This is a genomic window from Streptomyces sp. LE64, from assembly GCF_052606915.1.
Map to the genome: position 1 here is coordinate 230,686 of NZ_CP199708.1, position 225,085 is coordinate 455,770.

Consider the following 225,085-nt stretch of genomic DNA (forward strand, 5'->3'; position numbering starts at 1 on the left):
CCACGCCGGGTTCGATGCCGAGCGGCAGCCCGCCCTCGTCCTCGACCACCCGGGAGCGACCGCCGGCGGTGGCCCGGACCATCGGCACGTGGCCGGCCCGGGCACTGTCGAGTTCCCAGGTCACCGGGTCGAAGCGCACCATGGTGCAGGTGGCGAAGAGCGAGCCGCCCAGCGACAGCAGCAGGTCGTTGGTGCGCGCGAGCAGTTCACCGGGGTCGCTGGTCACCGAGCCGAGGGCGCGCAGCCCGACCCGGACCTGCCCCATGAAGGCCGCGGCCTCGATGGTGTGCCCCTGGACGTCACCGATCGAGTAGCCGATGCTGCCGTCGGGCAGGACGAAGCCGTCGTACCAGTCCCCGCCGACGTTGAGCCCGGCGAACGCCGGTGCGTAGCGGGCGGCCACGGTCACCCCCGCGACCTCGGGCAGTCCGCCGGGGAGCATGCCGCGCTGGAGGGCGAGGGCGAGTTCGACCTGGGTCCGGTGGGCGTCGGCCCGCACCCTGGCCTCCGCGGTCAGGGAACCGAGCCGGGCCAGCAGGTCGTCCGGGGTGTCCGCGGGGCGGTTCGAGGCCATGATGCAACTCCGCCGCACGTCCGTCCGGGCTATGACCCCGCCATTATATGTGAATTGTCCGCATTTCCCCATTCCGTCGAGGGAGCTGGCCGCCCGGGGCGCGGCAACCGTCGCGGATTCGGTTCGCACTCGTGATCGCCGCGGGCCGCCCGGGCGACGGGCACCCCCACTAGGGTCATGATCATGAGAAACGACGACGATCCACGGGTCGCGCTCGCCCGTGCGACCGCCGCCGGCAGGGCCGGCGCGATCTGGGACTTCATCCGGAGCTTCGCCGAGGACTGGGCCCGCCCGCTGGCCCCCGAAGACGGCTGCCCCGAGGGAGAGCTCCGCGAGCGGGCGGACCGGTTGGGCCTCGCACTGCCGGCCGCGGTGCACGAGGCGTACGCGCTCTTCGGCCGGCGGGACGACCTGGTGCGCGTCCAGGACCGGCTCTTGCGTCCGGCGCAGTGGGAGTACGACCCGGAGACCGAGGTGCTCATCGTCCGGGTGGAGAACCAGTACGCCGTGGAGTGGGGCGTGTCCCTGGCCGGACACGGCGATCCGTCCGATCCTCCGGTGTTCTTCCGGGCGACGGACGAGGAGACCTGGCTCCCCTTCCTCGACCGCTTCTCGCTGGCGTGCGCCGAAATGGTGCTCTCCGAGAGCCTGTTCGCACCCGGCGCAGCCCTGGACAACCGTCCGCTGGACCCCGTGACCACGGCCCGGGTGGCGGAACTCTGCACTCCGCTGCCCCTGCCCGGCTACCCGGTGTGGGCGGTGCCCGAGGGGGAACCGGTGCGCTGGTTCCACCGGGGCGGGGTCCTGTTGCGCGCGGACGGGTCCGACTGGCTGTGGGCCCGGGGGAGGGACGCGGCGGCCCTGGCGGCGGCCCGCGCCGATCTGCCGGGCGAGTGGCTGCTGGAAGGCGTGCACTGAGGCCGTCCGAACCGGTCACACCCGCGCCGCCCGCAGTGCGGCGGTGTGCGCCCGCACCTGCTCCGGGGTCAGGTAGGCGTCGGTGTGTTCGAAGTCCCGCAGGGTGGCCGGGTTCCGGGCGAGGAAGCCCATCCGGACGAAGTCGTCGCCCGCCACCGCGTTGAGCACCCAGTTGGTCAGCACTCGGGCCTTGGACACCTGGGTGCGCAGGGCCGACCAGTGGTAGCCGCGGGCCACCGCCTGGGCGGGCAGCCCGTGCAGTTCGACCCCGAGCGGCTTGGACACGGCGTCCTTGCCGCCGAGGTCGACCACCAGACCGAGGTCCTGGTGGGTGTAGGGCCGCAGCGGCTGACCGCGCAGGGCGGCGAGCACGTTCTCCGCGACCTTGGCGCCCTGGCGCGTGGCGTGTTGCGCGGTGGGCGGGCACACCGCGTCACCGCCCTTGGTGAGGTCGGGTACCGCCGCCGCGTCGCCCAGCGCGAAGACCCGGTCGGCACCGGGGAGGCACATGTCGGCGCCGACCGCGAGCCGTCCCCGGACCGTCTCGGCGTCCAGGGTGCCGATCAGCGGGCTGGCCGCGACCCCGGCGGTCCAGATCAGGGTGCGACACGGCAGGACGCGCCCGTCCGTGAGGGTGACCGTGTCCTCACCGGCCTGTGCGACCGACACCCCGAGGGAGACCTCGATCCCCCGGCGCCGGAGGATCTCCAGTGCGGCGAGGCCCAGTCGGTCGCCGAGTTCGGGCATCAGCTTGGGCGCGATGTCGATCAGGTGCCACTTGATCTGCCGGGCGTTCAACCGGGGGTAGCGCCGGACCGCGCTGGTGGTGATGCGCTGGAGGCAGGCCGCGGTCTCGGTGCCGGCGTAACCGCCGCCGACCACGACGAACTGGAGCCGTGAGGTCCGCTCCGCCTCGTCCCGGCTGGCGTCGGCGAGGTCGAGCTGGGCGATGACGTGGTCCCGGATGTAGGCCGCCTCGGCGAGGGTCTTCATCCCCCGGGCGTGTTCGACCAGCCCTGGGATGTCGAAGGTGCGGGTCACGCTGCCCGGGGCGAGGACCAGGATGTCGTACGGCTCGTCCACCACCTCGTCGGTGATCTTCCGGATCACGCAGACCTTGGCCGCCAGGTCCACCCCGATGGCTCCGCCGGGGATGATCCGGGTGCGGTGCTTGCGACTGCGCCGCAAGGACACGGCGATGGACTGCGGAGTCAGGACGCCCGAGGCGACCTGCGGCAGCAGGGGGAGGTAGAGCTGGTACGAGAAGGGGGTGACGAGGGTGACGACCGCCTCGCCGGGCGTCAACCGCCGCTCCAGTCTGCGGACGCACCCCACCCCCGCGAAACCGGCGCCCACCACGAGAATCCTGGGTCGTGCCACGGTGACCGTCCTTCCTGACCGCTCGTCCCCGCTCGCCCCGGGTTCCCGGGCGGGCGGCTCCCACCCCCATCCTTGGGCGCGGGGAGCGAACCCGCCTGTTGAGCCGTCCCCGGGGATGACGGTCAGCGCAGGGTGTCCGCCCAGTTCGGCGGGACGCGTCCGGCCGGGCCCGGGGACGGCTGGCCCTCCGGGTGGGCCGAGGGCGGCGCCAGAGCCGGCCCGGTCTCGTACAGCCGCTCGGTCCGGTAGTTCCAGAACCACGCCTCACCGGGCTCGAAGCTGCGCACCAGCGGGTGCCCGGTGGCCCGGGCGTGGGCGGTGGCGTGCCGCCCCGGCGAACTGTCGCAACAGCCGACGTGCCCGCAGCGGGCGCAGCGGCGCAGGTGGAACCACCAGCCGTCGGACTCCTCGCACTCGACGCAGCCCGTGCTCGACGGCAGGGCGTCCGGGTCGATCCCTTCCGAGCCTTCGGTCAGGTGCACGGTGTCCCTCCTCGGGTCGGGCCGTCGGGTCCGGTGCCAGGTCCATGGTAGGAGGAATCGGCAGGAACCGCCCCGCAAGGACGGCCGGGGCCCATCGGAGCGACCGACGGCACCGTGAGGACGGCCGCCCTCCGCGGCCCTCCGGTTCGTCGATCTGACGTTCCCTCACCTCCGCTGAAGGGAAGAAAAGTTGGACCGGGGGTCCGCGACCGGGTGACGGAACGACCGGTGCGCGCGGTTCGGTTGTTCGACCTCTTGACCGGCTTAGTCCAGACCAATAGCTTCCCGGCATGCGTCGAAGAATCCTCGCCAGGCTGGCGATCGCCGCCTGCGCCGCGTCCCTTCTGGTCTCCCTGTCGGTGACGGCACCCGCCTCCGCCGACTCCAGCAGTCCGCAGCAGGACAAGAAGGACCACCGGTCCGAACCCCGGCGGATCGGCTACTTCACCCAGTGGGGCGTCTACGGGCGGGACTTCCAGGTCCAGGACCTGGACCGGAGCGGTGCGGCGGCGCGGCTCACCCACATCAACTACGCGTTCGGCAACGTCTCGCCCCAGGGCACGTGCTTCCTCGAAAGCGTCCCGGGCGAAGGGGACCCGTGGGCCGACTACGTCCGTCCGGTCGACGCCGCGAACTCCGTCGACGGCGTCGCCGACACCGACACCCAGCGCCTGGCCGGGAACTTCAACCAGCTCGTCGAGTTGAAGAAGAAGCATCCCGGCCTCAAGGTCCTCATCTCCCTGGGCGGTTGGAGCTGGTCCACGCACTTCTCCCACGCGGTGAGCACGCCGGCCAAGCGCACGGCGTTCGTCAAGTCCTGCATCGACCTCTACATCAAGGGCAACCTGCCCCGGGACGGGGCCCGCGGCGGTGAAGGGGCCGCCGCCGGAGTCTTCGACGGCATCGACGTCGACTGGGAGTGGCCCGGCTCCTCGGGCGAGGACGACACGCCCTACACCCCCGCGGACAAGAAGAACTTCACGGCGCTCATCCGCGAGTTCCGCACCGAGCTGGACGCCTACGCGAAGTCCCAGCAGCGCAAGGGCGAACCGCGCAAGCGCTACGAACTCTCCGCCTTCGTGCCCACCGCTCCCGCGAAGATCGACGCGGGCTTCGAGGTCAAGAAGCTCATGCGGGACTTCGACTTCGTGAACCTCCAGGGCTACGACTTCCACGTGTCCGGCGAGAAGACCACGAACCAGCAGTCCGCGCTGTACGCACCGAACGACTTCAGCGTCCACCAGACGGTCAACGACTGGCTGCGACGCGGCGCCCCCGCCCACAAGCTGGTGGTCGGCATGCCGTTCTACGGGCAGGGCTGGACCGGCGTGTCCGGGGGCGGCAACGGCATGCGGCAGCCGAACACCGGGCCGGCGCCGGCGACCCACCAGGCCGGCTACGAGGACTACAAGGTCCTCAAGAAGCTCGCCGACTCAGGCGCGTACACGGTCCACCGGGACCGGAAGAACGGCCATGCCTGGCTCTTCGACGGCACCTCCCTGTGGACCTACGACGACCCGAAGGTGCTGCGCGCCAAGGCCGGGTACGTCGTGGACCGGGGGCTGGGCGGCGCCATGGTCTGGTCGCTGGACGGCGACACCGCCGACGGCGAACTGATCCGCGCCATCGACCGGGGCCTGGACGACGACTGATCCGGCCCGCCACGGCCGGTGTCCGGTGGGGCGGAGGGTGGCCCACCCCACCGGACACCTCTCCCCGGGGGTCTCGGGGAGGACCGGCCCGGTCAGTCCTCTCCCGGCTCCTCTCCGCCCTCCTGCGGCGGAGAGGTCGGCGTCATGGGCCCGGACGACGGCTGGCCGGCGCCGCCGATGCGGGCGCCGAAGGCCTCCAGGGCCCGGGGCACCGGCTGGAAGAACGTCACTCCCCCGCGGGTGCAGTCACCGCTGCCACCGGAGGTCAGTCCGACGGCGGCGCCGTCCGCGGTGAACAACGGACCTCCGCTGTCGCCGGGTTCGGCGCAGACGTCGGTCTGGACGAGGCCGGAGACACTGCCCTCGGCGTAGTTGACGGTGGCGTTCAGACCGGTGACGCGCCCCCCGTGCAGGCCCGTGGTGCTGCCCATCCGCCGGACCTGCTGGCCCACGGTCGCCTCGACGGCCCGGTCGATGGCGACCCGGCCGCCGGCGCCGGTGTTGACGCTGCTCGGCGCAGACCGCCCCGGGTCGTCGTAGGCCACCAGGGCGAGGTCCCCGGCGCCGGGGAAGGTGGCCTGCCGCACGCTGCCGAGCGGGGCACCGGCGCGATCGGTCCACCGCGTGCCCACGCCCCCGCAGTGACCGGCGGTCAGGAAGCCCGCACCGCCTTCCCTGGTGGTGACGTTGAAGCCGAGGGTGCACCGCGAGCCCCCGCCGAGGATCGCGTCCCCGCCCTCGACGAACGGAGTGAACTCGCCGGCGGACCGCTCGATGCGGGCGACCCCGCTGCCGAGGCCGTCGACCACGCGCCGCAGGCGGTCCCAGCGGTCGCCGGTGACGCTGCGGTCGGCGGTGACCCGGATCTGGTTGGTGACCGGATCGACCGCCCAGGAGGTGCCGGGGATGGTGGCCCGGTCCTCCAACGTGCTCGTTGCCGCGTGGAGTTCGTCGGCGCTGTGGTCGACCGTGCGGACCGCGGCGCCCGCCTCGCGCGCCCGGTCCGCGGTGGCGCCGTCCGCCTCGACGACGTTGACGACCAGCTGCCGCTTGTCCACGTCGTAGTACGAACCGCCGAAGTCCGGCCCCGGCGTCCCGGTCAGCCGGGCGTCGAGGTCCGCCGCGGCGAGCGGGGTGAGGGTTCTGGGTGTCGGCACCTCGTCCTGGGAGGCGTTGGCGTTCGGCAGGACGACGGCGGCGGTGCCCAGGGCGATGACGACGGCCGCAGCCCCGAGGGACTTGCGGTGACGGATGCGACGGTGACTCAACGGGGACCTCCTGGGGAACGCGGTCACCGAAGCCTCCAGGGCGACGGTGACCGCGGAGCGTCTGAACGCCAGGAGGTACGCCCGGGGCGCACGGGACGTTCAGAGCGGAGCCCGTGAGCCATCTCACCCCCCATTCGGTGGAGTTGGAGACGGTGAAGGCGTCACACTCGGGTGCCCACGGCGATCCGGCTGTTCCCCGAGAGCTGGATCAGCGCGCGTAGAACCACCATCAGACGGTCCTCGTCGAGTTCGTGGACCCGGGAGAGGGACATCTGGTGGGCGCCCACCATGGACAGGAGTAAGGCGAGGAACACCCGCTCCGACGAGGAGAGTTCGAGGGTGTACAGCTGGCGGGCCAGCCCCTCCCAGTCGCACCGCGGCCCGTCCGGCCCGTCTTCGACGACCAGGGCCCGGCGCACATCGGCCCGGCCGAGCAGCACCTCCTCCTCGACCAGCGCCGTGACGACCGCTCTGTCCCGGACGGTGACCGCGCCCCGCCTGAGCGCCGTGGACAGCGCGGGCGGCCCGTCGCCCGGTGGGGGCACGGTGGTGTCGGGGTCTCGGCTGATGGGCATGGGGGGCCTCCGCAGGGACGCGTCCACCCGGCAGGACCGCACCGGCGGTTCCGGTTCGGGGCCGGGCCCCGGGAGGGAACCGGCGATGCGGTCCGGTCCGGTCTCATCTGCTCATACGTGCAGGGGAACCGGTTGGTTCATTCGACGAGGAGTCGGCTACCTCACATCCGCGCGGTCGGGCTCCCCGCCTCGTGCGGCGGGGAGTTCACCCGTCCCCGGGAGGCGAGATCTGCCGCATCAGGGTGACCAGGTCGGGTGCCACCCATTCCTCGGCGACCCGGCCGTCCGCCACCCGGTACAGCTCGACGCTGGAGAAGTGCACGGGACGCCCGGTCGCCGCCACCCCCTGGAACGTGCCCAGGTGGGTGGCGCGGAAGCGGACCCGCACCGCGACCCTCCCCTCGACCCCGAACATGTCGTCCACGGTGATCCTCAGGTCGGGGAAGCCGCCCAGCATGGCCCGGGCACCGGCCTTCCACGCCTCCCGACCGTACCGGGGCCCCGGGGCTCCGGGCAGGTGGGCGACGAAGTCCTCGGTCAACAGGTGCGCGCAAGCGTCCAGGTCGCCGCGTTCCAGGGCCCGGTAGGCCGTGTGCAACAGGTTCAGGTTCCGTTCGGTCGTGGTGTCCATGACGCGGTCCTCCCGGGAGTCGACGGCCCCGCCCGTGCCGGGCGGCGTGCTTCCAGGAGAGCGTCCGACGTCGCGACAAGGTCAAGGCACCCCGGCCCCGGCCGCAGTCCGGAGGGTCAGCGACCGCCCTCGGGCGCGGGCACCCGACCGGGTTCCTGCGGTTTCTCGTCGGCCTGGGGGAGGAACCGTCCGACGAGGACCTTGTACAGCCAGGCTCCCAGCACCCCGCCGATCAACGGCCCCACGATCGGCACCCAGAAGTAGAGGTTGCCGTACTGGTCCCGCCAGGCTTCGCCGTATCCGGTGAGGTAGCTGGCCAGGCGGGGGCCGAGGTCACGGGCCGGGTTGATGGCGTATCCGGCGTCGACCCCCCAGGCCATGCCGATGGCGACCACCACCAGTCCGATGATCAGGGCGGCCAGGTTGGCGCCCGGCGGGGTGTTGAGGAGGTCGGTCACCGCGAAGATGAGGAACAGGAGGATCGCGGTCCCGATGATCTGGTCCCGCAGGGCACCGAACTCGCTGATGGGATAGGTGCCGTTGCCGGGGAGCGTCGAGAAGACGATCTGCGTCTTGAAGGTGTGCTCCGGGTCGGCCTGGGCCAGCACCTCGCTGTAGTTCCACCGCACGAGCAGGGCCGCGACGAACGCACCCGCCGTCTGGGCCGCCGCGTAGGGCAGGACCTTGCGCCACTCGAAGCCCTTGAAGACGGCGAGCGCCAGGGTGACGGCGGGGTTCAGGTGCGCACCGCTGAGTCTGCCCGCGACGTAGATGCCGAGGGTGACGCCGAGTCCCCAGGCCCACGCGATGCTGTCGTGGTCGCCGAGCTCCGCGGCGACCACCTGGGCGACGACTCCGCAGCCGAAGAGGATGAGGATGAGGGTTCCGGCGAACTCGGCCGACAACTCTCCGAGCATGCTGTTGCGCCATCTGCTCCGCACCATGAGGAGTTCCCTCCTGACCTGGGGTTCACGAGCCTGCGGGGGCGTACCGACGATAGGCACGGAACGGGCGCGGCGACCCGGTGAACGGGGGGAAGTGCAGCCGTTCGGGCGTCTTCCGACGTCCGTTCGGGACGTCGGTCGTCAGGAGCCCGATGCCCGGCGCTTCCCGGTGCCCCGGGAGCCGCGGCCGGAGCGACGGGGCAGTTCGTGCACGGTGGCGCCGCCTTCGGACCCGCCGGTGCCCGCCCCGGTCCGCTCCAGCGACTGCTCCAGCGCGGACATCAGGTCCAGGACCTCGCCGCCGGTCTCCGGCTCCCGTTCGGGGGGCGCCACGGTCTCCGCACCGTCGGCCTTGGCCGCGATGACCCGCTCCAGCGCTTCCCGGTACGCGTCGGTGAACGAGGACGGATCGGTGGCGGGCATGGCCTCGACCAGGCTCACGGCGGCCGCCACCTCCCGCTCGTCGAGCGGGACCTCGTCCGGGACCAGCTCCTTCGGGGAACGGATCTCGTCGGGCCACTTCATGGCGTGCAGCACCAGGACGTCGTCCTTCACCCTCAACAGTCCGAGGCGCTCCCTGCCGTGCCAGGCGAACCGGGCGACGGCGACCTTCGCCGTGCGTTCCAGTGCCCGGCGCAGCAGCACGTAGGGCTTCGCCGCCGTCTCGGCGCCGCTCTCCAGGTAGTAGCCCTCGCCGATGCGCAGGGGGTCGACGCTCGCGGCGGGCACGAAGCCGGCGATCTCGATGGCCTTGGCGGCGGGCAGCGGCAGGGCGTCGAGTTCGTCGTCGGTGATCTCGACGGTGTCTCCGTCCGGGGTCTCGAAGCCGCGCCCGATCTGGTCGGCGGACAGGGTCTCGCCGTCGATCGAGCAGACCTTCTTGACCCGGACGCGCGCCATGTCGGTGCGGTGGTACTGGTGGAAGGCGATGCCGTGGCCCTCCGTCGCGGGCACGACCTTGACGGCGATGGTGACCAGGCCGAAGGTGATCGCTCCGGACCACACGGGGCGCGGCATGGTGGACCTCCCTGTCCCCCCGTCGTGTCCGGCGCCACCAGCCTAGGGCGGTGCGCCGGGCCCGGCACCCGGAGGCGGCGGGCCCGGCGGAGGCGGGCTACCGTCCCGCTCGGTGCTGGAGCAGGTGGCGGGCCATGTGCAGCGGGACGGTCGCCTTGCGGTCCATGTCGCGGGTCAGGTTCGCGGTCTCCTTCCGCAGGTCGACGGAGCGCCCCGTGTCGTTGTCCGAGGTCGTGAGGCGCGGCGCGCCTTCGGCCGCGGCGGTGGCGACGCCGCAGAGCATCAGGGCTCCGGTCGCGGCGGCCAGGGTGACGTGGCGGAACTTCACTGGGTGCTCTCCCTGATCGGTCGGGTGGGTCTCCGGTCAAACGACCGACGCGACGGTTGGTGGCGGTCCCCCGGGACCGCTCAGGGAACCACGACGGTGAGCGCGGTGAGGGTGTGGACGAAGCCGAGGCGCTCGTATCCGCGGCGGGCCGGGTTGCCGTCCGTGACGACCAGTTCGACGCTGGTCAGCCCGCGCCCGGCGGCGTCGGCCAGGGCACGGCGCAGCAGGGCGTCGCCGAGCCCACGGTGGTGCTCCCCGGGGGCGCGGAAGACCTCCGCGATCCAGGGCTGTCCGTCCCGGTCGGTGAGGATGACGCCCCCCAGCACCCGTCCCCCGCCGTCCACCGCGAGGACGCTGCTGGGCAGGACGGGGCCCAGCACCTCGCCCTCCAGCAGCGGGACGAGCCGTTGGTGGAACGCCTCCTCGTCGGTGCCCGGGTGGTGGTCCGGGTGGCCGGGCCCGAAGGCGGCGCGCCAGGCGGGCAGGAGGGCGCGGGGGTCATGGTCGTAGGCGACGGCGCGCACCCCCGGCGGCAGGGGCGCGGGCTCGGGCGGGGCGGGGCGCAGCTCGCGGCGCATGCCGTGGGCGTGGCGCAGGACGCGGGCGCCGTGCGCCACCAGTTCCTCGCCCAGACCCACGCTGCCGGACACCACCCAGCCGGACATCCGGGAGAGCACGGTCGGCACGGGATCCGCGGTGCCGACGACCTCCACCAGGTCGGCCCAGGGCCGTCCGGCCCGTTCGCCCCGTACGTAGGTCAGCACCGGCCCGCCGTCCGTGCCGGTGAGCACCTGGCGTTCCACGTCGTCGTTGCGCGTCACTCGTTCGATTCCGTCCCTCGGGTTCGCTGGTTCCTCGTGTCCGTCCGCGCAGCATGCTCCGTCGTCCCCGGGGCTCGCGCAACGTGCTTTTCGGGTGCGGGTGCGCACGGAGGGTGCCGCGGTGCCCCGCGGCCGGCTGGCCACGGGGCACGGCGAAGGTCAGTCGCGGGTGGTCCGGCGCTTGCGGACGGCGAACATGATGCCGCCGCCGGCCAGCAGCACGAGCGCGGCGGCGCCGGCGATCACCGGGGTGGCGCTGGAGCCGCCCGTGGCGGCGAGGTCCTGGTCGGGGGGCGTGCTCCGTTCCTGCCCCGCCGGCTCCGGGGAGGTGGCGCTCGGGGAACGGGTCGGCTCGGGCTCCGCCGGCGGTGCACTCGTCGGTGCCGCGGCGGAGTTCGAGGGCGAGGGCCCGGGGGTGGGCGTGCGAGTGGGGGTGGGGGACGGGCACACGGGTGCGGTCTTCGTCTGGTCCACGTCGAACTCTTCGCCGTCACCGGCCTTGACGACGAGACGGACCTCGACGTCCCGATCGTGTGCGGGGAGGGCCAGGCGGTCCGAGAAGGACGTGCCGAACTCCTTCGTCGGCAACAGCTCCTCACCGTCGACGGTGAGGGTCACCGTGTTGGTGACCTCCGCGGAGTCGGCGTAGTCGGACAGGTCGACGCTCACCTCCGAACAGGTCACGGACCAGACGGGGTTGTGGGCGACCACCGGGGCCGCACCGAGTGCGAGCCCGACGACCGCGCCCGCCACCAGGACGCCCGAGCGCTGCCACGCACGGGTTTTCTGCCTCATGAAACCTCCAGGGACGACGGGTGGCCCCCTGAACAGGGGGTCACGACCAGCGCACCCTACAGCCGGGCCCACCGTGCTCCTGAGCCGCATCCGCTCGCCCGACGCCCAGTTGTTACAAGCGAGTTGGGATCCGGCCGACCGTCGTCGACATCCCGCCGACCGACGGGCCGGAGCAGGGGCGAGTCTCAGCCGTCGCGCCGCTCCAGAACCCCCTGGACGAAGGCCGCCTGGCCCACGTGCTGGAGTCCCTCGGCGACCACGCTGACCAACCGGACGCCGAGAGTCACCGGAGGGGACCAGCGCTCGTCCACGACGCGTTCCATCGCCGGACCGTCCAGAGCGCGCACGAAGTCGGCCGTCCGCTCCTGCACCGCGTCGTGGTAGTCGACGAGGAGCGCACCCGAGGTGACGTGCATCCGTCCCACTTGACGGGACGAGTGCCCGTATCCGGTCGCGAGGCGGGCGTACGGGAGGTCGAAACGGGTGACCCAGTCCCCCCTTGTCCACTCCTGTTCCGTCCCCGCCGCCGCGCAGACGTGGTCGTCCTGGACCCGGGTGAGGTGCCACACCAGCCAGGCGATCGAGTTGGCCTCCGGGTCGATCCTGGCCGTCAGCGTGTCCGGGGCGAGCCCCTCGACGACCTCGTGCACCTGCTCCCGGACCCGTCCGAAGGCGTCCGCGAGCAGATCGGCTCCCGTCACTCCCGTGGTGCTCGACACATCCGCTCCCGTTCCCGCGCGGGGCCGCGCGCGTCCTGGTCCGGACCGTCCGACCGGGGTGTGCTCGGACGGTGCGTTCTTGGCCATGTTCGCCGAGCGGCCTCCGGTCTGTCCTTCTGACGGCTTGCGTTCGGCTCCTCGACCACGGATCGACACGGTTCGGGTCCACCGGAGGCAACGGACGGTTATCGTGCGGGCATGATCTTCCGCAGAGCACGCTTGGCCGGTGCCGTGGGCCGGTTCGAAGCCGCCGTGCGGACCCAGGACCCCCAGGCGACAGAGGACGCACTCGGCAGGCTCCACCAACGGGCCGCGTGCGCCTCGCGCACCGAGCTCACCGCCGCCGCGGTGCGGCTCGCCGGGCTGCTGCCCGAGGTGCCGACCGCGCCGCGGGCCCGGGTGGCGCTGTTGATCGGCGCGTGCGTGGAACTGGGGGCGGACCCGGTGGCGTGCGCCCCGGGGCTGCTGGCCGGGGTGCGCCAGACGCTCGGCGTCGCGGTGCACTTCCCCGAGCGCTGGCGGGCCGCGGGCGGCGGGGAGCTGCCGCTGCCGGACGAGGGCACCCCCCACGGCGGTGTGGCCGCGCGGGTGGGCGAGGAGGTGGCGGACGCCTGGTGGGCGCTGCTGCGGTGGGAGACGGCCGCGGTGGCGGTGCTCAACCACCGGGCGGTGCGCGAGGCAGTCGGGGACCGTCGGGAACTGCTGGCGACCACCGCGCGGATCGCAGCCACCGTCGAGGGCCTGCTCACCTGCCTGAACTACGCTCTGTTGGTGCTCGACGACGAACCCCTGGTGGTGCTGCACCGGGCCACTCGAACGGGCTACCGGTTGCGGATGACGGGGGTGGCGGACAACTTCCAACTGCACACCCTGCTGGCGGCCGAACTCTCCGGTGCCGGCCATGTTCCGGGCGAGGTGCCCAGCGCGGAGGCGGTCGCGGTGTGCCGCAACGTGCCCGGGCAGGCACCGACGGCGGGCACCTTCCGGCTGTCGGCGCCGGACGGCGGGGAGATATGGAACGAGGGCACCCCGGCCGAGATCCCGGAGGTCGACGGGGTGCGGCTGCTGGTGCTGGATCCGTTGCCGTACGCGCGGAGTTGGCCGGCCGGACGGTTCTTCGCGAACATGCCGGGCGATCTGGTGCTGGAGCGGGTGCTGAGCGCCGAGGAGACCGCCCGGTGGTTCGACCGGGTGGTCGCGCTCGACGGCGCCGGACCGGGCCGTCCGCCCCCGGGGAACGGGTGGGCCGGGGAGACGGTCGTCTGAATCCTTCCCGAACGCCTTCCCGTCAGGAAGGGGAAGGGAGCGGACCGTCGTAGCGCAGGAGCAACAGGGCCACGTCGTCGCCCCGGTTGGCGTCGTCCAGGAGGGTGTCCGCGACCAGCCCGAGGTGCGCGGGGTCGGACGTGGTGAGCGCGTCCCGCAGTCGGGCCACACCGACGTCCATCTCGCAGGTGGCCGATTCGACCAGGCCGTCGGTGGTCAGGGCGAGGAGCGTTCCGGGCCTCAGGTGCAGCGGGCTCGTGGGGTAGACGGCTTGGGGCACCACCCCGAGCGGCGGGCCCACGTCCGCGGTGATCGCCTCGGTGGCGCCGTCCGGATGTCTCAGCACGGGCGGCAGATGGCCGGCGCTGACCCATCGGGCAGCACCCGAGTCCATGGCCACGTCGACGTAGCAGCAGGTCACGAAGAGGTCCGTGTCCATGCCGAGGAGCAGGCGGTTGGCGTGCGCGACGACCACCTCGGGGGGATGCCCTTCGATCGCGTAGGCGCGCAGCGCGGTGCGCATCTGGCCCATCAGCGTGGCGGCCGTGGCGTTGTGCCCCTGCACGTCACCGATGACGAGGGCGACGTGGCGGTCGGGCAACGGGATCACGTCGTACCAGTCGCCGCCCACCTCCAGCCCGGCCACGGTCGGCAGGTAGCGGGCGACCGCCCGACCGCCCGGGATGTCGGGCAGCCTGCGCGGGAGCAGGGAACGCTGGAGGGTGCCCACCAGTTCGTGTTCGGCGTCGGCGGCCCGGACCCGGGCCAGGGCCTGGCCGGCGAGTCCGGACGCGGCGGTCAGGAAGGCCCGTTCGTCGGCGCCGAACCGGTGGGCCGTGTCCCAGCCGACCAGGCACAGTCCGGTGGTGCGGCCCTGGGAGGGCAGCGGCAGCACGGCGAGGGCCCCGGGCCCGACCTCGGTGAGCTGCGGTTCGAGCGAGGCGGTGGGCTCCAGGAGGGCGGGGCGGCCCTCGCGGATGGCGGCGGCCAGGGTCGGCAGGGCGCGCACCGGGGCGTCCGGCCACTCGGAGCACCAGGCGGTGCGCCAGTTCTCGGGCCAGGACCGGGGGTCAGGGGGGTCGAGGGCGGTGATGACGAGCCGTTCGCCGTCGAGTGCGGCCAGCGCGACGCGGTCGGCGTGCAGCGGACCGCGCAGCCCGCCGACCACGGCCTGACTCGTCTCGTGCACGGTGGCCGTGTTGGCGAGGACCGCTGCGAGGCGCTGGACCCGGGCGGCGTCGGTGCTGCCGGAGCACGGCGCCTCGGCGTCGGCCACCGTGCCGATCAGACGGCTCCGACCGCCGAGGCCGTCGGTGACGACCTGTCCGCGCAGCCGCAACCAGCGCGGCTCCCCGGCGGAACGCCGGACCCGGAAATCGAGTTCGCGGTCGCCGATGGTCAGGTGGTCGGCCTCCACCACGGACATCAGGGTCGGCAGGTCCTCGGGGAGGGTCAGCGCGAGCAGGGTCTCCACCCGACCGTCGAAATCGCTCGCGCTCATTCCGAACAGGGCGAGCAGTCGCTCGTCGGCGTCCAGGTGTCCGCTGTCCATGGCGAGCCCGAAGGTCCCGGTGCGCCCGTCGCCGCCGGGCGCGTCGTCGGGGCGGGCGGGCGCCGGGACCGTGCGGCCCACGGCGGCGGCGAGCAGGGCGAGGACCTCCCGGTCCACCGGGCCGAAGCCCTCGGGGCGTTCGGTGAGGGCGAACAGGCAGCCGGTGCCGCGGAGGCCGCCGTCGAGCGGCAGCGCGGCCACCGCGGTGCCCCGCTCGGCGGCCGGGCCGCCGGGGTGGCCGAGGGCGGTGCGCCACTGTGCGGTACCGAGCCGGTGGGCGGCGGCCATCGGCGAGTCGCCCGCGGTCGGATAGTGGTCGTGCAGTCCGTACAGGCTGCGGGGGACGCCCGCGCTCTCGACGAGGGTGAGGGTGGCGCCCATGGGGTCGGGCACGTAGACCGCGGTGAGCGTGGCCCGCGCGAAGACGAGCACCTGTTCGACGACGGACCGCAGCCGGCCGAGGGGGTCCTGACGGCTCGGCAGCGCGCGCAGGGCGCGCTCGACGCAACGGGTGGCCGCCACGCCCACGGGGCCCGGCGCACCCGGAACCACGGCGGTGCGGGCCGCCCGTGGTGTCGTCGCGGTCCCCGAAGCCGTCATGCCCTGTTGCGACACGCCTTCGCTCACCACAACCGTCATTAGAGCGCGTCCGGGGGCGGCGCGCAGCCCATGTCGCGGTTCTCGGTCACCCGATGACCCGTGCGCGCCGCACGACCAACACGAACGGGGGATGGGGCGTACGCCTGCACGATCGGCGCACGCGGGGGCGTGACCGGCGGTCAGGAGAGTCCCTGTTCGGTCCAGATGACCTTTCCGCCGGCGGTGTACCGGGTGCCCCAGCGGTCGGCGACCTGGGAGACCAGGAAGAGTCCGCGCCCGCCCTCGTCGGTGGTGGCGGCCCGCCGCAGGTGGGGCGAGGTGCTGCTGCGGTCGGACACCTCGCAGATGAGGGACCGGTCGCGGATGACCCGCACGTGGACGGGGCCGGTGGCGTAGCGGATGGAGTTGGTGACGAGTTCGCTGAGGATGAGCTCGGTGGTGAACGCCTCCTCGACCAGGCCCCAGTCGGCGAGGGTGCGCTCGACGAAGGCCCGCACCTCGGCCACCGCCGCGGGGTCGGAGGGCACCTCGCACTCGGCCACCCGGTCGGCGCCGAAGATGCGGGTGCGGCCGATCAGCAGGGCGATGTCGTCGGAGGGGGTGTCGGGCACCAGGGCGTCGAGGGTGGCCTCGCACAGTCCGTCGACGGTGCGGTGGGTGTGGGCCTCCAGGGTGGTGCGCAGCCTTTCGAGGCCCTCGTCGATGTCCCGGCTCCGGTCCTCCACCAGGCCGTCGGTGAACAGGACGAGGCGGGTCCCCTCGGGGAGTTGCAGCTCCAGCGTTTCGAAGGGGAGGCCGCCGAGTCCCAGCGGGGGGCCTCCGGGCACGTCGGCGAAGCTGGCCGTGCCGTCGGGGAGCAACAGCGCGGGCTGGAGGTGGCCGGCGCGGGCCATGGAGCAGTGTCCGGTGACCGGGTCGTAGATGACGTACACGCAGGTGGCGCCGGTGACCCGGGGGCCCTGGTCGTCGGCGCCGGGGGCGTCGGCCGCGTCGTGGTCGAGTCTGGTCACGAGCTCGTCGAGGTGCCACAGGAGTTCGTCGGGCGGTAGGTCCAGGGTGGAGAAGTTGTGGACGGCCGTGCGCAGCCGCCCCATGGTGGCGGCGGCGTGCAGGCCGTGGCCGACGACGTCGCCGACGACGAGGGCGACCCGCCCGCCGGGCAGCGGGATGATGTCGAACCAGTCGCCGCCGACACCGCCGAGGCCGGCCTGGGCGGGCAGGTAGCGCATGGCGGCCACCAGGGCGTTCTGTTCCGGGAGCCCGTGCGGGAGCAGGCTGCGCTGGAGGGTGACGGCCATGGTGTGCTCGCGGGAGTAGCGACGGGCGTTGTCCACGCTGACCGCGGCCCGGGCGACGAGTTCCTCGGCGAGGGAACGATCCTCCTCGTCGAAGGCGTCCCGCCGGTCGGTGCGCCAGAAGATGGCGACGCCCAGCACGACTCCGCGGGCGCGCAGGGGTACGGCGATCATGGAGCTGAGGCCCGCGGCGACCACGGCACGGGCCCGCTCGGGGTCCTGCTTGTGCCAACCCGTGTAGGCGCCGAGGTCGCGGTCGAGGACGGCGGTGCCGTTGGCGAGTAGGGCGCCCAGGGGGGTGGAGCCGACCGATCGGATGCGGTGGCCCACCGGGAAGAGGGCGGTGTCGACGTCCTCGGGGCCGGCGAACGCGACCCGACGCATCTCCCGCCCCTGAGCGCTGACCGGGGGCTCCTCGCCCCGGAGCACCGCGGTCACCAGGTCGACGGAGACGAAGTCCGCGAAGTCGGTGGCGGTGAATTCGGCGAGCTCCTCGCAGGTGTGGACCATGTCCAGGGTGGTGCCGATCCGGCTGCCGGCGTCGTAGAGCAGTCGGAGCCGGCCGCGGGCGAGGTCGGCCCGGCCGGTGAGCGCGCTCAACTCGGTGGTGTCACGGAGGGTGGCGACGGTGCCGGGCGGACCGCCGTGCAGGTCGGTGGGGCGCTGGTTGACGGCCAACAGCCGGTCACCGACCGCGTGCACCTCGTCACTGGCGGGGCGACCGGACTCCAGGAGCTGGGTGGTGGGCGCGTCGAGGCCCAGCTCGGTGACGGGCCGGCCCTCCACGTCGGGTGCCAGGTCGAGCAGGCGTCGGGCCTCGTCGTTGGCGAGCAGCAGCCGTCTGTCCGCGGAGACGATGAGAACGCCCTCGCGCACGGCGTGCAACACCGCGTCGTGGTGTTCGTACATCCGGGTGATCTCGGCCGGGCCGAGGCCGCGGGTCTGGCGGCGCAGCCGCCGGTTGACCAGGGCGGTGGCGCCCGCGGCGAGCAGCAGCACCCCGCCGGCGACCCCGAACAGCAGCGGGAACTGCGCCTCGATCTGGTTCTGCACCTGGGAGACGGCCATCCCGGCGGAGACCGCGCCGATGACGTCGCCGGACATGCCGTAGACGGGCACGACGACCTGGACGATCCGCCCGACCTCGCTGTCGGCCGTTTCGACGACGACCTCGCCCGCGAGCGCGGTGTCGAGGTCGCCGACGAACCGTCCGCCGATGTAGGTGGGGTCGGGGTGGGTGTAGCGGATCCCCTGCGGGTTGACCACCACGATGAAGCCGATGTCCGCGCGCCGGGTCGCCTCCTGCGCCCGCGGTTGGAGGATCGCGGTGGGGTCGGGGCTCTTCAGGGCCGCTTCGATCCCGGGCGAACTGGCGAAGGTCTCGGCCACCGACAGGGAGCGCTTCTCCGCCTCCTGGCGTGCGTCGCGGTGGGTCTGCACCACCAACACGACCAGGGCGGTCGCGACGAGCAGCACCACGATCGCCAACTGCACGAGGAAGACCTGACCGGCGACAGTTCGCATGCGGGGAACCAGGCGCGGGCGGCCGGAGCGGGCGGCCATGAACCATTCCTACACCCGCCCACCCCGGCGCGCACGGCGCGTTCCCGTCCGTGGGGCGCCCCCGGCGGGGCGGGGGCGCCCGTGCGCCCCCCACCGGCCGTGCCAAGGCCCTCGGGCGCGGATCACGGGCAGGGGCGGTGGAGGGGGCGTCGAGCGGGCCGTTCACTCCTTCGGGTGCGGGCCTATCGTGGGGCGATGATCGAGATCCAGTTGCTCCGTGCCGACCACGCGGACGCCGTGCACGCCTTCGAGCGGGACAACCGCGCCTACTTCGCCGCCTGGGTCGGCGACCGTGGTGACGACTACTTCGCCGAGTTCGCCGTGCGGCACCGGGAGTTGCTCGCCGAGCAGGCCACGGGACGGCACCTCTTCCACGTCGTGGTGGACGGGGCGGGCGAGGTGCTGGGCCGGGTGAACCTGGTCGACATCGAGGACGGCGAGGCGGAACTGGGGTACCGGATCGCCCGGCGGGCCACCGGAGCGGGGGTGGCGACGGCGGCGGTGCGCCGGGTGTGCGAGACGGCGCACCGGTACGGACTGCGCTCCCTGCGGGCCCGGGCCACGGCGGCGAACACGGGGTCGCGGACCGTGCTGGCCCGCACCGGATTCACCCGGGTCGACGACGTGGCGATGGCCGGGGGTCCGGGGGTGCTGTTCCGGCGGTCCCTCGGGCCGTCCGCGGACTGACGCGGGTCACCCTGCGGGCGCGCCGGCGGTGGTGACCGGTGCCGACGGGTCGACGGTCACCTGCTCGCTGATCAGTCCGGCGCGGGCGGCGCGGGCGAGGCCGGCCCGGAACGCGTGCGCCATCTTCCGGTAGCCGCTGTCGTTCGGGTGCAGTCCGTCGACCAGGTCGGTGGCGCCGATGGCACCGAAGTCGACCAGTCTGATCTTGGCTCCCCGTTGGCGTCGCTCGGCCACCAGGGCGGGCAGGGCCCGGTTGAAGGCGTCGACCCGGGGCTGCACCCCCGGCTTGCTGTTGGGCACGAGCGGGGCGAGGAGCACCGTGGTGTCGGGGGTCGCCGCGGTGATCCGGTCGAGCAGTGCGGCCAGGCGCGCGGGCGCCCCGTCGACCTGGTGGTCGCGGTTGATGTCGTTGGACCCGAGGTGCAGGGTGATGACGTTGGGTCGGGACGCCGCCAGCCAGGGCCCGATGCCCGCCGCGACCTGGTCGATCCGGTAGCCGGAGTGGCCCTCGTGGTCGGCATCGGCGTGGGTGCCGTGCCGGAGGGAGCCGACGAAGTCGACGTCGGTGGCGTGGTCGTCGAGGGCGTCCCGCAGGGCGGCCCGGTAGCCGTCGCCCGTGGTGCTGCCGACCCCTTGGGTGATGGAGTCGCCCAGCGGCATCACGGTGAGCCGGGGCACCCGCCACGGCGTGGCGGCGGAGGGGGCGCCCGCAGCGGCCGCACCGCCGGTGAGGGCCCCCGTGGTGAGCAGTCCGGTCACGAGGGCCAGGACCAGCAGGCGCCCGCCCCGTCGGCGCGGTGCGCCCCGGGACGGGACGGAGCGCCCGGACTCGGGGGAGCACGGGGCGGCAGGGCCGTGGGCCGGGGGGTTCGTTCGCAAGGGGTCACCTCTCGTCAGGACGCCGTGACGGCGCCCGGGGCGGGCCCCGGTCCGGTCACCGTCCGGCGGCCGGTCAAACGCGGCCCGTCCTCCCGGGGTAACGCACGGTTCCGGAATCCGCCACCCGAGCGGGTGCGCCCGCGAGGGGCGCACTCCCCCGGCAGGGACGCGCTCCGTTTCCCGCTGAATTCCCGTTGCACGCCCCCTGACGATTTCCTCGCGGCGTGCTAACGTCAACGTGGCACGTGTGTACACCGAATCCGGTGCCGGTGCCTCTCCTCTCCCCCTCCTCGGGGTTTCTCCTCCGTTCGTCGCGCACCACCTTTCTCTCCCGTCGATCGACGTCACGCCGTGCCCCGCCGGGCGGCCGTGCGTGCGGTCGTGGTCACCGGGCCCCGATGGACCGCTGGCGTTCCCGCCGCGTCCCCCGCCGGGCCCCCTCCCCCCGTTCCTCCCTCGCGCCCGTCCGCTCGGGCGCAGCCCTCCGCGAAAGGACCCCCTCGCATGACCCTCACGCTCGAACACCCCGTCACCGTCCCCGAGGGACGGACGGAATCGACGGTGACCGGCGTCCTCCAGCTCTCGCCCCAGGGGCACGGGTTCCTGCGCGGCCCCGGTCTCCTGCCCGCGTCCGAAGACCCGCAGGTCCCCGCCGTGCAGGTGCGGCGGCACGGACTCCGCACCGGGGACACCGTGGCGGCAGTGCTCACCGCCGACCCGCAACGCGGTCGACGGCGGACGGTGACCCGGGTGGAGCTGGTGAACGGACAGCCCGTCAGCACCCTGCTGGAACGACCGCACTTCGCCGACCTGACCCCCCTGCACCCCCACGAACGGCTGCGGATGGAGCACCCGGGCGGGCCGCTGACCCTGCGGGTCACCGATCTGGTCGCCCCGATCGGCAAGGGCCAACGAGGGCTGTTGGTCGCCCCGCCGAAGTGCGGGAAGACCGTGCTGCTCCAGCAGTTCGCCGCCGCCGTGACCCGCAACCACCCGGACAGCGTCCTCATGGTGGTGCTCGTCGACGAACGACCGGAGGAGGTCACCGACCTCCGCCGCAGCGTACGGGGCGAGGTGTACGCGTCCACCTTCGACCGCCCCGCGGCTGACCACATCGCGCTGGCCGAACTCGCCGTGGAACGGGCCAAGCGGCTGGTCGAACAGGGGCGGGACGTCGTCCTCCTCCTCGACTCGCTGACCCGGCTGTGCCGGGCGCACAACAACGCCGCGGCGGCCGGCGGCCGCACCCTGAGCGGCGGAGTCGACGCGTCCGCCCTGATCGGGCCCAAGCGCCTCTTCGGGGCGGCGCGTTGCGCGGAGGAGGGCGGCTCCCTCACGCTCCTCGCCACCGTGCTCGTCGGCACCGGGTCCCGAGCGGACGAGTACTACTTCGAGGAGTTGAAGAGCACCGGGAACATGGAGCTGCGGCTCAGTCGCGAGCTCGCCGACAAGCGGCTCTTCCCCGCCGTGGACATCACCACCTCGGGCACCCGTCGCGAGGAACTCCTCGTTCCCGCAACAGAACTGACGGTCCTTCACCAACTGCGTCGCGCCTTCGCCGGGCGGGACGGGCGCAGTGCGCTCGGCACCCTGCTGGACCGGATGCGGGGAACGGCCTCCAACACGGCGTTCCTGCGTCAGGCCCGGCCCACCCTGCGGGGCACCTGAACGAGCCCCCGCGGGCGGGCTCCCGGGGCTGGCACGGCACCGCCGGATCGGCCATGATCACCCGGAACCGCGAACGGGACCCTCCGTCGCGGTCGCGCCGTCGGGGCCACCCGCCCGAGGCGGTGCACCCTCCTCAGATCCCCGGAGCGCACGTGACCACCATCCCGTCCCCGTCCGGCACCCCCGTCGACCGACTGATCCAGGAGTCCTGGGGGTTCGTCACGGACCGGGCGTTGCAGACCGCGGCCGAACTCGGCATACCGGACCTCGTCGCCGCGGGACCCGTGGGCCTCGACGAACTCGCCCGGGCCACCGACACCCTGCCGCAGCCCCTGCTGCGGGTGCTGCGTCCCCTGGTGGCGGTGGGCGCCCTCGGCCTCGACGGCCGGGGCCGCTACCTGCCCACCGCCACCAGCGCCCTGCTGGAGTCCGACCACCCGGACACCCTGCGCCCCTGGTTCCGGTTGATGTACCGGGTGACGTTCCGGATGTTCGACGACCCGATGGTGAGCCTGAGGACCGGGCGTCCCGCCTTCGAGGAACGGTTCCAGAACACCTACTTCGGGCACATGGCAGCGCATCCGGAGGACAACGAGGTCTTCCACACCGCCATGGCCTCCTTCACCCGCCGCACCGCCCGCGCGGTGGCCACCGCCCACGACTTCGGTGACGCGGGGCACCTCGTGGACGTCGGCGGCGGGCTCGGCACCCTGGTCACCGAGATCCTCACCCGTACGCCCGGGGCGAGCGCCACCGTCTTCGACCTGCCGCACATGGCGGACCCGGCCCGTGAAGCCCTCGCGGCGGCCGGGCTCGCGGACCGCACGGAGGTGGTCCCGGGGGACTTCTTCACCGCCGTGCCCGCGGCGGACACGCTGCTGCTCTCCTGGATCCTGCACGACTGGGACGACGAGCGTTCACTGGCGATCCTGCGCAACTGCCGTGCGGCGCAGAAGGAGGGGAAGGGGCGTCTGCTGATCGTGGAAGCCGTGCTGCCCGAACGCCCCACCACCGACCTCGCCACCGCGCTGGACCTGGTGATGCTGTTCGGCCTCGGGGGCCGTGAACGCAGCGGGGCCGAGTACGCCGCGCTGTTGGACGAGGCCGGATACCGCCATCTGCGGACCGTGCCCTTGGCCGCCGCGCCGGGCATGCACCTCGTGGAGGCCCGCACCCGCTGAGTCCGTGCGCCGTGCGGAAGCCCGGGCCGCGCGTGATGCTGGAGACGGAACGGTCCGCGCGGGCCGCGGCCCCGGGTGCCGGGTCCGCGGCCCGGGGCCGCCACCGCCCCGGAACCCCGTGGGAGTCGCCGCATGGCCGATGGAAGCGAACTGCTCGCCGCGCTGCCGCCCGCACAGGTCCGGTTGTTGGCCGTGGCCCCTCCGGGTCGGGAACTGGCCGCGCGGCCGATGCTGGCCACCCTGAGCGAGCGCCGCGAGTTCTCCCCCCGCTGGCTCTTCGAACGCAAGTTGGACGGCGTCCGCGCGCTGGCCGTCAGGGAGGCGGACGGGGTCGCGCTGTGGTCCCGCAGCGGACGCCGGATCGACGCCACCTATCCGGAGGTGGCGGCGGCCCTCACCGCGCAGGACCGTCCCGACTTCACGCTCGACGGGGAGATCGTGGCGTTCCGGGACGGCCGCACCGACTTCGCGCTGCTCCAGCAGCGGATGGGCCTCACCCGGAGCGCGGAGGTCGCGGCGAGCGGCGTCACGGTCGCCTACTGCGTCTTCGACCTGTTGCGGCTCGCCGGTGCGGACACCCGCCGGCTGCCGCTGCGCACCCGCAAGTCCCTGCTGCGCCGGGCGCTCGCCTACCGGGCCCCGTTGCGCTTCACCCCGCACCGCAACGAGGGCGGCGCCGAGCTGCTGGCAGCCGCGTGCGCACGCGGCTGGGAGGGGCTGATCGCCAAGCGGGCCGACAGCCGCTACCAGCCGCGCAGGTCCACGGACTGGCTGAAGCTCACCTGCTCGCAGGGGCAGGAGTTCGTGATCGGCGGGTTCACCGAACCCGAGGGCGGCCGGTCCGGGTTCGGCGCACTGCTGCTGGGCACCTACACCGGGCCCGAGCTGCGGTACGCGGGGAAGGTGGGCACCGGCTTCCCCGCCCACCTGCTGGTCACGCTGCGCGCCCGGCTGGACGCGTTGCGCAGGACGCGCTCGCCGTTCACCGGAGCGGTCGCCGAACCACGGGCCCGGTGGGTGGAGCCGACCCTGGTGGCACGGGTGGAGTTCGCCCAGTGGACCCGGGCCGGCCGGCTGCGCCACCCCCGGTTCACCGCACTGCGCGAGGACAAGGACCCGCGGGACGTGGTCCGGGAGCGGGCGGACTAGTGGACCGGTGCCCGGCGGCGCTGTCCTCCCGCCGCACGATGACGGACGATGGAGGTAGCCCGGCCGACGGTCGGGCGAAACCCGGAGGATACGGGGAGGTGGCCCATGCGGAGCCGCTTCGCACCTGATCGGCAGCTGACCGCGCGCATGGCGTTGACGCTGTTCCTGCTCGGTCTGTTGTACGTGGTCTTCGTGGGCGTGCTGATCGCCCTGCTGAAGTCGTGGGTCCTGGTCGTGGTGATCGCTGCGGCAGCGCTCGGCGCCCAGTACTGGTTCTCGGACCGGATCGCCCTGTACGCGCTGCGCGGTCGGATCGTGACGCCCGAGGAGGAGCCGCGGTTGCACGGGGTGGTGGACCGGCTGTGTGCCGTGGCCGACATGCCGAAGCCGCAGGTCGCGGTCTCCGACCTGGACCTGCCGAACGCGTTCGCGACCGGACGCAACGCCGATCACGCGGTGGTCTGCGTGACGCGCGGGCTGGTACGGCGCTTGGAGCCGGACGAGTTGGAGGGCGTGCTGGCGCACGAGCTGTCGCACGTCGCGCACCGGGACGTCGCGGTCATCACGGTCGCCTCGTTCCTCGGGGTGCTCGCCGGACTCGCCGTGCGCTTCGCCTTCTACTCGGGGGTGCTGGGCGGCCGGCGCGACCAGAACACCTTCGTGGTGGTGCTCGCCGTGGTGGGGGTGTCGGCCGCCGTCTACACCCTCAGCTTCCTGTTGATCAGGGCCCTGTCCCGGTACCGGGAGCTGGCCGCCGACCGGGCCGCCGCGCTGCTCACCGGGCGGCCCTCGGCCCTGGCCTCCGCCCTCACCAAGCTCAGCGGCGACATCGCCCGCATCCCCACCTCCGACCTGCGCACCGCCCAGGCGTTCAACGCGTTCTACTTCACCCCGGCGATCAGCGGCAAGGACGGCGGGGCGCTGGCGGTGCTGTTGTCCACGCACCCGCCGCTGGAGCGCCGGCTCGACCAGTTGGCGGACATCGCCGCACGGCTCGGGCCGACGCCGGACCAGGGGGGTTGACGGCCGTGGGCTTCCTCGACGTGCTGTTCGGACGGACCCGGCCGGTGCCGCCCGACCTGGACAACCTGTTCGCGGTGCCCGCCGCGGCGCTCACCCTGACCGCCGCCGTCGGGTTCTCGCCCACCGGAGTGGGGTCGGTCTGCTTCTCCAGCGTCGAGGGCGCGGAGTTCGCCCGGATCACGGACGAGGTGCGGCAGGTGCTGGGGGCCGACGCCGGGCGCACCGGGCCGCCGGTGGAGTCCGAGCGGGACTCCTTCGGCTACTCGTGGCTGGTCTCCCGCCGGTCGCCCGAGGAACTGCCGGACCTGGTGGGCGATCTGCACGCGGTGAACTCGACCCTCCAGGACGGCGGCTTCGGCCCCCAGCTGCTGTGCTCGCTCGTCGGCTTCCGGGAGCCCGGCGGGCGGTCCCTGGCACTGGTGTACCTCTTCAAACGGGGCACCTTCTACCCGTTCGCGCCGCTGTCCGGCGAGCGGCGGGACAACGCCATGGAGCTCCAGGTCAGGGCGGCGCTGGCGGACGACCTGCGCATCGAGACCGACCTTTCCCGGTGGTTCGCGCTGTGGGGAGCCCCGGGGCTGTGAGGGTCGGGCGCCGCCGTGCGTCCCGGCCGCGGGTGGGTGAAGCTGGAGTGCGGACGGGCGGGGGGACGGACCCGGGCCCGGCGCGAGGCGAGGTGGTGACCGTGGAGTCGGACGAGCCGCCGGCGGGTCCGTTGTCCCCGGTGGCGGCGCTGGAGCGCATCGCCTTCCTGCTGGAGCGCTCGCTCGCGCCGACCTACCGGGCCAAGGCGTTCCGCACCGCCGCCTCGGTGGTGGCGGGGCTCCCGGCGGACGAGGTGGCCCGGAGGGTGTCCGCCGGCTCCCTGGCCAAGGTGAAGGGCATCGGGCCGAAGACCGCGCAGGTGGTGGAGGAGGCGTACCGGGGGCGGGTGCCCGCCTACCTGGCGCGGGTGACGGAGGAGTCCGGCGGGCCGCTCGTCGAGGGGGGCACCGCGTTGCGCCGGCGGTTGCGCGGCGACTGCCATCTGCACTCCGACTGGTCGGACGGCGGGAGCCCGATCCGGGAGATGGCCGCGACCGCGGCTGCGCTCGGCCACGACTGGGCGGTGCTCACCGATCACTCGCCGCGGTTGACCGTGGCCCGGGGCCTGTCGGCCGAACGGCTGCGGGACCAGCGTGCCGAACTGGCCGCGCTCGCCACCTCCTGGTCCCCGTTCCGACTGCTCAGCGGCATCGAGTGCGACATCCTGGACGACGGCTCCCTCGACCAGGAGTCCGAACTGCTGGACGAACTGGACCTGGTGGTGGTGTCGGTGCACTCCAAACTGCGGATGGACGCCGGGGCGATGACCCGGCGGATGGTGACAGCGGTGCGCGATCCGCGGTCGGACGTGCTCGGCCACTGCACGGGCCGGCTGCTGGGCGATCCCGGTCGGCCGGAGTCCGCGTTCGACGCGGACGAGGTGTTCGCCGCGTGTGCGGAGACCGGCACCGCCGTCGAGATCAACTGCCGGCCCGAGCGCCTCGACCCGCCGCGGCGGCTGCTGCGCCGGGCGGTGGCTGCGGGCACGCTCTTCTCGATCGACACCGACGCGCACGCCCCGGGGCAACTCGACTGGCAGCCCTACGGCTGTGCCCGTGCCGAGGAGTGCGGGGTGCCGGCGGAGCGCATCATCAACACATGGACCGCGGACGAGTTGACGGCTTGGGCCGGCACCCGGCGCACCCCGTCCCGGACGGACGCACGCACCTGACCGGCGCGACCGGGCCGTACGGCACCGGATCGTCGGCGACGCACCGAGAACAGAAGGGGAACCAGGCGATGAGCCGGACCAACGGCAACGGCGACGCCACCGGGAACGCCTCGTACGGCAAGAAGCCGTTCAAGCGTTCGCGCAGTCACTTCACGGACCGCATCACCGCGGACGGCCGGGACGGCTGGCCGGTGGAGGCGGGACGCTACCGACTGGTGGTGAGCAGGGCCTGTCCGTGGGCGAACCGCACGATGATCTCCCGCCGGCTGCTGGGGCTGGAGGCGGCGCTCTCCCTGGCGATCACGGACCCGATCCAGGACGACCGGAGCTGGCGGTTCACCCTGGACCCCGAGGGCCGGGACCCGGTGCTCGGCATCCGGTACCTCAGCGAGGCGTACGACGCCCGGGAGAAGGAGTATCCGGGCGGGGTGAGCGTGCCCGCCGTCGTGGACGTGCCCAGCGGGCAGCTCGTCACCAACGACTTCCAGCAGATCACCCTCGACTTCGCCACCGAGTGGACGGAGTTGCACCGCGAGGGCGCGCCGGACCTGTACCCCGAGGCCCTGCGCGGCGAGATCGACGCGGTGATGGAGGACGTCTACCGGGACGTCAACAACGGGGTGTACCGATCCGGGTTCGCCAGCGACCAGGCGACCTACGAGACCGCCTGCCGGGCGCTGTTCCAACGCTTGGACGCGCTGACCGAGCGCCTGTCCGACCAGCGGTACCTGGTCGGGGACACCCTCACCGAAGCGGACGTCCGGCTGTTCACCACCCTGGTCCGCTTCGATCCCGTGTACCACGGGCACTTCAAGTGCAACCTGTGGAAGATCGCCGAGAACCCGGTGTTGTGGGCGTACGCCCGGGACCTGTACCAGACCCCCGGGTTCGGGGACACCGTGGACTTCGACCACGTCAAGCGGCACTACTACCAGGTGCACACCGGGGTGAACCCGACCGGGATCGTCCCGATCGGCCCCGAGCTGTCCGGCTGGCTCGCCCCGCACGGGCGGGAGCGGCTGGGCGGCCGGCCGTTCGGGGACGGGACCCCGCCCGGGCCGGTGCCGCCGGGCGAGGAGGTGCCGGTGGCGGGCCGTCCGGTGCCGGGCGCGGCAGGTCAGGGCGGAGGCGGGGGGACGGAAGTCGGTCGGCCGCCGATGGCGTAGGTGACCCTGCGCCGCAGCCCGCTCCAGCGGCGGTCGTGGCGGTAGGCCCTGGTCCGGGCGCGGGCCCGGGCCCGGGGCCGACGGCGGTAGAGGCGCCGGGCCCACCAGGAGTCGGGACGGGCCAACCGGACGGCGCCGACCAGGGCGAGGAAGGGCACCAGGACGCCGATCACCGCGATCCTCCCCTTGCCCTTCACCAGGGCGAGGAGCGACAGCAGCAGGTTCCCGAGGACGCTGAGGACCGCCGTCGCCCGGTTCTGGACCTCCTCGCCGCTGAGGCCGTCGACGCCGAACGGGGAGAAGCCGAGCAGCAGCAGCGAGGCCAGCGCCACGGTGACCACGACGACCTCGACGCTCTTGGTCCCCTCCGTGGTCCAGTACACGTCGCTCAGGTAGAGCACCAGCGCGAACTCGTCCAGGACCAGGCCGGTGCCCGCGCCGAACAGGACGGCGGCGATGCCGGTGCCGACGCCGCGACCGCTCCCGGCGAGCAGGGCGAAGCCGCCCACCACCATCAGGATGATCCCGGGCACCACGTGGTGCACGTGGAGTCCGCCGGGCGTGACGTTGCGGAACGGTCCCTTCCCGGCGCGGATCATGCGGGTCACCAGACGGGTGAGGGCGAAGGTGACCACGAACGACACCAGGGCGAGCAGCAGCGGGAGCTTGCCCGGCTCGACGATGTCCCGGTACCACCAGCCGCCGTCCACCCGGTCACCGCCCTTGGCCGACGCGGCGCCGGTTCATCTGCGGGGGACGTCGCTGGTGAGGGTGAACAGCCCTCCGTCGGGGTCGCGGACGGTCACCTCGGGGCCGTACGGGGTGTCCTGGCGGGCGGTCTCCTGCCCCCCGTGGTCGAGGGCGGCACGGACCCGGGCCTCCACGTCGGGCACCGGGAAGTAGACCTGCCAGCGGGGTCGGACGCCGACGCCGCCCGAGCTGAGTCGGGCCACGACGTGCCCCCCGCTGCGGAGGACCACCTCGTCCTCCTCGTACCCGACGTCGCAGCAGCCCGGCCGGTCACAGGCCCATTCGAGGACCTCGCCGTAGAAGATGGCGGCGTCGAAGGCGTTGCGGGTGCGCAGCCTGACCCAGGCGGGGGCGTCCTTGTGCCAGACGTCCCACCCCGCGAAGAGGCGGCCCGCCCAGATCCCGAACACGGCCCCGTCCCGGTCCGCGGCGAGGGCGCCCCGCCCGCCGGCCAGCGAGAGCGGGCCCACCGCGACCGTGCCGCTGCGCTCCCGGATGCGGGCGGCGGTGACGTCGGCGTCGCCCACCGCGAAGTAGGGCGTCCAGGTGACGGCCATCCGGGCCGTCGAGGCGTGCGCCCCGATGCCCGCCACCGGCATGCCGTCGCTGAGGGCGACGCTGAACCCCTCCCCCAGCCGCCCCTTGCGGAACGTCCAGCCGAGGACGCGGCCGTAGAAGCCCTGGGCCGCGTCCAGGTCGTGGGCGAGCAGGCTGACCCAGCAGGGAGCGCCGAAGACGGTGTCCGTGGTCAGGGGCTGTACGGCGTCGTCCGCCGGGGTTTCCTCGTCCATCGCGGGTCCGTCACCGTCCCTCGGGCTCGTCGGTGCTCTCCAGCCTGCCAGCATTCGGCGGGTCGTGCAGGGCGGCGCCCGGCGACGCTCCGGATGGTGCCCTTCGGCCGGGGGCGTCCGGTCGGCCGTCCGATCGGGTGAGGGGAGAATGAGCGGCGTACTGGAGGGGTGCGCCCGGGTCCGGGCGGCGGTCCGCCCCCTCGGACGGCCCCCTGAGCCGTCAGGAGAAGCGCGTGGCGTCGTTGGAGCAGAGTCAGGTCACGGGTCCCGAGGTGCGGGCGGACTGCTCGCGGTGCTTCGGACTGTGTTGTGTGGCGCTGCCCTTCGCCAGGTCCGCGGACTTCGCGGTCGACAAGCCGGCCGGGAAGCCGTGCGGGAACCTGGACGCCGGGTTCCGCTGCGGCATCCACGGCTCGTTGCGGCAGCGCGGTTTCACCGGCTGCACGGTCTTCGACTGCTTCGGCGCCGGACAACAGGTGTCGCAGGTGACCTTCGGCGGTCGTGACTGGCGTCGCGAGCCGGCCCTGGCCGGGCCGATGTTCGCGGTCTTCCCCGTGTTGCGCCAGGTCCACGAGTTGCTGCGGCACGTGCGGGACGCACTGGCCCTGGAGGGTGCGCACCCGGTGCACGGGGAACTGCGTGCCGTCGAGGAGCGGGTCGTGGCGCTCACCGCGGCCGGGGCGGACGTCCTCCTCGGCTTCGACGTGTCGCCGCTGCGCGCGGAGGTGGGCGTGCTGCTGTCGCGGGCCAGTGACGCCGTGCGCGCCGGGCGGCGGGGGCGCGATCTGCGCGGGGCGGATCTGCTGGGGGCCCGGTTGCGGGGCGCGGACCTACGGGGGGCGAGCCTGCGCGGGGCGCTGCTGGTCGCGGCGGACCTCTCCGGGGCGGATCTGCGCGGGGCGGACGTGCTCGGTGCGGACTTCCGGGATGCGGACCTCGGCGGGGCCGATCTGACCGGGTGCCTGTTCCTGACCCAGCCCCAGTTGGACGCGGCGCGGGGGGACACGGCGACCGTGGTGCCCGAGGGCTTCGGGGCGCCCGCGCACTGGCGTGCCGAGGCCCCGGCCACGGGGCCGGGGCGCGGCACCGGCGGCCAGAGCCGACGGCGCAGGGCACGGGGACGCTGATCGCCCCGGCCCGGGGTCAGTGGGCTCCGCCGCCGCCTCCGCCGAAGGAGCCACTGTGGCCCGGGGTCCAGCGCCTGCGGCGCTGGTCCTCGCTGCGTTTGTTGGGGAGGTGGCCGTGGAGCTGGTAGGGGTTGAGGCCGCCGTGCTTGTCGTACGGCAGCGCGTCCGGTTCGCGGCGCTCGCTGACCTCGTGCACGGCGCCGCCCTCGGGCAGGTGCGGTTGCTGGTCCCGGGTCGGGGGGTCCGGTTCTCTGCTGCGGACGCCGATGCCTATCCAGACGATCCAGATCAGGGCACCGACGATGACCGCCCCGACCAGGAGCGGAATGGCCACCAGAGCCCCGTCGGGCGCCGCAAGAAACACCATGTTTGCTGTCATATCACCCAAATACCCTCTACGGGGTGGGCCCAGTCCTCTTCCCCGCCTCCCGTTGCCGGCCCCTCCCCCGACGGTGCGCAGGGTGACCCCCCGGGCACCCTGCGCTCCCCGGATGGCCCCCGCCGGGCGGCGCCCGGCGGGGGCGGCTCCTAGCGTCCGAGGTGGAGCGGGGTCGCCCGGCACCGGGCGACCCGCAGGACGGGAGTGGTGAGATGCGGGCGATCGTACGGGGACCCGGAACCCTGGCCGTGGCACTGGCCTTCGCCCTGGGCGCGGCGCCCCCGGCCGGGGCGGAGGACGAGGTGCCGCCCCTGGACGAGGCGCTGGTCGACGACGTGGCCCCCGCGGCGGAACAGCCCCCCGCCGCCTGGGAGGTCGGGGTCACCCCGACCCACGTCCCGCCGGGCGGCACGCTGACCCTCAGCTCCCGCGGCTGCCGGGTGCCCACGGTCACCGTGGACTCGGGGGTCTTCGACCCGACGGAACTCCCCGAGGGGCGCTCCGCACCGGTCCAGGTCTCCGCGGAGGCCGAGCCGCGGGCCGAGCACGAAGTCACCTTCACCTGCGACGGCCGCGCGAAGGTCGTCCGGGTCACCATCGGCGAGCGGGACGGCTCCGCACCGCGGGAGCCGGAACACCCCCGGCCTCCGGTGGGTGATCCCGGGGACGCGCCCCCGCCGGAGCACCGGGGCGAGGGGCTCCAGGGCGTCAGGGCGGGGGCGGGCGGCGGGCCCGGGCCGCTCGAACCGGTGCAGTGGGCGCTCGGCGCCGCCCTCGTCGCGGGCTCGGTGCTCGCCGCGGGGTACTGCGCGGTGCGACGCCGGGGCAGCCGCTGAGCGTCCCGGCACTCAGTGCCGCCGGCCGCCGGCCCGGGCGCGCCGGGCCAGCGCCACTCCGGCGCCCAGCGCCCCCACCGCGAGCAGGCCCGCGCCGAGGACCGCCTCGGTACGCGTCGGCCGGCCGTCGAGGGCGCCCCCGAGCCCGCCGCGGACCCCGCCGGCGGAGGGGGCGGCGCCGGTCGGTGGGCTCGTCGTGGCGCCGGGGGTCCGGTCCGGCGGCGCCGGGACCGAGGTCGCCGGGAGGGGGGTCCGGACCGGCGGAGGGGTGGTGGGGCCCGCCACCAGGACACTGCCGATCCACCGACTGGCCGGGCTCCCGCAGTCGCCCTCGACCACGACGGCCACCGCCCCGGTCAGCCCGCTCGCCAACCGCCCGGTGGCCTGGTAGCGCCCGGCCCCCGCCGGAGCGAGCACCAGGGGCGCGGCCAGCCCCTGCCCGTCCGTCACCCGGGGTGCGGGCGCCGCCACCGCCGAACAGTCCACGATCAGGGTGAAGGACCCGCCGGGCGCCACCACGGACGGGGTCATCGCGGCGCTCGCCCCGCCCCCCTCGACGGCCGAGGCCACCAGGGCGCCCGGGGCCGCCACGGACAGCAGGGCGGTGGTCGTCACGACCGCGGTGCGGGTACGGAACACGGCCGTCCACTCCTTCGACTCCGTCGACGGTCCTTCGGTGGACGCGGGGTCCGGGACCACGTCAGCCCCTATCTCCCGCCGGGCCGGGGGCTAAGCGCGATCACCCCGCCACCCCCCGGTTCGGCCCAGCGATCGCCCCCGGGAGCACGCACCGCGGCGGCCGTTCGCGTCCCCTCCCGTGGCCGGGCGGGACCGGACGCGGTTCCCTGCTGGAGAAGGCCCCGTTCGACGAGGAGACCCATGGCCGACTACCGCATCGAGACCGTCCGCAACGACCACCGGGACTGGACCGCCCGCAACGACCGCGGTGCCGAAGTCCGGATCGGCGCCGCCGACGACCCGTCCGTGCAGCCCTCGTTCACCCCGGTGGAACTGCTGCTGGCCGCGCTCGGCGGCTGCGGCGGCCTCGTCGTCGACCGCACCGCACGGGCCGTGCCGCACCCGGACCTACGCATCACGGTGGAGTCGAGGTCCCTCCCTGAGGATGACGGCCGGGTGGGGGCCGTGCGCGTAACGTACGAGATGGCCCTGCCCGAGGGGGACGACCGGGCCTTCGACGTCTTCGCGCGCGGCGTCCGCCTGACCCACGAGAAGTACTGCACCGTGAGCCGCACGGTGGAGCACGGTGCCCGGGTGGAGGCCGTGCTGCCGGACGGCACGGTCGGCTTCGCGGCGGGCTGACGTCCGTTCCGCCGAGTGACCGGGACGGCGGAACGACGAACCAGCGACCCGACACCGGGGGGACCCGACCCGTGGACACCCAGCACGACGCACAGCGACCGGAGAAGCCGGACCCCGCCCCCTGGCGGACCCTGCTGGACCACGCCCGGCCGCACCGCCGGGCGCTGCTCCTCGGCGCCCTGTTGGGCCTGGTCACCGGAGCGACCGGGCTGGCGCTGCCGCTGGCGGCGAAGGCCCTCATCGAGAACCTGGGCCGGGACGAGTCCATCGCCGGTCCGCTCGTCGTGATGACGGCGCTGGTCGTGGCGAACGCGGTGATCGGCGCGCTCGGCGGGTACCTGCTGCGCCGGACCGCGGAATCGGTGGTCCTGGGCGCCCGCCGCGCCCTCACCTCCTACCTGTTGCGGCTGCGGATCTCGGCGATGGACCGCAGCGAACCGGGCGATCTGATGGCCCGGGTCACCTCCGACACGACGCTGCTGCGCGAGGTCACCACCGAGGCCCTGGTCGGGTTCTGCACCGGCGGGCTCACCCTGGTGGCGACGCTGGCCATGATGGGCTGGACGGACCCGGTCCTGTTGGCGGTCACCCTCGGGGTGATCGTGCTCGCCGGCACGGTGCTCGGGGTGATCGTGCCGCGGATCAACAAGGCGACCAAGCGCGCCCAGGAGTCGGTGGGGGCGATGGGGGCGGCGCTGGAGCGCGTCCTCGGGTCGCTGCGCACCGTCAAGGCGTCCGGCGCCGAGGCCCGCGAGGAGGCCGCGGTGCACCGTGCCGCCGAGGACTCCTGGCGGCAGAGCGTGCGCGCGGCCAAGTGGGAAGCCGTCGCCGGCAACACCGCCGGGCTCGCCATCCAGGTGGCCTTCCTGACCGTCCTCGCGGTGGGCGGCGCCCGGGTGGCCACCGGGGCGATCGGGGTGGGCACCCTGGTGGCGTTCCTGCTGTTCGTGTTCTACCTGATGAGCCCGATCCAACAGGTGGTGGGCGCGGTGATGCAGTACCAGACCGGCTCGGCGGCCGTGCTGCGCATCCAGGAGGCGCAGCGGCTGCCGGCCGAGCCGGTCGCCGCGCCGGCGGAGCTGCCCGGACCCGACGAGGCCCCGTTGTCCCTCGCCTTCGACCAGGTCCGCTTCCGGTACGCGGACGACGCGCCGCCCGTCCACCACGGGGTGACGTTCCGGGTGCCGGCGCGGGGGATGACCGCGTTCGTCGGACCGTCCGGAGCGGGCAAGACGACGGTGTTCTCCCTCATCGAGCGGTTCTACGACCCCACGGACGGCCGGATCGAGGTGGACGGCCGCCCCATCGGCGACTGGGAGCTGCCTCGGCTGCGCGCCGCCATCGGATACGTCGAGCAGGACGCCCCGGTGCTCTCCGGGTCGCTGCGCGACAACCTCCTGCTGGGCAATCCGGCGGCCGACGAGGACGAACTCCAGCGGGTGGTGCGGACCACCCGGCTGGCCCCCCTGGTCGAGCGGTTGCCCGAGGGGCTGGACACCCTGGTCGGGCACCGGGGCACCAAGCTGTCCGGCGGCGAGCGCCAACGGGTGGCGATCGCCCGGGCCCTGCTGCGCCGCCCCCGGCTGCTGCTGTTGGACGAGGCCACCAGTCAGCTCGACGCGGTCAACGAGGCCGCGTTGCGGGACACCGTGGCGGAGGTGGCCCGGACGACCACGGTCCTGGTGGTGGCGCACCGGCTGTCCACGGTCACCCTGGCCGACCGGATCGTCGTCATGGACGCCGGACGGGTCAGTGCGGTGGGCACCCACCAGGAGCTGGTGGGCCGGGACCCGCTCTACACCGAGCTGGCCACCACTCAGTTCCTCACCGCCGAACATCCCGAACATCCCGAAGAGGCCGGGGGGCCCGGGGGTCGCGGGGAGCAGCCCGAACCCGCCGTGCCGGCCCCGGTCACCGTCCGGCCTTGAGGACCGGCCCAGCACCGGCGTGCGGGGCGCCCCGTCCCGCACGCCCCGCCGGTCATCCGCTCCAGGTCCACTCGGCGACCTCGGGCAGGTCGGTGCCGTGGACCCGGATCCACGCGTGGTGCCGGGTCCGGACGTCGGCCATGGCCTGCCGCAGCGCCACCGCCCGCACGCCCAGCCCCGGTACCCGGTCCACCACGTCCATCACCAACCGGTACCGGTCCAGGTCGTTGCGGACCACCATGTCGAAGGGCGTGGTGGTGGTCCCCTCCTCCTTGTAGCCGCGCACGTGCAGGTGGGGGTGGCCGGTGCGGCGGTAGGCAAGCCGGTGGATCAGCCAGGGATAGCCGTGGTAGGCGAAGATCACCGGCTTGTCCGGGGTGAACACGGCGTCGTACTCGAAGTCCGTCATCCCGTGCGGGTGTTCGCCGTGCGGCAGCAGCCGCGCCATGTCCACCACGTTGACCACCCGGACGGAGAGCTCGGGCAGGTGGCGGCGGAGCAGGTCGGCGGCGGCCAGCACCTCCAGGGTGGGCACGTCCCCGGCACAGGCCAGCACCACGTCCGGCCCCCCGCTCCGGTCGGGGGCCTCGGTCCCGGCCCATTCCCACACCCCGACGCCGCGGGCGCAGTGCGCACGGGCCTCATCGAGGGTGAGCCAGTCGAAGGAGGGCTGTTTGCCCGCCACGACCACGTTGACCAGGTCACGGCTGCGCAGCACGTGGTCGGCGGTGACCAGCAGGGTGTTGGTGTCCGGCGGCAGGTAGACCCGGACGACCTCGGGGCTCTTGTTGAGCACGTGGTCCACGAACCCGGGGTCCTGGTGGGAGAAGCCGTTGTGGTCCTGGCGCCACACGTGGGAGGTCAGGAGGTAGTTCAGGGAGGCGACGGGTCGCCGCCACGGCAGCCGGCGGGCGGCCCGCAGCCACTTGATGTGCTGGTTGACCATCGAGTCCACGATGTGCGCGAACGCCTCGTAGCTGGAGAACACCCCGTGCCGTCCGGTCAGCAGGTACCCCTCCAACCAGCCCTGGCACAGGTGCTCGGAGAGCACCTCCATCACCCGGCCGTCCCGGGCGAGGTCCCGGTCGGTGTCGAGGAACTCGCCCTGCCACGCCTTGGCGGTGACCTCGTAGAGGGCGTCGAGCCGGTTGGAGGCGGTCTCGTCGGGGCCGACGACCCGGAAGTCCCGGCGGCGGGCGGTGTCCCGCATCACCGCCGCGAGCAGGGAGCCGAGCACCCGGGTCGGTTCGCGCAGGGCGGTGCCGCGCTTGTCGACGGGTACCGCGTGGTCCTCCAGCGGGGGGATCGGCAGGTCACGCAGGAGCAGCCCCCCGTTGGCGTGCGGGTTGGACCCCAGCCGCAGGGCGCCCTCGGGCAGGCAGGACAGCACCTGTTCGGTGGGGCGGCCGGTCGGGTCGAAGAGCTCCTCCGGCCGGTAGGACCTCAGCCACGCTTCGAGTTGTCGCAGGTGCGCCGGATCGTCGCGGACCTGGGCGAGCGGGACCTGGTGGGAGCGCCAGGTGTTCTCGACCGGCACCCCGTCCACCTCGGCCGGGCCGGTCCAGCCCTTCGGGGTGCGCAGCACGATCACCGGCCAGCGGGGGCGCTCGGGGCTGCGGCCCTCCCGGGCCTGCCGCTGGAAGGTGTCGATCCGGTCCAGGGCGGTGTCGAGGACGGCCGCCATCTCGTGGTGGACGGTCAGCGGGTCGTCGCCGCTGACGTGCAGCGGCTCGTGCCCGTAGCCGCGCAGCAGGTCGTCCAACTCGTCCTGGGGGAGCCGGGCGAGGACCGTAGGGTTGCTGATCTTGTAGCCGTTGAGGTGGAGGATGGGCAGGACCGCCCCGTCGCGCACCGGGTCGAGGAACTTGTTCGCGTGCCAGGAGGTGGCGAGCGGACCGGTCTCGGCCTCGCCGTCCCCGATGACGCAGGCGACCAGCAGCCGCGGGTTGTCGAGGGCGGCGCCGTAGGCGTGGGCCAGGGAGTAGCCGAGTTCCCCGCCCTCGTGGATCGAGCCGGGGACGTCGGGGGCGACGTGGCTCGGCACCCCGCCGGGGAAGGAGAACTGGCGGAACAGCCGCTCCATCCCGTCCGCGTCCCGGGTGACGTCGGGGTACGTGTCCGAATAGCTGCCCTCCAACCAGGAGTTGGCGAGGACCGCCGGACCGCCGTGCCCCGGCCCCCAGACGCACAGGGCGTCGAGGCTCCGGGCGCGGATCGCCCGGTTGAGGTGGGTGTGCACGAGGTTGAGCCCGGGCGAGGTGCCCCAGTGGCCCAACAGCCGGGGCTTGATGTGCTCGGGGCGGAGCGGTTCGGTGAGGAGGGGGTTGGCGATCAGGTAGATCTGTCCGACGGCCAGGTAGTTCGCGGCCCGCCAGTGGGCGTCCAGTGCGGCTGCTTCGGTGTCGGTGAGTACGGGGGAAGCCGGGGTGCGGACGTCCGGCATGAGCCTCATCTCCAGGGTGCATCGGCGGTGCGTCGGGGATCTCGCGGCGCCGTTCGGCGCTCGGCGGTGTTCTCTGGTGTTCGTCGGTGTGGTTGCTCGTCGGCGCTCGTTGGTTCCTGTGCTCTTTCGACCCTGGCTCCCCCGGGCCGGGCCCGCAACGCAGAGGACACGCCGTACGTGCGGGTGCACGTCTTCGCACGTGCCCCGCCGACCCCGGAAGGATTCCTCGCCGTAGGGATCGCTCAGCGCGACGCAGTAGACGCTCCTGGACACCGCTCCTCAGGGCTGCCGCCCCGGGGCCGGCTCGGTCTCGGCTCGCCGAGGCGGGCGGCGGGGGTCAGCCTGGTAGGGGCGGCCGCTCCGGCGGCCGGTCCGGCACGTGCCCCGGACACTCGGAGCACACGGGAGAGGGGATGACCCATCGTGAACAGCACGGCACACCCCGCGGCCGAGGTCGTGGTGGAGTTGAGTGACTGCTCGAAGGACGACGCGGGCACGGTCTTCGGCGTCCTGCGGTCCGTCTTCGACTGCGACCGGGGACCGAGCGACCTCCCGCAGGACGCCGCCGGCGGCCGTCCGTCCGTCTGGTCGGCGACCTTCGACACCACCCGCATCCGCACCGCGCCCCCGGCGACCGCCCTCCGGGACGCGGTGACCGCCGAGGCCCAGGGCGGCTACCTGGCCGTGGACCGGCTGCGGGCGGCGTTGGCGGCGGCGTTCACGGTGGAGCAGGAGGGCACGGTCTCCGGCGACCAGGAGAAGGAAGTGGAGTTGCTGTTGCGCAGCGGCTGACCCGGCTCCACCCCCTCCCCGCACCCGGACGGCCGGACGGGCACCCACCGGTGCCGTACGTCGCGCGGGAGCCCCACCCGCGCGAGACCTGCGTGCGCTGTCCGCCGAAAGTGCGCTCCACGGCATGCCGAACGCGCCGGCGCGCACCGCTGCGCCTCGCGCGCGGACGGGTTTTGCCGCTTGGCCGGGAGCACTCCGCGGAAGGGCGCTACGCCCCGTGACACCGGAGCGACATATGTGCTCCCCGTGTGCGCTCCCCGTGCTCCGACACCCCGACGGTCGACGGTCCTGCGGCGAAAGCCTGCGGAGGAATCGGGGAGGAAGAGTGCCCTTCCCGCGGGGATACCGTGAACGGTTGCCCGTGGAACCAGTTCGGGCGGCGGTGGCACCCCGGGCCGATTGGCCCGTTCCCTACGGTTTTGCCGCCTCGGCCGCCATGCCTCCAGACGCTCCCAACACCCGACAAGGACGACATACCACGGCCCCCAACTCGGCCGTACGCCAACCCCCTTGACGCCTCCGCCGCCGTGGGTATGGTCTGGTCCAAGAACAGCACCAGAACGAATCCTTCCGGATGCATGCGGCCCTCACTCCGTGCGCGCCCCGCACGGACCGCCGCCGCTCTTGGCCCCACCCACGAGTGGTCGTCCTCCACCCCGCCCGGGTTCCCCACTTCCCGGACCGGACGGAGGAACGGCCTGAAGTGAAGGAGAGAACGTGAACGTCAAGAAGAAGACCGCCGCGATCGTCGGCGCCGCGCTCGCCCCCGCCATCGCCCTCAGCCTGCCCGCCCCCACGGCCGGCGCCCACGGGTACGTCTCGTCCCCGCCGAGCCGCCAGGCGCAGTGCGCCGCCGGATCGGTCAGCTGCGGGAACATCAAGTACGAGCCGCAGAGCGTCGAGGGCCCCAAGGGGCTGCGGAGCTGTAGCGGCGGCAACGGCCAGTTCTCCGAGCTGGACAACGACGGCAAGAACTGGACGGTGACGCCGGTCAACCGCACCACCCAGTTCCAGTGGAAGCTGACAGCCCGTCACGCCACCAGCACCTGGGAGTACTACGTCGGCGGGCGCAAGGTCGCCGAGTTCAACGACGGCGGGGCGCGCCCCGGTGCCACCGTGAGCCACTCCGTCAACCTCGGTGCCACCGGCAAGCAGAAGGTGCTCGCGGTGTGGAACATCGCCGACACCCCCAACGCCTTCTACGCCTGCATCGACGTCAACGTCCGCTGACCCGGTCGCCCGCTCCGCCCGGCGCCGTGCCCTTCGGGGCGCGGCGCCGCGGCGCGTGCCGCCCCCCTCCCCCACGCCCGAACCCGTAGCCTGCCCGCGGGCGTTCCCGGTCGGACCCGGCCGCGGAACGGACCCGGAGCGGAAGGGGCGGCATGCGCGCGGGCACGATCGTTCGGGCGGCACCGGGGGTGCACCTGGTGCACGGCAGCGACACCAACTGGGTGGTCGTCACCGAAGGGGACGCGGTCACCCTGGTGGACACCGGATACCCCGGCGACCGGGACCGACTGCTGTGGTCGCTGGCCGAGTTGGGGCGTTCTCCGCACGAGGTGGCGGCCGTGCTCCTCACCCATGCGCACAACGACCACCTCGGCAACGCCGAGTACCTGAGCCGGACCTTCGGCACCCCGGTCCTGCTGCACCCCCGGGAGGCCCCGCACGCCCGGCGCGAGTTCCTGCACCAGATCGGGGTGGGTACGGTGCTCGCCAACGCCTGGCGCCCCGGCGTCCTGCCCTGGGCGGTGCGGGCGCTGCGGTCCGGTGGGACACGGCGGGTGCCGGTGGCCGCCCCGTGCCCGTTCCCGACCGAGGGCGCACTGGACCTGCCGGGTCGACCGGTCCCCGTGCACACCCCCGGCCACACGGACGGGCACTGCGTCTACCACCTCCCCGCCGCGGGTGTGGTGATCTCCGGCGACGCCCTGGTCACCGGCCATCCCACGAGCCGGCACCGGGGCCCCGGGCTGCTCCCCCCGATGTTCGACCACGAACGGGCCGCCGCCCTCGCCTCGCTCCACTCCGTCGCCGGGCTGGCCGCAGACGTCCTGCTGCCCGGGCACGGCCCGGTGCACCGGGGGTCGGTAGCCGCGGCTGCCCGGGCTGCCGCCGCGACCGCGGGTTGAGCCCTCAGGCCAGGAAGGGGAGCCGGGCGCGCAGGACGGGATGGGCGAAGCCCTTCCCCGCGGCCCAACGGGTCACTTCCGCGACGGCCAGTTCGGTCAGCCGCCGCCACTCGTTGCCCTGGGAGCCCGCCAGGTGCGGGGTGAGGAGGACGTTGTCGCACTCCCACAGCGGATGGTCGGCGGGCAGGACCTCGGGGTTCGTGACGTCGAGGACCGCACGGATCCGGTCGGTGAGGAGCAGTTCGGTCAGGGCTCCCTGGTCGACCACCCCGCCACGGGCGGTGTTCACCAGGACCGCGTCCTGCCGCATGGAAGTGAGCAGCGCCCGGTTGACGAGCCCCTCCGTCGCGGGCAGGAGCGGGGTGTGGACGCTCACCACGTCGCTGTCGGCGAAGAGTTCGCGGATGCCGACCGGCCGGGCGCCGAGCGCACGGGCCTCCGCATCCGTGACGTACGGATCGTGCAGCAGCAGTTCGAGGTCGTGGGGGCGCAGCAGTTCGAGGACCCGCCGCCCGACCGCGGAGGCGGACAGGACGCCCGCGGTGCGCCGGTAGTTGCCGTCGGTGCGCGCGGTCCCGAACCCCTCGTCGCGGGCCCGGCGACCCCGGTAGGCACGGGCCCGTTCCAGGACCCGCTTGCCGGACAGCAGGACCATCGCGACGGTGTACTCGGCGACGGGCAGCGCATGGGCGGCGGCGGCCGAGGAGACCTCGATGCCGCGCTCCCAGCAGGCGTCGGTGATGTGGTGGCGCACGGAGCCGGCGGTGTGCACCACCGCCCGCAGTGCGGGCGCCGCGTCGAGGGCAGCCCGGTCGAGGGGCGGGCAGCCCCGGCCGGTCACCAGGAGGTCGACGTCGGCGAGGGCGGCCAGCGCGTGACCGGTGGCGAAGTCGTCCAGGACCGGCAGGGCCTGGAGGTCGCAGACGGCGGCGAGGGCGGTCAGGGCCTCCGGTTCGAGGAGGGCGTTCGCGGCCTGCCGGGACATGGCGAGGGCGGCGCGGGGACGGGTCGGGGTCACGGTCTCTTCGCCTCTCGTGGGGACCGGAGTGCGCTCTGTCCGGCGAACGGCCGGCCCGTACCCACCGATCCGGGCACGGGTAGGGGCATCCTGGACGTCCCTGCGGAGAGCGGTCAAGCGGTTCCCCCTCCGAACTCACGGACACCACAAGCCCGTTCGCGACACTCCGCGCGTCCGGCTGCGTCGTGCCCCTGTCGCCACGGCGGGGCGGGTGCGGTTCCATGGGGGGATGACCGACGACGCGATCGAGAAGAACGGCGGACCGGAGCGGGAACCGGGCGACGGGGTGGCGGACGGACTCGGCGAGGAAGCGCGGCGCATGATGAGCGCCAACCGGGCGAACTGGGACGCGCGCACCCCCGTCCACCTGGCCAGCCGGTTCTACGGGCTGGACGAGGAACTCGACCCGGCCCGGTGGTTCGCCCCCTTCGAGTGGGGGGACCTCGGACCGGTCCGGGACCGGGACCTGGTCCACCTCCAGTGCCACCTCGGCTCCGAGACCCTCGCGTTCGCCCAACGCGGGGCCCGGGCGGTCGGCCTCGACCTCTCGGGGGCCTCGGTGGCCGCCGCACGGGACATCGCCGCGCGGGCCGGCGCCGACGTCCGCTACGTGCAGGCGAACGTGTACGACGCCGTGCGGGCCCTCGACGGCCGGCGGTTCGACATCGTGTACACGGGCAAGGGCTCGCTGTGCTACCTGCCGGACCTGGACCGGTGGGCGCGCACGGTGGCCGACCTCCTCCGGCCGGGCGGGGCGTTCTACCTGGTGGAGTTCCATCCCCTGCTCAACGCCCTCGGCCCCGTCCCGGGCCAGGACGAGGGCTCCGACCTGCTGCTGAGGCACGACTACCTGGCGGGGCGGGGGGCGATCCACCGGGACGCCCGGTACACGTACACGGACGGGCCCGCGGTGGCGGGCGCCACGGACAGCTTCGAGTGGCGGCACGGAGTGGGCGAGGTGGTGACGGCGGTGCTCGACGCCGGGCTGCGGGTCGAGGTGCTGCGCGAACACGACGAGTTGCCCTGGCCGCGCTGGCCCGGCATGGTCCGCACCCCGTCCGGCTGGTGGCGCCTGCCGGAGGGGGCGCCGCGCGTTCCGCACCTGTTCGCGCTGCGGGCCTCCGCGCCCGTCTGACCGGCGCACGCCTGGTGGGGGGTCGGTACGGGGTCGTCGGAAGATGACCCCGCGACGCCCTACACATAAAGAAAAAATGAGAGCACTATGGACATATCGACATGAGCGGCACGCGCGGTCGCGACGGCGTGGTCGGGCGTGTGGCAGCGAAGGAGTCGAGTCTCATGGCCGACGTCTCACATCACAGGGCGGACATCACCTCCCACCCTGACGCTTCCGAAATGCGGGCACGGTACGAGCGCGTGCTGGGCGACCGCGACGTGGCGTTCGTGGACGGACCGGTGTTCCTGCTCGGTCTGTACTGCGCCATCTCCCCGTGGACCGTCCACTTCGCGAGCGGCCAGCCCACCCTGGCCACCCACAACCTGATCGTGGGCATCGCGATCGCGGCCCTGGCCCTCGGGTTCACCGCGATGCCGACCAGGATGTACGGCCTGAGCTGGGCCATGTGCGCCATGGGCGCCTGGCTGGTCATCGCCCCCTGGGTGGTGGGCAGCAGCCCCGACACCGGCGTCATCCTCAACAACGTCATCGTCGGCGCCCTGACCTTCCTGCTGGGCTTGGCCTGCGTGGGCACGGCCATGCGCAGCGGACGCCAAGGGTGACCGACGAGACCCGCGGCAGGAGGTGACCACCGGTCGCCGCGGGTGACCCGAACGCCCACCCACCGGCCCGGCCACCGCGCCGACCGGTCGGTGGCGCACCCACGCGCACGAGGCTCCGAGCCGGCCCCGGGAACGCCCGGGGCCGGCTCAGGGGTCGATGAGGCCGGCCCTGATGGCGTACCGGGTGAGTTCCAAGCGGTCCTTGAGGCCCAGCTTCTGGAGCAGGTTGGCCCGGTGGCGTTCCACCGTCTTCACGCTGATGACGAGCAGGTCGGCGATCTCCTTGGAGGTGTGGCCCTCCGCGACCAGCTTGAGGATCTCCTCCTCGCGCTCGGTGATGGTGCGGGCGGGCAGGCGCTCCCCCCGCTCGACCCTCTCCAGGTAGCCGCGCACCAGCGCGGGCACCGCTCCCGGATGCACGAAGGGCTCGTCCCGCATGGCGGCGCGACAGGCTTCCACCAGGTCCCGGTCTGCGACCGACTTGAGGACGTACCCGCTGGCCCCGACCTTCAGCGCCTCGAAGAAGTACTGCTCGTTGTCGTACATCGTCAGGAAGAGGATGCGCAGGTGCGGTAGGCGCCGGGTGAGTTCGCGGGCCGCCTGCAGTCCGGTCATCCGGGGCATGCCGATGTCGAGGATGGCCAGGTCCACCGGGGTGGAGCGGGCCGCGGCGACCGCCTCGGCCCCGTCCCCCGCCTCGGCGACCACCAGGAGGTCGGGTTCGCCGTCGAGGATGAGCCGCACCCCCCGGCGGACCAGGGCGTGGTCGTCGGCCAGCAGGATGCGGACCGGTCCGGCCCGCCCGGCGGCCGGGCGCCCGGGGCGCGGCGGCTGGACGGGGCCCCGGCCCGGACTCCGTGGAGCGCGCCCCGGGGGCTTGCCCGCACCGGACGGCGGTTCGGATGGGGTCATGGGTCGGTTTCCTCCGCCGGTTCGTGGACGTGCAGCCGTACTTCCGTGCCCGGCGCCCCCGTGCGGGGACCCACGGTCAGCTCCGCCCCGATCAACAGGGCGCGTTCCCGCATGCCGCGGATGCCCGCCCCCTCGGCGGCGTCGCCGATGCCGCGGCCGTCGTCGGTGACCACCAGTTCGGTGCGGCCCCCGGCGCGGCGCAGTTCCAGGGTGACCTCGCGGGCCCGGGCGTGGCGGGCGGCGTTGGTGAGCGCCTCCTGCGCGACCCGGTAGACCACGAGTTCGGTGTCGTGGTCGAGGGCGGGTGCGGTGCGGGGGGCGCCCGCGACCCGGGTGCGCACGGCCACTCCGTGGTCGGGGAACTCGGCGCCGAGGGCGCGCAGGGCACTGGCGAGGCCGAGTTCGTCCAGCACTCCGGGGCGCAGCCGTCGGGCGATCCGACGGATCTCGTCCAGGGTGCCGCGGGTGGCCTCCTGGGCGAGGGCGACCTCCTCGCGCAGGTCCGCGGGGGCCCGGTCGGCGACGCGCTTGAGTTGCAGGAGCACGACGGTGAGGGTCTGGCCGACCTCGTCGTGGAGTTCCTGCGCGATGCGGTGCCGCTCGTCCTCCTGGGCGGAGAGCACCCGGGCGGTGCTGCTGGCCCGGTCGTGTTCGAGTCGGTCCAGCATGGTGTGGTAGGTGCCGATCAGGTCGGCCATCTCGGCGGGGCCGGTCACCGGGAGCCTGTTCCCGGGGCGCAGCAGGTCGGCGGTGGCCATCGCCCGGCTGAGCCGGCCCAACGGGGCGAGGCCGATCCTCAGGACCACCGCACTGACGACGAGCATCACCACGAGGCCGATCACCACGGCGAGCGCCTCCCCCGGGCGGACCGGGGTGGAGACCGTCACGGGGCCCAGCAGCAGCACGGCGGCCACCATCAGCACGGCGGCGTTGAGCAGGAAGATCCGCCAGAACAGCGACACGCTCCCCCTATCCTTCCTCGTGCGTGCGCGTGACGATCCACCCGCCACGGCCCCGGACCCGCGGCGCGGACCTCTCCCCGACCAGTGTCACCCGCTGATCGGGGGGCCGTCCATCCGTGGTGACACCCATGTCGGTGGTGAGGCGCTGATGGCAGCATGAGGCGGCTTCGCCGGGGCCGGTGGACGGGGGACGGCCGGGTGCGTGATCGACTGTCCCCCGCCGATCAGCGATCGGCGGCACCCACGCGGTACACGAGAACAGAGCGACACGACAAGAGGGGGGACCAGGCTGTGCCTGCTCCACGGATGCGGACGACGCCCTTGCCGGGGATCGGCGTCCAGTACGACCTGACCACACGGGAACATCAACACCTGTCGGTGGTGGCCCATCGGGACGGCACCCGCACGGTGAACATGTACCGGTCGGACGACCCGGACGCCTGCGCACACTCCATGCACCTCACCACCGGTGAGACGGCGTCCCTGATCGACGCGCTCACCCCCGAGCACCACAGCTCCAGCCTGCTGCACACCACCGACCTGGGTCTGGTGGCCGAGCGGATCGAGGTCACCAGCATCTCCCTGTGGAACGGCAAGGTGCTGGGCGACACCCGGATCAGGACCGAGACCGGGGCGTCGGTCGTCGCGGTGCTCCGGCGGTCGGGGGCGATCCCGTCCCCCGGCCCGGACTTCCGTTTGGCGGGCGGCGACACCCTCATCGTCATCGGCACCCGCGAGGGCGTCGAGGCGGCGGCCACGATCATCGGGCAGGAGTGAGCGCGTGCATTCTGCGGTCCTGTTGATCGAATTCGGTGCGATCATCCTCGCTCTGGGGCTGCTCGGACGCATCGCGGGCAGACTCCGGTTCTCGCCGATCCCCCTGTACCTCCTGGCCGGCCTGGCCTTCGGGGAAGGCGGACTGCTACCGCTCGGAGCGAGCGAGGAGTTCGTGGCGATCGGGGCCGAGATCGGTGTGATTCTGCTCCTCCTGATGCTCGGCCTGGAGTACACGGCGAGCGATCTGGTCTCCAACCTCAAGACGCAGTACCCGGCGGGCGCCGTGGACTTCGCGCTCAACGCGTTGCCCGGCGCCGCCGCCGCACTGCTGATGGGCTGGGGCCCGGTGGCGGCCGTGGTGCTCGGCGGCGTGACCTGGATCTCCTCGTCCGGGGTGATCGCCAAGGTCCTCGGCGACCTGGGCCGGGTCGGCAACCGCGAGACGCCGGTGGTCCTCAGCGTGCTGGTCCTGGAGGACCTGGCGATGGCGGTCTACCTGCCGATCATCACCGCGCTGCTGGCCGGGGTCTCGCTCGCGGCGGGCAGCGCCACGCTGGCGATCGCGCTGGGCGTCGCCGGCCTGGTGCTGTTCGTGGCGGTGCGCTACGGCCGGGTGATCTCCCGGTTCGTCTCCAGCGACGACCCGGAGAAGCTGCTGCTGGTGGTGCTGGGCCTGACGATCCTGGTCGCCGGCATCGCGCAGGAACTCCAGGTGTCGGCCGCGGTCGGCGCGTTCCTGGTGGGCATCGCGCTCTCCGGTGAGGTGGCCGAGGGCGCCCACACGCTGCTGAGCCCGCTGCGGGACCTGTTCGCAGCCGTGTTCTTCGTGTTCTTCGGGCTGCACACGGACCCGGCCAGCATCGTGCCGGTCCTGGTGCCCGCACTCGCGCTCGCCGTGGTCACGGCCGGCACGAAGATCGCCACCGGCTACTGGGCGGCGAAACGCGCCGGGGTCGGCGTCAAGGGCCGCTGGCGGGCCGGCGGCACGCTGGTGGCGCGTGGCGAGTTCTCCATCGTCATCGCCGGTCTGGCGGTGACCGCCGGGGTGGAACCCTCGCTCGGCCCGCTGGCCACCGCCTACGTGCTGATCCTCGTGGTGATCGGGCCGCTGACCGCCCGTTTCACCGAACCGATCGCGGCACGTGTCACCGCCCACCTGCGGGAACGACGCGGCCAGCCTCCCCTCGTCGAGAGCGGGATCGTGCTGCCCGAGCAGTCGACGTCCTCGCCCGGAGCGGCGGAGTCCGCGGAGGCGAAGCACTCCTCGACCCGCGAGTGACCGGGTGCCCCGCCCGGGTGTCCGACCCGGGCGGGGCCGACGCCGTCACGGCGCGGGCGGCGGTATCCGCCGGTAGGCGGTCCGCGCACTGGCCACCCGGGCCACCAGGGTGCCGGTGAGCGCCGCGCCCAGCAGCAGGGACATGCGCTGGAGGTCCACCGGGGCGCTCCAGGTCAGCACCCCGGCGGGCGGGATGCCGAAGGCGTTGAAGAACAGCCAGCACAGACAGGCGATGCCGGGGACGGCGCCCAGCCGGGCGCGGGCGCCGAGCGCCGCGGCCAGGACGGACAGCACGGCCAGGTGCACCAGGGGCTCGCCGGGGCCCAGCGCCTGGTTCACCCCGCCGACCAGCAGCCCCGAGCCGAGGACGGCGCCCGCCCACACCCGCGGGGTGGCCACGGGTTCGGGCACCGCTCTCGCTCCGGTACTCAGCAAACGCCACTGCACGTGTCCGCCCTCCTCGCCGTTCCCGTGGTCCGGTGCGCCGGTCGCACCCACCGGGTGGGGAGCCGCCGCTCCGGCCGGCCGTCGCCGGGCCCGTGACGGCGCGACCGGCCCGCCGTGGTGGGACCCCGGCCGGGTAGCTTACGGTCCATGGTTCTCCAGATCAGCGCCACCAACCCCGAGCACCCGGCCCTCCTGCTCGACCTGCCCTGGGACACTCCCCTGGAACACTGGCCCGAACACCATCTGGTGGCCCTCCCGCGCGGCATCTCCCGCCATGTGGTGCGCTACGCGCGCGCCGGTGACGAGGTGGTCGCCGTCAAGGAGTTGGCCGCCCGGCCGGCGCTGCGCGAGTACGAGCTGCTGCGCGTCCTGGACCGGATGGGGATACCGGGCGTCGACCCGCTCGCCGTGGTCACCGGGCGCACCGACACCGGGGGCGAGCCCCTGGAGCCGGTGTTGATCACCCGCCACCTGAAGGGCTCGCTCCCCTACCGGTCGATGTTCGAGACCACGATGCGGCCCTCCACCATGGGCCGGTTGATGGACGCCCTGGCCGTCCTGCTGGTGCGGCTGCACCTGGCCGGTTTCGCCTGGGGCGACTGCTCCCTGTCGAACACGCTGTTCCGGCGGGACGCGGGGGCCTTCGCCGCCTACCTGGTGGACGCGGAGACCGGGGAACTGCACGAGCGGCTGAGTAACGGGCAGCGCGACTACGACGTGGACCTGGCGCGGGTCAACATCGCCGGTGAGCTGATGGACCTGGAGGCGGCGGGGGCGCTGCACCCCTCGGTGGACCCGGTGGAGTTCGGCACCACGATCTGCGGGCGCTACCGGGAGCTGTGGACGGAGCTGACCCGGGAGTCGGTGTACCCGGTGGGCAAGCGCCACTACATCGACCGACGGATACGACGGCTCAACGACCTCGGGTTCGACGTGGCGGAGATGCAGATCAGCCAGGGGGACGAGGGGGACCGGGGGGACACGGTGACCTTCGTGCCGAAGGTGGTGGACGCCGGCCACCACCAGCGCCAACTGCTGCGACTGACCGGGATGGACACCGAGGAGAACCAGGCCCGCCGGCTGCTCAACGACCTGGAGGGCTGGATGGCGACCCAGGACGACTACGCGCCGGGCGACCCGCTCGGGGCCCGCCCCGAGGTGTTGGCCCACCGCTGGGTGCGCGAGGTGTTCCGTCCCACGGTGCGCTTGGTTCCGCTGGAGATCCGCAAGCAGGTGGACCCGGCGCAGATCTTCCACGAACTCCTGGAACGGCGACTGGATCTGTCGGAACGGGCGGAGCACGACGTGACGCTGGAGGCGGCGGCCGAGGAGTACGCGGCCGGGTGGCGCCCCCCGCTGTTGGTCCAGGGGGACGCCGTGGAGTGAGCCGGGCGGCGCGGGCCGCTCAGGCGGCCGCGCGGACCAACCGGGCCCGACCGATCTCGGCGACGTTCTTCATCAGCTCGGCGTTCGCCCAGGCCAGCAACTGGGCCCGGGGGCACGGGGGGCTTCCGGGGCCCAGGCCCGGTACCTCGGCGTCCAGGTCGGCGTCGGTGAGCGCGTCCAGTGCGGCGTTCCACTCGGTGTGCAGCCCGCGCAGCCACGCCACCGTCGAAGCGCCGTCGCCGGGCCAGGTGACCTCGGTCCGCTCGCGCGGAACCCGGCCCCGGACCTGGTCGAGGGCGGTCGACCACCACCAGCCGAGGTGCCAGCTGAGCCAGCCGATGGTGGGCACCGGCACCGGGTCCGGTTCGACGTCGGCCCAGTCCGGCACCCAGGTGCCGTCCGGGGCGGGGCGCACCGTCCAGACGTGGGAGGCGGCCGGCTCGGCGAGGAAGTCGGCTTCCTCCAGCCGGTCGAGGTGGTACTCGAAGAGCGACCAGGTGAGGTCGGACTGCCAGCGCAGCAAGGCGATTCGGGTCGAGGTCACCGCCCGACCCAAGCACGGGACGATCGGGGACGCCAATCGTTTTCCGGGCGCCCCCGGGCCGTCACCAGACGTCGCGCGCGGTGCGCTCGTCCTCCGGGTCGACCAGGTGGACGGCCGCCTCCTCCGCGGAGGCCGCCGCACCGTCGATGCCGACGTCGGAGGCGATCAGGTCGCCGACCGGGTTCTCGTGGGCGCCCTCGTCGGGGGCCACCAACCGGCCCGCCCGGACCCGGCCCACCTCCGCGTCCCGCGGTTCCCCGTCCGTGTCGGTCGTGTCGCCGACCCCGTCGCCCTCGGGCACCCGGACGTCCGGCAGTTCCTCGGCCAACCGCTGCTCCAGCGTCTCGCCGCGCAGCTGGTCGGTGAAGGTCAGGTCGTCCCGGTCCACCGCGTGCGGACGGTCCGGCGGCGAGTACCCGCGGTCGAGCGGATCGTCGACCCCGTCCCTGACGAGGGTGTCGGCCGCGTCGAGCAGCCCCTCGTCGTCCTGCACCTCGGAGCCGTCGGGCTGATAGACGTCGTCGCCCCGGCCGGTGTCGTGCTGGCGCTCCATGCATTCCATCGTCCACCCGCGTCACCGTTCCGCAAACCCGCGGCGATCGGGGGCGGGCATACCCTGGTACGAGGGGACGACGCGGACTCCTTGGGGGTCGTGATGGTCCAGGAACTGGTGGGAGCGGCCGTGGGGCTCGTCGGGGTCGCCGGGGTCTACGCGGCGACCGCGGCCAGGGTCGTCAAGCAGTACGAGCGGGGCGTGGTCCTGCGGCTGGGGCGGCTGTCCGGCGGGGTGCGCGGCCCCGGCTTCACCATGGTCGTCCCGGTGGTGGACCGGCTGCACAAGGTGAACATGCAGATCGTGACCATGCCGGTGCCCGCCCAGGAGGGCATCACCCGGGACAACGTCACCGTGCGGGTGGACGCGGTGGTGTACTTCCGCGTCGTGGACGCCGCCAACGCGATCATCCGGGTGGAGGACTACCGCTTCGCGGTCTCGCAGATGGCGCAGACCTCGCTGCGCTCGATCATCGGCAAGAGCGACCTCGACGACCTGCTGTCGAACCGGGAGAAGCTCAACCAGGGCCTGGAACTGATGATCGACAGCCCGGCCGTCGGCTGGGGCGTGCAGATCGACCGCGTCGAGATCAAGGACGTGTCCCTGCCCGAGACCATGAAGCGTTCCATGGCGCGCCAGGCGGAGGCCGACCGGGAACGGCGGGCCCGGGTGATCAACGCGGATGCGGAACTCCAGGCGTCCCGCAAGCTCGCCGAGGCGGCGGGGGTGATGTCGCAGCAGCCCGCGGCCTTGCAGTTGCGGCTGTTGCAGACGGTGGTCGCGGTCGCCGCCGAGAAGAACTCGACCCTGGTCCTGCCCTTCCCGGTGGAGTTGCTCCGCTTCCTGGAACGGGCCCAGCGCCCCGCCGACCCGCCGCCCTCGGGTGACGGCGGGACGGACGGGGAGGCTCCCGCTACCAGCTGACGGTCAGGGTGCGCGGCCCCCGGAGGAAGCCCTTGCTCTGGAACGGGACGTCCTCGGGGGCCACCGCCAGCCGCAGGTCCGGATAGCGGGTCAGCAGGGTGGAGAGCATCACCTCGGACTCCATCCTGGCCAGCATCGCGCCCATGCAGTGGTGCGGGCCGTGCCCGAAGGAGAGGTGCGCGGTGCCCAGGCGGTCGAAGTCGATCTCGTCGGGGGCGTCGAAGACCTCGGGGTCGCGGTTGGCGGCGAGGTAGGAGGCGTAGACGGCTTCGCCGGCCCGGATCTGGGCCCCGCCGACCCGGACGTCCTCGGTGGCGATCCGGGGCAGGCCCACTCCGTTGCGGTGCGGGATGTGCCGGATCAACTCGTCGACGGCCTGCGGCAGGAGCTCCGGACGGGCGCGCAGTCGGGCGGCGAGCGCGGGCTGGGTCAGCAGGACGTAGACCATGTTGGAGGTGTTGTAGCGGACCGCGTGGGCGCCGCTGACCAGGATGGCGGTGGCCATGGAGACCGCTTCGGCCTCGGTGATGTCCCCGGCTTCCATGCCTTCGGCGAGCGCTCCGGCGAGGTCCTCCGCCGGCTGTTCCAGGCGGGAGTGCAGCAGGTCCACGATGAAGGCCGTGACCTGTGCCTTGGCCTCGTTGCCGGCCTTCGGGGAGGTCATCGAGAGGATGACGTCCCCCCAGCCGATCAGCCCCTCGCGACCGTCGCGCTCGACGCCCAGCAGGTCGCAGACGACGGTGAGGGGCATCGGCGCGTGCAGATGGGCCACCAGGTCGGCCGGGGAGCCGCCGTCCTCCATCCGGTCGAGCAGGGTGTCGCAGGTCTGCTGGGCGAGGGGGCGCAAGCGTTTGACGGCCCGCCCGGTGAACGCCTTCTGCACGCTCTTGCGCAGCCGGCTGTGGTACGGCGGGTCCGCGTAGTTGAGGCCGGCGGTGGAGGCCACCCGGTGGCCCGACATGCCGGTGACGGTGGTCTCGGCGAGGGCGGCCCGGCTGAACCGAGGGTCGGAGGTGACGAACTTGACGTCCTCGTAGCGGGTGACGAGCCACGCCTCGTGGCGGTCGCCAGCGAAGGGCAGGGTGATCCGGGCGACCCGTTCCCCGTGCAGCACCTCGGTGAGCAGCGGGTCGAAGGTGAGCGCGGGCAGGTCGTCGACGGCCCAGTCGTGCACCGGGTGGTCCGCCGTGTCGATCGGAGGGGCCGGAGGGGCGGCGCTCGCCGACCCGGCGGAGGAGGCGGTCCCTGCGGTGCTGGGCCGGTAGGTCATCGTGCTCGTCTCCCGGTGGGTGGGGGCATCGGACGGGTGCCGGGCGGCCGGTGCGGCCCGGTCGTGTCGATGCCTTCCCGCACGGGAAGGGGGCCGACAACACCGGGGCGGATGCGACGCCTGAACGGAGGACGGCGGGCATTCACACCCGCACATTCCGTGAATGTGATCCTCGCCACACAAGAGGGGAGGATTCGTCGCACCCCGCCCAGCCGGGGACAAGGGCCGCGTTCCCGTCGACAGTAGGCGCTCACACGTTCGAACACCGCCTGTCACCAGGGGCGTACGGGGAGTGGGAGGCGGGGGCGACCCCGCGTCCGTCGCGGGAGCGGAGCCCTCCGGATCGCCATAGGCATATGCCAAACGCACCCCCCGCCCGGGTGTCGCCAAAGTCCTTACGGCGCCTGCCGCGCTGTGCGACAGTCGTACCCGGTCTTCCGCCCCGCCCCGGCCGTCCCGTTCCCTCACGGAGTACGTCATGCCCCACGTCTTCGCGGATCGCCCCGGTCACGCAACGGACCCGGCGCCGCGTGACCCGGTCGCCTCGCTGATCACCCAGGCCCGCCGACTGCGGGGGGAGGTGGACGCGGTGCGCCGCGGAACCCCCCGCACGGACGGCGACGCACGGGGCCGGTGGCAGCACGCCCTGTACGACCTGGCCCTGCACCACCTCAGCGACCTCGACGAACACCTCGCCCAACTCAACGAGGAGCCGCCGGACCCCGCTGACCTCCCCGAAGCCGCCCCCTTCGCCCCGCCCCTTGCACCGGGCCCGCGGCACGGCGGGGTCGGCAGCGCCGAATGGAACCTGCTCACCGACGAGGCGCACTGGTCCGCCGCCTGGTACGAGATCGTGGGGCTCGACCCCTCGACCCCTCCGCTGACCCTGGACGAGCTCCCCTCCCTGGTCCGCCCCGAGGACCATCCGCTGCTCACCACCATGGTCACCGGCTGTCTGATCGACGGCCGCCCCCTCGACGGCGAGTTCCGGATCCGTCGCCCGGACGGAACCGAGCGCACCGTCCACATGACCGGCGAGCCCGTCCTCGACGCCGACGGCAGCACCGCCGCCATGTGGGCGGTGCTGCACGACGTGACCGAACGCCGGCACAGCGAACGGGCGCTCCACGAGAGCCACGCGTCCTTCCGGCACGCCCACCACGTCGAGCGGGCCGCCCACCAGGTGGCCGTCGACCTCCAGGAGGCCGTGCTCCCCCCCTGGGGCGGGCCCCTGCGCCTGCCGCACCGGGGCCCGGGCGCCCTCGACCTCGCCGCGCACTACCTCCCCTCCGCCACCGGCACCCTGGTCGGCGGCGACTGGTACGACGCCCTGGAACTGCCGGACTCCGACGTCCTCCTGAGCATCGGCGACCTCACCGGTCACGGAGTCCCCGTCACCTCGGGCATGGCGCTGCTGCTCGGCGCGCTGCGGGCCACGGCCGTCTCCGGCACCGCGCCCGGACCCCTGCTGGGCGTGCTCAACCACCTCCTCGACGCCTCGGTCCAACCCGCGCTGGGCAGCACCGCGGTCTGTCGCTACCGTCCCGCGTCCCGGACCCTGACCTGGGCCCAGGCCGGGCATCCCGCGCCCCTGCTGTTCCGGGACGGAACGGGGCGCGTGCTGCCCCCGCCGGGCGGCGTGCTCCTCGGGGCCAGCAGCGGAGCCCGCTACGGCCAGAGCGAGGTGCCCCTGCACGCAGGTGACCTGCTGCTGCTGCACACCGACGGGCTGGTGCCCCGGCGCACCGGCCCCGCCGCCCATCGACGCCTGCTCGCCCTCGCCCCGCGGTTCGCGGCGGCCCGCAGCGCCCAGGAGTGCGTCCGCGCGGTGATCGAGGAGTTCGGGGACTGGGAACGCGAGGACGACGCCTGCGTACTGGTCGCACGGGTCGTCGACTGAGCACACCCACCGAACGGACGGGCGGATCCGGGGCCTCAGCGCGCGGCGGACCCGGTCCGCTTCTCCTTCGGGAGCGCCTGCTCGATGTCCTCGCGCAGTTCCCCGATCTGCGTGGAGCCCGCGTACCGGCTGGTCAGTCGGTACATCTCGCGGAGCCGGTCCCAGGTCCGGTGGGAGGAGTTGTCCCCCATGGAGGACAGCGCCAGCCGGGCGTACACGTCGGCCTGCTCCGGGTCCTCCGCGATGAAGCACGCCGAGGCCAGGGAGATGTGGTCGAAGATCTTCGACCGGTCGTGACCCTCCTTGCGCAGGTGGAGCGCCCGCTGGGCGTGCCGCCGGGCGGTGTGCGCGGCGGCCGGCTCGTGCTCGGCCAGGGTGCGGTAGGCGAGGGCCTGCATCCCGTGCAGGTCCGCCTCGTCGAACATCTGCATCCAGTTCGGCGGGGGGACGTCGCCCCGGTCGGAGACGAACAGGTCCTCCGCGTGCCCCAGGGTGCGGCGCATCGCCTGCCCGCGCCCCATCGACGCCTCCGCCCACGCCTCGATGGTGTAGAGCATCGCCCGGGTGCGGGGCAGGGTCTCGTCGCCGCAGCCCGACTGGGCGAGCTTCATCAGGTCCAGGGCGTCGTCGGGACGGCCCAGGTGGACCATCTGCCGCGCGGCCCGGGACAGGGCCTCGCTCGCCCGGGGGCGGTCGCCGCCCTCGCGGGCCGCGTGCGCGGCGATGACGAAGTACTTCTGGGCCGTGGGTTCCAGGCCCACGTCGTGGGACATCCACCCCGCGAGGACCGCGAGGTTGGCCGCCACGCCCCACAACCGGCTCTGGATGGGCTCGGGGTGACGGTACGACAGCATGCCGCCCACCTCGTTGAGTTGGCCCACCACGGCCTTGCGCTGGAGTCCGCCGCCCCGGGCGGCGTCCCACTTGCGGAACACGTCGACCGAGGTCTCCAGCCCCTCGACCTCCTGGATCCCGATGGGGGTGGCCTCGTAGCGGTCGGCCGCCACCGGGTCGGCGTGCAGCGGATCGAGCAGAACGGGGGCGTCGGCCGCGAGGGCCGTATCGGCGTGCAGCCAGTCGTGCAGGGCACTGCTGAGTGCGGAGCCGGCGGCGAGCGCAGCGCTCGCACCCATCAAGCCGCGTCGGTTGAGCATGAGGTCCATTCCCGTGAATTCGGTGAGGACCGCGGCCGTTCGACCGGGCGCCCACGTCACGCCGTGGAGGTGCGGGGCACCTCCGGAGGCGCGGCGTTTGCCGGAACGCCCGTGCCGCACCAGTCCGAGGTCCTCGATGGTCACGACACGACCGAGTCGCTCGGTGAACAGCGCCGCCAGCACCCTGGGCACCGGATCGCGCGGAATCTCCCCCGTGTCGATCCAACGCCGCACCCGCGAGGTGTCGGTGGCCAGCTGGGGATGCCCCATGGCTGCCGCCTGCCGGTTCACCGACCTCGCGAGCTCCCCCTTGGACCAGCCGGCCAGGCCGAACAGGTCCGCAAGGCGGGTGTTGGGTTGTCCGCTCACGTCAAGCCCCCAGGTTCTCGGCTGGGTTGACAGTATCGTCGGCAATCCGCGCGGCAGTTGCTGAGCGACTATTCGCCAGGGTTCGCCAGGGTCCGCCACATGGTGTGCCACCACGCCCGGGGTGTCAGGTAGGAAAGCGCCACTTCGGCCCGGCGACCGACGAGCACTCCCCAGGGTGCCCGTCCGTCCGTCGCCGGGTCGAGGGCGCAGGCCAACCGTCGGCACACGAAGGGATCTGTTTCGCCCATGTACGCAGCGTCGTCCTCCGTGTCCGCCCTGCCCCGGGTACAGCACACCCCCGTTCCCCGCGCCGTACCCGCCGCGGGCCGGACGAGCGAGGCACCCCCGCAGCCGGGCGGCGGACCCTATCTGGACCCCTCGCGCTCCGCGCTGGGGGGCCGGACACGGCGCGTACCGGGACTCGCGGGGCCGCTGGGCGGGCGGCTCGACCTGTCCGGCCCCCAGGGCACCCAGTTGCGCGCGGCCATCGCGTCGGTGCGCCGGGTCTGCCCCGAGTTCAGCCCGGTGCAGGTGTTGCGCCGCAGTGCGCGCTCCGTCCTCCTCATCGGTACGACCGGCCGGAGCACCGCGGTCGCCAAGTGCCGCCTCGACCGGACGATGGGCGGTGCGGAGCGGAGCAGGCACGAAATAGCTGCGTACCGCTCGTTCGTCCGGCACCGGCCGCCCGTGCGGGTGCCCAGGCTGATCGCAGCGGACCCGGACAACTGCACCCTGGTCATCGAGCGCCTGCCGGGACGGGCCGCCGCCCTGCAACGGCACCCGGTGGAATCACCACCCCGCCCCGACCTCCAGGCGGCCCTGGCGGCCGTGGGCCGACTGAACCGCTGGCAGCCCCCGGAGGGGGTCTTCGGTCGCCCCCTCGACTACGTCCAGCGCATCAACCGGTACCACGAGCTCGGCCTGCTGACGGACCGTGACCTGGGCGACCTCCAGAAGCTGTTGCACGGCATCGCCCAGGCAGCCCCCTCGACGCCGTCGGGCGGGCGGTCCGGGATGCTCCAGTTCTGCCACGGGGACGCCCTGCTGTCGAACATGCTGCTCTCGCCGGTCGGCCCGGTCCTGGTGGACTGGGAGCACGCGGGGTGGTACCTGCCCGGCTACGACCTGGCGACCTTGTGGGCGGTGCTCGGTGACGCGCAGGCGGCCCGCCGGCAGATCATCACCCTGGCCCACGCCGAGGGCACTGCGGCCAGGGACGCGTTCCTGGTGAACCTGATGCTCGTGCTGACGCGCGAGATCCGCCGGTACGAGACGGCGGTGCAGCGATCGATGCAGGACGGCCCCCCGCAAGCCCCGGTGCACCAGGGCGCGTTGGCGCCGGGCGAGGAGCAACGGCTCCTGCTGCGGCGGCTGCACGACGACTGCCAGTCGGCCCGTCGTGCGGTGCGGGCGGCCGTGGGCACCCGCTGAATCCACGGCCCCGACCACCGGACCGGCCCGAGGTCCGTGGAGCCACCCCGTTCACCGGGGGTGGCTCCACGGACCTCGGGTCCTCGTGCGGGCGGGCCCCTGCCCCTCGGGGCACGGAGAACCCCGCGGGGCACTCGGCCGCGCGGGGTCGGGGACGGTCGTTCAGCCCTGCTGGAAGAGTTCGGCGGGCAAGGGCTTGAGCAGGGCGTAGAGATCGTCGGTGATGGGGCGGTCCCAGGCCGCGATGGTGACCAGCACGCCGTCGTTGCGGTCGAACTGGACGCAGGAGATGCGGCTCTCGGAGAGCTTGAGACGACGCACGATCAGGAGGTTGTCACCCTGCATCACGGGGACGTCCTCGGTGCCCGTGACGGTGACCTCCTCCTCGTTCTCCAGCGCGATCAGCAGCTGCGCGACCTCGAAGGGCACCTGTCCCGGCGGCACCTCCCGGGCGGCGGAGCCTTCGGGAAGGTTGCCGATGATCATCGCGGGTCCGCGTCCGCCGAACAGGTCGTACCGCAGGAACACGCCCTGACAGCTGCCGTCGGGGGCCGGGAGCAGTCCGGCACCGAGGTTCCCGGGCCAGTCGCCCGGTTCCATGGCCAGAACGTCGAAGTCGGGGCCCGCAGGGGTCGCGGCGCTGCGGCGGCGGAGGAAGGACATGAGGACATGGTACGTGTCGCGGGCCGGATTCCGCCGTGGGGTTGGAGAGGCCCACGGACCCGTTCTCACGGCGTCGCGCGCCGCCGTTCGTGGTGTCGGGCGACCCTGGCGCGATTGCCGCAGGAGGGCGTGCACCAGCCCTGACGGGGATGCTCCTTGAGGAAGTAGCGCACGCACCGGGGGCCGGGGCAGACGCGCAGGCGCTCCGCGTCCGGGCCCGTCAGGAAGGCGCCGGCGGCACCGGCGAGGGAAGTCATCAGCAGGTCACCCGCGACGGCCCGGGCGGCGGGGGCGGCGTCCAGCGCGGGCGCGGCCCCTTCGGGCCAGGCCAGCACGGGCACCACGGGCACCCGGCGGGCCGCGGCGTTCAGCACCGCGAGGGCCTGGGGAACGGTCGGGAGGCGGTGGGCGTCGGCGCGGCTCGGCGGGGCCGGACGCACCGCCCGGGCGAACAGCGCGCGAACGGCGGACCGCAGCGACCGGACCTCCTGGAGATTGGCTGGATCTGCTGTGTAGCGGACGGCGTCGAGACCGTTGGCGAAGACGGTGGAGCGCTGCCGGACCCATGCGGTGAGGTCCGCGGGAACGGTCAGGTCGTCGGCGACCCCGCCGCGCCCGTCGTGACGCAGGGTGAGCGCCAGGTCGAGGGTGAGCACGGCGTGGCCGCGGGACGGGGCGGATGCTGCGGCGACCATGGCCCCAGCGTAGCTGCCTAATGGTAGATTCAGCGTCAACCATTAGCAACGGTGAGTGACCGATCAGGGGGCCTGCGGTGGACCGACCGGCACCGGGAACGACCGACCTCCCACCCGTCGGAGGCGGGGCGGAGGGAATGCGCCCGTTCCTGCGGGGACTGGAGGTGTTCGCCGGCGAACTGCCCGACTTCGATCCTTCGACGGCACCGGACACGCCCGCCGAACTGTTCGTGCGGTGGCTGCGGCACGCCGTGCGAGCGGGGGTTCGCGAACCCCACGCCATGACCGTGTCGACGGTGGACGCCCAGGGCGATCCGGCGGCCCGGGTGCTGATCCTCAAGGACGTGGACCAGGACGGGTGGCGGTTCGCCTCGGACGCGCACGGCGAGAAGGGCCGTCACCTCGCGGAGCACCCCTACGCCGCCCTGACCTTCTACTGGTCGGCCCTCGCCCGGCAGGTGCGGGTACGCGGCCCGGTGGTCCGGGAGGACCCGGAACGGGCCGCCGCCGACTTCCTGGCCCGCAGCCCCGGAGCACGGGCCGAGACGCTCCTGGGCAAACAGTCCCGGCCCCTGGCCGACCTCGCCGAACGGGACCGCGCCGTGGCGCGGGCCCTGGCCCTGCTCGAACGGGACCCGGAGCGCGTCGCGCCCGGCTGGACCCTGCACGCCGTGCGGCCCGAGGCCGTGGAGTTCTGGCAGGGCGATGCGACCCGACGGCACACCCGGCTGCGGTACGTGCGCACCCCCGAGGGCTGGCGCACGGAGTTGCTGTGGCCGTGACCGTCGGCGACGGGCCGCGTGAGGACCCCGAGGCCCTCGACTACTGGCGGCAGCAGCGCGGCGGGGTGCCCGACGAGGTCTGGGCGCACCCGCGGCTGCGGATGCTGGTCCTCGCCGAGAACGCCCTGACCTCCGTGCCCGACCGGATCGGCACCCTGCGCCACCTCCACACCCTGGACCTGGGGCACAACCGGCTCACCGCGCTCCCCGCCGCCCTGGGCGCGTTGACGGGCCTGGACCGGTGCCTCTACCTGCACGACAACCGGTTGGCCTCGCTCCCCGACGCGCTGGGCCGGCTCCACCGGCTCCGCTACCTGAACGTGGGCGAGAACCGGCTGACCGCGCTGCCCGCCGCCCTCGGGGGCTTGGCCGCGCTGACGGAGTTGCGGGCCCAGTACAACGGGCTCACCGCGCTCCCCGACGCCTTGGGCGCGCTGCGTTCCCTGCGGGAACTGTGGCTCCGGGGGAACCGGCTGGGGCGACTGCCGTCCTCGTTCACCGGTCTGACCCGACTGCGGGAGGTGGAGCTCCGGGAGAACGCCCTGGACTCCGTGCCGACGGCCCTGCGGGGGCTGCCCGCGCTGCGCCGCCTGGACCTGCGCGGGAACGCGCTGCGGTCGCTGCCCGACTGGTTGGCCGAACTCCCGGCGCTGGAGAAGCTGGACCTGCGGTGGAACCCGGTCGAGGTGCCGGCAGCCCTGCTGCGCGCCCTGACCGAGCGGGGCTGCGTGGTGCTGCACTGACGGGAGGCGGCCGGTCGGTCCGGGCACTCGGACCGACCGGCCGCCCCGGGCTCGGGGGGGGTCAGCCCTCGGTGCCCTCCTCCGGCGGGACGACCGCGACCGGGCTCGCCGCGTGGAGCAGCACCGCCTGGGTGACCGAGCCGAGCAGCCGGGCCGGCTTCAGCAGCCGGCGCCGGTGGCGGCCCACCACGATCAGCTCCGCGTCCTTGGAGGCACCGACGATGTGGCCGGCCGCGTCACCCGGCGCGGCGATCACGGCCACCCGCACGTCCGGGAACTCCTCCCGGTGGGGGGCGACGATGTCGCGGACCAGGGCGACGGTCTCGTCCTGCGCGGCCTGCTGGTCGGACTGCGAGGGGACGAAGCCGCCGGCCGCCGTCCACACGTACTCGGGCCAGGGGAAGGCGGACACCACGTCCAGCCGGGCGCCCATCCGGTCGGCGGCGGCGAAGGCGAAGGCGAGGGTGTGCGCGTCGGGCACCTCGGCGGACGCACCCACGACCACCCGCGGGCCGGGCTCGACCTCGGTGGCGTTCTGCACCTCGCGGCCCTCCACCGGGACGATCACCACCGGGCAGGAGGCGTCACGGGCCGCGGCCATGCCGTTGGAACCCAGCAGCAGACTGGCGAAGCCGCCCCGGCCCCGCGAACCGAGCACGATCAGCTGGGCGGAGTCACCGAGCCCGGGGATGACGGAGGCCGGGGCGCCCTCGTAGTCCACGTACTCGACGGTCGGCGTCCCCGACCGGTCGGCCAGCCGGTTGCGGACCTGGGTGAGCACGGGGTCGACCGCGGGCTCGGGCTCCCCGGAGAGCAGGACCTCGGGCTGGTTGGTGGGTGCGTACTGGCGGACGTGGACGACGCGCAGACTGGTGTCGCGCCGCTCGGCCTCCGCCAACGCCCAGTCAAGGGCGCGCAGGCTGCTGTCCGATCCGTCCACCGCGGCGATGACGGGCAGGGTGCTCATGTGTTCCTCGTCTCCGGCGTCTGCGTCGACACGTGGTCACGGGCCGGGGCCGCGTCACCGTCGTGATCGACTGTTCTGCTGCCACCCTGTCGCACCGGGCGGGTGCAGGACAGGGCCGAAGGTCACGTGTCATGAAGAATCACCGGAACCCCCCGGGGCCGTCGGGCCCGGTGCGAGGACGACCCGTCAGGTCCCCTCGGATCGACGCGGCAGGCGGTCAGCCCGGTGCCGCTCCCCGGGTGACGGATCCGGTCGCCGCACCGCGGGCGGTGTTGACACCGCACGGGGCCCGACCACACCCTCGGGCTCGTCCGCCGACGTCCGGACGCACCCCGCCCCGCCCTGGAGGTCCGCCCATGCCCCCCACCGCCCCGGCCGACCCGCCCGAGCCGGTGGCCGCACCCGTCGCGGCCCCCGGGGTGACCCGACGTGCCCTCGGCGCGCGCACCCTGGCCCTGGGCGGGGCCCTGGCGCTGGTGCCCCTGGCGGCGGGCGTCTCCGGGGCGGCGCCGGGGCGCGGCAGCCGCGACGGCGCCCCGAGGCTGCGCCGGGGCAGCGCCCGGCGGGCCGGACTGCTCGCCCCGCACCTGGAACGTCTGGTCACCGACGCGGAGCGGTTCCTGCACCCCTCCCCCACCCGTCCCTGGTACGCGGGCGCCGTCCTCCTGGCCGGGCGCGGCGACACCGTGGCGCTGCACCGGCCGATCGGGACGGCGGTGCGCTACGCGGGGTACGACGAGCGCACCGACCGCGGGGTGGAGTTCCCGCCGGCGCAGCAGATCCCGATGGCCGAGGACACCGTCTTCGACCTCGCGTCGGTGTCCAAGCTGTTCACCTCGCTGCTGGCGGTGCAGCAGTGCGAGCGCGGGGCGTTGGCGTTGGAGGAGACGGTCGCCACCCGGCTGCCGGAGTTCGCGGCGGCCGGGAAGCAGGACATCACGGTGCGCCAGTTGCTCACCCACACCTCCGGGCTGCGGTCCTGGCTGCCGCTGTACGCCGAGCCCACCCGGCAGGCGCGGCTCGACCGACTGTGGCAGGAGGCGCCGCAGCACCCGCCGGGCACCGGGTACCTCTACTCGGACCTCAATCTGATCGCCCTCCAACTCCTGTTGGAACGGCTCACCGGACGGTCCCTGGACGCACTGCTGCACGAGGAGGTCACCGGACCGCTGGGGATGCGGGGGACCCGCTTCAACCCGCCCGCCTCGTGGCGGCCCCGGATCGCCGCCACCGAGGACGCCCGTCCCCCCTGGTCCGGGCTGGAGCGAGGGCTGGTGTGGGGGGAGGTCCACGACGAGAACGCCCACGCCTTCGGCGGGGTCGCCGGCCACGCGGGGGTGTTCTCGTGCGCCTGGGACCTCGCGGTGCTGGCGCGGACGCTGCTGAACGGCGGCGCCTACGGGCGGACCCGCATCCTGCGGCCGGAGTCCGTGGACCTGATGTTCACCGACGCCAACTCCGCCTTCCCGGGGGACGAGCACGGCCTCGGGTTCGAGCTGTACCAGCACTGGTACATGGGGGCGATGGCCACTCCGCGCACCGCGGGCCACACCGGGTTCACCGGTACCTCCCTGGTCCTCGACCCGAGCACCGACACCTTCCTGGTGCTCCTCGCCAACTCCGTGCATCCGGTGCGCAGCTGGCGATCCGGTTCGGCGCCGCGGGTGGCGGCCGCCGACCACCTGGCCCGGGCCGTCCCGGTGCGCCCGCCGCGGGGACGGCGCACCGCGTGGTTCGGCGGGACGGCGCACGCGACGACGGCGACCTTGGCGCTGCCCGTGCTGGCCCTCACCGGCGAGCGCCCGAGGCTGCGGTGCGCCCTGTGGTGGGACACCGAGCCCGGCGCCGACGGCCTGTGCCTGGAGGCGTCCACCGAGGGGGACGGCGCGTGGCGGCCGGTGCCGCTGCGCACCGCGCGGCCGGGCGCGCCCCCCGTGGAGCACCCGGACGGGACGGTGAGCGGCTGGTCCGGTCGGGTCTGGCACCGGGCGGAGGCCGACCTCTCCCCGTGGCGGGGCGAGGCGGTGCGGCTGCGCTGGCGCTACGGCACGGACCGGAGGTACCTGGGGCGGGGGGTGTACGTGGCGGGGCTGCGGGTGGACGACGGGCGGCGGGTCTTCGACGACCGCCGTCCGGCCGACGGGGCGGCCCTCGTCGCGGTGGGGTGGGTCCGTTCGGCCGACTGAGGCCGCCGGTCAGCGGCCGGGAGCCGACTCCAGCACGGCCATGGCCGCGTTGTGGCCCGGGACCCCGCTGACCCCGCCGCCGCGCACCGCTCCGGCCCCGCACAGCAGGACGTTCGGGTGGGCGGTGGCCACGCCCCACCGGGCGGCGGCGCTCCCCGGGGCCGTTCCGTCGTCGAGGTGGGGGAAGGCGAGGTCCCCGTGGAAGATGTGGCCGCCGGGCAGGCGCAGTTCACGGTCCAGGTCGAGGGGGGTGCGGACCTCGATGCAGGGCCGTCCCTCGGCGTCCTCGGCCAGGCAGTCGGCGAGCGGTTCGGCGAGGTGCTCGTCCACGGCGGCCAGGGTGGCGGCGAGGAGCCGCTCGCGGACCGCGGTCGTGCCGTCGAAGAGCCGGGCGGGCGCGTGCAGGCCGAACAGGGTCAGCGTCTGGTAGCCGCGGCGCACCAGTTCGGGCGCGAGGACGGTGGGATCGGTGAGGGAGTGGCAGTACATCTCGGACGGCGGCGTCGTGGGCGGGGTGCCGGCCGCCGCCTCGGTGTACGCGGTGGCCAGCGCGCGGTAGCCCTCGGCGACGTGGAAGGTGCCGGCGAACGCCTCGCGCGGGTCGACCGACCGGTCGCGCAGTGCCGGCAGCCGCCGCAGCAGCATGTTGACCTTGAGCTGGGAGCCCTCGGCGGCGGGCGGGGCGCCCTCGTCGAGGAGGGCGGCCAGTTCCCGGGGGGCGGCGTTGACCAGGACGTGCCGGGCGTCCACCCGGCCCTCGGCCGCGTCGGTGCGGAACGCGACCTCGGCGGTGCGTCCGTCCGTCGCGATCCGGGTGACCTCGTGACCGGTGGCGATCTCGGCGCCGGCCGCGCGGGCGGTGTGCGCCAGCGCGTCGGTGACGGTGCCCATGCCGCCCACGGGCACGTTCCAGTCGCCGGTGCCGCCACCGATGACGTGGTAGAGGAAGCAGCGGTTCTGGCGCAGCGAGGGGTCGTGGGCGTCGGTGAAGGTGCCGATCAAGGCGTCCGTGAGCAGCACTCCGCGCACCAGGTCGTCCCGGAACCGTTCTTCGAGGGCGATCCCGAGGGGTTCCTCGAACAGCGAACGCCAGGCGGTGTCGTCGGCGATCCGTGCCCGCAGCACGTCCCGGGTGGGCAGGGGCTCGGTGAGGGTGGGGAAGACCCTCCGGGCGACGCGCCCGGTCAGGGCGGCGAACTCCTGCCAGGCGGTGTGCTCGCGGTCGTCGTCGGTCAGCCGGGCGAAGGAGGCCCGGGTGCGGGCCGGGTCCCCGCCGACGAGGAGGCCGGTGGGCCGGCCGCCGCGCACGGTCGGGGTGTACGAGGACACCGACCTCTTCCGCACCGCGAACCGCAGGCCGAGGTCGGCGGCGATCCGCGGCGGAAACAGGCTCACCAGGTAGGCGTAGCGGGACAGCCGCGCGTCCACGCCGGGGAAGGGACGGGTCGACACGGCCGCTCCCCCGGTGCGGGCCAGCCGTTCCAGCACCAGGACGCGCCGGCCCGCCCGGGCCAGGTAGGCGGCGGCGGTGAGGCCGTTGTGCCCACCGCCGACGATCACGACGTCGTAGTCGGGTTCCGCGGGCATGGGCCCTTGGTAGCACGGCCGCACCGGCGGGGCCAGTGCGCACCGGGTGGGGCCGCGCGTCGCCGTCAGGGCCCGGCGGCGCCCTGGCGCAGGGCGGCGACCTGCCGGTACAGCTCCACCGCCTCGGTGCCCCGCCCCAGTTGCTCCAGGCAGTGCGCCTCGTCGTTGCGGCTGGCGAGGGTGTCGGGATGGTCGGCGCCCAGCACCCGGGCCCGGGCTTCGGCCACCGTGTGGTACTCGGCCATGGCCTCCTCCCAGTGCCCCAACCAGCCCAGTCCCACGGCCACCTCCCGGCGGCTGGCCAGGGTGTCGGGGTGGTCGCCGCCGAGGGCGTGCTCCCGGATGGTGCACACCTCGCGGGCCTCGCCGAGGGCCTCCTCCCAACGGCCGAGCCGGCCCAGGTTGACTCCGAGCCCGTGCCGGGCCCGCAGGGTCTCCGGGTGGGTGGCGCCCTGCACCCGGGTCCGGTCGGCGATCAGTTCCTTGTACAGCTCCAGGGCCTCGGTGCTGTGGCCGAGGCGGCCCAGGCTGATGCCGACCTCGTAGCGGGCGGCGAGGGTGTCGGGGTGGTCGGCGCCCAGGGAACGGGCCCGGGCCCGGGCCACCTCCCGGTAGGTGTCGAGGGCCTCCGTCCACCGACCCAACTGGCCCAGCGCGTAGGCGACTTCGTAGCGGGTCACCAGGGTGTCCGGGTGGTCGGCCCCCAGCACCCGGGTGCGGGCCTCGGCCACCTGGCCGGCCATCGTGTGGGAGTCCTCCAGGCGTCCGAGTCGGCTGAGGTTGAAGGCGAGGTTGTGTCGGCAGCGCAGGGTGTCGGGATGGTCGGCGCCCATGGTGCGCTCGCGCGCGTCGAGGACGGCCGTGTACACCTGGTGGGCGTCGAAGTGTCGGCCGAGTTGCCCGAGGACGTAGGCCGTCTCCTGGCGGGCGGCGAGGGTGTCGGGGTGGTCGGCGCCCAGGACCCGTTCCCGTCCCCGGGTGACCCGCTCGTACTCGCGCAGGGCGTCCGGGGCGCGGCCGGTGCGGCTGAGGGTGAACGCGACCTCGTACCGGCTGGCCAGGGTGTCCGGGTGGTCGGGGCCCAGGGCGTGTTCCCGTTCGGCGGCCACCGAGCGGTGTACCTCCCCCGCCTCGGCCCAGCGGCCGAGCCTGCCGAGGCTCAGCCCCGCGTTGTGCCGGGACACCAGGACTGCCACGGTCTCCGGGGCGGGCGCGGGACGTTCCGGAACGGGGACGGCCCGGGTGCGGCCGGTCGGCGGGCGGGCGATCCACTCGGCGGTCAGTCCGGCGGGCGGGGTCGGGGGCGCTGGGCGGGGAACGCCGGCGGCGGCCATCCGACCGAAGGTCATGCCGCTGGTCCACGAGGGCAGCGGGCCGGAGCGGTCGGGCTGCGGACGGTGCCCCTCGGAAGCCGGGGCGGGGCACGAGGTCACCGGGTGGCGGACGGGGCCGCGGCCGTCGAGGAGCCGGTGCGCGAGTTCCCGGGCGTCGCGGGGGCGGGCACCGGGCTCCTTGGCCAGCAGGTCGAGGACGATCGACTCGAAGTGGGCGGGCAGTTCGGCGCGGTGTCTGCGGGGCGGTTCGGGCTGGGTGTCGCGGTGCCCGATGAGCACCGCCCAGGCGTCGTCGTGGTCGAACGGCGGGGCGCCGGTGGCGATCTCGTAGAGCACGCAGCCGAGGGAGTACAGGTCGCTGCGCCGGTCGACCTCGGAGCCGACGATCTGCTCCGGCGACATGTAGTGGGGCGTGCCCATGGCGATGCCGGTGTGGGTCAGGCGCGAGGTGCGTCCGGTCCCGTGGCCCTGGCCGAACCGGGCGATGCCGAAGTCGCAGATCTTCACCGTGCCGTCGGCCGTGCGCATGATGTTCGCGGGCTTCAGGTCCCGGTGCACGATGCCCTGTTCGTGGGTGTAGGCGAGGGCCGAGGCCACCTGTTCGGCGATGTCGAGGACCTCGTCGACGGGCAGCGGGTGCGGTCCGTGGTCCGCCAGGAGCTGACTGAGGTTGCGGCCTTCCAGGAGTTCCATCACCAGGAACAGCGAACCGTCCCACTCGCCGAAGTCGTGGACGACGGTCACGCCCCGGTGCTGGAGTCCCGCCGCCACCCGGGCCTCGCGCCGGAACCTCTCCCTGAGCACCCGCGCGTGGGCCGGGTCGTGGTGCGGGCCGAGCGTCTTGAGGCACTTCACGGCCACGGCCCGGCCCAGGGACTCGTCCCTGGCCCGCCACACCTCGCCCATGCCGCCCCGTCCGATCACGTCGACCAGTCGGTAGCGGCCCTGGATCACCCTGGTGTCGGTCATCTCCCGTCGTCGCCCCCGTCGTCTCACCGTCAGCGCCTGCTGGCCCGTCCAGTATGGCGACCCCGACTGGTGCCTGGGTACGGGGCGGGCCGTCGGGCGGCGACGGAACGGGAGGTGAGGAGCGGTCGCGGGGTCAGAGCGCGGCGGGGACGGCGGCCACCAGACCGCCGTCGACGAGCAGGTCCTGACCGTTGACGTAGGCGGCGCGGTCGGAGGCGAGGAAGGCGACGACCTCGGCCACGTCCTCGGCGGTGCCGATGCGGCGGGCGGCGATCTGCGCGGTCACGGCGGCCTCCGTGGCGGGGTCGACCTCCTGACGGTACATCGGCGTGTCGATGTAGCCGGGGCTCACCGTGTTCACCCGGATGCCGCGCGGGCCCAGTTCGGCGGCGAGGGTGCGGGCCAGGCTCTGCACCGCGGCCTTGGTCGCCGAGTACAGCGAGCCGTTGGGCAGCCCGCGGTGGGCGGTCCAGGAGGCGTTGATCACCACCGAGGATCCCGCGCCGAGCAGGGGGAGGGCCCGCTGGACGGTGAAGAAGACGCCCTTCAGGTTGGTTCCGACGACCCGGTCGAACTCGTCCTCGGTGACCTCGGCGGCGGGCTGGAAGGAGGCGACCCCGGCATTGGCGAACAGGACGTCGAGGCTGCCGTGGTGGTCGCGTATCCGGTCGGCGAGGGTCTGGGTGCCGGGGATGTCGGAGGCGTCCTGGCGAACGGTCAGGACCCGGTCGCCGGCGGCCAACCGGTCTGCGGCGGCGTCCAGTCGGGCCTGGTCGCGTCCGGTCAGGACGACCCGGGCCCCCTCGTCCAGCAGACGGCGGGCGACGGCGAAGCCCATGCCGCTGGCGCCTCCGGTGATGAGTGCGGTCTTGTTCTCGAAACGGGCGGTGTCGGTGGTCATGCGCCCAGCTTCGGGCCGGCCGGGCGGGGCCGGCAGTGCGGGACGAACCTGGTACCGGCACCACCACCTTGGGGCGGAGTTCGTCAGTGCGCCCGCGCGGACCGGGCGGCGGCCAGGGCGTCGAGCTTGGCGGCGGTGCCGCTGCCGGGCTGCGGGTTCTGCAGTTCCAGGCGGTGGCCGGGCCACTCGGCGAGGGCGAGGACGGTGGTGTCGAAGACCATGCGGCCCAGTTCCGGGTGGTGTATCGCCTTGACCGCCTGGGTCACCTCGGCCACGTCGTGCCGCGCCCACAGGGCGGCGAACTCGGCGCTCGACGCGTTGAGTTCGTCGACGATCCGACCGAACTCCGGGTCGCCGGGGTGGCGTGCGCAGTCGGCGCGGAAGGCCGCGACGACCTCGGGGGCGATCCGTTCCCAGTCGGTGTGCGCGGACCGGTAGCGGCGGTTGGTGAAGAAGGTGAACAGACAGTTGTGGTCGGTCGTGTCGTACCCGAAGACCTCCCGGGCCGAGTCGTTGACCACCACCAGGTTCCAGTGCCGGTCCCGCAGGATCGCCGGGCGGGGTGCCCAGGCGTCGATCAGCCCCTGCAACTGGGGGGTGACCTCGGTGCGCACCGGCCCGGCGGCCGGCGGGTTCAGCCCGGCCAGCAGGTACAGGTGGACGCGTTCCGGTCCGCTGAGCCGCAGGGTGCGGGCGACGGCGTCCAGCACCTCGGCGGAGGCGTTGATGTCGCGGCCCTGTTCCAACCAGGTGTACCAGGACACCCCGACGCCGGCCAGGATCGCCACCTCCTCCCGGCGCAGGCCCGGAGTGCGCCGGCGCTCCCCGGGCGGCAGGCCCACGTCCTCGGGGGTCAGCCGCGCCCGACGGGTGCGGAGGAAGTCCCGGAGTTGGGCCCGGCGACCGTGGGGGGATCGCGTCTCGCTCACCATGCGCCCACGGTAGCAACGCCGGGCGGCCGTCCCCGCTGGTCGGAGGGGGTGCGCCGACACGGTCGGCGGGGCCGGCAGCTCAGGCGCGCCCCTGGGCCGCCGGGCGCACGGTGAGGGTGTCCGCTCCCCAGCGCACCTGGCGGTGGCACACCAGTCCGTGGCGGGCCAGGTGGGGGGCGAGGCGTGCCACCCGGGCGCGCAGGGCGCGCAGGCTCATCGGGCGGGCGGCGTCCCCGAGCAGCCAGCGCATGTCGTGACAGCAGAGCGGGGAGCGCACGGCCAGCAGGATGCCCAGCAACAGGGACTGGCTGCGGTAGGGCCGGAGGGGTTCGCGTCGCCCGGGGCCGGGGGCGGGCCCCCTCCGCAGCCAGCGCAGATCGGCTTCGATCCGGGCGGCGAGCGCGCTCTCGGCGCTGTTGCGCCGAAGGACGTTCACGGCGCCGGCCGAGAGCAGTGCGGCGTGGTCGACCCGGTGTGCGGTGGCCACGGCGACCGGGGCGAGCAGCCGCAAGGACCTGATCCGTTGGACGAGTTCGGCGCCGGACTCGGGGTGCGGCACGTCCAGCAGGGCGAGCACCCCGGGGGCGCGTCGCAGGTGCTCGTAGCCGCGGTGGTCGCCCCAGCGGCGGACGAGGTACCGGGGCGGGCCCGCACGGTGCAGCCGGCCGGCCCAGGCGAGGCTGGCGTCGACGTCCGGGGAGACGATGACCACGCCGGGGCCGGCGGTGGGGCGGTAGGGCCGGGGCGGCGGACCGGGCCGGGGCGGCGGGGTGGCGGGGCGACGGGGCGGGTCGATGGTCAGCAAGGCGTCCTCCGTGGGGCTCCGCGCGGGACCGGGTGCCCGGGCCGCCGGGGACGCCCGCCGCCCGGGAGCGCCTACCCCGTGTCAGCTACCCACCCCAGGGCCCGTCATGCCCGGCGGGCACCGGTCGACGCGCGTCCGGGAGGGCGAACGCACCGGGGCCGGGGACCGCGGGGCGCCACCGCGCCCCAGGGCCGGCGCCGGGAATCCGGCGGGCCCGGGGGCGCGGTGGCGGGCCGCTACTCGACCGGCGCGCCGGGGGCGCGCAGTGCGTCGCGGGCGGTGTTCAGGTCGCAGGCGCGGGCGCGGTTGTGCGGCAGTCGGGACAGCACCTGCGCCATTCCGCAGGTGTTGGTGACCGCCGAGAACACCAGTCCGCCGGCTATGCCCGCGGAGACCCAGCGGGCGCCGCCCCAGCGGCGGCCGGCGAGCAGCCCGGCGAGGACCATCGAGCCCGCGGCGAGGCGGACCTGGCGCTCCATCGCCCAGACCGCCCGGCCGCCCTCGGGGCGGTCGAGCGCGTATCCGAGGCGCGCCCACTCGGTGGTGCCCCCGGTGAGGGTCGCGGCGCCGAGGCCCTCGGCGGCCAGGGTGGCGCACGCCTGCGCGGAGCGGTTGCCGGAGGCGCACACGATCAGCAGGTCGCCGCGGTCGGCGGCGGCCTTGAGGTCCGGCAGCGCGGCGCGGAGGTCGTCCAGCGGGATGTTCAGGGCCTGCGGGAGGTGGCCGGAGGCGTACTCCCCCGGGGTCCGGACGTCGATCACGGTGAGCGTGTCGATCCGTCGGGCGACCTGGTCGGGGGTGAGTGCGGAGGTGATGGGGGTTGCCGTCACGGTGTCGTGCCTTCTTCCTGTGCTGGGTGGTGCGGTGAACGGGTGTTTCCGGTGCGCCGCGCCCCTCCGATAGAATACCCGTAGGGGTATAGAGAACGGAGAGTGTCGTGGAGCTGGCTTTGGCGGCCGAGGAACTGAAGACCGTGGTCAACCGACTGCGCCGGGCGCAGGGTCAGATCACGGGAGTGATCAAGATGATCGAGGAGGGCCGGGACTGCGCCGATGTGGTCACCCAGCTCGCCGCGGCCTCCCGGGCCCTGGACCGGGCCGGTTTCGCGATCATCGCGACGGGCCTGGAGCGCTGTCTGACCGACGAGGACATGTCCGAGCCGGAGGACCGGGACCGGATGCGGGCCCGCCTGGAGAAGCTCTTCCTCTCCCTGGCCTGACCGCCGGACCGCCCGGCCCCGCCGCGGGCCGGGCGCGGTGCTCCGACCGCGCCCTCATCGGAGCGCGTCCACAAGCATCACCAGGGCCACCGTCAGCAGGACGCCGGCGAACACCCGGCGGACCACCGCGTCCGGGAGCTTCGCCCCCAGGCGCTTGCCGTCCCAGGCGCCCAGGATCGCCGCGGCGGCGAAGGGCCCGACGACCGCCCAGTCGACCGCGCCCGCGGCGCCCCCGCGGGCGGCCAGGGCGACCAGCGAGTTCGTCGAGACGACCAACAGGCTGGTGGCCACCGCCGCCCGGAGCTCGAAGGCCAGCACTCCCACCAGCGCCGGTACGGCGAGGAACCCGCCGCCCACACCGAGCAGCCCGGTCAGCGCCCCCAGTCCGGCGCCCGCCGCCGCGGCCCGGCCCGGCCGCACGGCGTCCGTCCCGGTCGGGGTGGCGGGGCGCAGCATCCGTACCGCGGCCACGGCCGCGACCAGCGCGAAGGCGGCGGTCAGCAGGGCCGCGGGCAGCCGGGTCGCCAGGATGCCGGCGACCGCTGCGGGGAGCAGTCCGGCCGCGGCGAAGAGGAGTCCCGCGCGCCAGCGGACGGCGCCGGTCCGGGCGTGGGCGTACAGGGCCGTCAGCGAGGTGAGGGAGACCACCAGCAGGCTCGCGGTGGTCGCCTCGGCGGGGGTGAACCCGAGGAGGTAGATCAGTGCGGGGACGGCGATGATCGCGCCCCCGGCGCCCAGGGCGCCGAGCGTGAGCCCCACGGCGCCGCCGGCGGCCAGGGCGAGGAGCAGTTCGTTCATGACGGCCCGCCCCCGTGGACGGCGGCGGCCGCCGCGGCGCGGGGCCCTTGGGGTCGACAGGGGGGACACATGGTGCGCTCCGGATGGTGCTGGTGGTACGGGCAGTGCGGTGGTGCCGGGTCCGTCAGGTGAGTCCGGCCCGGACCGCGGCGTCGAAGCCGTCGTCGACGGCCACCACGGTGCGGCCGGCCGCGTCCAGCAGCGAGGCCGCGATGGCGGCGCGCATGCCGCCCGCGCAGTGCACCCACACCACGCCCGGAGGTATCTCGGCCAGTCGGCCCCGCAACTGGTGCAGGGGGACGTGGACCGCTCCGGTGACGGCGCCCGCGGCGTGCTCGGAGTCCCGGCGGACGTCCAGGACGACCACCGGTTCCGCCGGCGCCGCGGGGTCGGTGGCGGCGCGCAACGCGGCCAGCTCGGCGAAGGTGGCGCGGGGGAAGGTCGCGAGGTCCTCCCCCTGGCGCACCCAGCTGAGGGGGTCGCCGCTGGCCGCGGCGGCGGGCCGGTCGATGCCCACCCGGGCGAGCTCGCGCTGGGCGGCACCGATCTGTTCGGGCGTCTCGGCGAGCAGGGTGACCGGCTTGCCCCAGGGGATCAGCCAGGCGAGGTAGGTGGCGAGCTTGCCGTCGCCCTCGAAGTTCAGCGCCCCGGTGACGTGCCCGCGGGCGAAGGCGACCCGGCTGCGCAGGTCGACCACCCATTCCCCGGCGGCGAGCCGGGCGGCGATCTCGTCCGCGTCGGCGGTGCGCGGCGGGGTGAGGTCGATCGGTGCGGGCCCCGCGGCGTTGGCGGGTCCCATGTGGGCGTAGTACGCGGGGACGTCCTCCAGGTCGGCCAGCAGGGCGGCGACGAAGGTGGCGGCGTCCTGGGTCAGGGCGGCGTTGCCCCGGCGTTCGGCGCCGATGGTGGAGGCGTTGCCGCCGCCCGCGCCCGAGGAGCAGAAGCTGCCGAACCCGTGGGTGGGCAGGACCGGGACGTCGTCGGCGAGGGCGTCGGCCAGTCGGTGCGCGGAGGCGTGCTGGGCACGGGCCAGTTCCTCGGTGAGCCGGGGCTCGACCAGGTCGGGGCGGCCGACTCCGCCGATGAGCAGGGAGCCGCCGGTGAAGGCGGCGACGTCACGGCCGTCCTCGGTCAGCACGTACGAGGTGTGGTGCGGGGTGTGTCCCGGGGTGGCCAGCGCCCGCAGGGTCAGCCCGGTGTCGATCTGCACCGTGTCGCCGTCGTGGACGGGGGTGCGGGCGAAGGAGACCGAGGCGGCGGCGGGCACCAGGTAGCGGGCGCCGCTGACCCGGGCCAGTTCCAGGCCGCCGGTCACGTAGTCGTTGTGCAGGTGGGTCTCCACGACGTGGGTGATCCGCACGTTGCGGCGGGCCGCCACGGCGAGGACCCGGTCGATGTCGCGCGGCGGGTCGACGGCCACCGCGGCGCGCGGGCCGCCGGCCAGGTAGCTGCGGTTGCCCAGGCCCTCGAAGTCCAGGGTGTCGACGAAGAACACGGCTGCACACTCCTCTGCTGTACCCCCCGGGGTATCCATCCCCCTCACCATAACAAATACCCAGGGGGGTATTGAGAGGGGTGAGCGGGCCCGGCCCCGCACCGCTCGGGAACCTGCCGAACGACTCCCTCCGGACATGCGAAAACCGCTGGTGAGCGCGGTGCAGGAGAGATCCGCGGCCTCGGCGGGGCCGGGCCCGACCGAAGGGGATCACCCTCCGTCGTCCGCGTTCACCAGCGGTCGGTCGACCGTCGTGAGGACGATTCAGTCGTGGTCGGTGTGGCTGGAGGTGGTGTCGGCGGGCGGCCGGACGCGTCCCCCGTCCCGCCCGGTGGCCAGCACGGCCACCAGGGCGACGAGCACCGCGACGACGGTCAGCCGTCCGGTGAACCGCGCCGCCCAGGCCAGTCGCGTCGGCGCCCCCGCACCGGGCCGGCCGAGCCGCTGGGAGCGACGCGCGGGACGCAGCAGTCGCGCCAGGAACAGTGCGGCGACGGGGAGTTGGAGCAGCCAGACGGCGGTGCGGAACCAGCCGTCGTACCAGACGTTCGTTCCGTAGAGCAGGGTGTGCCAGACGCTGAGGACGTAGACCACGAGGACGAAGCGGTGCAGGACCCGCCAGGTCTTGGGTCCGATGCGGTGGCGGACGTAGAAGAGCAGGCCGAGCGGGACGGCGAGGTAGAGGGCCGCCTGCCCGATGGGGATGGCGATCCTGCCGGTGCCCGAGTCGTAGCCGCCGGGGACGAAGGTCTCGACGAAGGCGGTGGCGGTGGCGGCGTACCAGGCGTCGGAGTCGTACCGGATCAGCTCCGCGGCGAACAGCAGGGCGTGCGCCGCGATCAGGGCGATGGTGTTGAGGCTGGTGGTGCGGTGGAGGCGCTCCAGCCGGGCGACGGACCACGGCAGCCGTGCGGGGCGGGGCCCGGACAGCAGCAGCCCGAGGATCACCGTGCCCCAGGCCCAGAGCAGCGCGGACCAGCCGAACGCCTGGCTGAGGAAGTAGAGCCAGAAGGCTCCGGCGTCGGCCATGAACGGCATCACGGTGAGGGTGGAGGAGGTCCCGGCCTTGATGCGGACGTAGATCAGGACGAACACGGCGGCGGTGACCAGCAGGGCCACCGATCCGTCGAGGAAACCGGCCCGCAGGTCGGAACGGAGCGTGACGCGGGGGGCCGATCGGGGCGATCGGGGCGGGACGACTCCGGGAGGGGGGCCGGGCACGTCGGTCGCGGGCGTGGACTCGACGCCGGGGGCGGCGCGGTCGTGGGGGAGGTTCACGGCAGGAGCTCCGCATCTGTCACGTGCGAGGGGGGAACGTGCGGGCGAGCGCACGGCGGTCGCCCAGTGGTCGGACGCGCGGTACGGAAAGTTCCCCACCCGCTCCGGTGACATGGGTCACAGCGCCCGGGTGTCCGGAAACGGACCCGATCGCGCCAACTGTTCCGTCAACTCCCTTGCCCCGGCAGGGCATCCCACTGGCACCATGACCACCATGGGAGCCGGAACCCCACTCCGCTTCGTCCACACGGCGATCCTCGTCGCCGTGTGCGTCACGGTGTCCGGATTCGGTCACGACCTCGCGTCGGGGGTCTCGCCCGCCCCGGGCGGGTACCTGCTCGCCGTGCCCCCCGTGGCCCTGGTCGGCTGGTGGTTGAGCCGCCGGCCGCGCTCCGCGGGCACGGTGATCGTGGTGAGCTCGGCCGTCCAGCTCGCCCTGCACGCCCTGTTCGGACTGGCCCACGACCCCCCGGACCCGACGCCCGGGCACGGGCCGCACGCGGGACACGTCATGCCGCCGGGCACCAACCGGATGCCGGCCGAGGAGGGCACCGCTGCCCTGCAGGCACTGGGGGGCCTGCTCGACGCCCTCGCACCGACCTCCGCCATGACCGGCGCCCACGCACTGGCGGGCGCGGTGTGCGGCTGGTGGCTGTGGCGCGGCGAGCGCTCCCTCGCCCAACTGGGGCAGGCCCTGGACCTGTTCCTCAGCGGGCTGCTGCGGTTCGCGGTGGCGGTCCTGGGCGGCGCCCGCCCGCTCCCGGCACCTCCGTCGGGCACCACGGAGCGCGCCACCCGCGACCGGCTCCCGTCCCCGCTGGACCTGCTGCGCGCGGTGCCGCGCCGCGGCCCGCCGCCCTTCGCGCGCTGACGCTTCCGTCAGCTTTCGTCTTTCCGACTTTTCGCTTTTCTCACCTTTGCCGGAAATATTCCGGATGCGAAGGATGATTTGTCATGCCCTATTCACAGGAGAACGGCTCGGGGCGCACCGCGCGCCGCGGCACCGCGGCCGACCGCTACGCCCACCGGGACGCGGAGATCACCACCTGGGCCCTGGCCGCCGGGCTCGGCGACCAACGCGCCGCCGAACTCTTCGTGCACGCCACCTACGACGACGTGCGGCGGTTCGTCGCCCACCTCACCACGGACGTGCCCGGGGCCGAGGACCTGGCACAGGAGACCTTCCTGCGCGCGCTCACCAGCCTCGGCGGGTTCGCCGGCCGGTCCTGCGCCCGCACCTGGCTGCTCTCGATCGCCCGCCGGGTCGTGGTGGACCGGCTGCGCCGGGCCTCCGCCCGACCCCGGATCGCCGACACCGCCGACTGGCTGGCCGCGGCGGAGCGCGCCCAACCCCGTCAACTGCCCGGTTTCGAGGAGTCGGTGGCCTTCATGGACGCCCTCGAAGCGCTGGAGCCCGGACGGCGGCAGGCGTTCGTCCTGACCCGGCTGCTGGGCTGGTCGTACGCGGACGCCGCCGAGGCCCTCGGCTGCCCGATCGGAACCATCCGTTCCAGGGTGGCCCGGGCCCGCCGGGACCTGGCCGACAGTTGGTCGGAGCGGCCCGCCGCAGAGGCGGCGCTCGTCGCGGCCTGACCCCGCTCGTCGGTGCGGACGGTGGCCCCGTCCGCACCGACGGAACCGACTCCCCGTCGGACGCCCGTGTGACCTGCACGGCAACCGCGCCCTGGGCATACGCACCACGGCCCGGGTCTGTCATGATGGCGCGGAAAGGCGACGGCGGAACGAGGAAACCGGTGCGAATCCGGTGCGGTCCCGCCACTGTGATCGGCGAGCGGACCCCGAACGGCCCACTGCCCCTGTGCGGGTGGGAAGGGCGGGGCGAGCGGTGACCCGAGAGCCAGGAGACTCACGCGGTCGCCTCCTCGACAGAACTGGGGCGGATCTCCCCAGAGGGGAGGATGAGTCGGGATGCCCGAAGGGCAACGGGCCGACGATCCGGTGCCGTGCCGGGTCGTGGTGTGCCGGGACTGCTGCTGCGGCAGCGCCAAGGTGCCCGCGGACCACGCCGCGCAACTCGCGCGGTTCCAGGCGCGGACACCGGTGACGGTCTCCGCCTGTCTGGACGTGTGCGACCAGGCCAACGTGGTCGTGGTCCGCCCGTCCGCCGCCGGCCGCGCGGCCGGCGGACGTCCCGTCTGGCTGGGTCTGGTCAACGACCCCGCGGCCACCGAGGACGTCATCGCCTGGGTGCTGGCCGGCGGGCCCGGGATCGTTCCGCTGCCGGAGATCCTCGACCTGTACGTCTTCGCTCCGCCGCGTCGGGTGAACACCACGCCGTCCGTCGACGTGCGCTGAACCAACGAACCGACCGCGGGCACGGCGCACCCTGCCGTGGCGCGGTGAGAGGACCGACTCCACCATGGCCAAACGCTCCCTGTCCCTGCTGGCCGCCGCCGTCTTCCTGATATCCGGCTGCGCCAGCGGCGGCGGTGACGACGGGAAGGACCGCGCGGCGGGCGACGCCCCCGAGGGCTTCCCCGTCACCCTCACCAACTGCGGGGTGAAGACGACCTACGAGCGTCCGCCGGAGCGCGCGGTCACCCTGAACCAGCACGTCACCGAGATCCTGCTGGCGCTCGGGCTGGAGAAGTCCATGGTCGGCACCGCCTACCTGGACGACGAGATCCTGCCCGAGTACGCCGAGGCGTACCGCGGCATCGAGGTCATCTCGGACGAGTACCCCTCCTTCGAGAACATCCTCGCCGCCGAACCCGACTTCGCCTACGCCGGCTTCTCCAGCGCCTTCGACGAGAAGGAGGGGCGCGGGCGCGAGGCGCTGGCCAAGGCCGGCGTCAACTCCTACGTGAACGTGGAGGAGTGTCCGCCCGGGCCGATGAGCATGGAACTGATCGAGACCGAACTGCGCACCCTCGGCAAGGTGTTCGGGGTACCGGACCGTGCCGACCGGGAGATCGAGAAGGTCCGCACGGCCCTCAAGGACGTCGAGGAGAAGCTGGGCGACACCGAACCGGTCGAGGTCTTCGTCTACGACAGCGGCGACAAGACCGCCTTCACCGCCGGCGGCGCGGGCATCGGCAACGAGATGATCGAACAGGCCGGCGGGCAGAACGTCTTCGCCGACCTGGACAAGCAGTTCGGTGACGTCTCGTTCGAGCAGGTAGCCGAGCGGGCCCCGGAAGCGATCGTCATCTACGACTACGGGGACACGAGCGTCGCCCAGAAGAAGAAGTTCCTGCTGGCCAACCCCGCACTGAAGGACGTCCCGGCCATCAGGAACGAGCGGTTCGCGGTCCTGCCGCTCTCCTCCACGGTCCTCGGCGTCCGGGTGCCGGCGGGCGTGGACGGACTCGCCCGGCAGCTGCACCCGGCCCGCTTCCGGTGACGGGCGCCCCCCGCGCGGACGCCGACCCGGTGAACCGGGGGGCCGGGCGCGCCCCGGCCCCCGCCCGGGCGCGCCGCGCCCGACCGCCCTTTCCGGTGGTGCTCCTGCTGTTGGCCGGCGCGGTGGTGGTGACCGCCACCGCGGGCATCGCCATCGGCTCGGTGTCGGTGCCCGCGGGCCAGGTCTGGGGCATCCTGGCGCACCAGGTGCACCCGGGCCTCGCCGAGGCCACCTGGTCCCCGGTGCGGGAGACCATCGTCATGGACGTGCGGTTGCCGCGGGTGCTGCTCTGCGCGGTGGTCGGCGCCGGCCTCGCGGTGGCCGGCATGGCCCTCCAGGCCCTGGTCCGCAATCCGCTCGCCGACCCGATGCTGTTGGGCGTCTCCTCGGGCGCCTCGGTCGGCGCGGTGCTGGTGCTGGTGCTGAACATCACCGTGTTCGGGCTGGTGACCTTGCCCGTGGCGGCCTTCGTCGGGGCGCTCGCCGCGCTGGTCGCGGTGTACTTCCTGGCCCGCTCCGGCGGGCGGATGACCACCCTGCGCCTGGTCCTGGCCGGGGTCGCCATGGCGGAGGTGCTGTCGGCGCTGGCCAGCTTCCTGATCGTCACCTCGAACGACCCGCACAAGACCCAGTCCGCCCTGCGCTGGATGCTCGGCGGACTCGCCGGCACCACCTGGTCGATGCTGTGGATACCCGCCGCGGTGGTGCTCGCCGGCACGGCGGTGCTGCTCGGGGTGAGTCGTCCGCTGAACCTGTTGCTCAGCGGGGAGGAGGCGGCGACGGCACTGGGGCTGGACGTGCACCGCTTCCGGGCGGCGATGTTCACCGTGGTGGCGCTGATGATCGGCACCATGGTGGCGGTGAGCGGTCAGATCGGCTTCGTCGGCCTGATCATGCCGCACGTGGTGCGGCTGCTGGTGGGCGCCGACCACCGCCGGGCGCTGCCGGCCGCCGCGCTGTTGGGCGCCGCGTTCCTGATCGCCGCGGACCTCGCGGCGCGGACCCTGATGAGTCCCGAGGAGGTCCCGGTGGGGATCCTCACCGCCCTGGTGGGCGGGCCGTTCTTCCTGTGGCTGATGAGACGGAGGACAACGTGACGCGGACGCCCGAGGGCACGACGGCGCCGGGAGCCCTGGACATCGAGGACGTGACGGTCACCGTGGGCGGCCGGGACCTGGTCCACGGAGTGTCCCTCCGGGTGGCTCCGGGCGAGGTGCTCGGGCTCGCCGGCCCCAACGGCGCCGGGAAGTCGACGCTGCTGCGCACCGTCTACCGGACCCAGCGCCCCACCACCGGACGGGTGTTGCTGGACGGCGAGGACGTCTGGCGGCTGCCCGGCAAGCAGGTGGCGCGGCGGCTGGCCGCGGTGCTCCAGGAGAGCGCCGGTGACTTCGACCTGACCGTGTACGACGTGGTGGCGATGGGCCGCACCCCCCACAAGCGGGCGTTCGCGGGCGACGACGCCCACGACCGGGCCGTGATCACCGACGCCCTGACCCGGCTCGACGTGGTCGAACTCGCCGACGCCCCGTTCCAGCGCCTGTCCGGCGGCGAGAAGCAACGCGTGCTGATCGCCCGGGCGTTGGCCCAGCAGTGCGGGACCATGGTGTGGGACGAGCCGACCAACCACCTCGATCTGCGCCACCAGTTGGACGTGCTGACCCTGGTCCGGCGGTTCGGCGCCACCGCGGTCGTCGCCCTGCACGACCTCAACCTGGCCGCCGCCTTCTGCGACCGGCTGTGCGTCCTGGCCGCGGGGCGGGTGGTCGCGCTCGGCCCCCCGGCCGAGGTCCTCACCCCCGAGTTGCTCTCCTCGGTGTACCGGGTGGACGCCGAGGTGGGCGCCCATCCGCGTACCGGCACGCCCTACGTCACCCTGCTCACCGGGGACGACGTGTCGGCGAAGCTCCCCCGTCGATGACCGGGGGGCGACCGGGTGCCCCCGCCCCCGAGGCGGAGGTGGCCGCCGCGCTGCACGACGTGGCGGGGATCAACGGGTTCTTCGCGGTCCGGGTCGGTGGGCCCGACACGGGCTGGCAGCCGATCGACCGGGCGTACGCCGGGGGCCTGTCCCACTTGGTGGCGGCGGTGGCGGCCCGACACCGCAGCGAGGAGCTGCGGGTCGCCGTGTCGATCGCCCACCTCGGGCACGCCGCCCGGCTGTGGTCGCCGGTCCTGGCCTGCGCGGTGCTGCACGGCATCGTGCCCGAACTGTCCGCCCTCCAGCACTCCGACCGCGATGCGACGCTCCGGCTCCCCCGGGCCGCGGGACGGTACGCGGCCCCGCTCCCCCGGCTCGCCGACCAGCTCCACGACGCGGTGGTGACGGGGCGGTTGGAGGTGCTGCGGGCCGGGCTCCCGGCGAAGGTGGCCCCCCGGCTGCTGGACGGCAACTCCGCCTCGGCGCTGGTCGAGGCGGGCCGGGCGGTCCTGGTGGCCCGCCCGGAGGCGCGCGGGCGGCTGGTGCCGTTGGTGGAGCGGTTGCTGAGCACCGGGCGGCTGGCCGGAACGGGCACGATCACCGGGGACGACCTCTCCTTCCGGCGCCGCAGTTGCTGTCTGTACTACCGGGCGCCGGCCGGCGCCATGTGCGGGGACTGCGGGCTGGCCGACCGTCCCTGACCCCGTCAGCGCACCGCCTCGGGCGGGGCGCCCGGGGCGTTCATGTGCAGGGCCTCGACCAGGTCGCGGTAGAGCCGGTCGGTGCGCAGGAGTTCCCGGTGGGTGCCGGCGGCCCGGACCGCGCCGTCCTCCATGACGACGATCCGGTCGGCGCCCACCACCGTGGAGAGGCGGTGGGCGATGGAGACGACGGCCGCCCGGTCGGCCTGGGCCCGGACCCGCTCGGTGACGGCGGCCTCCGTGAGGGCGTCGATCTGGGCGGTGGCCTCGTCCAGCAGCAGGACGTCCGGCGCGCCCAGCAGGGCCCGGGCGAGGGCGATGCGCTGGCGCTGACCGCCGGAGAGGGTGCCGGGCATCAGCACCGTGTCCAGCCCCTCGGGCAGGGCGCGGACGTGCTCGCCGAGCCGGACGTCGTCCAGCGCCCGGTACAGCTCCGCCTCGGTCGCCTCGGGGTGGGCGAGCAGCATGTTGTCGCGGACCGAGCCGGGGACGAGCGGGGTGTCCTGCTCGACGTAGGCGAAGTGCCGACGGACGCGGTCCGGCGGGAGGTCGGCATAGTCGGTGCCGAGCAGGTGCAGGGTGCCCGTCTCGGGGTGGACGAACCGCAGCAGCAGGGAGAAGAGGGTGGTCTTGCCCGCCCCGGACGGGCCGACGATCGCCGTGTGGCCCCGGGCCGGGAGGTCCAGGTCCAGTGCGCGTATCGCCGGCTCGGCGCCGGGGACGTAGCGGACGAAGACGTTCCGCACCTCGATCAGGGGGGCGGTGTCCGGGCGGGCGCGGGGCGCGGGCACGACGGTGGCGACGGCGCGCGCGGCGGCTTCGAGGGGGAGGTCCTCCACCTCGCGGATGCGGGCCGCGGCGGCGATGCCCGACTGCACCGCGGTGACGTGGGTGGAGAGTTCGGTGACCGGGCCCATCAGACCGAAGGTGTAGAGGAGGAAGGCGATCAGGCTGGAGACCTCCAGGGCTCCGGTGGAGACCCGCCAGGCGCCGAGGCCGAGGATGCCGATGACGGCGAGTTGGATGCCTCCGTAGGCGACGGACCAGGCCACCGCCTCGCGCCGGACGGCGTTGACCCCGTGGTCGGCGGCGGTCCGGGCGTCTCCGAGGATGTGCTCGGCGATGCGCTCCTCGGCACGGGCCGCCTTGACGGTCCGCAGGGCGCGCAGGGCGCCTTCGAGGGCGCCGCCCATGCGACCGAGGGCGGCCTGGGCCTTCTCCTGCTCGGTGGCGATGCGCGGCATCAGCAGCAGGAAGACCACGGCGATCGCGAGGACGGAGGCCACGGTGACGCCGAGCAGCACCAGGTCGAGGACGCCCATCAGCACCAGGGTGCCGACCAGGAGCACCGCGCCGTTGATCAGGCCGACGACGCTGGAGGAGGCGGCCTCGCGGAGCAGGACGGTGTCGGAGGTGACCCGGGTGGCGAGTTCTCCGGTGGGCCGGGCGGCGAGCGGGAGCAGGGCGGCCCGGAAGTAGCGGCGGACGACGGTCTCGCGCGCGTCCAGCACGATCCGTTCGGCGACGGTGCCCAGCAGGACGCCCTGCCACAGGCCGACGGCCGCGCCCACCACGAGCAGGACGAGCAGGGCGGTGATCGGCCAGACGAGCCGGACGTCCCCGGTGAGCGAGTCCAGCACCAGCTTGGTGGTCAGGGGGGTGGCCAGTTCCATCGCGGAGCCGAGCAGGGCGAGCGCCAGCCCGACGCCGAGCCGGCCGCGGTGCGGGCGGGCGAAGCCCCACAGGACGCGCAGCCGGGCGAACCGGGAGCCCGGCGGACCGGGTGGGGGGCCTTCGGACACCGTGGTGGCACCCTCTCCAGAAAATCGGTCATTCATGACCCGAATAAGAGCATGCATCAATCAGAAAGAGCAATCGAATACCCGCACCACTACACTGACGAGGTGCTGAAGCAGATGCCGCCGGAGGAGTCCCGCACCCGGTCACGGACCCGCCGGGCGATCCTCGACGCCGCCGTTCGGGTCCTCAGCGAGGACCGTTCCGCACCGATGGGCCGGGTGGCCGACGCCGCCGGGGTGGCACGGAGCACCCTCCAGCGCTACTTCGCCGACCGCACCGCCCTGCTGGAGGCGCTGTCCGCGTACGCGTCCGACCGGATCGACGAGGCCACCCACCGGGCCCGGACCGAAGAAGGACCGCCGCTGGAGGCCCTGGGGCGCCTGGTCCAGGAGTTGTTCGACCTCGGGGACGTCGTGATGCTGGTCAGCGCCGACTGGGAGGACGAGCAGGGGGAGCCGGATTCGGCGACCGACCGCGCCCTGCACGACCTACTGGGCCGTGCACGGGCCGCCGGGGACCTGGACTCCCGCCTCACCGACGCCTGGATCGAACAGCTCCTGTGGGCCACCCTCTACACCGCGTGGACGCACGTCCGCGACCACGACGCCCCCAAGCACGACTCGTTGGCCGCCTGCCTCCTCTCGCTGACCAAGATGGTCCGCGCGGCGTAGCCCCCGGCACCGCTCCCCCGCGCGACCGACGGGGCGAGCCCCTTCCCCATTTTGCCAAAAAAATTCTGCAAAAATAATTTGGCAAAGGCCCGAGAGCGCCCTACGCTCGCCGCATGACCCCCGACGAGCACCGCCGCGTCCTCGACCCCGCCACCGATGCCGCCGCGCTCAAGGCCCTCACCCACCCGCTGCGCGTCCGGCTGCTCGGCCTGCTACGGCAACACGGGCCGGCCACCGCCAGCGAACTCGCCGCCCGCACCGGGGAAACCTCCGCCTCCACCAGCTACCACCTGCGGGTCCTCGCCCGGTACGCCTTCGTCACCGAGGCCGAACACCGGGACGGGCGGGAGCGCCGCTGGCGCTCGGTGCACGCCCTCACCAGTTGGAACAACGCCGCGATGTCCGCCTCCCCGGCCGGACGGGCAGCGGTCGGCGCCCTGCGCCGCCGACAGGTGGAACACCTGGGCACCGCACTGGCGCAGCACGAGGAGGACGTGGGCGCCGGACGCCTGGGCGAGGAGTGGTACGAGCCCTCCGGCATCAGCGACCTCCTGCACCGGCTCACCCCGGAGTCGGTGACCGAACTCCAACAGGTCTACGAGCAGCGGCTCGCGGAGCTCGCTGCGCGGGACGCCACAGACCCCCGCGCCCGACAGGTCGTCCTGGTCACCGCGGCACTCCCGCTCGCCCCGGAACCCGTGAGCGGTGACGGGGCGTGAGCACCCCACCGGACGCCGGCGCACCGGGGGTCGACCCCCGTACCGCCCGCCGCCGATACGCCACGGCCTGTGCGCTCTTCTGGCTGCCGGTCGGCCTGACCATCGCCCCGCTCCTGCTGCTGTTCACCGAACGCGGTGCGACGCTGCCGACCGTCGCCGCCCTGTTCGCCGTGCACTCCCTCACCACCGTGGCGCTCGAACTGCCCACCGGAGGGCTGTCCGACGTCATCGGGCGCCGCGGGGTGCTCACCGCGGCGGGCGTCCTCAACGCCGCCGCCTTCACCCTCCTGGCCCTGGGCACCCGCACCTGGTTGCTCGCCGCCGGCATGGCGCTGATGGGGGCCGGGCGGGCGCTCTCCAGCGGCCCCGCCGAAGCCTGGTACGTGGACGCGGTGCAGGCACGGCAGGGGCCGGGCGCCGAACTGCGCACCGGACTGGCCCGCGGCAGTGCCGCCGGCTCCGCGGCACTCGCCGTGGGGACCCTGCTCGGCGGATTGCTGCCCTGGCTGCTGGCCGGCCCCGCCGCGGCCTTCTCCCCGGTGCTCCCGCTGTCCGCGCCGCCGCTGCTGGGAGCCCTCGCCGCCCTGCTGTACGCGGGGTACGCGCTGCTGGCGCTCCGCGAGGCGCCACGGGCGGCGGTGTCGCCTTCCGCGGTGCTGCGGGGCGTGCCCGCGACCGTGGTCGACGGCCTGCGGCTGGGGGTCTCCAGCAGCCTCGTCCGACGGGTGCTGCTGACCTCGGCGGCCATCGGGGGCGCCCTGGCGGCGGTGGAGTTGCTCACCCCGGGCCGGGTGGCGGTGCTGACCGGAACCGTCGAATCGGGCGCGGCGCTGTTCGCCGGACTCGCCTGTGCGGGATACGCGTGTTCCGCCCTGGGCAACCGGCTCGCACCGCGCGTCGCCCGACTGGCCGGGGGGAGCGCCCGGGCGGTGCGCGCCGCCCTGGCGCTCGGCGGCGGCGGGCTGTTCCTGCTGGGGGCGACCGCCGGGGCCTCGGGTCCGCCGGGGTGGGCGCTGGGCGCCGTGGGCTACGGACTGCTGTACCTGGGGCTGGGGGCGGCCGGCCCCAACCAGAACGACCTGCTGCACCGGGTGGTGCCCTCCTCGCGGCGGGCGACGGCCCTCTCCGTGCAGTCGTTGGCCCTGCAACTGGCGGGCGCGCTCGTCGGACTCGTGGTGGCTCCGCTGGCCTGGGCGCCGTTGCCCTGGTGGGTCGCCGCGGCACCCCTGCTGGTGGTCGCCCTGCTGTGGCGGGCCGGTGCAGCCACCCGAACGGGTTACGACATTCGGCCGCGGGTACGTACCCCTTCCCCCTGACGCCTTCGATACTGGAACCGACCCGCACGATCGGGGCAGCCGCTCGCACGGCCGCCGGAGCACCCCCGGGAGGAACCTTGCGCATGCTCATCAACGTCGCCGAGACCGTGGTGGCCGATGCCCTCCGCGGGCTGGCCGCCGCCCATCCGGACCTCGCCGTCGACGTGCAGAACCGGGTCATCGTCCGCCGGGACGCCCCGGTCGCGGGGAAGGTCGGCCTGGTGTCGGGCGGGGGCTCGGGGCACGAGCCGCTGCACGGCGGCTTCGTCGGGCCGGGCATGCTGTCGGCGGCCTGCCCCGGCGAAGTATTCACCTCCCCGGTGCCGGACCAGATGCTGCGGGCCGCCGCCGCGGTGGACAGCGGTGCGGGGGTGCTGTTCGTCGTCAAGAACTACACCGGCGACGTGCTCAACTTCGACATGGCGGCCGAACTCGCCGAGGACGAGGGCATCCGGGTGGCGAAGGTGCTGGTGAACGATGACGTGGCGGTAACCGACAGCCTCTACACCGCGGGCCGGCGCGGAACCGGCGCCACCCTGTTCGTGGAGAAGATCGCCGGTGCGGCGGCGGACGAGGGCCGGTCCCTGGAGCAGGTCCAGGCGGTGGCCCGGCAGGTGAACGAGAACTCCCGCAGCTTCGGGGTGGCGCTCGGTTCCGTCACCACCCCGGCCAAGGGCAGCCCGACCTTCGACCTGCCCTCCGGCGAACTGGAGTTGGGCATCGGCATCCACGGGGAGCCGGGACGGGAACGTCGACCGATGATGACCTCGCGGGAGATCGCGGACTTCTCCGTGCACACCGTCCTGGACGACCTGGAGCCGCGCGACCCCGTCCTGGTCCTGGTCAACGGCATGGGTGCCACTCCCCTGTTGGAGCTGTACGGGTTCAACGCCGAGGTGCAGCGGGTGCTCGGGGAACGGGGGGTGCCCGTCGCCCGCACCCTGGTGGGCAACTACGTCACCTCCCTGGACATGGCGGGCGCCTCGGTGACGATCTGCCAGGTGGACGGGGAGCTGTTGCGTCTGTGGGACGCACCGGTCAGCACCCCCGCCCTGCGGTGGGGACGCTGACCCTTCCGCCCGTACCGTCCCGTCTTGGAGGAGTGACCTTGCTCGACACCGAGTTCTTCCGCCGCTGGCTCCGGGCGGCCGACGCCGCCGTGACCCGCGAGGCGGACCGGCTGACCGCGCTCGACTCCCCGATCGGGGACGCCGACCACGGCAGCAACCTGCGCCGGGGCTTCCACGCCGTGCTGGAGGCCCTGGACTCCCCGGAGGGGGCGGCCGCCACCACTCCCGGCGCGGTCCTGGTGCTCGCGGGCCGCCGGCTGATCTCCTCCGTCGGCGGCGCCTCGGGGCCCCTGTACGGCACGCTGCTGCGTCGTACCGGCAAGGCGCTGGGGGACGCGCCGGAGGTCTCCCGGGACGCGTTCGCGAGCGCGCTGCACACCGGCGTGGAGGCGGTGGCGGCCCTGGGCGGCGCCGCCCGGGGCGACAAGACGATGCTGGACGCCCTGGTACCGGCCGTCGAGGCGCTCACCGGCGGCGGGACGTTCGCGGCGGCCCGGGCCGCCGCCGACACGGGGGCCGAGGCCACCATCCCGTTGCTGGCCCGCAAGGGCCGGGCGAGTTACCTCGGTGAGCGCAGCATCGGCCACCAGGACCCGGGCGCGACCTCGTCCGCCCTGCTCGTCGCGGCGCTCGGCACGGCCCAGGGAGGCGGTCCGGGTGAGTGACGGAGGGCGGGAGGCGGGCCTGGCGGACGCGCGGCCCGGCGAACGGGTCGTGGGCATCGTGCTGGTCTCGCACAGCGCGGCGGTCGCCGCGTCGGTGGCCGCCCTCGCGGTGGCGCTCGCGGGCGGCGGTGCGCCCGCGCCGGTGGCGGCGGCCGGCGGCACCGAGGGCGGCGGGTTCGGCACCAGTGCGGAGTTGATCGCGGCAGCGGCGGCCCGGGTGGACCGGGGCGCCGGGGTGGCCGTGCTCGCCGACCTCGGCAGTGCGGTCCTCACGGTGAAGGCGCTGGTGGCGGAGGGCGACGAACTCCCGGACGGCACCCGACTGGTGGACGCGCCGTTCGTGGAGGGCGCGGTGGCGGCGGTGGTGACCGCGGCCACCGGTGCGGACCTCGCCTCGGTGGCCGCGGCGGCCACCGAGGCGTACGCCTACCGCAAGGAGTGAGGGCGGCGCGGACCGCTCAGCGGGGTGCGGCCGCTGCGGCCCGCCGGGCGACCAGGGCCCCGGCCCGCTGCTCGCCCTCGACGACGGCGGCCCGGTGGCTCTCGATCGGCTGCACCCGGGTGCCGGTGAAGACGATGTAGGTGACCCGGGACGGGGCCCCTCCGGTGCGGGGGTCGGAGGGGATGCCGAGGGCCTCGGCCGCCGCGTAGGACGCCTCGCCGATCACCTCGGCGGGTCCGACGTCCCCGACCACCCCGTACAGCACCCGGTCCCGGTAGACCACGGCTGCCGCACTGCCGCCCCGGACCCCGTGGTCGGCGTACCGCCACCGGGGGCCGGGGGCGGGCACCACGACGAACGGCAGCTCCTCGGCGCTGAGGTACCGGCCGTCCGACTGGGAGAAGGCCGTCTGGGCCAGGAAGTGGGGGTCGGTGCGCCGGTTGCAGTGCGGGCCGGGACGCCCGTCGCAGTCGATGTCCATGTCGGCCTCCCAGTGCACCTCCCCGGGCCCGGCGCACACCGGCACGGTGGCCCGGGGCGCGGAGGCGTCCGTGCGGTACCGGCCGCGCGAGACCTGGGTGGTGCAACCCCGGACGGCTGCGAGGAGTTGGGCGGCGGTCACCGCCCCGTCCGGGGCGTTCCCGGGGGCGCTGCGGGCCTTCGCGTCCCCGTGCCGGCCGGGCGCGGTGGCGGCCTCGGGCGACAGGGCGCCGGGAACCAGCAGGACGGTGCCGAGCGCGGTGGCCAGGGCCACCGTTCGGGTGCGCACGATGAACAGACCCTCCGTAGACGAACCATGACGAACTGCCACACCACGGTTCCCGTTCGTCGCCCGCGCGCCACCGGGAGGGGGCCGTACGGGCGGACGGGCGGCCGATCACGCGGCGTGTCGTGACCCGTACGGCCCCGCCCTGCCCATCGAGGAACGTGCGTCAACCCCTTGATGTGCGGTCACCTTCCATGCCATATAGGTCTGTACCATTGCGTCGACCGGAAGGCACCACCGTGCGCTCCATCCCCCCACGCCGCACGTCCCCCACCCGCCTGCCCCTGGCCCTGACCGCCACCGCCGTCCTCCTCACCTCCTGCGGTCTGACCGACGAGGGCCCCTCGGTGGCCCCGCCCGCCGCGCCGATCGGGGTGACCGTCCAGGCCGGCAGTTCCAGCAGCGTCCACCTCATGTGGAACCGGCCGGGGCCGGGCGCCAAGGTAGAGGGCTACGTGGTCTACCAGGGCGACAAGAAGGTGAAGGACCTGCCCGGCGAGCGGTACATGGTCGACATCGAGGGCCTGAAGCCGTCGGTCGCCTACTCCTTCACCGTCCGCGCCCGGGACGACCGCGGGACCCTCAGCCCGAAGAGCCGGCCCGTCAGCGTGACCACCCCCAAGGCCACCGTCGCCGACAAGAAGCCCCCGACCGTGCCCGGCGGGCTCACCGGCCGCGCACAGGGCGGCCGGAGCGCACTGCTGACCTGGCAGGGGTCCACCGACGACCAAGGCGTGGTCTCCTACGACGTCTACCAGTCGGGCACCAAGATCCACAGCGCCGGCCCGAAGGACACCCGCACCGTGGTGACCGGGCTGCGCCCCGGCACCGCCTACGTGTTCACCGTCAAGGCCCGGGACGCGGCGGACAACTCGTCCGCGGCGGGCCGCGAGGTGCGCCTGACCACCGCCGAGGGCCCGGACGACATGCGCGGCACCGCCCCGACCGACTTCCGGGCGACCTCCCGGGACGAGTCCGGGGCGTACTACCTCGACCTGTCCTGGGACCCGCCGAAGACGGACGCGGTCGTCATGCAGTACCGCATCCAACTCAACCGCAAGCAGACCACCTCCCTGGTCTGGGGCGGGGAGCCGCCGAAGGGACGCGCCGAGCACCGGTTCTACCTGGACCGGAAGAAGGGCGTCAGCTACCGGGTGCGCATCCAGGCGATGCTGCCGGACGGCACCTACGGCGAGTACTCCGAGGAGCGGACCGTGGTGACCGGGGAGACCGCCCCCGGCCGCTGACCCGCCCGATCCGCGTCCGGGGGAACCCGCCGTTCCCCCGGACGCAGGAGCGCGTCACCTGCCCGGGCCGTGCCCGCATGCGGGCCGCCCCGGGTGGCCGTTGGCTCGGTTCAGGGCAGCACGGGCGATTCCCCACCCTCGGCGGCGCACGGGACGTTCCGCCGACCGTGCCGTCCGGAGGGCAGACACATGCGCACCACCCAGATATCCGTCCGCGCCGCACTGGTCGTGGCCGTCGCGGCGCTCCCCCTGGCACCCGCCGCCCCGGCGGTCGCCGGGGGCACCGGCGTCTCGGGCATCAGCGCCACGGTCAACGGGTCGACGGTGCAGGTCAGCACCGCGGCCTGCCCGCAGGGCGGCACCGCCTCGCTGCTGACCGGCACCCAGGCGACCTTCGCCCAGGGGCGTCAGATCGACCTCGGTGCGGGTGCCACCCAGTCCGGGAGTTGGACCGACGTCGGCTCCGGCACGTACACCGTGGCGGTGGTGTGCGGCAACGGCACCACGGCGGGGACCCAGTCGGTCACCGTCAACGCGGTTCCCGCCCTCTCCTCGACGGCCGCCCCGGCCGCCGCGGTGCGGGGCGGACTCGGCGGCGGTTCCACCGACCACCGGAGCCTCACCCTGGTGGGCGGCGGGGCGCTGGTCGCCGCCTCCGTCGCCGGCACCGTGCTGTACCTGCGGCGCCGGGCACGCCCCGGACGGCGCTGAACCGTCCGCCCGCCCGCGGCCGTCGCCCCGCCCTCCGGGACCGGGCGGCGGCTTGCGGTGCGCGCCGCGGGGCCGGGGCGGGCCGGACGGGGAACAGCAGAAGCGCCCGGGGGACGGTTCACCCCGGGCGCCCGCTGGTCAGTGGCCGCCGAACGATCGCGTTCAGCAGGACAGGTTGCCCCCGGTGCCCACACCGAGGATCGCGGCGAAGCGCTGGTAGTTGGAGATCCGGCTCTGCACCTGGGCCGGGTTGCCGCCGTTGCACTCCAGGGCGCCGTTGATGCTGCGGATGGTCTGGCCGAAGCCGGCTCCGGTGACCATGGCCTGGTGACCGGTCATGGTGCCCGGGCCCTTCTGGGTGTTCCAGTACCACAGGGCGGTCTTCCAGGCGACCGCCGGGTCGTTCTGCACCAGCCAGGGGTTGCGCAGCAGGTCGATGCCGAGCGCGTCGCCGGCCGCCTTGTAGTTGAAGTTCCAGCTGAGCTGGATGGGACCGCGACCGTAGTAGGCGGCCTGGCCCGCGGGGCAGCCGTAGGGCTGGGTCGAGTCGCAGTAGTGCGGGTAGTTGGCGGTGTTCTGCTCGACCACGTGCACCAGGCCGCCGGTCTCGTGGCCGATGTTGGCGAGGAAGGCCGCCGCCTCCTGCTTCTTGACGGTGTCACCGCCGGTCATCGCGAACTCCGGGTAGGCGCTGAGCGCTTCCTTCAACCCGGCGTAGGTGTAGAAGGAGTTGCGTCCCGGGAACATCCGCTGGAACTGCGACTCGGTCACCACGAAGTCCCCGGCGGGGGTCTCGGGACCGCCGGGACCACTCTCGCAGGGGTGCGGGTTCCAGAACCAGGTCGAGACGGTGGGGTCGTAGCCCGGGTTGGCGTGCTCCGCGACGTACGCGTTGCCGTCGCGGTAGCGGACGATGTCGCCGGCCGCGTAGGAGGCGCCCTGGGTCCAGGACGGGTAGCTCGAACAGAGGGCCGCCGGAGCCGCCGCGGCCTGGGTCGCCGGGAGCCCGACGGTGAGGCCGGTGGCGACGGCCAGGGAGGCGAGCGCGGCGCTGAGACGTCGCTGGGGCATGCGGTTCTCCTCGTGCGGTGCGGCCTGGCCCGGAGCCGTGACGGCTCTGCTGCGCATCGACCGGTGGGGCGGCTGGTGCACGACGGGCGGACCGCGGTGGGGGGCGGGCTGCCACTCCATCGCATCTGGTCTGTACCAGTCAAGGGTTCAGACCATTCTGCCCGCCGGATTCTCCCGCGGGACGGGGACGAACCGACCTCCTTCGCGACAACCACCCCCGCGCTAGCGCCGGGCGCGTCACCCTCATTGAGGTTTTCCTTCAACTCTCTTATGCCTCATTTAATCTGATGAGCCGTCATGTCTCACAGAACGCTCACCCGAGCCCCTCTGCCACCGGCCCCAGGGAGAGCGCCGGCAGGTAGTTCAACAGCGCCAGCGACAGGGCCACCGCCGTGGTCAGGGAGACGAAGACGGCTCCGCTCGTCCGGAGCGTCCCGGCCGACGGGGCGACCGTCCTCCCCCGCGCCAACCGGCCCGCGGGGAAGAGCACGAACACCATCGGCAGGTAGCGCCCGACGAGCATCGCCCCGCTCATCAGCACCTGGTGGAAGTCGGTGGTCCCGTCGAAGCCCGCCATCGCGCTCCCGTTGCCGGCCGCCGACGAGGCGTACGCGTAGATGAGTTCGGTCAACCCGTGCGGTCCCGCGTTCCCCATCGAGGACGCACCGTGGCCCAACACCAGGGACAGTGCGCAGCACAGCAGGACCGTGCCGGGCGCGACCAGCAGGTACAGGGCGACGGAGCGGATCTCGTGATGACCCAGCCGCTTGCCCAGGTACTCGGGGGTGCGGCCGACCCTGAGCCCGCCGATGAACACGGCACGGCGACCAGCACGGCCATCAGCAGCCCGTACAACCCGCTGCCGGTGCCCCCGGGCGCGATCTCCCCCAGCAGCATCGCGCTGAGCAGGGTGCCGCCCCCGAACGCCGTGAAGCTGTCGGTTCCCAGGAGCCCACAGGCCCGCCGGGCAGGACCTGTCGGCCCCCCGCGACGGTGGTCACCGACTCCGGCGCGCCCAGGTGCTGGGGGGCGCCCAGCGCGACGAACGCCAACCCGGCGAGGACGGAGAGCGGCAGCAGCACCCGCAGCAGGGTCCGGGTGAGGTCGACCCAGAAGCCGCCGAGCGCATCGGTGTCCCGCCGCACCAGCCCCCGGACCAGGGCGAGCGCCACGCAGTTCCCGACTGCGGAGGAGGCGAACGCCTGGGTGCCGAGGCCCGCCATCACCGCGAGGTGACCGGTGGCGGACTCGGCGGCGTAGTTCTGCCAACTGGTGTTGGTGGTGAAGCTGACGGCGGTGTGCAGCGCCGTCCGCCACGGCATCCCCGCGTGCCCCGTGGACCAGGGCAGCGGCCCCTGGAGCGTCAGCAGGGCGAACAGGGCGGCGATGCCGACCGCCGAGAAGGCCGCCACCGCGGTCAGGTAGTGCCGTGCGTCCTGCTCGCGGTCGGGGTCGACGCCGAAGAGCCGGTACAGGGCCCGCTCGACGCCCAGGTGCCGGTCCCCGTCGAGGGCGCGGGCCAGGTAGTCGCCGAGGGGGACGTGCAGGGCGACGACCACGGCGAGCACGAGGCCGCTCTGGAGCCAGCCGTGCACCTCACGCCCCCCGGACGGGGGCGAGGCCGTCGAGGGTCGCGTTCAACGAGACGACGTTCACCACCGGTTCGCCCAGCACCCCGAGGGCCCGCCCCGTGGTGTGCTCGGCGACGAGCTCCCGCACGGTGGCCCCGTCGAGCCCCCGCCGAGCGGCCACCCTGGCCGTCTGGAGCCGGGCGTAGGCGGGGCTGATGTGCGGGTCCAGCCCGCTTCCGCCCGCGGTGACGGCGTCCCCGGGGACCGCGCGGGACGGGCCGGGGCGCCACCGCGCACGGCGGTGACCGCCGCCCGCGGATGGGCCTCGCCGGGACGGGCGCACTCGACGGGCGCACCGGCGTGCCGGAGGCGGAACGGTCGCACCGGGCAGGGCTCGTTGAGGCTCACGACCCGGGTGGTCCGGCCGGTGGCGCCGTGCTCGCGGTACACGCCGAGGACGGCGCCGACGCCGCCCTCGGTGCAGTACGGCCGACCCCCGTCGACGCCCTCCCGTTCGCCGATGATGGCCCTGCTGCGGGAACAGACCTGGGTCAACAGGCGCGGCGCACCGGGTCCCCGGTCGGTGGCGGGGCGGAATCGTGCGGGCCCGACGCTAGGCGCGCCCCGCCCGGTGCCCCACCGCCCATGACGCGACGCATACGGCGAACCGACGGGTCCTGACGGGACGCTGACGTGATGGCCGGAATCCCGTTGCGGGGGCCGGGCGGACGCGGTCCGCCCGGCAAGGGGACGGGCACCGCAGGACCGCGGCCGTCCGCAGGAACGCGTGCGTGCGCTGCCCGTCGGTTCACGGACCGGGCTCGAACCAGGTGGGGGCGTCGGCCAGGGCGTGCTTGATCCGGGACAGGCTGAACTCGTCGAGGTCCGGCAGGGCGTCGAGGGAGAACCAGCCGACCTCCAAGGACTCGTCGTCGTTCACCCGGGCCCGTCCTCCCACCGCCCGGCAGCGGAAGGTGATGTCCATGTACTGGCAGACGTCGCCGTTGGGATAGGCCACCGGCTCCAGCGCCTCGACGAGCACCACGCGCTCCGCGACGCAGCGCACCGCCGTCTCCTCGTACACCTCGCGCACCGCGCAGGCCGCGGGCTGCTCGCCCGGGTCCGGGATGCCGCCCACCAGCGACCACCGGAGGTTGTCGCTGCGGCGACCGACGAGCACCCGGTCCGCGTCGTCGAAGACGACGGCCGTCACGCCCGGGAGCCAGAGGAGTTGCTGTCCCGCGGTGGCACGGAGGGTGGAGATGAATTCAGGAGTAGCCATGGAGCCGACGATAGGGCCTGCCGCGGTGCCCGGACGCCCGCCGGTCGGGTTCACCCGGCGGCGGTCCCCCGCGCACGCACCCGGGCGAGGAGCGCCAGGCCGAGCCCTCCGGCGGCGACCACCACCAGGAGCAGTTCGGGCAGGGCCCCCAGCCGGGTGGCGGGGGTGGTGTCGGAGCGCAGGGGCACCTCGGCCACGAGCGAGTCGGCGGTGAACAGCTCGGTGCGGTCGACCACCCGCCCGTCCGGCATGATCACGGCGCTCACGCCGCTGGTCACCGGCACCACCACGGTGCGACTGTGCTCGACGGCCCGGACCCGGGACATCGCCAGCTGCTGGTGGGTCATCTCGCTGCGCCCGAAGGTGGCGTTGTTGCTCGGCACCGACAGCAGTTGGGCACCCTCGTTCACGGTGTCCCGCACCGCCCAGTCGAACGCGGCCTCGTAACACGTGGCGAGGCCCACCCGGGCGCCGGCCATGGTGAAGACGCCCGGCTCGGAGCCCCGGCTGAAGTCCTGTCGGACCATGCTCGCGTCGCTGCTCACCGCGGTCACGATCGAGCGCAGCGGAAGGTACTCGCCGAACGGCTGGATCTGCCGTTTGTCGTAGGTGTCGACCGGGCCCTTCTCGGGATCCCAGAGGACCTGCTGGTTCCAGAGCCTGCCGTCGTCGGAGGTGACCACCGCGCCGACCGAGATCGGTGCGCCGATCGCGGCGACGGCCCGCTCCACGGCCCGGCGCGCGTCGGCGTTGCGGAACGGGTCGATGTCGGAGGAGTTCTCCGGCCACAGCACCAGGTCCGGCTGGGGGACCCGGCCACGCGCCACCTCCGAGGCCAGCCGCTCGGTCTCCTTCACGTGGTTGTCCAGGACGGCCCGGCGCTGGTCGTTGAAGCCGAGTCCCAACCGGGGCACGTTGCCCTGGACCGCGGCGACGGTCACGCTGCCGTCCTCGGCCGCGTCGCTGACCAGGGGCCGGGCGGCGAGGGCGGCACCGACGGGCAGCGCCACCGCGGCCGCGGCGACCGCGGCGGTCCCCCGCCGTACGGCGGTGCCGCTCCGGGCGACGGCACCCAGCCGCAGTGCCTCGTGCAGTCCGAAGCCGCACAGCACGACGGCGAAGCCGAGCACGGGGGTCCCGCCCAGCGCGGCCAGCGGCAGGAAGACCCCGTCCGCCTGGCCGAAGGCGACCTTGCCCCAGGGGAAGCCGTCGAAGGGGACGCGCGCCCGGGCCGCCTCGCCGGCGATCCACAGCGTCGCGGCCCACAGCGGCCAGCCGGGCAGCCGGGAGACCGCCGCCGCTCCCGCGCCCACCAGCGCCGTGAAGACCGCTTCGATGGCCACCAGCGCGAGCCAGGGCCCCGGGCCCACCTCGACGCCCGTCCACACGAGCAGCGGCAGCAGGAAGCCCAGCCCGAAGACGTAGCCGAGGCCGAGCCCGGCCTTCCAGGACCGTCCGCGCACCGCCCAGGCGAAGCCGGCGAACGCGGGCGGCGCCAGCCACCACAGGGTGCGCGGGGGGAAGCTGGTGTAGAGGAGCAGTCCGGAGAGCGCGGCGACGACGACGGGCGCCAGTCGCCGTGCCCAACGGCGTTCCCGGGCGGCGGTGGCGGGCGGCCCGGGCTCTTCGGTCACGGTGGCGGTGGCGGTCACGTCAGGAGTCTACGACCAGGCACGACCGGGCCGAGGGGGCGTCCGGCGGGGCCGTCGTGGGCGGAGGGCTCAGACCGCGGCGGGGGCGGTGGGCGGGCGCAGCCGGTCGCGGATGACCCGCACGGCCGCTTCGGCGTCGTCGACGGTGACGGTGAACTTGCGGCCGTCCCCGAGGCTGAGCACCACGCCCTCGCCCCGGCGGACGATCACGGCGGTGCCGATCTCGGGTCGCCAGCGGTAGCCCCAGCCGCCCCACTGGCGGGGGGTGACCGCGGGGGCGAAGTCGGCGCCGACGACGTGGGCGAGCGGGATGCGGCGGCGCGGCAGACCCATGTGGCCGCAGCGGACCTCCAGGGCCTCCTGGTCGACCCGGACCGCCACGTGGACGAAGGCGAGCGTGCCGAAGAGCACGAGCAGGCCGGCCGCGATGCAGCCGACGACCGACATCACCAGGGCGAGGACGCCGTTGTTCCACTCGGACACCACGGCCAGTTCGATGCCGAGGGCGAGACAGGCGGCGCCTGCGAGGGCGAGCAGCCACTGCATGCGGTTGCTCGCGCGTCCGGTCCAGATTTCGACGGGGGCTCCGGTGGGGCCGCCGTCTCCGTGCGGGTGGTCCCTCATGGTGTCGAGGGTACCGACGAACGTGGCGCCCGGCCCGGGCTCACGGAGGGTGACCCCCGGGGTGCGGAACCGGCTATCGCGCCTGGTAGGCGGCGGCCAGCAGCCGCCCTTCGGGGTAGCTGAGGGCGCGTTCGGTGAGCCGGCCCGGGCGTCCGCCGTGCAGCACTGTGACCGATCCGACAGGGGCGGCGGTCGGGTCGGGGGCCGCGCCGATGCGACGCAGTGCCTGGGCCGCGACGGCGCCCGCCGAGCCGTGCAGGAGCAGGGCCGGGCGGCCCGGGGAGGCAGGGGCGGTGACGGGGCCCGCGGCCACCTCGGCGCGGCGCGCGAGGGCGGTGCGGACCTGTTCGGCGACCAGTTCGTAGTGGGTGCAACCGAGGACGACGGCGCCTACGCCGTCCGGGGTACGGTCCGCCGCGGCGGCGACCGCCCGGGCGACGGCGTCCGCGTCGGCCGATTCGATGGCGTCGGCGAGACCGGGACAGGGCACCGCGGTGACCTCGGCGCCCGCGGCGAACTCGGTGATCAGCGCCCGCTGGTAGGCGCTGCCGGTGGTGGCGGGGGTCGCCCAGATGGCGAAGGGGGCGCCGGCCGCCGCGGCCGGCTTGATCGCGGGCACCGTGCCGATGACGGGGAGCGAGGGTTCGAGGCGGGCCCGCAGCGCGGGCAGGGCGTGCACGGAGGCGGTGTTGCAGGCGACGACCAGGGCGTCGGCATCGTGCGCGGCGGCGGCTTCGGCGACGGCCAGGGCGCGCCGGGTGAGGTCCTCGGGGGTACGGGGTCCCCAGGGCATTCCGTCGGGATCCGAGGAGAGGACGAGATCGGCGTCGGGGCGCAGTCTGCGTACCGCCGCGGCGGCGGCGAGCAGTCCGATGCCGGAGTCCATGAGCGCGATCTTCACCCGGTCACCATAGACGATGGGCACCGCGCGGCCCGGGGCCTGGGGCAGACTGCGCGGGGTGAGCGCGATGGTGTGGTGTGCCGCGGTGTCCGCCGCCGCCTGGGCCTGGCTGCTGCTCGGGCGGAGCTTCTTCTGGCGCACCGACGTGCGGCTGCCGCCGGGGCGGGAACCGCGGGCGTGGCCCGCGGTCACCGTGGTGGTGCCGGCCCGGGACGAGGCGGCCGTCCTGCCGTCGAGCCTGCCCACGCTGCTGGCGCAGGACTATCCGGGGCCGCTGCGGGTCGTCCTGGTCGACGACGGCAGCACGGACGGCACGGGGGCGCTGGCCCGGGGGCTGGGCGCGCGCCGCGGGGGTCCCCCGCTGACCGTGTCCTCGCCGGGCGATCCGCCGCCGGGGTGGACCGGCAAGCTGTGGGCGGTGCGCCACGGCATGGCGCTGGCCCGGGCGGACGGACCGCGCTACCTGTTGCTCACCGACGCCGACATCGCCCACGACCCGGGCAGCCTGCGGGACCTGGTGGCGGCGGCCGAGCGGGGCGGCTACGACCTGGTGTCGCTGATGGCGCGGTTGCGGGTGACGAGCCGCTGGGAGCGGCTGGTGGTGCCGGCGTTCGTGTACTTCTTCGCCCAGCTGTACCCGTTCCGCCGGGTGCCCCGCCGGGGTGTTCGTACGGCCGCGGCGGCCGGCGGGTGCGTCCTGCTCCGGACCGCGGCGGCGGAGCGGGCGGGCGTGCCGGAGGCGATCCGGCACGCGGTGATCGACGACGTGTCCCTGGCGCGGGCGGTGAAGTCCTCGGGCGGCCGGATCTGGCTCGGGCTGGCCGACCGGGTGCACAGCGTGCGGCCCTACCCGCGGCTGGCGGACCTGTGGTCGATGGTGGCGCGCAGCGCGTACTGCCAGCTCCGCTACCACCCCCTGCTCCTCGCGGGGGCGGTGGTCGGACTGGTGTGGGCGTACCTGGTGCCGCCGGTGGCCCTGGTCGTCGGGTGGGCGGCGGGGGGTGCGTCGGGGGTGGTCTCGGCCGTGCTCGGGGGGTGCGGGTGGCTCGTGATGACGGTGACGTACGTGCCCGTGCTGCGGTACTACCGCCAACCGTTGCTGCTGGCTCCGACCCTCCCCTTCACCGCATTGCTCTACACGGCGATGACGGTGGACTCGGCGGTGCGGCACCACCGGGGGCGGGGGGCGGCGTGGAAGGGGCGCACCTACCCGCGCCCCGGGCGGTTGTCGGGTCCGCGTCCCGAGGAGGGGTGAGGCGGCCCGTCGTGTTCGGCGCGCCGCGATTGCGGGTAGGGAGAGGAGCGCCGCGGAGTCGGGCGGGGGATTTCCGCGGAGCGTCGTCGAGGGGGCCGCGGCGGGGCGGAGGAACTCCCGGATAAACCGGAGGCGCACTCCGACGCCGGTGGGTGATGGCCTGGTCAACCGCGGGTAACCCTTTTTGCGCCGCTTTCTTTACGTGATCCCTACGTCACCGGACGAGCGATTTTCCCGGGTTTTAACGATTTCGCGGGAATTGAGGGATGATCAGGCACCTCCGGCGCGGAAAACAACCCTCTTATCGGTCTCCCCAACCAGCACATCGTGGGCTTAACTTAGGTGGCATGACCTCCCCCCGCTCCACCTATGGCGGCGGTTACTACTCCGCGCCGTCCTTCCAGGACACTCCGATCTACGACTCCCTGGTCGCAGAGCGGGGCACGCCCCAGATCGCCCCGATCCGGGTGCCCGCCGCGTACGACACCGGCAGCAGTCATCTGCCCGCGCTCCCGTCCGCGCTCCCCGCGCTGCCCGCGGCCCCCTCGCCCCAGCAGTACCCCCCGCAGTACGGGTACGCGCCGGCCGGCCAGCCCGCACCGCTCCAGCAGGCCGCCCCGTACCTTCCGCAGCAGGCGGTCGGGGGCCCGCGCGGCTACCCGGGCGCCCAGCCCCAGCCGCCGCGGCCGGCCCCGCCCACCGGCTACGAGGCGATGCGCCCGGCGGCCGCCCCGCGCCCCTACGACGATCCGCAGGCACGCCCCTACCGCGGCTACTGACCGGCGAGCGCGGGCCGTCCCCGCCACGACCCGGTCCTGCCCTCGGTCCGCGCCGAACGCCCTGGCAGGATGGGTGCATGGCGAATCCGGTGCTCTCCTCCCTCCACGTCTACCCGGTGAAGGCCGTCCAGGGCCACGCCCCCGACGAGGCGTCCGTGGAGCCGTGGGGACTCGCGGGCGACCGACGTTGGATGCTCGTCGACCACACGGCCAAGATGATCACCCAACGGCAGCAGGCACGGTTGGCTCTGGTCCACGCCGCGCTGCTGCCGGACGGCGCGGTCCGGCTGTCCGCCCCCGGGCAACACCCGCTGACCGTCCCCGTCCCCGCCGCTTCCGCGCGGACGCCGGTGCAGGTCTGGCGCGACGAGGTGAAGGCGGTCGCCGCCGACGAGGGGGCCGCCGCGTGGCTCGGGGCCTTCCTCGGCATCGACGTCCGGTTGGTGCACATGCCGGACCCCGAGGTCAGCCGTCCCGTCGACGCCCGGTACGCCCGGGAGGGGGAGACGGTCTCGTTCGCCGACGGGTACCCCCTGCTGCTCACCAGCCTCAGCTCGCTGGACGCCCTCAACGCCCTGATCTCCCGGGGCGACCACCCCGAGGAGGGCCCGCTGCCGATGAACCGCTTCCGCCCCAACCTGGTCGTGACCGACACCCCCGCGTGGGCCGAGGACGGCTGGACCCGCATAGCGATCGGCGAGGTCGCCTTCCGGGTCGCCAAGCCCTGCGGACGCTGCGCGGTGACCACCACCGACCAGTCAACCGCCGTCCGCGGCAAGGAACCCCTACGCACCCTGGCCCGGCACCGCCGGATCGACGGGCGACTCGTCTTCGGGCAGAACCTCGTCCCCGAAGCCACCGGCACGCTCCGGATCGGCGACCCGCTGACCGTCCTGGACTGACCCGCCGAACGGATCGCCCGAGGAGCCCCGTCGGGCCGTGCCACGACACCGCGCCACGGGTGGCCGGCGGGCTCCCGCTCCGGTCAACTCGCCTGCTCCGCACACGCTACGGTGGACCGGTCGAGGTCTTCGGCACTCGCGACACCCGCGCATTCGACGAGGTGGGGACAGAACAACACCATGGCACAGGGCACGGTCCAGGTGACGCACACGGGCACATCGCGGTGGCGGCGCCGCACGGGCGAGTACGGCTCCTTGGCCGCCGCCCTGGAAGCCGCGGGGGACGGCGACGTGCTCACCGTCGCCCCCGGAACCTACCGGGAGAACCTGGTGATCCAGCGGGCGGTGACGCTCCGCGGGCCCGAGGGGGCACCGGGCTCGGTGCGCATCGCCCCCGTCGACGGGGTCCCGTTGACGCTGCGGGCACCCGCGGCCGTGCACGGACTGGTGCTGGAGGGCCAGGACTCCGCGGCCCCCGCGCTGCTGGTGGAGGAGTCGGTGCCGGAGGTCACCGACGTGCGGATCGTGACCCGTTCGGCGGTCGGCATCGAGGTGCGCGGCAACGCCCGCCCCACCGTGCGCCGTTGCTCCGTCGACAACCCCGCGGGCATCGGGATCACCGTCCTGGACGGCGGCGGCGGGGTCTTCGAGGACTGCGAGGTCGTCGCCGCCGGCCAGTCCGGCGTGGCCGTCCGCAGCGGCGGGCACCCCCGGTTGGAGCGGTGCCGGGTGCACCACTCCTCCGGTGCCGGACTGTCGGTGACCGGCGAGGGCTCGGCGCTGGAGGCCGTCGGCTGCGAGGTGTACGAGGTCAAGGGCTCCGGGGTACAGGTGACCGGCCGGGCCACGGCCCACCTCACCGACTGCGATGTGCACCGCACCACCGCGGACGGCGTCACCCTGGATACCGACGCGGTGCTCACCCTCGCCGACTGCCGCATCCACGACGTGCCCGAGAACGCGGTGGACCTCCGCTCCCGGTCCGTCCTCACCCTGACCCGCTCCACCGTGAGCCGTTTCGGCCGCAACGGACTGTCCATATGGGACCCGGGCACCCGGGTGGACGCCAACCAGTGCGAGATCCACGACAGCACCGGCGACTACCCGGCGGTGTGGGTCAGCGACGGCGCCGCCGTCGTCCTCGACTCCTGCCGGGTGCGCGAGGTGCCCGACGCCCTGTTCGTGCTTGACCGCGGTTCCCGCGCGGACGTCGTCGACAGCGACCTCAGCCAGGTCCGCAACACCGCCGTCTCGGTGAGCGACGGCGCCACCGCCCAACTCGACGACTGCCGCATCCGGGAGGCCGCGACGGGCGCCTGGTTCCGCGACCACGGCAGCGGCGGCACGCTCTCCAACTGCACCATCGACGCCGTGCAGACCGGAGTGATCATCACCAAGGGCGCCGATCCCGCGCTGGAGCGCTGCACCGTCACCGCACCCGCCGAGGCCGGCTTCTACGTCTCGGCCGGCGGCCGGGGCACCCTCAGCGGCTGCCGGGTCAGCGACAGCGGCGGCTACGGCTTCCACGTGATAGACGGCTGCCGCACCACCCTGCGCAGATGCCGCACCGAGCGCTGCGCCCGCGGCGGTTTCGAGTTCGCGGAGGACGGCCCGGTCGTGGAGGAGTGCGCCAGCGACGAGAGCGCGGGCCTGCGCGCCGTCGCCCCCTCGTCCGCCCCGTCGACGACGGTGCCCGCCGTCCGGGCGGTCGCTTCGCCGGCACCCCCGGTGCACCAACCGGTCGGTCTGCTCACCGGGGTGCCCGCCCCGCGGGCCGGCGCCCCGACCGGCGATCCCGCCCCGGCCGCGACACCGGTCCGGCCCGCGGAGGCCGTCCTCGGCGAACTCGACGCCCTCGTCGGCCTGGACGGGGTCAAGCGCGAGGTACGGGCCCTCACCGACATGATCGAGGTCGGCCGACGCCGCCAACGGGCCGGTCTGAAGGCCGCCTCCGCCCGACGGCACCTGGTCTTCACCGGCTCCCCCGGCACCGGCAAGACCACGGTGGCCCGGCTGTACGGCGAGATCCTGGCCGCCCTCGGGGTGCTCGACCAGGGGCACCTGGTGGAGGTGTCCCGGGTCGACCTCGTCGGCGAGCACATCGGCTCGACGGCGATCCGCACCCAGGAGGCGTTCGAACGGGCCCGCGGCGGAGTGCTGTTCATCGACGAGGCGTACGCCCTGTCCCCGGAGGACTCGGGACGGGACTTCGGCCGGGAGGCCATCGACACCCTGGTCAAGCTGATGGAGGACCACCGGGAGGCGGTGGTGGTCATCGTCGCGGGCTACACCGTCGAGATGGAGCGGTTCCTGACCGTCAACCCGGGCGTCGCCTCCCGCTTCTCGCGGACCATCCCGTTCGGCGACTACGTGCCCGAGGAACTGCTGCGGATCGTGGAGCAACAGGCCGAGGAGCACGAGTACCGGCTCGCCGAGGGCACCGGGCACGCCCTCCTCGACTACTTCACCGCCCTGCCGAAGGGCCCGGCCTTCGGCAACGGGCGGACCGCCCGGCAGACCTTCGAGGCCATGGTCGAACGGCACGCGGGGCGGGTGGCGCAGATCGTCGAGCCGTCCACCGACGACCTCACCCTGCTCTACCCGGACGACCTGCCCGCCCTGCCCTGAGCACCCGGGCGGGCCGGCAGCCGGATCAGTCCCCCCGCGCCCCTGGCACCGGCCGGTGGTGACCCCGGTCCGTGCGGTGCCGGGGAGCGGGCACGACCGGCGCCTGCAAGCGTTCCAGCAACCGGGCGCGCGCCTCGGCGAACGCCGGATCGGCCTGGTACTGGAAGTGTCCGAGGATCGGCGCGGGCAGCGGGTGGCCGGGGGTGCGGCCGTAGGCGAGGGGGTCCTGCAACGGGGTGCCGTCCACCGCGCGGCCGTGTTCGCCGCCCAGCAGGACGGGACCCCCGATCGGGTCGGTCCGCCGGTGGAGGTTGCGCCAGCAGTGCACGTCGCGGTGGAGTTCGGCGAGGGACTCGGGGCCGAAACAGGAGGGGAACCAGCGTCCGTACAGGCGTTCCAACGGCGAGCCGTAGGTGAGCAGGGCCACCCGCCCCCGGATGTCGGGGGCGAGTTGCCAGGCCGCCGCCGCGGCCAGCACACTGCCCTGGGAGTGACCGGAGAGGACGAGCCGACCCCGGGTCCGGCGGGTCCAGGTCTGCACCCGCCAGACGAGGTCCGGCACGGCGCGCTCCGCGTAGCAGGGCGGCGCGAACGGGTGGGCGGCGCGCGGCCAGAAGGTCCCCACGTCCCACAGGATGCCGATGGTGCGCCGGGCCTTCGGGTCCCGGTACGCGCGCCGGGCGCTCAACGCGAGCAGCAGGAACCCCGCGCCCGCCAACCACGAACCCGCCTCCTGGGCCAACTCCACGGCACGGGCGAGCGGTTCGGGCGCCGCTGACAGGGCGCGCCCCGGCGGCTCCCGGGTGACCCAGGCCCCGAGGAGGGCGCCCGCCCCGCACACCAGGGTTCCCGCCGCGAGCGTCCCGATGACGGCCGGTGCCCGGTCGGTGAGTTCCGCCCAGGACCGGGCGCGGGCGATGGCGCGGGCCCGGTCGGTGTCCTCCGGCCCGGCCTGCGACGGATCGGCGGACGGCCGGTGTTCCTGTTCGTCCGGGTAGTCGGTGCGCACCCCGTCGGCCTCCGTCCCGGTCCGGCGCACCGCCCCGACAACGAATCCCAACAGGACCGCCAGCACCACCAGCAACAACGGCACCAGCAGCGCGGCGTGCCAACCCAGCAGGACCGGCGGACCGCCGGCGGCGGGGCCGGTGCCGACGTCCAGCCAGCTCGCGGCGCGCTGTGCGCCGCCACCGGCCAACACTCCGGCCAGGGCGCAGGCCACCACGGTCACCGCCGGGCCGGCGAGACCGCCCAGGACGGTGCGCGGTGCCGGCGCCGTGCGGTACAGGATGCGGGCGATGACCGCGAGCGCCAGGACCAGGGCCCACTGGACCACCATCAGCGCGCCGAACGCCTGGTCTCCCAGGAGGCGGCCCTCGGAGCTCCACCCCGGACGGGACCAGCTCGCGTATCCGGCCGACAGGACGAGCGCCCCGGCCGCCGCCACCGGCAGGAACCGCACCCGCGGCCCGTCGAGTTCACGGTCCAGCCGCCGTTCGCTGCGACCGCGGCGGCAGACCACGGCGCAGGTCAGCAGCGCCACGACCACGATGATCGCGCCGACCGCGGCGCCGAGGAGGTCCAGCGCTGCGGGCCCGTCGTGGCGGCGGTCGAAGCGGAGCGCCGGCGCGGTGATCGTGGCGGCCACCGTGAGCAGGGCGGCCGCGGTGTGCGCGGCCCTCAACCGGGCCACCAGCCGGCGCCCGTACCAGAATCCGGGTCGGGTCAGCGGACCCCGCTCGGCACCGGGGTCGGAACGCGGCTCCGGCTCCCGGGCGTCGTGCGGCCCGGCAGCGGGGTCGTCGTCCGGCTCCGGCGGTTCCTGGGATTCGTACGCCCGCCAGGTACGGCGGGAGAGGTACCAGAGCAGGACGGTGAGGGCGGTCGGGAGGAGCGCGCCGACCACCAGGCGCCGGCCCGGCGGGGTCCACCAACCGCCGGGCGCGAGCTCGGGCGAGAAGAACGCCAGCCAGGCCCGCTCCGCCGCGCAGTCGCGGACGCCCGCGCACTGCCAGGCCGCCAGGTCGAGGGCGACCTCGCAGACGGCGGCCACCAACAGCACGGTGAGGGTCAGTGCGGCCAGCCGGACGCACAGTGCGTAGGCGCGCACGGCCCGGGGGCGTCCCACGGCGGCGGGACGCATCCAGTGCGCCAGGTTCACGACCATGAACGGCAGCAGGAGCAACCAGAGCGCTCGGGCACCGCTGCCGGAGGTGAGGTTCGACCAGACGTACGCCTCCGGCACCGGGCCCTCGCCCCGGTCACGGCGGATCTCGGCGTCCAGGTCGTCCGCCCGGCGGTGGACGGCGGCGGTGTCGTCGCCGGTGACCCGGACGGTCCGGGGATCGTTGAGGAGCTCCGGGGCGCTGGCGCCCCCCACTCCGTGCACCAGGAGTTCCAGTGCGGTACCGGCCGCACGGGATGACGGGTCCGACGGTTCTCTGCGAGCACGCTTCATACGCTTCCCCCGAGGCGTGTGTGTCCGTGTGTCGTCCTGTCAAGGATCGCGCGCGCCGGGGCTCCGTACACCTCTCCTCACGGAATCTCCCTCGTTGGTGGCGACGAACGGGCCGGAGGCGGCGGAAGGGCGGCACCGGGTGCACCCGCGCCACGGCACCCGGTGCCCCGTGGGAGTATGGACTCCGGGGCGCTCCGCGCTTCCCGGGAAGACGTCATGGCGTGAGCACCGAGCGGAGCCACATCGTCCGCTCCCGCCCCGCGCCCCAGCCGCACCACCACCGGCCGGTCGGCACATCCGCGTTCCGCACCTGTCGATGACCGGCCCCCGGCCGCCCGCACGGTACGGTGCTCGCCACTCGTGGTGCACCGGGGCGGCCCGGTGCACGGGCGTGGTGCGGCGCGACGACGAGTCAGGCGAGCAGAGCGAACCGGCACACAGTGAGGACGGACGAATGCCGAATGGGGCGGAGCGAGCGTGAGTGAGAACCAGAACCTCCTCGCGGAGCAGCGTCGGGCCCTGATCGTGGACGAGGTGCGACGCCGGGGCGGGGTCCGCGTCAACGAGCTCACGCGCAAGCTCGGCGTCTCGGACATGACGGTCCGCCGGGACCTGGACGCACTGGCCCGGCAGGGGGTGTTGGAGAAGGTGCACGGTGGGGCCGTGCCGGTGGTGGAGGCGAGCACCCACGAGCCGGGCTTCGAGGCGAAGTCGGCGTTGGAGCTCTCCGCCAAGGAGGACATCGCCCGCACCGCCGCCGAGCTGGTGGCCCCGGGCACCGCCATCGCCCTCTCCGGCGGCACCACCACCTTCGCCCTGGCCCACCACCTCCTGGACGTACCGGAGTTGACGGTCGTCACCAACTCGGTGCGGGTCGCCGACGTCTTCCACGCGGCGCACCGCAACTCGGGCCAGCGGCAGGGGTTGGCGACGGTGGTCCTCACCGGCGGGGTGCGCACTCCGTCGGACTCGCTGGTGGGCCCGGTCGCCGACCAGGCCATCGCCGCGCTCCACTTCGACGTCCTGTTCCTCGGGGTGCACGGCATATCGGTGGGGGCGGGTCTGTCGACGCCGAACCTCGCCGAGGCCGAGACGAACCGGCGGCTGGTGCGCTCCGCCCGTCGCGTGGTCGTGGTGGCGGACCACACCAAGTGGGGCACCGTGGGGCTGAGTTCGTTCGCGTCACTCGACCAGGTCGACACCCTGGTGACGGACGCCGGGCTGTCCGCCGACGCCCGGTCGGAAATCGCCGAGGTGCTCCCGGAGTTGATCGTCGCCGGCGGCTCGGACGATCCGGTGGACGAGACGGACGGACCGGGGAACGAGGGCTAGCACCGCAGGCGGCCCCCCGCGGGCGGGACGTTCCGCAGGGAAAGCTGCCGGGGCCCCGGGCCGGCTAGGTCCACCGTCCGGTGGTGAGCAGGGCGTCGATCGCCTTCCGGTACGGGGCCACGTCCAGGCCCTGCTCGGCCAGCCAGTCGTCGGAGTAGTACTTGTCGAGGTAGCGGTCGCCGGGGTCGCACAGCATGGTCACGACACTGCCGGTACGGCCCTCGGCGACCAGTTCGGAGACGATCTTCAGGGCGCTCCACAGGCCGGTGCCGGTGGAGCCGCCCGCCTTGCGGCCGAGGGCGTCCTCCAGGGCCCGGACCGCAGCGACGGAGGCCGCGTCGGGGACCTTCATCATCCGGTCGACGGCCCCCGGGACGAAGCTGGGTTCCATCCGGGGGCGGCCGATCCCCTCGATCCGCGAACTCCGGTCGGTGGTGAGGTCCGGGTCGTCCGTCCGCCAGCCGTCGTAGAAGCAGGAGTTCTCCGGGTCGGCGACGCAGATCCGGGTGTCGTACTGCATGTAGTGGACGTAGCGGGCGATCGTCGCGGAGGTGCCGCCGGTGCCCGCCGTGGCCACGATCCAGGCGGGTTCCGGGTAGCGTTCCCGTTCCAGCTGACGGTAGATCGACTCGGCTATGTTGTTGTTGCCGCGCCAGTCGGTGGCCCGTTCGGCGTAGGTGAACTGGTCCATGTAGTGGCCGCCGGTCTTCCGGGCGAGGGCGGCGGACTCCTCGTACATGGTGCGGGGGTCGTCGACGAAGTGGCAACGGCCGCCGTGGAACTCGATCAGGCGGCACTTCTCGGCGCTGGTGGTCCGGGGCATCACGGCGATGAAGGGGACGCCGATCAGCTTGGCGAAGTACGCCTCGGAGACGGCCGTCGAGCCGCTCGACGCCTCGATGACCGGGGCCCCGGGCCTGATCCAACCGTTGCAGAGCCCGTACAGGAACAGCGAACGGGCCAGCCGGTGCTTGAGGCTTCCGGTGGGGTGGGTCGACTCGTCCTTCAGGTACAGGTCGATGCCCCACGCCTCGGGGAGCGGGAAGCGCAGCAGATGCGTGTCGGCGGACCGGTTGGCGTCCGCCTGCACCCGGCGCACGGCTTCTTTCAGCCAGTCCCGGTACCCCGGATCGGAGCGGTCCGTGTCGAGCGTGGGGAGGGGGCCGACGACGAGTTCGGCAGCCGTCGGGGCATCGGGCGGGGACGACGGATGGTGACGGTCTGTTGCTCGGGGGGTGCTCATCGTGTCTCGCGTCTCCTCCGTGTCCCCTCGCCCGGGGCACCGGTCCGACCGGCCCGTCCGGCAGGCTCTATGCCTCGATCATATGCGCCGTTTCATCCCGTCTCACCTGCATAAACACTGCTTGGGGCGACTCAAGGCCAAGCTTGGACGCGCTCTGGCGCAAGTCGGTCGAAGGGGAGCACACTGCTGGTGCGGGGTGTTGTCCGTACGGCGCGGAACGAGGGGCGGGATCATGGCGGCGGAGGCGGAGTTCACGGCACGGGGCGTGCGCATCGACAAGCGACGGCGCTCCCTCACCCGTGCCGGCCAGGTCCGGATCACGGACGGCCGGCTGGAGTTGCTCACCAGCTACGGCAGCGAGATCGACAGCGCGCCGGTGGCCACGGTGCGCGCGGGCACCTCCTGGTTCGCCTCCGGGGAGCGTGCCCACGCCGAGGTCAACGGCACCCGGTACGTGCTCACCATGGAGGGCGGGGAGCCGTCCCCGCACCCGGCGGAATCGGCCGCGCCGGCGGCCGGGTCCACCGCCCGCCGGTTCGTGGAGGCGGTGCGTCGCGCGGGCAGCCGGCACGAGGGCTCCGCGAAGGGCCACGACCTCCCCCCGTCGCAGTGAGGGCGGTCGGCGCCCCGGGACGGTCTGCGGATGCGCGGGCGTGCGCCCGTGCCGACCCGATGCCGTCACGCTCCCGGTGGTCGAGGCCACGGTGAGTTGCGCCGCCTGGCCTCATGCGTCACGCTGGTTTCACCTCAGGTAAGTCACTCAGGGTTTACCGGCGATGACGCTGCGAACCAGCCCGCCGGGTACGCAGCAGGCGGTGGTGGGTGAACCGCCCTGCTGGCATCGGTACTCCGTCCTCTTCCGGACCTCAATTCGGGGAGTCGTTGCCGTGATCAGCGAGCCAAGCAGGCACTGCACGGTGGAGCTACAGGCCCTGCCGTCCCGGATCGGCCAGATCCGTAGAATCGTCTCCGCCCAGCTGCGCTACTGGCATCTGGACGGACTGATCGACCACGCGTCGCTCGGCGTCACCGAGCTGCTGACGAACGTTCACCGCCACGCCCGCCCGGACAAGACCTGCACCGTCGAGGTGGCATGGCTCCTCGACCGGCTGAAGGTGTCGGTGCGGGACCGGGATCCGCGGCTGCCGGAAGTCCGTCCGGCGGACCCCCTCGACACCTGCGGACGGGGGCTGGCGCTGATCGCCGCGATGAGCACCGACTGGGGCGCCCGGCCGCTGGGCACCACCGGCAAGGTCGTGTGGTTCACCCTCCCGGCCACCGCACCCTCCCCGGCCGCGGCATGGGAGCGGGCCGGCTGCGAAGCAGTGCCGCCCGGGGTGCCCGACGACTGGGCGGACCTCACCGTGGTGTCCGACCGCCCCGGGTGGGCGCGGGTCGGCGAGGTGCCCCGCGACCGGCCCGCGCCCGTCCACCCCGTACCGGGCTGACGGGCCGACAGCTCACCCGCGGACCACGCCCGGTGGACGTGGCCTGGTGAGGGTGGCGCTGCCGGTCGCCCCGGTGCGCGGACACATGCTGTGCACCGGCCCGCTGCGCCGGCTGGGGGAGCTGCCGCGACCGGTGCCGTTCACCGTGGACCGCAGCACCTCGCTCTCCTTCCACCAGGAGGGGCGGGGCCTGCTCCTCGGCATGTCCGAACCGGCCCGGGAGACGGGTTTCGACACCCGCTACTCCCCCGCCTGGCTGCCCGCGCTGGCCACGGCGCTGGCCCGCCGCGCGCCCACGCTCCGCGGGCTGGGACTCGGCGGCGGATGGGCCGGGCCTTACGACATGAGCCCCGACGGCCGTGCGCTGGTGGGTCGGGCGACCGCGCCCGTCAACTTCCTGTACGCGACCGGGTTCTCCGGGCACGGAGTGCTCCAGGCGCCGGCCGTGGGGGAGGTCGTCCGGGACCTGTTCCTGGGGCGTGCGCCCGCCGTCGACGTGGGCCCGCTGCACGCCGACCGCTTCGCGTGTGGTGCGGCGGTGCGGTCGGCGTCCCGGGTCTGACCGGCGGGGTCAGGCGAGGGCGGCCAGCGGGTCGTCCAGGACGGGCTGCCAGGCCAGTTCGGCGGCGCCGACCAGGCTGTTGTGGTCCAGGACGCACGGCAGGATGGGGACTCCTCCGCTGCGTCCCCACAGGCTGCGGTCGGCGACGACCGCCCGCAGTCGTTCGGGATCCGCCGCAAGCAGCGACCTGTGCAGTCCGCCGAGGATGATCCGGTCCGGGTTGAGGATGTTCACCAGTCCGGCGAGACCGAGGCCGAGACGGTCGATCAACCGCTCGGCTGCGGTGCGGACCGCGACGTCGGCGTACGCGTCGCGGAGGAGTTCCTCCGCCTGCCGCAGGAGGGAGACCTCCGGCCCCGGGGTGCGGCCCGCCGCGGCAAGGAAGGCCAGCGGATTGGTCTCCACGTCCAGACAGCCGCGCCCCCCGCAGTGGCAGGGCCGTCCGTCCGGGTCCACCCTCAGGTGGCCGACCTCCAGGGCGAGGCCGGCGGAGCCGGTGTGCAGCTTGCCGTCGAGGACCAGGGCGCCGCCGACCCCGGTGTGTCCGGTGGCCACGCAGAGCAGGTCCCGGGCGCCCCGCCCGGCGCCGTGCCGGTGTTCGGCGAGCGCGGCGAGGTTGACGTCGTTGCCCGCGAGCGCGGGCCCGGTGATGCCCGCCGCGCGCACCCGCTCGGCGAACGCCTCCCGGACCGGGGACCCCGGGGGCCAGGGCAGGTGCAGCGGGTTGAGGGCGGTGCCCTCGGGTTCGGCGACCGCGGACGGCACGGAGAGGCCGGCGCCGACGCAGCGCCGCCCGGCGGCGGCGAGCAGTTCCGCCCCGGCCGTGACGACCTGGTCGAGGACCTCGACGAAGCCCGCACCGACCGTTCCGCAGCCGGGCGCGGTGGCCACGAGGTGACCGCCGAGCCCGACGAGCGCGGCCCGGAAGCCGTCGGAGTGGACCTGCGCGGCGAGCACCACGGGCCCGTCGTCCGCGAGGTGGAGGCGGTGCGAGGGGCGGCCCTGGGAACCGCTGGCCGCACTGGGGTGGGAGTCCACCCTGATCAGTCCGAGGGATTCGAGTTCCGCGGCGACCGCGCCGGCGGTGGCCCGGGTGACGCCCAGTTCCGCGGTGAGGACGGCCCGGGTGGGTGCCCGGCCGGTGTGGACGAGTTCCAGCGCGGGGCCGAGTGCACCCCGTCCCCGTTCGAGCCGGGTGCGTGCGACCGCGTCCCCCGCTGACCTCGGTGCCGTCTTGCCGCTCATGGGGGCGAGTCTGTCATGATCGGCGCACCTCGGGCCTCCGGCCCTGGGTGACCGGCTCCTGGTGCACGGGTGTCCGTGCCGGCGCGCTCCGTGGTCCGGGTCCCGGGTCGCGGGCCCGGACCGCGGAGGCGGGTTCAGCCGCTCTGCGGGGCCGAGTCCGGTCGGAGCGGTAACTCCCGCGGGGCCGGCAGGATCGGGTCGGCGAGGTGCGGTCCGCGGGTCCGGGGCGACACGGACACGGTCCGCGCCGCGGCCCGTGAGCGCAGGTCGCGCAGTTCGCCCTCCAGGGTGCGCAGTCGTTGGTGGGTACGGAAGAGGAAGCTCACCTTGGTGCGCAGGGCCCAAGGATCGACGGGTTTGGGGACGAGGTCCGCCACGCCGAGCCGGAACGCGGCGGAGGACAGGACCGCGTCGGGTCCGAACCCGGTGACCAACACGATGGGTATGTACTGGGTCTGTTCGACCCGCCGCATGTAGCGGACGACCTCCAGGCCGCTGACGTCGGGGACCCGGAGGTCGAGCAGCAGCAGGCCGGTGTTTCCTCTCAGGACTTCCTTCAGTGCCGCGTCACCGCTCATGGCGCAGACGACGTCGTGAGTGAGCGGGGACAGCGCGCTCTCCAGCGCGTAGAGCGTGTCCTCATGGTCGGCGACGATGAGGATCTTGGCGTCTGACGGCATGCCGCATTCCCCTCGCTAGGGCCATTCAGCATATGCCCACCGCGACTGCGGGGATACTGAGCGTGCGACATCGGTCACGATCCCGTCCGGAACCCGGTCGCACCCCTGCCCGGACTCAGACGGCGGCGGGCGCGGGCGCCGAACGCAGTACGGTGATCAGTTCCCGTACGGTGGCCGCCATCGCCTCCCGGCCCACGCTCAGGTAGGTGCGGGTGTCGACGGCCTCGGGGTGCGCGGCGAGGAAGTCCCGGACGGCCAGGGTCATCGCCGCGTTCAGCGCGGTGCCCACGTTGACCTTGGCGATCCCCCCGGCGACGGCCCGGCGCAGTTCCTCGTCGGGCACTCCGGACGAGCCGTGCAGGACGAGCGGGACCGTCAAGGCGCCGGCCAGGTCGGCCAGCAGGGCGTGGTCGAGGACGGCGGTGCGGCTGGTCATCGCGTGCGAGCTGCCGACGGCGACGGCGAGCCCGTCGACGCCGGATTCGGCGACGAACCGCACGGCCTCGGCGGGGTCGGTGCGGGCACCGGGGGCGTGGGCGTCCAGCGGGGGTTCGCCGCCCTTCCCGCCGACCTGCCCGAGTTCGGCTTCGACCCACAGCCCGCGCCGGTGGCCCCACTCCGCCGCGGCCCGGGTCGCGGCGAGGTTCTCGGCGTAGGGCAGGCGCGCCGCGTCGTACATGACGGAACTGAAACCGGCGTCATGGGCCTGGCGCAGCAGTTCGTCGCTCTGGACGTGGTCCAGGTGGAGTGCGACGGGGACGGCCGCGGCCTCGGCGGCGGCGACGGCGGCACGGGCCAGCGGGAGCAGCCGTCCGTAGCGGAACTTGACGGCGTTCTCGCTGATCTGGAGCACGACGGGGGCGCTTGCCGCCTCCGCTCCGGTGATGACCGCCTCCACGTGTTCCAAGGTGATGACGTTGAACGCGGCGACTGCGGAGCGGGCGGCGGCGGCCTGGGCGACGAGGTGGCCGGTTGCTGCGAGGGGCACGGGCCCCTCCTTTCCTGTTCGTTCGCTTGCTTCGGTCCGGCGGCGCCGGAGGACGCGCCGCCCCCGGGCGCGGATTCACGGGGGCGGCGCGCCCGGTCAGGGGGTGGTGGCGAGGATCACCGAGCGGGTGAGGTGACGGGGGCTGTCGGGGTCGAGTCCGCGGACCCCGGCGAGGGCGACCGCCAGGCGCTGTGCCCGCACGAGTTCGGCCAGCGGGTCGAGCGTGCCGGCCACCCACTGGCCGCCGGTGGCCCGGACCTGCTCGGCCAGGCCGTCCGGCGCCTCGCCGATCATCCAGGTGGCGGTGGACGCGGTGGTGATGCTGATCGGGCCGTGCCGGTACTCCATCGCCGGGTAGGCCTCGGTCCAGGCCAGGGCCGCCTCGCGCATCTTCAGTCCGGCCTCGTTGGCGAGGCCGACGGTCCAGTCGCGCCCCAGGAAGGTGAACTGGGTGCGGTCGACGAGCCCTTCGGGCAGCGGTTCGGCCAGGGCGGTGCGGGCGTCGGCGACCACGGCGTCCGTGTGCCGTCCGACGTGGGCGCGCAGCAGCGTCAGCGCGGTGGTGGCGAAGCGGGTCTGCACGACGGACTTCTCGTCCGCGAAGTCGAGGACCACGACCTCGTCGGCGGCGGCCATCACCGGGGTCTCGGGGTCGGCGGTGATCGCCGTGGTGCGGGGGCCGCCGCGCAGTGCCGCGAGCAGTTCCAGGACCTCGCTGGTGGTGCCGGAGCGGGTGAGCGCCACGACGCGGTCGTAGCTGCGGTGGCGGGGGAACTCGGAGGCGGCGAAGGCGTCGGTCTCGCCCTGGCCTGCACCCTCGCGCAGCGCGGCGGCGGCCTGGGCCATGAACAGCGAGGTGCCGCAGCCGACGAGGGCGACGCGCTCGCCGGGTGCCGGCAGGGCGGAGCCGTGCTCGGGGGCCAGTGCCGCGGCACGGGTCCAGCACTCGGGCTGGCTGTTCAGTTCGTTCTCGACATGGCTCATGCCGGCTATCCCTCTCCCTGGATGCTTGTTTTTGCAAGATACAGCCGAGTTTCAAGCATCTTCAAGCAATCCGAAGGGGTGAATCTGCGCTAGGGTCACCCCGACGAGTACGTCCGGCGTACCGGGCCGCACCGGGCGCCCCGGGGGAGACCGAACGGAGCATGCCGATGTCCCGCGACGCCCGCTGGAAGGCCCTGCTGGATCTCCTGGTGGAGCACGGGCGCCTCGACGTGGAAGAGGCCGCCGCCGCGCTGTCGGTTTCGGCCGCGACGATCCGACGTGACTTCGACCAGCTGGCCGAGCAGCAGATGCTGGTGCGCACCCGGGGCGGAGCCGTGCTGCACGGCGTCTCGTACGAACTCCCCCTGCGCTACAAGTCGGCGCGCCGGGCGCCGGAGAAGCAGCGGATCGCGGAGGCCGCGGCGGGGCTGATCGCCCCCGGGGAGGCGGTCGGCCTCACCGGCGGCACCACCACCACCGAGGTGGCCCGGGCCCTCGCGGTCCGCCCCGACCTCGCCAGCGGCTCCCCCGCCCTGACGATCGTCACCAATGCGCTGAACATCGCCAACGAGTTGGCGGTCCGACCGCAGTTCAAGATCGTGCTGACCGGGGGTGTGGCCCGCCCCCAGTCCTACGAGTTGACCGGCCCGCTGGCCGACACGGTGTTGCGGCAACTCAGCGTCGACGTGGCCGTGCTGGGGGTCGTCGCCTTCGACGCGCTGCACGGTGCGGCGGCGCACCACGAGGGCGAGGCCGCCACCAACCGGCTGCTGTGCGAGCGGGCCGAGCGGGTGGTCGTGGTCGCCGACTCCAGCAAGCTCGGCACCCGGGCGTTCGCCCACATCCGGCCCGCACGCGGGGTGGACGCACTGATCACCGACCGGGCCGCCGACCCGGAGCAGGTGGCCCGTTTCGAGGAGGCGGGCATCACGGTCCTGACGGTCTGACCTGCGGCCCCGCCCCGGTCGCCCCCCTCAGGCTCCGCTCCGGGGCCCTCCGTCGCCCTGCCGGGGCCACGCCTCGCCGCCCGGGCTGCACGCACCGGGGGAGAAGCGGCGGACACGAGGGGACGGGCTCGCGCTCACGCCCCCCGCAGCGTCCGCCCGAGCACCGCGCGCTGCACCGGCAGTGCCCCCGCGTGCGTCTCCCGCCCCTTGGCCGTCAACCGCACCTGGACGCCACGGCGGTCCCGCGCGCACATGCCGCGCTCCACCAGACCGTCTCTTTCCAGTCTGACGATCAGTCGGGACAGCGCGCTCTGACTCAGGTGGACGCGCACCGCGATCTCCTGGATGCGGTGCGCGCCGACTCTGCCCGCTTCCTCGTACTCCGCGAGGACGTCGAGCACTTCGAAGTCGCTGACGCCCAGGCCATGTCGGTGGAGCTCCCGGTCCAACTCGCACATGGTGCGGGCGTGCAGCGTCAGGATCTCCCGCCAGCGGTCCACGAGGGGGTGTTCGGAGGACTTCACGGTCATGGCGGGCAACCGTAGCAGGGGGTGGGTGAGGGAGGAGCCCGCTTGCGAGGTCGGTTCGAGAGCTGGCCGATTCATGACCGCAGGGGCGCTTCTCCTGCACGAGGCCACCGACCGACATCGTCCCCGTTGGGACGGGGGGAGCCCCCGGTGACCGGCACCTGAGGGGCCCGATTGCGGATGAGAACTTCCTCATGCCGGAAACCGTCCCCGAAGCGGTTCCCCCCGCCGCGCCGGCCCGGCAGCCGCTACCCCGGCCAGCCGGGCCCCACGAGCCCCGACTCGTAGGCGAGGAGGACGAGTTGGGCACGTTCCCGGACCCCCAGCTTCACCATCGTCCGACTGACATGGGTCCGGACCGTGAGCGGACTGACGACCAGTCGACGGGCGATGTCCTCGTTCGACAGCCCCCTGCCCACCAAGGCCATCACCTCGCGTTCCCGATCGGTGAGCGAGGCCGACGAGACGGCCGCGGCCGATTCCCGGGAACGCGCGGCGAACTCCGCGATCAGCCGTCGGGTCACCGCGGGCGACAGCAGGGCGTTGCCCGCGGCCACCGTCCGCACCGAGCACACCAGTTCCTCCGCCCCGGCGTCCTTCACCAGGAAGCCGGAGGCCCCCGCACGAATCGCCTCGAAGACGTACTCGTCCAGCGCGAAGGTGGTCAGCATGACGACCCGGGCGGCCCGTGCACGCGGGTCCCGCACCAGGCTCCGGGTGGCCGCGAGGCCGTCGAGCCGGGGCATCCGGACGTCCATGAGCACCACGTCGGGCCTCAGTTCCCGCACCCCGCGCACCGCCGCCTCTCCGTCGACGGCCTCGCCCACCACGGCGATGTCCGACGGTGCGTCCAACACCGCCCGGAGCCCCGCCCGCACCCGGGCCTGGTCATCGGCGAGCAGTACGCGGATCACGGGCCCTCCCGGGGCGGCTCGACGGGCGGGGATCTGGCAGCACCAGCGGCAGGCTCGCACCCGCCCGGGACCCGTCGTCCGGCCGGGGTCCCGCTCCGATGGTCCCACCCCGTGCGGTCGCCCGCTCCCGCATTCCGGCCACTGGGCCACCGGCCCCGCACCCCGTCCGCGACCTCGCCGAACGCCGCCCCGCACCACCGGGACCGGGGCGCCCCGACGTCCGCCGGCCGCGGGGGCGCCCCACCGTGCGCGGCCGGCTCGGACGCTGAGCGCCCCGGCCCGTCCGCTCAGCGGTCCAGCGAGGACAGCACCCGACCCGCCGCCGGATGGGTCCGGACGATCTCGCCGAGGGTGGTGGTGCCCCGGGTGATCCGGGTGAACGCCTTCCAGGCGGGGCGGAAGCCGGTCAGCGCGGCGTGCAGCATCCCCGGGCGACGTTCGAACAGCCCCATCATCCGTTTGCCCACGCTCATCTCGACGCCGAGGCCCGCCTTCACGGCGAACGCGTAGTTGAGGGCCTGTCGCCGGGCGTCGACCGCGTCGTGCGCCTCGGCGATGCGCACCGCCCACTCCCCCGCGAGCCGTCCCGACCGCAGGGCGAACGAGATGCCCTCCCGGGTCCACGGCTCCAGCAGCCCGGCCGCGTCGCCGCAGACCAGCACCCGTCCCCGGGACAGCGGCGAGTCATCGCTGCGGCACCGGGTGAGGTGCCCCGAGGAGACGCTGGGCTCGAACCCGGCGAGTCCCAGTCGGGCGACGAAGTCCTCCAGGTAGCGCTTGGTCGCGGCGCCCTCGCCGCGGGCGGAGATGACCCCCACGGTCAGGGTGTCCCCCTTGGGGAACACCCAGCCGTAACTCCCGGGCAGGGGGCCCCAGTCGATCAGGACCCGACCCTTCCAGTCCTCGGCGACGGTCGGAGGGACCGGGATCTCGGCCTCCAGGCCCAAGTCGACCTGGTCGAGCTTCACCCCGACGTGCGCACCTATGCGGCTGGCACTGCCGTCCGCGCCGACGACCGCGCGGGCCAGGAGCGTCTCACCGCCCTGGAGGACGACCGCGACCGTCCGCCGGTCGGGCACCGCCGTGCCGTGCTGCTCGACCCGGGTGACCGTGGCCCCGGTGCGCAGCTCCGCGCCCGCCTTCTGCGCGTGCTCCACCAGTTGCTGGTCGAACTCGGGGCGGTTGATCAGACCGAACAGGGTGTGCCGGGACTTCCTGGTCCGGGCGAACCGCCCGTCGAGGGTGAAGGTGACCGCGTTCACCCGGTCCTGGAGGGGCAGGTCGAAGCCGGGGGGCAGCGCGTCGCGCGAGGGGCCGATGATGCCGCCGCCGCACGTCTTGTAGCGGGGCAGTTCGGCCTTCTCCAGCACCAGGACGCTGCGTCCCGCCACGGCCGCCGCATAGGCGGCGGAGGCCCCCGCGGGTCCCGCCCCGACCACGACCACGTCCCAGACGTGACGGGTCTCGTCCGAAGTGTTCTCGCTGCTCACGTTGGTCTACCGCTCCGATCCCACAGCTTGCCGCGCTTCCACCAGGCATCCTACGGCGGTCGTGGGCACTCGCTCCTGTGGGAGGATCGTCGGCGCCCGATACGTGCACACGATCGACACGGCACGGGCCGTCCCCGCAGCACCGCGGCACCCGCCCGTACCCCAGGCACCCGTACTCGCACCCACCAGGAGCGCGCCCATGTCCACAGATCCGCTCGCCGCCACCGTCGCCTCGCTCATGCCGGGGGCCCGTGCGGACCTCGCCGAGTTGGTGGCCTTCCGCTCGGTCGCGGACTTCGCCCACTTCCCGAGGGAGGAGAGCGAGGCCGCCGCCCGCTGGATCACCGAGGCGCTGCGCGCCGAGGGCTTCCAGGACGTGGCCGTCCTCGACACGCCGGACGGCACCCAGTCGGTGTACGGCCATCTGCCCGGACCCGAGGGCGCGCCCACGGTCCTGCTGTACGCCCACTACGACGTGCAGCCGCCGCTCGACGCATCGGCCTGGCTGACCCCGCCCTTCGAACTGACCGAGCGGGACGGCCGCTGGTACGGGCGGGGCGCCGCGGACTGCAAGGGCGGCCTGGTCATGCACCTGGTGGCGCTCCGGGCGCTGAGGGCGAACGGGGGCGTCCCGGTGGGGGTGAAGATCATCGTCGAGGGCTCGGAGGAGCAGGGCACCGGCGGCCTCGAACGGTACGCCGAGCAGCACCCCGAACTGCTGCGCGCCGACAGCATCGTCATCGGTGACGCCGGCAACTTCCGGACGGGCCTGCCGACCGCGACGACCATCCTGCGCGGGATGACGCTGGTCCGGGTCGACATGGAGACGCTGGAGGGCAACCTGCACTCGGGCCAGTTCGGCGGTGCGGCCCCGGACGCCCTGGCCGCGTTGATCCGCGTGCTGGACTCGCTGCGCGCACCGGACGGGTCGACCACCGTGGACGGGCTCCCGGGCACCGGCGGTTGGGAGGGCATCGACTACCCCGAGGAGTCCTTCCGTGCGGACGCCCACGTCCTGGACGGGGTGGAGCTGATCGGCTCGGGCACGGTCGCCGACCGCCTCTGGGCCCGGCCCGCGGTGACGGTGCTGGGCATCGACTGCCCCTCGGTGGCGGAGGCGACGCCGTCGGTGCAGGCCCGGGCCCGGGCCCTGGTGAGCCTGCGGGTGCCGCCGGGCACCGACGCCGCCGAGGCGACCCGACTGCTGGCCGCCCACATCGAGGCCCGCACCCCGTGGGGTGCGCGGGTGCGGGTGGAGCAGGCCGGCGAGGGCCAGCCGTTCCGCGCGGACACGTCCAGCCCGGCGTACGGGGCCATGGCCACGGCGATGGCCACGGCCTATCCGGGCCAGCAGATGCAGTTCGCCGGGCAGGGGGGCTCGATCCCGCTGTGCAACACCCTCGCCGCCCTCTACCCGCAGGCGGAGATCCTGCTGATCGGGCTGAGCGAGCCGGAGGCCCGCATCCACGCGGCCAACGAGAGCGTCGCTCCACAGGAGTTGGAGCGACTGGCCCTGGCAGAGGCGCTGTTCCTGACGGAGTACGCGCAGCACGGCTGACCGCGGGCGCGGCGGGTGCGGTGTTCCCCTCCCGCACCGCCGCGCACCGCCTGCCGCCCGCTACACGGGGACGCCCGCCTCCAGGTACACGGCCGCCCCGCGCTCACGGGCGCGCAGCGCCCACAGGAGACGGGCGTACCGTTCGGGGGGCAACAGACCTTCCGCCTCCGCCTCGGTGACGAAGCGACAGTCCCGCAGTTCGGTGTCGGGCAGCACGAGGCGCTCCGTTCTCCCCCGGTCCAGGCGGCCTCCGTCGAACAGCAGGCGCAGCCCGCCGTAGCGGGGCGGGGCGGGGGGTTCCCAGTCGACGAGGAGGAGCCGGGGCACGGCGTCGAGCCGGAGGCCGGTCTCCTCCTCCACCTCGCGCAGCCCGGCCCGGGCCGGGGCTTCGCCCGGCTCCACCACGCCGCCGGGGAACTCCCAGCCCGCCTTGTACGTCGGATCGACCAGGAGGACCCGGTCCCGGTCGTCGAAGAGGAGCACCCCGGCGGCCACGGTCTCGGCGGTGGGTTGCGGGGTCTGGACGATGTCGACGACGGGTGCGGCGTCCGTGCGGACCGCTTCCGCGATCCGCACGGCGGTCTCGTGCGGGCTCAGCCGGCCGTTGTCGACGAGGTGGGCGTCGGTGGCGAGCCAGTCGCCGAGGGCGGTCAGATAGGGCTCGACGTGGTCCCGGCTCCACTGACGGACGCGGGTCTCCCCGTCCTCCTCACCGGGCGGAACCTCCCGCTGCTCGATCCGTGACCGCAGGATCGTTTCGGCCGGGGCGAGCACCACATGGCGCACCGGGATCCGCCGGGAGGCGAGCCCCCCGAAGACCTCGTCCCGGTAGTCCTGCCGGAGCAGGGTCATCGGCACCACCAGCACACCCCCGACCTCCGCGAGCAGGGCCGCAGCGGTGTCCACCACCAACCGGCGCCAGATCGCCAGGTCCTGGTAGTCGGTGACCTCGGCGAGGTGCTTGGGCGGCAGCAGCCGGGGCAGTGCACCGCCGATCAACTCGGGGTCGAAGAGCATGCTGTTGGGGATCAGCTCGATCAGTTCCCGTGCAGTGGTCGTCTTCCCCGCGCCGAATGCACCGTTGATCCAAACGATCACGGTTCCCCCTCTGATGTGTGGCCCCTGTGGCGTGCCCGCAACACCCTGCCACGGAAACCAGGATGCGCCGAGGGGGACCTACCCGCAGTTCAGACACCTATGACTGGCTCGGGGCGGAAGGCCACGCTCCGCGCACCCCGGGTGCCCGCGGTGCCGATGCGGCCCGCAACAGGGCGGTCAGGGGGAGCCCGGACGGGGCCCGCCCCGGGGTGCCGGACCGAACTCCGCCGCCCCACCGGCGGCCAGGGCCGCTGCCGCGGCCCCGACCAGGCCGGCGTCCGTACCGAGCCGGGCCGGCACCACCGCGAGCCGCCGGACGAACGACAGCGCGGCGTACTCCGGCAGTGCACGACGCAGCGGTGCGAACAGCACCTCCCCCGCCCGGGCCACCCCGCCGCCGATGACGGCGACCTCGATCTCCACCAGCGTCGCGGTCGCCGCGATCGCGGCCGCCAACGCCCTGGCGGCCTGCCCGAACGCCGCGCGGGCCACCGGATCGCCGGCGCGGGCGGCGGCGGCGACCGCGGCGGCGGTCGCCCCGGTGCCCGGTGCCGGCCGCCAACCATCGGTCAGAGCACGGTGGACGATGCCCGGTCCGCTCGCGAACCGCTCCACGCAGCCGCGTCCCCCACATGCGCACCGCTCGCCGTCCACGTCCACGCAGATGTGTCCGATGTGGCCCGCATTGCCGGTGGGACCGGGGTGCAGTCGCCCGCCGAGCACCAGTCCGCCGCCGACGCCGGTGGACACCACCATGCAGAGCGCGTGGTCACGGCCCCTGGCGGCACCCAGCCAGTGTTCGGCCGCCGTCATGGCCACTCCGTCGCCGACCAGGGTGACGGGCAGGTCCCCGGTCAGCGCCCCGAGCCGTTCCACCAGGGGGTACCCCCGCCACCCGGGAATGTTCACGGGGCTGACGGTGCCCGCCGCGGCGTCGACGGGGCCGGCGCTTCCGATGCCGACCGCTCGCACGGTCGGCCACGCCGGGGACCGGGTCAACTCCCCCAACGCCTCCGCCACCGCCTCCAGCACGGTCGCGCCGTCCGCCCCCTGCGGGGTGGGGCGCCGGGCCCGCGCCCTGATCCGGCCCCGGCCGTCCACCAGGGCCGCGGCGATCTTCGTTCCGCCGATGTCGAGCGCGGCGACGAGGTCGGTGTGCATCCGTATCGGTCCTCCCGGGGAAGCCGTCCGAAGGGCGTGGGTCAGTTTCACCGGGCCTGACAACGTTGTCCAGGCCCTATGCTCAACGCCACCCACCCGCCACGGCGACGTGACGACAGGACAGGACACCGCATAGTGACGGATATCGCCCGCAGCGCCGACACCCGGTACGGCAATCGTCCGACCATGAAGGACGTGGCCACCCGTGCGGGGGTCGGTCTCAAGACGGTTTCCCGCGTGGTCAACGGCGAGCCGGGGGTGACCCCGGACACCGGGCGCCGGGTCCAGGAGGCCATCGACGCCCTGGGCTTCCGCCGGAACGACAGCGCACGGGTGCTGCGCAAGGGGCGCACCTCCACCGTCGGACTCGTGCTGGAGGACCTCGCCGACCCCTTCTACGGTCCGCTGTCCCGTGCTGTGGAGGAGGTGGCCCGCGAGCACGACGCACTGCTCATCAACGGCTCCAGCGCCCAGGACCCCGCACGCGAACGGGACCTGGCGCTCTCGTTGTGCGCTCGACGGGTGGACGGGCTGTTGATGATCCCGGCCGGTCAGGACCACCGGTACCTGGAACCCGAACTCAAGGCGGGCGTCGCCACGGTGTTCGTGGATCGTCCGGCGGGCGAGATCGAGGCCGACACCGTGCTGTCGGACAACTACGGCGGGGCCCGCGCGGGCGTGGCCCATCTGATCGCGCACGGGCACCGGCGGATCGGTTTCATCGGCGACCAACCGAGCATCCACACGACGGAGGAGCGGTTGCGCGGCTACCTCGCCGCCATGGCGGACGCGGGGATACCCGTAGCGGAACCGTGGACCTCGCTCGGGCCGACCGCGCCCGAACGGGTCCGCGTCGCCGCCGAGGCCATGCTCACCGGGACCGAACCGGTCACGGCCCTCTTCACCGGCAACAACCGCGTGACCGTGACCGTCATCCGGGTCCTGGCCGGCTGGCGGCGCCCCGTGGCCCTGGTCGGGTTCGACGACGTGGAGCTGGCCGAACTGCTCACCCCCGGACTCACCGCGGTCGCCCAGGACGCCGCACGCCTGGGACGGATCGCCGCGGAACGGCTGTTCACCAGATTGGCGGCGGGCTCGGCCCTGCCGCCCGAGCGGGTCGTGCTGCCGACCCGGCTCGTGGCCCGGGGCTCCGGGGAGATCCCCCCGGAGCCGGTCTAGGGTCCGTCTTCAAGGTCAGATCCAGAGCGTGACCGTCCACCCTCGGCGAACCTCTGCGGTCACAGCACCGGGAACTCCCGGTTCCCGGTGCTTCATTGGCCCACCCGTCCGTCGACGCACTCGCGCAACAGGTCCGCGTGCCCGCAGTGACGGGCGTACTCCTCGATCCTGTGCACCAACAGCTCCCGTATCGACACGGCGTCCTTGCCCACCCGTTCGCCGAGGTCCGGGTACCGGGCCAGCAGGGCGTCGGTGGCGGCCTGTTCCCGCTCCAGGTCGCCGTACGCGGCGTCGACCACGGCCTGTTCGGCGACGGCTCCGTCGAAGTCGGCGTCCCGCTCGCCGTACAGCTTCGGCAGTGGGTCCCCCTCCACGACCCAGTTGCGCCAGTCGCGCTCCACCTCCGCGAGGTGCCGCACCAGGCCGAGCAACGACATGGTCGACGGCGGCACCGATCGGCGGGCCAGTTGCTCCGCGTCCAGGCCCTCGCACTTCATGCGCAGGGTGAGGCGGTAGTCCTTGAGGTAGTCCCGCAACGTCGCGAGCTCGCCGTCCGGGCCGGGGCCCGCGCTGTTGCGCGGATCGTCGTTCGGGTCCGCCCACATGTCGGGGTAGACGGTCGCTCGGGTCCATCGGGTGGGTCGATCACTCATGCAGCGCATGGTCGCCCCCACCGGGGTGGGCGCGCCACCGAGTTACCCGTCCGCGCGGGGTGGCGGCCCGACGCCCCGCCGGGTCCCGCCGAACCGGGCGGCGGGGCCCGGCACGACGCCTCAGCGGAACAGGTTCCCGAAGAACGACTCCTGCACGGCACGGCGGTAGCACGTGAGATTGCAGTGCCGCTTCCGGTACCAGCGCCGGAGTTGAACGATCCGCCGCCCGCAGAACGCACAAGGTGCGGTTCTGGCGCCCGTGTTCGTGTCGTCGTCCCCCATGCCGCAGAACGGTAGCGCCCGGACTTGGGTGGATGTCGACGAGGGCGTGTCGGAACGGCTACGGATCCGTCCCCGACGGGGCGGGGTCCGCGTGACCGTGGTGGTCGCGCGGACCCCGCCCCTGGGGGTGTCTGCTTCCCGGCGCCGTGCCGTGCCTGCCGCCCCGGTGCGGGAGCGGGGGTGGTTAGCCCTTGCGTCGGGTGATCTCTTCGGTGAGTTGGGGCAGGACGCTGAAGAGGTCACCGACGACTCCGTAGTCAACGAGGTCGAAGATGGGCGCTTCGGGGTCCTTGTTGACGGCCACGATGGTCTTCGAGGTCTGCATGCCGGCCCGATGCTGGATCGCTCCGGAAATACCACAGGCCACGTACAACTGCGGCGAGACGCTCTTACCCGTCTGCCCGACCTGGCTCGCATGCGGATACCACCCCGCATCCACCGCCGCCCGCGACGCCCCCACCGCACCACCCAACGCGTCCGCCAACGCCTCCACCACCGCGAACCCCTCCGCACCATTCACCCCACGACCACCCGACACCACCACCGACGCCTCCCCCAACTCCGGACGCCCCGACACCTCCCGCACCTCCCGCGACACCACCCGACCCACCACACCCGGATCCGACCACACCACCTCCAACTCCTCCACCACCCCCGCAGCCGGCGCCACCTCCACCACCCCCGCACCCGACTTCACCGTCAACACCGACACCCCACCCACCACCCGCGACCGCACCACAAACGCCCCACCCAACACCGACTGCACCGCCACCGGCACCCCACCCTCACCCACCACCACATCCACCGCATCCGTCACCACACCCGACCCACACCGCAACGCCACCCGCGCCGCCACCTCACCATTCTCCCCCGACGACGCCAACAACACCCCCACCGGACCCACCACCCCCACCGCCGCCACCAACACATCCACCTTCGGCACCACCAACAACCCCTCACCCACCAACCCCTCCACCACCAACACCCTCACCGCACCATGCTCACCCAACAACCCCGCCACCCCACGCGCCCCCTCACCCACCACCACCGCCACCGGATCACCCAACCCCCGCGCCACCCCCAACAACTCCAACGACGAACGCCGCACCACACCATCCACCAACTCCACCCACACCAAAACAGAACCCATCACACACTCCCTTACCGACATGAAACGAAACGACAGAGACAGAACACAGAAAGACGCCAGAAATCAGAACGCCAGAAGCCCGCAAGCCCGCAAGCCCAGAAGCCCGGAAGCCCGGAAGCCCGGAACGAATGCCCCTACAACAACTTCCGCTCCGCCAAGAACTCCGCGATCCGCACCCCACCCTCACCCGCGTCCTCCACCACCGTCCCCGCCACCCGCGCCGGACGCTCCACCACCTCATCCACCACCGTCAACGCACCCACCGAACCCACCAACGACCCATCCACCCCCAACTCCCCAAGCCCCCACACCTCCACCGGCTTCTTCTTCGCCGCCATGATCCCCTTGAACGACGGATACCTCACCTCACCCGACTGATCCGTCACCGACACCACCGCCGGCAACCCCGCCTCCACCACCAACGACGCCACCCCATCATCCCGACGACCCCGCACCACACCACCCACCACCGACACCTCCGACAACAACGACACCTGAGCCACCCCCAACCGCTCCGCCAACAACGCCGGCAACACCCCCATCCCCCCATCCGTCGACGCCATCCCACACACCACCACATCAAAACCCACCCGACGCACCGCCTCCGCCACCACCAACGACGTCCCCATCACATCCGACCCCACCACCCCCTCATCCACCACATGCACCCCACGATCCACCCCCATCGACAACGCCTTCCGCACCGCATCCCGCGCACCCTCAGGACCCACCGACACCACCACCACCTCACCCCCACCCTCAAACCCCTCCACCAACCGCAACCCCTGCTCCACCGCATACTCATCCAACTCCGACAACACCCCATCCACCCCCTCACGATCCACCCGACCATCCCCCAAAAACCCCCGCTCACCCGCAACATCCGGCACCCACTTCACACACACCACAACCCTCAAACCCATGACAACTCCCTCGCCTTGCGTCAGTTCCGGTGACCTCGGGCAGCACACACCCGAAGCACGCTTTCCCGGGTACGGCAGGGCCACACCCGAGCACGATATTACTGACGAGTAGGCAAGGGCGGGAGACCCCGTTCACGACGGAATGTGTGAGCTCGACGACGGCAGCGAAGTCCACGGGCGGAACGGCGCCCGAGCGACTCGGGCACGAAGGGGCCGGAGTGTCAGAGGGCCTCGGCGAGCGCGGCGAGGACGTCGGCCGTACGGGGCTGACCCGTCGCCCGGCGCACGACGGAGCCCTTCGCGTCCAGGACGAGGACCGTGGGCGTCCGCCGGATGTCGAGGCGGCGGACGAGGGCGAGGTGCTCTTCGGCGTCGATCTCGACGTGCCGCACCCCCGGCACCATGCCCGCCACCCGGCCGAGCACCCGTCGGGTGGCCCTACAGGGTTGGCAGAAGGCGGTGGAGAACTGGACCAGCGTCGCCCGTTCCCCCAGGGCGCCACCCCACTGCGCCGGGTCCAGCCGTTGCGCCGCTCCCCCGGTCGTCCCGCCGTCGTCCTGCACCCGCTGCCTCCTCGCACCAGCCGGGCGCACCTCGCGCACACCCGTGAACGCGCGGTCCCGGTACGCGCCCCAGCAGCGGCAACGCCCTGCGGGATCCCCGGATTCCCGTCGCCGCCACCGGTGGCAGCGCGCCCGCGCGTCGATCCGGGGCGGACGACCTGGCCCGCGGCTCCACGGAACGAGCGGGAGGTGTCGAGGACGTGACGAGGATCTCGCGCCGTGCAGACGCCAGGACTGGCCCCCGCACGGTTCTTCGGGCACGATCTGCCCAGACCGAAAACCTACGGCTGCGTAACTCCGCCGAGACCTCACTTCACCAGGCAGACAGAAGGGCCTCCCCCCTCCATGGCAGAGCTTGTCTACCGCCCCGTCATCGGGCTGGCCATGACGATGTTCAAAGCGCTCGACCTGAAGATCGACTGCAAGGGCTCGGAGAACGTTCCGCGCACCGGTGGAGCCGTGCTGGTCAGCAACCACATCAGCTACCTGGACTTCATCTTCAACGGGGTCGCGGCGTTGCCGCAGAAGCGGCTCGTCCGCTTCATGGCGAAGGACTCCGTGTTCCGGCACAAGGTGTCCGGTCCCCTGATGCGCGGGATGAAGCACATTCCGGTGGACCGCTCGAAGGGTGAGACCGCGTACCAGCACGCGCTGGAGTCGCTGCGGTCCGGGGAGATCGTGGGCGTCTTCCCCGAGGCGACGATCTCCCAGTCGTTCACGCTCAAGAGCTTCAAGTCGGGCGCCGCGCGCATGGCGCAGGAGGCGGGCGTGCCGTTGGTCCCGATGGCGGTGTGGGGAACGCAGCGCCTGTGGACGAAGGGGCACCCGCGCAACTTCCGGCGCGATCACCTTCCGATCACCATGCGGGTGGGCGAGCCGATCGAGGCACCGGCCGACCAGTACGCGGGGGCGATCACCCGCCGGCTGCGGGGGCGGGTACAGGAACTGCTCGATGCCGCGCAGCGCGCCTATCCGGGCCAGCCGAAGGGCCCGCAGGACACCTGGTGGCTGCCCGCGCACCTCGGCGGAAGCGCGCCCACGCCCGAGGCCGTGAAGGCCGCGGAGGCCGGCTGACGGCGCGTCCCCGCGGTGAGACGCCGGCGGGGCGGGTCCGTGCGGGCCGCCCCGCCCCGGTCATCCGGCGGTCGGGGGACGCACGGTGATCCGGGCTCCCGGGCTCACCTTCTGGACCAGTTCGGCGAGCTCGGCGCCCGCCGCCTCCACGCCGGCCGCACCCATCGGCGCCAGCGCCTCCAGCAGGAAGAGCGCCGAGCGCGACTCCTCGGTGAGGCGGGTGCGGGCGCCTTGGCGCCAGTTCCAGCGGCGGCAGGTGATTCCGGCACCGTCGCACCAGACCACCTCGCCCGGCTCGGGGTGCTCCACCACCTGCTCACCCGCCGCGGCGGTGGGGAACTCCTCGTCGCCCCGGGCCCGGACCAGGCGCATGCCGCCCTCGATACGGTCGGCGTCCTCCCCGCCCACGGGGACCAGGTGGGCGACGCTGACGGCGTTGTAGACGTCCACCAGGGCGTTGATGCGGGGCAGCCCGCCCCCGGAGAGGGCGCGTCTGGCGAGGGCCTCGGCGGAGTTGCGGGTGCGGGAGGGCTTGGCGCCGAAGGCGGTGTACGCCGCGCGCCAGGCGACCATGTGCGGGTCCTCGTGGGGTGCCCGCCCGGCCAGTCGCGCGGTCAGTCGCGCGGTGGCCTCGTCCAGGAGCGCGGAGGTCGCCTCGGTGCTGGGGGTGTTGACCAGCCCCTGCGCCTCGACGACGAGGTGGCGGAAGTCGGGTGCGAGGGTGCGGACCTCGTCGGACACGGTGAGCGGAAGGGGCATGTTCGTTCGCCTCGGTACGGTGGGGCCGGGGGATCCGACGATGCGGGGCTCACAGCGCGGCGGGCAGGGCGCGGAGGAGCGCCGTGCGGTCCGGCGCCTCCTGCAAGGCGCGCAGCACCATCGGATGTGGTGCAGCATACAAGACCGGGTAGTCCACCTCGCTGAACTCCGGACGCACGGGAAAGGCCAGTCGTTCCGACTCCAGCGAGAACTGCGCGTCGATGCCTCCGGTGTTGCCCCGGGCGTCCTGGCGCGCCCAGCCGACACTCCCGGGCAGGCGCAGGGCGACGAGCCCGTGGACGACGGGGTCCGTGCCCTCGTCGTCGGTCAGGCGCTGGTAGCAGAAGCCGGCCGGGATGTCCGCGACCCGCAGCAGGGCCACCAGGGCGTGCGACTTGGCGTGGCAGATCCCGGTCCTCCACTCCAGGACGTCGGAGGCCCGCCAACTGACCCGGGGGTCACCGGCATCGCCGGAGTGCGAGATCCGGTCCCGAACGAACTCGAAGGCCGTCTTTGCATATTCATGCGGGCTAAGGGCGTGGGAGCCCAGCCGGGCGGCGACCTCCCGGACGTGGCGGTGGCCGTGGTCTACGGTCTCGTCCGCGGCGAGGTAGGCGGAGTCGTCTTGGGAATCCTGAGCGAGTCGCATACTCAAGCATAAGTATGCGACTCGCCGAACTTCAATTCATTTATGGCCGCGGGTTCAGCCGGCCATCTCCTCCTTGAGCGCCGCGAGGAAGTCGTCGACGTCCTCCTCGCGGGTGTCGAAGGAGCACATCCACCGCACGTCCCCGGCCGACTCGTCCCAGAAGTAGAAGCGGTACCGCTGCTGGAGGCGCTCGCTCACCTCGTGCGGAAGCCTTGCGAACACCGCATTGGCCTGCACGGGGTACAGGACCTCCACACCGGGCACGGACCGGACCCCCTCGGCCAGCCGCCGGGCCATCTCGTTGGCGTGCCGGGCGTTGCGCAACCACAGGTCCTTGGCCAGCAGCGCTTCGAGTTGCACCGACACGAACCGCATCTTGGACGCCAACTGCATCGAGAGCTTGCGCAGGTGCTTCATCCGGCGCACCGCATCGGGGTTGAGCACCACGACGGCCTCGCCGAACAGCGCACCGTTCTTCGTCCCGCCGAGGGAGAGCAGGTCGACGCCGGCGGCGCGGGTGAACGTGCGCATCGGCACGTCCAGCGAGGCCGCGGCGTTGGCTATCCGGGCGCCGTCGAGGTGCACGACCATGCCCAGGCGGTGGGCGTGCTCGCAGACGGCGCGGATCTCGTCGGGCGTGTAGACCGTGCCCAGCTCGGTGTTCTGGGTGATCGAGACCGCCTGCGGCATCGCCCGGTGCTCGTCCTCGAAGCCCCATGCCTGCCGGTCGATCAGCTCCGGGGTGAGCTTGCCGTCCGGGGTGGGGACGGTGAGCAGCTTGAGGCCGCCGACCCGCTCCGGCGCGCCGCCCTCGTCCACGTTGATGTGGGCGCTCTCGGCGCAGATCACCGCGCCCCAACGGTCGGTGACCGCCTGGAGCGCGACGACGTTGGCCCCCGTCCCGTTGAAGACGGGGAACGCCTCGGCAAAGGCGCCGAAGTGGCTCCGGATCACGCCCTGGAGGTGTGCGGTGTAGTCGTCCTCGCCGTAGGCGACCTGGTGGCCGCCGTTGGCGAGGGCGAGCGCGGCGAGGACCTCCGGGTGCGCACCGGCGTAGTTGTCGCTGGCGAAGCCGCGCACCTGCGGGTCGTGATGGCGCTTCGCATCGGTTCGAGGAGGGTTCACTGCTGCTCGGTGAGCCACAGACGGGTTCCGTTCACTTCGCTGGCGGGCCGCTCCCAGACCCCGGCGATCCGGTCGGCCAGGTCCTTGACGTCGGTGAAGCCCGCGAACTTCGCCTGGGGCCGCTCGGCGCGCATGGCGTCGTGCACCAGCGCCTTGACCACCAGGATCGTCGCCGCGGCGGCGGGGCCCTGCTCGTCGCCCGCCTTGCGGAAGCCGTCGCCGAGGGCGAGGGTCCACGCCTCCGCGGCGGCCTTGGCAGCGGCGTAGGCCGCGTTCCCGGCGGTCGGGTGGCTGGCGCCCGCCGCGCTGACCAGCAGGAAACGGCCCCGGTCACTGCGCTTGAGCGGGCCCTCGAAGGCCAGTGAGGTGTGTTGGACGGTCCGGATCAGCAGCTTCTCCAACAGGTCCCAGTCCGCGAGGTCCGTCTCGGCGAACGTGGGACTGCCCCGCCAGCCGCCGACCAGGTGCACCAGTCCGTCGATCCGGCCGAACTCGCCCTCGACGCGATCGGCCCACGCCTGGGTCGCCCGCTGGTCGAGGAGGTCGACGGTGTCGCCGGTGACCGTGGAGCCCCCGTGCGCGTAGCGCGCCGCGTCGACCGCCTCGGCGAGCCGGGCCACGTCGGCGTCGGCGCCGATCACCGTGGCACCGGCTTCCGCGAGTCGCAACAGGGTGGCCCGGCCCGCCGGGCCGGCGGCTCCGGCGACCGCGATCACCGCGCCGTCCAGTGCGTCCTTGTCGTCCATCGTGCTCACCTCCGGGCTGCCCTGCGGGCTCACGCAGCCACCTCGCCGGAGCTCACCGGGGCGGCGGCCCCGTCTCCGGCGTCCGGGGTGGACGCCGTGATGCCCTTGGTCGAGGCGATCACGTTCTTCAGCTTCTTGGCAAGCGCCTCATAGAACATGCTCAGGGGAAACTCGTCGGGAAGCACCTCGTCCACGAGCTTGCGCGGCGGCAGCGTGAGGTCGAGGGCGTCCGGGCCCTTGGCCCAGCGGGAGCCGGGGTGCGGCGACAGGTAGCGGGAGACCAGCTCGTAGCCGGCGAACCAGTGGACGAGCTTCGGGCGGTCGATGCCGTCCCGGTAGAGCTTCTCGATCTCGGCGCAGAGCTGGTTGGTGACCTGCGGCGCGCGGTCCCAGTCGATGTGCAGCTTGTTGTCGGTCCAGCGCACCACGTCGTGCTGGTGGAGGTAGGCGAAGAGGAGCTGGCCGCCGAGTCCGTCGTAGTTGCGCACCCGTTCGCCGGTCACCGGGAAGCGGAACATCCGGTCGAACAGGACGGCGAACTGCACGTCACGGCCCTGCGGGAAGCCGTCGGCCTCCAGGTGCACGGCCTCCTTGAAGGCGGTGAGGTCGCAGCGCAGCTCCTCCAGGCCGTACATCCAGAACGGCTGCCGCTGCTTGATCATGAACGGGTCGAAGGGCAGGTCACCGTGGCTGTGGGTACGGTCGTGGACCATGTCCCAGAGGACGAACGCCTGCTCGCAGCGGCTCTGGTCGTCGATCATCGCGGCGATGTCCTCGGGCAGCTCCAGGCCGAGGATGTCCACGGAGGCGTGGGTGACCCGGCGGAAGCGGGCGGCCTCGCGGTCGCAGAAGATGCCGCCCCAGGTGAACCGCTCGGGGGCCTCCCGCACGGCTATGGTCTCGGGGAAGAGGACCGCGGAATTGGTGTCGTAGCCGGCGGTGAAGTCCTCGAAGGTGATGCCGCAGAACAGCGGGTTGTCGTAGCGGGTCCGCTCCAGCTCGGCGAGCCAGTCGGGCCACACCATGCGCAGGACCACCGCTTCGAGGTTCCGGTCCGGGTTGCCGTTCTGGGTGTACATGGGGAAGACGACCAGGTGCTGGAGGCCGTCCTCGCGGCGCGCGGCGGGCTGGAAGGCCATCAGGGAGTCCAGGAAGTCGGGGACCCCGAAGCCCTCGGCGGCCCAGCGTCGCAGGTCGCCCACCAGCGCGGCGTGGTACGCGGCGTCGTGCTCCAGCAGCGGGGCGACGCCCTCGACCCCGGCGACGATGCGCTCCACCACTGCGGTGGCGGCGACCGGGTCCGGAGCGCCCTCCGCCTCGAAGTCGATCGAGCCGTCCTTGGACTGCCAGGCCCTGAGTTCCTCGACGGCTGCCTTGAGCAGGGGCCAGGACGGATGACCGATCACCCGCTCCGACGGAGAAACCCGCCCCTCCGCACTCGCCTGCACAAGAACATCCGTCATATCTCACCCTCCACGGGAGAACCTTCTGTTAGGCCACCGTATGCATGCAAGGTTCTCCACATCAAGTGAGGACAGGAAAATATTCGGCACCATCGCCTTTTCGCCGCAGTTCTTCCTGCCATGTCCGGGTGATCATCGGCTCCGGCACGCCGGGCGCCAGACGGTCGTGCGGGTTCCCGGTCACGGCCTAGGGTCGGAACACCCCCCGGGAGGTCGCGACGGACGCGCACCACGCGGCCCCCGCCGTCGACGGAAGCGAGAACACCCCCGTGCACTTCCTCACCATCGGCCACCGCGGAGTCATGGGCGTCGAGCCCGAGAACACCCTGCGGTCCTTCCGGGCCGCCGAGCGGGCCGGACTCGACGTCATCGAGCTCGACCTCCACCTGAGCAAGGACGGCGCACTGGTCGTGATGCACGACGCACGCGTGGACCGGACCACCGACGGCAGCGGCGCCGTCGCCGACCAGACCCTGGAGCAGCTCCGGGCCCTGGACGCCGGCCTCGGGGAACGCGTGCCCGTGTTCGAGGAGGTCCTCGACGCGGTGCGTTCCCCCCTCCAGGCCGAGATCAAGGACGTGGCCGCGGCGCGTTCGCTGGCCGAGGTCCTGCACGCCCGCGACCTGGTGCCCCGGGTGGAGGTCATCTCCTTCCACGACGAGGCGCTGTCCGAGGTCTCCCGCCTGGTGCCCGGGGTGCGCACCGCGCTGGTGGCGAGTCGGTACGGACTCGACGTGGTCGACCGGGCGACGGCGGTCGGGGCGGGCACCCTCGTCCTGAACATCCGCCGGCTCACGCTGGAGGTCGTGGAGCACGCCCGGCGGGCCGATCTGCGGATCATCGGATGGGTCGTCAACACCCCCGCGCACCTGCGGCTGGCCCGCGCCCTGGGCCTGGACGGGGCCACCACGGACCACCCGGAGATCGGGCGGGCCGTCGTCACCGGGTGAGCCGCCCGCCGGCCTTCCGACCCCGGCCCACCCGGTGCGCGCCGCAGTCGGTGGGCGTGCTGCCCCGGGTACGTGACGAGTTCCTCGCCCGTCGTGCTGAACGCGTCCGCCCCGCCATCCGTTGTTGGGGGCGAAGGCTCGGTGCGCAAGCGGTCCCGGTGTCTGCTGGGATGGGATTGCCGACGCGGACCGAGCCGCTCGACCTCGGGCCGTGCACACCCGGAGCAGGCCCGTCGGGGGTCGGGCAGACCTCACGCCCGAAGGGACAACGCACCATGACCGTCTCCCGGCCGCCCCGCGACCGCGTTCCCGTGCTCGACGTCGCATTCCCCGGCGCCGCCTGCATCGGCCACGAGCCCGAACTCTTCTTCCCCCTGGGCAACTCGGAGCGGTGGGACCGCTCGATCGAACAGGCCAAACGCATCTGCGGAGGCTGTCCCATCCGCGTCGACTGCCTGCGGCACGCCATCGACCACTCCGAGGCCGACGGGGTCTGGGGAGGCCTGACCCCTGCCGAGCGCCGCAGGTTCCGGCGCGCCCTGCGCACCCTGTACGGCGCCGACGACGCCCTCGTGCGACGGTTGCTGACCGGTGAGCGCCTCCTCGTGCCGCCGGAGCACCTGGGTTCCGTGGTCTGGCAGTTGGCCTGGCACGGTTGGCGCATCGAGCGCATCTGCCTCGCCACGGCGGTGCCCAGGCCCCGGGTGCGGCGCTCGTTGACCGCCGCCCAGGCGGCGGCGGACTTCCTGCGCGCCGCGGGAATCGACCCGCGCCCCCGCGCCACCCGGGTCACCGACCCGATCGCCCCGGCGCACCACGGCCGGCAGGTCGCCTGAGCCGCGGGGAGCCATCGGTACGTGGCGGCGATACCGAAGGCTCCGGCGCACGCCGGGTCGCGCCCATCCGGGCCCGCGCGACCCGCGCACTCCCCCGCACATCCGTACGCCTGTTCCCCGCCGGCTACCTCCCGCCCGTACCGGGCAGCCATGTGCTGACACCGCCGAACGGGAGGTGCCCGGTGCACACACCGGCTCCGGCAGCCTGGCTCCTCCTCCTGCTGGGCGCGCTGAGCGGCAGCTACTGCCTCCTGCGCATGCGCCTCGGTGCCCCCGGGAGACGGCGCGGGGCGGGCGGCGAGGCCCTGATGGGCTTCGGCACCGCCACGATGGCCGTGCCCCCCGCCGTCCTGGCCCTGCCCCGCACCGCCTGGTTGGTCGGCGCGGCGCTCTTCGGCGCCAACGCGCTGCAAGCCCTGTGGCACACCCGGCGGACCCGGCGCCCCGGCCACCACCTGCACCACGCGGTGGGCGCCACGGCCATGGTCCACATGTCGATCGCCATGGCCGACGGGCACGAGGCCCCGGCGGCGGCACTGTTGACGGGTGCGCTACTCGGCTACTTCGTGCTGTACGTCCTGGTCGCGGGTGCCCGCTTGGCCCCGATCCCCCCGGCGCCGGCCGCACCCGCCGACACCGGCGGGGGGACGGACCGCACCGGGTGGGCCCTGGGCCCCGAGGCGTTCCGGACGTGCCGCATCGCCATGGGGCTGGCCATGTGCGCCATGCTGCTCACGCTCTGACGGCGCGACGGGGCCCGGTGCCCGAGGGGGACGTCCGGAGCGTCCGACCAGCGCCCGGCACGGCCCGCAAACCCCCGCCAAACGTGTCCTGCGTCACTTTGCACGCATCACCTGTACCGAGGCGTTGACACAGACAAATAGGCTGGCGGCATGACGGTTCCCGTGGCACTGCTGCTGCTCGGCGCCCTGACCGCCGCACTCGCCCCGCGACTGCTCGCGCGGGCCGACTGGCCCGAACGAGAACCCGTCGTCGCGCTGTGGGTCTGGCAGTGCGTGGTGGCGGCGGTCCTGCTGTGCTGCGCCCTGTCGATGGCGCTGAGCGCGGCCGCCGCGTGGCAGACCGTCCGCGGCGGGCTGTTCGCTCCCGCCCCGAGCGTCGTGGTCGAGGCGTACGCCCTGGGCACCGCCGGCCCGTGGGCCGCGACCACGGCCGTGCTGTTGGCGAGCGGCGCCGTGTGGACCGTCGCGATGCTGATCCGGGAGGTCCGGCAGGCCGGGGCCCTCCGGCGCTCCCGACGGGCCGAACTCCGGCGTCGGGCACCGCTGTTGCCCGGCGAGGAACCGCGCCCCGACCGACTCCTCGTCCTGGAGGCCGAGCGCCCCGACGCCTGGTGGCTGCCGGGGAACTCACCACAACTGGTGATCACCACGGCAGCGCTGCGCCGGCTCACCGGACGCCAGTTGGACGCCGTGCTGGCGCACGAGCGGGGCCACGCACAGGCCCGGCACCACTGGCTGCTGCACTCCTCCTCGGCCCTGGCCAACGGATTTCCGCAGGTGCCGGTCTTCGCCGCGTTCCGCGACCAGATGCACCGCCTGGTCGAACTCGCCGCCGATGACGTCGCCTCACGCAGGTTCGGACGGCTCACCACCGCACTGGCCCTGGTGGAACTCAACGAGGGCCGGGGGGCGTTCGGCCCGTGCCCTACGCCCCACGCCCTCGTCGGGCAGCGGGTGAACCGGCTGCTCGCCGCCCCCGGTCGGCTCACCCCGGCCCACCGGCTGCGGTTGACCGCGGCAGCCGCGCTGGTTCCGGTGGTTCCGGTGCTGGTGGCCTTCGTCCCGGGGCTGCACGCCCTGGGCTGACCCGTGGCCCGGTCGGACGACCGGCGGCACCGAACCGGCCATCCGACCCGTCGTCCACCGGTCGTTCGCCCCGGCCCACGGGGCGATCCGGAGGAATCTGCACACCGGACCCCTCCGGTCCGGAAGGATCACCCCCATGCACCCGGTGTCCCCCCACTCCGCACCGTCCCCCTCCGCGCCGACCGGCCCGGGCCTCCTGCGCTGCGCACTGCTCCTGGCAGGGTTCTCCGTCCTGCTCCTGGTCCTGGTGGTGGTGCGGTGGGACCCGCTCATGGACCTGGACGCGCAGCTGGCCCGCACCACCCACCGGTGGGCCGTCGCCGACCCGGGTCAGACCCATGCGTACCGCATCCTCAGCGACTGGCTCTGGGATCCGTGGACCATGCGGGCGCTCTTCGCGGTGGTGGTGGGGTGGCTGCTCTGGCGGCGGGACCTGCGGTACGCGGTCTGGCTCGTCGCCGCCTGCCTGTGCGGCGCGGCGCTCCAGCAGGGCATGAAGTTCGCGGTCGACCGTGACCGCCCGCGCTGGCCCGATCCGGTGGACTCGGCGCACTACTCGGCGTTCCCCTCCGGTCACGCAATGACCGCGACCGTCGTCTGCGGCCTGGTGCTGTGGACCCTGTACCGGCACCGGGCCCCGCGGTCGCTGTGGCGCGCGGCCGTGGTCGGTGCGGCGGTATCGGTCCTGGGAGTGGGGCTCACCCGGATCTGGCTGGGCGTGCACTGGCCCTCGGACGTGGTGGGGGGCTGGTCGTGGGGGGCGCTGGTCGTCGCGGTGGCGATCACCGCGTACGAACGCCGACACGGCCCGTCCCGGCCGGCCGGGACGGGCACCGGGCGCCGTCAGGACTGATAGCCCTCGACCTGCGAGGACGGGCGGACCCTCGCCTCCTCGGGGTCCTGACCCCACTCCGTCTTGGCGCGCCGCTGGCGCAGCAGGTCCCAGCACTGGTCGAGCTCGCGTTCCAGCGCTGCCAAGCGGGCGCGCTCCTCCGCTCCGCCGTCGCCGCCGCGACCGTCGGCGAGCGCGTCGCGCAGTCGCCGTTCGTCGTCGACCATGGCGGTGATCCGCTCCAGGATCTGTCGCTGGTCCATGTCCTCGCCTCCTCGGCCCCGTCCCCACTGTAGGGAGGGAGCGGGAGTCTCGCGAGGAGAACGGGGTGCGGTCCGGGCGCAGGCCCGGACCGCACCCCGTTCCTCGCCGTGGGCATGGGCGCTCCCCCGCTGCGCCCATGCCCACGGCCCCGGCGGAGCCGACGGCTGTCACCGGCGCCGCTGAGTATATTGGCTGGAAGCCAGTCAACGCAGGAGTACAGGATGACCCCGCGCAGCGCATCGGTCAACGAGGAGTTGCGACGGCGTAGCCGTGAGCGCTTGCTGCGGGCGACCGTGGAACTGGTGGGCGAGCGGGGGTACGAGGCGACGACCCTCGCCGACATCGCTGACCGGGCGGGGGCCGCACGGGGGCTGGTGTCGTACTACTTCCCCGGCAAGCGGCACCTCTTCCAGTCGGCGGTGCACCGGCTGATGCACACCACCGTGGCCGCGGCCCTGGAACGCGAGCCCCGGCCGGCCCGGGGGGACGAGCGGCTGGCACGGGCCATCGACGCGGTCCTCGGCCTCGCCCGGGACCGCACGGTGCTGATGCGGGCGCACATGGCGGGCGTCCTCCAGGCGGAGGGCTTCGTCCGCTGCGCCGAACAGCAGCGGCTCGCGGAGGTGCTGCGCGATACGGTCGCCCGGTACGGATCCGAGGATCCGGACGCGGACTACCCGCTGTTGCGGGCGCTGCTGATGGGCTCGGTGTTCGCGGTGCTCCTGCCCGGCGCCCCGATGCCCGCGGAGGTGCTGCGGGCCGAGTTGTTCCGGCGGTACGGGCTGGCCTGGGAGCTGGGGTCACCGCCGAGCGCGGCCCCGCCGCGGACGGCGGCCGGGAGCGGGGCGGCGGACTTCTCCGGCCTCTTCGACCTGGACGCGGGCCGTGCCGGCGGGGGCGGCGGCGAGCCCGGGTGAGGGACCGCCCCCGCACCGTCGGTGCGGGGGCGGTGCGCCTCGGGTCGTCCGAGCGGTGGATCGCTAGTCGTTGTCCTCGTCGTCCCGGTCGAAGTAGTCCGGCTGGGTCTGGACGTTCAACTCGTGCTGTCGGACCCGTTCGGCGGGGTCGGTGCGGCGGTCGTCGATCCGCAGGACGTCGAAGCCCTTGGCCATGTCGTTGGAGTAGATGTGGCCGTTGTAGTAGTACGCCGACCACGATCCGCCGGTGGCCCGGGCGGTCGTGCTGAGCGGCCCGCGTTCGAAGAAGGCGATCTCCTTCGGCCTGGCGGAGTCGGTGAAGTCCCACACGGAGACGCCGCCCTGGTACCACGCCTGCACCATCAGGTCCTTGCCCCGCACCGGGATGAGGGACCCGTTGTGGGCCACGCAGTTCTCGGTGTCGGCCTGGTGGCGCGGGATCTTGAAGTAGCTGCGGAAGACCAACTCCCGGTCGTCGCCGCGGCCCACGATGTCGTAGATGCCGTTGGCGCCGCGGTTCGGCCCGGTGGCCGCGTTGCAGGTGGCGCCGCCCCCGCCGCCCAACTCATCGGTGAAGACGACCTTCTTGGTGGTCTGGTTGAAGGTCGCGGAGTGCCAGAAAGCGAAGTTGACGTTGTCCTGCACCACGTCGATGACCTTCGGGTTCTCCGGGTCCTCGATGGAGAAGAGGATCCCGTCGCCCATGCAGGCACCGGCGGCGAGGTCCTCGGAGGGCAGCACCGTGATGTCGTGGCAGCCGGTGGTCTTGGAGACGCCCGGGTTGGTGGGGCCGCCCGGGTTGCCGCCGCCGTCCGGGCCGTCGCCGGGGAAGAGCACCGGGAAGCCGACGAGCGCGGCCTTCGCGGGCGCCTTCTTGGGCACCTTGATCACGGAGATGCCGTCGTGCGGCGGCTGGCAGTCGGGGAACGCCGCGTTGGGCGCGTAGGAGGAGACGTACACGTAGACGTTCCGGCGGTCCGGCACCAGGGTGTGGGTGTGCGAGCCGCAGGCGGTCTCCACCGAGGAGACGTACTTCGGGTTGCTCTTGTCGCTGATGTCGAAGACCTTGATGCCCTCCCACGAGTCCTTCACGGTCGCCGGCTGCGACCGGCTGGCGCAGGAGTCGTCGCTGCGGGACGAGTCGGTCGACAGGACGAGCAGGTTCCCGGAGACCGAGATGTCGTTCTGCGAACCCGGGCAGAGCACCTGGGAAACGGTCTTCGGGGCCTTCGGGTCGCTGATGTCGAAGATGCGGAACCCGTCGTAGTTGCCGGCGAACGCGTACTTCCCCTGGAAGGCCAGGTCCGAGTTGGTGCCGGGGAGCGCGTCCTTGGGGACGTTGGCCAGGTGCTCGATGTTGTCGGAGTGGACGACCTCGTCCTGACCGGGTATCTCTCCCGCGGCCATGGCTTCCCGGGTCTCCCGGAGGTCGCTCTGGGACACCCGTTCGGGGGTCGCGGGGACGTCACCGGGGTCGGGGATCGCCCCGGCGGGTGCGGCGGTGACGAGTGCGGCGAGCAGCCCGGCCGCCGCGACGGCGGCGCCCAGACGTCTGCGCCGTGATCGGGGATCGTTCGACAGGATCACTGTGTTCTCCCTCTTCGCCGTTCGCAGTGGGAACGGTTCACGGACACCCGCAGTATCGTCTTCGTCATGCTCATATCAATAGAGGAGAAACATGATCGTCACAAAGGTTTCCGATCGACGTCCGTGACGGGGTGCTAAGACGGACAACGGCACGTCCACTGCGGCCGATCGCCGGCCCGAGCACCACTCCGCACGACGCTGCGCCCCCTCGCGGGGCACGCCGTTCCCCTTCACCGCGCAGGAGGATGACTTGTCCCGTCCCCCCGGCACCGACCTCGAAGCAGCCCGCACCCCGGCCCCGCGCGGCGAGCGACGGGCACGCCGCCTGGTCGCCGCCCTGGTCTGCGCGTCCACCGCGCTCGCCCTCGTCGGCTGCCAGGGCGACGACACCGGGAAGGAGGACGTCGGCGGGCCCTCCGTCATCGCCCCGGGCCGGCCGGGCGAGGCGGCGGAGACCCTGTCGGCGAAGGACGCGAAGGAACGCATCGCGGACGACACGCCGAATGCCGCCGACTTCACCTACGCCCGGATGATGATCCGTCACCACCGACAGGCCCTGGTGATGACCGAACTCGTCCCCGAACGCGCCTCCTCGGGGCAGGTCAAGCGCCTGGCCGCCCGGGTGGCCGCCGCCCAGAAACCGGAGATCGGCGCCATGGAGGGGTGGTTGGAGGAGCACCGCGGGGCGGAGGGCGGCTCCGGGGCGGGCCACGACCACCACTCCATGCCCGGCATGGCCACCCAGGACCAGCTCGCGACGTTGCGGGCGGCCGACGGCAGGGCGTTCGACGCCCTGTTCCTCAAGCTGATGATCACGCATCACGAGGGGGCGGTGTCCATGGCCGTCGAAGCGCTCTCCGGGGGCACCAACGTGCGGATCGAGGAGATGGCGAACGACGTGATCGCCCAACAGACCGCCGAGATCGGACGGATGCGCGCGCTCCTGTGATCCGGCCGGCGCCCTGCTCCGTCCCGCACAGCCGCCGCCCGGCGGGTTAGCGTCGAAGGATGGATGCGAACACCGCGGGTGCCCGGAGCGGCCCGGCGCCCTCGTTCCTCTCCGCCCTGGCCCGGGGCCCGCTGGTGCTGGACGGCGGACTCTCGAACCAGCTGGAGGCCGGCGGCGAGCGGCTCGACGGGGCGTTGTGGTCGGCGCGGTTGCTGGCGGAACGTCCCCGGGCGATCGTCGCCGCACACCGGGCGTACTTCGCCGCGGGCGCGGACCTCGCCACCACGGCCACCTACCAGGCGACCTTCGAGGGCTTCGCCCGGTGCGGCGCGGACCGGACACGGACGGCGGAACTGCTGCGGCTCGGCGTGGAGCTGGCCCGGGAGGCTGCCAGCGGGGCGCCGGACGGGCGGCCCCGGTGGGTGGCGGCGTCCGTCGGACCCTACGGGGCGATGCTCGCGGACGGTTCGGAGTACCGGGGGCGCTACGGTCTGGGCGTCGCGGAACTGGAGCGCTTCCACCGGCCCCGGCTGGAGGTGCTCGCCGAGGCGGCCCCCGACGTCCTGGCCCTGGAGACGGTTCCCGACGCGGACGAGGGGCGCGCCCTGGTCCGCGCGGTGCGGGGGCTCGGGGTGCCGGCCTGGCTCTCCTACAGCGTCCTGGGGGGCCGCACCCGTGCCGGGCAGGCGCTCGTCGAGGCGTTCGCGGTGGCCGCCGAGGCGGACGAGGTGGTCGCGGTCGGCGTGAACTGCTGCACCCCCGACGACGCGGACGCCGCGGTGGCCCTCGCGGCCCGGGTCACGGGCAAGCCGGTGGTGGTGTACCCGAACAGCGGTGAGCGGTGGGACGCGGCACGCCGGACGTGGGCGGGGCCCGTCCGGTTCACCGCCGACCGGGTGGACGCCTGGTGGGCGGCGGGGGCGCGGCTGGTGGGCGGCTGCTGCCGGGTGGGACCGACCACCGTGTCCGAGATCGCGACCAAGGTGGCGGCCCGGCGCCGGTGACACACCGGAGGGGACGCCTGGGCGCTGGTCGCGACCGGTGATCGGGTAGACAGTGGGTGAGGGGGGCCACGCACGGCTGAGCACGAGGTTCGAAAGGCACCCCGATGACCGAGACCGACGCACTCCTCGCCGTGGGCACCCGCAAGGGCCTGTTCCTGGGCCGCCGCGGCCCCCGGGGACCGTGGACCTTCGACGAGGGGCCGCACTTCCCTTCGCAGGCCGTGTACGCGGTGGCCATCGACACCCGGGCCGGGGTGCCGAGGCTGCTGGTGGGCGCCGACAGCGCGCACTGGGGACCCTCGGTGTTCCACTCCGACGACCTGGGCCGCACCTGGCACGAGCCGGCCAGCCCGGCCATCCGGTTCCCCCGGGACACCGGCGCGTCCCTGGAACGGGTGTGGCAGCTGCACCCCGCCGCGGCGGAGCCGGACGTGGTGTACGCGGGCACGGAGCCGGCGGCGCTGTACCGCTCGGAGGACCGGGGGGAGAGCTTCGCGCTGGTCCGCCCCCTGTGGGAGCACCCGACCCGTTCCCGCTGGGAGCCCGGTGGGGGCGGGGAGGGGCTGCACACCGTCGTCACCGACGCCCGCGACCCCGCGGCGGTGACCGTGGCCGTGTCCGCGGCCGGTGTGTTCCGCACCGTGGACGGCGGGACGAGTTGGGCACCGTCGAACGCGGGCGTCTCCGCGGTGTTCCTGCCCGATCAGCACCCGGAGTTCGGCCAGTGCGTCCACAAGGTCGCCCAGGACGCGGCGGACCCCGACCGGCTCTACCTCCAGAACCACTGGGGCGTGTACCGCAGCGACGACGCGGGAGGGCACTGGACGGACATCGGCGCGGGCCTGCCGTCGACGTTCGGCTTCGCCGCGGCCACGCATCCGCGCCGGCCGGACACCGCCTACGTGTACCCGATCAACGCCGACTGGGACCGGGTGCCGGCCGACCGCCGCTGTCGGGTGTTCCGCACCCAGGACGCCGGGCGCAGTTGGGAGGCGTTGACCGTCGGCCTGCCCACCGGGGACCACTACGGGACGGTGCTGCGGGACGCCCTGTGCACCGACGACGCGGACCCCGCAGGAGTGTACTTCGGCAATCGCAACGGCGAATTGTACGCCTCGCGAGATGACGGTGACACCTGGCGCCAGCTCGCCTCGCACCTCCCGGACGTCCTGTGTGTGCGGGCCGCAGTCACGCCATAACACGATGCAACAGAGTGCCTGCTCAGCCACTCTGGCCGAAAATCGACGTGACGTAAAACATCATGGAGTCTTCATTCCCTTTCGAAACCTGCACACGCCCTTACCCGTTTCTCTAAGGGAGGGATAAGGAACCGACATCCCCAGTCATGGAAGGAGACCACCGTGGTCCCCGTATGCCCGTACTGCAAGCGTGTGGAGTGCATCTGCCGGGCCCTCGGGGCCGCCACGCGGGGGGAATCGCGTGGCCGTCCCGGGGTAAGGAACCTTCTCGTACGGCGGTACTCTTCGAGCCGCGCGGGCCTACGACACCCCGCGCGGGTCACTCCGCACATCTGAGCACCTGGGGGGCACGTCCGCGTGGCAGCACGACCTTTGCACGAGATCGTCGAGGCGGGGTGGGCCAAGGCCCTGGAACCCGTTGCCGACCAAATCACCCGGATGGGTGATTTCCTGCGCGCGGAGATCGGCGCGGGTCGCACCTACCTGCCCGCCGGAGCGCACGTGCTGCGCGCCTTCCAACAGCCCTTCGACGAAGTACGGGTCCTGATCGTCGGTCAGGACCCGTACCCCACGCCGGGCCATGCCGTGGGGCTGTCCTTCTCCGTGGCGCCCGAGGTCCGTCCGCTCCCCGGAAGCCTGGTCAACATCTACCGGGAACTCACCAGCGACCTGGGCGTCGCCCCGCCCTCCAACGGTGACCTCACCCCGTGGACCGAACAGGGCGTCCTGCTCCTCAACAAGGCCCTCACCACTGCCCCGCGCAAGCCCGGAGCCCACCGGAACAAGGGCTGGGAGGCGGTCACCGAACAGGCCATCCGCGCCCTCGCCGCGCGCGGACGCCCGCTGGTGTCCATCCTGTGGGGCCGGGACGCCCGCAACGTCCGGCCGCTGCTCGGCGACCTCCCGGCGGTGGAGTCCGTCCACCCCTCGCCCATGTCGGCCGACAACGGCTTCTTCGGTTCCCGCCCGTTCAGCCGCGCCAACGACCTGCTCGTCCAGCAGGGGGCCCGGCCCGTCGACTGGCGGCTGCCGTGACCGCCGCCGGGCGCCCGCACCCCCCGTCCGCGGTCCTCGCCGTCGACTCCGGCGGTTCCGGGCTGCGCGTCGTCCTCGCGTCGGACGGCCGCGCCCGCTCCGCGCCGCTCACCTCCGGCCGGCCGGTGCGCACCGGCCCCGGCGGCATCGACGCCGAACACTTCCTGGAACAGCTCGTTCCCATGGCACGGTCCCTGATGGCGGACGCCGGGATCAGCGAACTCGCCGCCGCGGCCGTGGGCGCCGCCGGACTGTTCTCCCTCGGCGACCGGCTGCACGCCGAACTCCCGGACGGCTTCGCCCGGGAACTCGGCGTGCGCCGGCTCGCTCTGGCCTGCGACGTGGTCACCGCCTACGCGGGCGCGCTCGGCAACCGTCCGGGCGTGGTCGTCGCCGGCGGCACCGGCATGATCGCCACCGGCACCGACCTCCGCGACTGGCGCCGCGCCGACGGCTGGGGCCACCTGCTCGGCGACAGCGGCGGCGGCGCGTGGATCGGCCGCGCCGGACTCGACGCCGCCATGCGGGCGTTCGACGGGCGGCGCGGCGGCTCCGCGGCCCTGCTCGCGCGGGCCGTGGAGACCTTCGGCGAGCCGGAGGGCCTGCCCGGACGGCTCTACCCGCGCACGGACCGGCCGGCCGTCCTCGCCTCCTTCGCGCCCTCCGTGGCCGCCTGCGCCTCCGGCGCCGGCGGCCAGGAACCGGACCCGGTGGCCGCGGACATCCTGCGGCGGGCCGCCGCGCACATCGTGGACACCACGGCCGCGGTCGCACCCGCGGAAGGAACCTTCGACGTGGCCTTCACCGGCGGGCTGTTCAAGATGGGCGACCCGTTGCTCCGCCCGCTGACCGCGGAGCTGTCCGTGCGGCTGCCGGGCGCGCGGCGGACCGCGGCCGACGGCGACCCGCTGCTCGGTTCGGTCCGGATCGCCACCGGGCTGGCCGCGGGGGACCTCGGGCTGCCGGTCGACGCCCGCATGCTGTCCGTCCGCACCACCCCGCCGGACGCCTGACGCTCGCGCGTTCGGGAGGCATCCTTCCAATGAGTCAGATGAACGAGATCAATCGGACAAAATCTGATAGATGCCGCTCACCTGCCCCCTCCCCCAACGGGGAGGGGGGTGAAGCCAGTAGCATGCGGCGCCATGAGCACCCCCACTGGGCCAGCCAACGACCTGCCCGTACGCATGCCGCGCCCTCGTCAGTCAGGACGCCACCGTCGCCCTGAGCCCGCGGTCGCCCCCGAGGGGGCGCCCGCGCTCGTCCTGGCGGTCCCGGGGACGCCCAGTGGTTCCGTGCGGAGCCTCGCCGAAGAGGTCGTGAGCATCGCACGCGCCGAACTGCCCGGGCTCGACGCCCGGATCGGCTACCTCTGCGGGGACGACGAGTTCCCGGCGCTCTCCTCGCTCCTCGCGAACGCCGCGCAGGAGCGCACCGCCCGCTACGAGCAGGCCCGTGCGGCTGGCTCCGAGGCGACCGAGCCCGAAGGGCCCGTCGCGGTCGTGGTGCCGTTGCTCGCGGGCGCCGACGGCTCGCTCCTGCGGGACGTCCGCAAGGCCGTCAACGACAGCAAGGTGGCCGCCGAGATCACCGACGCCCTCGGCCCCCACCCGCTGCTCGCCGAGGCGCTGCACGTGCGGCTCTCCGAGGCCGGGCTCGCCCGCGCGGACCGGGCCCGACTCTTCACCGTGGCCACGGCGGCCGACGGCATCATCATCGCCTCGGTGGGGGGCGAGGAGGCCGCGCAGGCGGCGGGGATCACCGGCATGCTGCTCGCCGCACGGCTCGCCGTGCCGGTGATGGCCGCCGCCCTCGACCAGGAGGGTTCCATCGCGGAGATCGCCGAGCAGTTGCGCTCCTCCGGCTCCGGGCAGCTCGCGCTCGCGCCGTACCTGATCGGTCCGGAGATCGACCCGATCCTGCTGGAGGCCGCGGCCAAGGAGGCGGGCTGCGCGGCGGCCGAGCCGCTGGGCGCCTACCCCGCGATCGGCAAGCTGGTGCTGTCCAAGTACGCCACCGCGCTCGGCATCCCGCTCACCGGCGCGGGCGCCGCTCAGCGCTGACGCCTCGTCGGCCCGCCCGTCCGGGCGGGCCGGTCGACGGGTTCCGGTACCGCACGTTCGGCGCGGAAGGGTTCAGCGCAGGACGACGCAGGACGCGGCGGGCACCGGCACCGAGCCCGCACGGGTCGGCAGACCGGTCAGCGGGTCGACGTCGAACCAGGTCACGTCGCCCGAGCGCTCGTTCGCCGCGTAGAGGCGTCGGCCCGTGGGGTCCACCGTCAGGTCGCGGGGCCAGCGGCCTCCGCACGGGACCGTGGCGAGGCGGCGCAGTCCCGCCCCCTCCTCCTCCACGGCCAGCACGGAGAGGACGTCCGTGCCGCGGACCGCGACCCACACGAACCGTCCGTCGGGGTCGACCGTGACCGCGGACGGGTAGGCGTCCCCCTCGGGCGCCTCCGGCAGCAGCGCGACCTCCGTCAGCGGACGGAGCACCCCTTCCCCGCCGTCCCACCGGCAGACCGTCAGCGTCGGGGCCAACTCGTTCACCACGTACGCATGGGTCCCGCCCGGATGGAACACCAGGTGCCGGGGCCCGCTGCCGGGGCGTAGGGCGACCTCCCGGTGGACCCGCGGCTCTCCGGACCCCGCGAGGTCGAAGACCCGCACCGAGTCCGTGCCGAGGTCCACGCTCACCGCCCACCGACCCCCGGGGGCGGGCAGCACCTGATGGGCGTGCGGGGCCTGTTGGCGCTGGGGGTGGGGTCCGGTGCCCTCGTGGACGAGCACGCCCGAGGGCTCCTGCGCGAGGGCTCCCTCGGAGCGCAGGGGGACGGCGCTCACGCTGCCGGAACCGTAGTTGGCGGTCAGCAGGTGGTTCCGGTACAGGGCGAGGTGGGTGGGTCCGTCGCCACCCACCAGCACGGGTCCGCCGATCGGGCGCGGACGGTCGGCGGTGACGTCGAGCGCCGTGACGGCCCCGGGGGAGGTCTCGCTCACCGCGTACAGGACGGCGCCGTCCGAGGAGAGCGCGAGGTACGAGGGATCGGCGACCGTGTCGGTGGCGCCGAGGAGGTGGAGGGCGCCGGTGACCGGGTCCACGGACGCCGACACGACGCCCGGTCCCCCGGCGGCCGTGAACGATCCCACGTACGCCCGCCCGGCATGCCCGCGGCCCGTTGCCACAGCTGTCTCCTCTCGACTGCCGAAATTGCTGCGCCGACGTTAGCAGTCGAAAGCGATCGGTCTAGACCAAGTCTGTAGCGATGTTTCCCACACGAGGGACCGGGATCGCACACACCGGCACCCCCGGCGCCGCCGGCGCGCAACGCGCCCCGGCACTCGACCCGAATCGACAGGGAGGCGCGCACGGAGGCCGACAAGACCACCCGAAAGGGAACATCAGCACCACCGCAGCGCCCGGAACGCCCCACCCCGGGCGTCGAGCGGACCATCCGCGACGGAGCCGCGGGACCGCCCCACCCTCCTCAACTGCGTTTTGGTCCAGACCTATTGACGCTAGGTCTGGACCAACTTACGGTATGGCAACACCACCCCCCACCCCCCACTCCTGACGTCCCCCACCGTCATCTCCCCCACACCCCCGCACTCCCGCACCGTTTCGCGCACGTCTTCGGGTTCCCCCCACCCGGGAGGTGGCGTGCTCCCCCCGCACGCCGCCTCCCGCCGACCACTTCCGTGACCCGGCGTCCTCCCCAAGGGCGCGCGGGTCGACCGGTTCGAAGGGAGCACAGCATGTTCCGCAGCATCGGCCGCAGGGCACGACTGCTCGGCATCGGTCTGGCCCTGGCCACCACGGTCCCCCTGACCGCCGCCGCGGCGCCGGCCCCCGCCGGGGCCGCCCCCGCCGTCTCGGAGACCACCACCAGCTCCTGCGCGGTGAAGTCCAAGCCCGCCGGAAAGGTGCTCCAGGGGTACTGGGAGAACTGGGACGGCGCGGCGAACGGCGTCCACCCCCCGCTCGGCTGGATCCCCATCGACGACGGCCGGATCACCCAGCACGGCTACAACGTGCTCAACGCCGCCTTCCCCGTGATCCGCTCGGACGGAACGGTGCTGTGGGAGGACGGCATGGACAGCACCGTGAAGGTGCCCACGCCCGAGCAGATGTGCGCGGCGAAGGCCGCGGGACAGACCATCCTGATGTCCATCGGAGGCGCGGCGGCCGGCATCGACCTGAGCTCCAGCGCGGTGGCCGACCGGTTCGTCGCCACGATCGTCCCGATCCTCAAGAAGTACAACTTCGACGGGATCGACATCGACATCGAGACCGGTCTGGTCGGCAGCGGCAACATCAACACCCTCTCCGCCTCGCAGGCCAACCTGATCCGCATCATCGACGGGGTGCTGGCCCAGATGCCGTCCAACTTCGGCCTCACGATGGCGCCCGAAACGGCCTACGTGACCGGCGGCAGCATCGTGTACGGCTCGATCTGGGGCTCCTACCTGCCCGTCATCAAGAAGTACGCCGACAACGGCCGGCTGTGGTGGCTGAACATGCAGTACTACAACGGCAGCATGTACGGCTGCTCCTGGGACTCGTACAACGCCGGCACGGTACAGGGCTTCGTGGCCCAGACCGACTGCCTCGACCGCGGGCTGGTGGTCCAGGGAACCACGATCCGGGTCCCGTACGACAAGCAGGTGCCCGGTCTGCCGGCCCAACAGGGTGCCGGAGGCGGCTACATGTCCCCCTCCCTGGTCTCCCAGGCGTGGAACCACTACAACGGTCAGCTCAAGGGCCTGATGACCTGGTCGCTGAACTGGGACGGCTCGCGCAACTGGACGTTCGGCGACAACGTGAAGGCCCTCCAGGGACGCTGACGCCACCTCAATCCTCTCCGGGCCGACGTCGTGGGCGGCCCGGGGACCCGGGCGGAGTCCCGGATCGCGGAAGCGGCCGCGGTCCGGGACCCCGCCCACTTCTGCGTTTCCGCAGGGTCCGCCTTGCACCCTCCGCAACGGGCGCGTGGGTGCCCCTTACATTTTCGGGAGCCATCCCCCCTAGGGGGTCCGATCTGCGGCGTTCGGAATAACAACCTTTCTTTTTCTTCGAGTTAGAGCAAGATCCATTGTGGTCTAGACCTTGACGCGCGACCGTCCGAACGCTTGGCTGAGCCCTACACCCGCCACGGCGAGCCCAAACCGATTCGACTCGGTCAACTGGGCTGGTCAGGCGTGCCTGTTGAAAGCTCGAAGGGGAACAAGACCCGTGCTCAGAGATCGTTTGAAGACGCTTGCGGTCGGCCTCGCGGCCGTGGGCTCGTTCGCCGCCACCCTGGTCGTGCCCGCCTCGGCGAACGCCGCGACCGGCACGGACGAGTGCGCCATCGCGCCCACCTGGTCGTCCGGCGCGAACTACCAGACCGGCGACATCGTCAAGTACACGGACGGCAGCGTGTACATCGCCGAGCGCAACAACCCCGGTTACAACCCCGTGGTGAGCACCTACTACTGGGACGCGTACACCTGCGGCGGCAACGGCAACCCGAACCACAACAGCTTCGTGGTGAGCGAGGCCCAGTTCAACGAGATGTTCCCGCGCCGGAACCCGTTCTACACCTACAAGGGCCTGACGGACGCGATGAAGGCGTTCCCGAAGTTCGCCCACACGGGTACGGACACCCAGCGCAAGCAGGAGGCCGCGGCCTTCCTCGCGAACATCAGCCACGAGACCGGCGGCCTCTACTACATCAAGGAGATCAACGAGGCCAACTACCCGCACTACTGCGACAAGAGCAAGTCGTACGGCTGCCCGGCCGGGCAGTCGGCGTACTACGGTCGCGGTCCGATCCAGCTGAGCTGGAACTTCAACTACAAGACGGCCGGCGACTACCTCGGCATCGACCTGCTGAACAACCCCTGGGAGGTCGAGAGGAACCCGGCGGTCGCCATGATGACCGGCCTGTGGTACTGGAACACCCAGAACGGCCCCGGCCCGATCACCGCCCACGACGCGATGGTGAGCGGCGCGGGCTTCGCCCAGACGATCCGGGCGATCAACGGCACGCTGGAGTGCGAGGGCGGCAACCCTCGCCAGGTCGAGAGCCGGGTGAAGCGCTACAAGGACTTCACCCGCATCCTCGGGGTCCCCACCGGCGGGAACCTCTACTGCTGACGCACGGTTCCGCGTGAACGGCGACGGGCCGGGGGCACGCCCCCCGGCCCGTTCGCATCGTCGCCCTCGGCTCCGCCCGACGGTCAGGTGCCGGGCTTCCTGCCGTAGACGAAGACGTCGTCGCCGCTGCGGAGGTGGGACCAGTACGTCTTGGCGTCGCCCTTGCGCATGTTCACGCAGCCGCGCGAGCCCGGCGGGTTCCACATGCTGACGCCCGCCGCGTGGAACGCCTGCCCGCCGTCGAAGAACTGGGCGTAGGGCATGGGCACGTCGTAGAGGGTCGAGTGGTGGTCGATGTTGCGCCAACCGATCCTCTTCAGACCGGTGCGCGTCTCGTCTCCGTCCCGGCCGGTGCGGACCGGGACCGGCCCGAACTTGACGCGGTTGCCGTCCTGGATCCAACTGATCTGGAGGGTGAGGTTGACGCAGGCGATGCGCCCCCGGTTGGTCGGGCAACGCCCCTCCCGGTTGGGCTTGTTGCCCACGGCCTTCTGCTTTTGCATCAGGTCCATGACACCCCAGGTGATCTTTCCCGCATAGCCGGCGGACGGCGTGATGCCGTGCGTCCGCTGGAACTTCTGGATCGCCTTGCAGTCGGTGGTCGACTGCCGGCCGTCCACCGGACGACCGAGGAACTTCTCCACCTTCTTCTGGTACGGGCCGGCCTGCACGGTGCAGGACGCGGCGCTCGCGGGCGCCGCCCCGAGCACCACCGTCAACGGCACCACCACGGCGGCGATTCCGACCGCCGCACCCCATCTCCTGCGCGTCTCCCCCATGTCCGCCCTCTCCTCTCCGTTCCGCTCGTTGCGCCCTGCTAGACCGGGTTCCGAAGGCATTGGTTGTACGCGCCCGCCATCTGTCACGCGGCTCGGACCTTTGTCGCCGGAACGGGACATTCGACGCCCGACCTCCATCCACCCGGTCCCGTCCCAGCAGCCTGGGCGTCAGGACCCCTCCCCCACAAGGGCGTTGCGAGCCCATTACCGACCGTTGACAATCTCCATGAGATGAATTTAGGTGTGCCTTACCTAACTTGAACGGGTGTCCAGGAGCGTTCCCGCACATCCGTTCCCCGGTCAGAAAGGTGCTCACAGGATGAGTGCTGCACCCTCCCCCCGGACCGCCGCCCGTGCGGGCGTCGCCGCTTTCTCCGCCGCCGCGCTGACCCTCGGTCTGGCCTCCTCCGCGTCGGCGGCCACCGGAAGCCGCACGATCGTCGACGGATCCACCACCTACCACCTCTCCCTCACCGCTCCGAACACCGCCTCCGCCGCGGGCGCCAACATCACCGTCACGGGGACGGGTTACAACGCCTGGCAGGGCATCTACGTCGGGCTGTGCGCCGTGAGCGGCAGCCAGGGCGCCAACAAGCCGACCCCGTGCCTCGGCGGCCAGGACGAGAACGGCAACACCGGTGCCTCGTACTGGGTGAGCAACTTCGGCGGCGGAACCCTCCCGAACAGTTCCGCCTTCGGCACCGGGGGCAGCTTCTCGGCCACCATCCACGTCAAGGCCGACCTCGGCGGCGGCAACGTCTGCGGGGACACCGTCGACTGCGCCGTCGTGACACGGGCGGACCACACCGACGCCGGCGACCGCAAGTACGACGTGCACGTCCCGGTGACCTTCTCCTGACACCGCGCCCGGGGCGGGTCCCGGACCCCCGGCCGGGACCCGCCCTCCCGCACGCGTCCCGGACCCGCACGACGAGGAAGCCATGACAGCCACCCCTTCCCCCCGCGCATCCCGCCGCCCGAGCCGGAAACGGAGGGCGGCGGCGCTCACCGCGGTGCTGAGCCTGCTGGGCCCCGCCGCCCTCACGGTCGGGACCGGGTCCGCGCTCGGCGCCGCCGGCACCCCGGTCACCGAACGGGGCCGGGACGGACAGGAGTTGTCCGTCTCCGTCACCAGGGGGCTCGACCCCTCCGGACAGACCGTACGGGTCACCGGCAAGGACTACGACGAGTCCAAGGGGGTCTACGTCGCCCTGTGCAAGGACAACGGCCAGGGCCGGGTCCCCTCCCCCTGCGCCGGCGGCGCCGACATGAGCGGCGGATCGAAGGCGTCCGCCTGGATCGTCCCCCGGGGCGACGCCCACGAGGGCGAGTTGGCGACCGGATACGGAATCGGCGGCACCTTCGACGTCGAGCTCCACCTCAAGGCCGCCTCGGCCGGACTCGACTGCAAGACGGTCAGGTGTGCGGTGGTGACCCGAGTGGACCACCGCGGTGCGGGCGACCGCTCCCAGGACGTCCGCGTCCCCGTCGCCTTCGCCGCCGCACCCCCGCCCGGGGGCATCGGCGTCGACGTCCCCGAAGGCACGGTGTCCTACCGCGAGGACGCCCGGTTCGCCACCGCCGGCAAGCCCTTGGACGCGCTGGTGCACCCGGAGTCGGAGAAGCTGTACGTCGGCGCCGACAACCTCCCGGACACCGCGGACGTCGACGAGCGGGGGCTGTACGTCCTCGACCCGGCGGACGGCCGGGTCCGCTCGCACATCAGCCGGGCCCCCGGTCCGAGCGGGCTGCGCACCTCCGCCGTGGCCCGGATCGTGGGCCCCTTGCCCGGCGACGGGGTCAGGTTCCAGTACCCGCTGCGCGGCATCGGCAGCGCCCAGGACGGCGACGCCTCCGCCCGGGGGGTGTGGCTGACCGGAAGCGCCGTCACCGACGTCGGCCCCGGCACCTCCTCGCCGACGGCCGTCCTGGTCGCCCAGGGCAACGAGCTCAGCGAGGTGGATCCGGGAACGGGTGCCGTCCTGCGCGAACTGACGCTGCCCGGCGGCAACCGGTTCGCCGTGGACCCCGCCCGTGGCAGGGCGTGGTTCGTCGACTTCGACGCCGGAAAGCTGCACCGGATCGACACCGGCACCCTGACGGTGCACCGGACCCTCGACGTCCCCGTGGTGGCCGGTGGCCCCAGCGGCTTCGTGGAGGTCGACCCGGAGAACGGGGACGTGTGGCTCGGCTCGGGCCGCACGGTCCTGGTCCTCGGTGCGGACGGTCGCCCGGCCGCCACCCTCGCCGGCCCGGACGACGCCATCGCGGTCGCCTTCGACGGCGCCTCGGACCGTGCGTTCCTGGTCCGTCAGGACGGCGGGGACCCGGCCGAACCGGGCGACGACAACAACGGGTCGCTGACCGCGTACGACACCGAGGAGTACGAGCAGCGCACCGATCCGGTGCCGCTGACCGGCCTGCACGGTCAACTCGGCGCGGCCGCGGTCACCGTGGCACCCGGCGGCGCGGCCGTGTACGTGACCCATCCCGTCGAGGGCAAGGTCATCAAGCTGGTGCGCCGCACGTCCCCGAAGGTGACCTCGTCGCCCACGGACGTCACGGTCGAGCCGGGAAGCGAGGTCCGGCTGACCGCGCGGGCCGAGGGCGCCCCCGAGCCCACCGTGCGCTGGCAGCTGAGCCGGGACGGGGGCACGAGCTGGAGCACGGTGCGGGGCGCCGACCACCACACCCTGGCGTTCACCGCGACGCGGACCCAGGACGGTCACCGCTACCGGGCCGAGTTCAACAACTCCGCGGGCACCACCCGGACCCGTCCGATGACCCTGACGGTCGCCGAGGAGCAGCCCGCCAGCGGAGGCAGCACCTCCGGAGCGGGCACCGACGGAGGGAGCACGAGCGGCGGGACCACGAACGGGGGCGGCTCGTCCGGAGGCGACACCGGCGGCGCGAACGTCGGAGGCACCCGGGGCTCCGACGCCGCCGGCGGCACCACGAGCGGCGGCACGAGCGGTGCTGCCGACGGTTCGCCCGGGGGCGACGGAACGGCGGCCGGCGGAACCGACGGGTCCGACCCGTACGACGACGGCACCGGTGCGCTCGCCTCGACCGGGACCACCGTCCTGTCCGCGGCGGCGGCAGCGGCAGCCCTCCTCGCCGCGGGGGCGGCGCTCGTGCGCCGGCGGCGCCCCGACCGGGCGCCCGCCCCCGGGCAGGAGGCGTCCCAGGGCTGAACGGCGGCGCGGCCCCGGGACGTCCGGGGTCCCCGCCGGTGCCTCCGGCATGTCGGTGCCCGCGCACCGGAGGCTTCTGGCAGCGTGGCCGTGGCACACCCGCCTCCCCAGGAAAGGGCACACTCCATGCGACGCGTCTCGCTCGGCGGTCTCGACGTCTCCCGCCTCGGCCTCGGCTGCATGGGCATGTCGGCGTTCTACACCGGTGCGGGAACGGACGAGGCCGAGGCGGTGCGCACCCTCCACCGGGCCATCGACCTGGGCGTCACCTTCCTCGACACGGCAGAGGTATACGGGCCCTACACCAACGAGGAGTTGCTCGGACGTGCACTGGCCGGACGCCGGGACGAGGTGGTGCTCGCCACCAAGTTCGGCATCCTGTCGCACCGGGGGCGGCGAGGGCTGGACAGTTCGCCGGAGAACGTCCGGGCGGCGGTGGAGGGTTCGCTGCGACGGCTCGGCACGGACCGCATCGACCTCTACTACCAGCACCGGGTGGACCCCGACACGCCCGTCGAGGACACCATGGGGGTGCTCGCCGAACTGGTCGCGGAAGGCAAGATCCGGTACGCGGGGCTGTCCGAGGCGGGGCCGGAGACGATCCGCCGGGCGCACGCGGTGCACCCGGTCGCCGCGGTGCAGACCGAGTACTCGCTGTGGACCCGCGACCCGGAGGCGGAGGTCCTGCCGCTCACCCGGGAGCTGGGCATCGGCTTCGTGCCGTACTCCCCGCTGGGCCGGGGGTTCCTCACCGGTGCCATCCGCAGCCGCGACCAGTTGGACGACGGCGACTTCCGCAAGGACAACCCCCGCTTCAGCGAGGAGAACCTCGCCCAGAACCTGCGCATCGCGGACGAGGTCGCGGCCGTCGCCCGGGACCTCGGCGCCACCCCCGCACAGACCGCCCTCGCCTGGCTGCTGAGCCGGGGCGACGCCATCGCGCCGATCCCCGGCACCAAGCGGACGGCCCGGCTGGAGGAGAACGCGGCGGCCGACGGGATCCGCCTCGACGCCTCCCAACTGGCCCGGCTCGACGCGCTGTCGGCCCCCGCCGGCGACCGCTACACCGACATGTCCCCCGTGAACCGCTGACCGGCGCCGCGGTCGACTCCCTCCCGAACGCCGGGGCGGGAGCCCCGGCGCCCGCGGAGGACGGACGGCTCAGGTCTGCACGGCGGGCAACAGGCCCGTCACGGGGGCCACCAGATCGGTCACCTGCCGGAGCTGGCCGAGCTGCGACAGCCCCTGCTGGACGGTGCCGACCTGCCCGGTGACGGTGGGCATGCGGGCCTGGTGTTCCGGGCCCACCGACTGCGCGGACAGTGCGTCGAGTTGGCCGATGACGGAGGGCACCTCCAGGGGCTGCGGCGGAAGGGGTGCGGCGGACGCGGCGGTGGCCGTCAGTCCGGTGACGCCGGAGGCCAGGGCCACCGCGGCGAGGATGCGTCGAGTTGCGGTCATGTCCGGAGCAACGGGCGAGTCGCGGGCCGGTCACGGCCCGGGGCGCGCCCTCACCCGTGGGGCTCATCCGGGGTGGGTGCGGGGCGCACGGGCGTACGGAAACGGCTCCCCTCCGCACCGGAGGGGAGCCGTGGTGTCCGCGGTCAGGGGCAGCTCGCGATGGTGCTGCGGGCCCGTTCCGGGTTCGCGTGCTCGACCCGGCACTCGTCGACGTCGAGGCCGCCGTCGACCAGGCCCCAGCCTGGCCCGGCGAGCAGGACGGTGTTCTTGGTCCCGCGGATGGTGTCCCGGCCCGGGCCGCCCTGGATGACGCCGCCCGCCTCGGGGCCGACCCCCTTCGCCTCGATGAGGTCGTTCTCGCTGCCGCCCAGCACCCGTCCGCCGAAGTCGATGACCCCGGCCGAAATGGTGTCCGGCCCGTCGTTGCCGAAGACCTGGCCACCGCCGCGGGCGTGCTGTCCCGGCGCGCCGGAGACGGTGCCGACGGTGATGGTGTCCGCGCCCTGGTCCCCGTAGACGGTGGCGCCGTGTTCGGTGCTGCCCATCACGGTGGGCACGATGATGGTGTCGTCACCGGCGCCGCCGCGCACCGAGGCCTGGTCGGCCCGGGGGTACAGATGGCTGGTCTGGATGCGGTCGTCCCCGTCCCCGCCGAGCACCTGGGAATCGATGATCAACCCCTTGACCCGGATGTTGTCGTCTCCGCCGGCCCCCCAGATGATGACGTTCTCCACGTCGTTCTCGCACTCGATGACGTCGTCCCCCGGGGTGCCGTACACGGCCTGACCGGGCGGCACGGCGGACCCGTTGAGCACGCAGTGGTGGGACGGCAGGCCGCCCTCCTGCGCCCGGGCCGGAGCCGTCGACAGGGAGGCGACGGCGAGCAGGGTGGCGGTGAGCGCCAGACCGCGCACGGCGGGACGGCTCGGTCGGGGGGCGAGGGGCATACGGGTCTCCCTGGAGGGCGGACGGACAGGAACCCGCCTACCGTGCGCCCCCGCGGCCGGACACGCCCGCACATCCGTGCCGCGCATCACCCGCCCGGCCCCGCTCCCGCCCCCGACCTGCACGGCGGTCGGCCCCCGCCACGCCGGCCGGTTCCGGCAAGCGGGTGAGCGGCGGACCGTCCCGCCGCCGGCGGGGCGGGGGCGGAGCCCGGACGGAGGCCTCGGCCGGTCTGCGAGTCGCTCCGCTGCGGCCCGGCGGGACCGGACGCGGTCGGCCCCCTCCGGGGAGCGCCGGGCCGCTGCCCTGCTTAGCGTGGCGGCGTGGACGAGGGACGCACCGGGGGCCGGACGGCCGGGCAGGGCCCGGCGCGGCCGGTGTGGCGCGGCTGGCTCCTCGCGGGCGGCACGGTGGGCGCGGCGCTGTGCGCCATGGCCGTCCTCGCCACGGCGGGACTGTGGGCCGCCGGGGCGCACCGCCTGCCGGACGGGGCCTTCCCCCGGGTGGTGGTCGCGGTCGTGTCGCTCGCCGTGGGTGGTGACCTCGAACTGACCGGCGGGGCGGGCGCGTTCCTGGGGGGACGGGGGGAGTTGCGGGTGCTTCCGCTGTCGGTGGGGCTGGCCGGGGCCCTGGTCGTGGGGGCGGGGTTCCTGGCGCCGTGGCACCGCCGGGCGGTGGTGGACGGGCGGGAGTGGGCGGGCCGGGCCGGTCGGATCGCCCTGCTGTGGACGGCCGTGCTGGTGGGGTTGGCGCTCGGGGCGCGCCAGGAGTTCGGAGTTCCGCTCGGCGGGGGCCTCCTGTCCGAGCTGGGCGAGTTGTTCGGGCTGCGGCCCACGGTCGGGTTCGAGGCCGATGTCGGCAGCACCGTGCTGCGGGGTCTGGGGTGGCTCGCCGGGGTGTTGCTCGTCGCGGTCCTGGTCTCGCCCCGGGTGCCCGTTCCGGAGCGGGTGTCGCGGTTCCGTTCGGCGGTGCGGCCCGCCGCACGTGCCGCGCTGGACCTGCTGCTCGCCTACGTGGCGGTGGGGCTGGTGATCGGGGTGGTGGTCGCGGGGGTGCGCGGGCACCCGGCCGACACGTTCGCCGTCGTGCTGCTCGGGCTGCCCGATCTGGTCTGGCTGGCGTTCGTGCTGGGGCTCGGGGTGGTGTGGGACGGCCGGGTCGACGGCCCGTTCGGGTTGCCGGTGCCCACGGCACTGGACCGGGTGCTGCGGGGTGGCGGGGACCGCGAGCTGAGCGTGCGGACGCTGGCCGAACAGGACGCGGGGTTCTGGTGGTTGGTGCCGATCGCGGCGCTGGCGCTCTGCTCCGCGGCCGCCCTCGCGGCACTGCGGTCACCGCCCGGCACACCGCTGTGGCGGCTCGCCGTGCGCTGGGGGCTCGCCCTGGTGGTGACCGTGGCGGTGGTGTGCCTGCTCGTCCGGGTGGACGTCTCCTTCGGTCTGTCGTTGCTGGGCATCGGCGATCCGGGCGGCGGGTCCGCCGGGCAGGTGCTGCTGCGTCCGCGGTGGGGTGGTGCGCTGGTGGTAGCGGTGGCGTGGGGTGCGGTCACGGGGTTCCTGGGCGGCGGTGCCGCCCGGTGGTGGCGCCGCCGCGGGGGCGGGCCCGCGGGCTGAGCCCCTCCGTCTCCGGCGGTGCGCTCCCGCACCGCCGGAAACCGCGATCAGGAGGAGCGGCCGATCCGTCCCCCGGTCGGCACGGCGCCCGGCAACCAGGTGACCACGAGGGCGAATCCGGCCAGCGTCAGGTTCCGGGTCGCGGCGGCCAGGCCGTTCCACTGGGACGACTGCCACATGGCGAACCACTCCCCGCCGATCGCGATGAACCCGAGGCCGAACAGCAGCACCACCATCACCAGCCCCAGCGACCCGGTCCGACGGGCCCGGGCCGCACCGGCCGGGTCACCGCCGCGCCGGGTCAGCGCACGGGCCCACTGCCAGCCGGAGGCCAACAGGACGAGGGCGGCCAGCGTCTCCCAGGCGATGATCAGGACGTAGGCGGCGTCGGCGAGGGCCTTCGACTCGATGGCGCGCCACATCAGGTCCTCGTCCTTGAAGGTGGTGTCCATCGCGAGGACGTGCCGGACGAACTGCTGGTTGGTGCCGAAGTCGGTGATGTTGCCGAACGCGACCAGGGCCATGTACACGGCGACGGTCACGGTGAGTGCGGCAGCCGCCACCGGCAGCCCGCCCGGCGCTCGGCCGGCTCCGCCTCCCTCCTCGTCCGCGGTGTGCCGCTCGGCCAGGCCCTTGTTGTCGGCCATGGGTGCTCCTCCCCCTCGGTGCCGCCCGGGGCGGGCGGTCTCTCCCTGTGACCATGGCCCGCGCCGGACGCCGTCAACCCCCCGCCGGGAAGCGGGGCCGGGCGCCCGGGGGGCGGGCGGCGCGGTGCGCGGATGCGGGACGGGCCCGGTCGGGTGAAGCTGAAGACGGAACAACCCCTCTAGGAGGTGGGCCATGTCCATGATGGACAAGCTCAAGAACATGTTGAAGGGCCACGGGGACCAGGTCTCCAAGGGCGTCGACAAGGGAGGCGACTACGTCGACGGCAGGACCCAGAACAAGTACCAGGGCCAGGTGGACAAGGGCCAGGAGGCACTGAAGGACCGCCTCGGCGGCCAGGACCAGCAGCCGCCGCAGACCTGATCCCGCTCACCGGGAGGGGACCCGTCCCAGGGACAGTGCCGGGCCGCTCGCCGTGCGTCGCATCCGGAGGGTGTCGACGGACTCGGCCAGCAGCTCGTACTCCGTGGTGTCGTCCTGTGCCGCGAACCGCAACAGCCGCCCCTGGGAGAGCTCTTCGGCGGCCCGGGCCTGCGCCTGCGGTTCGCGGCACCAGGTCCGCAGCGCCGAGGGGACGTCGGGGACGGCGTCCGTGACCTCGATGAGGGCGCCGGTCGGAATGGCCGACCCGCCGGGTTCCGGATCCAGGCGATCGGCGATCCACAGGGCGCGGTCGCGCAGCCACCAGAGGGCGAGCGGGAGCGTGGGGGCCCGGTAGGTGCCCAGCGGCACGCCGATCCACTGCCCGCCGCAGACCCCGTAGGCGGTGACGTGGCACAGGAACTCGTCGTGCACAGATCACCTCCGGGGCGGTGCGTCACGGGCTGCTGCGGTGCGGCGGATCCGGTGCGAGCAGTGGGGCATCCCCCTTCTCTAGTTCACTTCCTGACGGAATGTCACCAATCCGATCCGGCCAGTGGCGACTCTTCCCGCCCCCCGTCGGCACCCGGGAGCGCGCTGAGCCGCTCCGATGGGCCGACACCCCTGGACCTCCATGGCATGAACCTGACTCAAAACGTCCGCACTCGCCCGTTCCCCACGCGTCCGCCCCGCCACTCGCCCCTCACCCACCCCGGCTGACCGGACCGTTCCCCCGGACCGCACCGGCGGCGTACCGTCGGACCCGGCACCGCACGCACGCGGCGCACGAGCGGTCACGACGGACACACGGACGAGGGACGGGACGCATGGCGACGGAGGACGGCGGCTGGCAACTCGGGGGGACCGAACGACAACTCGACGCCGAAGTCGTCCAGGTCGCCCCGCACCGGGAGTTCGCCTCCCCCGCCCCCGAGAGCGGCGACCTGCTGCTCTACGTCACCCGCGGGAACGGCCACCTGGAGTCGGGCAGCCGACTGGAGGCCGTCGACACGGGGTGCGTCAGCTGGGTGCCGCCGGGGAGCCGGTACGTGCTCACGGCCGGACCCGAGGGGCTGGCGTTCCTGGCCGTGGGGGCCCGGGCCGTCGCACCCCCGTCCCCCGCCCCCGAGGAGGCGCACCCGTACGGCGGAGAGCCGGCCTGTCTGCTGCACCGGGTGTGCACGGAGTGCGGGCGGCTGGCCACCGGTCTCGGCGACCGGTACTGCGCCCGGTGCGGCACCCCGCTCCCGTCCTGAGGCGTCCCGGCCCGCGGAGCCTTCGCGCGCCCCGCTCCAGGAACGGACATATGGTGCAAATGCGAGCGTGGTCGCCGATGGCCACGGACCGAGGAGGCACCGCATGTCCGAGCTCATCGTCATCGGGTACGAGGACCCCGCCGTCGCCCACCAGGCGTACGAACGCGTCCAGACCCTCCAGAAGGACTTCGTCGTCGACCTCTCCGGGCTCGCCGTCGTCACCGTCGACCAGGAGGGCAAGAACCACGTCGAGACCCCGAGCAAGATCGTCGGCGTCTCGGCGGCCTCCGGGGCGCTATGGGGGATGATCTTCGGCCTGCTCTTCCTCGTCCCGGCCTTCGGGCTGCTGGCCGGCGCGGCCTTCGGCGGGCTCTTCGGCAAGCTGAGCAAGTCGGGCGTCAACGAGGAGTTCCGGGGGCAGGTGCAGTCCCTGCTCCAGCCGGGCTCGGCAGCCGTGGTGATCATGGCTGCGAAGATCACCGAGGACAAGTTCGCCGACGCCATGCAGCCGTTCGGCGGCACCCTCCTCAAGACCTCGCTGACCGCGGAGGACGAGAAGGAGCTGGCCGAACACCTGGGCGCCGGGCAGTGATCGACCACCGCGCCGGCGCCCCGCGGCCCGGCGCACCGGGCGTCCGCGTCGTCACTCTCCGGCGTGGGCCCGCCGCAGCTCCGCGAGGTCGAACTTCGTCATGGCGAGCATCGCCCGGGTGGCCCGGGTCGCCTTCTGCGGATCCGGATCCGCGAGCAGGGCCGGCAGTTCGGTGGGAACCACCTGCCAGGACACCCCGAACTTGTCCTTGAGCCATCCGCACTGGCCGCCTTGGCCCCCGTCCGCGGTCAACCGGTCCCAGTAGTAGTCGATCTCGTCCTGGTCGGCGCAGTGGATCTGGAACGAGATCGCCTCGTTGAAGGTGAACAGGGGTCCCCCGTTCAGCGCGAGGAAGCGCTGCCCGTTCAGGGTGAAGTCGACCGTGATGGCCGTGCCGGCCGGTCCCGGGCCCGCCTCCGTGTAGCGGGTGACCGAGCCCAGGTGCGAGTCCTTCGTGAACACGGACAGGTAGTGGGCGGCGGCCTCCTCCGCCTTCCCGTCGAACCACAGGCAGGTGGTGAATGCTTCGCTGGTCATGGGTGGTGCCTCCCGCTCACGCGATGGATACGAGGATGGGGTCTCGTCCGTACGACCGATGCTCCGCCGAAAACTCATCGCCCGCGCGCGGAACACGGCACGTGCCGCGGGCGGTGACCCGGTGAGCGAGGCACGGGTCCCGGTGCCGAAGACACCGCGGGCGGGGGACGGTCGGCTGGCCAGGACCGTCCGGCGGTGGCGGGACCCGGTGGTGGTCCAGATCCTGCGGTCCACCGTCGCGGCCACGATCGCGTACGTCGTCGCCCTGCAACTGAGTGACGTCACGGCACCGCTGACCGCGCCGCTCACCGCGCTGCTGGTGGTCCAGGTGACCCTGTACGCCACCCTCACCACCGGCATCCGCCGGGTCAACTCGGTGGTGATCGGCGTGCTGATCGCCGTGGGGTTCAGCTCGTTGGTGGGGTTGAGCTGGTGGAGCCTCGGGTTGATCATCCTGGCCTCGCTGACCGTCGGCCAGTTCGTGCGGGTGGGCGAGTTCGTGCCCGAGGTGGCGATCAGCGCCATGCTCGTCCTCGGGGTGACCGAGGTCGGGGCATCCGCCTGGGACCGGGTGCTGGAGACGCTGATCGGCGCCGTGGTGGGCCTCACCTTCAACTTCGTCCTGGCGCCCCCGGTGTGGGTCGACACCGCCGGGGAGTCCATCGAGGACCTCGCCCGCCGACTGCGTCGGCTGCTGCTGCGGGACGCCGAGCAACTGGTCACCCCCACCCCGCCCCGGCTGGCGGAGCAGCGCCTGCACGAAGCCCGCCAACTGGACGACGACGTCGCCGACGTCGACGCCGTGCTCCGCCAGGCGGAGGACAGCCTGCGGCTCAACCCCCGCGTGCGTGAGGGCCTGTTGAACCGGGTGGTGCTGCGGACCGGGCTGGACACCCTGGAGATCTGCACCGTCGTGGTGCGGGTCCTGTCCCGCACCCTCGCCGACCTCAGCCGGGTGCGGGCCGGCGCCCCGCTGCTCCCCCCGGAGCCCGGACGCGCCCTGCGGGAGACCCTCAGCCACGTCGCCGACGCCCTCGTGAGCTTCGCCGTACTGGTGACCGCCCAGGCCAGCAGCAGCGCCACCACGGCCGAGGAACGGCTCAACGAGCAGTTGGCGGCGGCGGCACGGTCCCGCGACCGGGCCGCCGGGCTGCTCCTGGACGACGTGCGGGACGATCCGCGGGGCTGGCAGCTCCAGGGCGCCCTCCTCACCGAGGTGGACCGCATGCTGGCCGAACTCGACCTGGAGCACCGCACCCGCCGCCTCATGGAGGAGTTGGACCGCAGTACCCGCGAACGCCACGAGCGCTTCCCCCGGTGGGCCCGGTTGCGGGCCCTCCTCCCGGGCGGCGAGCGGCCGCGGGTCTGACCCGGCGGCGCGGCCGGTCCGAACTCCTGTGCCCCCGTACCGCCCCCTGCCCGCATGATCGCCCACGGGCTACCCTGCGGTCGCCGTCACCCGTCGATCACGAACCGCCGCGGGCGGACCGGGTACCGCGCAACCACGGCAGGAGGAGCACGCATGCAGCCAGCGGCGGACCACGCGCCCCCCTTTCCCGGCGAGCCGGACGGACCCCGCCTGGTCGACGTGCGGTCCGGGCGGTCCTATCCGCTCGACGCACTGCGCTGGCGCGGGGACGACGGCGCCCCGCTGACCGTGGCGGGGCTGCCGGCGCTCGCGCTCGCCGACGTCGACCGGAGCGCCCGCTCGCTGTGGCGCTACCGTGCGGTGCTCCCGCCGGGCATCGACCGACCGGTCAGCCTGGGCGAGGGCGCGACGCCGCTGGTGACGGCCGAGTGGGCCGGGTCCCCGGTCCGGTTCAAGCTGGAGTGGTTCAACCCGACCGGCAGCTTCAAGGACCGCGGCAGCAGCGTGCTGGTCTCGGCGCTCGCCGCCCGCGGAGTCCACGAGGTCGTCGAGGACAGTTCGGGCAACGGGGGCTCCTCGGTCGCGGCGTACTGCGCGGCCGCCGGGATCGACGCCACCGTCCTGGTGCCCGAGGGCACTTCGGCCGCCAAGGTCCTGCAGACCCGGGCCTACGGCGCCCGGATCACCACGGTGGCGGGCGACCGGGACGCCACCGCGGCCGAGGCGCTGCGCCGCGCGGAGCGGGTCCCCTACGCCGGGCACAACTGGCATCCGTACTTCCTCCAGGGCACCAAGACGCTGGCCTACGAACTCTGGGAGGACCTCGGTCACCGGGCGCCCGACGCGGTGGTCACCGTGGCGGGGGCGGGCAGCATCGTCCTCGGCTGCGACCTGGGGTTCACGGAGCTGCTCGGCGCGGGCCTGATCGACCGGCGGCCCCGGCTGCTGGTGGCCCAACCGGCGGCCTGCGCCCCGATCGACGCGGCCTTCCACTCGATGCCGGCGCCGGAGTTCGGACCCACCCTCGCCGAAGGGGCGGCCATCCGCGAACCGGTGCGGCTGGTGGAGGTGGTCTCCGCCGTGCGCCGCTCGGGCGGGGACCTCGTCGCGGTCCCGGAGCCGGACATCGCGCGGGCGGTGCGGGACCTCGCGGCCCGCGGGTTGTACGCGGAGCCCACCAGCGCGGTGGCGGCCGCGGCCATCGAGACCTTCCGGGCCCGGGGCGCGGTGCGGGACGGGGAGACCGTCGTCGTGGTCCTGACCGGCTCCGGGCTGAAGGCGTCGGGCGCCATGGCCGGCCTGGTCCCCGATGCCGCCCCGGCCGCCGGCTGACGCGACGTCGGCCGCGGGTGTTAGAGTCCGGTCCCGCCGTCCCGGGAGGAGCCGCCATGGCCAAGGTCACCGTCAGTCTGGACGCCGAACTCGTGGTCGAGGCCATGGTTCTGGCAGGCGTCGGTTCGCCCCAGGACGCCGTCGAGTTGGTGGTGCGCGACTACATCGCGCGCGGCCACCGCACCGAGGAGCGCACGGAACTCACGGGCGACAGCCCGCGGACCACGCCCGTCATCCCGATCGACCCCCCGCAGGGCTGAGGACCGCACGGCCGGACGCCTGCCCGGTACGGCCCGGAAGGACTCCCCCGTGACCGCCCGTCTCCCGACCCCCCGCCGCCACGGACGGCGCCGGGGACGGGTCCCGACCGCTGCCGCGCCCGGTCGACGCGTGCTCCCGGCAACCGCCCTGGTGGTCGCGGTGGCGGCGGTCGCGGCCCTCACCACCGCCTGGTGGTCGGGCCGCGACGCCGCGGGCTCCGCCCCGCCCCGCCAACGGGACGCCGGAGCGTTGCGGGGCGCCCTGCTCAACGTCGGAACGGGGCTCTGTCTGGACGTGCTCGGCCGGCGCCCGGTCCAGGGCGCCCGGGCGGCCCTGCTGCCCTGTGCGGACGGACGGACCATGCAGTGGTCGTACGAGGGCGACGGACTGCTGCGCAGCGGCGCCGACGCCCGGCTGTGCCTCGACTCGCACGCCGCCGAGGGGCTCGCGGCCCTCGATTCCTGCGCCGGGCGCGATGCCGACCACGGCACGGACGTCCGCTACGACCTGACCGTCCAGGGGCAGTTGGTGCCGCGTTGGAAGGACGACCTGGCCCTCGCTCCGATCGCCGCCGGGGCCGGGGCGGCCGTGGCGGTGAAGGTGCGCGACCGCTCCGCCCGCCAGCGTTGGGCGTTCGAGCCCGGTCCCTGACCGCGCCGCCGGCCCACCGGACGGGTTGCCGGCGGTCGGGAATGGCGCGCGAACGCGGCCGGTTGACGGTCCGTGAGGAACGGGGGCGGGGGACGGACACCTCTCCGAGACCGACGAGGGGACCAGGGGCCATGCCGTTGACGGGCGAGTACGCACCCAGTACGACCGGTTGGGTGCGCGATCAGGTCGAGTTGTACGAGAGTTCGGGAGGCACCCGGGGAACCACCATCCACGGCATGCCCGTGGTCGTCCTCACCACCCGGGGCGGACGGAGCGGCAAGCTCCGCAAGTCGCCGGTGATGCGGGTGGAACACGAAGGACGGTACGCGGCGGTCGGTTCCTTCGGCGGAGGACCCAGGAACCCCGTCTGGTACCACAACCTGGTCGCCGACCCCCGGCTGGAACTCCAGGACGGCACCGTGCGAAGGGACATGATCGCCCGTGAGGTCACCGGCGAGGAGAAGGCCCTGTGGTGGGAACGGGCCGTGGCGGTGTTCCCGCAGTACGCCGCGTACCAACGGCAGACGGAGCGGGAGATCCCCGTGTTCGTCCTCGAACCCTCCGCGCGACCGCACTGACGCCGAGCGCCCGGCCGCGCGCATATCCGGATGCGCCGCGGTCAGCGGCGGGCGTAGGGTCGCCGGATGCGCGACCTGCCCGCCGGAGTGGACGAGACCGCACTGCGCCGGGGCCTGCGGGCCTGGGGGGTGGCGGCCGTCCGCCTCGACTACGCACCCCTCGGGTTCGGCGACTACCACTGGAGGGTGACGGACACCGGGGGGCGGCACTGGTTCCTGACCGTGTCCGACCTGGCGCGGAAGCCGCACTGCGGTGACGGGCCGCGGGCCGCGTACGAGGGACTGCGCGGGGCACTGGACACGGCGGGGGCCCTCCGGGCCGCGGGGCTCGACTTCGTGGTGGCCCCGCTGCCCGGCCGGGACGGCAGCACGGTCCAGCGGATGGACGGGCGGTACGGCCTCTCCCTACAGCCCTGGGCGGACGGGAGCGCCGGGGAGTTCGGGCAACGGCTCCGCGCGGCGGAACGGGCCCGGGTGATGCGGATGTTGGCGGCCCTGCACCGGACCGTCGCGCCGGCCGCGGCCCGGACCCTGGCTCCCGGACTGCCGTCCCGGCCCGGGTGGGAGTCCGTCCGGGGCGGGACGGGCTGCCACCCGGAGGTAGGCCCCCGCACCAACGCCGCCCGTGCGCTGCTGCTCCGGCACGGCACGGCCCTGCGGCGGCGGCTCGCGGAGTTCGACCGGCTCGTCGAGGAGGTGTCGGCCCGGGCGGACGCGCCGGTGGTGACCCATGGCGAACCGCACCCGGGGAACCTCTTGTGGGGCCCCGACGGCGAAGTGCGGCTGATCGACTGGGACACCTGCGGACGCTCCCTGCCGGAACGCGACCTCTGGCACGTGGCCGTCCGGGAGGAGGGCGGGTTCGACGACGAGCCACTGTCCGTGTGGGCCGCGGAGAGCGGGCGCTCCCCCGATCCCTCGGCCCTGGAGTTGTACCGGCTGCGCTGGGACCTGGACGACGTGTCGGCCTTCTGGGAGCTGTTCCGCGCCCCGCACGAGCACTCCGCCGACACCGAGGCCGCGTGGGAGGGGCTGACCGCCACGGTCGCCCGGTTGGTGAACGGCCCGGGTTGACCGTTCCGGGTCAGGCGACCAGGGCACCGCGCGCGTTCCACGCCCCGTCGACGGTGCGCCCCGACCGCCGCGGGGACGAGCGGGTCGCGGGCCGGCCCCGGATCTCCCGCAGGGCGGGCGGGGGCGCGGGCCATCGCAGCGGCAGTCCCTCCGCGGACTCCACCCGCCGGGTGAACCACACCACCTTGCCGCCGCCCGGGACGCCGCAACTGCCCCAGCCGTCGCTGAGCGCGGCCACCCGTGCCAGTCCGCCGAGCGTCGGGCCGAGCAGGCGCGGCGGTCGGCGGTCCCGGTCGGCGACGGAGGCGATGACATGGCGCCCCGTCCAACACAGTTCCACCACGGCGGTGGTGTCGTCGGTGTGCTCCACGACGTTGGCGAAGAGTTCGCCGACGCCTCCGCACACCGGCCCCACCTGGTGGTCGAGCGTCCAGTGCGAGAGGTGAGCTGCGAGGACGCGGCGCACCTGGTCGGCCCGTTCCCGGCACGCCTCCACCTCCACGCCGTAGTAACAGGGACGGGGAACGGTCATGGGATTTCCTCCACCCGCACCGCCTGCGACCGCGGGAACCCGCCCGTTCGGCGCAGCGGTGCGCACGAAGTGTGAGTGCGGGTGTCCGCTGGGTTGCCTCCAGCCTGCGGGGGTTGCTCCACCCGTGCAACACGAGGGCGCGGCCCGGGGTCGCGGCGGAGGGCGGAACGGCATCCGGGTGACCCCGGCGGGGCGCGAGGGGCCGGAGCCCCGGTTGCCCGACGGGAGAAGCGGCGGACGGCGATGCACCATGGCACCACCGCACGACCGCGCGCGGCACGACAGGCCGGAGGTGAGGGGCACGATGCTGCTGCCGGACAAACCGCAGGTGGACACCCTGCTCAGGCGGTACCGGGCATGGGAACGCCTGATGTTGGCCAATCCGTCCAACGGGACCGTCCGGGGACGGTTCGAGGACACGGCGTACACCCTGTGCGTCCTGATGGGACGCCGCAGCGCCCGTGAGGCCGCGCTCGCCGCCGAGCGCTATCTCCGTACGGGCGCCGTGCGTTGCACCGCGTCCGAACCGCTCGGGTAGCATGGCTCCGTCCGTGTCGGTGGCTGCCCGGGGGGTGAGAACCATTTCCGCCTGTTCAGGCAGGGTGTTCTCGTTCGCCGGCCGTCCGGCCCCGGCTGCCTAGCGCGGCCCGTCCCGGCACCGCGGAGCGCCCTTTCGGTTCCTCGAAAGGCCCGTGTGCGCATGCTCGTTCCTCCACGTTCCCCGGCGGCCCGCTCCGCCTCCGCCGGTTCCGGTGCGTCCTCGTCCCCCCACGCAGCCGACCCGTTCCGGACCGTCGACGGCTTCGCCTTCGGCGGCTCGGACACCGCCCCTCCCGGGGGGGTCCTCCCGCGAGGCCACCGCCCTCACGGCCCGACTGCGGCGCGCCGGGTGCGTCTTCGCCGAGGACGAGGCCCAGCTCATCCTCGCCACCGCCCGCAGCTCCGACGAGGCGGCTGCCATGGCCGCCCGCCGCGAAGCGGGCCTTCCCCTCGAACACGTGCTGGGCTGGGCCGCGTTCCACGGGCTGCGGATCGCCGTGGAGCCTGCGGTGTTCGTGCCGCGTCGACGCACCGAGTTCCTCGCCTCCCGGGCGATCGCCCTGGCGGGGCGGGTGGCCACCGGGCGACCGGTCGTGGTCGACCTGTGCTGCGGCTCGGGGGCGATCGGGGCGGCGGTGCTCTCCGCGGTGCCCGGTGCGGAGTTGGTGGCGACTGACGTCGACGCCACGGCGGTGCACTGCGCCCGACGCAATGTCGAACCCCTGGGCGGGCGGGTCGTCGCGGGGGACCTGTTCTCGGCACTGCCCGGGGGCCTGCGCGGTCGGGTGGACGTCCTCGTCGCCAACGTCCCCTACGTGCCGAGCGGTGAGGTGGCGTTCCTCCCAGCCGAGGCCCGTGACCACGAGCCGCACGCGGCCCTGGACGGCGGCGAGGACGGGCTGGACGTACTGCGCCGGGTGGCCTCCGGGGCGCCCGGGTGGTTGGCCCCCGGCGGGGCGCTCCTGGTGGAGACCAGCGCGTCCCAAGCGCCGGACGCCGTGGCCGCGTTCCGACGGGCCGGGCTCAGGGCCCGGCTCGACGGGTGCGGGGAACTCCCGGCGACGGTGGTGCGGGGCGAAGCACGGACGGCCGGGGCGGCCGGTACATGATCGGCCGGACGGGGGTGGTCCCCCCGTCCGGCCGATCCCCCACTGGGACCCCCCACACGGGCGGTCGGACGCTGCCCCCCACAGGCAGGTCGACGACCGTTCCAGGTCCCGGTCTATCCGGTGCCGGTGAGCGCCTCGCGAGCGCTCCCCCTCAGCACCGAACGGCCCCCGACGGCTTCGGTCCGGTCGTTGCCCGGGGCCCCCACAGCCCATGAGGTCCGACGCGGCACCATCCGTCCACCGGGGTGCGGCCCGTCCCCGGCGCGACCGTGCCCCGCAGATCGGCGGTGATCCCGCAGCGGGTGTTCATCACGGCGGTCTCCTTCCGCTCGGTGCAGCGTGGCCGGTCGACGAGCGGGGTGCGTGCTCGGCGACGGTGAGTCTGCCGAGTCCCGCTATGAAATTCACATCGACCCCCCACGTTTCAGTAACCTTGTGTGTTGAAACAGTGGCGAGATGTGACAGACGCAGGGGGCCTGCAGGGGCGCACACCCTAGGAATCAAGGGGAATCGCCCTACCCGTCGAGGCTCCGTGGCCGAATGACGGCCTCCGGGCAATCGACTGAAAATCCACCATCCGAAGCGCCTTCCGGCGCCGAATCAGCCCCCGCGCCCCTCCGCACGCCGCGCGGAGCCACCTCCCCGGGAGGGTCGGCGACCCCGGTCAGCAGGGACGGGGCGGCCGGACGCGCCACACACCGCGGGAACCACTCCCCGGTTCTCACTCGACCCTCGTGCACGTGCACGCGACCAGATTCACACTCCACCCCTCGGCCACCCGCGGAATCACCCGCTCCACCACCCGCACGGTCGACACACCGGGCGCGCCCGGTGGCTCTTCGCGCGACTTTCCATTAAGTTAGGCAAGGCTTACCTAACAGTGGAGGTTCCCCATGGGTGTCCGTCCGGCTCGCACGACCGCGCCCACCGCGGCGGAACGGGCCCGCTCCGTCCTGGCGGCAGCATGGTCCTGCGCGATCACGACGGACCACTGCCACGAGGAGTTGGTCAGCGCCCACTCCGTCGCCGACGACGGTACCGTGCGCCTGTGCGTACCGGCCGACAGCGGGCTGGCCTCCGCCTCGATCTGCGCTCCGCGCGGGGAACCGACGGCGCTCCTGGAGTTCTCCGATCCGGCGCCCGTCCCGGTGCGCGACCGCATCCGTTCCCGGCTGTGGTTGTCGGGGCGGTTCACCCGGGACGGCGACCACCTGGTCTTCCACCCCGCCTGCGCCGTCCTGCACGTCCCCTCCGGCCACATCGGCATCGACATCGACGACTTCGCCCGGGCCGCGCCCGATCCCCTCGCCACCGCCGAGTCCCGGCTCCTGACGCACCTCGCCGACTCCCACGCGGACGCCGTGGAGTGGTTGACCCGGCTCCTGCACCCCCAGCAACTGGCGGAGGTGGTCCGGGTGCAACCGCTCGCACTGGACCGCCACGGACTGACCCTGCGTCTGGAACGGCTGCGCGACCACGAGGACGTGCGCCTGCCGTTCCAGCGCCCGGCCGACGACCTCGCTCAGGTCACCGAGCGCATGCACGTACTGCTGGCCTCGGCCCGGGCCACCCGGCGCCCCACCCTGCGCTCGGTGGCCCCCAAGGACTGACCCGGGGACGTCCGCATCCCTCCCGTCCCGTCCTGTCCCGTCCCCGCGGTGAAACCGCGTGCGGTGTGGGGCAGTCTTACGCACCATGTCTGTCGCACCCCCACACCCGACCCCACCCGCAGCCGGACACATGGTCGTCTGCGGGGACGACGCCCTGGCCCGGCGGCTCGCCTCCGAACTGCGCGGCGTGTACGGCGAACACGTCACCCTCGTGGTCCCGCCCGGTGGGCGGTCGGGCCCGTCCCCCTCCCCCGGACGGGTCCGGGCCTCCCAGTTGCTCGGCCGGGTGTCCGCGGCCGTCCAACGCGCGGCAGGGACCACCGGCGACCCCGAACCCGGCTCCCCCGCCGACCGCTTGGAGGCCGTCGAACTGACGGACGAGGTCCTGGCGGAGGCCGGGGTGGCGCGGGCCACCGCGCTGGCCCTGGTCCACGACGACGACGAGACCAACATCCGCGCGGCCCTCGCCGCACGGCGCCTCAACCCCCGGCTGCGGTTGGTGATCCGGCTCTACAACCGGCGGCTCGGCCAGTACCTGGAGGACGTGCTGGACCAGGCGGCCAGGCTCTCCTCGCTCGGCGTCGCCCCCGACGCCTTCGACGCCTCGACCACCATCCTGTCCGACGCCGACACCGCCGCCCCCGCCCTCACCGCCGCCGCGGTCGCCGGAAGCAGCAAGGTCGTCCAGGCCCACGGCGTCCTGCTGCGGACCGCGGAGCGTCCGGCCGACCAGCCGGACGACCCCGACGACCCGGCGTTGTGCACCCTCGCCCTGCTCACCGACACGGCCACCGACACCCAGGGCCCGACCACCGCCCTGCCCCACCTGCTGCCGGACGAGAGCACCGTGGCCGCGGGCGCGGGGCGGGACCGGATCGTCCTGGAGACCGTGTCCTACTCCGGTCCGGTCCAACCCGTCAGCCGCAGCGTTCCGCTCGGCTCGCTGCTCTCCCCGCGCCTGCGGTGGTCGTTCGTCGGCCTCGTCCTCGGTGTGGTCGCCCTCGCGATCACCGCCATGTTGACCACCGGGGAGCATCCGCTCCGCGCGGTCTACCTGACCCTGCTGGACCTGTTCTCCATCAACGAACCCGCCATCGGGGAGTCGATTAGCCGTCAGGTCCTCCAACTCCTCTCCGGCCTGGTCGGCTTGCTGCTGCTGCCGGTACTCCTGGCCGCGGTGCTGGAAGCGCTCGGCACCTTCCGCAGCGGTGCGGTCACCCGCCGCCCGCCCCGCGGGCTGTCGGGCCACGTGGTCCTGCTGGGCCTCGGCAAGGTGGGCACCCGGGTCCTGGCCCGGCTGCGGGAACTCGACATACCCGTCGTCTGCGTCGAGGCCGACCCCGATGCGCGCGGCATGGCCCTGGCCCGCCGGCTACGGGTGCCCGTGGTGCTCGGGGACGTCACCGAGGAGGGCGTCCTGGAAGCGGCGAAGATCCACCGGGCACACTCCTTGCTCGCGCTGACCAGCGTGGACACCACCAACCTGGAAGCAGCCCTGTACGCCCGGTCCCTCGATCCGGAGCTCCGGGTGGTGATGCGGCTGTACGACGACGACTACGCGACCGCCGTGTACCGCACCCTGCGCACCGCGCACCCGCGGGCCGTGACCCGGAGCCGCAGCGTGTCCTTCCTCGCAGCGCCCGCCTTCGCCGGCGCGATGATGGGGCGCCAGATCCTGGGTGCGGTGCCCGTGGAGCGCAAGGTGCTGTTGATCGCGGCCGTCATCGTCGCCGGGCTCGCCCCGCTGGAAGGGCGCACCGTTGCCGAGGCGTTCCGCCCCGGAGCCTGGCGCGTGCTCGCCCTGGACACCTCGGCGGGGGACGGTGCGCCTCCGGGACGGGAACGGGCCGGCATCGCCCCGCACCGCTCCGGCGGCCCCGCAGGCGGACTCGTCTGGGACCTGCACCCCGGGTACGTGCTGCGTCCGACCGACCGGGTGGTGCTCGCGGCCACCGGCCAGGGGCTCGCCGAACTGCTGGGGCGTCGACCGGGCGCGGCCGAGCGGACTCCGGGTGACCGGGATTGACGGTTCGACCGGATCGGGCATCAAGAACGCGTAAAGATTGCCGGAATACGGAAATGAACAAGTCTGCACATCCGTGCGAGGATGGACACGGCCGCCCGGGGGAGCACGTACCAGGGGCGGCACGGGAATGACGGCAGGAGGGGGCCCGGGACATGCAGTGGTTTCTCGGTCTGGGCATCGCGGGCCTCGTGGTGCTGGCTGCCGCGCTGGTCTTCGACGGGTTCCTGGAAGGGCTCTCCGACGGCTTCGGCGGCCTGTTCGGCGCGTTCGACGGGCTGCTCTCCCTACCGGTGATCGCCGGGTTCGTGTCGATGCTCGGCTTCAGCGGGGCCATCGTCCTCGGCACCACCGGTCTGGGCGCCGTCCCGGCGACCGCCGTGGGCACGGTCGCCGGCGTCGGGGCGGGTTGGCTCACCGCGAGGTTCAGCCGCGCCCTGATGCAGGAGCACTCCCCGCCCGCGCCCCGGGGAGACGACCTGATCGGCAGCACCGGCAGCGTCGTCACCGCGATCCCCGTCGAGGGCTACGGCGAGGTCATGCTGCGGTTGGCGGGACAGCCCGCCAAGTTCGCGGCGCGCAGTTCGGTCCCGATCGCCCGGGGCGCCGAGGTGTGGGTCGAGTCGGCGCCCACCCCCACCTCGGTGGTCGTCCGGCCGGTCCACCTCGACCAGGGCTGATCCACCGGCCCTTCGCCCTCGGGCTGCCGGGTCCGTCCCCGGGACGGCCCTCGGGGCGAACCGTCGTCCCCACCGCCGTCGTCCCACTGATGTGGTTCCACTCGTCCAACACTGCCGTCCCCGGAGGGCAGGGGGGGTTCTTCCATGAGTCCAGTAGTCATCTCCGTCATCGGTGTCGTCGTCCTGCTGGTTCTGCTCGGCCTGGTGGTCATCACCCGCTACAAGGTCGCCGGGCCCAGCGAGGCGTTCATCGTCACCGGGCGCCGCGGCAAGAAGTCCACCGACCCCGACACGGGCCGGGTCTTCACCGACAACAGCGGCCAGAAGGTCGTGGTCGGTGGGGGCGTCTTCGTGGTGCCGTTCGTCCAGCAGAAGTCCACGCTCGACCTGTCCAGCCGGCACATCCCCATCTCGGTGCGCGGCGCGGTGACCCTGCGCGGGGTGAAGGCCAACCTCGAAGGGGTCGCGATCGTCAAGGTCGGCGGCACCGAGGACTCCATCCGCGCCGCCGCGCAGCGCTTCCTCCAGCAGCAGAACGGCATCGTCGGCTTCACCCAGGAGGTGCTGTCGGGCGCGCTCCGCTCGATCGTGGGCCGGATGTCCGTGGAGGACATCATCCGGGACCGGGCCGCGTTCGCCGGCCAGGTGGCCGAGGAGGCGGAGACGAGCCTCTCCGGCCAGGGCCTGGTGCTGGACGCCTTCCAGATCCAGGACATCACCACCGAAGGCTCCTACCTGGAGGACCTGGGCCGTCCCGAGGCCGCCCGGGCCAAGCAGGAGGCCGACATCGCCGAGGCAGTCGCCCGGCAGGCCGCCGAGCAGGCGCGACTCAAGGCGGAGGAGGAGATCGCCGTGGCGCAGCGGACCCTCTACCTGAAGCAGGCGGAGATCAAGGCGCAGACCGACGAGGCCGCGGCCCAGGCCAACGCCGCCGGCCCGCTCGCCGAGGCGGCACGGCGCCAGGAGGTCCTCGCCGAGCAGGAGAAGGTCGCCGCGCGCCAGGCCGCACTGACCGACCGCGAACTGGACACCAAGATCCGCAAGCCCGCGGACGCCGCCCGCTACCAGGCCGAACAGGAGGCGGAGGCCCGGCGGATCGCCCTCGTCAAGGAGGCCGAAGCCGCAGCCGAGCGGGCCCGGCTGACCGGTGAGGGCGAGAAGGCGCAGCGTGCGGCGCTGGCCGAGGCGGTACGGATCGAGGGCAAGGCGGAGGCCGACGCGATCCACGCGAAGGGCAGCGCCGAGGCGGAGGCCATGCACAAGAAGGCGGACGCCTTCGCCCAGTACGGGGAGGCGGCGGTCCTCCAGATGCTGGTCCAGGTGCTGCCGGAGGTCGTCGGCAAGGCGTCCGAGCCGCTGTCCGCGGTGGACAAGATGACGGTCATCTCCACGGACGGGGCCGGTCAGTTGTCGCGCACCGTGACCGACAACGTCGCCCAGGGGCTGGAACTGCTCAGCTCCACCACGGGGGTGGACCTCGGAGCGCTCCTCAAGGACGCGGCCCGACGGGCGGCGCCCGCCACGCCGCAGAACGGGGACGGAACCGAGGGGAGGATTCCGGTCACCGACTGATCGGGGCCGGACCGTCGGGGCCACACGGGGGTGGGCCCGGGCGGAGGCGGCGCCCCTCGGGGCGCCGCACGATCACGGGGCGGTCGCCGCGCGGAGCGCGGGGGCCGCCCCGTGCGTGGTGCTCACAGGCGCCAGCCCCGATGGGTGTTGACGGTCTTGGTGTTGTCCCAGCGGAAGTGGAGCTGCTCGGCGGAGGTGCCGTCCGGGAGCGCGAACACCACCCACCCCGTGACCTGTTCGCCCAACAGGAGCTCGCCTTCGGCGTCCAGGGCCTCCCCCACGGTCAGCTTCTCGACCTTGGTGAGGGCCTTGTGGGAACCACCCTCGGAGTCCTGGACGGTGAGGGACCTGGCCAGGATGCCCTCGTAGGTGTCCCACCCGGTGTTGGCGAGGGAGACCTTCACGGCCTCCCAGTGCTGTCCGGCGGCGGGTCCGGTGCCCCCGCCCTTGGCCGGCAGCGCCCCCACGACCACCGACTTGGGGGTGACGGTGAGCTGGTACTGCGGCTCCTCGTCCTCGCCCTCCGCGGATCCCGGGGCGTTGAACCGGCGCCCGTCGCCGAGGTAGGCGACGCCGAAGGTACCGGCCTGTTCGCTGACCCCCGCCAAGACCCGAGCGTCGGCACCCGAGAGGGGCCCGGGCGCGCCGGCGGCGGGGGAACGGGGGGCGGCCGGGGAGGCGGCGCCGTCCGTGGTTCCCGCGCTGCATCCCGTGCAGGCGAGAGCGATCAGAACGGTGGAGGCGCCCAACGCGCTGAGTGATCGGTACACCATCGCATCATGACCCACGCTCCCCATCCGGCGATCGCAGCGCGGCTCCCCCGTTCGGGTGACTCTTCCGATGGATCACACCGGTTCGCCCCGGCGTCCACCCCGCCGGCGGGACCGTACCGCTATCCGGATCAAGCCGATCTGCGCGGCGCGCCGTCCCTTCCTACGGTGACTGAATGGTCATCAGACGAATGGCGCGTGCCGCCCTGGCCCGTTCCGTGGCACTCGCCGTGGGGGCCGCCCTCCTGCTGCCGGTGTCTCCGGCCGTTGCCAGGTCCCGCGAGCCGGAGCCGCCCAAGCCCCGCCCCGTGCCCGACCGCACCCTGCTCGAACGGCCGGGCACCCAGGCCCATCCCGGCGGGCCGGGCACGCCCGCCCCGCCGACCGGGTTGTCCGCGCTGTCCTGGCTGGTCGCGGACGCGCACACCGGTGAGGTGCTGGCAGCGCACGACGCGCACCGCAAGCTGCCGCCCGCCTCCACCCTCAAGGCGCTGTTCGCCGTGACGGTCCTCCCCCGCGTCGCCGCGGGCACCGGCCACACGGTCACCGACGGGGAGTTGGCCGACATCGGGTCGGGGAGTTCGCTGGTGGGCGTGGAGCCGGGGTACCGGTACCGGGTCGAGGACCTGTGGCGCGGGGTGTTCCTCAGCTCCGGCAACGACGCCGTGCGGGCCCTGGCCTCGATGAACGGCGGCGTCGAGGAGACGGTGCGGCAGATGCAGGACAAGGCCCGTTCCCTGGGCGCCCTGGACACCACGGTGGTGTCGCCGGACGGTTACGACGCCGAGGGCCAGGTGTCCTCCGCCTACGACCTCGCCGTCATCGGGCGCGAGGGGCTCACCCACCCCGACTTCGTCCGGTACGGCTCCACCAAGCTCGCGGACTTCCCCGGCGGACGGGTGACCTTCCCCATCCAGAACACCAACCGGCTGCTCACCGGCGAGGACGGGGTGGCCGCCTACCGGGGGCTGATCGGGGTGAAGAACGGCTACACCAGCAATGCCGGCTACACGTTGATCGCAGCGGCGGAACGCGAGGGGCGGACCGTCATCGCCACGGTGATGAACCCCCAGGACGGGGGCCACGCCGTGTACGAGGAGGCACGGGCCCTGCTCGACTGGGGGTTCGCCGCCGTCGGCCGGGTGCGGCCGGTGGGTTCCCTGCTCGCCCCGCCACCGCGTCCGGCCCCGGCCGCGGCCACCCTGCCCGCGGTGGCCACGCCCCGCCCGCTGGCCGTGTCGGTGGCGCAGCGGGAGGAGTCCACCGACCCCGGCTGGTCGACCGGTTCGCTGCTCGGCGGCGGGGCGTTGCTGCTGTTGGTGGGGGCGGCCGTCGTCCACGGGCGGCGGCGCGGCGCGGCGCGCGGGTGACCGGGACCCGTCGGACGCCAACTCCCCCACGGCGCCCGGCGGGAGGCGGCGCGGGGTGCGGTCGGGGCGCAACCGTTTCGGTGCCCCGCTCGTCTCCCCACACATCGAAGGGGACCGGCCGCCCGGACCGGGGCGCTCGGACGACGGATCGAACGTTCCGCGCCGTACGGCGGCTCCCCCTCCCGACGCACCGCACGACGAACAGGGGAACCAGAAGATGCGTACCCGCTCCCTCCTCGCGGCCTCGGCCGTCGCCGCCTCCCTCGCCTTCGCCCTGCCCCCGGCGCTCGCCGCCGCGGCCCCGCAGCAGGCCCAGGCGGCTCCCGCCTGTCGTGAGGCCAAGGTGAAGCTGAAGGTCGCCAAGACCGACAAGCCCCACGTCTTCCGCCTCACCGTCCGCAACGACGACGTCCGCGCCTGCCGCATCGACCGCGTTCCGACGATCACCTTCGGGAACCTGGACGGTGCCGCGCAGCCGGTGTCGTCCGCGACCAGCCGGACCTACACCCTGGCGGCGGGGGCGACGGCGCACGCGAAGGTCCGCACCATCAAGCGGCCGGCCGATCCGCTCGCCCGGACCGTGCGGACCGTGCACGTCATCACGGAGCAGCGGCACCGGGGCACGTCCTTCACCGCCCGGACGGTGAGCGGCACCAACCGCGTCACGGTGTACGACCCCGTGACCACTTGGTGGCACGGGACCCAGGGCGGGGCGGACCGCCAGTTGAACCGGGCCCGCTGACCCGGCCCGGTGCACCGACCCGTCCCGGACGTCCGGCTCGCGCCGCGGGCCCGGACGGGTCACCCTGGTTCCACCGCGGAATCCGAGGAGAGGGCCACCCGATGAGCGAGTCAGCCGAGACGGTCACCGTCGTCGACGCACCGGAGCGGCAGCGGTACGAGGCCCGGGTCGGTGAGGTGCTCGCGGGTTTCGCGCAGTACATCCGCACCGCGGAACTGGTCGCCTTCGTCCACACCGAGGTCGACCCCGGGTTCGAGGGGCGCGGCATCGGCGGGGCGCTGGTGCGCGCTTCGCTGGACGCCGCTCGGGCGACGGGGACCTCGGTGCTCGCGGTGTGTCCGTTCTACTCCGGCTGGATCGCCCGGCACCCCGAGTACCGGGATCTGCTGTACGCCGGCCGGAGCCGGGTCAGCGACTGACCGCCCGCCGGAGCGCGAGGCATGGGTGCGGAGGCGGAACCGGGTCCCGAGCCGGACGTCCGGGCCGGCGGTCGGGGCGCGTCGGCGGGCGGTTCCGGGGCCGTCGAACCGCCGGCGGAGGGCCCGGGCGTCCGGTTGTCCTCGGCCCGCGGGCGCTGGGTGCTGGCGTGCGTGGTCCTCGCCTCCGGGATGGCGATGCTGGACGGGACCGTGGTCACGGTGGCCCTGCCCCGGATGGGCCGCGACCTGAACGCCTCCCTGTCCGGGCTGCAATGGGTGGTCAACGCCTACATGCTGACGCTGTCGACCCTGCTCCTGTGGGGCGGCGCGCTCGGTGACCGGATCGGCCGCAAGCGGACGCTGGTCATCGGGGTGGTGTGGTTCGCGGTGGCCTCGGTGCTGTGCGGCATCGCCCCCGACGACGCCACCCTGATCGCCGCCCGGGCCCTCCAGGGGGTGGGCGGGGCCCTCCTCACCCCCGGGTCGTTGGCGCTGGTCCGCTCGACGTACCACCCGGACGACCAGTCCCGTGCCGTGGGCGCCTGGTCGGGACTGACCGGGGTGGCGGGGGCGCTCGGGCCCTTCCTGGGGGGCTGGTTGATCGACGGCCCGGGCTGGCGGTGGATCTTCCTGATCAACGTGCCGCTGGCCGTCGTGGTCATCGCGCTCGCCCTGTGGCAGGTTCCGGAGAGCCGTGACCCGGGTGCCGCGGGGGAACGCTTCGACCTGCTGGGGGCGGGTCTCGGCGCGCTGTGCCTGGCCGGTGTCAGCTACGCCCTCATCGACGCCTCCGGGGGGACGTCCCCGGCGGTCGTGGCCCTGTCCGCCGCGGGCGGGGTCCTCGCGGGAGTGGTGTTCGTCCTGGTGGAGCGGGTCAGGGCGGCGCCGATGCTGCCGTTGTCGATCTTCCGGTCGCGGCTGTTCACCGCCACCAACGTCATGACCCTGTGCCTGTACGCGGCGATCGGCGGCATCCTGTTCCTGTTGCCGGTGCAGTTGCAGACCGCGCTCGGTTGGAACGCCCTGGAGGCGGGGACCGCGACGCTGCCCATCACGGTGCTGATGCTGCTGCTCTCGGCCCGGGCGGGGGAACTGACCCGGCGGGTGGGACCCACCCTGCCCCTGGTGACCGGCCCGCTGGTGGCGGCGGCCGGAGTGCTGTTGATGCTGCGGGTGCGCCCGGGTTCGTCGTACCTCGCGGACGTGTTCCCGGCCGTGGTGGTGCTGGGCGTGGGCATGAGCCTGTTCGTCGCGCCGCTGACGGCGACGGTGCTGGCCTCCGTCGAGGCGGCGCGGGCGGGGCTGGCCAGCGGGGTCAACAACACCGCCGCGCGGATCGCGCAGTTCCTGGTGGTGGCGGCCCTACCGCTCGCGGTGGGCCTCTCCGGGGACGCCTACACCTCGGCGAACGCCGTGAACACCTCGTTCCACCGCGCGGTCCTCCTTTGTGCGGGGCTCTTCCTGCTCGGCTCCCTCACCGCTCTGCTCCTGATCCCGCCGAGGACGGTGGAGCCCCGGTTGCGGGACGCCCCCGAGCCGCAGTGCCGCTCCCACATGGCCGCCAACTGCCCTCCCCTGGAGCCCGGCCCGCGCACCCCGGCCCCGCCCTCGGCCGGGGACGGCTGACGGCCGGCCGGACGACGGCCACGGGCCCCGCCGCGGAGGAAGGCCGCGGCGGGGCCCGTGACTCGGGGAGGGGCGGATCAAGGAGGGGATCCACCCGCCGCCCGGGCGGGTCGGCTCAGCTCTCGCGCTGCCGGCGGAACCGCCGGTGCAGCAGCGTTCCGCCGAGGAGGGCCAGGGCGGCGGGCGCGGCGAGGGCCAGCGGGTCGGCACCGGTCTGGGCGAGCGAGGCCCGCTCCTCGGCCTGCTGCGCCGGTTCGGCCGGCTTCTGCTCCCGTTCCTCGGGGATCTCGACCGGCGGCTTGGCCTCCGTGTGCGGTGCGTGCTTCACCGGCTCCTCGACCGGGGGCTTCTCGGGCTTCGGGGTCACCGGCCGCTCGGGGCGCACCGGGGGCTGCGGAGGCTGCGGCGCGGGGACGTTCTCCGCGTGGTTGCCGAAGACCGGGTTGCCGATGCCGACCACGTCGACCGTGTTGCCGCTCACGTTGACCGGGAGGTCCACCGGCAACTGGACGCCGTTGCCGGAGACCACTCCGGGAGAACCCACGGCGGCGCCCTCCGCCGTGGCTCCGCCTCCGTTCGAGGTGCTGGTGCCGGCCTCGTTCCCGCCGGGCGCCTGCTCCCCGTAGCCCGTGGACGCCGGGCCCGAACCCTGGTTGGCGCAGGTGTTGCCCGCCGCCGGGTTGAGGAGTCCGACGACGTTCACGGTGTTCCCGCACGCGTTGACGGGGACGTGTACCGGGAGCTGGATCGTGTTCCCGGAGACCGCACCGGGGGAGCCGACCGCCGCACCGTCAGCCGTCGCATCCGCGAACGCCGGCGCTGCCCCCACGACAGCGCTTCCGGCGACAGCTGCGGCGATCAAGCCATTCCGGGCAACCCGCTTCATAGGTTCCCTGCCTTCCAGATCGTCTGCGGGCACTCACCCGCATGGGAAGAAACGCAGGAGAATCGGCTGGAGTTATGGTCAAACCGATTTTCACCCTCATGGGCTAACGTCCGGTCGAACTGTCCCGGCTCGCTCGGGTGAGCGACCGCCGTTCCCGAGTGCACACGGCACGGAGGGGCACCGCAGAACGCCGAAACCGGGGGAACGGCACGGCACCGCACGTCCGTTCCCCCGTGAGCGCGCCCGGCCGGGCGGTGGCCTCAGCCCGCGCCGCGGACGACGCGGGCCAGGGCCATCGAGGCGTCCTCCTCGATGCCGGAGCGGAACTCGCGCTCGTAGCTCGCGTCGCCCAGCGCGGCGCGGGCCGCGCGCTCGCACTCCTCGCGGATGGGGCCCAGCTCCGGGGTGCCGCGCTGGGCGTGGCCGACGGCCCGCCAGAACGCCAGACCGGTGCCCGCGAGGCGGGCGGCCGGGCCGTTCTCCCCGCCCGCGGCTAGGGCGGCGGCGAGCAGGTCGAGCCCGAGGGCGATGCCGAAGCTGTCGCCGAGCCGTCGTTTGCCGTCGAGCATCGCCCGGGCGTACTCCGCGGCCTCCCCGGGACGGTCCTGGAAGAGGGCGATCAACGACAGTTGGTAGTAGGTGTAGTTGCGGGCCCAGTACTCCCCGCGGGCCACGCACCCCCGGCGCAGGCGCTCGGCCTCCCGCGCCGACCGGTCCAGCTTCCCCGCCCCGGTCAGGGCGAAGATCCGCACCAGGTGGCAGCGGAGCACCGAAGCGGAGGCGAACGGTCCGTCCGGGGCGGTCGCCAGGGCCCGGTCCGCCACCTGCTCCGCGGCGGCAGGTTCGCCGGAGAGCAGGTGCGTGATGCCCAACAGGTAGGCGGCGGAGCGCCGGCCCTCCAGGTCGTCGTCCCGTTCCGCCTCCGCGGCGCACCGCTCCCCCAGCAGTTGCGCCTTCGCGTGCTCGCCCTGGAGCAGGGCGCAGCAGCCGAGGGCCCACTGGGCCCTGGTCCGGGTGGGACCGGGCACGAGGTACTGGGCGAGGACGGACTCCAGGTAGCCGCGGGCCTCGTGGAGGTGGCCGCAGCAGGCCCAGAAGAAGCCGACGCGGGAGGCCATCTCGGTGGCCGCGTGCGGATCGTTGGCCAGCAGGTGGTCGAGGGCGGCGCACACGTCCGGGTGGGCGGCGGCCAGTCTGCGGTACCAGCCGGCCTGGCCCGGGCCCAGCCACCCGTCGTCGGCGCGGCGCACCAGGTTGAGGAAGGCGCGGGCGTGCCGGTCCTCGGCGGCCTTCTCCTCGCCCAGTTCGGCCAGCCACATCCGCCCGTACTCGCGGACGGTGTCCAGCATCCGGAAGCCACTGCCCCGCCGGGACACCACCGACTTGGCGACCAGGCCGGCGAGGGCGGGGGCCACCGCCTCGGCGTCCAGGGGGCCGCCGGCGCACACGGCGCGGGCGGCGGACTCGTCGAAGGTCCCGCGCAGCACCGACAGCCGGGCCCACAGCAGCCGTTCCAGCGGGGCGCACAGTTCGTGGCTCCAGCCGATGGCGGTCCGCAGGGACTGGTGGCGCGCCGGGCGCACGGGCTCCTCGGTGCCCAGCACGGAGAGCGCGGTGTGCAGGCGCTCGGCCACCTCGCCGACGCTGCCCTCGCGCAGTTGGGCGCCAGCCAGTTCCAGGGCCAGGGGGATGCCGTCGAGGCGTCGACAGATCGCGGCGACCGCCTCGGCCTCCCCGGGCCCGTCCAGCCGGATGCCCGGGACGGCGGCCCGCGCCCGCTCCACGAACAGGGTGAGCGCGTCGCCGTCGCGGGGCAGCGGACCCACCTCGAAGCGCAGTTCGCCCGGGATGCCGATGGGCTGACGACTGGTCGCCAGCACCGTGATGCCGGGGCAGGCCGTGAGGAGGTCGCCCACCAGGTCCCGACAGGCGTCGACCAGGTGTTCGCAGGAGTCGAGGACGAGCAGCATCCGCTTGTCGGCCAGCCAGGCGCACAGCGCGTCGGCGGGCATCCGCGGCGTGTGGTCCGCGAGCCCGGAGGCGTCGGAGACGGTGGCCGCGAGCAGGCGCTCGTCCTGGAGGGGGGAGAGGTCCGCCCAGGCCACCGCCTCGGGAGGGCCGAGGACTCCGGTGGTCACGGCGTGCAGGGCAAGCCGGGACTTGCCGACGCCGCCGGGGCCGGTCAGGGTCACGATCCGGTGCCCCGCGAACGCATCGACCAATCGGGCCAGTTCGGACGTACGTCCGACGAAGCTCGTGGACTCATCAGGAGTGCTTCCCACCACGGGGAACAGTGTGGACCAGCTCACACGGCCGTGCACCGCCCAGCCACGAAAGCAGCCGGAAACGGTCATGGCGTGCGCAGAGTTGACTGATACCCGCCCTGGCCAGGAACGTGCGCGCCGATCGGGGCGGGCAGGAAAGTGACCGGTTACGCACGGTCGCGTCGAGGTCACCATCGGGCACGGTGGGGCGCTCGGGTCCCAGGGGCCCCGTGGGTGGCGAACGCCCGGGTCGCCGCGGTCAGTCGTGGCTGCACACCGGCAGATCGTGCCCGCCGCCCAGCTGCTGGAGCCTTTGCAGTCGCCCCAGTTGGACGTCGAGCTCCGCGGGGTCGACGAGGTGACGCAGGACCGCCAGGTGGAAGGCGTCCCGCAGGGCGCGGGACATCGTGTCGGAGGCGTCCCAGCAGCGGGGCTGGCCCGGTGCGCCGCGCAGGATGCCCGCGATCCTCCGTCGGGTGGCGTCGCGGTCGCCCTCCGGCGCTGCCTCCTCGTTCGCCCGGTGCTCGGGCAGCGCGGTGTCGGGGTCGGCGAGGTAGCGGATCAGCTGCCGGCCCTCCTCGGTCGGGTTCACCAGGGCGGCGAGGTCGCCGGAGACGCTCCACGCCCTGGTGCGGGGGCCGGCCCCGCCGAGCACCTCGGAGAAGTGGACGAAGTCACCGCCCTTGCGTCGCCAGTGGTCGGTGCGGAAGGCCCCCTGGTGCTCCGGGTTCCCGGCCGGGCACTCCTTCCCGAACGCGGTCGTCAGCGCCGGCCGGACGTGCTCCTCCCCGGCACCGACCAGTTCGCCCCAGGTCGTCCACGCCCTTCGCACGGCGGGATCGGTCCAGGCCAGTTCCCCCCTCGCCCACTTCTCGTAGGTGCGGGGGCCGGCCTGGTGCAGCAGGACGTCCTCGACCCAGTCGGTGCCGGGCCAACCGGAGGTCGCGCCGGACTCCATGCCCAGGCACCACCGTTCGCGGTCGCCCGCCGCCCCCGCGGCGGGCCGCTCGCCCGCGTACCACACCATGCTCTTCAGGCCGATCTTGACCGGTAGCCAGAAGGCGTGGCGGCCCGGGCGGCCCGGCACGCTCACCTCGGGCACCCAGATGTCGTCGTAGTGTCCGGCGTCGAACAAGTCGTCCACCGGGTGGAGCCTGCCGTCCAGGGCGTAGCTCAGCAGTTCGCCCGGCCCGGGCAGGATCACCACGTCCGGCGGGTTGCCGGCCGCCATGTCGGCGGCGAGGACCTGACTCAACGCGGAACTGCCCTGGTAGACGACGTCGATCCGGTGGGTCCTCTCGAACGGTTCGACGACGTGCTCCTCGAACTGCTCGCGCTCCTCACCGCTCCAACCGGCGAGCAGCGTCACCGACCCCCGCCAGCCGACCGCCCCGCGCACCTCGGCGACCACGGCCGGGCCCAGCAGGGCGAGACAGGCGCACAGGATGCCGAGCGTGCGCGGGCGGGGTCTTCTCATCGGGGCCCCTTCCACCGGTACTCGGCGATCCGCGGCCAGAGCGCCCACACCGCGAGCGCCACCACCGCGCCCCCGGCGAACAACACCCCGGCGGAGAGCGACTGCCAGCGGTCCGCCCCCGCCAGGAGGTCCTGCACCCGGTCGGCGGCGAGCGGCACCCCGTCCGGGCGCCCCGCGGGGACCCGGATCTCCTCCAGTGCCGCGGCCGTCGCCCGCTGCGCGGACAGGGTGATCCAGCCGAGCGCCGGGACGCCGAGGGCGCACAGGGCCGTGGCGACGAGCAGTTGCGGCTGCACGGCGCGCCGGAAGCGGCGGCGGTGGAACCGCTGGGTGCGCAGGAGCACGAGGAGCAGTGCGCAGTACAGCACCGCGACGGCGCCCCAGCCGAGCCGCAGCGGCCGGGTGAACGCGGCCTGGCGCTCCGCCTCGTCGAGTTGTCCCTGGCGCAGGGCCGCGAGACGGCTCATCACGTCCCCGCCCGCGGGGACGGGGCGGGAGCCGAGCACCTGTTCCGCGTAGTGCAGGTACGCGGTGCCCAGTGCCCCGTGCTCCTCCTTGCCCCACCGCTCCACCCAGTGGGAGTAGACGGAGATCAGGCCCGTGACCGTCTGGAGGTCGTGCCGGCCCGCCACGCCGAGCACGTTCTTCGAGGCAGCCACCGCCAGGCTCTGGTGGGCGACGGAGACCTGGGTGTGGAACTCGGAGCTCAGGTCGCCCCGCGGCCCGCCGTCGCGGATCGCCCGGTGCGCCGCGCGGAGCGCGTGGTGCGCGGTGTCGACGGCGAGCACACCGGGCGCGCTCGACGAGGCGAGCGGCACCGTGTCGTCGTGGACCCCCCGGTAGGCGAAGAGGAGGACCAAGGTGGTGATGACGCCGAGCGCCAGCAACAGCCGCAGTCCGCGGACGAGTTCCCGGCCGGTGGTGCTCATGGTCGTTGCTCCGGGAAGCGATGGCCGCACGAGGGGCAGAACCGCGCGGTGGCCGGTGCCGGGCGGGCACAGTCGGCGCAGGTCGTACGGGCCGCGGTGGTGAGCTGCGGGACGGCGGTGGCCCCGGCGGAGGGAGGTCCGAAGGTGCTGCGGCTGCTCGCGGTGATCAGGTGCTCGAAGTCGGGGGTCGTCACCCCGGGGCGCAACCGGACCGGCCCTGCCGGGGCGCCCGGGTCCACCAGTTCGGACAGCCTCCGCAGGAGGGTGCGGGCGCCCATGGCCTCGGCGATCTGGACCGCGCGGCCGAGATACTCGGCCGCCCGGTCCGGCTGCCCGCGGCGGTGTGCGTCGGTCGCGGCGGCGACCGCCTCGCCGAGCTGCTGGTGCTGCTCGAAGTGGACCACGTGGGCGTCGGTGTGCGCGGAGAGCGAGGCGTCCTCGGTCCAGTGCACCTCGCAGGGCTGCGGCTGCGGCAGGAGCAGCCCGGTGACGTCGGGCGCGTCGAGGGCGACCACGGCGAGTTGGAGGTCCTCGTGTCGGGGCCGGCCCGCGGGGTCGACGTCCAGGCACAGCTGGTAGCGGCGGGTCTCGTCGCCCCAGGCTCGGGTCACGAACCGGTGGGCCCCGCCCTCGGGGTGCAGCCACGCCTCGGTGGGGTGGACCTGTTTGAGGTACCGCACGACGGTCCCGGTCATCGGGGTCACCAGGACGTCCAGCCGGGGCACGGTCTTGGCGAGCAGACGGTCCATCAGCTCCTCGTACGCCGCCGGCAGGGACGCCTCCTCGCGGACGGCGGAGGCACTGCCGTGCAGCCGGCTGGTGATGCGCAGCAGTTCCCGCCCGTCCCAGCCGTCGCCGATGCCCCAGGCATCGCAGACGAACCGCCCCGCGCAGCCCTCCAGTACCTCGGCCAGCGGCATCCGGTCGCCGTCCTGGTTCTTGCCGTCGGTGAGCAGCAGGACGTGGCCGATGGGCGCGTCCTGCTCGGCCAGGAGCCGACGGGACAGGTCCAGCCAGGCACCGATGCAGGTGGTGCCGCCGGCGACCAGTCGGCGCACCGCGCGTTCCGCGGCCCTGCGGCTGTGGTCGTCGGCGCGGGCCGTGCCCCCGGTGTCCGGGTAGACCACGGTGGCGTCCCCGTCGCCCCGGACCACCGCGAAGGGGGTGCCGTCGGGAAGCTTCCTGATCGCCGCCGCGGTCGCCCGTTGGGCGGCGTGCATCTTCTCCTGCGACATCGAACCGGAGCAGTCCACGACCAGCACCTGGGCCAGCAGCGGGGTGCGCCGATCGCCCCCGGTCCCGGTTACCTGGACGCTGAGGATGACGTGCATCCGGGGGTGGGGCTCGGTCGCGGACAGGTACTTCCACTGGTTGACCGCCAACCGCACGGAGGGTCGCTCGGTCGCCGGGGGCGCTCCGGGGTCCACTGGCACCACACTCCTCGTCCTCACGGGTCGTCGTGTTCCTCCGGGCCCGCACGGGTCCCCCGGTCCGCCCGGGCCGGGGCCGTCCCGTCGCGCCCGCGCGCAGCGCGTCGTCGGCGGCGCGGGCCCCAGGGTTCGGGGAGCACCGCGTAGGCACGGTCCAGCAGGGCACCGCGCTCGGCCGCGCTGCCCGCCTGGTCGGCCAGTTCCCGCAACGAGCGGAACAGTCCGGCGGCCAGGGCGGCCGGGGTGTCCTCGGGCCCGAACCGGTCGCCCGCGGGGAAGTCGGCGCCCCATCCGGCGGGAGGGCGGGCGGCGAGGGCCTGCTCCCGCAGTTCGGTGACGAGCCGCCGGCGCGTTCCCTCCGCCAGGGCCAGCCCCGCCAGCCTCCGGTCGGCCTCCGTCAGCTCGGCGGCACCGGGCCCGGACCCGTCCGGCAGCCGGCCGACCAGCAGCCGGACCGTCGCCAGGCGCGCGGCGTCGTAATGGCGTGCGGTCATCGGCACCTCGTCGAGGACGGCGCGGGCGCGGCTCCGCTCGCCCCGGCGCAGATGGATGCGGGCCAGGCCGAAGACCGCGCTGCCCTGGGCCGGGTCCCGTCGGCGGACCGCCTCGTAGTACTCGGCGGCGGTGACGACCCGCTGTCCCGGGCCGCCCGGTCCGGTGCCCGGGGTGCCGGTGTCCTCCTGGAACTCCGCGCAGTACCCGAGGGCCAACTTGGGCGCCCACTCGCCCGGAAGCGCATGGTAGACGGCGGTGAACTCGCCTTCGGCGGCCCGGACTTCGCCGCGCGTCAGATGGACGAGTCCGCGGTGCCAGAAGATCCGCCAGTCGTAGTCGCGGCTGCGCTCCCGGGCCGTGCGCACCCACCAGGCGGCCTGATCCGTCCGTTCGACGCTCAGATAGGCGCGGCAGAGCCACAGCGCCGCTTCCGCGGTGGCCAGCCGCGGGTCGCTCCGGGCCCGGTCCACGATCCGGTCCGGCGTATCGGCGGCGAGGCCGTCGAGCAGGGCGGCGGCCTCGTCCGCGGGGTCGGGCAGGGGTACGGGCAGCGCCGCTGCCGCCCGGCGGGGTTCCGGTGCCGCGACGGGCAGTTCGGGGAGTCGGGACGGGGGGCGGCGGGTCCAGTGGCCCAGCTCCGGTGCGGTGCCGAGGTCGGCGCCCAGGAGCACCGCGCTCGGCTCGAACCGGGTCGACCTCTCCGGGTACGGTTCGTGGCCGCTCAGCGCCAGGTGCTCGCGCAGCACCTCCCACAGTTGCCGGGACATCTCGGCGGCCGAACCGAAGCGGGCCCCCGGGTCCGGGTGGGTGGCCCGACGGATCAGCACGTCGAAGGAGCGGGCGGCGAGGCCGACGGGCGGGGTGGCGCGCGCGGCGAGGGAGCTGAGGGTCCTGGCCACGGTGAAGAGGTCGCTGTCGACGTGGAAACCGCGCTCGTCCAGCTCCTTGCGGTCGGGCGGGTAGCCGTGCGTGTACGTCAGGGTGGAGGTGCGGTCCCCGAGCCGGCGGACGGCCCCGAGGTCGATGACCTTGATCCGCCGTCCGTAGTGGATGACGTTCTCGGGCTTCATGTCGCAGTACAGCAGGCCCTGGTCGTGGAGGTACTCCAGGGCCCCGATGATCATGCAGCCGTAGGTGACGAGGTGCCCGAACTCCAGGGGCCCGCCGAGCACCCGGGCCACCTCCCCGGCCGAGGCGTCCCTGAGCCAGGCGAGCGACCGCCCGCCGACGTACTCCATCACGATGTAGCCGGTGTCCTCGCGGTCCCCGGGTCCCCGGTGCCACACGTGGGTGATGATGCGGACGATGTCGGGGTGGTGCAGCGTGGTGAGGGAACGGCGCTCCTCGACGGCGGCCCGGCGGGCAGCCGCGTCGCCGTTGTTGATCAGTCCCTTCAGCACCACGTGGAGACCCGGCACCCGGGTGTCCCCGGCCAGGTAGATCCAGCCGTGGCCGCCCACCGCGAGGTACCCGAGCACCTCGTAGTGGCCGCCGACCAGGTCGCCCGGCCGCAGCTTCGGCCGGAACGAGTACTCCGTACCGCACTGCGGGCAGAATCCGCGGTCCGGAGCCGGGTCCTGGTCGTAGGAGACCCCGATGGTGCCGACGCAGTTGTCCACGCCGCACCGCCGGCCACCGGTGTGCCGCCGGGCGGTGGTGTCGGCCGCCTCCGACACGCCGGGCGGGTCCAACCGGGGCAGCACCGGCAGGCCGTCGCGGTCCAGGGCGCCGCCGGCCGGAGCCGGGGCGGCCCGCGAGGGCTGCGGGTGGCGCGGGGGCTGCCGGGGTCGCCGGGGAGCCGGGGCTTCAGGGACGCCCCGCCCTCGGGGAGCGGCGGGTCGGCGGTGGCAGGTGTCGCAGAACCCGGTCACCATCAGGTGCCCGCCGCGGCACCCGGATCTGGCGCAGGGCGCGCCGCCGTTCACCGGGGCGCCCCGCCCCGGTCCCGGGCGGACGCGTCGGTGCCGTCCACCCGGTGCGTGTAGGCGGCGACGGCGGCCTCGGCCTCCCGGACGTCGCAGGGCCTGGTCTGGAGCAGGGCGTGCGCCCGCAGGTAGAGGGCATCCACCGCGGGGTCCTCCACGCCCTGGGCAGCGTGCTGGTGCAGCACGCGGTAGCCGCGGAGGCGTCCTCCGAGTTCGTCGCAGCGTTCCCGGAGCAGGTCGAGGCGTTCGGCGTGCGCGCTCAGCCCGGCGGCGGCCCGTTCGGCCAGCCGCTCGTAGCGGGCCAGGTCCGGGAGCCGGGCCGGGTCGTCCGGGGTCCGGGTGAGGTCGGCGAGGGCCGCGTGGGCGGCCACCAGGTAGGCGTCGACCGACCGGAGGCCGTGGGGCAGCACCTCGGCCCGCCGCTGGTGCAGGGCGCGGGCGAGCGGGCCGGTGACCTCCTCCAGCCGCTCGACGAGTCGTGCCCGGCGCTCCCGCGCGGGCCGGACGACCAGTTCCTCCCGGGCTCGGAGGTACGCGACGCCGGCCGTGCGGAAGACCAGCAGCAACCGGCTGCCGCCGGCGCGCAGCACCTCCAGCAGGTCGAGGAGGTCCGACGGGTCCACCGCCTCGTCCACGCCGACGACCACGAGGTCCAGGGTGCTGCGGGCGGCCCGCAGCGCCGCGCTGACGGAGCCCTCCGGGCACGGGGGCAGTCCCAGGCGGCCGGCGATCCGTCCGGCGATCTCGGCGCACTCCAGTCCGGCGGCGTCCACCGCCAGGTCGTAGCCGCCGATCGAGGGGACAGTGGCGGGCGGTCCCCAGGAGGAACGGGGCGCGGATGCGGCGGCCGGGCGCTCCCGGTCAGCGAGGGAGACCGCACGGCGCAGGGTGGCGGCCCGGGCCCGGTCGTCGGGGCCGACCACGCTGATCTTCACCTGTCGCCCGTCGTCGCGCAGCCACTCGGCGAGGCGTTGGGCGAACGGCTCGTCCAGCAGGTCCGCCGAGACGTCGTCGCCGGTGGATCTGAGCCGGTCGTCGACCGCGGTCGGGCCCACCGTGAACGCCTGGACCTGGGGCAGGTGCCTGACGATGGTCTCGGCCGGGGCCATGAAGCAGTGCCCGTCCGGGTGGCGGGTCAGCACCATGCCGAAGACCTCACCGGTCGTGCCGTCCGCGACCCCGGCGCCGCTGAATCCGGGGCCGGCCACCTCGCCGGGGACGGTCGGGGCGAGTTGGACCTGCCCGTCGCGGCCGCAGCCGCCGACGGCCAGGGCCCGGAACCAGATGCCGCCGTTGTGTCCGCGGGGGAAGCCGTACATCCGCACCTCGCGGCGGGAGGAGAGCCGGTGCAGCCGCACCGCGTCCGCCGCCGGTCTGGGCCGTTCCAACTCCAGCAACGCCAGGTCGCCACCGGGATCGCCGTCGAGGTCCCGGTCCTCCTGCACGTAGGCGCCCTCGTCCACCCGCGCCGGGACCGAGGGAACGTCGGGCGCCGCCGCGCCGACGAACTCGGCGGTGATCGGCCCGTTCGCCGAATCCACCACGTGAGCGCAGGTCAGGACCCGGTCCGGGCTCAGCAGAATGCCGGTCCCCACGATGTCGCCGTTCGCCCTCCGGAGCCGAACCGCCCACCTGGGCGTCTCCATCAACGAGGCGGCCCGGACTCCCCCGCCAGCAGCCATATCGACACTATACGGGCGCCTCCCACTGCCGCATACTTGTTGTCGAAAAGAATCAACAAGCCTGGGAGGAACCAGAGTTGGCGGAAGAACTGGGGTTCGTGGGACTAGCCGAGGTCATCCGCCAGATCCGTGGCGAACTAGAGGAGGCCCGGGCGCAGGCCCGCGGCCAGGAAGTCGGCTTCACCGTGGAGAACGTGAACCTGACCTTCACCGTCCAGATCCACCGTTCGGGCACCGCCGGCGGCGGTGTCCGCATCGGCGTGGTGACCGCCGAGTTGGGGGGCGCGGTGGACCGTCAGGTGACCCATCAGGTCCAGGTCGACCTGAAACCGGAGCTGCCCGACGGGCAACGGATGCAGGTCGACCGGTTCGGAGGCGGGCGCGGCGCGTACCGCTGAGGCCGTGGCCCCACCGACGCGGGCGGAACCGGGCGGGCCCGCCGTTCGTGGTATCCGCAGGGACCCCTTTCCACCGCAGCGGACGGGGCGAACGAGCAGGAGGGAGCCGGCGTGGGCACGAGCACCGCCCGGATCGACGGGGACGCACTGGTGTTGGGAGGGGTCCGGGTGCGGTTCGTCCGCACCCTGCGGCTGCCCGAACAGGGCACCCATCCGCTGCCGCCCGGGTTGGGCCACTTCCCCCTCCGCCGCGTCGAGGACCACCCCGGGACGGTGCCGGCCGCGTGGCTGGCCAAGGGCGGGGTGATGCTCCCGGTGCACCTGCGCGAGGCGATGTGGCTGGGCTTCTCCGGCACGGTGGAGCCCTCGGCCCTCCAGGTCGGGGTGGGCAAGGTGTGCGCGGTGTCCGGGCGGCCCTGGAGCGACCGCTTGGACCGGAGCCCGCAGAACTACCTGGTACTGCCGCGGCAGCCCTGGTTGGACGGCATCAATTCCGGTCGGGGCACGGTCCGTCAGTTCGTGGCCGTGCCGATGGGATCGGGGGCCACGGTCGAGGGTCAGGTGACCGGCGAGGAGACGGTGGGCGGCGTCCAACTCCAGGCGTTCGGGCTCGGTGAGCAGGCCCGGCGGGCGTGGCGGGAGGCACCCCCGATGGCGTTCGGCGGCGCCGCGGGCGGCGCACCGCCGGCTCCCGGAGCGGCCCCCGCGGCCCGGGCCGCGTCGATGCGGGGCGCGCCGGCCGCCGCCATGGGGGTCGGGGTCGGCGGGTCGATGCGCCAGCAGGTGTTCCGGGACGACCGGCCGCCGTCCGACTGGGCGTCCCGCCCCACGGCGCGGACCTTCGTCCATCTGGTGCCGGCGTCCCGGTGGCAGCGGATCACCGGGGAGGCACCGCCGCCCTCCCCGGTGGACCGGGCCGCGTACACCGCTGCCGGGCTGCCCTGGTTCGACCACTACGACGAGGACGGGGTCGATCTGACGCCCTCGGACGCGCTCGGCGCGGTCCGGCCGGTGGGTGACTGGCTCGGCGACGACCAGGCCCCCTGGCAGCCGCCGGCGCCCCCGCAGGTCCACCCGCTCGGCGACCCGCGCCCCGGCCGACCGGTCGCGGACGGCGACTGGTAGACGGGCCGCGCTTGCCCGGGCCCGACTGGCGTGCGGCGGGCGCCGGTCGGAGGATGGCCGCATGCTGTTCGCCCGGCTGGCCCAGGCGTCCCGGGAGGTCGCGGCGGTCTCGGCCCGGTCCGGCAAGGTCGCGCTGCTCGCGGAGTTGTTCGCTCAGGCGGGGCCCGCGGACGTCCCGGTGGTCATCGGCCACCTCTCGGGGCGGTTGCCGCAGGGCCGGATCGGGGTGGGGTGGAGCCTGCTGCGGCATCCGGTGGAGCCCGCCGTCACGGCGTCCCTGACCGTGCGGGACGTGGATGCGGCGCTGACCTCCCTGGCCGGGGTGTCCGGGCCCGGCGCGCGCGCCGCACGGGCCCGGCAGGTCACCGCACTCTTCGCGGCGGCGACCGCACCGGAACAGGACTTCCTGCGCGCCGTGTTGACGGGCGAGGTGCGGCAGGGCGCCCTCGACGCCCTCGCCGGGGAGGCCCTGGCCCGGGCGGCCGGGGCACCGGCGGCGGAGGTGCGCCGGGCCGTGATGCTCGCCGGTTCGCTGCCGGAGGTGGCCCGGGTGCTGCTCGCCGAAGGACCCGCCGCGCTGGCGTCGTACCGGGTGGCGGTGGGGCGGCCGGTGCGGCCGATGCTGGCGGCGAGCGCGCCCTCGGCGGGGGAGGCGGTGGACCGGGTCGCGGGCCCGTGCGCGGTGGAGGAGAAGCTGGACGGCATCCGGATCCAGGTGCACCGGGACGGCGGGCGGGTGCGGGTCTTCACCCGGACGCTGGACGAGATCACCCCGCGGCTCCCCGAACTCGTCGCCCGGGTGCGGGAGCTCCCCGGTGAGCGGTGCGTCCTGGACGGCGAGTTGATCGCCCTGGACGAGGCGGGCCGGCCACGGGCCTTCCAGGAGACGGCGGGCCGGGTGGGTGCACGGTCCGACGTGGCGTCCGCGGCCCGCTCGGTCCCGCTGACCCCGGTGTTCTTCGACGTCCTGGTGGTGGACGACCGCGATCTGTTGGACCTGCCGCTGGAGCGGCGGCACGCGGAGTTGGCCCGTCTGGTGCCCGCCGAGGCCCGGGTCCGCCGCACGGTGGTGGACCCGGGCGCCGATGCGGGCGCCGCCCGGGACGCGGCGGAGGCGTTCTTCGCGGCGGCGCTCGCGCGGGGGCACGAGGGCGTGGTGGTGAAGTCGCTGGCCGCCCCGTACAGCGCGGGTCGGCGGGGTGCGTCCTGGTGGAAGGTGAAGCCCGTGCACACCCTGGACCTGGTGGTGCTGGCCGCCGAGTGGGGGCACGGCAGGCGCACCGGCACCCTGTCCAACCTGCACCTGGGGGCGCGCCGCCCGGACGGGTCCTTCGCCATGCTGGGCAAGACGTTCAAGGGACTCACCGACGCCGTGCTGGCCTGGCAGACCGAACGGCTGCGGGGGCTCGCCGTGAGCGACGACGGACACCTGGTGCGGGTGCGGCCCGAGTTGGTGGTGGAGATCGCCTTCGACGGGCTCCAGCGGTCGACCCGGTACCCGGCCGGGGTGACCCTGCGGTTCGCCCGGGTGGTGCGCTACCGGGAGGACAAGACGGCGCGGGAGGCCGACACCGTGGAGGCGGTGCTCGCCCTCGGTGCCCCGCACGGGACGGCCGGGTCGCCCTAGCCGCCCGGGCGGGCGCGCCTGGCCGCGGGCGCCGATCGTGGTGACACTGGGCGCATGACCAGACGCAGCGCGGGGCTGCTGCTCTTCCGCCGCCGCCCCACCGGCCCCGAGGTGCTCCTCGGGCACATGGGCGGCCCGTGGTGGGCGGGCAGGGACGCCGGTGCGTGGAGCGTGCCGAAGGGCGAGTACGCACCGCCGGAGGAGGCGTGGCAGGCGGCCCGCCGGGAGTTCCGGGAGGAGCTGGGGCTGGCGCCGCCCGCCGGTACCGCGGTGGCGCTCGGCGAGACCGTCCAGGCCGGCGGGAAGGTGGTCACGGTGTGGGCCGTCGAGGCCGATCTGGACCCCGCGGACGTGGTGCCCGGTACGTTCACCATGGAGTGGCCGCCCCGCTCCGGCCGGACCGGCACCTTCCCTGAGCTGGACCGCGTCGCCTGGTTCGGTCTCGATGCCGCTCGGGAGGCCCTGGTGAAGGGGCAGCGGGCGTTCGTCGACCGGTTGGCCGCCGCGTTGGAGGGCTGAACCGCGCCCGTGCCGCGTTGCGGGGCCGAGGGGGCCGGGGGAAGGTCGAAGGACCGCTCCCCCACCAGGAGGTCCCCCATGTCCCCCAAGCGGCTGACGACGGTCAATCCGGCCACCGGCGAGGAGGTGGCGGCCTTCGAGGTGCTGGGCGCGGAGGGCGTCGAGGCCAAGCTCGTCGCCGCCGCCGAGGCGTTCGAGCGGTTCCGGCTGCTGCCGCTGTACGAGCGCGCCCGACTGCTGCACAGCGCCGCCGACCTGCTGGACCACGACGGGCCCGAGATCGCCCGGGTGCTGACGGTGGAGATGGGCAAGCCGATCGGGCAGGCCCGGGCGGAGGCCGCCAAGTGCGCCAAGGCCATGCGCTGGTACGCGGAGCGCGCGGACGGGCTGCTGGCCGACGAGGTGCCGGACGGGGTGGACGTGGCCGATGCGGGGGCCGCGAGCGCCCGGGTGGTGTACCGCCCGCTGGGGGTGGTGCTCGCGGTGATGCCGTGGAACTTCCCGCTCTGGCAGGTCGTGCGGTTCGCCGCGCCGGCTCTGATGGCCGGGAACGTGGGGTTGCTCAAGCACGCGTCGAACGTGCCCCGGACGGCGCTGTACCTGGAGGACCTGTTCCGTCGGGCCGGCTATCCGCAAGGGTGCTTCCAGACCCTGCTGATCGGCTCGGACGCCGTGGAGGGCGTGCTGCGCGATCCGCGGGTGGCCGCCGCGACGCTCACCGGGAGCGAGCCGGCCGGCCGGGCGGTGGCGGCCGTCGCCGGGGACGAGGTCAAGAAGACGGTGTTGGAGCTGGGCGGCAGCGATCCGTTCGTGGTCATGCCCTCGGCGGAGCTGGAGCGGGCCGCCCGGGTCGCGGTCACGGCCCGGGTGCAGAACAACGGCCAGTCCTGCATCGCGGCCAAGCGGTTCCTGGTCCACGAGGAGGTCTTCGACGCGTTCGCCGAGCGGTTCGTCGAGGGCATGCGGGCGCTGCGGGTGGGCGACCCGCTGGACGAGGCCACCGACGTCGGTCCGTTGGCCACCGAACGCGGCCGGGCGGACCTGGAGGAGTTGGTGGACGAGGCCGTGGAGAGCGGTGCCACCGTGCTGTGCGGCGGGCGCCGTCCGCCCGCGCTCGCGGCCGGCTGGTTCTACGAGCCGACCGTGCTGGCCGACGTGACGCCGCGGATGCGCATCCACCACGAGGAGGCGTTCGGGCCGGTCGCGACCCTGTACCGGGTGGCGGACCTCGACGCGGCGGTGGCGCTGGCGAACGACACGCCGTTCGGGTTGAGCTCCAACGTGTGGACCCGGGACGCCGCGGAGGTCGACCGGTTCATCCGCGACCTGCGGGCCGGCGGGGTGTTCGTCAACGGGATGACGGCCTCGCACCCCGCCCTCCCCTTCGGGGGCGTCAAGCGCTCCGGGTACGGTCGCGAGCTGTCCGGGCACGGCATGCACGAGTTCTGCAACATCACGACGGTGTGGCAGGGCCCCTGACCGGCCTAACTTCGCTGCCGGACGAGCGCGGGGGCGGCGGGCCCGAGGGCACGGGCGGTTACGATCCCCGCGTCGTCGTCCCCGGGAGGAACCAGTGGGCCGGGAAGTCACGCCCCCCGTGATCATCGACAGTCACGGCAGCCTGCACGTGGCCGCGGCGGACGTCAGCAAGCTGCTGCGCGGGATCGGGGCGCACTGGCTCCACCTGGTGGAGCGGGGCGGACCCGAACTGGACGAGGACACGGTGGCGGCGCTGGCCATCGAGTTGGCCAAGCTCGCCGACCGCATCGACGTGGCCTGCATCGCCCACCAGACGGCCACGGCCTCCTGAACCCGCCGGGCGCCCGGGGCCGGTCCCGTCCCCCGCCCCGCCGTGCCGCCACCCCCGGTCTGGAGTAGTCCGACGCGATATCCCCGCCGCCGCGGGTCATCGTGGATGGACCACCCTCCGTCCGGAGGGGGCGAGGAAGGCACGCCATGGCGACCCTGTGCAGACCCGCTGTATCCGTTCCCGAGCACATCATCACGATGGAGGAGACGCTGGCGCTGGCGAGCAGTCGCCACGCCGACCACCCGCAGCTCCCCCTGGCCCTGCGGCTGATCCGGAACACCGGCGTCCGAACCCGCCACATCGTCCAGCCCATCGAGGAGACCCTCAAGCACCCGGGGTTCGAGGACCGCAACAAGCTGTACGAGGCGGAGGCCAAGGCGCGGGTGCCGGCCGTGGTGCGGCGCGCGCTGGACGACGCCGAACTCCGCGCCGGTGACATCGACGTCATCATCTACGTGTCGTGCACGGGCTTCATGATGCCCTCGCTGACCGCGTGGCTGATCAACGAGATGTCGTTCTCCAGCGAGACCCGGCAGATACCGATCGCCCAACTCGGTTGCGCGGCGGGAGGGGCCGCCATCAACCGGGCGCACGACTTCTGCACCGCCTACCCCGAGGCGAACGCGCTGATCGTGGCGTGCGAGTTCTGCTCGCTCTGCTACCAGCCGACCGACCTGGGGATCGGCTCCCTGCTGTCCAACGGCCTCTTCGGCGACGGGGTCGCCGCGGCCGTGGTCCGCGGCAAGGGCGGCACCGGGGTCACCCTGGAGCGCAACGGCTCGTACCTGATCCCGAAGACCGAGGACTGGATCGCGTACGACGTCCGGGCCACCGGATTCCACTTCCTGTTGGACAAGCGGGTGCCGGCGACGATGGAGCCCCTGGCCCCGGCGCTCAAGCAACTCGCCGACGTCCACGGTTGGGACGCCACCGACCTGGACTTCTACATCGTCCACGCGGGCGGGCCCCGCATCCTGGACGACCTGAGCAAGTTCCTCCAGGTGCCCTCGGACGCGTTCCGGTTCAGTCGGGCCACGCTCACCGAGTACGGCAACATCGCCAGTGCGGTGGTGCTCGACGCGCTGCGCCGCCTGTTCGACGAGGGCGGCGCCACCCACCGGGCCCGGGGGCTGCTCGCGGGCTTCGGGCCGGGGATCACCGCCGAGATGGCGCTCGGCCGTTGGGTGAGCGCCAAGGAACCGCTGGCCTCCACGGTCCAGGTGCCCCGGGAGGCCCTCGCCTGACCGGCGCCTCCCCTGCGGCCGGACGGCCCGGCGCGCGTGCGCGCCGGGCCGCGACACGGACCACCGCCCCCACAGACCCCCCACACACACCACAGACGAGGGCCATCGGCATGACCGACGAGACGACGACCACCACCCTGCCCCCCGTACGGTTCTGGCCCGCGCTGGACCTGACCGCGGTGGACTTCGACCCGGTCCTGGCGGAGCTGATGCGCGAGGGCCCCGTCAACCGCATCCGACTCCCCAACGGCGAGGGCTGGGCGTGGTTGGTGACCCGCTACGACGACGTACGGGCCGTGACCAACGACGCCCGGTTCAGCCGTGCCGAGGTGGTGGGGCGCCAGGTGACCCGGCTGGCACCGCACTTCATCCCGGTGCCCGGCGCGGTCGGCTTCGCGGACCCCCCGGACCACACCCGGCTGCGGCGCGCCGTCACCGCGGCCTTCACCGCCCGGGGCGTGCAACGCATCCGGGAGCACGCCCAGCGGAGCCTGGACGCGATGGTGGACGGGCTGCTGCGGGACGGCCCCCCGGCGGACCTCACCGAACGGGTGCTGGCCCCCTTCCCGATCGCGGTGATCTGCGAGGTGATGGGGGTGCCGGCGCAGGACCGGGAGCGGATGCACACCTGGACCCAGCTCATCCTGTCCTCGTCCAACGGCGCGGAGGTCAGCGAGCGGGCGAAGGACGCGATGGTGGCCCAGTTCACCGAGTTGGTGCGGGCCGGGCGGGGCAGCACCTCGGAGGACGTGGTCGGGCTGCTGGGCGCGGCCGTGGGTCGGGGCGAGCTGAGCGAGGAGGAGGCGGTGGGCCTCGCGGTGCTGGTGCAGATCGGCGGCGAGGCGGTCACCAACAACACCGGCCAGTTGTTCTACCTGCTGCTGACCAGGCCGGAGCTGTGGCGACGGCTGCGGGAGGAGCCCGCGGTGCGCTCGCAGGCGATCGACGAGCTGATCCGGTACATCCCGCACCGCAGCGCGGTCGGACTGTCCCGGATCGCGCTGGAGGACGTGGAGGTCGGCGGGGTGCTGATCCGCCGGGGCGAGCCGGTGTACGTGTCGTACCTGGCGGCCAACCGCGATCCCGAGGTGTTCCCCGAACCGGACCGGATCGACTTCGACCGCAGCCCCAATCCGCACGTGTCCTTCGGGCACGGCCCGCACTACTGCGTGGGCGGCATCCTGGCGAAGATGGAGGCCGAGCTGATGGTGTCCACGCTGGTCGACCGGTTGCCCGGGCTGCGGCTCGCGGTGCCGCCCGACGAGGTGCCCTGGCGCAAGGGCGCCCTGATCCGGGGACCCGAGGCGCTCCCGGTGACCTGGTGAGCCGGCGGGAGGAACACCGATGACCGCGCTGATCCCGCCGGAGGGCCTGCTGGTCCCGCCGGGCCACGGCAAGCGGGTGCTGACCCCGGCCCAGGACGTCACCTTCAAGGTGACCGGGGAGCACTCGCAGGTGGCGTCGACCTTCGAGGTCGTGGTGCCGCCCGGCTTCGACGTGGGCGCCCATGTGCACTCCCGCAGCGAGGAGTTGTTCTACGTGCTGGAGGGCGAGCTGGAGGTGTTGGCCTTCGAGCCTAAGGTGCGCACCGCCGACCGCTGGCAGCGGTGGGAGTCCCCCGGCGGGCGGCGGGTCGTGCGGGCCGAGCCGGGCACCGTGATCGTGGTGCCGCCGGGGTGTCCGCACGCCTTCGCCAATCCGACCGACACCCCGGCGAGGATGTTCTTCCAGTCCTCCCCGCCCCCCGACCACGAGCGGTACTTCGAGGAGCTGTTGGAGATCCTCTCGACCGGCGGCACCCCCGACGCCACGGCGATCGCGGACCTGCGGGCCCGCTACGACATCGAACAGCTGACGCCGCTGCGGCACGGCCGGCACGAGGTGCCGGGCGGGTGACCTCGCCCGGGCGCCCGCCCCGCCCGGGCCGCGGAACCCGGCGGCCCGCCCCGCCGGGGGTGTTAGTTTTCGCTGGCGTCAAGGAGTCCGACGGGGTGGGGAGCAAGGGTCATGGAGACCACGCATCGGGGCGATCTGCAACGGTCGGCCGAGCGGCGGCGGTACGAGCTGCTGGAGGCCGCGGACCGGGTGGTGCTCCGGGACGGCCCCGGGGCATCGATGAACGCGATCGCCGCCGAGGCCGGCATCACCAAGCCGATCCTGTACCGCCACTTCGGCGACAAGGGCGGGCTGTACGCGGCGCTGGCCGAGCGGCACACGGACGGACTGCTCGCCTCGCTGCGGGCCGCCCTGGACGCTCCGGTGGGGCGCCGGGAGCGGATCGAGGCGACCCTGGACGCCTACTTCCACGCGATCGAGTCCCGCCCCCAGGTGTACCGGTTCCTGATGCACCCGGGCGAGAGCGGCCCGGTGGCCGGCGGCCACCGCGCCCCCCTGTTGAACAGCCTCGGCGAGGAACTGGCCCGGGTGATCGAGGAGCGGCTCGACCTGGGCCCCGACGGGGAGCGGCTGGCCCGGGTGTGGGGGCACGGCGTCATCGGCATGATGCACACCGCAGGGGACTGGTGGCTCAGCGAACGCCCCTGCTCCCGTGCCGAGTTGGTCAGGTCCCTGGCGGACCTGTTGTGGGGTCGGCTGGCCGCCGCCGGCGACCGGGTCGCCGGCCCTGGCTTCTGACGCCGGGGGGCGACGGCGGCTAACCGCGCCACCGCCCGCGCGCCACCGCACGCCGCACCCGGTGGGCCCGCCAACCGGTGACCCGGTCCACGTAGAGCCCGCCGTCGAGGTGGTCGCTCTCGTGCTGGAGGCAGCGGGCGAAGAACCCGGTGCCGTCGATGCGCACGGGCTCGCCCAGCACGTCGACCCCCTCCACCACGGCGTGGTCGAACCGCTCGGTGCCCGCTTCCAGTCCGGGCAGGGACAGACAGCCCTCGGGCCCCCTGACCGTGACTCCGTCGGCGGTGACGAGCGTGGGGTTCACCACATGCCCCAGGTGCCGTTCGTCCTCGTCGTCGGGGCAGTCGAAGACGAACACCCGCAGCGCCTCGCCGACCTGGTTGGCGGCGAGGCCCACCCCGCGCGCCGCGTACATCGTCGCGAACAGGTCGTCGACCAACCGGGCCAGGGGTGGCCCGAAGTCGGTCACCTCCGCGCAGCGGGCGCGCAGTACGGCGTCGCCGTGCAGGACGAGGGGGCGTACGCGCCCGGAGGCTCCCGGGATGGTGCGGTGCGGCATGCCGGCAAGGGTACGTTCACCACACCCGCCCATTCCCGGGCGGTGCCGTGGTTCGGGCAGGTGACCACATCTCGATAGGCTGAGGGCATCGAGGCCGGTGCAGGCGCGGCGCCGTACGCAAGGAGGACGCAGAACGATGGCAGCAACCCCGGACCCGCTGTCGCCACGAGCCAAGCTGGCCGTGACGGCGGGCAAGGCAGCCGCGGCGGTCTCGCGCGCGGCGGGCCGTGGCAGCGGATCGGTCATCGGCGGCCGGGTGGCACTCAAACTCGACCCGGAGCTGCTGGGCCGCCTCGCCCAGCACCTGGACGTGGTACTGGTCTCGGCCACCAACGGCAAGACGACGACGACCCGACTCATCGCGGAGGCTCTGCGCGCGGCGGGGCCCGTGGTGTCGAACGCGCTCGGCGCGAACATGCCCGCCGGGATCACCTCGGCGCTCGCGGGCGGCTCGGACGCCCGGTACGGCGTGATCGAGGTGGACGAGAAGTACCTGTCCGGGGTGGCCCGTGACGTGGAGCCGAAGGCGATCGCGTTGCTGAACCTCTCCCGGGACCAGTTGGACCGGGCCGCCGAGACCCGCATGTTGGCCGAGCACTGGCGCGAGGGGCTGGCCGGCACCAAGGCCGTGGTGATCGCGAACGCCGACGACCCGCTGGTGGTGTGGGCGGCGTCCTCCTCGCCGAACGTGATCTGGGTGGCGGCGGGCCAGATGTGGAAGGACGACGCCTGGTCCTGCCCGTCCTGCGGCGGGGTGATGCAGCGCCCCGGCGACGACTGGTACTGCGGCGAGTGCGGCTTCCGCCGGCCCGCTCCCAGCTGGGTGCTCCAGGGCGACTACGTACTCGACCCGCACGGTTCGGCCTGGCCGATCCACCTCCAGTTGCCGGGCCGCGCCAACAAGGCCAACGCGGCGACCTCGGCCGCGGTCGTCGCGGTCTTCGGGGTGCCGCCGCAGGTGGCGCTGGAGCGGATGTACCAGGTGCAGGCGGTCGCCGGCCGTTACGACGTGGTGCAGTTCGCGGGTCGGGACCTGCGGTTGCTGCTGGCGAAGAACCCGGCCGGCTGGCTGGAGACCTTCTCGCTGATCGACCCGCCGCCGACGCCGGTGATCCTGTCCGTGAACGCGCGCGGCGCCGACGGCACCGACACCTCCTGGCTGTGGGACGTCGACTACACGCGGCTGACCGGGCACCCGATCTTCGTCATCGGGGACCGCAAGCTCGACCTCGCGGTGCGGCTGGAGGTGGCGGGCCAGAGCTTCCAGGTCTGCGACACGGTCGACCAGGCGGTGCAGATGGCCCCGCCGGGTCGGATCGAGGTCATCGCGAACTACACCGCGTTCCAGGACCTGCGCCGCCGCATCGGCAACTGACCGGCCGACCGAGCCGCGTTCCCGCACGCCCGCCCCGCACGATGGGCCTTTGAGCCAAGGATTTTGAGGATGAGCGAAAGCAGTCTGCGTCTGGTCTGGATCTACCCGGACCTGCTCAGCACCTACGGCGACCAGGGAAACGCCCTGGTCGTGGAGCGTCGGGCCCGTCAGCGGCGGCTCGACGTCACCCGGATCGACGTCCGCAGCGACCAGCCGATCCCGACCTCGGGGGACATCTACCTGATCGGCGGGGGCGAGGACCGTCCGCAGCGGTTGGCCGCGGAGCGGCTGCGCCGGGACGCCGGTCTGCCGCGGGCGGTGGAGAACGGGGCGATCGTCTTCGCGGTGTGCGCCGGCTACCAGATCCTCGGGCACGAGTTCATCAACGACCTCGGCCAACGCGAGCCGGGTCTGGGCCTGTTGGACGTCAAGACGGTGCGCGGCGAGGGCGAGCGCTGCGTGGGCGACGTGCTCGGGGACATCGACTCCCGGTTGGGGCTGCCGCCGCTCACCGGCTTCGAGAACCACCAGGGCGTGACGTACCTGGGGCCGTCCGCCCGTCCCTTCGCCCGGGTGCGGATCGGCCGGGGCAACGGCACCGGGGACGGTACCGAGGGGGCGTACAACGACACTGTGTTCGGCACGTACATGCACGGTCCGGTGCTGGCCCGCAACCCGCTGGTCGCCGATCTGCTGCTGAAGCTGGCCCTGGACGTGAACGCGCTGCCGCCGACCGACGACCGCTGGTACGAGGCGCTGCGCAGCGAGCGGATCGCGGCGGCCCAACAGCCTGCCTGAAGCAGCCGTGCGAGCGGTCGCACACCTGAGCGCGGGCCCCGTCTGACGGGGCCCGCGCTCAGGTGTGCAGGGGTGTCCAGAAGGCGGACGCGGCGTTCGGCGCAGGCCGACCGCGCCGGTAGGGTGGCGGCGTCCCACCGGACGGCGTGGTCCGGTCGCACGTCCACGTTGCAAAGGTTTCCGAGCCATGCGTCTTGGTGTCCTCACCTCCGGCGGTGACTGCCCTGGCCTGAACGCCGTCATCCGGTCCGTCGTCCACCGTGCCGTCGTCGATCACGGCGACGAGGTGGTCGGCTTCAACGACGGCTGGAAGGGCCTGTTGGAGTGCGACTACCGCAAGCTCGACCTGGACGCGGTCGGCGGCATCCTCGCCCTGGGCGGGACCATCCTCGGCTCGTCCCGGGTGCAGCCCGCCCATCTGGTGGACGGGGTGGAGCGGGCCAAGGGCCACGTCGCCGAGCTGGGTCTGGACGCGATCATCCCGATCGGCGGCGAGGGCACCCTCAAGGCGGCCCGGTTGCTCTCGGACAACGGGCTGCCGATCGTGGGCGTGCCGAAGACCATCGACAACGACATCGCCGCGACGGACGTCACCTTCGGCTTCGACACCGCCGTGGGCGTGGCGACCGAGGCCCTGGACCGGCTCAAGACCACCGCCGAGTCGCACCAGCGGGTGCTGATCGTCGAGGTCATGGGGAGGCACACCGGGTGGATCGCCCTGCACTCGGGGATGGCCGCGGGCGCCCACGCGATCGTGGTCCCGGAGCGTCCGTTCGACGTGGCGGAGCTGGCCTCGCGGGTCGGGGAGCGGTTCTCGGCCGGCAAGAAGTTCGCGATCGTGGTGGCCGCCGAGGGCGCCAAGCCCCGACCGGGTTCCATGGAGTTCGACGAGGGCGGCAAGGACGTCTACGGCCACGAGCGCTTCGCGGGGATCGCCCGGCAGCTGTCGATCGAGCTGGAGCAGCGCCTGGGCAAGGAGGCGCGGCCGGTGATCCTGGGGCACGTCCAGCGCGGCGGCACGCCCACCGCGTACGACCGGGTGCTGGCCACCCGCTTCGGTTGGCACGCGGTGGAGGCCGTGCACCGGGGCGAGTTCGGGCGGATGACCGCGCTGCGCGGCACGGAGATCGTCACGGTGCCGCTGAGCGATGCCGTGGAGTCGTTGAAGACGGTGCCCGACGCGCGGTACGCCGAGGCCGGCGTCGTGCTGTAGGCCCCTTGCCCGAGCGGGCCCGGCCCGTTCGGCGCTTCGACCGCCCCCGACCGCGAGCGCGGTCGGGGGCGGATCTAGTCTGGTGCGGACGGACAGAGCGAATCCCCCACGAAACAGGAGCCGGCGGATGGATCACAGCGGGCACGGCATGACCACGGACCTGCCGCCGTTCACGCTGGGGCGAGGTCTTGAGTGGTCCCCCGAGCCGTTCTTCCTGATCGGCTGTCTGCTGGCGCTGGCCCTGTACGGCTGGGGCGTGGCGCGCCTGGTGCGCCGCGGCGACGCCTGGCCGGTGGGCCGGACGGTGTCGTTCGTGCTGGGCGTGCTGTCGGTGATGCTGGTGATGTGCACCGCGCTCAACGACTACGGCATGGTCATGTTCAGCGTGCACATGGTGCAGCACATGGTGATCAGCATGCTGTCGCCGATCATGCTGCTGCTGGGGGCGCCGATCACCCTGGCGCTGCGGGCGCTGCCGGTCGCGGGTCGGGGCCGCACGGGGCCGCGCGAGCTGCTGCTGGGTCTGCTGCACAGCCGGTACATGAAGGTGATCACGCACCCGGCGTTCACCATTCCGCTGTTCATCGCGAGCCTGTACGGCCTGTACTTCACGCCGCTGTTCGAGTTCCTGATGGGGTCCACGCCGGGCCACCTGGCGATGATGGTGCACTTCCTGGCGACGGGGCTGGTGTTCTTCTGGCCGATCATGGGAGTGGACCCGGGGCCGCACCGGCCCGGGTACGTGATGCGGATGCTGGAACTGTTCGCGGGCATGCCGTTCCACGCCTTCTTCGGCATCGCACTGATGATGGCGAGCACCCCGATGATCGGCCCGTACCAGAACCCGCCCGCATCGCTGGGGATCGACGCCCTGGCCGACCAGACCGCGGCCGGCGGCATCGCCTGGGCGTTCAGCGAGGTGCCCTCGGTGCTGGTGCTGATCGCCCTGGTGTTCCAGTGGTACGCCTCCGACCAGCGTCAGGCCCGGCGTCAGGACCGTGCCGCCGACCGGGACGGGGACAAGGAGCTGGCGGAGTACAACGCCTACCTCGCCTCGCTGCACTCGCGCGGTCGCTGAGCTGCGCGAAGGCGTCGGCCCGGGCGGTCGGCCCGGGCCGACGCCTGGCGCCCGGCCCGGTCCCGGGGTGACGATGGGCGGGAGGCCGTGACCCGGCCGAGGAGTCCGGGCGGCCGTGAGGAGGGTGCGCGATGCCCGGAACGACCCCCCGGTCGACCAGGACCATGGGAATGCTCACCGTCGGAGCGCTGGTGGCCGTCTCGGCCTACTCGGTGGCGCTCGGCAGCAACGGCTGGCTGTGGTTCGGCTGGGTGCTGCTGGCCCTGATCACCCTCGGCATGATCGTGGCACGCGACGCCTGACCGGGTGACGGACGTTCCCGCGGCCGGGCGGGCCCGGGGCCCGGCCGCGGGAACGTCCGTACGCGGCGATCCGCGCCTGTCATCCTGTGCCGAGTGATCCACGACGGCACGCGTCGGAGCGGGACCGGCCGGCCGGACGTGGAGTCGGGAGGAACGCCGTGTTCTACCACGCGCTGAAGTACGTGCTCCTGGGTCCCCTGTTGCGGTTGTTGTTCCGCCCCCGGATCGAGGGGCTGCACCACGTGCCGGACGGGGGCGCCGCGATCGTCGCCGGGAACCACCTCTCGTTCGCGGACCACTTCCTGATGCCGGCGGTCCTGCACCGGCGGATCACGTTCCTCGCGAAGGCGGAGTACTTCACGGGCCCCGGTCTGCGCGGCCGACTCGTCGCCGCGTTCTTCCGCAGCGCCGGGCAGATCCCCGTGGACCGTTCGGGGCGGGAGGCGGGGGCCGCCGCGATCCGCGAGGGGCTCGGGGTGCTCGCCCGGGGCGAACTGCTCGGCATCTACCCGGAGGGCACCCGCTCCCACGACGGCCGCCTCTACAAGGGCAAGGTGGGGGTGGCGACGATGGCGCTCACCGCGGGCGTGCCGGTCGTGCCCTGCGCCATGATCGGCACCTTCGAGGCGCAGCCGCCGGGCCGGCTGCTCCCCCGGCCCCGGCCGGTGACGATCCGGTTCGGCGCCCCCCTGGACTTCTCCCGCTACACGGGGCTGGAGGACGAGAAGGCGGTGCTGCGCGCGGTCACCGACGAGATCATGTACGCGGTCATGACGCTGTCGGGCCAGGTGTACGTGGACCGCTACGCCGCCGTGGTGAAGGCCGAGGAGGACGCCGGGGCTCCGCCCGCGAAGCGGCCGCGGCGGTTCCTCGGCCGGCCCCGTCGTTGAGGGCCGGGAGCCGGAACGCGCACCGGGCCCGCGCCCCTGCGAGCGGGGTGCGGGCCCGGTGCACGTCGTGCGGCGCGCCCGGCACCGGGCCGGGCGCGCCGGGCGGTCACGGCTTGGGCGTGGCGTGCGGCGCGCAGCTCACGTTCTTGCCGTCGAGCTCACCGGTCAGGAGGTACCTGTCCACGCGGTCGTTGATGCACGGGTTGACGATCCCGGTGACGCCGTGCGAACCGGCGTTCTCCTCGGTGATCAGTCGGGAGCCCTTGAACCGCTTGTGCAGTTCGAGCGCGCCCGCGTAGGGGGTGGCCGCGTCCCGGGTCGCCTGGACGATCAGGACGGGCGGCAGGCCCTTGCGGGTGGTCACCTCGACGGGCGTGTGCTGCTTGGACTTCCAGGTCGCGCAGGGAAGGTTCATCCAGGCGTTGGACCAGGTGAGGAAGGGGTACTTCTGGTGCAGCCGGGTGTTGTCCCGATCCCAGGTGCGCCAGTCGCGGGGCCACTTGGCGTCCGCGCACTCGACCGCGGTATAGACGGCGTTGCCGTTCTCGGCGGCGGCGTTGCCCTCGGTGTCCGTGAGGTCGGGGGCGGCGGCGTCCACCAGGGCCTGGGTGTTGCCGGCCTCGTACTGGCTCCACGCCCGGGCGACGGGCACCCAGCGGGAGTCGTAGTAGGGGGCGGCCTGGAAGAAGCCGATCAGCTCGGCGGGGCCGACCAGGCCGCCGATCGGGTCCTTCTTGGCGGCGGCCCGCAGGGCGTTCCAGCGCTGCTCCACCGCGGCGCGGGTGGTGCCCAGGTGGAAGGTGGCGTCGTGCTGGGCCACCCAGGTCAGCCAGTCGTTCCAGCGCATCTGGAAGGCGACGTCCTGGTCCAGGTTGGCCTGGTACCAGATCTTCTTGCGGGACGGGTTGACCACGCTGTCGGCGACGAGGCGGCGCACGTGGTCGGGGAAGAGGGTGCCGTAGACGGCGCCCAGGTAGGTGCCGTAGGAGACGCCGAGGAAGTTGAGCTTCTCCTCGCCGAGGGCCGCGCGGATGACGTCGAGGTCGCGCGCGGTGTTGGGCGTGGTCATGTGCGGCAGCATCTCGCCGCTCCGCTCGGCGCAGCCGTCCGCGTACGCGGCGGCGAGCCCGCGCTGCACCCGCTTGTCGGCCTCGCCGTCGGGCACGGGGTCCAGCTTGGGCGCCTTCACGAACTCCTGCGGGTCGATGCAGGAGATGGGGGTGGAGTGCCCGACCCCGCGCGGGTCGAAGCCGACGAAGTCGTACGCCTTGGCGGTCTTGGCCCACAGCGGGTTCTTGGCGGTGACGCGGACCGGGAAGCGCATGCCCGAGCCGCCGGGGCCGCCCGGGTTGTAGACGAGGGCGCCCTGGCGCTCCTCGGGGGTGCCGGTGTTGCCGATCCGGTCGACGGCCAGCTTGATCTGCTTGCCGAACGGCTTGGCGTAGTCGAGCGGGACCGTGACCCAGCCGCACTGGATGGGCTTGGCCAGCCCCCAGTCGGCGGGACAGTCCTTCCAATCGATGCCGGCCCTGGCGGCACGGTTCGCGGCGATGGAGGCGCCGACCTGCTCCCGTTCCTGACCGCGCACCAGGTCGCCGGCCCGGTCGCGGTCGTGCGCGCTCGCGGCGGGCGTGGTCAGCACGCCCGCCATCAGCGTGGCGGCGATCATCGTGCCCGCGGAGCCGAGGGCGGTTGCCCGGCTCGTCCGTGTCCGTCTCAACTGGGACCTCCCGTACGCAGATTCGAATGAATGCAGCGTGATCCTGCCGCCTGTGGGGTCCCTGACAAAAGACGAGGTCGGGGTTCTTTGCCAATCCGATAACCGGGACATCGGATACCGTTCACCGGTTCCCGGGACCGGGCCCGATGCGGGCCTCCGCAGCCCGGGCCGCCGCGCGGTCCGATCGGCGCGGCCGGTCACCGCCGTTCCCGCAGTCGTGCAGGAGAGCCGGAGCCTCCGGGCCCGTCCACTCTCGCCGACGGAACGGACCGTGTGGTCGGTTTCCCTCGGTGCGCCCCGGCGCACGCCCCCCTCCCCCCGAACGGGTGGCCCGACCGGGAGGGCGACGCACGGCCCTCCGCACACGAACGCGCCCACGACACGATTTGGTGTGCGCGGGCGCGAAGTCTTGTCAGGGGGCGCGTAGACGCGCTACCGGGTCTCGGGGCCCCGGTACTCGGCCGTGATCCCGAAGCGCCGGCGTTCGCCGGGAGCGGACGGCAGCGGGGACAGCGGGGTGACGGTGCTGACCGCCGCCCCGTCCTCCCGCTCCCGGAACTCGTCGAGTGTGCGCAGGTCATCCGCCGACACCAGGGCGACGAGCGGTTTGCCGTGCCGGGTGAGCACCACCGTCTCGCCGCCGTACACCACGCGGTTGATCAGGTCGGCCAGTTCGGCACGTGCTTGCGTGACCGGGATCTCGTGAGCCATGCTCCCATTCTAACGACATGTACATCCTGTACATTTTTTACAGAGAGGTGCCCGCTCGTGGCCACGGCTTCCGCGCGCCCCCGCGCCCGTCACGTCCTCCCCCGGTTCACCGAGCGCGCCCCCGGCGGCCGGCGCACCCTCGACCCGTACGGAAAGCTGCTGGAAGAGCGCATCGTCGTCCTGGGCACCCCCATCGACGACGCCGCCGCCAACGACGTGATCGCCCAGTTCATGCACCTGGAGCACGCGGCCCCCGAGCGGGACGTCTCGCTGTACATCAATTCGCCCGGCGGCTCGTTCACCGCCATGACCGCGATCTACGACACCCTGCGCTACCTCAGTTGCGACGTGGAGACCCTCTGCCTGGGGCAGGCCGTGTCCGCCGCGGCGGTCCTCCTCTCGGCGGGCACCCCCGGCAAACGGCTGGTGCTGCCCGGGGCGCGGGTGACGATCCATCAACCCGCGCCGCCGGAAGCGCTACGGGGCCAGGTCGACGACCTGGCGATCCAGGCCCGGGAACTCCGGCGCCGACGCGATCTGATGGAGGAACTGCTGGTGCGGCACACCGGACGCAGCCGCGCACGGGTGGCGGCCGACCTCGAACGGGAACGGTTCCTCGACGCCGCCCAGGCCCTGGAGCACGGCCTCGTGGACCGGATCGTCACCACCCGCGCCGGCAGCACGCCGCCTGCCCCGTCCGCCCGGTAGGCGGTCGTGCTTCCCGACCTCCCGCCCTTGCCGGCCCTCACCCGAGCCGAAGGGGAGGTGATCGACCGCTACCTGGAGGCGGTCGACCTCCTCGGGCGGATCAATCCGGCGCGCGGCGACGACACCTATCGCGGCCTGCGCGCCGCGCAGGCGCTGGTCAGCACGGCCGTGGAGCTGCGGGACGCGCTGGCGCTGATGCACCAGCGCGGCGAGAGCCGGCTGTGCGCCGACACGCTGGCCCGTGCGCTGCGCACCCTGGACGGGGTGCGCCGGGCGGCACGCGTCGGGCTCCCACCGGAGCAGAACTGACCCGGCGTCTGGGCGGAGCCGGAAACGGCCCGAACGGGGTACCACGAACAGCGGATCCCGAAGTAGACGTTTTCAAGGGCCCGACTTGCGCGGTTCGTCTACTCCATAGTGGGCAATCGGCGTTTCGCCGCTGGTACCGGGGTCGTCAGGCACCCGTCACCCGCTCTTGCGGAACGACTGTCCACCCGAACGGGGCAGGGGTGAGGAGACTCACAAACCAGCGGTAACGTTCGGTTTTTCCGATGGTCATGCGTGAAGATCCCTTCCGACGACAAGCCCCCGCCACCGCGGCGGGGCGGTCCGGGCGGACGCCGAGTCCTGCCGCCGCCCGGACGCCAGGTCGACAGGAGTGGACGGCAGGAGTGGAGGACCCGAGCAAGGCGGGCCGTCGGAGCGATCCGGACGGCCCTTGGGGTGAAGCCGCGTCAGCGGCCGGGCATCTTCGCCTGCCCGAACCCGACAGGTCATCCTTCACAGGCGGCTGACGAAGGGTTGCGCAATGACTGCGCTCAATCGTGTCCCGTCGCTGCTGACCATGGCCTCCGCGGCCTCGGCACTCACCCTCGCCGCCGTGGGAGGGACCATAGTGGCCCCCGGCGGCGCCACGGAGGCGTCCGCCGCGACGCCCGCGACCAAGGCACTCAAGGTGGCCGCCTCGAAGAAGGGCGCTCCCTACCGGTACGGCGCGACGGGGCCCTACAGGTTCGACTGCTCCGGGCTCACGATGTACTCGTACAAGAAGGCGGGCAAGACCCTGCCCCGTACCGCAGCGGCCCAGTACAACAAGACCAAGCGCGTGAGCGCGGGCAACCGCGCCAAGGGCGACCTGGTCTTCTTCTACTCGGGCCGGAACGTCTACCACGTCGGCATCTACGCCGGCAGCGGCAAGATCTGGCACTCGCCGAAAACCGGCGACGTGGTACGCCTCTCCAAGATCTGGACCAAGAGCGTCAAGTACGGACGGGTGCGGTGAGCGATGCCACGAACTGAGCGGTGCATGCGCTGAGGCGTGTGCCGACCGCCCGGAGGGGTGGGGGACGGACCGGTGCGTCCCCCACCCTTTCGGGCCCCGCTGGGCGGGTGCGCTTCCGGTTACCCATGAGACATGACTGACGACCGGCCCGGCGCTCCGCACGCCGAGACCCCGATCCAGCGGACCAATCGGAACTTCGGCGAACTCCTCCAGGAACTCAGGGTCACCCAGACCGGGGTGCAGATCCTCTTCGCCTTCCTCCTGACCCTGGCGTTCACCCCCCGCTTCCCCACGCTGGACACCGTCCAGCGCACCGCCTACGTGGTCTCCCTGTGCCTGTCCGTCCTCGCGGCGGCCCTGTTCACGGCCCCCGCCGCCATCCACCGCTACCTCTTCCACCGCGGCGCCAAGCCCGACATCGTGCGGGTGTCGTCCCGCATCACCGAACTCGGTCTGGGCGTGCTGTCCCTGGCGCTCACCGGTTCGGTCCTGCTCTCCGTCGACGTGGCGGTGGGCCGGGTCGGCGGGGTGGCCGCCGGCGCGGGCACCCTGCTGGTCTGCACGGGGCTGTGGCTGGTCCTGCCCTGGCGGGTGCTCAGGCACCGACTGCGGCACGGAGCGGCGCCCGAGCGGCAGTGAGCGCCCCGACGCGTCTCCTCACGCCAGCGCGCCCGCCGGAGCCCGCTCCACCACCACCCGCACCGCCCGGCGCACCTGGGCGTCCGTGAGGTCGGCACGGGCGGTCAACCTCAGCCGGGAGACGCCGTCCGGTACCGAGGGCGGACGGAAGCACCCCACGGCCAGCCCCTCGGCACGGCACTCGGCGGCCCAGCGGACCGCCGCCTCGGGCGACGGGGCGCGCACGGACACCACTGCCGCATCGGGGCGCGCCACGGCGCACCCCGCCCCGGACAGCAGGTCGTGCAGCAGGCCCGCGACCGCGCGGGCCCGGGTCGGCCGGTCGGGCTCGGCGCGCAGCACGCGCAGGGCGGCCAGGGCGGCCCCCGCCGCAGCGGGGGCGAGGCCGGTGTCGAAGATGAACGTACGGGCCGTGTTGACCAGATGGGCGATGACCCGGGCGGGCCCGAGGACCGCCCCGCCCTGGCTGCCGAGCGCCTTGGACAGGGTCACCGTGGCGACGACGTCCTCGGCACCGGCCAGGCCCGCCGCGTGCAGGGCGCCCCGACCGCCGGAGCCGAGGACCCCGAGGCCGTGCGCGTCGTCCACCAGCAATCCGGCGCCCGCCGCGCGGCAGACGGCGGACAGTGCGCGGAGCGGGGCGGCCTCCCCGTCCACCGAGAACACCGAGTCGGTGACGGCGAGGGCGGGTCCGGGGCCTTCGGCGAGCGCGGTGCGCACCGCGTCCGGCGAGGCGTGCGCGACGATCCGGGTGGTGCCGCGCGCCAGCCGGCAACCGTCGATCAGCGAGGCGTGGTTGGCCGCGTCGGAGACGATCAGGGTGCCGGTCGGGGCCAGGGCGGTGAGCGCGGCCAGGTTCGCCGCGTAACCGGAGGACAGCACCAGCGCGGCCTCGAAGCCGCAGAAGGCCGCGAGTTCGTCCTCCAGTTCGGCGTGCAGGACGGTGGTGCCGCTGACCAACCGGGAACCGGTGGCGCCGGCGCCCCAGCACCGGGCCGCCTCCGCGGCGGCGGCGGTCACCCGGGGGTGCCGGGTCAGCCCCAGGTAGTCGTTGCCCGCGAGGTCCAGCAGCGGCGAGTCGAGGGGCCGGGGGCGCAGCACCCGCACCAGCCCGGCGGCCCGCCGCCGGTCGGCCTGGGCGTCGAGCCAGTCGAACGGCGATGCCCTCATCTACGGCCTCCGGCGGTGGGGTGCGCCCGCGTCGGGGCGCCCCGACGGAGCCGGGTCCGGGCGGACGGTGGTTTTGTAGGCAGTGCACAGACCCTAACGGCCCAATCCCCGCGCCAGCATGTGGTGATACCCACACATCGATGCGCCAGGGTTGTCAGATGCCTCCTTGGCCGCGTGGGGTGGCGTAGGCCAGGATCGGCACCATGGACCTGTTGAACACGCTGGTGGACAAGGGACTGCGGCGCGAACTGCCGACCCGGGACGAGGCGCTCGCGGTACTGGCGACGTCCGACGACGAGGTGCTCGACGTGGTGGCCGCGGCCGGGAGGGTGCGCCGTCACTGGTTCGGCCGACGGGTGAAACTCAACTACCTGGTCAACCTGAAGTCCGGGCTGTGTCCCGAGGACTGCTCCTACTGCTCCCAGCGGCTCGGGTCGACCGCCGGCATCCTCAAGTACACCTGGCTGAAGCCCGAGCAGGCGACCGAGGCGGCGACGGCCGGGCTCGCCGGCGGGGCCAAGCGGGTCTGTCTGGTGGCGAGCGGACGCGGTCCGACCGACCGGGACGTGGACCGGGTCTCGGACACCATCCGGGCGATCAAGGACCGGCACGAGGACGTCGAGGTGTGCGCCTGCCTCGGGCTGCTGTCGGACGGTCAGGCGGAGCGGTTGCGGGAGGCCGGTGCCGACGCCTACAACCACAACCTCAACACCTCGGAGGGGACCTACGAACGGATCACCTCCACCCACACCTACGCGGACCGGGTGGACACCGTCCGCAAGGCCCACGCCGCGGGCCTCTCCGCGTGCTCGGGGCTCATCGCCGGGATGGGCGAGAGCGACGCCGACCTGGTCGACGTGGTGTTCGCGCTGCGCGCGCTGGACCCGGACTCGGTGCCGGTGAACTTCCTGATCCCGTTCGAGGGGACCCCGCTGGCGAAGGAGTGGAACCTCACGCCGCAGCGGTGCCTGCGCATCCTGGCGATGGCCCGGTTCGTCTGCCCCGACGTGGAGGTGCGCATCGCGGGCGGCCGGGAGGTGCACCTGCGCAGCCTCCAACCGCTGGCGCTGCACCTGGCCAACTCGATCTTCCTGGGCGACTACCTGACCAGCGAGGGCCAGGCCGGCAAGGCCGACCTGGACATGATCGCCGATGCCGGGTTCGAGGTGGAGGGCGCGGACCGGGTGACGTTGCCCGAGCACCGGGCGGCGCCTGCGGGCGGCGGCTGCGGGTCGGCCGACGAGGCCGGGCCTCGGGCCGCTGCCGACCCGGCGGCGGCCGGCGGCTGCGGCCCCTGCGGAAGTGCGGAGCCCGCCGGCCCCGAGGCGGAACCGCAGGCCGCCCGGCCCGACCTGGTGGCGGTGCGCCGCCGGGGCCCCGGCACCGACCTGGCCCCCAATGCCTGAGCCGGGCGCCTTGCCGGGCTCGGTGCGGGAGCTGGTGGAGCTGGACCGCCGGCACGTCTGGCACCCGTACGCTCCGATGCCGGGCGAGCAGGAGCCGCTGGTGGTGGTGGAGGCGGAGGGGGTGCGGCTGCGGCTCGCCGAAGGGTGCGGCCGGCGGCTGGGCGGCCCCGACGTGCTGGTGGACGCGATGTCGTCCTGGTGGTCGGCGATCCATGGCTACCGGCACCCGGTCCTCGACCGGGCGGCGCACGAACAGCTCGGACGGATGAGCCATGTGATGTTCGGCGGGCTCACCCACGAGCCGGCGGTGCGCCTGGCGAAGCAACTCGTCGACCTCACCCCCGCGGGCCTGGAGCACGTGTTCCTGTCCGACTCCGGCTCGGTGTCGGTGGAGGTCGCGGTCAAGATGTGCCTCCAGTACTGGCGTTCCCTCGGTCGCCCCGCGAAGCAGCGGCTGTTGACCTGGCGCGGCGGGTACCACGGGGACACCTGGCAACCGATGGCCGTGTGCGACCCGGACGGCGGCATGCACTCCCTGTGGTCGGGGGTGCTGCCCCGTCAGGTGTTCGCGGACGCTCCCCCCGCCGACGACGACGAGGGGTACGCCGACCACCTGCGGGCGCTGGTCTCCCGGCACGCCGACGAGGTGGCCGCGGTGATCGTGGAGCCGGTGGTCCAGGGAGCGGGCGGCATGCGCTTCCACCCCCCGCGGTACCTACGGGTGCTGCGGGAGGCGTGCGACGAACACGACGTGCTGCTGGTGTTCGACGAGATAGCCACCGGTTTCGGTCGCACGGGCGAACTGTTCGCCGCCGACCACGCGGGGGTCACCCCGGACGTGCTCTGCCTGGGCAAGGCGTTGACCGGCGGCTACCTGTCCATGGCGGCGACGCTGTGCACCTCGCGGGTGGCCCGGGGGATCTCCCGCGGGGAGGTCCCGGTGCTGGCCCACGGTCCCACCTTCATGGGCAATCCCCTCGCCTGCGCGATCGCCTCCGCCTCCATCGACCTGCTGCTCGCACAGGACTGGCGGACCACGGTCAAGCGCATCGAGTCGGGTCTGCACCAGGCGCTGGCCCCGGCGCGGGCGCTGCCCGGGGTGCGGGACGTGCGGGTGCGGGGCGCGATCGGGGTGGTGCAGTTGGACCGTCCCGTCGACATGGCTGCGGCGACCAGGGCGGCGGTGCGCGAGGGCGTGTGGCTACGGCCCTTCCGCGACCTGGTCTACACGATGCCGCCGTACGTGACCGGCGACGAGGACCTGGCCCGGATCGGGCGGGCGGTGTGCGCGGCGGCCCGGGCGGGCTGACGCAGGCCCCGTCCCGGACGGGAGCGGGCCACACGGACGAACTGCGGATGGGAGCGGGGCATGGCGATCCTGGTCGTGACGGGAACGGGCACGGAGGTCGGCAAGACGGTCACCACGGCGGCGGTCGCGGCGGCGGCGGTGGCCGCCGGGCGGTCGGTCGCCGTCCTCAAGCCCGCCCAGACGGGAGTGCTGCCCGGGGAACCGGGGGACGCCGCCGAGGCGGCGCGGCTGGCCGGCCCGGTGACGGCGCGTGAACTCGCTCGCTATCCGGAGCCCTTGGCCCCGGCGACGGCCGCCCGGCGGGCCGGGGCCGCCCCGGTCGGGGCCCGGGCGACGGCCCGGGCCGCCCGGCACCTCGCCCTCCACCACGACCTGGTCCTGGTGGAGGGCGCCGGCGGGTTGCTCGTCCGCTTCGACGACGCGGGCGACACCCTGGCCGACGCCGCGCGGCTGTTGGACGCGCCCGTGCTGGTCGTGGCCCCGGCGGGGCTCGGCACGCTGAACAGCACCGCGCTCACCGCTGAGGCGCTGCGGGTGCGCGGCGTGGAACCGCTGGGCGTGGTGGTGGGCAGTTGGCCCGCGGAGGCGGACCTCGCCGCGCGCTGCAACCTCGGCGACCTGCCGGAGGCGGCGGGCGCCCCGCTGTTGGGCGCGGTGCCGGCGGGGGTCGGCGGGTGGCAGCCGGCCGCCTTCCGGAGCGCGGCTGCGCACTGGCTGGCGCCCCGCTTGGACGGTGTCTGGGACGCGGCGGCCTTCACCGCCCGCTGGCCGGCGCCGTCCGGGCTGGCGCCGACCGCGGGCTGACCGCCGGCGGCCGGCGCCACCGCTACGCCGCCCGTTCGGTGGCGTCCTCCCACAACCCGGTGGTGCGGGCGTCGACGAGCGCACCGATCCGGGCGAGGGCGTCCTCGATCGGCCCGGGGTCGATCCGACGGCCGTCGCGCAACCGCAGGGCGACCCGACCGGCGGCGGCCTCCCGGGCGCCGATGACGGCCTGGTAGGGGACCAGCCCGGCAGTCCGCCGAGGACGCCGGAGAGTTCGGAACGGTACATGCCGCCCAGTTCGGCCAGGCGCAGCGGCAGTTCGCGGTAGCTGCGGGACCGGGAGCGGTAGATCAGCGCGTGATGGGGGCACAGGCTCGGCCGGAGCACGACCTGCTCGCCGCCGAGGCGCATCGGCGGGAACATGTCGTCGCTGTAGTGCGCCCAGTGGCCCGAGAGCTCGTACAGCTCCCGCTTGCCGAGCACCGGCGAGTACACATGCTGGTAGCCGGCCCGTTGCTCGGCGGTACGGACGTACTCCTCCAGGGCGTGCCGTACGGCAGCGCCGGCGGGCGGCCAGTAGGGCAGTCCCGCAACGATCAACCGAGCTCGCGGTGGTCGTGCACGGCGGTCTCCTCGCGGTTCACCGGGCGAGCCCGCAAGCCGAAGCCCCGGGGCACTCGCCCCGGGGCTTCGGACTCAGACAGTGGTCAGCGCGCCGGGACACTCTCCGGCGTCGTCGTCATGGCAGCGCGCTTCATGCCGCACACCCTAGCCGTGCGGCGGGGTGCGCGCACGGGAAATCCGGTTGGCCGAACCGGTGGGCGCTCTGCTTGGCTCCCTGCCATGGACGGACTCCGCATCCGCTGCGCCACCCGCTCCGACGTCGACGCCGTGCTGCCGTTCTGGCGCGAGGCCGCGGAGGGGACGAGCATCAGCGACGACGCCGAAGGGGTGGCCCGCCTGGTCGCGCGCGACCCCGGCGCCCTCCTCCTCGCCGAGCGGCACGGCACGCTGGTGGGGACCGTGATCGCCGGGTTCGACGGCTGGCGCTGTCATCTGTACCGGCTGGCCGTGCACCCGGACCACCGTCGGCGGGGCATCGGATCGGCGTTGCTCGCGGCGGCCGAGGAGCGCTTCGCCGCACTGGGCGGACGGCGCGGGGACGCCATGGTGCTGGACCGCAACGCGCGGGCCCAGCACGCCTGGCGCGCGGCCGGGTACGCACCCGAGGAGCAGTGGCGGCGCTGGGTCAAGCCGCTCGACGGTTGATCCGGCGCGCGCCGGTGTCGGGACGGTTGCCGCACCACGCGCGCGGCGCGCCCGCGCCGGCGCGCGCCCGGTCGGGACCGTCGCGCACCGATTCGTCGTGCGCGGGACGGAACGGGGCTTTGCGCACCCTTTACGATGAGGGGTGCCACCCGTATCGGTGGGTGGCCCACCCCCTCATCAGAAAGGTGTGAGCGTCCGCCCATGGGCGAGCCTCCCAGTAGTAGACATCGCGCGTTTCCCCCGCTCCTGCCCGATCATGGGACGGAGGTGACCCGATGACCGAAGTGCTCCTGCTCGGGGTGGCGATCCTGCTGTCGTTCGCCTGTGGTGCCTTCGTCGCGGCGGAGTTCTCCCTGACCACGGTGGAGCGCGGCGAACTGGAACAGGCCGTGGAGCGCGGTGAGCGCGGGGCCGCCAGTGCCCTGAAGGCCGTCAAGAACCTGACCTTCCAGCTCTCCGGCGCCCAACTCGGCATCACCGTCACCAACCTCATCGTGGGCATGCTCTCGGAGCCGTCCATCGCCAAGCTGATCTCCGGCCCGCTGCGCGGCATCGGGATCTCCGCATCGGTCGCCTCCTCCCTGGCCCTGGTCCTGGGCACCGCCCTGTCGACGGTGTTCCTGATGGTGGTCGGCGAGCTGGTCCCCAAGAACTGGGCGATCTCGTCCCCCTTGGCCATCGCCAAGTGGGTGGCCACCCCGCAGCGCGTGTTCAGTGCCGCGTTCCGCCCGCTCATCACCCACCTGAACAACACCGCCAACCGCGTGGTGCGGCGCCTGGGCATGGAGCCCACCGAGGAGCTGGCGTCCGCGCGCGGCCCGCAGGAGCTGGTGGCCCTGGCCCGGCACTCCGCGAAGGAGGGACGGCTGGAGGCCGACACGGCCGAGCTGTTCGTCCGCACGCTGAACCTCGCGGACCTCACGGCGGAGAACGTGATGACCCCGCGGGTCCAGGTCATGGCCCTGGAGGCGCAGGCCACCTGCGAGGACGTCGCCAACGCGACCCGCGCCACCGGGCTGTCCCGGTTCCCGGTCTACCGGGGCAACCTCGACACGGTGGTCGGGGTCGTGCACATCAAGGACGTCCTCGCGATCCCCGCCGAGCGGCGCCCGCGGGAGCCCGTCTCGGCGCTGATGCGCGAACCGCTGCTGGTCCCCGAGTCACTGACCGTGAACCGCCTCCTGGACCGGTTGTCGGGCAAGCGGACCATGGCCGTCGTCATCGACGAGTACGGCGGTACGGCCGGGGTCGCCACCCTGGAGGACATCGTCGAGGAGGTGGTGGGCGAGGTGCACGACGAGCACGACCCGGACGAGACGCCCGACCTCGCGCCGGCCGGTGAGGACGAGGACGGCCGGGTGCTGTACACCGCCGACGGCTCGGCCCGCACCGACCAGCTCGCCCGGGTCGGGCTGCGCGCCCCGGACGGGCCCTACGAGACGCTCGCCGGTCTGGTCGCCACCGAGCTGGGCCGCATCCCCGCCACCGGGGACCGGGTCGAGGTCGCCGGTTGGCGGCTCGACGTGCTCGACGCCTCCGGACGCCGGGCCGCGCGCCTGCTGATGCACGCGCCCCCCGACGCCGACACGGGCGCCGACCGGGACGAGCCCTACGAGGGAGGCCGACGATGACCGCCGTCCAGTTGCTGATCGGCCTGGCCACCCTGGTGGCGAACGCCTTCTTCGTCGGCGCCGAGTTCGCCCTGATCTCGGTGCGCCGCAGCCAGATCGAACCCCACGCCGAGGAGGGCGACCGCCGCGCACGGAGCGTGCTGTGGGGGTTGCGGCACGTGTCGGCGCTGATGGCGGCGGCGCAGCTGGGCATCACGCTGTGCACCCTGGTCCTCGGCATCGTCGCCGAGCCCGCCATCGCCCATCTGCTCGAACCGGTCTTCGACGCGGTGGGGGTGCCGCACGGGCTGGTGCACCCGATCGCCTTCGTGATCGCGCTGACCGTGGCCACGTACCTGCACATGTTGCTGGGCGAGATGATCCCGAAGAACATCGCGCTCGCCGAGCCGGTGCGCAGCGCGCTGCTCCTCGGTCCGCCGTTGGTGGCCGTCGCCCGCGCCCTGCGCCCGGTGATCTTCACCATCAACGCCTTCGCCAACGCCCTGCTCACCCTGATGCGGGTGGAGGTCAAGGACGAGGTCACCGCCTCGTTCTCGGACACCGAGCTGGCCAGGATGGTGAAGGACTCCGGGAACGCGGGACTGATCGACGACCGCGCCCAGGAACGGCTGCACGACGCCCTGGAGCTGGGGCGCCGCCCGGTGAACGACGTGGTGCTCCCCTTGGAACGGGTGGTCTACGCCCACCTCGGGGTCACTCCGGAACAGTTGGAGGAGCTGTCCTCCCGCTCGGGTTTCTCCCGGTTCCCGGTGGTGGACGACAACCGTCGGATCGTGGGCTACCTGCACGTCAAGGACGCCCTCGACGTCACCCCCCGTGACCTTCCCTTCCAGGTCAAGGACATGCGGTCGATCGCCCGGGTTCGAGCGACGACCCCGCTGGACGACGTGCTGACCGCGATGCGGCGCAGCCGCACCCATCTGGCGGCCGTGCTCGGCGCGGACGGGAAGATGGCCGGTCTGGTGACGATGGAGGACGTGCTGCGGGAGCTGTTCGGCCAGCCCGCGTAACCGCCCGGTGGGGTGCCGTCCGGTCCGCCGGGCGGCACCCCACCGGCGCGTTACCATCGCAGCGCTATGGACACGACCCCCGCCTACACCAGTTTCGTCGCCGTCGGGGACAGCTTCACCGAGGGCATGTCGGACCGGCTGCCCGACGGCTCCTACCGGGGGTGGGCCGATCTCCTGGCCGCCCGGCTGGCCCTTCGGAACCCTGAATTCCGGTACGCGAACCTCGCCGTGCGGGGCAAGTTGATCGGTCAGATCGTCGCCGAGCAGGTCGAGGCGGCGGCCGGCATGCGCGCCGATGTGGTGACCCTCGTGGGCGGCCTGAACGACGCCCTGAGGCCCTCGTGCGACATGGGGCGGATCCGCGGCCACCTGGAGGAGGCGGTGGCCCGGCTCGCACCGCACTGCGGCCGGCTGGTGCTGATGCACAGCCCCGGTCGCCGCGGACCGGTGCTGGAACGGTTCCGGCCCCGGATGGAGGAGCTGTTCACCGTCGTCGACGACCTCGCGGCCCGGTACGGCGCGACGCTCGTGGACCTCTACGGGGCGCCGGTCCTCTCCGATCCGCGGATGTGGGACCCGGACCGGCTGCACCTCACCGCGGAGGGCCACCGCAGGACCGCGGAGGCGGTCGGCGAGGCCCTCGGTCTCCCGGCCTCGTTCGACTGGCGCACCCCGCTGCCCCCGGCCGCCCCGGTCTCCTGGGGCGCCCGCCGGGCGGCGGACCTGCGGTTCGCCCGTCGACACCTGGCCCCGTGGATCGGCCGCCGCCTCACCGGCCGCTCCTCCGGGGACGGCCGACCGCCCAAGCGCCCCGACCTGCTGCCCTACGAGGGGCGCACCGCGGGTTCGTAGCTTCCTCCGAGGGCCACCGGGGCGCCGGCCGAGAGGATTCGCCCAGTAGACTCCCTCCACGTGACTGCTGCGCCTTCGAAGCCCCGTATCCCCAACGTCCTCGCCGGACGCTACGCCTCCGCGGAACTGGCGGACCTCTGGTCCCCCGAGCGGAAGGTGCGACTGGAACGACAGCTCTGGCTGGCCGTGCTGCGGGCCCAGAAGGACCTGGGCATCGCCGTCCCGGACGAAGCCCTCGCCGACTACGAGCGGGTCCTCGACCAGGTGGACCTGGCGTCGATCGCGGAGCGCGAGCGGGTCACCCGGCACGACGTGAAGGCCCGGATCGAGGAGTTCAACGCGCTCGCCGGACACGAGCACGTCCACAAGGGCATGACCTCCCGGGATCTCACCGAGAACGTGGAGCAGCTCCAGATCCGGCTCTCGCTGGAGCTGGTCCGGGACCGTTCGGTCGCCGTGCTGACCCGCCTCGGCAAGCTGGCCGGGGAGTACGCCGAGCTGGTGATGGCGGGCCGGTCGCACAACGTGGCCGCGCAGGCCACCACCCTCGGCAAGCGCTTCGCGACCGCCGCCGACGAGCAGCTGGTGGCGTTCGCCCGGGTCGAGGAGCTGCTGACCCGCTATCCGCTGCGCGGGGTCAAGGGCCCGGTGGGCACCGCCCAGGACATGCTGGACCTTCTGGGCGGGGACAGCGCCAAGTTGGAGGAACTGGAGCAGCGGGTCGCCGCGCACCTCGGCTTCTCGCACGCGTTCACCTCGGTGGGCCAGGTCTACCCGCGTTCCCTGGACTACGAGGTCGTCACCGCGCTGGTGCAGCTCGCGGCGGCCCCGTCCTCGCTGGCGAAGACGATCCGGCTGATGGCCGGGCACGAGCTGGTCACCGAAGGGTTCAAGCCGGGCCAGGTCGGTTCCTCGGCGATGCCGCACAAGATGAACACCCGTTCCTGCGAGCGGGTCAACGGCCTGATGGTGATCCTGCGCGGCTACGCGTCCATGACGGGCGAGCTGGCGGGCGACCAGTGGAACGAGGGCGACGTGTCGTGCTCGGTGGTGCGCCGGGTCGCGCTGCCGGACGCGTTCTTCGCCCTGGACGGGCTCCTGGAGACCTTCCTGACCGTGCTGGACGAGTTCGGCGCGTTCCCCGCGGTGGTGGCGCGCGAGCTGGACCGCTACCTGCCGTTCCTCGCCACGACGAAGGTGCTGATGGGCGCCGTACGGGCCGGGGTGGGCCGGGAGTTGGCGCACGAGGCGATCAAGGAGAACGCGGTGGCCTCGGCGCTGGCGATGCGCGAGGGCGGCGCCGAGCGCAACGAGCTGTTGGACAAGCTCGCCGCCGACGACCGCCTCCCGCTGGACCGTGCCGCGCTGGACGCGCTGATGGCCGACAAGCTGTCCTTCACCGGCGCCGCCGGCCAGCAGGTCGCCGCCGTGGTGTCCCGGGTGGACGAGGTCGCCAAGCGGTTCCCCGAGGCCGCCGGCTACGCCCCCGGGGCGATCCTCTGACCCTCCCGTCCCCCGCCGAGTTGGAGGCCGCCCGCGACCGTCTCGTCCCCGACGTGACCGCGGACGGCCTCCGGGTGCTGTTCTGCGGCATCAACCCGGGGCTGCTGACGGCCGTGACGGGCCACCACTTCGCCCGTCCCGGCAACCGGTTCTGGCCGGTGCTGCACCGGTCCGGTTTCACCCCCCGGCAGTTGCGTCCCGCCGAACAGCACCTGCTCCTCGGCCACGGCCTGGGCATCACCAACGTGGTGGCCCGGGCCACCGCCCGGGCCGACGAGCTGAGCGCCGCCGAGTACCGGGAGGGCGGCCGGTCGCTGACGGCGAAGGTGGCCCGGCTGCGGCCCGCCTGGCTGGCCGTGGTCGGGGTCACCGCCTACCGCGCCGCCTTCGGTGACCGGCGGGCCGCGATCGGACCGCAGGAGACCACGATCGGCGGCAGCCGGGTGTGGGTGCTGCCCAACCCCAGCGGGCTCAACGCGCGCTGGACGGCCGCCGCCATGGCCGAGGAGTACGGCCGCCTGCGCCAGGCCGCCGAAGACTGAGGCCCCGGTCGGCGGCGCGTCAGGCGTCCCGCCGGCGCAGCGACCACCATCCGGCGCACAGGGCCGCGAGCGCCCACAGGGCCAGCACCCCGAGGCCGGACCACGGGCCGAGCGCACCCTCGGGATCGGTGTGCAGGATCTGGCGGCCCGCCCGGTCGGGCAGGAACTCGGCGGCGCCCCCGGCGGTGTCGCCGATCACGAACGACAGGATCAGGAACAGCGGGATGAGGATGCTGAGGGTGGCGATGCCACTGCGCAGCAGTGTCGTCACCCCGGTGGCCAGCAGGGCGGTCAGGGCGAGGCCGACCGCGCCCCCGAGGCAGGCGCGCAGCGCACCGGGGCCACCGATGCCGATGCCGTGTTCCCCCAGCAGCGCCTGGCCGAGGAAGAAGCTCCCGAACACGGTCACCACCCCCACCAACAGGGCGGCGGCCCCGATGACGGCGGCCTTGGCCAGGTAGAAGAGGTCCCTGCGCGGCACCGCGGTGAGGGAGAGGCGCAGCGCGTGGTGGGCGTACTCGCAGGACATCGCCGTGGTGCCGAAGGCGAGCGCCGCGACCTGGGCGAAGTTGAGGGCGTAGAAGGCCCTCAGCAGGGGGTCCTCGTGCACGGGTGATCCGTCGGTGGGGTCCAGGGACCCGAGGACGAGCGCCGTGATCACCAGGGTGACCACGGCCAGCGCCAGCAGGGAGCCGAGGCTGGCGCGGAGGGAACGGATCTTGATCCACTCCGCGTGCAGGACGGCGGTGGGCGACATGTCATGCCTCCTGGCGGGGGTCGGCGAGGGCGGTGTACTCGGCGCTGTCGGCGGTGAGGGCGAGGTACGCCTCCTCCAGGGAGGGTTGCTCGTCGGCGAGGGACAGCAGGGCCACTCCCCCGTCCGCGGCCAGCGCCCCGACCCGGGCGGCCCCGACTCCTTCGACGGTCCAGCCGTCCTCCTGTGCGCGGACCATGCGGTGGCCCGCCGCGGCGAGCAGCTCGGCGAGCCGGGCGGGGTGGTCGGTGCGCACCCGGGTGCGCGGGGCGCCGCCGGCGAGGAGTTCCCCCAACGGGGCGTCGGCCAGCAGCCTGCCGCCGCCCAGCACGATCAGGTGGTCGGCGAAGCCGGCGGTCTCGGTCATCAGATGGCTGGAGACCAGGACCGTGCGCCCCTCGCCGGCCAGGTGACGCATCAACTCGCGGATCCAGATGATCCCTTCGGGATCGAGGCCGTTGGCCGGCTCGTCCAGGACCACCACGGCCGGATCGCCGAGCAGGGCGGCGGCGATGCCGAGGCGCTGGCGCATGCCGAGCGAGAAGGTCCGCACCCGCCGCCGGGCGACGCTGGCGAGCCCGGTGCGGGACAGCACCTCGTCGACCCTGCGGGCGGGCAGTCGGTTGCTCACCGCGAGGGACAGCAGGTGGTTCCGGGCGGTGCGCGAGCCGTGCGCGCTCTGGGGGTCGAGGTGGGCGCCCACCCGGCGCAGCGGATCGTCCAGCGCTGCGTAGGGGGTGCCGGCGATGGTGGCGGTGCCCCGGGTGGGCCGGTCCAGCCCGAGCAACAGGCGCAGGGTCGTCGACTTCCCCGAACCGTTGGGGCCGAGGAAGCCGGTGACCTTGCCGGGCCGGACCGAGAACGTCAGACCGTCCACGGCCCGTTTCCCTCCGTGGACCTTGGTGAGGTCACGCACGTCGATGCTGTTCATGACGCCAGCCTGGCCCGCCCGAGGGGTGCGGTGCCTCCCCCGCGGGAGGAGTCCGGCTCCCCCGCCCGGGGGAGTCGGCGCCCCGGGGCGGCTGGCACGATGCCGACATGTCCTCCCGACCCTCGGTCCGTTCCGCCCCCCGCCTCCTGCGACGGGTCGGGCGGGCGGCGCGGACGACGGTGCGTCCGCTCGGGCGGGCCGTCACGTACACCCGCTGGTTGCACCTGTTGCTCGGTGCGGCGTTCGCGGTGGTGTCGGGGTTCGTGCTGCCGGGCTACACCGACATGACGTGGACCACGTGGCTCCAGGCGGTGCTCGTCCCGACGGTGCCGGCGGCGGCGATCGGGCTGATCCCGCTGATGCGTCGGGTGGAGGGGCTCCAGGCACAGCTGATGCTGTTCCCCGGGCCCCATGCCCGTGGGGGCGGGAGGACCGCGCGGGCACCGCGGATCAGCGCCGCGCCGTCGGCTTCGTGGGCGGAGCGGGCGCGCACCTCCCTGTGGGTGGTGGTGCGGTTGGAGGCGGGCTGCCTCACGGCCACGCTGTCGCTGTTGTGCCTGCCCCAGTTCATCTCGCTGGTGGCGGTGGCCGGCGGGGGCTCCGCCGACGAGGGCGCACCGCTGCTGTGGGAGCCCGAGGGGAGGTGGCGGGCGCTGCTGCTGCTCCCGGTGCCGCTGGTGGTGCTGTTCGGCGGGGTGATCGTGCTCGGGGCGGGGGTCGCGGCGGCGGCCGGGCGCTTGCTGGGCCCCTCGCCGGCGCAGCGGCTCGCCGAATTGGAGGAGCGCACCGAGCGCCTGCTGGAGCGCGGCAGGATCGCCCACGAACTGCACGACTCGATCGGCCATGCGCTGTCGGTGGCGGTGGTGCAGGCGGGTGCCGCCCGGGCGGCCGGGGACCCGGGGTTCACGGAGCGGGCGCTGGCCGCCATCGAGGAGACCGGCCGGGCCGCGCTGGAGGACCTGGAGCGGGTGTTGCTGATCCTGCGGGAGCCCGAGCGGCCGGCCAGCGCCCGTCCCGCCCTGACCGAGGCCGAGCGCCTGCTCGCCTCCGCCCGGGCGGCCGGCGCGCCGGTCGACGCCTCGGTGACCGGCCCGGTGGACCGGTTGCCGGGCCCGGTGTCGCGCGAGTGCTACCGGATGCTCCAGGAGTCGTTGACGAACGTGGTGCGTCACGCCGGGCCGGTCCCGGTGCGGGTCCGGATCGCGGTGCTCGACGACCGGGTGGAACTGGAGGTGGTCAATCCGCTGCCGGCGGGCGACGGCGGCGGACCCCTCGGCGAGCGGGGCGGCAGCGGTCTGCGCGGGATCAGGGAGCGGGCGGCGCTGCTCGGCGGCCGGGCGGAGACCGGCCCGGTGG

At 73.7% G+C, this 225,085-nt stretch carries 218 protein-coding genes, 2 pseudogenes and 2 riboswitches (2 of these 222 running past the window's edge); of the genes and pseudogenes, 124 read left to right on the top strand and 96 right to left on the bottom strand.

The genetic code is table 11. The features are described 5' to 3' along the window. Window positions 1-574, bottom strand: the 5' portion of a protein-coding gene (locus tag ACSMX9_RS00875; protein WP_445399095.1) for a PP2C family protein-serine/threonine phosphatase. 278 nt of this gene lie to the left of the window's left edge; the window shows 574 of its 852 coding nt (coding positions 1-574); the start codon lies at window positions 572-574; its stop codon lies off the left edge, out of view. Between the two features lie 183 nt (window positions 575-757). Here ACSMX9_RS00875 and ACSMX9_RS00880 point away from each other — a divergent pair, with 183 nt between their 5' ends. Further along, the gene (locus tag ACSMX9_RS00880) at window positions 758-1,492 is read left to right on the top strand and encodes a hypothetical protein (RefSeq protein ID WP_445399097.1); all 735 of its coding nucleotides are present in this window, start codon (window positions 758-760) and stop codon (window positions 1,490-1,492) included. 15 nt (window positions 1,493-1,507) lie between these two features. Here the strand turns inward: ACSMX9_RS00880 and ACSMX9_RS00885 are convergent, their stop codons facing one another. Both ACSMX9_RS00885 and ACSMX9_RS00890 read right to left on the bottom strand, forming a co-directional pair. After that, on the bottom strand, window positions 1,508-2,872 hold the full coding sequence (locus ACSMX9_RS00885; protein ID WP_445399099.1) for an NAD(P)/FAD-dependent oxidoreductase: 1,365 nt from the start codon (window positions 2,870-2,872) through the stop codon (window positions 1,508-1,510). A gap of 122 nt (window positions 2,873-2,994) precedes the next feature. After that, complete coding sequence (locus ACSMX9_RS00890; protein ID WP_445399101.1) at window positions 2,995-3,354, bottom strand: UBP-type zinc finger domain-containing protein; 360 nt, start codon at window positions 3,352-3,354, stop codon at window positions 2,995-2,997. Between the two features lie 290 nt (window positions 3,355-3,644). Here ACSMX9_RS00890 and ACSMX9_RS00895 point away from each other — a divergent pair, with 290 nt between their 5' ends. Further along, a complete protein-coding gene (locus tag ACSMX9_RS00895; protein WP_445399103.1) occupies window positions 3,645-5,006 on the top strand; it encodes a glycoside hydrolase family 18 protein in 1,362 nt (453 codons plus the stop codon). 92 nt (window positions 5,007-5,098) lie between these two features. Here the strand turns inward: ACSMX9_RS00895 and ACSMX9_RS00900 are convergent, their stop codons facing one another. The 9 genes from ACSMX9_RS00900 to ACSMX9_RS00940 form a co-directional block, all read right to left on the bottom strand. Next, the gene (locus ACSMX9_RS00900; protein ID WP_445399105.1) at window positions 5,099-6,274 is read right to left on the bottom strand and encodes a S1 family peptidase; all 1,176 of its coding nucleotides are present in this window, start codon (window positions 6,272-6,274) and stop codon (window positions 5,099-5,101) included. Between the two features lie 161 nt (window positions 6,275-6,435). Beyond that, window positions 6,436-6,849: a hypothetical protein gene (locus ACSMX9_RS00905; protein ID WP_445399107.1), complete on the bottom strand. Its 414-nt coding sequence runs from the start codon at window positions 6,847-6,849 to the stop codon at window positions 6,436-6,438. Between the two features lie 205 nt (window positions 6,850-7,054). After that, window positions 7,055-7,480, bottom strand: a complete 426-nt coding sequence (locus ACSMX9_RS00910) for an ester cyclase (protein WP_445399109.1) — start codon at window positions 7,478-7,480, stop codon at window positions 7,055-7,057. Between the two features lie 116 nt (window positions 7,481-7,596). Then, on the bottom strand, window positions 7,597-8,424 hold the full coding sequence (locus ACSMX9_RS00915) for an MIP/aquaporin family protein (RefSeq protein WP_445399111.1): 828 nt from the start codon (window positions 8,422-8,424) through the stop codon (window positions 7,597-7,599). A 141-nt stretch (window positions 8,425-8,565) separates the two neighbouring features. Then, complete coding sequence (gene ku / locus ACSMX9_RS00920; protein WP_445399113.1) at window positions 8,566-9,441, bottom strand: non-homologous end joining protein Ku; 876 nt, start codon at window positions 9,439-9,441, stop codon at window positions 8,566-8,568. 97 nt (window positions 9,442-9,538) lie between these two features. Then, a complete protein-coding gene (locus tag ACSMX9_RS00925; protein ID WP_445399115.1) occupies window positions 9,539-9,769 on the bottom strand; it encodes a hypothetical protein in 231 nt (76 codons plus the stop codon). Between the two features lie 80 nt (window positions 9,770-9,849). After that, the gene (locus ACSMX9_RS00930) at window positions 9,850-10,590 is read right to left on the bottom strand and encodes a GNAT family N-acetyltransferase (protein ID WP_445399117.1); all 741 of its coding nucleotides are present in this window, start codon (window positions 10,588-10,590) and stop codon (window positions 9,850-9,852) included. 159 nt (window positions 10,591-10,749) lie between these two features. Further along, a complete protein-coding gene (locus ACSMX9_RS00935) occupies window positions 10,750-11,385 on the bottom strand; it encodes an LAETG motif-containing sortase-dependent surface protein (protein ID WP_445399120.1) in 636 nt (211 codons plus the stop codon). A gap of 185 nt (window positions 11,386-11,570) precedes the next feature. Next, window positions 11,571-12,086 (bottom strand): mycothiol transferase, encoded by a 516-nt coding sequence (locus tag ACSMX9_RS00940; protein ID WP_445402854.1) that lies wholly within the window; start codon window positions 12,084-12,086, stop codon window positions 11,571-11,573. A gap of 216 nt (window positions 12,087-12,302) precedes the next feature. Between ACSMX9_RS00940 and ACSMX9_RS00945 the strand changes: the two genes are divergently transcribed. Continuing rightward, window positions 12,303-13,370 (top strand): hypothetical protein, encoded by a 1,068-nt coding sequence (locus ACSMX9_RS00945; RefSeq protein ID WP_445399122.1) that lies wholly within the window; start codon window positions 12,303-12,305, stop codon window positions 13,368-13,370. A 22-nt stretch (window positions 13,371-13,392) separates the two neighbouring features. Here ACSMX9_RS00945 and ACSMX9_RS00950 read toward each other — a convergent pair whose 3' ends face one another. Then, complete coding sequence (locus tag ACSMX9_RS00950; RefSeq protein WP_445399124.1) at window positions 13,393-15,522, bottom strand: SpoIIE family protein phosphatase; 2,130 nt, start codon at window positions 15,520-15,522, stop codon at window positions 13,393-13,395. Window positions 15,523-15,701: 179 nt separating this feature from the next. Further along, window positions 15,702-18,380 (bottom strand): SpoIIE family protein phosphatase, encoded by a 2,679-nt coding sequence (locus ACSMX9_RS00955; protein ID WP_445399126.1) that lies wholly within the window; start codon window positions 18,378-18,380, stop codon window positions 15,702-15,704. A 195-nt stretch (window positions 18,381-18,575) separates the two neighbouring features. Between ACSMX9_RS00955 and ACSMX9_RS00960 the strand changes: the two genes are divergently transcribed. Next, the gene (locus ACSMX9_RS00960) at window positions 18,576-19,067 is read left to right on the top strand and encodes a GNAT family N-acetyltransferase (protein ID WP_445399128.1); all 492 of its coding nucleotides are present in this window, start codon (window positions 18,576-18,578) and stop codon (window positions 19,065-19,067) included. Window positions 19,068-19,073: 6 nt separating this feature from the next. Here the strand turns inward: ACSMX9_RS00960 and ACSMX9_RS00965 are convergent, their stop codons facing one another. Then, complete coding sequence (locus ACSMX9_RS00965) at window positions 19,074-19,946, bottom strand: SGNH/GDSL hydrolase family protein (RefSeq protein ID WP_445399130.1); 873 nt, start codon at window positions 19,944-19,946, stop codon at window positions 19,074-19,076. A gap of 504 nt (window positions 19,947-20,450) precedes the next feature. Between ACSMX9_RS00965 and rho the strand changes: the two genes are divergently transcribed. From rho to ACSMX9_RS01000, 7 genes are all read left to right on the top strand, one after another. Continuing rightward, on the top strand, window positions 20,451-21,614 hold the full coding sequence (gene rho, locus ACSMX9_RS00970) for a transcription termination factor Rho (RefSeq protein WP_445399132.1): 1,164 nt from the start codon (window positions 20,451-20,453) through the stop codon (window positions 21,612-21,614). 152 nt (window positions 21,615-21,766) lie between these two features. Next, the gene (locus ACSMX9_RS00975; RefSeq protein ID WP_445399134.1) at window positions 21,767-22,795 is read left to right on the top strand and encodes a methyltransferase; all 1,029 of its coding nucleotides are present in this window, start codon (window positions 21,767-21,769) and stop codon (window positions 22,793-22,795) included. 132 nt (window positions 22,796-22,927) lie between these two features. Next, complete coding sequence (ligD, locus tag ACSMX9_RS00980) at window positions 22,928-23,944, top strand: non-homologous end-joining DNA ligase (RefSeq protein ID WP_445399136.1); 1,017 nt, start codon at window positions 22,928-22,930, stop codon at window positions 23,942-23,944. A 105-nt stretch (window positions 23,945-24,049) separates the two neighbouring features. Further along, entirely contained in the window at window positions 24,050-24,967 is a 918-nt protein-coding gene (gene htpX, locus ACSMX9_RS00985; RefSeq protein ID WP_445399138.1) for a zinc metalloprotease HtpX, read from the top strand. Window positions 24,968-24,972: 5 nt separating this feature from the next. Next, window positions 24,973-25,551 (top strand): PspA-associated protein PspAB, encoded by a 579-nt coding sequence (gene pspAB, locus ACSMX9_RS00990; RefSeq protein WP_445402855.1) that lies wholly within the window; start codon window positions 24,973-24,975, stop codon window positions 25,549-25,551. 131 nt (window positions 25,552-25,682) lie between these two features. Beyond that, on the top strand, window positions 25,683-26,723 hold the full coding sequence (locus ACSMX9_RS00995) for a PHP domain-containing protein (protein WP_445402856.1): 1,041 nt from the start codon (window positions 25,683-25,685) through the stop codon (window positions 26,721-26,723). Window positions 26,724-26,791: 68 nt separating this feature from the next. After that, window positions 26,792-27,889: a glutathione S-transferase family protein gene (locus ACSMX9_RS01000; protein WP_351248361.1), complete on the top strand. Its 1,098-nt coding sequence runs from the start codon at window positions 26,792-26,794 to the stop codon at window positions 27,887-27,889. On the opposite strand, the gene ACSMX9_RS01005 is transcribed toward ACSMX9_RS01000, so the two are convergent. Beyond that, complete coding sequence (locus tag ACSMX9_RS01005; RefSeq protein ID WP_445399140.1) at window positions 27,841-28,599, bottom strand: hypothetical protein; 759 nt, start codon at window positions 28,597-28,599, stop codon at window positions 27,841-27,843. The two genes, ACSMX9_RS01000 and ACSMX9_RS01005, sit on opposite strands and share 49 nt — an antisense overlap. A 33-nt stretch (window positions 28,600-28,632) precedes the next feature. Then, window positions 28,633-29,430, bottom strand: coding sequence for a VOC family protein (locus tag ACSMX9_RS01010; protein WP_445399142.1), 798 nt, complete (start codon window positions 29,428-29,430; stop codon window positions 28,633-28,635). A gap of 233 nt (window positions 29,431-29,663) precedes the next feature. On the opposite strand from ACSMX9_RS01010, the gene ACSMX9_RS01015 reads away from it, so the two are divergent. After that, window positions 29,664-30,557, top strand: a complete 894-nt coding sequence (locus ACSMX9_RS01015; protein ID WP_445399144.1) for a pentapeptide repeat-containing protein — start codon at window positions 29,664-29,666, stop codon at window positions 30,555-30,557. 16 nt (window positions 30,558-30,573) lie between these two features. Here ACSMX9_RS01015 and ACSMX9_RS01020 read toward each other — a convergent pair whose 3' ends face one another. Further along, window positions 30,574-30,924 (bottom strand): DUF6479 family protein, encoded by a 351-nt coding sequence (locus ACSMX9_RS01020; protein ID WP_445399146.1) that lies wholly within the window; start codon window positions 30,922-30,924, stop codon window positions 30,574-30,576. A gap of 224 nt (window positions 30,925-31,148) precedes the next feature. Between ACSMX9_RS01020 and ACSMX9_RS01025 the strand changes: the two genes are divergently transcribed. Beyond that, entirely contained in the window at window positions 31,149-31,772 is a 624-nt protein-coding gene (locus tag ACSMX9_RS01025; RefSeq protein ID WP_445399147.1) for a hypothetical protein, read from the top strand. A 12-nt stretch (window positions 31,773-31,784) separates the two neighbouring features. Here the strand turns inward: ACSMX9_RS01025 and ACSMX9_RS01030 are convergent, their stop codons facing one another. Then, the gene (locus ACSMX9_RS01030; protein WP_445399148.1) at window positions 31,785-32,411 is read right to left on the bottom strand and encodes a hypothetical protein; all 627 of its coding nucleotides are present in this window, start codon (window positions 32,409-32,411) and stop codon (window positions 31,785-31,787) included. Window positions 32,412-32,651: 240 nt separating this feature from the next. On the opposite strand from ACSMX9_RS01030, the gene ACSMX9_RS01035 reads away from it, so the two are divergent. Together ACSMX9_RS01035 and ACSMX9_RS01040 are read left to right on the top strand one after the other, a co-directional pair. Beyond that, window positions 32,652-33,092, top strand: coding sequence for an OsmC family protein (locus tag ACSMX9_RS01035; protein WP_445399150.1), 441 nt, complete (start codon window positions 32,652-32,654; stop codon window positions 33,090-33,092). Window positions 33,093-33,163: 71 nt separating this feature from the next. Further along, the gene (locus ACSMX9_RS01040) at window positions 33,164-35,020 is read left to right on the top strand and encodes an ABC transporter ATP-binding protein (RefSeq protein WP_445399152.1); all 1,857 of its coding nucleotides are present in this window, start codon (window positions 33,164-33,166) and stop codon (window positions 35,018-35,020) included. A 52-nt stretch (window positions 35,021-35,072) separates the two neighbouring features. Here the strand turns inward: ACSMX9_RS01040 and ACSMX9_RS01045 are convergent, their stop codons facing one another. After that, entirely contained in the window at window positions 35,073-37,463 is a 2,391-nt protein-coding gene (locus tag ACSMX9_RS01045) for a phosphoketolase family protein (protein ID WP_445402857.1), read from the bottom strand. A 423-nt stretch (window positions 37,464-37,886) separates the two neighbouring features. Between ACSMX9_RS01045 and ACSMX9_RS01050 the strand changes: the two genes are divergently transcribed. From ACSMX9_RS01050 to ACSMX9_RS01060, 3 genes are all read left to right on the top strand, one after another. Next, window positions 37,887-38,255, top strand: a complete 369-nt coding sequence (locus tag ACSMX9_RS01050; RefSeq protein ID WP_445399154.1) for a hypothetical protein — start codon at window positions 37,887-37,889, stop codon at window positions 38,253-38,255. Between the two features lie 717 nt (window positions 38,256-38,972). Next, window positions 38,973-39,485 carry a lytic polysaccharide monooxygenase auxiliary activity family 9 protein gene (locus ACSMX9_RS01055; protein WP_351248339.1) on the top strand — a complete coding sequence of 171 codons (513 nt, stop codon included), beginning with the start codon at window positions 38,973-38,975 and terminating at the stop codon, window positions 39,483-39,485. Window positions 39,486-39,637: 152 nt separating this feature from the next. Further along, window positions 39,638-40,387: an MBL fold metallo-hydrolase gene (locus tag ACSMX9_RS01060; RefSeq protein WP_445399156.1), complete on the top strand. Its 750-nt coding sequence runs from the start codon at window positions 39,638-39,640 to the stop codon at window positions 40,385-40,387. 4 nt (window positions 40,388-40,391) lie between these two features. Here ACSMX9_RS01060 and ACSMX9_RS01065 read toward each other — a convergent pair whose 3' ends face one another. Continuing rightward, window positions 40,392-41,372: a hydroxyacid dehydrogenase gene (locus tag ACSMX9_RS01065; protein ID WP_445402858.1), complete on the bottom strand. Its 981-nt coding sequence runs from the start codon at window positions 41,370-41,372 to the stop codon at window positions 40,392-40,394. A 352-nt stretch (window positions 41,373-41,724) separates the two neighbouring features. Here ACSMX9_RS01065 and ACSMX9_RS01070 point away from each other — a divergent pair, with 352 nt between their 5' ends. Together ACSMX9_RS01070 and ACSMX9_RS01075 are read left to right on the top strand one after the other, a co-directional pair. After that, window positions 41,725-42,540, top strand: coding sequence for a class I SAM-dependent methyltransferase (locus ACSMX9_RS01070; RefSeq protein ID WP_445402859.1), 816 nt, complete (start codon window positions 41,725-41,727; stop codon window positions 42,538-42,540). Window positions 42,541-42,704: 164 nt separating this feature from the next. Further along, window positions 42,705-43,145, top strand: a complete 441-nt coding sequence (locus ACSMX9_RS01075; RefSeq protein WP_366117470.1) for an SPW repeat protein — start codon at window positions 42,705-42,707, stop codon at window positions 43,143-43,145. Between the two features lie 147 nt (window positions 43,146-43,292). Here ACSMX9_RS01075 and ACSMX9_RS01080 read toward each other — a convergent pair whose 3' ends face one another. Both ACSMX9_RS01080 and ACSMX9_RS01085 read right to left on the bottom strand, forming a co-directional pair. After that, window positions 43,293-44,057 (bottom strand): response regulator, encoded by a 765-nt coding sequence (locus tag ACSMX9_RS01080; RefSeq protein WP_445399158.1) that lies wholly within the window; start codon window positions 44,055-44,057, stop codon window positions 43,293-43,295. After that, complete coding sequence (locus ACSMX9_RS01085) at window positions 44,054-45,019, bottom strand: HAMP domain-containing sensor histidine kinase (protein ID WP_445399160.1); 966 nt, start codon at window positions 45,017-45,019, stop codon at window positions 44,054-44,056. Before ACSMX9_RS01085 ends, ACSMX9_RS01080 begins: the two co-directional genes overlap by 4 nt. A gap of 291 nt (window positions 45,020-45,310) precedes the next feature. Here ACSMX9_RS01085 and ACSMX9_RS01090 point away from each other — a divergent pair, with 291 nt between their 5' ends. Continuing rightward, complete coding sequence (locus ACSMX9_RS01090; protein WP_445399162.1) at window positions 45,311-45,796, top strand: cation:proton antiporter regulatory subunit; 486 nt, start codon at window positions 45,311-45,313, stop codon at window positions 45,794-45,796. Between the two features lie 4 nt (window positions 45,797-45,800). After that, the gene (locus tag ACSMX9_RS01095; protein ID WP_445399164.1) at window positions 45,801-47,075 is read left to right on the top strand and encodes a cation:proton antiporter; all 1,275 of its coding nucleotides are present in this window, start codon (window positions 45,801-45,803) and stop codon (window positions 47,073-47,075) included. 45 nt (window positions 47,076-47,120) lie between these two features. On the opposite strand, the gene ACSMX9_RS01100 is transcribed toward ACSMX9_RS01095, so the two are convergent. After that, complete coding sequence (locus tag ACSMX9_RS01100; protein WP_445399166.1) at window positions 47,121-47,486, bottom strand: hypothetical protein; 366 nt, start codon at window positions 47,484-47,486, stop codon at window positions 47,121-47,123. Between the two features lie 183 nt (window positions 47,487-47,669). On the opposite strand from ACSMX9_RS01100, the gene ACSMX9_RS01105 reads away from it, so the two are divergent. Further along, on the top strand, window positions 47,670-48,908 hold the full coding sequence (locus tag ACSMX9_RS01105; protein ID WP_445399168.1) for a DUF4032 domain-containing protein: 1,239 nt from the start codon (window positions 47,670-47,672) through the stop codon (window positions 48,906-48,908). 19 nt (window positions 48,909-48,927) lie between these two features. Here ACSMX9_RS01105 and ACSMX9_RS01110 read toward each other — a convergent pair whose 3' ends face one another. Together ACSMX9_RS01110 and ACSMX9_RS01115 are read right to left on the bottom strand one after the other, a co-directional pair. Next, a complete protein-coding gene (locus tag ACSMX9_RS01110; protein WP_445399170.1) occupies window positions 48,928-49,452 on the bottom strand; it encodes a DinB family protein in 525 nt (174 codons plus the stop codon). Between the two features lie 61 nt (window positions 49,453-49,513). After that, window positions 49,514-50,005: a DUF5709 domain-containing protein gene (locus tag ACSMX9_RS01115; protein ID WP_351245940.1), complete on the bottom strand. Its 492-nt coding sequence runs from the start codon at window positions 50,003-50,005 to the stop codon at window positions 49,514-49,516. A 102-nt stretch (window positions 50,006-50,107) separates the two neighbouring features. Between ACSMX9_RS01115 and ACSMX9_RS01120 the strand changes: the two genes are divergently transcribed. Next, on the top strand, window positions 50,108-50,929 hold the full coding sequence (locus ACSMX9_RS01120; RefSeq protein WP_445399172.1) for a slipin family protein: 822 nt from the start codon (window positions 50,108-50,110) through the stop codon (window positions 50,927-50,929). On the opposite strand, the gene ACSMX9_RS01125 is transcribed toward ACSMX9_RS01120, so the two are convergent. Further along, complete coding sequence (locus tag ACSMX9_RS01125; RefSeq protein WP_445399173.1) at window positions 50,919-52,199, bottom strand: cytochrome P450; 1,281 nt, start codon at window positions 52,197-52,199, stop codon at window positions 50,919-50,921. The genes ACSMX9_RS01120 and ACSMX9_RS01125 overlap by 11 nt on opposite strands. A 478-nt stretch (window positions 52,200-52,677) precedes the next feature. On the opposite strand from ACSMX9_RS01125, the gene ACSMX9_RS01130 reads away from it, so the two are divergent. Further along, on the top strand, window positions 52,678-54,099 hold the full coding sequence (locus tag ACSMX9_RS01130; RefSeq protein WP_445399175.1) for a PP2C family protein-serine/threonine phosphatase: 1,422 nt from the start codon (window positions 52,678-52,680) through the stop codon (window positions 54,097-54,099). A 35-nt stretch (window positions 54,100-54,134) separates the two neighbouring features. Here the strand turns inward: ACSMX9_RS01130 and ACSMX9_RS01135 are convergent, their stop codons facing one another. Both ACSMX9_RS01135 and ACSMX9_RS01140 read right to left on the bottom strand, forming a co-directional pair. Then, window positions 54,135-55,622: a DNA-binding protein NsdB gene (locus ACSMX9_RS01135; protein ID WP_445399177.1), complete on the bottom strand. Its 1,488-nt coding sequence runs from the start codon at window positions 55,620-55,622 to the stop codon at window positions 54,135-54,137. Window positions 55,623-55,690: 68 nt separating this feature from the next. Then, window positions 55,691-55,870, bottom strand: a complete 180-nt coding sequence (locus ACSMX9_RS01140) for a hypothetical protein (protein WP_445399179.1) — start codon at window positions 55,868-55,870, stop codon at window positions 55,691-55,693. On the opposite strand from ACSMX9_RS01140, the gene ACSMX9_RS01145 reads away from it, so the two are divergent. Continuing rightward, window positions 55,869-57,053, top strand: coding sequence for an aminoglycoside phosphotransferase family protein (locus tag ACSMX9_RS01145; protein WP_445399181.1), 1,185 nt, complete (start codon window positions 55,869-55,871; stop codon window positions 57,051-57,053). The two genes, ACSMX9_RS01140 and ACSMX9_RS01145, sit on opposite strands and share 2 nt — an antisense overlap. Window positions 57,054-57,215: 162 nt before the next feature. Here the strand turns inward: ACSMX9_RS01145 and ACSMX9_RS01150 are convergent, their stop codons facing one another. Next, window positions 57,216-57,716, bottom strand: coding sequence for a hypothetical protein (locus tag ACSMX9_RS01150; protein ID WP_351245928.1), 501 nt, complete (start codon window positions 57,714-57,716; stop codon window positions 57,216-57,218). A 65-nt stretch (window positions 57,717-57,781) separates the two neighbouring features. After that, window positions 57,782-58,411, bottom strand: a complete 630-nt coding sequence (locus tag ACSMX9_RS01155; protein ID WP_445399183.1) for a CGNR zinc finger domain-containing protein — start codon at window positions 58,409-58,411, stop codon at window positions 57,782-57,784. 137 nt (window positions 58,412-58,548) lie between these two features. Between ACSMX9_RS01155 and ACSMX9_RS01160 the strand changes: the two genes are divergently transcribed. Together ACSMX9_RS01160 and ACSMX9_RS01165 are read left to right on the top strand one after the other, a co-directional pair. Further along, the gene (locus ACSMX9_RS01160) at window positions 58,549-59,193 is read left to right on the top strand and encodes a pyridoxine/pyridoxamine 5'-phosphate oxidase (RefSeq protein WP_445399185.1); all 645 of its coding nucleotides are present in this window, start codon (window positions 58,549-58,551) and stop codon (window positions 59,191-59,193) included. Further along, window positions 59,190-59,936 (top strand): leucine-rich repeat domain-containing protein, encoded by a 747-nt coding sequence (locus ACSMX9_RS01165; RefSeq protein ID WP_445402860.1) that lies wholly within the window; start codon window positions 59,190-59,192, stop codon window positions 59,934-59,936. The genes ACSMX9_RS01160 and ACSMX9_RS01165 overlap by 4 nt, the downstream gene beginning before the upstream one ends. A 61-nt stretch (window positions 59,937-59,997) precedes the next feature. Here the strand turns inward: ACSMX9_RS01165 and ACSMX9_RS01170 are convergent, their stop codons facing one another. Continuing rightward, entirely contained in the window at window positions 59,998-60,903 is a 906-nt protein-coding gene (locus ACSMX9_RS01170; protein WP_445399187.1) for a universal stress protein, read from the bottom strand. A 356-nt stretch (window positions 60,904-61,259) separates the two neighbouring features. Between ACSMX9_RS01170 and ACSMX9_RS01175 the strand changes: the two genes are divergently transcribed. Further along, window positions 61,260-63,089, top strand: coding sequence for a serine hydrolase (locus ACSMX9_RS01175; protein WP_445399189.1), 1,830 nt, complete (start codon window positions 61,260-61,262; stop codon window positions 63,087-63,089). 9 nt (window positions 63,090-63,098) lie between these two features. Here the strand turns inward: ACSMX9_RS01175 and ACSMX9_RS01180 are convergent, their stop codons facing one another. The 6 genes from ACSMX9_RS01180 to ACSMX9_RS01205 form a co-directional block, all read right to left on the bottom strand. After that, window positions 63,099-64,676 (bottom strand): phytoene desaturase family protein, encoded by a 1,578-nt coding sequence (locus ACSMX9_RS01180; protein WP_445399191.1) that lies wholly within the window; start codon window positions 64,674-64,676, stop codon window positions 63,099-63,101. Window positions 64,677-64,741: 65 nt separating this feature from the next. Beyond that, window positions 64,742-66,979: a tetratricopeptide repeat protein gene (locus ACSMX9_RS01185; RefSeq protein ID WP_445399193.1), complete on the bottom strand. Its 2,238-nt coding sequence runs from the start codon at window positions 66,977-66,979 to the stop codon at window positions 64,742-64,744. A gap of 133 nt (window positions 66,980-67,112) precedes the next feature. Beyond that, complete coding sequence (locus tag ACSMX9_RS01190) at window positions 67,113-67,880, bottom strand: glucose 1-dehydrogenase (protein WP_445399195.1); 768 nt, start codon at window positions 67,878-67,880, stop codon at window positions 67,113-67,115. Between the two features lie 83 nt (window positions 67,881-67,963). Then, window positions 67,964-68,812 (bottom strand): helix-turn-helix transcriptional regulator, encoded by an 849-nt coding sequence (locus tag ACSMX9_RS01195; RefSeq protein WP_445399197.1) that lies wholly within the window; start codon window positions 68,810-68,812, stop codon window positions 67,964-67,966. 79 nt (window positions 68,813-68,891) lie between these two features. Beyond that, a complete protein-coding gene (locus ACSMX9_RS01200) occupies window positions 68,892-69,617 on the bottom strand; it encodes a hypothetical protein (RefSeq protein ID WP_445399199.1) in 726 nt (241 codons plus the stop codon). A 236-nt stretch (window positions 69,618-69,853) separates the two neighbouring features. Next, a complete protein-coding gene (locus tag ACSMX9_RS01205; protein WP_445399201.1) occupies window positions 69,854-70,447 on the bottom strand; it encodes a rhodanese-like domain-containing protein in 594 nt (197 codons plus the stop codon). Between the two features lie 107 nt (window positions 70,448-70,554). Here ACSMX9_RS01205 and ACSMX9_RS01210 point away from each other — a divergent pair, with 107 nt between their 5' ends. Beyond that, window positions 70,555-70,836, top strand: coding sequence for a metal-sensitive transcriptional regulator (locus ACSMX9_RS01210; protein WP_351245907.1), 282 nt, complete (start codon window positions 70,555-70,557; stop codon window positions 70,834-70,836). A 54-nt stretch (window positions 70,837-70,890) separates the two neighbouring features. On the opposite strand, the gene ACSMX9_RS01215 is transcribed toward ACSMX9_RS01210, so the two are convergent. The 3 genes from ACSMX9_RS01215 to ACSMX9_RS01225 all read right to left on the bottom strand — a co-directional run bounded on the left by ACSMX9_RS01215 (window position 70,891) and on the right by ACSMX9_RS01225 (window position 74,407). Beyond that, entirely contained in the window at window positions 70,891-71,634 is a 744-nt protein-coding gene (locus ACSMX9_RS01215; protein WP_445399203.1) for a sulfite exporter TauE/SafE family protein, read from the bottom strand. Between the two features lie 124 nt (window positions 71,635-71,758). Continuing rightward, entirely contained in the window at window positions 71,759-73,129 is a 1,371-nt protein-coding gene (locus ACSMX9_RS01220) for a rhodanese-like domain-containing protein (protein ID WP_445399205.1), read from the bottom strand. A gap of 264 nt (window positions 73,130-73,393) precedes the next feature. Next, window positions 73,394-74,407, bottom strand: coding sequence for a ferric reductase-like transmembrane domain-containing protein (locus ACSMX9_RS01225; protein ID WP_445399207.1), 1,014 nt, complete (start codon window positions 74,405-74,407; stop codon window positions 73,394-73,396). 205 nt (window positions 74,408-74,612) lie between these two features. Here ACSMX9_RS01225 and ACSMX9_RS01230 point away from each other — a divergent pair, with 205 nt between their 5' ends. From ACSMX9_RS01230 to ACSMX9_RS01260, 7 genes are all read left to right on the top strand, one after another. Beyond that, window positions 74,613-75,278, top strand: coding sequence for a hypothetical protein (locus ACSMX9_RS01230; RefSeq protein ID WP_445399209.1), 666 nt, complete (start codon window positions 74,613-74,615; stop codon window positions 75,276-75,278). A gap of 83 nt (window positions 75,279-75,361) precedes the next feature. Then, window positions 75,362-76,000 (top strand): sigma-70 family RNA polymerase sigma factor, encoded by a 639-nt coding sequence (locus ACSMX9_RS01235; RefSeq protein ID WP_445399211.1) that lies wholly within the window; start codon window positions 75,362-75,364, stop codon window positions 75,998-76,000. 115 nt (window positions 76,001-76,115) lie between these two features. Then, window positions 76,116-76,292: riboswitch (cobalamin riboswitch) on the top strand. A 44-nt stretch (window positions 76,293-76,336) separates the two neighbouring features. Then, a complete protein-coding gene (locus tag ACSMX9_RS01240) occupies window positions 76,337-76,723 on the top strand; it encodes a (2Fe-2S) ferredoxin domain-containing protein (protein WP_445399213.1) in 387 nt (128 codons plus the stop codon). Between the two features lie 64 nt (window positions 76,724-76,787). Then, the gene (locus ACSMX9_RS01245) at window positions 76,788-77,771 is read left to right on the top strand and encodes an ABC transporter substrate-binding protein (protein WP_445399215.1); all 984 of its coding nucleotides are present in this window, start codon (window positions 76,788-76,790) and stop codon (window positions 77,769-77,771) included. Window positions 77,772-77,800: 29 nt separating this feature from the next. After that, window positions 77,801-78,868 carry a FecCD family ABC transporter permease gene (locus ACSMX9_RS01250; protein ID WP_445399217.1) on the top strand — a complete coding sequence of 356 codons (1,068 nt, stop codon included), beginning with the start codon at window positions 77,801-77,803 and terminating at the stop codon, window positions 78,866-78,868. After that, entirely contained in the window at window positions 78,865-79,692 is an 828-nt protein-coding gene (locus ACSMX9_RS01255; protein ID WP_445399219.1) for an ABC transporter ATP-binding protein, read from the top strand. Before ACSMX9_RS01250 ends, ACSMX9_RS01255 begins: the two co-directional genes overlap by 4 nt. Further along, window positions 79,689-80,393, top strand: a complete 705-nt coding sequence (locus ACSMX9_RS01260) for a (2Fe-2S)-binding protein (protein ID WP_445399221.1) — start codon at window positions 79,689-79,691, stop codon at window positions 80,391-80,393. The genes ACSMX9_RS01255 and ACSMX9_RS01260 overlap by 4 nt, the downstream gene beginning before the upstream one ends. 5 nt (window positions 80,394-80,398) lie before the next feature. Here ACSMX9_RS01260 and ACSMX9_RS01265 read toward each other — a convergent pair whose 3' ends face one another. Continuing rightward, window positions 80,399-82,195: an ABC transporter ATP-binding protein gene (locus tag ACSMX9_RS01265; RefSeq protein WP_445399223.1), complete on the bottom strand. Its 1,797-nt coding sequence runs from the start codon at window positions 82,193-82,195 to the stop codon at window positions 80,399-80,401. A gap of 102 nt (window positions 82,196-82,297) precedes the next feature. On the opposite strand from ACSMX9_RS01265, the gene ACSMX9_RS01270 reads away from it, so the two are divergent. The 6 genes from ACSMX9_RS01270 (at window position 82,298) to ACSMX9_RS01295 (ending at window position 87,076) form a co-directional block, all read left to right on the top strand. Continuing rightward, a complete protein-coding gene (locus ACSMX9_RS01270; RefSeq protein ID WP_445399225.1) occupies window positions 82,298-82,864 on the top strand; it encodes a TetR/AcrR family transcriptional regulator in 567 nt (188 codons plus the stop codon). Window positions 82,865-82,977: 113 nt separating this feature from the next. Continuing rightward, window positions 82,978-83,583, top strand: coding sequence for an ArsR/SmtB family transcription factor (locus ACSMX9_RS01275; protein WP_445399227.1), 606 nt, complete (start codon window positions 82,978-82,980; stop codon window positions 83,581-83,583). Next, entirely contained in the window at window positions 83,580-84,899 is a 1,320-nt protein-coding gene (locus tag ACSMX9_RS01280) for an MFS transporter (RefSeq protein WP_445399229.1), read from the top strand. Before ACSMX9_RS01275 ends, ACSMX9_RS01280 begins: the two co-directional genes overlap by 4 nt. A 77-nt stretch (window positions 84,900-84,976) precedes the next feature. After that, complete coding sequence (gene dhaK / locus ACSMX9_RS01285; protein WP_351245881.1) at window positions 84,977-85,969, top strand: dihydroxyacetone kinase subunit DhaK; 993 nt, start codon at window positions 84,977-84,979, stop codon at window positions 85,967-85,969. Between the two features lie 38 nt (window positions 85,970-86,007). Continuing rightward, window positions 86,008-86,634: a dihydroxyacetone kinase subunit DhaL gene (gene dhaL, locus ACSMX9_RS01290; protein WP_445399231.1), complete on the top strand. Its 627-nt coding sequence runs from the start codon at window positions 86,008-86,010 to the stop codon at window positions 86,632-86,634. Next, a complete protein-coding gene (locus ACSMX9_RS01295; protein ID WP_445399233.1) occupies window positions 86,627-87,076 on the top strand; it encodes a PTS fructose transporter subunit IIA in 450 nt (149 codons plus the stop codon). The genes dhaL and ACSMX9_RS01295 overlap by 8 nt, the downstream gene beginning before the upstream one ends. Window positions 87,077-87,092: 16 nt before the next feature. Here ACSMX9_RS01295 and ACSMX9_RS01300 read toward each other — a convergent pair whose 3' ends face one another. Continuing rightward, complete coding sequence (locus ACSMX9_RS01300) at window positions 87,093-87,845, bottom strand: glycoside hydrolase family 75 protein (RefSeq protein ID WP_445399235.1); 753 nt, start codon at window positions 87,843-87,845, stop codon at window positions 87,093-87,095. 236 nt (window positions 87,846-88,081) lie between these two features. On the opposite strand from ACSMX9_RS01300, the gene ACSMX9_RS01305 reads away from it, so the two are divergent. After that, a complete protein-coding gene (locus ACSMX9_RS01305; RefSeq protein ID WP_351245875.1) occupies window positions 88,082-89,089 on the top strand; it encodes a fibronectin type III domain-containing protein in 1,008 nt (335 codons plus the stop codon). 189 nt (window positions 89,090-89,278) lie between these two features. Further along, window positions 89,279-89,800 (top strand): hypothetical protein, encoded by a 522-nt coding sequence (locus tag ACSMX9_RS01310; RefSeq protein WP_445399237.1) that lies wholly within the window; start codon window positions 89,279-89,281, stop codon window positions 89,798-89,800. 162 nt (window positions 89,801-89,962) lie between these two features. Here the strand turns inward: ACSMX9_RS01310 and ACSMX9_RS01315 are convergent, their stop codons facing one another. The 8 genes and pseudogenes from ACSMX9_RS01315 to ACSMX9_RS01350 form a co-directional block, all read right to left on the bottom strand. After that, on the bottom strand, window positions 89,963-90,871 hold the full coding sequence (locus ACSMX9_RS01315) for a glycoside hydrolase family 19 protein (protein ID WP_445399239.1): 909 nt from the start codon (window positions 90,869-90,871) through the stop codon (window positions 89,963-89,965). Window positions 90,872-91,184: 313 nt separating this feature from the next. Further along, window positions 91,185-91,688 carry a potassium-transporting ATPase subunit KdpA gene (locus tag ACSMX9_RS01320; protein ID WP_445399241.1) on the bottom strand — a complete coding sequence of 168 codons (504 nt, stop codon included), beginning with the start codon at window positions 91,686-91,688 and terminating at the stop codon, window positions 91,185-91,187. A gap of 136 nt (window positions 91,689-91,824) precedes the next feature. After that, window positions 91,825-92,466, bottom strand: a pseudogene (locus ACSMX9_RS01325) (potassium-transporting ATPase subunit KdpA); the annotation flags it as partial. Window position 92,467: 1 nt separating this feature from the next. Beyond that, the gene (locus ACSMX9_RS01330) at window positions 92,468-92,785 is read right to left on the bottom strand and encodes a potassium-transporting ATPase subunit C (RefSeq protein WP_445399243.1); all 318 of its coding nucleotides are present in this window, start codon (window positions 92,783-92,785) and stop codon (window positions 92,468-92,470) included. Between the two features lie 465 nt (window positions 92,786-93,250). Continuing rightward, the gene (locus ACSMX9_RS01335) at window positions 93,251-93,724 is read right to left on the bottom strand and encodes an NUDIX hydrolase (RefSeq protein WP_351245865.1); all 474 of its coding nucleotides are present in this window, start codon (window positions 93,722-93,724) and stop codon (window positions 93,251-93,253) included. A 50-nt stretch (window positions 93,725-93,774) separates the two neighbouring features. Beyond that, window positions 93,775-95,376, bottom strand: a complete 1,602-nt coding sequence (lnt, locus tag ACSMX9_RS01340) for an apolipoprotein N-acyltransferase (RefSeq protein ID WP_445399245.1) — start codon at window positions 95,374-95,376, stop codon at window positions 93,775-93,777. A gap of 69 nt (window positions 95,377-95,445) precedes the next feature. Further along, window positions 95,446-96,000 (bottom strand): hypothetical protein, encoded by a 555-nt coding sequence (locus ACSMX9_RS01345; protein ID WP_445399247.1) that lies wholly within the window; start codon window positions 95,998-96,000, stop codon window positions 95,446-95,448. Window positions 96,001-96,073: 73 nt separating this feature from the next. Beyond that, window positions 96,074-96,901, bottom strand: coding sequence for a glutamate racemase (locus ACSMX9_RS01350; protein WP_445399249.1), 828 nt, complete (start codon window positions 96,899-96,901; stop codon window positions 96,074-96,076). Between the two features lie 67 nt (window positions 96,902-96,968). On the opposite strand from ACSMX9_RS01350, the gene ACSMX9_RS01355 reads away from it, so the two are divergent. The 4 genes from ACSMX9_RS01355 (at window position 96,969) to ACSMX9_RS01370 (ending at window position 102,465) form a co-directional block, all read left to right on the top strand. After that, complete coding sequence (locus ACSMX9_RS01355; protein ID WP_445402861.1) at window positions 96,969-98,156, top strand: glycosyltransferase; 1,188 nt, start codon at window positions 96,969-96,971, stop codon at window positions 98,154-98,156. A 347-nt stretch (window positions 98,157-98,503) separates the two neighbouring features. Then, window positions 98,504-98,935 carry a DUF6643 family protein gene (locus ACSMX9_RS01360; RefSeq protein ID WP_445399251.1) on the top strand — a complete coding sequence of 144 codons (432 nt, stop codon included), beginning with the start codon at window positions 98,504-98,506 and terminating at the stop codon, window positions 98,933-98,935. A gap of 77 nt (window positions 98,936-99,012) precedes the next feature. Next, a complete protein-coding gene (locus ACSMX9_RS01365) occupies window positions 99,013-99,837 on the top strand; it encodes an MOSC domain-containing protein (protein WP_445399253.1) in 825 nt (274 codons plus the stop codon). 180 nt (window positions 99,838-100,017) lie between these two features. Further along, the gene (locus ACSMX9_RS01370) at window positions 100,018-102,465 is read left to right on the top strand and encodes a right-handed parallel beta-helix repeat-containing protein (RefSeq protein ID WP_445399255.1); all 2,448 of its coding nucleotides are present in this window, start codon (window positions 100,018-100,020) and stop codon (window positions 102,463-102,465) included. A gap of 25 nt (window positions 102,466-102,490) precedes the next feature. On the opposite strand, the gene ACSMX9_RS01375 is transcribed toward ACSMX9_RS01370, so the two are convergent. Continuing rightward, on the bottom strand, window positions 102,491-104,923 hold the full coding sequence (locus ACSMX9_RS01375; protein WP_445399257.1) for a hypothetical protein: 2,433 nt from the start codon (window positions 104,921-104,923) through the stop codon (window positions 102,491-102,493). Between the two features lie 477 nt (window positions 104,924-105,400). Between ACSMX9_RS01375 and ACSMX9_RS01380 the strand changes: the two genes are divergently transcribed. After that, the gene (locus tag ACSMX9_RS01380; RefSeq protein WP_445399259.1) at window positions 105,401-106,255 is read left to right on the top strand and encodes a DeoR/GlpR family DNA-binding transcription regulator; all 855 of its coding nucleotides are present in this window, start codon (window positions 105,401-105,403) and stop codon (window positions 106,253-106,255) included. A 64-nt stretch (window positions 106,256-106,319) separates the two neighbouring features. Here the strand turns inward: ACSMX9_RS01380 and ACSMX9_RS01385 are convergent, their stop codons facing one another. After that, on the bottom strand, window positions 106,320-107,498 hold the full coding sequence (locus ACSMX9_RS01385; protein WP_445399261.1) for a PLP-dependent cysteine synthase family protein: 1,179 nt from the start codon (window positions 107,496-107,498) through the stop codon (window positions 106,320-106,322). Between the two features lie 232 nt (window positions 107,499-107,730). Between ACSMX9_RS01385 and ACSMX9_RS01390 the strand changes: the two genes are divergently transcribed. From ACSMX9_RS01390 to ACSMX9_RS01400, 3 genes are all read left to right on the top strand, one after another. Continuing rightward, window positions 107,731-108,111 carry a hypothetical protein gene (locus ACSMX9_RS01390; RefSeq protein WP_445399263.1) on the top strand — a complete coding sequence of 127 codons (381 nt, stop codon included), beginning with the start codon at window positions 107,731-107,733 and terminating at the stop codon, window positions 108,109-108,111. 274 nt (window positions 108,112-108,385) lie between these two features. After that, window positions 108,386-108,946, top strand: coding sequence for an ATP-binding protein (locus ACSMX9_RS01395; protein ID WP_445399265.1), 561 nt, complete (start codon window positions 108,386-108,388; stop codon window positions 108,944-108,946). 52 nt (window positions 108,947-108,998) lie between these two features. Then, window positions 108,999-109,508 carry an NAD(P)/FAD-dependent oxidoreductase gene (locus tag ACSMX9_RS01400; protein ID WP_445399267.1) on the top strand — a complete coding sequence of 170 codons (510 nt, stop codon included), beginning with the start codon at window positions 108,999-109,001 and terminating at the stop codon, window positions 109,506-109,508. Window positions 109,509-109,517: 9 nt separating this feature from the next. Here the strand turns inward: ACSMX9_RS01400 and ACSMX9_RS01405 are convergent, their stop codons facing one another. From ACSMX9_RS01405 to ACSMX9_RS01420, 4 genes are all read right to left on the bottom strand, one after another. Further along, window positions 109,518-110,753 (bottom strand): ROK family protein, encoded by a 1,236-nt coding sequence (locus ACSMX9_RS01405; protein ID WP_445399269.1) that lies wholly within the window; start codon window positions 110,751-110,753, stop codon window positions 109,518-109,520. A 134-nt stretch (window positions 110,754-110,887) separates the two neighbouring features. Then, window positions 110,888-111,433 carry a response regulator gene (locus ACSMX9_RS01410; protein WP_445399271.1) on the bottom strand — a complete coding sequence of 182 codons (546 nt, stop codon included), beginning with the start codon at window positions 111,431-111,433 and terminating at the stop codon, window positions 110,888-110,890. Between the two features lie 115 nt (window positions 111,434-111,548). Further along, window positions 111,549-112,421 carry a class II fructose-bisphosphate aldolase gene (locus ACSMX9_RS01415; RefSeq protein ID WP_445399273.1) on the bottom strand — a complete coding sequence of 291 codons (873 nt, stop codon included), beginning with the start codon at window positions 112,419-112,421 and terminating at the stop codon, window positions 111,549-111,551. 96 nt (window positions 112,422-112,517) lie between these two features. Continuing rightward, entirely contained in the window at window positions 112,518-113,405 is an 888-nt protein-coding gene (locus ACSMX9_RS01420) for an SIS domain-containing protein (protein ID WP_366116260.1), read from the bottom strand. 167 nt (window positions 113,406-113,572) lie between these two features. On the opposite strand from ACSMX9_RS01420, the gene ACSMX9_RS01425 reads away from it, so the two are divergent. Next, window positions 113,573-114,352 (top strand): DeoR/GlpR family DNA-binding transcription regulator, encoded by a 780-nt coding sequence (locus ACSMX9_RS01425; RefSeq protein ID WP_445399275.1) that lies wholly within the window; start codon window positions 113,573-113,575, stop codon window positions 114,350-114,352. A gap of 134 nt (window positions 114,353-114,486) precedes the next feature. Here ACSMX9_RS01425 and ACSMX9_RS01430 read toward each other — a convergent pair whose 3' ends face one another. The 3 genes from ACSMX9_RS01430 to ACSMX9_RS01440 all read right to left on the bottom strand — a co-directional run bounded on the left by ACSMX9_RS01430 (window position 114,487) and on the right by ACSMX9_RS01440 (window position 117,283). Continuing rightward, the gene (locus ACSMX9_RS01430; RefSeq protein ID WP_351245833.1) at window positions 114,487-114,882 is read right to left on the bottom strand and encodes a MarR family winged helix-turn-helix transcriptional regulator; all 396 of its coding nucleotides are present in this window, start codon (window positions 114,880-114,882) and stop codon (window positions 114,487-114,489) included. 245 nt (window positions 114,883-115,127) lie between these two features. Next, window positions 115,128-115,793, bottom strand: a complete 666-nt coding sequence (locus ACSMX9_RS01435; RefSeq protein ID WP_445399277.1) for a response regulator — start codon at window positions 115,791-115,793, stop codon at window positions 115,128-115,130. A 287-nt stretch (window positions 115,794-116,080) separates the two neighbouring features. Then, complete coding sequence (locus ACSMX9_RS01440; protein WP_445399279.1) at window positions 116,081-117,283, bottom strand: geranylgeranyl reductase family protein; 1,203 nt, start codon at window positions 117,281-117,283, stop codon at window positions 116,081-116,083. A 199-nt stretch (window positions 117,284-117,482) separates the two neighbouring features. Between ACSMX9_RS01440 and ACSMX9_RS01445 the strand changes: the two genes are divergently transcribed. After that, complete coding sequence (locus ACSMX9_RS01445; protein WP_445399281.1) at window positions 117,483-118,841, top strand: dipeptidase; 1,359 nt, start codon at window positions 117,483-117,485, stop codon at window positions 118,839-118,841. Between the two features lie 60 nt (window positions 118,842-118,901). On the opposite strand, the gene ACSMX9_RS01450 is transcribed toward ACSMX9_RS01445, so the two are convergent. Both ACSMX9_RS01450 and ACSMX9_RS01455 read right to left on the bottom strand, forming a co-directional pair. Further along, the gene (locus ACSMX9_RS01450) at window positions 118,902-119,939 is read right to left on the bottom strand and encodes an NUDIX domain-containing protein (RefSeq protein WP_445399283.1); all 1,038 of its coding nucleotides are present in this window, start codon (window positions 119,937-119,939) and stop codon (window positions 118,902-118,904) included. Window positions 119,940-120,116: 177 nt separating this feature from the next. After that, complete coding sequence (locus ACSMX9_RS01455; RefSeq protein ID WP_445399285.1) at window positions 120,117-121,100, bottom strand: ROK family protein; 984 nt, start codon at window positions 121,098-121,100, stop codon at window positions 120,117-120,119. Window positions 121,101-121,178: 78 nt separating this feature from the next. Between ACSMX9_RS01455 and ACSMX9_RS01460 the strand changes: the two genes are divergently transcribed. Next, window positions 121,179-122,279 (top strand): LacI family DNA-binding transcriptional regulator, encoded by a 1,101-nt coding sequence (locus ACSMX9_RS01460; RefSeq protein WP_445399287.1) that lies wholly within the window; start codon window positions 121,179-121,181, stop codon window positions 122,277-122,279. A gap of 92 nt (window positions 122,280-122,371) precedes the next feature. Here the strand turns inward: ACSMX9_RS01460 and ACSMX9_RS01465 are convergent, their stop codons facing one another. From ACSMX9_RS01465 to ACSMX9_RS01480, 4 genes are all read right to left on the bottom strand, one after another. Then, on the bottom strand, window positions 122,372-122,941 hold the full coding sequence (locus tag ACSMX9_RS01465; protein ID WP_445399289.1) for a DinB family protein: 570 nt from the start codon (window positions 122,939-122,941) through the stop codon (window positions 122,372-122,374). 457 nt (window positions 122,942-123,398) lie between these two features. Further along, window positions 123,399-124,364 (bottom strand): electron transfer flavoprotein subunit alpha/FixB family protein, encoded by a 966-nt coding sequence (locus ACSMX9_RS01470; RefSeq protein ID WP_445399291.1) that lies wholly within the window; start codon window positions 124,362-124,364, stop codon window positions 123,399-123,401. Between the two features lie 134 nt (window positions 124,365-124,498). Next, window positions 124,499-125,287, bottom strand: a complete 789-nt coding sequence (locus tag ACSMX9_RS01475) for an electron transfer flavoprotein subunit beta/FixA family protein (RefSeq protein ID WP_445399293.1) — start codon at window positions 125,285-125,287, stop codon at window positions 124,499-124,501. A 221-nt stretch (window positions 125,288-125,508) separates the two neighbouring features. After that, a complete protein-coding gene (locus tag ACSMX9_RS01480; protein ID WP_445399295.1) occupies window positions 125,509-125,889 on the bottom strand; it encodes a TlpA family protein disulfide reductase in 381 nt (126 codons plus the stop codon). A 306-nt stretch (window positions 125,890-126,195) separates the two neighbouring features. On the opposite strand from ACSMX9_RS01480, the gene ACSMX9_RS01485 reads away from it, so the two are divergent. Then, window positions 126,196-126,924 carry a lysophospholipid acyltransferase family protein gene (locus ACSMX9_RS01485; protein WP_445399297.1) on the top strand — a complete coding sequence of 243 codons (729 nt, stop codon included), beginning with the start codon at window positions 126,196-126,198 and terminating at the stop codon, window positions 126,922-126,924. A 60-nt stretch (window positions 126,925-126,984) separates the two neighbouring features. Here ACSMX9_RS01485 and ACSMX9_RS01490 read toward each other — a convergent pair whose 3' ends face one another. Genes ACSMX9_RS01490 through ACSMX9_RS01510 form a run of 5 tightly spaced genes read right to left on the bottom strand, consistent with a single transcriptional unit; the run spans window position 126,985 to window position 131,666 of the window. Beyond that, on the bottom strand, window positions 126,985-127,683 hold the full coding sequence (locus ACSMX9_RS01490) for a B3/B4 domain-containing protein (RefSeq protein ID WP_445399298.1): 699 nt from the start codon (window positions 127,681-127,683) through the stop codon (window positions 126,985-126,987). Window positions 127,684-127,732: 49 nt separating this feature from the next. Next, entirely contained in the window at window positions 127,733-128,332 is a 600-nt protein-coding gene (locus ACSMX9_RS01495) for a transglutaminase-like domain-containing protein (RefSeq protein WP_445399300.1), read from the bottom strand. 54 nt (window positions 128,333-128,386) lie between these two features. Further along, entirely contained in the window at window positions 128,387-129,457 is a 1,071-nt protein-coding gene (locus ACSMX9_RS01500; RefSeq protein ID WP_445399302.1) for a threonine aldolase family protein, read from the bottom strand. Beyond that, window positions 129,454-130,203 carry an SDR family NAD(P)-dependent oxidoreductase gene (locus tag ACSMX9_RS01505; protein ID WP_445402862.1) on the bottom strand — a complete coding sequence of 250 codons (750 nt, stop codon included), beginning with the start codon at window positions 130,201-130,203 and terminating at the stop codon, window positions 129,454-129,456. The genes ACSMX9_RS01500 and ACSMX9_RS01505 overlap by 4 nt, the downstream gene beginning before the upstream one ends. A 29-nt stretch (window positions 130,204-130,232) precedes the next feature. Further along, entirely contained in the window at window positions 130,233-131,666 is a 1,434-nt protein-coding gene (locus ACSMX9_RS01510) for a DUF6421 family protein (protein WP_445399303.1), read from the bottom strand. Window positions 131,667-131,935: 269 nt separating this feature from the next. Between ACSMX9_RS01510 and ACSMX9_RS01515 the strand changes: the two genes are divergently transcribed. The 5 genes from ACSMX9_RS01515 to ACSMX9_RS01535 all read left to right on the top strand — a co-directional run bounded on the left by ACSMX9_RS01515 (window position 131,936) and on the right by ACSMX9_RS01535 (window position 136,134). Next, window positions 131,936-132,616, top strand: coding sequence for a glycerophosphodiester phosphodiesterase (locus tag ACSMX9_RS01515; protein ID WP_445399305.1), 681 nt, complete (start codon window positions 131,936-131,938; stop codon window positions 132,614-132,616). A 275-nt stretch (window positions 132,617-132,891) separates the two neighbouring features. Next, window positions 132,892-133,452 (top strand): WhiB family transcriptional regulator, encoded by a 561-nt coding sequence (locus ACSMX9_RS01520; RefSeq protein WP_445399306.1) that lies wholly within the window; start codon window positions 132,892-132,894, stop codon window positions 133,450-133,452. 182 nt (window positions 133,453-133,634) lie between these two features. Continuing rightward, a complete protein-coding gene (locus ACSMX9_RS01525) occupies window positions 133,635-134,195 on the top strand; it encodes a DUF5134 domain-containing protein (RefSeq protein WP_445399308.1) in 561 nt (186 codons plus the stop codon). Between the two features lie 150 nt (window positions 134,196-134,345). Beyond that, window positions 134,346-135,281 carry a M56 family metallopeptidase gene (locus tag ACSMX9_RS01530; protein ID WP_445399310.1) on the top strand — a complete coding sequence of 312 codons (936 nt, stop codon included), beginning with the start codon at window positions 134,346-134,348 and terminating at the stop codon, window positions 135,279-135,281. Window positions 135,282-135,417: 136 nt separating this feature from the next. Further along, entirely contained in the window at window positions 135,418-136,134 is a 717-nt protein-coding gene (locus tag ACSMX9_RS01535; protein ID WP_445399312.1) for a phosphatase PAP2 family protein, read from the top strand. Here ACSMX9_RS01535 and ACSMX9_RS01540 read toward each other — a convergent pair. Beyond that, window positions 136,125-136,376 (bottom strand): DUF2630 family protein, encoded by a 252-nt coding sequence (locus tag ACSMX9_RS01540; RefSeq protein ID WP_351249587.1) that lies wholly within the window; start codon window positions 136,374-136,376, stop codon window positions 136,125-136,127. The genes ACSMX9_RS01535 and ACSMX9_RS01540 overlap by 10 nt on opposite strands. Before the next feature lie 222 nt (window positions 136,377-136,598). Between ACSMX9_RS01540 and ACSMX9_RS01545 the strand changes: the two genes are divergently transcribed. Beyond that, complete coding sequence (locus ACSMX9_RS01545) at window positions 136,599-137,294, top strand: TetR/AcrR family transcriptional regulator (protein ID WP_445399313.1); 696 nt, start codon at window positions 136,599-136,601, stop codon at window positions 137,292-137,294. Window positions 137,295-137,357: 63 nt separating this feature from the next. Here ACSMX9_RS01545 and ACSMX9_RS01550 read toward each other — a convergent pair whose 3' ends face one another. Next, window positions 137,358-138,881, bottom strand: a complete 1,524-nt coding sequence (locus tag ACSMX9_RS01550) for an LVIVD repeat-containing protein (protein WP_445399315.1) — start codon at window positions 138,879-138,881, stop codon at window positions 137,358-137,360. Window positions 138,882-139,206: 325 nt separating this feature from the next. Here ACSMX9_RS01550 and ACSMX9_RS01555 point away from each other — a divergent pair, with 325 nt between their 5' ends. The 6 genes from ACSMX9_RS01555 to ACSMX9_RS01580 all read left to right on the top strand — a co-directional run bounded on the left by ACSMX9_RS01555 (window position 139,207) and on the right by ACSMX9_RS01580 (window position 145,131). After that, complete coding sequence (locus ACSMX9_RS01555; RefSeq protein WP_445402863.1) at window positions 139,207-139,830, top strand: DUF305 domain-containing protein; 624 nt, start codon at window positions 139,207-139,209, stop codon at window positions 139,828-139,830. A 59-nt stretch (window positions 139,831-139,889) separates the two neighbouring features. Then, on the top strand, window positions 139,890-140,834 hold the full coding sequence (gene mmuM / locus ACSMX9_RS01560) for a homocysteine S-methyltransferase (RefSeq protein WP_445399317.1): 945 nt from the start codon (window positions 139,890-139,892) through the stop codon (window positions 140,832-140,834). 104 nt (window positions 140,835-140,938) lie between these two features. Continuing rightward, window positions 140,939-142,033 carry a WD40/YVTN/BNR-like repeat-containing protein gene (locus ACSMX9_RS01565; protein WP_445399319.1) on the top strand — a complete coding sequence of 365 codons (1,095 nt, stop codon included), beginning with the start codon at window positions 140,939-140,941 and terminating at the stop codon, window positions 142,031-142,033. 357 nt (window positions 142,034-142,390) lie between these two features. Next, a complete protein-coding gene (locus ACSMX9_RS01570) occupies window positions 142,391-143,068 on the top strand; it encodes a uracil-DNA glycosylase (RefSeq protein WP_445399320.1) in 678 nt (225 codons plus the stop codon). Beyond that, window positions 143,065-144,081: an N-acetylglucosamine kinase gene (locus tag ACSMX9_RS01575; RefSeq protein ID WP_445399322.1), complete on the top strand. Its 1,017-nt coding sequence runs from the start codon at window positions 143,065-143,067 to the stop codon at window positions 144,079-144,081. Before ACSMX9_RS01570 ends, ACSMX9_RS01575 begins: the two co-directional genes overlap by 4 nt. A 132-nt stretch (window positions 144,082-144,213) precedes the next feature. After that, entirely contained in the window at window positions 144,214-145,131 is a 918-nt protein-coding gene (locus ACSMX9_RS01580) for a sirohydrochlorin chelatase (protein WP_445399324.1), read from the top strand. Window positions 145,132-145,203: 72 nt separating this feature from the next. Here the strand turns inward: ACSMX9_RS01580 and ACSMX9_RS01585 are convergent, their stop codons facing one another. Further along, on the bottom strand, window positions 145,204-146,253 hold the full coding sequence (locus ACSMX9_RS01585; RefSeq protein ID WP_445399326.1) for a lactonase family protein: 1,050 nt from the start codon (window positions 146,251-146,253) through the stop codon (window positions 145,204-145,206). Between the two features lie 582 nt (window positions 146,254-146,835). Here ACSMX9_RS01585 and ACSMX9_RS01590 point away from each other — a divergent pair. Continuing rightward, window positions 146,836-147,912: a chitinase gene (locus ACSMX9_RS01590; RefSeq protein WP_445402864.1), complete on the top strand. Its 1,077-nt coding sequence runs from the start codon at window positions 146,836-146,838 to the stop codon at window positions 147,910-147,912. A 388-nt stretch (window positions 147,913-148,300) separates the two neighbouring features. Next, window positions 148,301-149,206, top strand: coding sequence for a glycoside hydrolase family 19 protein (locus tag ACSMX9_RS01595; protein WP_445399328.1), 906 nt, complete (start codon window positions 148,301-148,303; stop codon window positions 149,204-149,206). An 83-nt stretch (window positions 149,207-149,289) separates the two neighbouring features. Here ACSMX9_RS01595 and ACSMX9_RS01600 read toward each other — a convergent pair whose 3' ends face one another. Further along, a complete protein-coding gene (locus ACSMX9_RS01600; RefSeq protein WP_445399330.1) occupies window positions 149,290-149,985 on the bottom strand; it encodes a L,D-transpeptidase in 696 nt (231 codons plus the stop codon). A gap of 319 nt (window positions 149,986-150,304) precedes the next feature. On the opposite strand from ACSMX9_RS01600, the gene ACSMX9_RS01605 reads away from it, so the two are divergent. From ACSMX9_RS01605 to ACSMX9_RS01615, 3 genes are all read left to right on the top strand, one after another. Continuing rightward, window positions 150,305-150,844 carry a hypothetical protein gene (locus ACSMX9_RS01605; RefSeq protein WP_445399332.1) on the top strand — a complete coding sequence of 180 codons (540 nt, stop codon included), beginning with the start codon at window positions 150,305-150,307 and terminating at the stop codon, window positions 150,842-150,844. Between the two features lie 82 nt (window positions 150,845-150,926). Then, a complete protein-coding gene (locus tag ACSMX9_RS01610) occupies window positions 150,927-153,179 on the top strand; it encodes an immunoglobulin domain-containing protein (protein WP_445399334.1) in 2,253 nt (750 codons plus the stop codon). 126 nt (window positions 153,180-153,305) lie between these two features. Then, the gene (locus tag ACSMX9_RS01615) at window positions 153,306-154,271 is read left to right on the top strand and encodes an aldo/keto reductase (RefSeq protein ID WP_445399336.1); all 966 of its coding nucleotides are present in this window, start codon (window positions 153,306-153,308) and stop codon (window positions 154,269-154,271) included. Window positions 154,272-154,340: 69 nt separating this feature from the next. Here ACSMX9_RS01615 and ACSMX9_RS01620 read toward each other — a convergent pair whose 3' ends face one another. Continuing rightward, on the bottom strand, window positions 154,341-154,640 hold the full coding sequence (locus tag ACSMX9_RS01620) for a hypothetical protein (RefSeq protein ID WP_445399338.1): 300 nt from the start codon (window positions 154,638-154,640) through the stop codon (window positions 154,341-154,343). A gap of 143 nt (window positions 154,641-154,783) precedes the next feature. Beyond that, window positions 154,784-155,587, bottom strand: a complete 804-nt coding sequence (locus ACSMX9_RS01625; protein WP_351249292.1) for a hypothetical protein — start codon at window positions 155,585-155,587, stop codon at window positions 154,784-154,786. A gap of 321 nt (window positions 155,588-155,908) precedes the next feature. On the opposite strand from ACSMX9_RS01625, the gene ACSMX9_RS01630 reads away from it, so the two are divergent. Then, on the top strand, window positions 155,909-157,198 hold the full coding sequence (locus tag ACSMX9_RS01630; protein WP_445399340.1) for a streptophobe family protein: 1,290 nt from the start codon (window positions 155,909-155,911) through the stop codon (window positions 157,196-157,198). Between the two features lie 47 nt (window positions 157,199-157,245). On the opposite strand, the gene ACSMX9_RS01635 is transcribed toward ACSMX9_RS01630, so the two are convergent. Then, on the bottom strand, window positions 157,246-157,845 hold the full coding sequence (locus tag ACSMX9_RS01635; RefSeq protein ID WP_445399342.1) for a DUF2165 domain-containing protein: 600 nt from the start codon (window positions 157,843-157,845) through the stop codon (window positions 157,246-157,248). Between the two features lie 193 nt (window positions 157,846-158,038). Between ACSMX9_RS01635 and ACSMX9_RS01640 the strand changes: the two genes are divergently transcribed. Then, complete coding sequence (locus ACSMX9_RS01640) at window positions 158,039-158,227, top strand: antitoxin (RefSeq protein WP_445399344.1); 189 nt, start codon at window positions 158,039-158,041, stop codon at window positions 158,225-158,227. 6 nt (window positions 158,228-158,233) lie between these two features. Here ACSMX9_RS01640 and ACSMX9_RS01645 read toward each other — a convergent pair whose 3' ends face one another. Continuing rightward, window positions 158,234-158,659 (bottom strand): hypothetical protein, encoded by a 426-nt coding sequence (locus tag ACSMX9_RS01645; RefSeq protein WP_351244786.1) that lies wholly within the window; start codon window positions 158,657-158,659, stop codon window positions 158,234-158,236. A 392-nt stretch (window positions 158,660-159,051) separates the two neighbouring features. Between ACSMX9_RS01645 and ACSMX9_RS01650 the strand changes: the two genes are divergently transcribed. Beyond that, window positions 159,052-159,480, top strand: coding sequence for a hypothetical protein (locus ACSMX9_RS01650; protein ID WP_445399345.1), 429 nt, complete (start codon window positions 159,052-159,054; stop codon window positions 159,478-159,480). Window positions 159,481-159,583: 103 nt separating this feature from the next. Beyond that, complete coding sequence (locus tag ACSMX9_RS01655; protein ID WP_445399347.1) at window positions 159,584-160,072, top strand: DUF1269 domain-containing protein; 489 nt, start codon at window positions 159,584-159,586, stop codon at window positions 160,070-160,072. 51 nt (window positions 160,073-160,123) lie between these two features. Here ACSMX9_RS01655 and ACSMX9_RS01660 read toward each other — a convergent pair whose 3' ends face one another. Beyond that, on the bottom strand, window positions 160,124-160,609 hold the full coding sequence (locus ACSMX9_RS01660) for a VOC family protein (RefSeq protein WP_445399349.1): 486 nt from the start codon (window positions 160,607-160,609) through the stop codon (window positions 160,124-160,126). Between the two features lie 142 nt (window positions 160,610-160,751). Between ACSMX9_RS01660 and ACSMX9_RS01665 the strand changes: the two genes are divergently transcribed. The 6 genes from ACSMX9_RS01665 (at window position 160,752) to ACSMX9_RS01690 (ending at window position 165,874) form a co-directional block, all read left to right on the top strand. Continuing rightward, window positions 160,752-161,978: an FUSC family protein gene (locus tag ACSMX9_RS01665; RefSeq protein WP_445402865.1), complete on the top strand. Its 1,227-nt coding sequence runs from the start codon at window positions 160,752-160,754 to the stop codon at window positions 161,976-161,978. 153 nt (window positions 161,979-162,131) lie between these two features. Next, window positions 162,132-163,310 carry a threonine synthase gene (locus ACSMX9_RS01670; protein ID WP_445399351.1) on the top strand — a complete coding sequence of 393 codons (1,179 nt, stop codon included), beginning with the start codon at window positions 162,132-162,134 and terminating at the stop codon, window positions 163,308-163,310. A 56-nt stretch (window positions 163,311-163,366) separates the two neighbouring features. After that, window positions 163,367-163,570 (top strand): type II toxin-antitoxin system VapB family antitoxin, encoded by a 204-nt coding sequence (locus tag ACSMX9_RS01675; protein WP_445399353.1) that lies wholly within the window; start codon window positions 163,367-163,369, stop codon window positions 163,568-163,570. Between the two features lie 49 nt (window positions 163,571-163,619). Then, a complete protein-coding gene (locus ACSMX9_RS01680; protein ID WP_445399355.1) occupies window positions 163,620-164,222 on the top strand; it encodes a ricin-type beta-trefoil lectin domain protein in 603 nt (200 codons plus the stop codon). Window positions 164,223-164,353: 131 nt separating this feature from the next. Then, window positions 164,354-164,800, top strand: coding sequence for a nitroreductase family deazaflavin-dependent oxidoreductase (locus ACSMX9_RS01685; protein WP_445399357.1), 447 nt, complete (start codon window positions 164,354-164,356; stop codon window positions 164,798-164,800). Window positions 164,801-164,866: 66 nt separating this feature from the next. After that, entirely contained in the window at window positions 164,867-165,874 is a 1,008-nt protein-coding gene (locus tag ACSMX9_RS01690; protein ID WP_445399359.1) for a phosphotransferase enzyme family protein, read from the top strand. 10 nt (window positions 165,875-165,884) lie between these two features. On the opposite strand, the gene ACSMX9_RS01695 is transcribed toward ACSMX9_RS01690, so the two are convergent. Further along, on the bottom strand, window positions 165,885-166,406 hold the full coding sequence (locus ACSMX9_RS01695; protein ID WP_445399361.1) for an ATP-binding protein: 522 nt from the start codon (window positions 166,404-166,406) through the stop codon (window positions 165,885-165,887). A 304-nt stretch (window positions 166,407-166,710) separates the two neighbouring features. Here ACSMX9_RS01695 and ACSMX9_RS01700 point away from each other — a divergent pair, with 304 nt between their 5' ends. The 6 genes from ACSMX9_RS01700 to ACSMX9_RS01725 all read left to right on the top strand — a co-directional run bounded on the left by ACSMX9_RS01700 (window position 166,711) and on the right by ACSMX9_RS01725 (window position 173,940). Then, window positions 166,711-166,944 carry a DUF5133 domain-containing protein gene (locus tag ACSMX9_RS01700; RefSeq protein ID WP_445399363.1) on the top strand — a complete coding sequence of 78 codons (234 nt, stop codon included), beginning with the start codon at window positions 166,711-166,713 and terminating at the stop codon, window positions 166,942-166,944. Between the two features lie 214 nt (window positions 166,945-167,158). Then, entirely contained in the window at window positions 167,159-168,055 is an 897-nt protein-coding gene (locus ACSMX9_RS01705) for a putative protein N(5)-glutamine methyltransferase (protein ID WP_445399365.1), read from the top strand. An 893-nt stretch (window positions 168,056-168,948) separates the two neighbouring features. Beyond that, a complete protein-coding gene (locus ACSMX9_RS01710; protein ID WP_445399367.1) occupies window positions 168,949-169,665 on the top strand; it encodes a DUF2470 domain-containing protein in 717 nt (238 codons plus the stop codon). 85 nt (window positions 169,666-169,750) lie between these two features. Beyond that, on the top strand, window positions 169,751-171,691 hold the full coding sequence (locus ACSMX9_RS01715; protein ID WP_445399369.1) for an NAD-binding protein: 1,941 nt from the start codon (window positions 169,751-169,753) through the stop codon (window positions 171,689-171,691). Window positions 171,692-171,843: 152 nt separating this feature from the next. After that, window positions 171,844-172,368 (top strand): hypothetical protein, encoded by a 525-nt coding sequence (locus tag ACSMX9_RS01720; RefSeq protein ID WP_445399371.1) that lies wholly within the window; start codon window positions 171,844-171,846, stop codon window positions 172,366-172,368. A gap of 144 nt (window positions 172,369-172,512) precedes the next feature. Next, on the top strand, window positions 172,513-173,940 hold the full coding sequence (locus ACSMX9_RS01725) for a flotillin family protein (protein ID WP_351244812.1): 1,428 nt from the start codon (window positions 172,513-172,515) through the stop codon (window positions 173,938-173,940). Window positions 173,941-174,062: 122 nt separating this feature from the next. Here ACSMX9_RS01725 and ACSMX9_RS01730 read toward each other — a convergent pair whose 3' ends face one another. Continuing rightward, complete coding sequence (locus ACSMX9_RS01730) at window positions 174,063-174,713, bottom strand: hypothetical protein (protein ID WP_445399373.1); 651 nt, start codon at window positions 174,711-174,713, stop codon at window positions 174,063-174,065. Between the two features lie 173 nt (window positions 174,714-174,886). Between ACSMX9_RS01730 and ACSMX9_RS01735 the strand changes: the two genes are divergently transcribed. The 4 genes from ACSMX9_RS01735 (at window position 174,887) to ACSMX9_RS01750 (ending at window position 178,867) form a co-directional block, all read left to right on the top strand. Next, window positions 174,887-176,080 carry a D-alanyl-D-alanine carboxypeptidase family protein gene (locus ACSMX9_RS01735; protein WP_445399375.1) on the top strand — a complete coding sequence of 398 codons (1,194 nt, stop codon included), beginning with the start codon at window positions 174,887-174,889 and terminating at the stop codon, window positions 176,078-176,080. A 217-nt stretch (window positions 176,081-176,297) separates the two neighbouring features. Beyond that, window positions 176,298-176,822: a DUF4232 domain-containing protein gene (locus ACSMX9_RS01740; protein ID WP_445399377.1), complete on the top strand. Its 525-nt coding sequence runs from the start codon at window positions 176,298-176,300 to the stop codon at window positions 176,820-176,822. 101 nt (window positions 176,823-176,923) lie between these two features. Then, on the top strand, window positions 176,924-177,241 hold the full coding sequence (locus ACSMX9_RS01745; protein WP_351244820.1) for a GNAT family N-acetyltransferase: 318 nt from the start codon (window positions 176,924-176,926) through the stop codon (window positions 177,239-177,241). A gap of 21 nt (window positions 177,242-177,262) precedes the next feature. Continuing rightward, window positions 177,263-178,867: an MFS transporter gene (locus ACSMX9_RS01750; protein WP_445399379.1), complete on the top strand. Its 1,605-nt coding sequence runs from the start codon at window positions 177,263-177,265 to the stop codon at window positions 178,865-178,867. A gap of 115 nt (window positions 178,868-178,982) precedes the next feature. Here ACSMX9_RS01750 and ACSMX9_RS01755 read toward each other — a convergent pair whose 3' ends face one another. The 7 genes from ACSMX9_RS01755 to ACSMX9_RS01785 all read right to left on the bottom strand — a co-directional run bounded on the left by ACSMX9_RS01755 (window position 178,983) and on the right by ACSMX9_RS01785 (window position 189,955). After that, window positions 178,983-179,753, bottom strand: coding sequence for a chaplin (locus ACSMX9_RS01755; protein ID WP_445399381.1), 771 nt, complete (start codon window positions 179,751-179,753; stop codon window positions 178,983-178,985). A 260-nt stretch (window positions 179,754-180,013) separates the two neighbouring features. Beyond that, a complete protein-coding gene (locus tag ACSMX9_RS01760) occupies window positions 180,014-182,038 on the bottom strand; it encodes an ATP-binding protein (RefSeq protein WP_445399383.1) in 2,025 nt (674 codons plus the stop codon). A 238-nt stretch (window positions 182,039-182,276) separates the two neighbouring features. Further along, window positions 182,277-183,494, bottom strand: a complete 1,218-nt coding sequence (locus tag ACSMX9_RS01765; RefSeq protein ID WP_445399385.1) for an ABC transporter substrate-binding protein — start codon at window positions 183,492-183,494, stop codon at window positions 182,277-182,279. Next, window positions 183,491-184,423, bottom strand: coding sequence for a hypothetical protein (locus ACSMX9_RS01770; protein WP_351244830.1), 933 nt, complete (start codon window positions 184,421-184,423; stop codon window positions 183,491-183,493). Before ACSMX9_RS01770 ends, ACSMX9_RS01765 begins: the two co-directional genes overlap by 4 nt. Next, the gene (locus tag ACSMX9_RS01775; protein ID WP_445399387.1) at window positions 184,420-185,856 is read right to left on the bottom strand and encodes a VWA domain-containing protein; all 1,437 of its coding nucleotides are present in this window, start codon (window positions 185,854-185,856) and stop codon (window positions 184,420-184,422) included. Before ACSMX9_RS01775 ends, ACSMX9_RS01770 begins: the two co-directional genes overlap by 4 nt. A 14-nt stretch (window positions 185,857-185,870) precedes the next feature. Next, on the bottom strand, window positions 185,871-188,222 hold the full coding sequence (locus tag ACSMX9_RS01780; RefSeq protein WP_445399389.1) for a tetratricopeptide repeat protein: 2,352 nt from the start codon (window positions 188,220-188,222) through the stop codon (window positions 185,871-185,873). A 47-nt stretch (window positions 188,223-188,269) separates the two neighbouring features. Beyond that, complete coding sequence (locus tag ACSMX9_RS01785; RefSeq protein WP_445399391.1) at window positions 188,270-189,955, bottom strand: trypsin-like peptidase domain-containing protein; 1,686 nt, start codon at window positions 189,953-189,955, stop codon at window positions 188,270-188,272. Between the two features lie 77 nt (window positions 189,956-190,032). Here ACSMX9_RS01785 and ACSMX9_RS01790 point away from each other — a divergent pair, with 77 nt between their 5' ends. The 10 genes from ACSMX9_RS01790 (at window position 190,033) to ACSMX9_RS01835 (ending at window position 199,312) form a co-directional block, all read left to right on the top strand. Further along, the gene (locus ACSMX9_RS01790; RefSeq protein ID WP_445399393.1) at window positions 190,033-190,353 is read left to right on the top strand and encodes a trypco2 family protein; all 321 of its coding nucleotides are present in this window, start codon (window positions 190,033-190,035) and stop codon (window positions 190,351-190,353) included. Between the two features lie 111 nt (window positions 190,354-190,464). Next, on the top strand, window positions 190,465-191,478 hold the full coding sequence (locus ACSMX9_RS01795; RefSeq protein WP_445399395.1) for a hypothetical protein: 1,014 nt from the start codon (window positions 190,465-190,467) through the stop codon (window positions 191,476-191,478). Between the two features lie 61 nt (window positions 191,479-191,539). After that, window positions 191,540-193,105, top strand: a complete 1,566-nt coding sequence (locus ACSMX9_RS01800; protein ID WP_445399397.1) for an ATP-dependent DNA ligase — start codon at window positions 191,540-191,542, stop codon at window positions 193,103-193,105. A 54-nt stretch (window positions 193,106-193,159) separates the two neighbouring features. Continuing rightward, a complete protein-coding gene (locus ACSMX9_RS01805) occupies window positions 193,160-193,624 on the top strand; it encodes an NUDIX domain-containing protein (RefSeq protein ID WP_445399399.1) in 465 nt (154 codons plus the stop codon). 78 nt (window positions 193,625-193,702) lie between these two features. Further along, window positions 193,703-195,103: an NADP-dependent succinic semialdehyde dehydrogenase gene (locus tag ACSMX9_RS01810; protein ID WP_445399401.1), complete on the top strand. Its 1,401-nt coding sequence runs from the start codon at window positions 193,703-193,705 to the stop codon at window positions 195,101-195,103. 94 nt (window positions 195,104-195,197) lie between these two features. Further along, window positions 195,198-195,434: a DUF6213 family protein gene (locus ACSMX9_RS01815; RefSeq protein ID WP_445399403.1), complete on the top strand. Its 237-nt coding sequence runs from the start codon at window positions 195,198-195,200 to the stop codon at window positions 195,432-195,434. A 146-nt stretch (window positions 195,435-195,580) separates the two neighbouring features. Next, window positions 195,581-196,678: a type III polyketide synthase gene (locus ACSMX9_RS01820; protein WP_445399405.1), complete on the top strand. Its 1,098-nt coding sequence runs from the start codon at window positions 195,581-195,583 to the stop codon at window positions 196,676-196,678. A 110-nt stretch (window positions 196,679-196,788) separates the two neighbouring features. Next, on the top strand, window positions 196,789-198,003 hold the full coding sequence (locus ACSMX9_RS01825; RefSeq protein ID WP_445399407.1) for a cytochrome P450: 1,215 nt from the start codon (window positions 196,789-196,791) through the stop codon (window positions 198,001-198,003). Window positions 198,004-198,022: 19 nt separating this feature from the next. Next, window positions 198,023-198,574, top strand: a complete 552-nt coding sequence (locus ACSMX9_RS01830) for a cupin domain-containing protein (protein ID WP_445399409.1) — start codon at window positions 198,023-198,025, stop codon at window positions 198,572-198,574. 111 nt (window positions 198,575-198,685) lie between these two features. Continuing rightward, window positions 198,686-199,312 carry a TetR family transcriptional regulator gene (locus ACSMX9_RS01835; protein WP_445399411.1) on the top strand — a complete coding sequence of 209 codons (627 nt, stop codon included), beginning with the start codon at window positions 198,686-198,688 and terminating at the stop codon, window positions 199,310-199,312. 19 nt (window positions 199,313-199,331) lie between these two features. Here ACSMX9_RS01835 and def read toward each other — a convergent pair whose 3' ends face one another. Then, window positions 199,332-199,871 (bottom strand): peptide deformylase, encoded by a 540-nt coding sequence (def, locus tag ACSMX9_RS01840; RefSeq protein ID WP_445399413.1) that lies wholly within the window; start codon window positions 199,869-199,871, stop codon window positions 199,332-199,334. Window positions 199,872-200,007: 136 nt separating this feature from the next. On the opposite strand from def, the gene ACSMX9_RS01845 reads away from it, so the two are divergent. The 6 genes from ACSMX9_RS01845 (at window position 200,008) to ACSMX9_RS01870 (ending at window position 205,527) form a co-directional block, all read left to right on the top strand. After that, on the top strand, window positions 200,008-201,246 hold the full coding sequence (locus ACSMX9_RS01845) for a MurT ligase domain-containing protein (RefSeq protein WP_351244860.1): 1,239 nt from the start codon (window positions 200,008-200,010) through the stop codon (window positions 201,244-201,246). A 69-nt stretch (window positions 201,247-201,315) separates the two neighbouring features. Continuing rightward, the gene (locus ACSMX9_RS01850) at window positions 201,316-202,044 is read left to right on the top strand and encodes a type 1 glutamine amidotransferase (protein ID WP_351244862.1); all 729 of its coding nucleotides are present in this window, start codon (window positions 201,316-201,318) and stop codon (window positions 202,042-202,044) included. Window positions 202,045-202,231: 187 nt separating this feature from the next. After that, complete coding sequence (locus ACSMX9_RS01855) at window positions 202,232-203,257, top strand: 6-phosphofructokinase (RefSeq protein ID WP_351244864.1); 1,026 nt, start codon at window positions 202,232-202,234, stop codon at window positions 203,255-203,257. 127 nt (window positions 203,258-203,384) lie between these two features. Continuing rightward, window positions 203,385-204,335: a cytochrome c oxidase assembly protein gene (locus ACSMX9_RS01860; protein ID WP_445399415.1), complete on the top strand. Its 951-nt coding sequence runs from the start codon at window positions 203,385-203,387 to the stop codon at window positions 204,333-204,335. 131 nt (window positions 204,336-204,466) lie between these two features. Then, the gene (locus ACSMX9_RS01865) at window positions 204,467-204,637 is read left to right on the top strand and encodes a hypothetical protein (protein ID WP_445399417.1); all 171 of its coding nucleotides are present in this window, start codon (window positions 204,467-204,469) and stop codon (window positions 204,635-204,637) included. Window positions 204,638-204,795: 158 nt separating this feature from the next. Next, on the top strand, window positions 204,796-205,527 hold the full coding sequence (locus ACSMX9_RS01870) for a lysophospholipid acyltransferase family protein (RefSeq protein WP_445399419.1): 732 nt from the start codon (window positions 204,796-204,798) through the stop codon (window positions 205,525-205,527). A 106-nt stretch (window positions 205,528-205,633) separates the two neighbouring features. Here the strand turns inward: ACSMX9_RS01870 and ACSMX9_RS01875 are convergent, their stop codons facing one another. Together ACSMX9_RS01875 and ACSMX9_RS01880 are read right to left on the bottom strand one after the other, a co-directional pair. After that, window positions 205,634-207,247, bottom strand: coding sequence for an alpha/beta hydrolase (locus tag ACSMX9_RS01875; RefSeq protein WP_445399421.1), 1,614 nt, complete (start codon window positions 207,245-207,247; stop codon window positions 205,634-205,636). Window positions 207,248-207,679: 432 nt separating this feature from the next. Beyond that, window positions 207,680-207,958, bottom strand: a complete 279-nt coding sequence (locus tag ACSMX9_RS01880) for a type II toxin-antitoxin system Phd/YefM family antitoxin (protein ID WP_445399423.1) — start codon at window positions 207,956-207,958, stop codon at window positions 207,680-207,682. Between the two features lie 57 nt (window positions 207,959-208,015). Here ACSMX9_RS01880 and ACSMX9_RS01885 point away from each other — a divergent pair, with 57 nt between their 5' ends. The 4 genes from ACSMX9_RS01885 to ACSMX9_RS01900 all read left to right on the top strand — a co-directional run bounded on the left by ACSMX9_RS01885 (window position 208,016) and on the right by ACSMX9_RS01900 (window position 210,587). Next, window positions 208,016-208,666, top strand: a complete 651-nt coding sequence (locus tag ACSMX9_RS01885; protein WP_445399425.1) for a ClpP family protease — start codon at window positions 208,016-208,018, stop codon at window positions 208,664-208,666. Window positions 208,667-208,672: 6 nt separating this feature from the next. Continuing rightward, complete coding sequence (locus tag ACSMX9_RS01890) at window positions 208,673-208,975, top strand: hypothetical protein (RefSeq protein WP_445399427.1); 303 nt, start codon at window positions 208,673-208,675, stop codon at window positions 208,973-208,975. 323 nt (window positions 208,976-209,298) lie between these two features. Continuing rightward, window positions 209,299-209,470, top strand: a riboswitch (cyclic di-AMP (ydaO/yuaA leader). A 4-nt stretch (window positions 209,471-209,474) separates the two neighbouring features. Then, window positions 209,475-209,948 carry a C40 family peptidase gene (locus ACSMX9_RS01895; RefSeq protein WP_351244880.1) on the top strand — a complete coding sequence of 158 codons (474 nt, stop codon included), beginning with the start codon at window positions 209,475-209,477 and terminating at the stop codon, window positions 209,946-209,948. Window positions 209,949-210,080: 132 nt separating this feature from the next. Next, window positions 210,081-210,587 carry a DUF6328 family protein gene (locus ACSMX9_RS01900; RefSeq protein ID WP_445399429.1) on the top strand — a complete coding sequence of 169 codons (507 nt, stop codon included), beginning with the start codon at window positions 210,081-210,083 and terminating at the stop codon, window positions 210,585-210,587. An 18-nt stretch (window positions 210,588-210,605) separates the two neighbouring features. On the opposite strand, the gene ACSMX9_RS01905 is transcribed toward ACSMX9_RS01900, so the two are convergent. After that, window positions 210,606-211,757: an 8-amino-7-oxononanoate synthase gene (locus ACSMX9_RS01905; RefSeq protein WP_445399431.1), complete on the bottom strand. Its 1,152-nt coding sequence runs from the start codon at window positions 211,755-211,757 to the stop codon at window positions 210,606-210,608. A 203-nt stretch (window positions 211,758-211,960) separates the two neighbouring features. On the opposite strand from ACSMX9_RS01905, the gene bioB reads away from it, so the two are divergent. From bioB to bioD, 3 genes are read left to right on the top strand one after another with little or no spacing between them, the layout of a single operon-like run. Beyond that, on the top strand, window positions 211,961-213,163 hold the full coding sequence (bioB, locus tag ACSMX9_RS01910) for a biotin synthase BioB (protein WP_445399433.1): 1,203 nt from the start codon (window positions 211,961-211,963) through the stop codon (window positions 213,161-213,163). Next, a complete protein-coding gene (locus ACSMX9_RS01915; protein ID WP_445399435.1) occupies window positions 213,156-214,472 on the top strand; it encodes an adenosylmethionine--8-amino-7-oxononanoate transaminase in 1,317 nt (438 codons plus the stop codon). Before bioB ends, ACSMX9_RS01915 begins: the two co-directional genes overlap by 8 nt. Window positions 214,473-214,532: 60 nt before the next feature. After that, entirely contained in the window at window positions 214,533-215,276 is a 744-nt protein-coding gene (gene bioD, locus ACSMX9_RS01920; protein ID WP_351244890.1) for a dethiobiotin synthase, read from the top strand. Between the two features lie 210 nt (window positions 215,277-215,486). Here the strand turns inward: bioD and ACSMX9_RS01925 are convergent. Beyond that, window positions 215,487-215,837: pseudogene (locus ACSMX9_RS01925) on the bottom strand (aminoacyl--tRNA ligase-related protein); the annotation flags it as partial. Between the two features lie 174 nt (window positions 215,838-216,011). Between ACSMX9_RS01925 and ACSMX9_RS01930 the strand changes: the two are divergent. The 6 genes from ACSMX9_RS01930 (at window position 216,012) to mug (ending at window position 222,044) form a co-directional block, all read left to right on the top strand. Continuing rightward, the gene (locus ACSMX9_RS01930; protein ID WP_445402866.1) at window positions 216,012-216,506 is read left to right on the top strand and encodes a GNAT family N-acetyltransferase; all 495 of its coding nucleotides are present in this window, start codon (window positions 216,012-216,014) and stop codon (window positions 216,504-216,506) included. Window positions 216,507-216,781: 275 nt separating this feature from the next. Next, window positions 216,782-218,137, top strand: coding sequence for a hemolysin family protein (locus ACSMX9_RS01935; protein WP_445399437.1), 1,356 nt, complete (start codon window positions 216,782-216,784; stop codon window positions 218,135-218,137). Beyond that, entirely contained in the window at window positions 218,134-219,147 is a 1,014-nt protein-coding gene (locus ACSMX9_RS01940; RefSeq protein ID WP_445399439.1) for a hemolysin family protein, read from the top strand. The genes ACSMX9_RS01935 and ACSMX9_RS01940 overlap by 4 nt, the downstream gene beginning before the upstream one ends. A gap of 66 nt (window positions 219,148-219,213) precedes the next feature. Then, window positions 219,214-219,999 carry an SGNH/GDSL hydrolase family protein gene (locus ACSMX9_RS01945; RefSeq protein ID WP_445399441.1) on the top strand — a complete coding sequence of 262 codons (786 nt, stop codon included), beginning with the start codon at window positions 219,214-219,216 and terminating at the stop codon, window positions 219,997-219,999. Window positions 220,000-220,059: 60 nt separating this feature from the next. Beyond that, window positions 220,060-221,502, top strand: coding sequence for an adenylosuccinate lyase (gene purB, locus ACSMX9_RS01950; RefSeq protein WP_445399443.1), 1,443 nt, complete (start codon window positions 220,060-220,062; stop codon window positions 221,500-221,502). A gap of 53 nt (window positions 221,503-221,555) precedes the next feature. Then, window positions 221,556-222,044 carry a G/U mismatch-specific DNA glycosylase gene (gene mug, locus ACSMX9_RS01955; RefSeq protein ID WP_445399445.1) on the top strand — a complete coding sequence of 163 codons (489 nt, stop codon included), beginning with the start codon at window positions 221,556-221,558 and terminating at the stop codon, window positions 222,042-222,044. 19 nt (window positions 222,045-222,063) lie between these two features. Here mug and ACSMX9_RS01960 read toward each other — a convergent pair whose 3' ends face one another. Both ACSMX9_RS01960 and ACSMX9_RS01965 read right to left on the bottom strand, forming a co-directional pair. Then, complete coding sequence (locus ACSMX9_RS01960) at window positions 222,064-222,801, bottom strand: ABC transporter permease (protein WP_445399447.1); 738 nt, start codon at window positions 222,799-222,801, stop codon at window positions 222,064-222,066. A 1-nt stretch (window position 222,802) separates the two neighbouring features. Continuing rightward, a complete protein-coding gene (locus ACSMX9_RS01965) occupies window positions 222,803-223,729 on the bottom strand; it encodes an ABC transporter ATP-binding protein (RefSeq protein ID WP_445399448.1) in 927 nt (308 codons plus the stop codon). Window positions 223,730-223,836: 107 nt separating this feature from the next. Here ACSMX9_RS01965 and ACSMX9_RS01970 point away from each other — a divergent pair, with 107 nt between their 5' ends. Further along, a protein-coding gene (locus ACSMX9_RS01970) for a sensor histidine kinase (RefSeq protein ID WP_445399450.1) crosses the window boundary here: on the top strand, window positions 223,837-225,085 show its 5' portion. 143 nt of this gene lie beyond the right edge of the window; only the first 1,249 of its 1,392 coding nucleotides appear in the window; its start codon is at window positions 223,837-223,839; its stop codon lies beyond the right edge, outside the window.

Coding starts and splice junctions, on each gene's coding strand:
- ACSMX9_RS01385 (WP_445399261.1), bottom strand. CDS start 107,498: ATGAGCACCCCCCGAGCAACAGACCGTCACCATCCGTCGTCCCCGCCC.
- ACSMX9_RS01675 (WP_445399353.1), top strand. CDS start 163,367: ATGGCCAAGGTCACCGTCAGTCTGGACGCCGAACTCGTGGTCGAGGCC.
- ACSMX9_RS01660 (WP_445399349.1), bottom strand. CDS start 160,609: ATGACCAGCGAAGCATTCACCACCTGCCTGTGGTTCGACGGGAAGGCG.
- ACSMX9_RS01315 (WP_445399239.1), bottom strand. CDS start 90,871: ATGCCCCAGCGACGTCTCAGCGCCGCGCTCGCCTCCCTGGCCGTCGCC.
- ACSMX9_RS01830 (WP_445399409.1), top strand. CDS start 198,023: ATGACCGCGCTGATCCCGCCGGAGGGCCTGCTGGTCCCGCCGGGCCAC.
- ACSMX9_RS01655 (WP_445399347.1), top strand. CDS start 159,584: ATGTCCGAGCTCATCGTCATCGGGTACGAGGACCCCGCCGTCGCCCAC.
- ACSMX9_RS01235 (WP_445399211.1), top strand. CDS start 75,362: ATGCCCTATTCACAGGAGAACGGCTCGGGGCGCACCGCGCGCCGCGGC.
- ACSMX9_RS01565 (WP_445399319.1), top strand. CDS start 140,939: ATGACCGAGACCGACGCACTCCTCGCCGTGGGCACCCGCAAGGGCCTG.
- ACSMX9_RS01230 (WP_445399209.1), top strand. CDS start 74,613: ATGACCACCATGGGAGCCGGAACCCCACTCCGCTTCGTCCACACGGCG.
- ACSMX9_RS01805 (WP_445399399.1), top strand. CDS start 193,160: ATGACCAGACGCAGCGCGGGGCTGCTGCTCTTCCGCCGCCGCCCCACC.
- ACSMX9_RS01820 (WP_445399405.1), top strand. CDS start 195,581: ATGGCGACCCTGTGCAGACCCGCTGTATCCGTTCCCGAGCACATCATC.
- ACSMX9_RS01635 (WP_445399342.1), bottom strand. CDS start 157,845: ATGGCCGACAACAAGGGCCTGGCCGAGCGGCACACCGCGGACGAGGAG.
- ACSMX9_RS00955 (WP_445399126.1), bottom strand. CDS start 18,380: ATGGCCGCCCGCTCCGGCCGCCCGCGCCTGGTTCCCCGCATGCGAACT.
- ACSMX9_RS01410 (WP_445399271.1), bottom strand. CDS start 111,433: ATGCCGTCAGACGCCAAGATCCTCATCGTCGCCGACCATGAGGACACG.
- ACSMX9_RS01430 (WP_351245833.1), bottom strand. CDS start 114,882: ATGACCGTGAAGTCCTCCGAACACCCCCTCGTGGACCGCTGGCGGGAG.
- ACSMX9_RS01735 (WP_445399375.1), top strand. CDS start 174,887: ATGGTCATCAGACGAATGGCGCGTGCCGCCCTGGCCCGTTCCGTGGCA.
- ACSMX9_RS01785 (WP_445399391.1), bottom strand. CDS start 189,955: ATGGCTGCTGGCGGGGGAGTCCGGGCCGCCTCGTTGATGGAGACGCCC.
- ACSMX9_RS01420 (WP_366116260.1), bottom strand. CDS start 113,405: ATGAGCCATGTCGAGAACGAACTGAACAGCCAGCCCGAGTGCTGGACC.
- htpX (WP_445399138.1), top strand. CDS start 24,050: ATGCGGAGCCGCTTCGCACCTGATCGGCAGCTGACCGCGCGCATGGCG.
- ACSMX9_RS01130 (WP_445399175.1), top strand. CDS start 52,678: ATGCCCCACGTCTTCGCGGATCGCCCCGGTCACGCAACGGACCCGGCG.
- ACSMX9_RS01365 (WP_445399253.1), top strand. CDS start 99,013: ATGGCGAATCCGGTGCTCTCCTCCCTCCACGTCTACCCGGTGAAGGCC.
- ACSMX9_RS01545 (WP_445399313.1), top strand. CDS start 136,599: ATGACCCCGCGCAGCGCATCGGTCAACGAGGAGTTGCGACGGCGTAGC.
- ACSMX9_RS01345 (WP_445399247.1), bottom strand. CDS start 96,000: ATGAGGGACCACCCGCACGGAGACGGCGGCCCCACCGGAGCCCCCGTC.
- ACSMX9_RS01710 (WP_445399367.1), top strand. CDS start 168,949: ATGGGTGTCCGTCCGGCTCGCACGACCGCGCCCACCGCGGCGGAACGG.
- ACSMX9_RS01505 (WP_445402862.1), bottom strand. CDS start 130,203: ATGGACGACAAGGACGCACTGGACGGCGCGGTGATCGCGGTCGCCGGA.
- ACSMX9_RS01770 (WP_351244830.1), bottom strand. CDS start 184,423: ATGAGCACCACCGGCCGGGAACTCGTCCGCGGACTGCGGCTGTTGCTG.
- ACSMX9_RS01690 (WP_445399359.1), top strand. CDS start 164,867: ATGCGCGACCTGCCCGCCGGAGTGGACGAGACCGCACTGCGCCGGGGC.
- ACSMX9_RS01825 (WP_445399407.1), top strand. CDS start 196,789: ATGACCGACGAGACGACGACCACCACCCTGCCCCCCGTACGGTTCTGG.
- ACSMX9_RS01190 (WP_445399195.1), bottom strand. CDS start 67,880: ATGACCACCGACACCGCCCGTTTCGAGAACAAGACCGCACTCATCACC.
- ACSMX9_RS01520 (WP_445399306.1), top strand. CDS start 132,892: ATGACCGTCTCCCGGCCGCCCCGCGACCGCGTTCCCGTGCTCGACGTC.
- ACSMX9_RS01625 (WP_351249292.1), bottom strand. CDS start 155,587: ATGCCCCTCGCCCCCCGACCGAGCCGTCCCGCCGTGCGCGGTCTGGCG.
- ACSMX9_RS01860 (WP_445399415.1), top strand. CDS start 203,385: ATGGATCACAGCGGGCACGGCATGACCACGGACCTGCCGCCGTTCACG.
- ACSMX9_RS01370 (WP_445399255.1), top strand. CDS start 100,018: ATGGCACAGGGCACGGTCCAGGTGACGCACACGGGCACATCGCGGTGG.
- ACSMX9_RS01195 (WP_445399197.1), bottom strand. CDS start 68,812: ATGGTGAGCGAGACGCGATCCCCCCACGGTCGCCGGGCCCAACTCCGG.
- ACSMX9_RS01425 (WP_445399275.1), top strand. CDS start 113,573: ATGTCCCGCGACGCCCGCTGGAAGGCCCTGCTGGATCTCCTGGTGGAG.
- ACSMX9_RS01000 (WP_351248361.1), top strand. CDS start 26,792: ATGAGCCGGACCAACGGCAACGGCGACGCCACCGGGAACGCCTCGTAC.
- bioD (WP_351244890.1), top strand. CDS start 214,533: ATGGCGATCCTGGTCGTGACGGGAACGGGCACGGAGGTCGGCAAGACG.
- ACSMX9_RS01460 (WP_445399287.1), top strand. CDS start 121,179: ATGCTCAACGCCACCCACCCGCCACGGCGACGTGACGACAGGACAGGA.
- ACSMX9_RS01915 (WP_445399435.1), top strand. CDS start 213,156: ATGCCTGAGCCGGGCGCCTTGCCGGGCTCGGTGCGGGAGCTGGTGGAG.
- ACSMX9_RS01475 (WP_445399293.1), bottom strand. CDS start 125,287: ATGGGTTTGAGGGTTGTGGTGTGTGTGAAGTGGGTGCCGGATGTTGCG.
- ACSMX9_RS00915 (WP_445399111.1), bottom strand. CDS start 8,424: ATGGTGCGGAGCAGATGGCGCAACAGCATGCTCGGAGAGTTGTCGGCC.
- ACSMX9_RS01125 (WP_445399173.1), bottom strand. CDS start 52,199: ATGACCTACCGGCCCAGCACCGCAGGGACCGCCTCCTCCGCCGGGTCG.
- ACSMX9_RS01025 (WP_445399147.1), top strand. CDS start 31,149: ATGCGGGCGATCGTACGGGGACCCGGAACCCTGGCCGTGGCACTGGCC.
- ACSMX9_RS01695 (WP_445399361.1), bottom strand. CDS start 166,406: ATGACCGTTCCCCGTCCCTGTTACTACGGCGTGGAGGTGGAGGCGTGC.
- ACSMX9_RS01835 (WP_445399411.1), top strand. CDS start 198,686: ATGGAGACCACGCATCGGGGCGATCTGCAACGGTCGGCCGAGCGGCGG.
- ACSMX9_RS01600 (WP_445399330.1), bottom strand. CDS start 149,985: ATGGGGGAGACGCGCAGGAGATGGGGTGCGGCGGTCGGAATCGCCGCC.
- ACSMX9_RS01245 (WP_445399215.1), top strand. CDS start 76,788: ATGGCCAAACGCTCCCTGTCCCTGCTGGCCGCCGCCGTCTTCCTGATA.
- ACSMX9_RS01810 (WP_445399401.1), top strand. CDS start 193,703: ATGTCCCCCAAGCGGCTGACGACGGTCAATCCGGCCACCGGCGAGGAG.
- ACSMX9_RS01610 (WP_445399334.1), top strand. CDS start 150,927: ATGACAGCCACCCCTTCCCCCCGCGCATCCCGCCGCCCGAGCCGGAAA.
- ACSMX9_RS01685 (WP_445399357.1), top strand. CDS start 164,354: ATGCCGTTGACGGGCGAGTACGCACCCAGTACGACCGGTTGGGTGCGC.
- ACSMX9_RS01640 (WP_445399344.1), top strand. CDS start 158,039: ATGTCCATGATGGACAAGCTCAAGAACATGTTGAAGGGCCACGGGGAC.
- ACSMX9_RS01535 (WP_445399312.1), top strand. CDS start 135,418: ATGCACCCGGTGTCCCCCCACTCCGCACCGTCCCCCTCCGCGCCGACC.
- ACSMX9_RS01620 (WP_445399338.1), bottom strand. CDS start 154,640: ATGACCGCAACTCGACGCATCCTCGCCGCGGTGGCCCTGGCCTCCGGC.
- ACSMX9_RS01615 (WP_445399336.1), top strand. CDS start 153,306: ATGCGACGCGTCTCGCTCGGCGGTCTCGACGTCTCCCGCCTCGGCCTC.
- ACSMX9_RS01310 (WP_445399237.1), top strand. CDS start 89,279: ATGCGCACCACCCAGATATCCGTCCGCGCCGCACTGGTCGTGGCCGTC.
- ACSMX9_RS01905 (WP_445399431.1), bottom strand. CDS start 211,757: ATGAGGGCATCGCCGTTCGACTGGCTCGACGCCCAGGCCGACCGGCGG.
- ACSMX9_RS01470 (WP_445399291.1), bottom strand. CDS start 124,364: ATGGGTTCTGTTTTGGTGTGGGTGGAGTTGGTGGATGGTGTGGTGCGG.
- ACSMX9_RS01010 (WP_445399142.1), bottom strand. CDS start 29,430: ATGGACGAGGAAACCCCGGCGGACGACGCCGTACAGCCCCTGACCACG.
- ACSMX9_RS01120 (WP_445399172.1), top strand. CDS start 50,108: ATGGTCCAGGAACTGGTGGGAGCGGCCGTGGGGCTCGTCGGGGTCGCC.
- ACSMX9_RS01355 (WP_445402861.1), top strand. CDS start 96,969: ATGGTGTGGTGTGCCGCGGTGTCCGCCGCCGCCTGGGCCTGGCTGCTG.
- ACSMX9_RS01540 (WP_351249587.1), bottom strand. CDS start 136,376: ATGGACCAGCGACAGATCCTGGAGCGGATCACCGCCATGGTCGACGAC.
- ACSMX9_RS01700 (WP_445399363.1), top strand. CDS start 166,711: ATGCTGCTGCCGGACAAACCGCAGGTGGACACCCTGCTCAGGCGGTAC.
- ACSMX9_RS01780 (WP_445399389.1), bottom strand. CDS start 188,222: ATGGTGACCGGGTTCTGCGACACCTGCCACCGCCGACCCGCCGCTCCC.
- ACSMX9_RS00960 (WP_445399128.1), top strand. CDS start 18,576: ATGATCGAGATCCAGTTGCTCCGTGCCGACCACGCGGACGCCGTGCAC.
- ACSMX9_RS01155 (WP_445399183.1), bottom strand. CDS start 58,411: ATGGTCGCCGCAGCATCCGCCCCGTCCCGCGGCCACGCCGTGCTCACC.
- ACSMX9_RS01490 (WP_445399298.1), bottom strand. CDS start 127,683: ATGCCCCTTCCGCTCACCGTGTCCGACGAGGTCCGCACCCTCGCACCC.
- ACSMX9_RS01530 (WP_445399310.1), top strand. CDS start 134,346: ATGACGGTTCCCGTGGCACTGCTGCTGCTCGGCGCCCTGACCGCCGCA.
- ACSMX9_RS01075 (WP_366117470.1), top strand. CDS start 42,705: ATGGCCGACGTCTCACATCACAGGGCGGACATCACCTCCCACCCTGAC.
- ACSMX9_RS01865 (WP_445399417.1), top strand. CDS start 204,467: ATGCCCGGAACGACCCCCCGGTCGACCAGGACCATGGGAATGCTCACC.
- ligD (WP_445399136.1), top strand. CDS start 22,928: ATGGCCGATGGAAGCGAACTGCTCGCCGCGCTGCCGCCCGCACAGGTC.
- ACSMX9_RS01140 (WP_445399179.1), bottom strand. CDS start 55,870: ATGGGCGAAACAGATCCCTTCGTGTGCCGACGGTTGGCCTGCGCCCTC.
- ACSMX9_RS00935 (WP_445399120.1), bottom strand. CDS start 11,385: ATGAGGCAGAAAACCCGTGCGTGGCAGCGCTCGGGCGTCCTGGTGGCG.
- ku (WP_445399113.1), bottom strand. CDS start 9,441: ATGCCGCGCCCCGTGTGGTCCGGAGCGATCACCTTCGGCCTGGTCACC.
- ACSMX9_RS01455 (WP_445399285.1), bottom strand. CDS start 121,100: ATGCACACCGACCTCGTCGCCGCGCTCGACATCGGCGGAACGAAGATC.
- ACSMX9_RS01485 (WP_445399297.1), top strand. CDS start 126,196: ATGGCAGAGCTTGTCTACCGCCCCGTCATCGGGCTGGCCATGACGATG.
- ACSMX9_RS01150 (WP_351245928.1), bottom strand. CDS start 57,716: ATGTCCTTCCTCCGCCGCCGCAGCGCCGCGACCCCTGCGGGCCCCGAC.
- ACSMX9_RS01495 (WP_445399300.1), bottom strand. CDS start 128,332: ATGCGACTCGCTCAGGATTCCCAAGACGACTCCGCCTACCTCGCCGCG.
- ACSMX9_RS01215 (WP_445399203.1), bottom strand. CDS start 71,634: ATGAACGAACTGCTCCTCGCCCTGGCCGCCGGCGGCGCCGTGGGGCTC.
- ACSMX9_RS00895 (WP_445399103.1), top strand. CDS start 3,645: ATGCGTCGAAGAATCCTCGCCAGGCTGGCGATCGCCGCCTGCGCCGCG.
- bioB (WP_445399433.1), top strand. CDS start 211,961: ATGGACCTGTTGAACACGCTGGTGGACAAGGGACTGCGGCGCGAACTG.
- ACSMX9_RS00950 (WP_445399124.1), bottom strand. CDS start 15,522: ATGACGGCTTCGGGGACCGCGACGACACCACGGGCGGCCCGCACCGCC.
- ACSMX9_RS01045 (WP_445402857.1), bottom strand. CDS start 37,463: ATGCCGGACGTCCGCACCCCGGCTTCCCCCGTACTCACCGACACCGAA.
- ACSMX9_RS01730 (WP_445399373.1), bottom strand. CDS start 174,713: ATGGTGTACCGATCACTCAGCGCGTTGGGCGCCTCCACCGTTCTGATC.
- ACSMX9_RS01445 (WP_445399281.1), top strand. CDS start 117,483: ATGTCCACAGATCCGCTCGCCGCCACCGTCGCCTCGCTCATGCCGGGG.
- ACSMX9_RS00910 (WP_445399109.1), bottom strand. CDS start 7,480: ATGGACACCACGACCGAACGGAACCTGAACCTGTTGCACACGGCCTAC.
- ACSMX9_RS00880 (WP_445399097.1), top strand. CDS start 758: ATGAGAAACGACGACGATCCACGGGTCGCGCTCGCCCGTGCGACCGCC.
- ACSMX9_RS01115 (WP_351245940.1), bottom strand. CDS start 50,005: ATGGAGCGCCAGCACGACACCGGCCGGGGCGACGACGTCTATCAGCCC.
- ACSMX9_RS01725 (WP_351244812.1), top strand. CDS start 172,513: ATGAGTCCAGTAGTCATCTCCGTCATCGGTGTCGTCGTCCTGCTGGTT.
- ACSMX9_RS01935 (WP_445399437.1), top strand. CDS start 216,782: ATGACCGAAGTGCTCCTGCTCGGGGTGGCGATCCTGCTGTCGTTCGCC.
- ACSMX9_RS01960 (WP_445399447.1), bottom strand. CDS start 222,801: ATGTCGCCCACCGCCGTCCTGCACGCGGAGTGGATCAAGATCCGTTCC.
- ACSMX9_RS01170 (WP_445399187.1), bottom strand. CDS start 60,903: ATGAGCACCCTGCCCGTCATCGCCGCGGTGGACGGATCGGACAGCAGC.
- ACSMX9_RS01465 (WP_445399289.1), bottom strand. CDS start 122,941: ATGCGCTGCATGAGTGATCGACCCACCCGATGGACCCGAGCGACCGTC.
- ACSMX9_RS01160 (WP_445399185.1), top strand. CDS start 58,549: ATGCGCCCGTTCCTGCGGGGACTGGAGGTGTTCGCCGGCGAACTGCCC.
- ACSMX9_RS00945 (WP_445399122.1), top strand. CDS start 12,303: ATGATCTTCCGCAGAGCACGCTTGGCCGGTGCCGTGGGCCGGTTCGAA.
- ACSMX9_RS01405 (WP_445399269.1), bottom strand. CDS start 110,753: ATGAGCGGCAAGACGGCACCGAGGTCAGCGGGGGACGCGGTCGCACGC.
- ACSMX9_RS01755 (WP_445399381.1), bottom strand. CDS start 179,753: ATGAAGCGGGTTGCCCGGAATGGCTTGATCGCCGCAGCTGTCGCCGGA.
- ACSMX9_RS01765 (WP_445399385.1), bottom strand. CDS start 183,494: ATGAGAAGACCCCGCCCGCGCACGCTCGGCATCCTGTGCGCCTGTCTC.
- mmuM (WP_445399317.1), top strand. CDS start 139,890: ATGGATGCGAACACCGCGGGTGCCCGGAGCGGCCCGGCGCCCTCGTTC.
- ACSMX9_RS01670 (WP_445399351.1), top strand. CDS start 162,132: ATGCAGCCAGCGGCGGACCACGCGCCCCCCTTTCCCGGCGAGCCGGAC.
- ACSMX9_RS01895 (WP_351244880.1), top strand. CDS start 209,475: ATGACTGCGCTCAATCGTGTCCCGTCGCTGCTGACCATGGCCTCCGCG.
- ACSMX9_RS00905 (WP_445399107.1), bottom strand. CDS start 6,849: ATGCCCATCAGCCGAGACCCCGACACCACCGTGCCCCCACCGGGCGAC.
- ACSMX9_RS01105 (WP_445399168.1), top strand. CDS start 47,670: ATGGTTCTCCAGATCAGCGCCACCAACCCCGAGCACCCGGCCCTCCTG.
- rho (WP_445399132.1), top strand. CDS start 20,451: ATGACCCTCACGCTCGAACACCCCGTCACCGTCCCCGAGGGACGGACG.
- ACSMX9_RS01180 (WP_445399191.1), bottom strand. CDS start 64,676: ATGCCCGCGGAACCCGACTACGACGTCGTGATCGTCGGCGGTGGGCAC.
- ACSMX9_RS01965 (WP_445399448.1), bottom strand. CDS start 223,729: ATGAACAGCATCGACGTGCGTGACCTCACCAAGGTCCACGGAGGGAAA.
- ACSMX9_RS01260 (WP_445399221.1), top strand. CDS start 79,689: ATGACCGGGGGGCGACCGGGTGCCCCCGCCCCCGAGGCGGAGGTGGCC.
- ACSMX9_RS01720 (WP_445399371.1), top strand. CDS start 171,844: ATGCAGTGGTTTCTCGGTCTGGGCATCGCGGGCCTCGTGGTGCTGGCT.
- ACSMX9_RS01175 (WP_445399189.1), top strand. CDS start 61,260: ATGCCCCCCACCGCCCCGGCCGACCCGCCCGAGCCGGTGGCCGCACCC.
- ACSMX9_RS01580 (WP_445399324.1), top strand. CDS start 144,214: ATGAGCACCCCCACTGGGCCAGCCAACGACCTGCCCGTACGCATGCCG.
- ACSMX9_RS01940 (WP_445399439.1), top strand. CDS start 218,134: ATGACCGCCGTCCAGTTGCTGATCGGCCTGGCCACCCTGGTGGCGAAC.
- ACSMX9_RS01070 (WP_445402859.1), top strand. CDS start 41,725: ATGATGAGCGCCAACCGGGCGAACTGGGACGCGCGCACCCCCGTCCAC.
- ACSMX9_RS01360 (WP_445399251.1), top strand. CDS start 98,504: ATGACCTCCCCCCGCTCCACCTATGGCGGCGGTTACTACTCCGCGCCG.
- ACSMX9_RS01750 (WP_445399379.1), top strand. CDS start 177,263: ATGGGTGCGGAGGCGGAACCGGGTCCCGAGCCGGACGTCCGGGCCGGC.
- ACSMX9_RS01800 (WP_445399397.1), top strand. CDS start 191,540: ATGCTGTTCGCCCGGCTGGCCCAGGCGTCCCGGGAGGTCGCGGCGGTC.
- ACSMX9_RS01605 (WP_445399332.1), top strand. CDS start 150,305: ATGAGTGCTGCACCCTCCCCCCGGACCGCCGCCCGTGCGGGCGTCGCC.
- ACSMX9_RS01390 (WP_445399263.1), top strand. CDS start 107,731: ATGGCGGCGGAGGCGGAGTTCACGGCACGGGGCGTGCGCATCGACAAG.
- ACSMX9_RS01145 (WP_445399181.1), top strand. CDS start 55,869: ATGTACGCAGCGTCGTCCTCCGTGTCCGCCCTGCCCCGGGTACAGCAC.
- ACSMX9_RS01900 (WP_445399429.1), top strand. CDS start 210,081: ATGACTGACGACCGGCCCGGCGCTCCGCACGCCGAGACCCCGATCCAG.
- ACSMX9_RS01060 (WP_445399156.1), top strand. CDS start 39,638: ATGCGCGCGGGCACGATCGTTCGGGCGGCACCGGGGGTGCACCTGGTG.
- ACSMX9_RS01510 (WP_445399303.1), bottom strand. CDS start 131,666: ATGACGGATGTTCTTGTGCAGGCGAGTGCGGAGGGGCGGGTTTCTCCG.
- ACSMX9_RS01185 (WP_445399193.1), bottom strand. CDS start 66,979: ATGACCGACACCAGGGTGATCCAGGGCCGCTACCGACTGGTCGACGTG.
- ACSMX9_RS01650 (WP_445399345.1), top strand. CDS start 159,052: ATGGCGACGGAGGACGGCGGCTGGCAACTCGGGGGGACCGAACGACAA.
- ACSMX9_RS01240 (WP_445399213.1), top strand. CDS start 76,337: ATGCCCGAAGGGCAACGGGCCGACGATCCGGTGCCGTGCCGGGTCGTG.
- ACSMX9_RS01945 (WP_445399441.1), top strand. CDS start 219,214: ATGGACACGACCCCCGCCTACACCAGTTTCGTCGCCGTCGGGGACAGC.
- ACSMX9_RS01335 (WP_351245865.1), bottom strand. CDS start 93,724: ATGGCTACTCCTGAATTCATCTCCACCCTCCGTGCCACCGCGGGACAG.
- ACSMX9_RS01275 (WP_445399227.1), top strand. CDS start 82,978: ATGACCCCCGACGAGCACCGCCGCGTCCTCGACCCCGCCACCGATGCC.
- ACSMX9_RS01080 (WP_445399158.1), bottom strand. CDS start 44,057: ATGACCCCATCCGAACCGCCGTCCGGTGCGGGCAAGCCCCCGGGGCGC.
- ACSMX9_RS01855 (WP_351244864.1), top strand. CDS start 202,232: ATGCGTCTTGGTGTCCTCACCTCCGGCGGTGACTGCCCTGGCCTGAAC.
- ACSMX9_RS01375 (WP_445399257.1), bottom strand. CDS start 104,923: ATGAAGCGTGCTCGCAGAGAACCGTCGGACCCGTCATCCCGTGCGGCC.
- ACSMX9_RS01020 (WP_445399146.1), bottom strand. CDS start 30,924: ATGGTGTTTCTTGCGGCGCCCGACGGGGCTCTGGTGGCCATTCCGCTC.
- ACSMX9_RS01715 (WP_445399369.1), top strand. CDS start 169,751: ATGTCTGTCGCACCCCCACACCCGACCCCACCCGCAGCCGGACACATG.
- ACSMX9_RS01745 (WP_351244820.1), top strand. CDS start 176,924: ATGAGCGAGTCAGCCGAGACGGTCACCGTCGTCGACGCACCGGAGCGG.
- ACSMX9_RS01850 (WP_351244862.1), top strand. CDS start 201,316: ATGAGCGAAAGCAGTCTGCGTCTGGTCTGGATCTACCCGGACCTGCTC.
- ACSMX9_RS01740 (WP_445399377.1), top strand. CDS start 176,298: ATGCGTACCCGCTCCCTCCTCGCGGCCTCGGCCGTCGCCGCCTCCCTC.
- ACSMX9_RS01065 (WP_445402858.1), bottom strand. CDS start 41,372: ATGTCCCGGCAGGCCGCGAACGCCCTCCTCGAACCGGAGGCCCTGACC.
- ACSMX9_RS01035 (WP_445399150.1), top strand. CDS start 32,652: ATGGCCGACTACCGCATCGAGACCGTCCGCAACGACCACCGGGACTGG.
- def (WP_445399413.1), bottom strand. CDS start 199,871: ATGCCGCACCGCACCATCCCGGGAGCCTCCGGGCGCGTACGCCCCCTC.
- ACSMX9_RS01880 (WP_445399423.1), bottom strand. CDS start 207,958: ATGGCTCACGAGATCCCGGTCACGCAAGCACGTGCCGAACTGGCCGAC.
- ACSMX9_RS01845 (WP_351244860.1), top strand. CDS start 200,008: ATGGCAGCAACCCCGGACCCGCTGTCGCCACGAGCCAAGCTGGCCGTG.